Genomic DNA, 227,871 nt, shown 5'->3' with positions numbered 1-227,871 from the left:
ACGTCGGCCTTCAGGTCCTGCACGCGGCTGTCGAGGCCGGCGGCAGGGGCGCTGGCGGGCGCTGCGACGGCGGGTGGTGCGGCCGCAGCATCGGCGGCCTGCGCGGGCATCGTGACGAGGGCCCACGCAGCCAGGGCGGCGGCGGCAGCGCGCAGGAAGGGTTGCAGCAACATGGAGTCTCGATTCAGAAATTGGCCGTCAGGTACAGCTGCAGCAGCGCGCCGTTGAAAGCGTAGGGCTTGCCGGTGCGGATGTCGGTGTAGTCCTGGTAGTCGAAGCGCACCAGCTCCAGGGAGCCGTTGAGCTTGACCTCGTAGCGACCCGGCACCTTGGCGTAGAGGTAGCTCACGCGGCCGCCCAGGCCGTAGCTGTTGAAGGTGCCGAGCTGGCGGTTGCGCGAGACGTAGAGGGTCTCGGTCTCGGCGTTGTCGCTGTAGAACAGCGCCCTGGTCTGGTGGTTCAGGCGCAGCCAGGAGTCGGCCATCCAGGCATCGCCGAAATAGCGGCTGTAGCCGAACTCCAGGGTGTGGGCCTTGATCGCCCAGTTGTCCCAGTAGTAGCGGTACTCGGCCCGCACCACGTGCCGCTGGCCGGCGCCCCAGCCGGTGAACCAGTCGCTCACGTCGCCCTGCGCCCGCAGCTTGAGCGCGCGGCTCGATCGCGTGCGCGGGTCGCGCTCGGGCACCAGGGCGCCGAACACCCGCGCGGCGCGGTACGGGCTGCCGAGGAAGCCTTCGTCCGCGATGGCTTCGACGTTGGCGCTCGCCAGCCAGCGCGGCGTGAGGATCTGCGTGACCCCGAGGCGGTATTGCCAGTGGTTGGCATGGTCGAAGAACCCGACATCCTTCTGCCCCACGTCGTCGTGCCCCTCGGTGAAGCCCAGGCTCACCGTGGTCATGCCCCCGAAGATTTCCTGCGACACATCCAGCCCGACGCTCTGCGCCTTGTAGTCGGGCTCGTCGCTCTTGTTGCCCGACAGGTGGATCAGCGAATCGCGCACCGCGTAGTCCAGGCCCAGGTCGAGCTGCTGGCGGGTCTCGCTGTACTTGCTGGCCTGGGTGACGACGTCGATCGAGGCATTGCTGACCGCGTCGACGTAGTAGTCGGCCGTCAGCGAGACCTTGTCCAGCAGGCTCTTGCGCACCAGCACCGCCGGCCCGACGGCTCGCACGCCGCCACCGTCGTACACGTGCAGCATCGCCTCGGCATGATCCGCCGGCAGATCCACCGCGTGCGCCGCGCCTGCGATCCCACCAAACATCCCGAGCACGCGGCTCGCGACCCTCAGCACCATCCCCAGCCATGGGCGTGCGCGGATCCGGCTCTGCCGGTCCGCTGCGCGAGCCCCCTCGGGGGGCAGCCCCCGGAGGGGGCGTGGGGGCCCTGGTTCGCGGGGCAGCCCCCGGGAGGGGGCGTGGGGGCGATTAGTTACATCCACAGCCGCCTCCCTGGACCCCGGTTGCCCCGCGGGCGCCTTCACGCACCGTGTAGACGTGGTCCCGGTGCCGTTCGGCGAGCGTGTCGCGCGACAGTTGCATGATCGGGTCGGCCAGGCGCTCGCGCTCGTAAGGCTTGACCCACGGCTCGATGGGCGCGCAGGCCTGCAGCGCGATGACGCCGCCCACGCTGAAGGCCAGCGCGGCAACGCGCATGGATCGACTCACGATGCTCATGCTTCCTTCAGCAGCGTTCGGATCTGCTGGTCGTACTCGTTCTCGGTGCCGCTCTTGTAGCCGCGATGCAGGAAGCGGACCCGGCCGTCGCGGTCGATCATCACGGTGGACGGCATCGCCGACAGGTCGTAGAGCTTGCTCACGCGCTTGTCGCTGTCCAGCAGCACCGGGAACTTCACACCCAGCTGGCCGGCGATGCCGGCCGCGTTGCGGCTGTCCTCGTCGACGTTCACCCCCAGCAGCGTGAAGCCCGAAGCACGGTACTTCTCATACAGCTTGTTCAGCTGCGGCATCTCTTCGCGGCAGGGTGCGCACCAGGTGGCCCAGAAGTTCAGCAGCACGACCTTGCCACGCTGTTCCAGCAGGCGGAGGTTGGGTCCATCGAGCGAGCGCAGCGTGAAATCGGGGGCCGGCGAGGCGGACGCGACCGCCGCCCGCGCGGCCGGCAGGCCGAGCGCCAGGGCCGCGCCCGCGGCGCCGAGCGCGAGCACCTGGCGGCGCGCGCGGTCCATCGAAGGGTCTGTCGAGCGAGGGTCGTTCATGCGCTTCAGAAGAGGAAGGACAGGCCGGCGTTGAGCTCGACGTTCTGGGTGCGGTCGCGCTTGCCCAGCAGGTCTAGCGTGTAGATGTTGTCGCGCATGTCCACGCGCAGCGCGAACCAGTCCTTGACGTAGACCTTCACGCCCACGCCGACATCGACGGTCTGCATGCGCTGGCCGTTGAAGCGCGTCGTGCCGCCGCCGGCGAGGATGAAGACCTGCGAAGGCATGGCATAGCTGCTGCCGAGGAAGACCTCGCCCGGCAGCACGTTCATGCCGATGTTCAGGTTCGAATAGATGAGCTTCTCGGTGTCGCCGGTGAAGATGCCGCCGGGCAGGATGCGCCGGAAGGCCTCGTCGCTGACCTTGGTGGTGCCGGCCGCGCCTTCGACGAAGAAGTCCTCGGTGATGTGGTAGGCCAGCCGCAAGCCGCCTGCCGCGCTGGAGCCGAAGTTCTGCGTGGAATACACGCCCCCGAACAGCCCGACCTCGAAGTCGTTGTTCGGGAACTTGGGCAGCTTGAGGTCGCGCCGGTCGACCTGCGGCACGATGGCCTGGTCGGCCGAGCTGCCGTCGGCCGCGAAGGCCGGCGATGCCAGCGCGGCGCCGGCGGCCAGGGCCATGGCGAGTGTCTTGAAGGCGGGTTGTCGCATGGGCATGGCTTCAGGCGTGGCGTCAGAAGTGCAGGGACAGGCCGATGGTCCCGCCCTGGTAGTTCCGGTAGTCGGTGTCGGAGACGAAGACGGCGTAGCGTGAATAGTCGACGCGCAGCGCCACCCGGCCACTCAGGAAGTAGCGGGCGCCGAGCGTGAAGACGCCCATGTTTCCATCCCGCAGCTGGTTGTTCACCAAGGTGTCGTTGGGCTTGTAGTCGAAGCGGCCGACGCCGACGCCGACGAAGGGCGACAGCCGCTTGTCGGACCACGGTTCGGCCAGGAGGCTGGCGGTCCACAGGGTCGCAGTGGCTGTCTTCGTCTGAACGTCGCCGAAGTTGAGGTCCAGGCTCAGCGTGTCCGTGAAGCGCCAGCCGGCCCAGGCCCGCGTGAACGACGTGCTGCCCGAACGATTGGCGCCATAGCCCACGCCCACTTCGAAGCGGCGCTGCAGCCAGTCCTGCAGGCTGGGATCGGCGAGCTCGAAGGGCACGCCGTCCTCGGTCACGGTCTGCTTCATCTGCTCGCGCGAGACCCAGCCCGAGGTGCCGCGCGGCGTGCGGACCTTGAACCAGTCGGTGTGGCGCAGCTCGATGACCACCCACTCGCCGCGCTCGGCGGCGTAGAAGATGGGGTAGCCGCGGCCCGGCCCCGACCGCAGGTCGAGGTAGGGGCCGATGACGCGGACACGCGCGACGCGCGACGCGGCGCCTTCGCCCGGGGGCGCGACGCTGGCCTGTGGCGCGGCCTGCTCGGCGGCCGGCGCGGCGGCGGCGCCGGCGTCTTGCGCCCAGGCACCGTCCGACGCCAGCGTCACGGCAAGTCCGGCCAATCCGGCGACAACGGCAGGAGCCAGACGCATCATTCGGTTTTGCAAGTGCCGGTGTTCGGATCAGCGGGGCTGAACATGCTGTAGGTCGCCGCGCTGAACTCGTCCTGGTCCTTGGGGGCGGGGTGCTCGATCCAGTACTGGATCAGCTTGGCATTGGGGTCGTCCTCGCTGCCGAAGATCTGCCCGCCGCCGTGCAGCATGTTCAGCAGCAAGGGCTTGGCGAGCAAGCGACTTTGCAACGCTTCGCCCGGAATCGTGACGCCCTGGGCCGAGTAATAGTTCTTGTACATGTCGCTGGCGCGAATGACATCGGCCGTGTTGGCCGCGTCGGTCACGTCCAGGGCCGTGGCGCTGCGGATCACGCGCAGCGCCCCGCCGGTGCCGGTGGTGTTGTCGTGGCAGCCGCCGCCGCCGCAGGTGGCGGTGCTGCCGCCGGGCGTCGTCAGCTCGGCCAGCATGAGCGGGAAGATGCAGCGCTGGTAGTAGGCGAAGGCCAGCTTGCGGCCGGTGGTGCCGGGCGGGTTCTGCACGTCGTCCGGATTGCCCAGCGGGCCGCCGCCGCCGCAGGCACCGGCCAGCAGGGCCAGGGCCGCGGCCAGCGCGGCCGCGGCCACCAGGGGTCTTCTTCGGGAAGGCGGCGTCATGAGGCTCAAGGCGTGGGGCAGCCGGTGGCTATCCAGCTGGAGATCGTGCGGTAGTCGGCGCTGCTGGCCGGCAGCACGGCCGTCGTCTGACCGGTGGCTGCCGCCGGGTGCGGGATGGTCGAGGGACGTTGCAGCAGGTAGTTCGACGCCGGTGCGCAGGTGTTGGAGATCATCGTCAGCGTGACACCGAAATCGCCTTCGGCGTCGCCTGTCAGCACGAAGCGGTTGTTGCGGAAGACCAGGGAACCATTGCTGCCGACCGCTTGGTGGCAGCCCGCGCATTTTGCTTGAAGGATGGGATAAACCTTGGCCTCGAAGCTCTGCTGGTTCAGCGTCGTGACGGTTCTCACGCTCGCGCCGTCGAAGGGGTTGTTGTAGTACTGCCCGCCCAGATCGGCCCATTCGGCGACGAGGCGTTTCTCGGCCGCGTTGAGCATTGTTGAATGGTTGGGCGCGCTGATGGGCGGGTTGGGATGCACGGTGCGTGCGTCGGCCCCCGCGGACAGGGTCTGGCCTGAAAGGATCTCGATCAGCCGGCTTTGCCGCGCCAGCCCGAGCGCCCCGCCCTCGCTGGCCATGTTGAACACCAGCGCGGGCTGGCGTTGCAGCACCGGCACGCCGTCGTCGAGCGCCGTCACGGGCTGGCCGTTGGCGTCCAGCAGCGGGTCGCCGATCAGCAGCCGCTCGTACGACACGAGCCGGCCGGTGCCGGCCACGGTGGCCGTCAGGTCGAGCTTGGTGTCGGACGCGTTGTGGCAGTTGGTGCAGGTGTTGGCGCCGCGGTCGCGGGTCCACAGCGGCTGGATGTGGTCGGGGTAGTTGATGACGCCGTTGGCCGGTGCGGTGGTCGCCAGGCCGGCATAGGTGACGGACACCGGGGGCTTGGCCGTCACACCCTTGCTGGTATCGGCCCAGACATCCTCGTAGACCATGTCGGCGGCCAGCTTGAGCGCGGCCGGATCGAGCCGGGTGCGCGTCGAGGCCATGGTCTCGCCCGACTGGTGCTGGCCGGCCAGTGCCGCGCGCAGCGTCGAAGGCATGGTGTCGGCCACGCTGCCGGAGTTGAGCGAGCCGCCGCGGCGCGGGCTGTGGCAGCCGTCGCAGGTGCGGCGCTCGCCCGGGCGGACCTGGATCCAGTTGGTGTGGGTCTGGAAGGCGCGACCCTGCTCGTCCACCACCGCCAGCAGCACCGGCGTGTCGGCGGGCACGTGCAGCTTGAACGAGCCGTCGGGCTCGATGGGCGCGTAGCCGAGGATCTGCTGCGGCTCGAAGTCGGTCTCGCCGATGGCCTCGCGCAGGCCCATCATCGACGCCGGCGGTGCCACGGCACGCACGGCACGGATGAAGCGCGCGGGGCCGCAGCGGTAGGACACGTCGGCCGGGTCCTTCAGCCGAAGGATGTCGGCCACCTGGGGCCGCGTGTCCTGCGCGTCGGTCGGCGTGGTCTTGGGAATGGGCGTGGTGCAGCCGTTGGCGAAGTCGGCTTCGGCCAGCGCCGGGTCGCCCATGCGGCCCAGGCCGTCGGTGTCGTAGACGCTGCGCACCTCGAGCAGGCCGAGGTTCTGCTTCGCCAGGTCGGCATCGACCGAGGTCGGGTCGACCACGTTGGGCGACGCGCGCGAGACGATGGGCACCGGATCGGTGTACATGAAGCCGGCCGGCGGCGCGGCCACGTTCAGCCAGGTCTGCTTCGCCGGGTCGAACATGTAGATCGCATAGGGCGGCGGGACATCGTCCTGCACCTCGTCGGCGGCCGCCTCGGCCAGGCTGCGGTTGTCGTTGGACAGCCGCGTCAGCTCCTCTTCGGTCAGCGTCGCGCAGGACACGACGTCGGTGCCGCGGTGCACCTCGCAGGGACGGTAGGCCACCAGCAGGCGGTCGGTGCCATCCCACAGCGGATAAGGCGTGGTCACGCGGCCGAAGCGCGAAAGGCCACGGTCGATGCTGAGCACCTGCTGCGTCGGGTAGCTCTGGCCGCCCTCGGCCGGCACGTCGTTGCTGGCCGGCGTGTTCTGCTCCGAATAGTGGGCCACGTCGACGAAGACCAGCCCGCCGCCCTCGTTGGTGCGCGACAGCGGCATCAGGTCGGACGAGACGAATCCGGCGTACTTGCCGTTCGGATCCATGTCGCGCGGATGCAGGAAGCTGTTGCCCTCGCTGTGGGCGCCGTACAGCACGAACATGTCGGTGCCGTCCGGCTTCATGCGGAAGATCTTGAAGTGGTTGCGTCCGCCGACGTGGTCCCAGCGCGAGAACATGATGTCGCCGTTGGGCCGCACCACCGGGTTGCGGTCGTGGCTCTGGTTGAACGACAGCTGCCGGATGTTGGTGCCGGTGGCGCTCATGGCGTGCAGGTTGAAGACCCGTTCGCGCTCGTACTCGTCCAGCGCGTAGTAGCTGTGGCCCAGCGCCTGGTTGGTCTTGCTCTTGGTCTGGCGGTTGGAGGAGAAGACGAAGCCGCGGCCGTCGGGCAGGTAGGCCGGGTCGACGTCATCGTCGTCGGTCGAGCTGGTCAGGCGGTGGAACTTGCCGGTGGTCAGCGTTGCCCCGGTCATGTCGTACTCCCAGATGTTCCAGCGGCCGGTGCAGGCCTTTACGCCGTCGACCTGGGAGGTGTTGGAGGTCGGGCACTTGAGCGAGAAGATGATCTTCTTGCCGTTGTACGAGACCTCCGGGTCGGACGCGTCGCCCTTGCCCTGCGTGATGTCGGCGGTCAGGTTGTGCTCGGCCGCGCTGGGCGAGGACAGCTCCTTGACCATCAGGTCGCCACCGGCCGCGAAGGGCGCGCCGTTGGTCGGATTGGCCCCCAGCGTGTTGACGCGCTTGACGTAAGCGATGGGCACCGCGCCTTCCATGCTCAGGCCGTCGTCGTCGGATTTCGAGCTGGAGCCCCCGCCCGAGCAGCCGGGCAGGACCGCCGCAGCGGCCAGGCCGAGCACGGCGGCCGCCGCCCAGGCGACGCCGCGCAGGGCGGCAGGCTTGGCTTGTCTTGACATGGTGGGTTCCCTCCTCGCGCGTGGTTCGGTCAGTCGGGCTGCAACAGCCCGGCCGAGTAATGCAGTTGACCCTCGGCATCGACGACGACGGCGTCGGTACCGGGGACGGATTCGATCAGGGCCAGGCCGCGCTCGCGGCCCAGCACGAAGACAGTCTTGGACAGGGCCTCGCTGGTCAGGCCATCGTCGGCGACGATGGTGACGCTGCGCACTCCGCTGGGGGAGCGGCCGGTGCGCGGATCGATCAGGTGGTGGTGCCGCACGCCGCCCTTGACGAAGAAGCGCTCGTAGTCGCCGGAGGTGGACACAGCCACGTCCTGCAGCGGCAGCACGGCGACGGCACCAGCCTGGCGACGCGGGTCTCGCACCGCGATCATCCAGGGCCGGCCGCGGTGGTCGCCGAGCAGGTGGCTGTCGCCGCCTGCGCTGACCATGGCGTGGGCGATGCCGCGTTCGCGCAGGATGGCGATGGAGCGATCGACCGCATGGCCCTTGGCGAAGCCGCCCAGGTCGATTCGCATGCCGGGATGGCCGAAGCGCAGGGTCGTGCCTTCGAGGAGCAGCTCCTGCCAGCCGATGGCCTGGCGCGCGGCGGCCAGGGTCTCGTCGTCCGGCGCTACGCCGGCGCGGTAGTCGTAGAGCTGCCCGACGCTCGCGTAGGTGATGTCGAACGCGCCGTCGGACCAGCGGGAGAACTCGATCGCCCGCCCGACCAGCGCCGCCATCTCGGCCGAAAGGCGCACCGGGCCGCGCCCCGCATCGCGGTTGATCCGCGACAACTCGGAGTCCGGCTTGTGCGGGCTCATCGTGCGGTCGATGCGGTGCATCTCGCCCATCACCGCGTCGATCGCGGCTTCGCCCTCTGCGCGGCTGCAGGCCCACAGCTCGACCGAAATGGCGGTCCCCATGATGGCCTCCTCGCGCTTGAACCAGCCGGCCTGCGACGGCGCTGCCCGGGACGAGCCGGCGAAGCGTGAGCGCAAGGTGGACAGGGCGGAGAACATCGACGGGAACGGGCGGGCAACGGCGCGACGGCGGACTTCGATTCGAGGGGTTGACGTCGTGTCGGAACACGCGCCCGGCCGAATGTAACTTCGACCTTTGACGGAATCGCCCGGTACTGCAAGCGTGCGACAGCTCATGTGTATTCATTCGCAACAGCGGGCGCGCAGGGCAGCGGCCCGGGGCCGAGAACAATGTCACGCCCGGTGCGCACCGCACCCGGGAGGTCCGGGCGGCGCGTGAAGAGCTGCACGGCCACCGTTCGTTACCGCATGCGAGATGTCGACACCGGAACCGGCCTTCGTCGCACCTGCGGGTTCTCCCTCGGTCCGCCCCCTGGCCCGGCCCGTCGACAACAGCATTTGCTTCGCCCCCCTGTTCGCCGTTTCGCCCTGGCGCCGGACTTGCTTCAATGCGATCACCGACGGTGGTGTATCTTTTCCAGACGGCCAGCGCCGGTGATGACGGAGGTCCGCATGTCCACATCCGCCCAACGCCTGCCCGCAGTCAGCGGCATGCTTCCCATCGCGCGCATGCGCAGCCTCTTCCGCGTCGACGAGGTGGAGAAAAAGCTGCAGAAGTTGCCGCCGCGCGAGCACGAGTCGCTGCGCAGCACCTACGAGCGCATGCTCGAGCGCGGGCCCGAGCGCTTCCAGGTCAAGCCGTCCGGCCTGCCGGTGATGGACCGGCTGTACGAAGAGCTGCCGAACTTCCATGAAGTGCTGGACGACCTCAAGCGGCAGCTCGCGCTGTGCCAGGACAGCAAGGATGCTCTGGAGCTCACCCCCATGCTTCTGCTGGGCCCGCCCGGTGTCGGCAAGACCCATTTCGCCCGCGCGGTGGCCCATCTGCTGGGCACCGGCATGGGCTTCGTCTCGATGAGCTCGCTGACCGCCGGCTGGGTGCTGTCCGGCGCCTCCAGCCAGTGGAAGGGCGCGCGGCCCGGCAAGGTCTTCGAGACGCTCATCGACGGCCCCTACGCCAACCCGGTGATGGTGGTCGACGAGATCGACAAGGCCCGCGGCGAGCATGCCTACGATCCGCTCGGATCGCTCTACAGCCTGCTCGAGCACGACACGGCCGGCAGCTTCACCGACGAGTTCGCCGAAGTGCCCATAGACGCCAGCCAGGTGATCTGGGTGGCCACGGCGAACGACGAGCGCTGCATCCCCGATCCCATCCTCAACCGCGTCAACGTGTTCGAGATCCAGATGCCCGATGCCGACGCCGCGCGCCAGATCGCCCTGCGGCTGTACCAGGGCATACGCGCCGAGCACGACTGGGGCCGTCGCTTCGATCCGGTGCCGCGCGAGGACACGCTGGCCAGCCTGTCGGACATGCCGCCGCGCGAGATGCGCCGCGCCTGGATGACCGGCTTCGGCAATGCCCGCCTCGATGGCCGCGACGCCGTCGAGCCGCGCGACCTGCCGCCCGCTTCGTCCAAGAAGGGCTCCATCGGCTTCGTGCACTGAGGGTCCGGGCTCCCCGAGTCTAGGGAGATCCGCGACCGTCATCCCCTGCGAAGTGGGGGTGCCTTATCCCCATGGCTTTCCCGAGACTGCCCCGCGATCCCGCGCCACAGGGGCCGGGACGCCACCAGGGGAGAGCACTTTGGACAACATGTTCAGGACATGCGCGGGCCTGCTCGCGGGGCTGTGGGCAGCGGCGGCCGGCGCGCACACGACCTATCAAGTCACCGACGTCGCGCCCGCCAACGCCATCGAGCTGGCGCCTCGCGTCAACAACCTCGGCACGGTCGCCGGTTCCATGTTCGACGGCTCCCACTTCCGCGCCTTCATCCACGACGACACGGGCCTGCACCTGCTGAGCTTGCAGGGCAACGGCTGGAACCTCGTGCGCGCCCTGTCGGACAAGGGCGAGGTAGGCGGCTACTGCCAGGGCCTGTCGGATTACGAATACCGCGACCTGGGTTGCCGCTGGCGCCCCGATGGGCAGCGGCGCAAGCCGCTGCGGCTGGGCATGTTCAGCTACATCACCGACATCAACGGTCAAGGGCTGGCGACCGCGTACTACTGGCCCAGGACCCACGAGGCTTCCCATACCCGTGCCGTCGTCGTGACGCGGCATGGCGAAGTCACCGAGCTGGGCAAGCTCGGCGGCCCGGACACGGATGCGGTCGCGACCGCCATCAACGAGAACGGCTGGGTCGTGGGCTATTCGAGCAAGATCCCGTACGGTGAGAACTACGCCTTCATCCACGATGGAAGCGGCATGCGCGAGCTGGACGCCTCCGGCCACCCGGGCCGCGCCTACGACGTGAACGACCTGGGCGACGCGGTGGGCGACAACGACGACGGCGGGCGGCCGCTGCTGTTTCGCGATGGTGCCGCGATCGACCTCGGCACGGTGACCGAAGGCGCGACGGCGCACGCGACCTCCATCAACCGGCACGGCGACATCGTCGGCTGCGAGAAGCAGGCCGATCGCCGCCGCGAGATGGCGGTCATCTGGCCCGGCGGCAAGGGCCCGCGCCGGCTCACGGGGCTGCTGGATCCGGTGTCCGGCGCGGGCTGGGAGCTGGGTTGCGCCACCAGCATCAACAAGGCCGGCCAGATCACCGGCTGGGGCCGGCACGACGGCGTGTGGCGCATCTTTCTGCTCACCCCGATGCCCTAGCGTTCCAACGCGCAACGCCGTCCGGCCGGTCTCGGCCGTGCCGGGCGGCCCTATCATCCTTCGATGCCCGCCAGCCTGGACGGCCGCCTGGTCGTCGCCCTTTCTTCACGCGCCCTGTTCGACTTCGAGGAGGAGAACCAGGTCTTCGAAGCCCACGACGACCGGGCCTACATGCAGCTGCAGTTGCAGCGCCTGGAACAGCCCGCCCTGCCCGGGGTGGCGTTCTCGCTGGCCAAGAAGCTGCTGAGCTTCAACGTGGACCCGGCGGCGCCGCACGTCGAGGTGGTGATCCTGTCGCGCAACGACCCAGTCTCCGGCATGCGGGTGTTTCGCTCGGCGCAGCACTACGGGCTCACGATAGAGCGCGGGGTCTTCACCCGCGGCCAGAGTCCCTGGCGCTACCTCAAGCCGCTGGGGGCGCAGCTCTTCCTGTCGACCAACCTGGCCGACGTCCGGCAGGCGCTGGACGCCGGCGTGCCGGCCGCGCAGGTCTACCCGCATTCGGCCCGGGCCTCGGCGGCCCACCCGGACGAACTGCGCATCGCCTTCGACGGCGACGCGGTGCTGTTCTCGGACGAGGCCGAGGCCGTCTACCAGCGCGACGGGCTGGAGGCCTTCCAGCGCCACGAGGTGAGCCGCGCGACCCTGCCGCTGCCGCCCGGGCCCTTCAAGCCGCTGCTGGAGGCGCTGCACCGCCTGCAGCGCAGCGCCGGCGCCGGCGGCACGCACCTGCGCACCGCGCTGGTGACCGCGCGCAGCGCGCCGGCCCATGAAAGGGCGATCCGCACCCTGATGGATTGGCAGATAGAGGTCGACGAGGCGATCTTCCTCGGCGGACTGGCCAAGGGCCCGTTCCTGCGCGAATTCGAGCCCGACTTCTTCTTCGACGACCAGACCGGCCACGTCGCCAATGCCGCGCCGCACGTGCCTTCGGGCCACGTGGCCGCCGGCATCAGCAATCCCATTTCCTGAGATGACGGCCAGCACGACCACCTTGCCCGCGGTCGCGGCGGCGGGCACTTCCGAACGCCGCCAACCGGCCGGCCTGAAGGTCATCTTCCTGACCGAGATGTGGGAGCGCTTCAGCTACTACGGCATGCGCGCCCTGCTCGTGCTGTACCTGGTCAACGCATTGGGCATGCCGCGCAGCGATGCGCTGGAGCTCTACGGCCTGTACACGGGCCTGGTCTACATCACCCCGCTCGCCGGCGGCCTGATGGCGGACCGCTGGCTGGGTGCGCGGCTGGCGGCCGTCATCGGCGCGGCCATCATGATGCTGGGCCACTTCGCGATGGCGGTGCCTTCGCTGCTGCACCTGGCGATGGGCCTGCTGATCGTCGGCAATGGCCTGTTCAAGCCGAACACGACCTCGATGGTGGGCATGCTCTACCCGGACGAGGCCGACCCGCGCCGCGCCGGCGGCTACACCATCTTCTACATGGGCGTGAACCTCGGCGCCTTCCTGTCGCCGCTGGTGGCGGGCACGCTGGGCGAGCGGCTGGGCTGGCACTGGGGCTTCGCCAGCGCCGGCGTGGGCATGGCGATCGGCATGGCGGTGCTGTGCCTCGGCCAGCGGCTGCTGGGCCGCGCCGGGCTGCGCGAAGGCCAGTCGCCGGTCGGCTGGAAGGACGCCCCGCTCGTCGTCGGCTTCTGTGTCGCGAGCATCGTGGGCGTGCTCGCGCTGCTGGCCGTCGCGCCGTGGCTGGGCCAGGTGTGGACGCCACTGCCCGTGGCGATGAAGGTGCTGCTGGGCCTGGCCCTGCTGGCGTCGTGCGGATGGGCGGCCCTGCGGCAGCCGGCCGGCCATGCCGCGGGCCTGACGCGGGCCGAGGCGGGCCGCCTCGTCGCCATCGGCATCGTGGCCTTCTTCGTCATCTTCTTCTGGATGGGCTTCGAGCAGGCCGGCGGCACGATGACGCTGTTCGCCGACACGCAGACCGACCGCCACGCCTTCGGCCTCGAGATCCCGGCCACCTGGTTCCAGACCATCAACCCCCTGGGGATCGTGCTGATGGGACCGCTGTTCTCGGCCCTGTGGATCGCGCTGGATCGCTCGCGCTTCGCCCTGCCCGACCCGGCCAAGCAGGGCCTCGGCATGATCGTGCTCGGCCTGGGCTTCGTCGTGATGGCCGTCGCGCAAAGCCGCGCCGAGGCGCTCGGCCCGGTCGGGCCGCACTGGCTGGCCATCGTCTACCTGCTGCACACCATCGGCGAGCTGATGCTGTCACCGGTGGGGCTTTCGCTGGTGTCGCGCGCCGCGCCGGCACGGCTGGTGGGCCTGCTGATGGGCGTGTGGCTGATGGCCATAGGCGTGGCCAACTACCTGGCGGGGGCTCTGGAGGGCCTGCTCGCCGGCAGCGGCATTCCGCTGTATGTTTTCCTGCTCGGCTCGTCCCTCGGCGCCGGGGTGCTGCTGCTGGTGCTCACCCCCTGGTTGCACAGGCTGATCCAGGCGCGAGACTGAAGACCCGACAAACACCGCACAGGGAGAACAAAGCCATGGATCTGGCCCGCTGGCTCGGCATCAGTCACCCCTTGTTGCAGGCGCCGATGGCCGGCGTGCAAGGCCACGCGCTGGCGGCGGCCGTCAGCAACGCCGGCGGCCTCGGCGCGCTGCCCGCCGCCATGCTTTCGCCCCAGCAGCTCGCGGCCGAGCTCACGGCCCTGGCCGCCGCCACGGCGGGCGCGCCCTTCAACGTCAACTTCTTCTGCCACGTGCCTCCCCGGCCGGACAGTGCGCGCGAGGCCCGCTGGCGCGAGCTGCTTCGCCCGGCCTATGCGGAGGCCGGCATCGACCCGCAGACCATCCCTTCGGGCCCGGGCCGGGCGCCCTTCAGCCACGAATACGCCGATGTCCTGGAGCCCTTCCGCCCGGCCGTGGTGAGCTTCCACTTCGGTCTGCCGGTGCCCGAGCTGGTGGCCCGCGTGAAGGCCTGGGGCTCGAAGGTGCTGTCGACCGCCACCACCGTCGACGAAGCACGCTGGCTGGAGGCCCAGGGTGCCGACGCCATCGTGGCGCAGGGCCTGGAGGCCGGCGGCCATCGCGGCCACTTCCTCGCTGACGACCCGCTGCTGCAGCTCGGCGGGTTCGCCCTCTGGCCCCAGGTGGTGCAGGCGGTGCGGATCCCGGTGATCGCCGCCGGCGGCATCGCCGATGCGGCGGGCGTGCGCGCGGCGCGCGAGCTGGGCGTGGCGGGGGTCCAGATCGGGACGGCCTACCTGCTCTGCGACGAGGCCACCACGAGCCCGCTGCACCGCGCGGCCCTCAGGACCGACGCCCCCACCGTCCTCACCAACGTCTTCACCGGCCGGCCGGCACGCGGCATCGTCAACCGCGCGGTGCGCGACTGGGGGCCGATCAACCCGCTGGCACCGGCCTTCCCGCTGGCCACGGCTTCGATCGCGCCGCTGCGCGCCTGGGCCGAGGCGCGCGGCCACGCCGACTTCTCGCCTTTGTGGTCGGGGCAGAACCGCAGCGGCTGCCGCGAGGTCCCGGCGGCCGAATTGACTCGCGAGCTGGCTGCGGCCTGGCCCGCCTGATCAGGGCAGCGCGAACACGTACAGCCGGCCCTGGATGTTCTCGGGGTAGTACTTGTCGGCGCTGCCGATGTACAGGCGCCCGTTGACCACCGTCGGCGACGAGTTGACGATGGATTCCGGCACGCTGGCGATCCAGATCGCGTCGCACCAGTAGGCGCCGCAGCCATCGGCATTCCAGGCCAGCACGTTGCCGGTGTTGCGGCCCGCGTAGACCACGCCATTGGCGACCGTGGGCGAGGAGTCGATGATGGCCTGGGCCCCCGCCCCGAAGCCCATCCACAGCGGCTGGCATTTCGGCTTGCCGCAGCCCGCGGCGTCGTACACGGCGAGCTCGCTTTCCAGCCCGATGTAGACGCGGCCGTGGGCCACCGCCGGCGAGCCGCCGAAGAAAAGGGTCTTGTCCACCGCCTTCCACAACGGCTCGCATGTCGACAAGCCGCAGCCCGCAGCATTGAAGGCCGCCAGGCCGTGCGCGGCACCGATGTAGACCACGCCATTGGCCAGCGCAGGGCTGGAGGCGAACGCCGGGCCGGGCAGCGGGCCGGTCCACAAGGGATCGCAGCGCGCCGCGCCGCAGCCGCCGGCGGCAAAGGCATACAGCCGGCCGTCGTCGGAACCGACATAGACCACGCCGCCGGCCACCAGCGGCGTCGATTCGATCGTGCCGCGGGTCTTGCCGGTCCACAGCGGGTCGCACATCTTCGCGCCGCAGCCCTGCGCGGCGAACGCATACAGGCGCCCGTCGAAGGCGCCGACGTAGACCACGCCATCGGCCACTGTCGGCGAGGAGTAGAGGATGGAATCCTTGCCGGCACGGCCCTGCCACAGGGGCTCGCACACGTCGTGGCCGCAGCCCGCGGCCGCGAACGCATTGAGGCGGCCGTTGTTGCTGTCGTAAGAGGTCTGCGAGCCGACGTAGACGATGCCGTCCTTGACCGTCGGCGAGTCGACGATCTGCGCGAGGTCACTCGACCGCCACAGCGGCTGGGTGCACAGGTCCCCGCCGCAACCCTTGGCGTCATACGCCCACAGCGTGCCGTCCATGGAGCCTATGTAGGCCACGCCGCCCACCACCGCCGGCGAGGACTGGAACACCAGCATGCCGAGCTGCGCGGCCCAGGCCCGCGTGAGCTGCGCCACGTTGTCCACGCCGATGCGTTGCTCCAGCGGGTTGTGGCCCGTGTGCGCTTCGTCGAAGCGGAACTGGGGCCAGTCGAGGGCCGCGGCCGGGCCTGCGAACAGCCCGGCCAGGGCCAGCAACCAGGAGGCGGTCTTCATCGCGTGCTCCTTCCGGCGGTGAGTGCCGCGGACGAGGGCCCGGGATCAAGCCGGCGGCGCGTAACTGCGCAGGCCCTGCAGATCCAGCACCCGCACGCCACCGTACTCCACCGCGATCAGCCGCCTGGCCTGCAAGGCTTGCAGCGCTTCGTTGACCCGCTGTCGCGACAGCCCCACCAGATAGCCGAGCTCCAGCTGGGTGATGCGCAGCAGCTGGCCGACGCCGGGGTAGAGCACGGGGTGGAACAGCGCGGCCAGGTTGCGCGCCACCCGCGCGTCGGGGTCGTTCAGGCGGTCGGTCTCGCGCGCGGCGATGAACTGGCCCAGGCGCTCGTTGAGCTGGTTGAGCACGAAGCGGTTGAAGGGGATGCTGCGCGCGAGCAGGTCGTGGAAGGCATCGACCGGCAGGCCCGCCACCGCGCTCTTGCGCAGCGACTCGATGTTGTAGCGGTAGGGCTCGCGCTTGAGCAGCGTGCCCTCGCCGAACCAGGCACCCGGCGGCACGCCGGTGAAGGTGACCGGTGCGCCCGCGCCCGGCTCGTTGCTCATCTTCAGCAGCCCTTCGAGCACGCCGAACCAGTAGGTGGCCGGGCGGCCGATGCGGCAGATCTGCTCGCCCGGGCCGGCATGCGCGAGCACGATGCTCGAGCGGGCCATGCGCTGGTCATCAGGCTCCAGCACGGCCAGCCACGGGATGCTCGCGAGCTCGGCTTCGCTGGGGGCGCGGGCGCGTTCGCGCAGGGGCCGGGCGTCGTGGGCAGGCATGGGGCGATGCGGGAAAGTCCGGACAGGACTGGCGCGAAGATTGTCGTCCAACCGACAACATGGCGTCAAACTTCGGCCTAGCATCCGCCCATCAAAAGTCGGCCCGGAATGCTCCGGAGCCGGCCTGGACAGGAGACAGCGCCCGTGCAGACGACCTTCGTGCGATTGATGCTGGAGCATGCCGCCAGGCGCCCCGACGCGCCGGCGCTGCGCGAGAAGGAGTACGGCATCTGGCAGACCACGACCTGGTCGCAGTTGGCCGAGCGCGTGCGCTACCTGGCCTGCGGCTTCGCGGCCGCGGGCCTGCAGCGCGGCGAGCACGTGGTGGTGATTGGCGACAACCGGCCGCGCCTGTATGCCGCGATGCTCGCGGCCCAGGCCCTGGGCGCGGTGCCCATCCCGCTGTACCAGGACGCGGCGTCCACCGAGTTCGTCTTCCCGATCAACAACGCCGAGGTGCGCTTCGCGGTGGTGGAGGACCAGGAGCAGGTCGACAAGCTGCTCGAGATTCGCCCACAGTGCCCCGGCCTGCAGCGCCTGTGGTACGACGACCCGCGCGGCCTGCGCCAGTACCAGGAGCCGGGCCTGGCCTCGCTGCAGTCGCTGCTGGAAGAAGGCCATCTGCACGACAAGGCCCATCCCACGCTGTTCACCCACGAGGTGGGCCTCGGGCAGGCGAGCGACGTGGCGGCGATGTTCTTCACCTCGGGCACCACGGGCAACCCGAAGGGCGTGGTGCACACCCACTTCTCGCTGCTGGACCGCGCCGCGGCCGGCCAGAAATTCGACAAGCTGACCGAGGCCGAGGAGGTGCTGGCCTACCTGCCGCCGGCCTGGATCGGCCAGAACATCTTCAGCTTCGCGCAGTGGCTGGCCTGCGGCTACATCGTCAACTGCCCGGAGTCGGCCGCCACGGTGTCCATCGACATGAAGGAGATCGGGCCGAGCTACTACTTCGCGCCGCCCCGCATCTTCGAAGGCATGCTGACCTCGGTGATGATCCGCATGGAGGATGCAGCGGCGCCGAAGCGCGCGCTGTTCCACCACTTCATGGCGCTGGCCCGCCGAGTCGGCACGGCGCTGATGGACGGCCGCCCCGTGGGCTGGCTGGACAGGCTGCGCTACGGCCTGGGCAACCTCCTGATCTACGGCCCCTTGCGCAACACGCTGGGCTTGTCCCGCGTGCGCGTGGCCTACACCGCCGGCGAGGCCATAGGGCCGGACCTGTTCAGCTTCTACCGCTCCATCGGCGTGAACCTGAAGCAGCTCTACGGCTCCACCGAGACCGCGGTGTTCGTCTGCCTTCAGCCGGACCACGAGGCCAAGGCGGACACGGTGGGCGTGCCCATCGACGGCGTGCAGATCCGGCTGTCCGACTCGGGCGAGCTGCTGGTGAAGTCGCCGGGGCTGTTGAAGGAGTACTACAAGAACCCTGCCGCCACCGCCGAGGTGCTGACGGCCGACGGCTGGTACCACACGGGCGACGCCGGCTTCCTCGACGCCGGCGGGCACTTGAAGATCATCGACCGCGCCAAGGATGTGGGGCGGCTGATGGGCGGCGTGAACGACGGCGCGATGTTCGCGCCCAAGTACGTCGAGAACAAGCTGAAGTTCTTCCCGCACATCAAGGAGGCGGTGGCCTTCGGCGACAAGCGCTCCAAGGTCTGTGCCTTCATCAACATCGATTTCGAGGCGGTGGGCAACTGGGCCGAGCGGCGCAACCTGCCCTACGCCGGCTATGCCGATCTTGCCGGCCGGCCCGAGGTCTACGAACTCATCCGCGACTGCGTCGAGAAGGTGAATGCCGACCTCGCGCGAGACGAGTTGCTCGCCGGCAGCCAGATCCACCGCTTCCTGGTGCTGCACAAGGAGCTCGACGCGGACGACGGCGAACTCACCCGCACCCGCAAGGTCCGCCGCGGCTACATCGCCGACAAGTACCAGGTGCTGGTCGAGGCGATGTACGAGGGCCGGCGCGAGCAGTTCATCGAGACGGCCGTGAAGTTCGAGGACGGGCGCACCGGCTCGGTCAGCGCGACGCTGAAGATCCAGGACGTGCAGGTTTTCGGCGTGGCCGCCGAGGCGGCGCCGGCACCGCTGCCGGCCTCACCGAAACCCCTCGCAAAGGCGGCCTGATGAGCACGCAACGACCCACAGGCAACGTCATCCTCGACGTCCAGAACATCAGCCTGCGCTTCGGCGGCGTGAAGGCGCTGACCGACATCAGCTTCAACGTGCGGGAGCACGAGGTGCGGGCCATCATCGGCCCCAACGGCGCCGGCAAGAGCTCGATGCTGAACTGCATCAACGGGGTCTACACGCCGCAGGAGGGCCAGATCACCTTCCGCGGCCAGACCTTCAAGCACATGAACTCGCGCCAGGTGGCCGAGATGGGCGTGGCGCGCACCTTCCAGAACCTGGCGCTGTTCAAGGGCATGAGCGTCGTCGACAACCTCATGACCGGCCGCAACCTGAAGATGAAGACCAACATCTTCCAGCAGGCGATCCGCTGGGGCGCGGCCGAGCGCGAGGAGGTGGCGCACCGCGAGTTCGTCGAGCACATCATCGACTTCCTCGAGATCCAGGCCTGGCGCAAGACCCCGGTCGGCCGCCTGCCCTACGGCCTGCAGAAGCGCGTCGACCTCGGCCGCGCGCTGGCGATGGAGCCCTCGGTACTGCTGCTCGACGAGCCCATGGCCGGCATGAACGTGGAGGAGAAACAGGACATGTGCCGCTTCATCCTCGACGTCAACGAGGAGTTCGGCAGCACCATCGTCCTCATCGAGCACGACATGGGCGTGGTGATGGACATCTCCGACCGCGTCGTGGTGCTCGACTACGGCAAGAAGATCGGCGACGGCCCGCCCGAAGAGGTGCGCAGCAACCCCGATGTCATCGCCGCCTACCTCGGCACCAGCCACTGAGGACGCCTCATGGGATTCTTTCTCGAAACCCTTTTCGGCGGCCTGATGGCGGGCATGCTGTATTCGCTCATCGCGCTGGGCTTCGTGCTCATCTTCAAGGCCTCGGGCGTCTTCAACTTCGCCCAGGGCGCGATGGTGCTGTTCGCGGCGCTGGCGATGGCGCGCTTCTCGGAGTGGTATCCGAAGTGGCTGCACTTCGACAACGCGATCCTGGCGAACGTGATGGCCTTCGCGACGGCCATGCTGCTGATGGTCGCCGTCGCCTGGGTCATAGAGCGCTTCGTGCTCGGCAAGCTGGTCAACCAGGAGGGCATCACGCTGCTGATGGCCACGCTCGGCATCAGCTACTTCATGGACGGCTTCGGCCAGACCCTGTTCGGCTCGGACATCTACAAGATCGACATCGGCATGCCCAAGGACCCGATGTTCCTGCTCGAGAACACCTTCCAGGGCGGCGTGCTGGTCAACAAGGAAGACCTCTACGCCGCGCTCATCGCCGCGGCGCTGGTGGCGGGACTGAGCCTGTTCTTCCAGAAGACGGCCACCGGCCGGGCGCTGCGGGCGGTGGCCGACGACCACCAGGCTGCGCTGTCGATCGGCATCCCGCTGTCGCGCATCTGGGTCATCGTCTGGTCGGTCGCCGGCTTCGCGGCGCTGGTGGCCGGGATCATCTGGGGCAGCAAGCTCGGGGTGCAGTTCTCGCTGTCGCAGGTCGCCATGAAGGCGCTGCCCGTGGTCATCCTGGGCGGACTCACCTCGGTGCCGGGCGCGATCGTGGGCGGCCTGATCATCGGCGTCGGCGAGAAGCTGTCCGAGGTCTACATCGGGCCGTCGCTGGGCGGCGGAATCGAAATCTGGTTTGCCTACGTGCTCGCCTTGCTGTTCCTCCTGTTCAGGCCGCAAGGGCTGTTCGGCGAAAAGATCATTGACCGTGTATGACACGGGCAATGATCTTTCGGCGGCGGCTGACTTGGCTCAGCCAAGTCAAGCGAACAAAGTGAGCGGCCAGAGCCAAAAGATCATCTCGAAAGTAGCCAATGCTCTACAGAGAAAACGGCCAATTCAAGACCTCTTACCGGGCAGATCAGCAGATCTTTCCCGTGGTGCAGGACCGCGCCGTCATCCTGGCGCTCCTCGCCCTGGCCTTCGTCGCCGTGCCGTTCGTCTCCAGCGAGTACACGCTGCGCGCCATCTTCATCCCCTTCCTGATCCTGTCGCTCGCCGCGCTCGGCCTGAACATCCTCGTCGGCTACTGCGGCCAGATCTCGCTGGGCACCGGCGCCTTCATGGCGATAGGCGCGTACGGGGCCTACAACTTCTTCGTGCGGATCGACGGCATGCCGCTCATCGCGGCCCTGCTGCTCGGCGGCCTGTGCTCGACGGTGGTGGGGGTGCTGTTCGGCGTCCCCTCGCTGCGCATCCGCGGGCTGTACCTGGCGGTGGCGACGCTGGCGGCGCAGTTCTTCACCGACTGGGCCTTCCTGCGCATCCGCTGGTTCACCAACGACTCGTCGTCGGGCTCGGTCAGCGTGGCCGGCCTCAACGTCTTCGGCCTGCCCATCGATTCGCCGGCGCAGAAGTACCTGTTCTGCCTCGCCTTCGTGAGCGTGTTCGCGCTGATGGCCAAGAACCTGGTGCGCGGGCACATCGGCCGCGAGTGGATGGCCATGCGCGACATGGACGTGGCCGCCGCGGTGATCGGCATCCGGCCGGTCTACGCCAAGCTCTCGGCCTTCGCGGTCAGCTCCTTCATCGTCGGCGTGGCCGGGGGCCTGTGGGCCTTCGTGCACCTGGGCTCGTGGGAGCCGGCGGCCTTCTCGGTGGACCGCTCGTTCCAGCTGCTGTTCATGGTCATCATCGGCGGCCTGGGCTCGATCGCGGGCGCGTTCTTCGGCGCTGCCTTCATCGTGCTGCTGCCGATCTTCCTCGACGCCCTGCCCTCGGCGCTGGGCATCCCCATCGACACGGCCCTGGCCTCGCACCTGACCTCGATGATCTTCGGCGCGCTGATCGTGTTCTTCCTGATCGTCGAGCCGCACGGCATCGCGCGGCTTTGGTCGACCGCCCGCGAGAAGCTGCGGCTGTGGCCTTTCCCTCATTGATCAGACCCCCCAGTAAACGACTGCGTCATTCCCGCCCCAGGGTCAAGCAAAGTGGCAAAGCCACATTTGCTTGAGTTCCCGCGAAGCAGGATCCAAGAGAACCTGCCGCTTTCCATCCACCACCGGAGGTAGACATGTCGAACAAGTTCAAGACCCTGGCCAGCGCAGCCCTGCTCGCGGCCACCGGCCTGGCGGCGCTCACGCCGGCCGCGAGCTTCGCCCAGGCCAAGGAGCAGTTCTTCCCCCTGCTGGTCTACCGCACCGGGCCGTACGCGCCCAACGGCACGCCGTGGGCCAACGGCAAGCAGGACTACATCAAGATGATCAACGCCCGCGACGGCGGCATCAACGGCGTCAAGCTCACCTTCGAGGAGTGCGAGACCGGCTATGCCACCGACAAGGGCGTCGAGTGCTACGAGCGCCTGAAGGGCAAGGGCGCGAGCGTGATCGACCCGCAGGCCACCGGCATCACCTTCGCCCTGACCGACAAGGTCCCGAACGACAAGATCCCGCTGATCACGCTCGGCTACGGCCTGGCCGCCTCGCAGGATGGCGGCGTGTTCAAGTGGAACTTCCCGCTCATGGGCAGCTACTGGACGGCGGCCGACATCCTCATCCAGCACATCGCCAAGAAGGAAGGCGGGCTCGACAAGCTCAAGGGCAAGAAGATCGCGCTCGTCTACCACGACAGCCCCTTCGGCAAGGAGCCGATGCCGCTGCTGGAAGAGCGCTCGCGCGACCACGGCTTCGAGCTGCTGAAGATCCCCGTCACCGCGCCCGGTGTCGAGCAGAAGTCGGCCTGGCTGCAGGTGCGCCAGCAGCGACCCGACTACGTGCTGCTGTGGGGCTGGGGCGTGATGAACTCCACCGCGCTGAAGGAGGCCCAGGCCACCGGCTACCCGCGCGACAAGATGTATGGCGTCTGGTGGGCCGGCGCCGAGCCGGACGTGAAGGACGTGGGCGATGGCGCCAAGGGCTACAACGCACTCAACCTCAACACCTCCGGCCAGCAGCCCAAGGTCATCCAGGACATCCTCAAGCTCGTGCACGACAAGGGCCAGGGCACCGGCCCGCGCGACGAGGTCGGCTCCGTGCTCTACACCCGCGGCGTGATCATCCAGGCGATGGCGGTCGAGGCGGTGCGCCGCGCGCAGGAGCGCTTCGGCAAGGGCAAGGTGATGACCGGCGAGCAGGTGCGCTGGGGCCTGGAGAACCTCGCGCTGGACGACAAGAAGCTCGCCACGCTGGGCCTGACCGGCGTGATCCGGCCGCTGTCCACCTCCTGCCAGGACCACATGGGCTCGACCTGGGCGCGCGTGCACACCTGGGACGGCAGCAAGTGGGCCTTCAGCTCCGACTGGTACCAGGCGGATGAGCAAATCATTCGCCCCATGGTGAAGGCAGCAGCGGACAAGTACGCGGGGGACAAGAAGCTCACACGAAGGACACCGGAGGACTGCCAGTCGTGATGCCCGCTCTCAACCCCTTGTCCGCCGCAGGCGGCTGAACCTTGAGCACTCTCCCCTTCCCCTCTCGCCAGGCGAGAGGGGTCCGAGACACCCCCATCCCCCGCCAAGCGGGGGTGGCCCCTGCTGGGGCCTTCTTCGAAGCGCCGCACGCGGCACTTCGAAGAGCTAAGGGCCAGCGATGAGCAACATTCTCCTGAACGTCAACGGCATCGAGGTCATCTACAACCACGTGATCCTGGTGCTCAAGGGCGTGTCGCTGCAGGTCCCGGAGGGCCAGGTGGTGGCGCTGCTCGGCGGCAACGGCGCGGGCAAGACCACCACCTTGCGCGCGGTGAGCAACCTGCTGGCCGGCGAGCGGGGCGAGGTGACCAAAGGTTCGATAGCGCTGCGAGACGAACGCATCGAGAACCTGAGTCCCGGCGACATGGTCTCGCGCGGGGTGATCCAGGTGATGGAGGGGCGGCACTGCTTCGCCCACCTCACCATTGAAGAGAACCTGATGACCGGCGCCTACACCCGCCGCGACGGCAAGGCCGCGGTGGACGAGACGCTGGAGAAGGTCTACACCTACTTCCCCCGGCTGAAGACGCGGCGTGGCTCGCAAGCCGCCTACACCTCGGGCGGCGAGCAGCAGATGTGCGCCATCGGCCGCGCGCTGATGGCCAATCCGAAGATGGTGCTGCTCGACGAGCCCTCCATGGGCCTGGCGCCGCAGATCGTCGAGGAGGTGTTCGAGATCGTGAAGGACCTGAACCAGCGCGAAAAGGTCACCTTCCTGCTGGCCGAGCAGAACACCAACATCGCGCTGAAGTACGCCGACTACGGCTACATCCTCGAGAACGGCCGCATCGTGATGGATGGCCAGGCCCAGGCCCTGCGCGAGAACGAGGACGTGAAGGAGTTCTACCTCGGCGTGGGGGGCGGTGACCGCAAGAGCTTCCGCGATGTGAAGAGCTACAAGCGCCGCAAGCGTTGGCTGGCATGACCCGCCTCCGAAGCGCCTGCGGCGTGGCGGCTGGCGCCGAACGCGTCGAACAAACCATGGCGAACTGTTCATGAGCACGGACGATTTTTCATTTGCGCTGCCGCCGTTCAAGCCGGCCGACGCCCTGGTGCAGCTCAAGCGCAGCCTGAGGGACCTGCGCACGCTGAGCGAGCGGGGCGATGGCTACGAGCTCAAGGGCTCGAAGGTGATGGAGCTGGCGGCCGGCGACTCGACCATCGAGGCGAAGCTCGCCAGGCGCCCCTCGCGCCAGGTGCCGGAGTGGGACCGCTTCACGCTGGCCTCCAGCACCGAGGTGCGCAAGTTCACCGACGAGGTGAAGAAGCGCCTGGCACGCTGGACCGAGGAAGACAGATGAGCAGCAGCGCGTTCTACGACGCCCTGGAAGCGCGCCCCGCGTCCGAACGCGAGGCCGCCCTGCGCGCGGCACTGCCGGGCCTGGTGAGGCACGCGCAGGAGCGCACCGACGCCTTCGCGGATCTGCTTCGCGGGGTCGATGCCCACACCATCACCAGCCGCAAAGCGTTGGCGGCCCTGCCGGTCATCCGCAAGAGCGAGCTGCTGACCCGCCAGCAACGCGACCGCTCGAACGATCCGTTCGGCGGCTTCTCGGCCATCGGCTGGCGAGGCCTGACGCGACCGGCCGGCGCCAAGCGCGTCTTCCAGTCGCCCGGGCCCATCTACGAACCCGAGGGACACGCCGGCGACTACTGGCGCATGGCCCGCGCCATCCATGCCGCGGGCTTTCGTGCCGGCGACCTGGTGCACTGCAGCTTCAGCTACCACCTCACGCCCGCCGGCTCGATGATGGAGTCCGGCGCCCACGCCGTCGGCTGCACCGTCTTCGCCGGCGGCATCGGCAACACCGAGCTGCAGCTGCAGGCGGTGGCCGAGCTCAAGCCGCACGGCTACATCGGCACCCCCAGCTTCCTGCGCATCCTCCTGGAGAAGGCCGAGGCGGGCAGCATCCCGACCGATTCGCTGACGAAGGCGATGGTGGGCGGCGAGGCCCTCCCGCCGTCCCTGCGCGACTGGTTCGCGGCCCGCGGCGTGACGGCCTACCAGAGCTACGCCACGGCCGACCTCGGCCTCATCGCCTACGAGACGCCGGCGCGCGAAGGCCTGGTGGTCGACGAGGGCGTGATCGTCGAGATCGTGCGTCCGGGCACCGGCGACCCGGTGCCTGACGGCGAGGTCGGCGAAGTCGTCGTCACCACCTTGAATCCGGACTATCCGCTGGTGCGCTTCGGCACCGGCGACCTCTCGGCCGTGCTGCCCGGGCCCTGCCCCACCGGCCGCACCAACATGCGCATCCGCGGCTGGCTGGGCCGCGCGGACCAGACCGCCAAGGTCCGCGGCATGTTCGTCCACCCCGGCCAGGTGGCCGAGGTGCTGCGCCGGCACCCCGAGGCCGTCCGCGGGCGCCTGGTGGTCGAAGGCGAGATGGCCAACGACCGCATGACGCTGAAGGTCGAGGTCGCCGGCGGGCCCGAGGGCCTGGCCCACCGGATCGCCGACTCCGTGCGCGACGTCACCAAGCTGCGGGGTGACATCGAGCTGGTCGCCCCGGGCTCGCTGCCAAACGACGGCAAGGTCATCGAGGACGCCAGAAAGTACGACTAGGACGTCGGTTCCCGGCCGGCCACGGGGCCACTGAACAGTGGCCCGGCGCAGCCTGGCCTGGCCGCCTAGACTGGGCGGATGAAAATCGATTTCGTCTCCGATGTGGTTTGCCCGTGGTGCGCCGTGGGCCTGTATTCCCTCGAACGGGCGCTCGAACGCATCGGTGATGCGTTCGAAGTGGAGTTGCAGTTCCACCCCTTCGAGCTCAACCCACAGATGGCCCCCGAGGGCGAGGACATCGGCGAGCACCTGGGCCGCAAGTACGGCCTGGCGCCCGAGCAGCTGGCCCGCAACCGCGAGGGGCTTCGCCAGCGGGGTGAATCGGTCGGGTTCACCTTCGGCCCGCGCGACCGCATCTGGAACACCTTCGACGCGCATCGCCTGCTTCAATGGGCCGGGGTCGAGGGTCGCCAGCGGGAACTCAAGCACGCCCTGCTGCAGGCCTATCACGGCCGGGCCGAGAACGTGAGCGACCGCGAGGTGCTGGCCCGCCTGGCCGGCGAGGCCGGGCTCGACATCGAACAGGCCCGCGAGGTGCTCGCCTCCGGCCGCCATGCCGACGAGGTGCGGGCCGAAGAGCGGCACTGGCAGGAGATGGGCATAGACGGCGTGCCCGCCGTCATCATCGACGGCCAGTACCTCATCCAGGGTGGCCAGCCGCCTGAGGTCTTCGAGCAGGCGCTGCGGCGCATCGCCGAAGGCACGGCGGGCTGACCCGCGGCGCGCTCGTCAGCCCGTGAGCAGGAAGTCCTGCAGGCCCGGCCCTTGGCTGACGTGGGCCAGGAAGCTCAGCTCCTCGGCCGACACCGTGGCGTCGCCGTCCCGTGAAGTGAAGTAGAAGACGCCGGACTCGCTGCCCGAGCCGGCCACGAACAGCGCCGTGCGGCCGACCGCATAGCCCTGGTTGGCGCTGCCGATGGCGGCCGCGGCCGATTCGAGCGACAGGGCTCCGTCCACAGGCGTCGAGATGACGACCAGTTCGGCGCTCGCATCGAAGCCGCCCGGGCCCGCCACCGCGACCGCGCCCTCGAGATCGAGATCACCGTCGCCCACGGGCAAGGCCGACTGGCTGATGCCGATGTGATCGATCAGGGTCGCGAAGTCCGGCAGCTCCACGTCGTTGCGGCCGCCCGTTTCACGCGCTGCCAGCACGAAGGTATCGGACCCCGCGCCGCCCTCGAGCAGCGCGAGGGCGGCGTCGGTGGCCATCAAGCGGTCCAGGCCAGCACCGCCGTGCATTTCCACGTGGCTCCCGCCTCGGGCGGTGAGGGTGTCGTTGCCGAGCCCGCCGAACACCGCGGCGGCGGTCGCGGCCGAGACCGTCAGGTCATCGTTGCCTTCGCCCCCGGACACGGTGGCTGCGCTGCCCGCCGAGGCCATCACCCAGTCGTCGCCCAGGCCGGCATCCACGGCGATGAAGCTGGCGCTGGTGACTTCCGCCGTGTCCAGCCCGTCGCCGCACGACAGCTTGAGCCCGGTGGCGCCGGCCACGGCGATGACGTCGTTGCCGTCACCGGCGTCGACCTGGTAGCCGTTGCTGCCGCTGCCCGACCCGGTGATCGTGTCGTCCCCGAGGCCGCCGATGACGACCAGCCCCTGGTCGGTGTCGATCAGGTCGTTGCCGTCGCCGCCGCTGCAGAAGCTGCCGCCCTGGAGGGTGTCCTGCCCCGCGCCACCGTCGAGGCTGTCGCCGACATTCCTCGAGCCGTGCACGGGCCCGCCGACCAGCAGGTCGTCGCCGTCCTCGCCATAGAGGAAACCTCCGTGGGATCGCAGCGTATCGTCGCCTGCGCCGCCGTACAGCAGATCCGCATGGACGCTGCCGTCACCGCCCTCGATCGAATCGTCGCCCGCGCCGCCCACCAGCGTGTCGGCGATCCCGGCGGAGACGTGGAACGCGCCGACGATGGTGTCGTTGCCCTCCAGGCCGTCGAGCGACACGCTGCCGAAACTGGCGCTGAGCACGTTGTCCCGCGACGTCCCCGTGCCGTGCAGCAGGGAGTCGACGTCTCCGTCGAGCACCAGGTTCTCGATGAAAGGGTCCAGCACCCAGTCCACGCTGCTGATGACCGTGTCCACGCCGCCATCGGCCTTGTCCAGGGTCCGGTCCGCCGCATCGTCGACCCGGTAGGTGTCGTTGCCGAAGCCGCCGAGCAGCGTGTCCACGCCGGCACCGCCGTCGAGGTAGTCGTCACCGGCATTGCCGTAGAGCGAATCGTTGCCGAGGCCGCCTTGCAGGCTGTCGTCGCCGCGGCGCCCGCGCAGGGTGTCGTCGCCCTCGGTTCCCACCAGCGAGTCGGCCCCCTTGGTGCCCACGATGTCGTCGGGCCAGGGCCACCCTGCCTCATCCGCCGGCTCGACCGCACCGGCCCGCAGGAAAGGGCGAAACCACGTAAAGGCAGCCATGCTTCATCCCCTTGCGTCTGCCGGATGGACCCGGTCGACGCCACGGGGCAAAGGACGCGCCGGGCAGGCTGCGGGACGCGCGCGCGGCAGGTCAGCGCTCGACGATGACGAAGTGCTTGCGAAGGCGCTCGATCACTTCGAACGAGCCTTCGAAGCCGGGCGGAAGGAACACCGCCTGCCCGGGTCCGAAGGTTTCGGCGTGGCCGGCCGCGTCGTGCACGCGGCACAGGCCTTCCAGCACGATGAAGTACTCGTGCTCGCGGGGCCCGAAGGCGATGCGCCAGCGACCCGGCTCGCACTCCCAGAGGCCGGCCGAGACGCCCTCCGCGGCATGCTCGTACACCACCCAGGTGCGGCGCTCCGGGTCGCCGACCTCGCGTCGCTCGGGGCGGGGATGGTCGATCTCCGGCGGCGTGGCCGGCGCGGGGTCGAAGCGGATGACGCGGGGCGCGCTGGGGCTGCTGCTCATGATCTGGCGCAAGTGTTGGCGAGGAAGCTCGGCATTGTCCCGCCTCAGGGCCAGCCCCTACGTAGTTCCCGACAGGCCCCCACGATGGCGCACGACAGAATGGCCGCATCTGAAGGAGACCTCCATGAAGCGCTTCGCCCTTTCGCTCATCGCCGTCACGCTGGCCGGCACGGCCGCGGCCGAGTACCCCGAGAAGCCGATCACCCTGGTCGTGCCCTTCGCCGCCGGCGGCCCGACCGACAAGGTCGCGCGCGACCTGGCCGAGGCACTGCGCAAGCCGCTGGGCGGCCAGGCCATCGTGATCGAGAACGTCGGCGGCGCGGGCGGCACGCTGGGTGCCACCAAGGTCGCCAAGGCCGCGCCGGATGGCTACACCCTGCTGCTGCACCACATCGGCATGGCCACCTCGCCCGCCCTGTACCGCAACCTGCCGTACAAGACGCTGGACGACTTCGAGTACCTGGGCCTGGTCAACGAAGTGCCGATGACGGTGATCGGCCGTACCTCGCTGCCGGCCAACAACTACGCCGAGCTGGTCAAGTGGCTGGAGGCCAACAAGGGCAAGATCAACCTGGCCAACGCCGGCCTCGGCGCCGCCTCGCACCTGTGCGGCCTGCTCTTCCAGCAAAGCCTGAAGATCGACATGACCACCGTGCCCTACAAGGGCACCGCCCCGGCGATGACCGACCTGCTCGGCGGCCAGGTCGACCTCATGTGCGACCAGACCACCAACACCACCGGCCAGATCGAGACCGGCAAGGTCAAGGCCTTCGCCGTCACGACCACCAAGCGCCTGACCACGCCCAGCCTGGCCAAGCTGCCGACGCTGGACGAAGCCGGCCTGAAGGGCTTCAACGTGTCCATCTGGCACGGCCTGTACGCGCCGAAGGGCACGCCGAAGGCGGTGCTGGACAAGGTCAACGCCGCGCTGAAGACGGCACTGAAGGATGCGGACTTCGACAAGCGCGAAGAGGCCCTGGGCGCCGTGATCGTCACCGACGCCCGCGTCAACCCGGCTGAACACAAGAAGTTCGTCGAAGCCGAGATCAACAAGTGGGGCCCGGTCATCAAGGCCGCCGGCCAGTACGCCGACTGATCGTCTAAGACTGCCCGCCCCCAACGAAGGCGCCCTGCGGGGTGCCTTTTCTTTTGCCTGGCGGCTCTAGCGCGGTGACATGGCCTGCGCCCAGCCTGCATAAGTCTTGGGCAGCGGCGCCGCGTAGTCCCCGCGCTTGCTCGTCGCCAGGCCGAGCGACACCAGCGATTCGGCGAGCTTGACCGCTGCAGCCACGCCGTCGATCACCGGCACGCCCAGGCGCTGCTGGAGCGACGCGCAAAGGTCCGCCATGCCGGCGCAACCCAGCACGATGGCGCCGCTGCGGTCCTGCGCCAGCGCCCGCTCGGCGCTGTCGAGGATTCGCTCGAAGGCCCCGCTGCGCGGGTCGTCGAGCTCGAGCACGGGGATGTCGGTGCCATGGATCCCGCGGCAGCGCCGCTCGAAGCCGTACTGCAGCACCAGGTGCTCGGCGATCACGCAGGTGCGGGTCAGGGTCGTGACGACCGAGAAGCCGGTCGCCACCAGCGAAGCCAGATGAAACGCGGCTTCGGCGATGCCGATCACCGGCCCGCGTGCCAGCTCGCGCGCGGCGTGCAGGCCCGGGTCGCCGAAGCAGGCGATGACGTGGGCATCCGCACCGCCAGCCTCGCCCAGCCGCACCTGCTCGGCCACGCCGGCGGCGGCCCAGACCTCGTCGTGGTGGCCTTCGATCGAGGGCGGGCCGAAGCTGGGCTGCACCGCTTCGATCAAGGTGTCGCCCGAGGCCGCGGCTCGCGCAGCAGCGCCGATGCTCGCCGTCATGGCCGCGGTGGTGTTGGGATTGATGACGCGGATTCGCATGGGCAGGTCCTCGGGTTTGTATACAGGCTGACGACACGACAAGGCCGGCTTGAAGCAAGCCGCGCGCCCACCGAAGCGGCGTCCACGCCCCGAAAACGGGCAAGCGTCCCGAGCAACGGCGCAGGGCTGGTGCGCAGGCGGGCCGTGACGTGCCCCCCGCATTGGCATGTGGATTGCGTACAGGCCCGGCCATGCCCGCCGATACCCCGCTGGAGCTGGTCCACCTTGTCAAGCGTTATGGCGAAACGATCGCCGTCGATCGCATCACGCTGAAGATCGCCGCCGGCAGCTACTGCTGCCTGCTCGGCCCCTCGGGCTGCGGCAAGACCTCCACGCTGCGAATGATCGCCGGCCACGAGCAGGCCAGCGAGGGCGACATCCTCCTGGGCCATCGCAACATCACCAACCTGCCGGCCGCCGCGCGGGGCACGGCGATGATGTTCCAGAGCTATGCGCTGTTCCCGCACCTGAGCGCCCTGGACAACGTCGCCTTCAGCCTGAAGATGCGCGGCGTGCCCAAGGCCGAACGGCAGCGCAAGGCGGCCGAGCTGCTCGAGCGCGTTTCGCTCGGCGCGCTGGCGGCGCGCAAGCCGGCGGAGCTCTCGGGCGGGCAGCAGCAGCGCGTGGCACTGGCGCGGGCCCTCATCACCGAGCCTCGCGTGCTGCTGCTCGACGAGCCGCTGTCGGCGCTCGACCCCTTCTTGCGCATCCGGATGCGCGCCGAGCTGAAGGCCTGGCAGAAGAGCCTGGGCATGACCTTCGTCCACGTGACGCATTCGCAGGAGGAAGCCATGGCGCTGGCCGACCAGATCGTGGTGATGAACCAGGGCCGCATCGAGCAGGACGCAACCCCGCACACCGTGTTCAACGCCCCGCGCAGCGAGTTCGTCGCGCGCTTCATCGGCGGGCACAACGTGATCCCTTCGCCGGCCGGGCCACTGACCGTGCGGGCCGACAAGACCCGGTTGAGCCGCACAGCCCCGCCCACCGGCGAAAGCGCGCTGCCAGCCACGGTGCGTGCCGTCGAGTACCAGGGCAGCCATGTGCTGCTCACGCTGAGCAGCGAGACGGTGCCCGAGCTCAGCGTGATGCTGCCGGAGTCGCAGTTCGATGCCGCGCCCTGGCAGCCGGGCGACAGCGCCAACGCCCACTGGGACCCGGCCGACGTCCACCGACTCGCCGCCTGACCCGATCCCGGCCTCCCCGCCCCCACCCGCATCACCTGGAGAGAGAGAACGCCATGTCCGACACCCGCGACTCGCAACCCGCCGGCCCCCAGCGCCGCACCCTGCTCAAGGGCACGGCCGGCATCCTGGCCACCGGCCTTTTCCCCGCCGTGCACGCCCAGGAGAAGATCACCCTGCGCTACCTGGGCACCGCGGTGAACCAGGACAAGGCGATCGCCGACAAGTTCAAGGCCGACACCGGCATCGAGATCCAGTACGTCGCGGTCAACACCGACGAGGTGACCAAGCGTGCCGTCACCTCGCCCAACAGCTTCGACCTGATAGACACCGAGTTCTTCTCGCTCAAGAAGATCGTGCCGACCGGCAACTTGAAGGGCATAGACACCAAGCGCATCAAGAACGCCGACAAGATCACCACCCTGTTCACCACCGGCATGGTCGGGGGCAAGGCGGTGGGTGACCAGGGCACCGCGCCCAAGAAGGTGATCTACCTCGAAGGCGAGAAGAGCAAGACCTTCGCCAAGGCGCCCACCCAGTTCATGTCGCTGATCCCGACGGTCTACAACGCCGACACCCTCGGCATCCGGCCCGACCTGATCAAGCGCCCGATCGAGAGCTGGAAGGAACTGCTCAACCCGGAGTTCAAGGGCAAGGCCGCCATCCTCAACATCCCCTCGATCGGGATCATGGACGCGGCGATGGTGGTCGAGGCGCTGGGCCTGTACAAGTACCCCGACAAGGGGAACATGACCAAGAAGGAGATCGACCTCACCATCAAGACGCTGATCGAGGCCAAGAAGGCCGGCCAGTTCCGCTCGCTGTGGAAGGACTTCAACGAGAGCGTGAACCTGATGGCCTCGGGCGAGGTGGTGATCCAGTCGATGTGGTCGCCGGCCGTGACGGCCGTGCGCACCAAGGGCATCCCCTGCGTGTTCCAGCCGCTGAAGGAGGGCTACCGCGCCTGGGCCGCGGGCTTCGGACTGCCGGCCACGCTGAGCGGGCGCAAGCTCGACGGCGCCTACGAATTCATCAACTGGTTCCTTGACGGCTGGGCCGGTGCCTACCTGAACCGCCAGGGCTACTACAGCGCCGTGCTGGAGACGGCCAAGGCCAAGATGGAGGCCTACGAGTGGGCCTACTGGATGGAGGGCAAGCCCGCGACGCAGGACATCAAGGCGCCCAACGGCGAGCTGCTGGCCAAGGCGGGCAGCGTGCGCGATGGCGGCTCGTACGAGGCGCGCATGGGCGGCATCGCCTGCTGGAACGCGCTGATGGACGAGAACACCTACCTGATCCAGAAGTGGAATGAGTTCGTCGCGGCGTGACACCGTCGCGGCCTGGTGGCAGGCCGGGCCCTTCGCGGCGGTGCTGGCCTTCTTCTTCGTCGCACCGCTGCTGCTCATCTTCGCGGTGAGCTTCTGGCCCACCAGCGACTACGAGCTGGTGCCGGGCTTCACCGGGCAGAACTACGTCTCGATCTTCGAGGGCTGCAGCCACCTGGCCGAGCCCTGCGTCACGCTGAAGACCTACGCCTCGACGCTGGGCTTCTCGCTGATGACCTGGGCGGCGACGCTGGTGCTGGGCTTCGCCATCGCCTACTTCCTGGCCTTCCACGTGCGCACGCCGGCCATGCAGACGCTGCTGTTCGTGCTGTGCACCATCCCCTTCTGGACGAGCAACGTCATCCGCATGATCTCGTGGGTGCCCCTGCTCGGCCGCAACGGCCTGGTGAACCAGGGCCTGCTGGGCCTCGGGCTGGTGAACGAGCCGGTGGAGTGGCTGCTGTTCTCGCCCTTCTCGGTGGTGCTGGCCTTCGTCCACCTGAACACCATGTTCATGCTGGTGCCCATCTTCAACTCGATGATGCGCATAGACCGCTCGCTGCTGGAGGCCGCCGACGATGCCGGCGCCAGCGGCTGGCAGACGCTGTGGAACGTGGTGGTGCCGCTGTCGCGCACCGGCATCGTGATCGGCTCCATCTTCGTCATCACCGTCGTCATGGGCGACTTCGTCACCGTCGGGGTGATGGGCGGCCAGCAGATCGCCTCGGTCGGCAAGGTGATCCAGGTGCAGACGAGCTACCTGCAGTTCCCGCTCGCCGCGGCCAATGCCGTCGTGCTGCTCGTGGCGGTGCTGATGATCATCGCGGCCCTGACCCGCATGGTCGATCTGCGCAAGGAGCTCTAAGTGATTCGCGATCGCCGGGCTCCCGGCTTCTGGCCGCTGGCCATCTTGTTCGGCCTGTTCCTGCTGTTCCTCTACGGCCCGGTGATCACGATCTTCGTGCTCAGCTTCCAGGGGCCGCAGGGCGGCCTCACCTTCCCGATGCGCGGGCTCTCCCTGCACTGGTACCAGGTGCTGTGGCAGGGCCTGGGCGTGGTCGACATAGGCGCCGCGCTGCGCCGCTCGCTGGCGCTGGGCACGGTCGTGATGGCGCTGACCGTGCTGCTTTCGCTGGCGGCCGGGATGGCCTTTCGCAAGCGGCTCGCCGGCGGCCAGGCCTTGTTCTACGTCACGGTGGCCAGCCTCATCATGCCGTCGATCATCGTCTCGCTCGGCATCGGGTTGCAGTTCCGGCTGATCGACAGCGGCCTGAAGTGGCTGCTCGAAGCGGCCGGAGCGACGGGCCTGCTCGAGAGCTACACCACCTCGCTCGGCCTTTTCACCTCGGGCCTCGGCGCCCACCTGACGTGGACGCTGCCCTTCGGCCTGCTCATCATGTTCGCCGTGTTCAACCGCTTCAACCCGGCCTATGAGGAGGCGGCGCTGGACCTCGGCGCCACGCCCTGGCAGACCTTCCGTCACGTGGTGCTGCCGATGATCGCGCCGTCGGTGGTCGGCATAGGCATGTGCGGCTTCACCCTCAGCTGGGACGAGATCGCGAGATCGTCGCAGGCCATCGGCGACCTGAACACGCTGCCGCTGGAACTGCAGGGCCTGACGACCACCGTCACCACGCCGGCCATCTATGCGCTGGGCACGGTGACGACCGGCGTCTCGCTGCTGGTGATCGTGCTGGCCCTGCTCGCCGCCCGCGCGATGAGGCGCCGCCACGCCGCGTGACATGGCCGAAGACGCGACGCCGGTGGCCGCCGACCGCGTCTATGGCGCGATCTACGACGCCATCGTCGACCATCGGCTCGCGCCCGGCGCGCGCCTGCGCGAGGAGGAGCTGGCCCAGGCCTTCGCCGTCTCGCGCACGCTCGTGCGCCAGGCCCTGCACCAGCTGGCGCAAGATGGCGTCGTCGTGCTGCGGCCCCACCGCGGCGCGCAAGTGCCCGAGCCGACGCGCGAGGAAGGTGCCCATGTGTTCGACGCCCGCCGCGTCATCGAATGCGAGGTCGTGCGCCGCCTGGCCGGGCAGCTCGGGGCGCAGCAGCGCGAGGAGCTCCAGCGGATCGTCGCCGCCGAGGCCCGCGCCATCGCGGCCGGCGACCAGCGAGAGGCGATCCGCCTGTCCGGCGTCTTCCACCTGGAGCTGGCCCGCCTGGCCGGCAATCCCTTGTTCGTGCGCATGCTGGAAGAGCTGCTGCCCACCACCTCCTTGCTGATCGCGCAGTACAAGGCGGCGGGCGAGCCCATGTGCGTGGCGCATGGGCACCAGGCGCTGCTGGACGTGCTGGGCCAAGGCAGCAGCGCGCGATGCGCCACCGAGATGCGCAGGCATCTGAGCGAAATCGAGCGCTCGCTGGACCGGCCGCCGGGCCGCGCGGCCACGCCGCTGCGCGATGTCTTCGGCGGCTACCGCGAGCGGCGCTGAACGGGCCGGAGATTCACCGCCCCGACAGCGCCTCCCAGCGCTCCAGCAGCCCCATCAGCTCGTCCTCGATCTGCGCATGGCGCGCGGTCACCTCGGCGATGCGCTGCGGTGATTCGGTGTACAGCGCCGTGCCGCCGATCAAGGCCGCCAGCTGCGCCTGCTCGGCTTCGAGCGCCTCGATCTTCGCCGGCAGCTCGTCCAGCTCGCGCTGGTCCTTGTAGCTGAGCTTGTTGCTGCGGCGCGGTGCGGCGGGGGCGGCCGCCGGCTGGGCGGACTTGGCTGCGGGCGCCGGGCGCGATGCCGCCTCGAGGGCCGCCGCGCGCGCGGCCTGGGCCTGCCAGTCGGCGATGCCACCTTCGTACTCTCTCCATCGGCCCTCGCCTTCGGCCACCACGGTGCTGGTCACCACGTTGTCGACGAAGCGGCGATCGTGGCTGACCAGGAAGACCGTGCCGTCGTAGTCCTGCAGCAGCTCTTCCAGCAGCTCCAGCGTCTCGATGTCGAGGTCGTTGGTCGGCTCGTCGAGCACCAGCACGTTGGCGGGCCGGGCGAACAGCCGCGCCAGCAGCAGGCGGTTGCGCTCGCCGCCCGACAGGCTCTTGACCGGCGAGTTGGCGCGCTGCGGCGCGAAGAGGAAGTCGCCCAGGTAGCTCATCACGTGCTTGCGCTGCGAGCCGATCTCGATCCATTCGCTGCCCGGGCTGATGGTGTCGGCCAGCGTCTTCTCGTCGTCCAGCACTTCGCGCATCTGGTCGAAGTAGGCGACCTGCAGGTTGGCGCCAGTGCGCACGGTGCCGCTGTCCGGGGCGAGCTGGCCGAGGATGAGCTTCAGCAGCGTGGTCTTGCCGGCGCCGTTGGGGCCGACGAGGCCGACCTTGTCGCGGCGCAGGAAGATGGCCGAGAAGTCGCTCACCACCGGCTTGCCAGCGAAGGACTTGGACACGCCCTCCAGCTCGGCGACCAGCTTGCCCGAGGCCGAGCCGCGGTCGATGTCGAGCCGTACCTTGCCCTGCTGCTCGCGCCGGGCCCGGTGCTCCTCGCGCAGCTTCATCAGGCGCTGCACGCGCGCGACGCTGCGGGTGCGCCGCGCCTCCACGCCCTTGCGGATCCACACCTCCTCCTGCGCGAGCAGCTTGTCGAAGCGGGCGTTGGCCAGGGCTTCGGCTTCCAGCTCGCGCTGCTTGGCGGCCTCGAAGGCGGCGAAGTTGCCGGGGTAGCCGTGCAGGTTGCCCCGGTCGAGCTCGACGATGCGGGTCGCCACGTCATCGAGGAAGGCGCGATCGTGGGTGATCAGCACCAGTGCGCCGCGGAAGGCCTTGAGCAGGCCGGCGAGCCAGTCGATGGCGTCGAGGTCCAGGTGGTTGGTGGGCTCGTCGAGCAGCAGCACGTCGGGCTGCTCGACCAGCGCACGGGCCAGCGCGACCCGCTTCTTGGTGCCGCCGGACAGCTGCGAGATCACGCCGGCGGGGTCCAGCCTCAGGCGCTGCAGGGTCTGGTCGACGCGCTGCTCCCAGGTCCAGCCGTCCAGGGCCTCCAGGCGGGTCTGCAGGGCATCGAGGTCATCGCCAGGCGCATGGGCCTCGAAGCGGGCACGCAGCGCGCGCGCTTCGGCGACGCCCTCGGCAACCGTGTCGAAGACCGTCTTCGTCTCGTCGAAGTGAGGTTCCTGCGGCACGTAGACCACGCGGACGCCCGACTGCACCTGCAGCACGCCGTCGTCGGGCCGGTCCATGCCGGCCAGGATCTTCAGCAGTGAGGACTTGCCGGTGCCGTTGCGGCCGATGAGGCCGACGCGCTCGCCGGATTCGAGCGAGAAATCCGCCCCGTCGAGCAGGGGCACGTGGCCGAAGGCGAGGTGGGCGTTGGAAAGGGTCAGGAGGGCCATGGGCCCGATTGTCCCCGGCCCGGGGTCACGAAACGCGCAGCGCGGCCTGCAGGGCGTCGATGAACATCGCCGCGACGTCGAATCCGGCCTGATCCGCGATCTCCTGGAAGCAGGTCGGGCTGGTGACGTTGATCTCGGTGAGCTGCTCGCCGATCACGTCCAGGCCGATCAACAGCAGGCCGCGTGCGAACAACTTCGGCCCGAGCGCTTCGGCGATCTCGCGGTCGCGCGCCGTCAGCGGCTGCGCCACGCCCTTGCCGCCCGCGGCGAGATTGCCGCGCACCTCGTTGCCCTGCGGGATGCGGGCCAGCGAGAAAGGCACCGGCTGGCCGCCGATCACCAGCACCCGCTTGTCGCCCTGGCTGATGGCCGGCAGGTACTTCTGCACCATCACCGTCTGCGCGCCGTGGCGGTTCAGCGTCTCGATGACGCTGCCCAGGTTGAGGCCATCTTCCTTGACACGGAAGATGCCCATGCCGCCCATGCCGTCCAGCGGCTTGAGGATCACGTCGCGGTGCTCGTCATGAAAGGCGCGGATGTCGGCCGCGTTGCGCGTGACCAGCGTCGGGGCGATGAACTCGGGGAACTCGAGGATGGCCAGCTTCTCGGGGTGGTCTCGCAGCGCCCGCGGCGAGTTGAAGACCCGGGCGCCTTCGGCCTCGGCGCGCTCCAGCAGGTGGGTGGCGTAGAAGTACTCGCTGTCGAAGGGCGGATCCTGTCGCATCAGCACCGCGTCGAAATCGGCCAGGGCTGCGCGGTCCTCCTCCTCGACCTTGAACCAGTCGTGCACCCCGTAGCCGTGGGCGCCGGTGAGCGTGATGTGGCGCACATGGGCTTCGACTTTGCTGCCGCGCCGCCAGGACAGCTCGTGCGGCTCGCAGGCGTACAGCGCATGGCCACGCCGGGCCGCCTCGCGCATCATCGCGAAGGTCGAGTCCTTGTGGATCTTGAACCCGGCCAGCGGGTCGGCGACGAAGAGCAGTTTCATGAGGCGGAAGTGTGCCCCGAAGCGGCCGCCCTGCGCCGGCGGGGGGTCAGGCGGCCGGGACCGGCTCGGTGCGCGTGTTCAGCCAGGCCAGTGCATCTCCACTGAGCTGGGGCGCGAGGCGTTCGCGCACCATGGCGTGATAACGATTGAGCCAGTCGATCTCATCGGCCCGCAGGATGCTGAAGTCGAGGCAGCGGGTGTCTATGGGACACAGCGTCAGCGTCTCGAACTCGAGGAACTCGCCGAACTCGCTGGACGGCGCCGGCACGTTGAGCACCAGGTTCTCTATCCGCACGCCCCAGCGGCCCGGCTTGTACAGCCCCGGCTCGATCGAGGTGATCATGCCGGGCTCCATCGCCATGGTCGTGTCGGGCACGGCCTTGCTGATCGACTGCGGGCCCTCGTGCACGTTGAGGAAGTAGCCGACGCCGTGGCCCGTGCCATGGCCGTATTCCAGGCTCTCGGCCCACAGCGGCGCGCGGGCCAGCGCATCCAGCATGGGGCTCAAGGTGCCGCGCGGGAAGCGTGCGCGGCTGAGCTGCATCGTGCCCTTGAGCACCAGGGTGTAGTCACGCTTCTGCTCGTCCGAGGGCGTGCCTACGGGCCAGACGCGGGTGATGTCGGTGGTGCCGCCCGTGTACTGCGCGCCCGAATCGATGAGCAGCAGGCCGTCGCCTTCGATCACCGCGTGATGCTCCGGCGTGGCGCGGTAGTGCGGCATCGCGCCGTTGGCATTGAAGCCGGCGATGGTGGGGAAGCTCAGTCCCACGAAGCCGCGGCGCTGCGCCCGCTCGGCGCTCAGCTTTTCGTCGATGGTCAGTTCGGTGATGCGCTCGCCGCGCGCCAGCGCCGGCTCCAGCCAGGCGTAGAAGGCGCACATCGCGGCACCGTCCTCTTCCATCGCCTGGCGGATGAAGGCGGCCTCGGCCGCGGTCTTGCGGCTCTTCATCAGGGTGCTGGGGTTGATGGCCTCGATCACCGTCAGGTTGCCGGGCGCGGCCTCGCGCAGGCCGAGCGTGACGCGCTTGGGATCCAGCAGCAGGCGGGCGCCGGGGCCGAGCGCGCCCAGCGCAGCCGGCGCCTGGCCGTAGTCGGCGAGCGCGATGCCCTCGGCGGCGAGCTTCGCCGCCAGCGAGTCGTCCAGCTTCCCGGCGCCGACGAAGAGCGTGGCGTCGTGGTGACTGAGCAGCAGGTGGGCGAGGAAGACCGGGTTGTATTCGACGTCGGCCCCGCGCAGGTTGGTGATCCAGGCGATGTCGTCGACGGTGGAGACGAAGTGGTGGGTGGCGCCCAGGCGCGCCATCGCCTCGCGCAGCAGGGCCAGCTTGGCCGGGCGCCCCACCGCCGCCTGGGGCGCGGCGTGTTCGTAGACCGTGCCGGTCGGCAGGCCGGGGCGCTCGGCCCAGGCGGCCTCGAGCAGGTCGGCATCGGTCAGCAGGCGGATGCCGGCGCGTTCGCACATCGCCCGCAGCTGCTGCGCCGCGGCCAGCCCGAGCACCTGCCCATCCACCGCCAGCGCCTGGCCCTTCTTGACGTGCTCGGCGATCCAGTCCACGTGGTGGGTGGCCGCGCTGGTGGGGATCCTGACGAGCGCGATGCCGCTGCCTTGCAGCTCGGTTTCGGCCTGCGTCCAGTAGCGGCTGTCGGCGAACAGCGCCGCCTCGCCGATGGTGACCACCAGGGTGCCCATGGAGCCGCTGAAGCCGGAGAACCACTCGCGGCCCTGCCAGCGGCCGGGCAGGTATTCGGACAGGTGCGGGTCGCTCGACGGCACCAGCACCGCATCCACCTGGTTCGCGGCCATCACCTCGCGCAGACGGGCAATTCGAAGGCGGGCGGGGGCGGTGCGGGTGTCCATGCGCGGGCTCCTGAAGATGGCCGATCGATTCTAGGAGGCGCCCGTCCGAAGGAAATTCCGAAAACCCATGCCGAAAGCCCCGCCCGCCGCATCCTTCGCCAAATAGGCGCCGTAACACCCCGTATCAAGTTTCGGTTCAGCGGCCCTCAATCCGGCACGGGCCCGGTCGACCACCCTGCGACACACACAACACCGCGGCAAGCTCGCACGCCGGGAACTTCAGGGAGCATGTCATGCAGCGAAGAGCCCTCCTGCGGGCGGCGTCGGCCGTCCCCACCCTTGGCCTGGGCGCGATGATGGGGGGCTGGTCCTCCGCCAGTCGTGCAGAGTCCCGGGTCGTCAGATTCGGCCAGTCGGCCTCGATGACCGGCGGCCAGGCGGCCTACGGTCAGGACATGCGCAACGGCATCGCCGCCGCCTTCGCCGCCGCCTCCGCACAAGAGGGCCGCACCGGGCTGCGCTTCGAGCTCAGCACGCTGGACGACGGCGGCCTGCGCGCCAATTGCATGAAGAACGTGCTCGCGCTGGCGGATACCGACGCGGTCGCCATGCTGGGCCTGACCAGCGGCGTGGGTGCCGAGGCCAGCCTGCCGGTCTTCGAGGACGCGCGCATCGCCCTGCTCGGCACGGCCAGCGGCAACCTCGGCCTGCGCGCCAAGGGCGTCAAGAACGTCTACAACCTGCGGGTCGGGCACGACGCCGAGTACCGGCGCATGACCGGCTACGCGAAGGACTTCGGCATGCAACGCGTGGGCATCGTCTACATGGGCGACGCCGCGGCCAGCAACCTCGAGGCCCTGAAGAAATCGCTGGCCGACGTCAACCTGGCGCCGAAGGTCTCGGTGGCCATTGACCGCAACGCCGCGAACTTCGACGCCGCCGCGCGCGAGCTGCTGGCCGCGAAGCCGGATTGCGTGATGTTCACCACCAACGCCGAGCCCATCTGCAAGATCGTCGAGCTGATGGCGGCGGCGAAGTACCCCGGCCTGTACTACGCCTCCTCCTACTCGGGCCAGGCGCTGATCGACAAGCTGAGTGCCCGCCAGCAGAGCTGCGTGATGAGCGTCGTCGTGCCGCGCCCGTCGAGCATCAGCACGCCGGTGGTGGCCCAGTGCCAGCGCGATCTGGCCCTGGTCAGCAAGGATGCCCGGCCGGGCGTCACCACGCTGGAGGGCTACATCGTCGGCCGCATCGCCGTCGAGGCCGCCTACGCCGCGCAGAGCAGCGGGCGCCTCAGCCGCGCCCGCTTCGGCGAAGTGCTCTCTGCCCTGCGCACCGACCTGGGTGGATTCCCGGTCGATTTCGCCGGCGGCTCGCAAGGCTCGCGCTTCGTCGACCTGATCGCCCTGGACCGCTACGGCCGGCTGGTCGGTTGACGGCCGGCTGACCCTGGAAGGAACACGCCGCATGCAACGCCGCCATTTCATGCTTGCCGGGGCTGCCGGCGCCAGCTGGCCCCAATGGAGCCATGCCGCGAGCCGCACGGTTCGCATCGGCCAGTCCGCCTCGCTGAGCGGCACCCAGACCCAGTACGGCAAGGACGTCAGCCTGGGCCTGACAGCCGCCTTCACGGCCGCCAACAGGGCCGAAGGATCGGGCGGCCTCAGCTTCGAGCTGCAGTCGCTCGACGATGGCGGCGTGAAGGAACGCGTCGTGGCCAATGCCAAGACGCTGATCGACGGCGGCGCGCAGGCTCTGGTCGGCTTCACCAGCGGCATAGGCGCGCAGGATTGCCTGCCCATGATCCAGCAGGCGCAGGTGGCGTTGATCGGCACCGCCAGCGGCAACATGGGCATCCGCACCGGTGCGCCGCGCGACTGCACGGCGCATGTGCGCGCCGGCTACGACGTCGAGTACCGGCAGATGATCTCGTACGTGCGCAGCTACGGCTTCAAGCGCGTCGGCTTCGTCTACCTGCAGGACACCTCGAAGATCAACCTGGCGACCCTCACCGCCGCGCTGGACGCGGCCGGGCTGAAGGAGCCGATGTCGATCGGCGTGGACCGCAATGCCAAGGATGCCGACGCGGCGGCGAAGAAGCTGCTGGCCGCCAAGCTCGACTGCGTCGTCTTCACCACCAACGCCGCACCCGCGCTGGCGATTGCCAAGGCGATGACCAACGGCGGCTACTCCGGCATGCTCTTCGCCTCTTCGCTGGCCGGCCAGGACCTGATCAACGGCGTCCCGCAACTCGGCCGCAGCATGGTGATGAGCCTGGTGGTGCCGCGCCCGACGGCGCTGGGCATGGGCGTGGTCTCTCAGTGCGTGCGCGACCTGGCCGCCGTGGACAGCGGCGCCAAGCTCGGCGTCACCGTGCTCGAGGGCTACATCGCCGGCCGGGTCACGGTGGAAGCCGCCCGCCAGGCCACCCAGCGCGGCGGCGGCGATCCGAGTCGCGCCCGCATCCTCGAAGCGCTGGCCAATCTCAAGCTCGACCTGGGCGGCTACCGCGTCGCCTACGAAGGCGGCCAGAGCCAGGGCTCGCGATATGTCGAGTTGGTGATCATTGACCGGTTTGGACGCATTGCTGGCTAGCGCGAGCTAGCCAGCAATGCGACCGAACCGGTCGACTGTTGAGCTCCCCCGAGCCCCCTCCGGGAGTGGGCTCCCGCATGCAGTGGGCTCCCACCCGACCTCCCTCCGAGAGGGAGGCCTCAGCATGAATGCCGATGGCCCGTGCCCTTGGTCCGTCATGCCAGTGCCCTCCTCCCGGAGGAGGGCTGGGAGGTGTAGCCGGACTGACCGGAGCCCCCTCTCGGAGGGGGCTCGGGGGAGCCCAACAGTCGGCGTCACGCCTCCCAGAGTCCGCATTGCGGACTCTGGGAGCGTCCAGCCTCTGAGTCGCAAGGCGACTCAGAGGCTGGTGCGCAGCTTCCAGATCTCCGGGAACAGTACGGTATCCAGCATCTTGCGCAGGTAGCTCACGCCGCCGGTGCCGCCGGTGCCGCGCTTGAAGCCGATCACGCGTTCCACGGTCGTCACGTGGCGGAAGCGCCAGAGGCGGAAGGCATCCTCCAGGTCGGTCAGCTCCTCGCCGAGCTGGTAGAGATCCCAGTTCGCCTCGGGATGGCGATAGACCTGCAACCAGGCCTGCTCGACCCCGTCGTCAGCCACGTAGGCCTGGGTCCAGTCGCGATCGGTGTGGCTCGCGGGCACCGCGATGCCACGGCGCGCCAGCAGCCGCAGGGATTCGTCGTACAGCGAAGGCGCCTTCCACGCCGACTCGACGATCGCCAGCAGGTCCGGCCGGTGGGCATGTGGCTTGAGCATCGAGGCGTTCTTGTTGCCCAGCATGAACTCGATGCAGCGGTATTGCCAGCTCTGGAAGCCGCTGGACTGCGCGAGGTAGGGCCGGATGGCCGAGTACTCGGGCGGCGTCATCGTGGCCAGCACATCCCAGGCGTGGACGAGCTGTTCCATGATCTTCGAGACGCGGGCCAGCATCTTGAAGGCCGGCGGCAGCTGGTCGGCCGCGATCGCGGCGACGGCAGCACGCAGCTCGTGCAGCATCAGCTTCATCCACAGCTCGCTCGTCTGGTGCTGCACGATGAACAGCATCTCGTTGTGGTCGGGCGACAGCGGGTGCTGCGCGTTCAGCACCGCGTCGAGCTGAAGGTAGTCGCCATAGCTCATGTCGCGCGAGAAATCGAGCTGGGCGCCCTCCTCCTTCACGATGGCCTCGCCGCGCGCCGCCTCGCCGGCGCCCTGGTGCATGGGGCAGGAACTCATGTCACGGCCGCCTTTTGGTTGAAGCGCGCCTCGCGCCATTGCTCGGTGGAAAGGATCTCGGACAGCGCAGTCACGGCGTCGTGCACGTCCACGAAGCGCGTGTACAGCGGCGTGAAGCCGAAGCGCAGCAGGTCCGGTTCCGCCTCGCTGCCATCGCCGGCGCGGAAGTCGCCGATCACGCCGCGCGCGATCAGCGCCTGCATCACCGCGTAGGCCGTTGCGCTCGCGCAAGCCAGTGACACCTGGCTGCCGCGCCGCTCGCGATCGGCCGGGCCGACGGAGCGCAGGCCATGGCCGGCGCACCGTGCCTCGACCTGGGCGATGAAGAGGTCCGACAGGGCCAGCGACTTGGCGCGCAGCGCGGCCATGCCGCCCAGCGGCTCGGCGGCCAGCAGCGTGTCGACGCCGCATTCGAGCACCGACAGGCCGATCACCGAAGGCGTGCCGCACAGGTAGCGCGAAACGCCCTCGGCGGGCCGGTAGGCGGTGTCGAAGGTGAACGGCGAGGCATGGCCCATCCAGCCGGACAGGGGCTGCCAGAAGCGGTCCGTGTGCCGGGGATGGGTCCAGACGAAGGCCGGCGCGCCCGGGCCGCCGTTGAGGTACTTGTAGCCGCAGCCGATGGCGAAGTCCGCATCCGCGGCGTGCAGGTCGACCGGGACGGCGCCGGCCGAGTGGCACAGGTCCCACAGCGCCAGCGCGCCCACCTGGTGAGCGCGCGCCGTGAGGCCGGCCATGTCGTGGATGGCGCCGGTGCGGTAGTTCACCTGGGTCAGCATGAGCACCGCGACGCGATCGTCCAGGCGGTCGGCAATCTCGTGGCTGGCGGCCAGCTCCAGCTCGAAGCCGTGCTGCCGAGCCAGCGACTGGGCGATGTACAGGTCGGTCGGGAAGTTGCTGCGCTCCGACAGGATCACGCGGCGGCCCGGTCGATCCACCTTGGCGATCTCGATCGCGGCGCTGAGCACCTTGTAGAGGTTCACCGAGGTCGCATCGGCCGCCACCACCTCGCCCGGCCGCGCACCGATGAGGCGGGCGATCTTGTCGCCCACGCGTTGCGGCAGCGTGATCCAGCCCGCGGTGTTCCAGCTGCGGATCAGGCCCTCGCCCCATTCGCGCTGCACCACCTCGGCGGCGCGGGCCGGGGCGGCGGCGGGCATCACGCCGAGCGAGTTGCCATCGAGGTAGTTCACGCCCTCGGGCAGGGTGAAGAGGCTGCGCAGTTCGCGCAGGGGATCGCTCGCATCGAGCGCCGCGCAGTCATCGCGGGTCAGTGTCTCGGCCATGGTGGAGGTGGGGGTCAAAGTTCGCGGAGCACCGCGCGGACGGGGGAAGCGTCGGCAGTGACGAGTTTCAGCGGCAAGGCGATCAGCTCGTAGTCGCCTTCGGGCACGGCATCGAGCACCAGGTTCTCCAGCACGCGGATGCCGCGCCGGCGCAGCACCTGGTGGCTGGGCAGCTCCTTGCTGGTGGCCGGATCGACGCTGGCCGAGTCGATGCCCACCAGCAGCACGCCGCGGTCGGCCAGCAGCTCGACGAGGGTCGCGTCGAAGGACGGCAGGTCGTCGTCGAACCGATCCTGCGGCATGGCCGCGTAGGTGCGCACCAGCACGCGCGGCGGCAGGTCTTCGCCCAGCGCGTGGGCGAGGTGCTCGGCCTTCACCAGCGGCCCGCAGCCTATCGCGTGCACCACGCGGCAGCGGCCGAGGTAGGCGTCGAGGTCGACCAGGCCGATGGGCGCGCCTTCCGGGTCGTAATGCAACGGTGCGTCCGCATGCGCGCCGATGTGGGGTGACAAGGTGATCGCCGACACGTTGACCGGGCATCCCGGACCGATGCTGGCCACCCACTGCTGCTGGTAGGCGGTGTCACCGGGGAAGACCGGCGCGCCGGCGTGGACCGGCGGCGAGATGTCCCACAGGCGCCTGGCGGGCGGGTGGGAGGTCGGGGCGCTGCGCATGGAAAAAGTATAGACCTGAATAGTTGACAAGTGAAGTAATTGCGCTCAAGAATGCTCTGGCCACCTCAGGCGAGGCCGCACGACGTGCGCCCTCGCCACCCTGACGGCCTTCCGGAGCGACCCGATGCCCTCGTCCCTGCTGCCCAGCGCTCTTGCCGACACCTTTGCGCGCGACCGGCTGCCGCCGCCCGATCAGTGGCCGGAGCTGCTGTTCGAGCTGCCGGAGCTTCAGTTCCCTTCGCGGATGAACTGCGTGGCCGAGCTGCTCGATGCACACGTGGCGGCCGGCCGTGGCGATCGGCTGGCGATCCAGGGCGAAGGCGTGCGCTGGACCTTCAGCGAGCTGCAGGCCTTGGTCAACCGCATCGCCAACGAGCTCGTGCAGGGCATGGGGCTGGTCAGCGGCAACCGCGTACTGCTGCGCGGCGCGAACACGCCGATGCTGGCGGCCTGCTGGCTGGCAGTGGTCAAGGCCGGCGGCATCGCGGTCGGCTCCATGCCGCTGCTGCGGGCCAAGGAGCTCCGCCAGATCATCGACAAGGCCGAGATCACCCATGCCCTGTGCGATGCGCGCCTGGCCGAAGAGCTGGAGCTGGCGCGCGCTGGCGGCGGCGCAGCGAGCCTGCGTGAGGTCGCCCTCTTCCACAGCGCATCGACCGAGGGGCTGGAAGCCCGTGCGGCTGCCCGCGCGCCCGACTTCGACACCTTCGAGACCTCGGCCGACGATGTCTGCCTCATGGCCTTCACCTCCGGCACCACCGGCGTGCCGAAGGCCACGATGCATTTCCACCGCGACGTGATGGCCGCTTGCGCCTGTTGGCCCCGGCACGTGCTGCGCGCCACGGCAGACGACCGATTCATCGGCAGTCCGCCGCTGGCCTTCACCTTCGGCCTGGGCGGATTGCTGCTGTTCCCGTTCTCGATCGGTGCCTCCACCATCCTGGTCGAGAAGGCCTCGCCGGATGCGCTGCCCGCGGCGATCCAGCGCTACGGCGCCAGCGTCTGCTTCACCGCGCCCACCTCGTACCGGGCGATCGCTCTCGCGATGAAGGCCGAGCCGGAGCGCTTCGACCTGGGTTCCCTGCGCAAGTGCGTCTCGGCCGGCGAAGCCCTGCCCGCCGCCACGCGCACGCTCTGGCGCGAATCCACCGGCATCGAGATCGTCGACGGCATCGGCTCGACCGAGATGCTGCACATCTTCATTTCGGCCGACGAGACGCACGCCAAAGCCGGTGCGACCGGCCTGCCGGTGCCGGGCTACCGCGCGGCAGTCCTCGATGATGCCGGCCGCGAGCTGCCTCCGGGGCAGGTCGGGCGCCTGGCCGTCAAGGGCCCGACGGGCTGCAAGTACCTTTCCGACGAGAGGCAGAAGCAGTACGTCAAGGACGGCTGGAACGTCACCGGCGACGCCTATCTGGTCGATGCCGATGGCCAGTTCGTCTACCAGGCGCGCACCGACGACATGATCATCAGCGGCGGCTACAACATCGCCGGCCCGGAGGTCGAGAGCGCGCTGCTCCTGCATCCGGCCGTGGCCGAATGCGGCGTGGTGGGCCTGGCAGACGACGACCGGGGCCAGATCGTGAAAGCCTTCGTCGTCCTCAAGCCCGGCTTCGCAGGCGACGAGGCCATGACGCGCGCGCTGCAGGACTTCGTCAAGAAGACGATCGCGCCCTACAAGTACCCGCGGGCCATCGAATACCGCCCTGCGCTGCCCCGCACCGAGACGGGCAAGCTGCAGCGGTTCCGCCTGCGCCAAGACGCCTGAACACCAGGAAACCGACACCATGCACAAGATCCTGCAACCCGCCCACTGGGCCCCGCCCCGCGGCTATGTCAATGGCGTCGCCGCCCGCGGCACGCAAGTCTTCGTGGCCGGCCAGATCGGCTGGAACGCCGACGGCCGCTTCGAGACCGACGACCTGGTCGAGCAGACGCGCCAGGCGCTGCTGAATGTCCGCACCGTGCTGGCCGAGGCCGGCGCGACGCCCGAACACATCGTCCGGATGACCTGGTACCTCGTCGACCGCGCCGAGTACCTGGCGCGGGCCAAGGAGATTGGCGCGGCCTTCCGCGACACCATCGGCTCCTACTCGATCGCCATGACGGCGGTCCAGGTGGCCGCGCTGATCGAGCAGCGGGCCAAGGTCGAGATCGAGGTCACCGCCGTCGTCCCCCAGTGACAGCCCACCCGGGCGGCGTCGTACCGCCACCTCCCTCCGGGAGGGGCAGGGAAGGGCCAAAAACACGAAGGCCGCCCGAAGGCGGCCTCGTCGCGGGGTGCAGTAACGTCAGACCGAGAAACTCGAGCCGCAACCACAGGTGGTGCTGGCGTTCGGGTTCTTGATCACGAACTGGGCGCCCTGGAGGTCTTCCTTGTAGTCGATCTCGGCGCCCATCAGGTACTGCAGGCTCATCGCGTCGATCAGCAGCGTGACGCCGTTCTTCGACATCTGCGTGTCGTCCTCGTTGACGACCTCGTCGAAGGTGAAACCGTACTGGAAGCCGGAGCAACCGCCGCCTTGGACGAAGACGCGCAGCTTCAGCTCGGGGTTGCCCTCTTCAGCCACGAGGTCGGCCACCTTGGCAGCAGCGCTGTCGGTGAAAAGGATGGGGGCGGGCATCGCGCCGGCTTCGGTGACGGTGGCTTCGGCCAGGGCGGTCATGGTGGGTTCCTCGGGTGCGGCAAATGGGCTTGGGGTCAGGCTTCGTTCGATGCGGCCAGCTTCAAGGCGGGTTTGTCGGCTTCATTGGACTGATGCCGCAATTCACCATCGATGGTGGCGCCCTGGTGCATTTCAAGGGCCTCGTAGCGGACGTCGCCGACTATTCGGGCCTTGGGCTGGATCTCCAGCAGTTCGGTGGAATGCACCGGGCCAGCGACCTGCCCGTTGATGATCACATGGCCGGCCATCACCTTGCCATGGACCCGGGCATTTTCGCTGATCACGAGCAAGCTGGCGCGATCGGCGTTGGCGACCACGTCGCCGTGGATCTCGCCGTCGATGCGCAAGCCGTCTGAAAACCGCAGCTCGCCGTGGATGGCGGTGCCTTCGCCGATCAAGCTGCGGATGGGGGGTTGCTTCTTGAAGCGGAATCCCATGGGATGTTCTCCTGGTGTGGCAGGCCCAACGCGGCGCTTTTCAGGACGACAGCCTGGCCATCTGGGTGGCCATCACCGTGCCGGCGCCGTTCAACACCCTCACTTGAGCTGTTTTTACCACGGCCCCCTGCGGATGATCGATGCGACCCTCGATGCGTGCGTACTGCTTCACTTGAAGCGGCTGCGCACCGCCGGGAAGGCTCACTGACCAGGGCTGGCCGTTCATCTCGCCGTTGAGCGTGAGCTCGTATCGCCCGTCGAAGGTCGTCGCGGGCCTGCCGTTCTGCATGACCAGCAACTGATAACGCAGCTGGCCCACGCCGGCCGTCTCGATCTGGAAGCTGCGCACGGCGACTCCCTGCGTGCCGGCAACGGGCAACAGGCGCTCGAAGAACGCGAGGTCGCCCTTGAGGGCCAGGTTGTCGGCCTCGGCCTGCTTGAGCTGCGCGGCCAGGCGCTCCTGAGCCACCTTCTCGGCCTTGAGCAGGCTGTCGGCCGTGTTGGAGATGCCCTGGGCGCGCTCGGTCTGGTCTCGCAGGGCCTCGAGTTCGGCGCGCAGTCGGATCACCTCGGCCTTCGCGCTGCGATCCAGGCCGGCGATGTCCTTGCCAAGCTCGAAGGCCCACAACGCGATGGCCGCCGAAAAGCCCAGCGCAACGGCAAACACCGCCCACCGCAGCGGCCAGGGCAGGTGACTTCGCACGATCACGCGCGGAGCGCTGATCGAAAGGCGGCGACGCAACAGCTTGAAGCGCATCGTGTCCGGAAGTGACTCTTGGGCCGGAAGGCGCGAAAGGCCGCAGAAGCGGCCTTTCGTCGTCTTGTCGTCGGAGCGGTATCAGCGCTTGCTGAACTGCTTGCGGCGGCGGGCGCCGTGCAGGCCGACCTTCTTGCGCTCCACTTCGCGCGCGTCACGCGTCACGAAGCCGGCGTTGCTCAGGTCGGGCTTCAGCGCCGCGTCGTAGTCGATCAGCGCGCGGGTGATGCCGTGGCGGACGGCACCGGCCTGGCCGGATTCGCCACCACCGTGCACGTTGACCTTGATGTCGAAGGCTTCGCCGTTGCCCGTCAGCAGCAGCGGCTGCTTGACGATCATGATCGAGGTCTGGCGGCCGAAGTATTCCTCGACGGGCTTGCCGTTGACCGTGATCAGGCCAGCGCCCTTCTTGATGAACACGCGGGCGACCGAAGATTTGCGGCGGCCGGTGCCATAGTTCCAATTACCGATCATCACCGCTCCTTAGATTTCCAGCGCCTTGGGCTGCTGGGCGGCGTGCGGGTGCGTATCGCCCGCGTACACCTTCAGCTTCTTGATCATCGCGTAGCCCAGCGGGCCCTTGGGCAGCATGCCCTTGACCGCCTTCTCGAGCGCGCGGCCCGGGTGCTTGGCTTGCATGTCCTTGAACTTCGTGGCGTAGATGCCGCCGGGGAAGCCCGAATGACGGTAGTAGATCTTGTCGTTGGCCTTGTTGCCGGTGACACGGATCTTGTCGGCGTTCAGGACGATGATGAAGTCGCCGGTGTCCACGTGAGGCGTGTAGATGGCCTTGTGCTTGCCGCGCAAACGGAGTGCCACTTCGCTGGCAACACGTCCGAGCACCTTGTCGGTGGCGTCAATCACAAGCCACTCGTGCTTCACCTCGGCCGGCTTGGCGCTGAAGGTTTTCATGAGGAGCTGCTGAAAGAGAAGAGAAACGGCTGTTCGAACGGCTGGCCGGCCTGATGAACCTTCGGTACCGCTTAAACATGGGCCGGGTCGTCAGACGACCACGGCCGGCGGCCTCTCGGGCGCACCGGGCACCTTGCGCTGCAGCCCCCCCGTTGGCCGTTGCCATCACGCCGTGAGGCGTCATGGGCACGCCGTGAGGCGTAGAGGGTTGCGCGGCACAAAGCCCGTTCTCCCCGCCGAAAACGGGAAAGCCCGCGAGTATACCCGAGGCGGGCCGGACGGCAAGGACCATCAGGCGGCGAAAGCACAGGGGCATTGGTGCAGCGACTCCAAGGCGAATCGCTAGACTAGGGTAATCACTTAGATTAAGGACGGCATGCATGGCCCACCCAGAGGATCAGGCCGCGTCAGGCACGCCGCCCGCGGCGAATGCCAAGGCCGCCGCCCCGGCCTTTCAGTGGATCCCCATCCGCTCGCTGGCTCCGCGGCACAGGCCGAAGGTGCTGGCCCACCTGTTGTCGCTGACCCCGGAGGACCGCTACCTGCGCTTCGGCTACGCGGCGAGCGACGCCCAGATCGGGCGCTACGTCGACCTCCTCGAATTCGACCGGGACGAGGTGTTCGGCATCTTCAACCGCAAGCTCGAATTGATCGCCCAGGCGCACCTGGCTTATCTGCCGGACTCCGCCCACACCCGTCACGCCGCCGAGTTCGGGGTGTCCGTCCTGCCCAAGTCGCGCGGCCGGGGCTTCGGCGCGCGACTGTTCGACCACGCCGTGCTGCATGCTCGCAACCGCGGCGTCGACACGATGATCATCCACGCGCTGTCCGAGAACGCCGCCATGCTGCGGATTGCGCGCAATGCCGGCGCGAAGGTCGAGCGCGAAGGCGGTGAATCTGAAGCCCGCCTGCGCCTGCCGCCCGAGACCCTGGGTTCCATGCTGGAGGAGATGGTCGAGAACCAGGCCGGTGAGATCGACTACCAGCTCAAGAGCAATGCCCAGCGCGTGGACGGCCTTCGCCGCCTCATCGGCGAGATCAAGGCCGGCATCCGCAAGGTGCGCAGTTCCGTGATCGAGTAGCCGTCCGGCCGGCGCGTAGGATGCGCCGATGCCAGATGCACCCGGTCCTGCCCCGACCCCCATGGAAGCGCCCTACGCCGGACTGGAGCCGGCGGTAGTGCTCGATGCGCTGTACGCAGCAGGCTTTGCCTGCGACGGCCGACTGCTGCAGCTCAATTCGTACGAGAACCGGGTCTACCAGGCGCCACTCGAGGACGGCCGCGTCGTCGTCGCCAAGTTCTACCGGCCCGGGCGCTGGAGCGACGAGCAGATCGCCGAGGAGCACAGCTTTGCACTGGAGCTGGCCGCCGCCGAGATCCGGGTCGTGCCGCCGTTGACCCTGGAGATTGCGGACGGCCTGCACGTCGACCCGGCCTGCCCGACGCTGGGCCACTTCGGCGTGGCGCCGCAGCAGCGCTTCCGGTTCTCCGTCAGCGACCGTCGCGCGGGCCGCGCCCCGGAACTGGAGCAGCCGGAAACGCTGGCCTGGATCGGCCGGCTCCTGGCGCGTCTGCACAGCGTCGGGCGCCGCGAACCGTTCGCCCATCGCCGCAAGATCGACATGACCACCTTCGGCCGGGCGCCGCGGCAACGCCTCATCGACGCAGGTTTTGTCGACCCCGAGATCGACAGCGGATGGATCGCTGCGAGCGAAGAGGCGCTGGACCAGGCCGAGCGCGCCTTCGAGCGTCACGGAGCGCTGCACCTGCTGCGCCTGCACGGCGACTGCCACGCCGGCAATGTGCTCTGGCGCGAGGACAGCGGACCGCACTTCGTCGATCTAGACGACTGCTGCATGGGCCCGCCCATCCAGGACCTGTGGATGCTTCTCCCGGGCGAACGCGCCGCCGTGGACGCCGCCCTGCACCACCTGCTCGACGGCTACCGCGACTTCCAGGACTTCGACGACCGCGAGTTGCTGCTCATCGAACCGCTGCGCACCTTGCGTATGGTCCACCACAGCGCCTGGCTGGCCGAGCGCTGGCGCGACCCGGCCTTCCCCATCGCCTTCCCTTGGTTCGCGAGTCCGGCCTACTGGAGCCAGCAGACGATCGACCTGCGCGAGCAGATCGATCGCATGCGGGACGCAGGCTAGCTTCAGGCCGCCAGCAACTTCGTCACCCGCTGCACGTACGCCGCGGGATCCTCCAGATGCCCGCCCTCGGCCAGCAGCGCCTGGTCGAACAGGATCTGCGCCAGGTCTTCGAAGCGAGGGTCGCCGTCCAGCCGCTTGACTAGCGCGTGGTCGGCGTTCACCTCGAGGATCGGCCGGGTCTCGGGCGCCTGCTGGCCGGCCTGTTTCAGCATGCGGGCCAGATGGGCGCTCATGTCGCCCTCTTCCACCACGATGCAGGCGGGCGAATCGACCAGGCGCGTCGTCACGCGCACGTCCTTGGCCCGGTCCTTCAGGGCCTCCTTCAGCTTCTCCAGCGTCGGCTTGAAGGCCTCGGCCACTTCCTCGGCGTGCTTCTTCTCTTCCTCGTCCTGCAGCTTGCCCAGGTCGAAGGCGCCCTTGGCCACGCTTTGCAGCGCATGGCCTTCGAACTCGTGCAGATGCGACAGCAGCCACTCGTCGACGCGATCGGTCAGCAGCAGCACCTCGATGCCCTTCTTGCGGAAGACCTCCAGCTGGGGGCTGGACTTGGCGGCAGCCAGCGAATCGGCGGTGATCACGTAGATCGCCTCCTGACCCTCCTTCATCCGCTTGACGTAGTCGGCCAGTGAAACGCCTTCATCCGCCTGGGTCGAAGCAAACCGGAAGAGCTTGGCCAGGCGCTCCTGGTTCTGGAAGTCCTCGCCGACGCCTTCCTTCAGCACGGCGCCGAACTCCTTCCAGAAGCTCATGTACTTGGCCCGGTCTTCGGCGCTCTCGCTGTCGGCCAGCGTTTCCAGCATGGACAGGACGCGCTTGGTCGAGCCCTCGCGGATGGCCTTCACGTCGCGGCTTTCCTGCAGCAGCTCGCGGCTCACGTTGAGCGGCAGGTCGGCCGAGTCGATCACGCCCTTGACGAAACGCAGGTACACCGGCATCAGAGACTCGGCGTCGTCCATGATGAAGACGCGCTTGACGTAGAGCTTGACGCCGCCGCGCTTGTCGCGGTTCCACAGGTCGAAGGGCGCCTTGGCGGGGATGTACAGCAGCTGCGTGTACTCGCTGCGGCCCTCGACGCGGTTGTGGGTGTAGGCCAGCGGCGGCTGGCTGTCGTAGCTCAGCTGCTTGTAGAACTCCTGGTACTCGGCGTCGGTGACGTCGGCCTTGGGCCGGGCCCATAGTGCGGCGGCCTTGTTGACCGTCTCCCACTCGTCCTTGGCGACCTGCTTGCCGGCTTCCTGGTCCCACTCCTCCTTGCGCATCAGGATGGGCAGCGAGATGTGGTCGGAGTACTTGGAGACGATGGAGCGCAGCTTCCAGGCCGCGAGGAACTCGGACTCCTCTTCCCGCAGGTGCAGGATCACGTCGGTGCCGCGGGCCGGCTTGTCGATGGTCTCCAGGTCGTATTCGCCCGTGCCTTCGGAACTCCAGCGCACGCCCTCGTTGGCCGGCAGGCCGGCACGGCGCGATTCGACGGTGATGCGGTCGGCCACGATGAAGCCCGAATAGAAGCCGACACCGAACTGGCCGATGAGGTTGGCGTCCTTCTTCTTCTCGCCCTCGAGCGAGGCCATGAACTCGCGAGTGCCGCTCTTGGCGATGGTGCCCAGGTGGGCGGCGGCCTCCTCGGCGCTCATGCCCACGCCGTTGTCCCGAATGGTGATCGTCTTGGCCTCCGCGTCGACGATCAGCTTGATCTCCAGGTTGGGCTGATCCTCGAAGAGCTCGGGCTTGTCCAGGGCCTCGAAGCGCAGCTTGTCGCAGGCGTCGGAGGCGTTGGACACCAGCTCGCGCAGGAAGATCTCCTTGTTGGAGTAGAGCGAGTGGGTGACGAGGTGCAGGATCTGCTTGACTTCGGCCTGGAAGGCGTGGGTGTGCTTGGTCATGATCGGCAGGCAGGTTTTCGACGGGCGGGGAGTTTAGGGCGGCGGACGGGATTTCAAGGCCCGGGATCACCAGCGCTTCCACCACGGCTTCTTGTCGGCCGGGGCCGCCGGCGGCAGCGGGCCGTCGCTGAGTTCCTGCCACAGGCCCTCCGCGCCAGGGCCGCCTTCGTCATGCTTGAAGCCGACCAGCGCCTGAGCCAGCTTCAGCGGAATCTCGAACATCTCGTCCACGCCCCGCGCGCCGGCTGAAGCCTGCAGCTGGCGCTGCTCTGCATCGATGCGGGCATAGGGTACCGGCAGATCGCCTTCGGCCTGCAGGTGATCCGGCGCCTGCTGCGCATCGTGCAGGACACGCCAGAGCCGCTCGCCGCCCCGCCAGGCCTCCGCCCGGGACACCATCACATGCTCCTCGACCACGCAGGCGACCAGCTCGGCACTGGCCGACAGGGCCGCGAGCGACTCCGGCGCCACCCACCGATGCTCGGCGCGCAGCGCCGCCACCAGCAGCCAGCCGCCCGGGAGGGTGCAGCAGCCGAGGCGCACATCGCCAAAGGGCGCTCGCCGCCCGGTGGGCGAGGCATCGAGATCGGCCAGCACCTGCTCGGGCAGCTTGCCTCGCACAGCCAGCCAACTCATCGCGTAACCCATGGTTTGTCAGTCTCCGGCCCGGACCTTTGCAGCAGCTTCGACGCGCGCCCGCAGTGCGGCGCGTCGCGCGAGGCTTTCGGCCGGCCAGTGCCGCTCGCGTTCGTAGTACTCCGGCACCGCTGGCGTGGCCGGGGGAAGAAGCACCCACGGCAGCTTGCTGGCCGTGAAGATGTGGATGTCGGGCGGCAGGCGATCCGGCTCGTCCAGCGTGCCCACCCGCACGAAGCTCACCGAAGGTCCGGCCCCGGCGTAGTGGCTCCACAGCGCCACCCAGCAGCTCGGGCAACGGTAGATCTGCTGGCCGGCGCCGCTCTCGCTCGGCGTGTGCACCTTCACCGGCTCGCCGGCCAGCAGCATGACCCGATCGGACTCGATCATCGCGTTGATGACGAAGGCGGAGCCCGTCTCGCGCTGGCACCACCGGCAGTGGCAGCAGTGGACGAAAAGCGGTCGCGTCTGCATCCGGTAGCGCACCTTCCGGCAGTCGCAGCCGCCGTCGAGGGGAAACCCGTCGCTCATGTCGCCTCCTGCCAATGCCACAGCCCGCCGTCGTGCCGCACGCGCCCGTCCTGTGCCAGCTTGACCAGGTGCGCGGTCAAGGAGCGGGCGGCGATGCCGTGGCGAGAGGCCGGCACATCGCCGTAGACCGTGGGCACCAGCGCTTCGGCGCTGGCCTGGCGGGCCTCGCGCAATGCGGCCGCCACCTTGGCCTCTCGGGCGTGCCGGTGCGCGATGAGCCTTCGCACCTCCACCTGCGGTTCGGCCATCAGGAACCCATGGCCCGGCGCGAACCACTCGAGACCATCGATGGCGAGCAGCTTGTCCAGCGATGCCAGGTAGCTGGCCATGTCGCCGTCGGGCGGGTTGATCACCACCGTCGAGCCCTGCATCACGTGGTCGCCGGTGAAGAGCATGCCCTCCTCCTCCAGCAGCCAGCAGACGTGGTTGGAGGCGTGGCCGGGCGTGTGCACGGCGCGCAGCGTCGCGCCCTCGCCCAGCATCAGGCGATCGCCTTCGACCGGCTCGACCTGCGGCGCGAAGCCGGCGTCCTGCCACTCGGGGTGTTCGGCGATGCGGCCCAGCACCGGTGCACCGGTCAGCTCGGCCAGCCGGCGTGCGGCGGGGGAGTGATCCTTGTGGGTGTGCGTCGTCAGGATGCGCACGATGTGGCCCGGGGACGCGGCGGCGATGACGGCCTGCAGATGGGCCTCGGTGTGCTCGTCGTCGGGACCGGGGTCGATCACGGTCACTTCGCTGCCGCCGGGCGCGCGCAAGAGGTAGGTGTTGGTGCCCGGCCCGGTCATCACCGAGCCGTTGGAACAGGTGATGCGCGTCACCCGGTCCGACAGGCGCACCGGCTGCAGCGCCGGCAGCTCGAAGCACACGTTGCCCAGGCCCACCGGGTCGAGCCGGGCGATCTCGGCATAGGCCCATTCGCCGGGCAGCACCGGGCGCACCTTGCCGGCCGCATCGCGCCCCAGGCGGGGCATCATGCGCGGCGGATGCCTGCGGGTTCGGGCGTCGGCCAGGATCTCGGCCACGGTGCCGAAGCGGCCCAGGTCCTTCAGGGTCTCGCGTGTCACCGGCAACAGCTTCAGGCCGCGCGCCGGCTCCAGCGCCTGCGCCGGCGTGAGCCACGCCAGCTCCAGGGCCTCGCCGGCATCGACGACGGGCACCTGGCCGCCCGGGACGCGTGCCACGAAGAATCGGGTGTCGAAGCGCTTGGGCAGGCCGGGTGGCGTCAGCCAGTGGCTGTGGTACGCCAGCGCTCCGGCATCCAGCCGCAGGCGGTGCCTCTCGCACAGGGCGGTGAAGTCGGCGCCGGTGCGCACCAGGTGACGCTCGTGATGCGCCGCCTCGACCGCGCCGGCACTGGCGTACAGCAGGCCGACCTCCTCGAAGCATTCGCGCACCGCAGCCACCGCGTAGGTCATCGCGCCGGCGGCCAGGCCCAGGCGCTCGTTGGCCGCCTGCTCGTGGTCGCCGTCGCAGCGCGCGGCCAGCGCGGCATCCTCTTCATCGAGCACCCCGCCCGGGAAGACCCAGACACCGCTGCGCAGGTCGTCGCCTCGCTCGGCGCGGCGCAGCATCAGCACCTCCGGCGTGCCGGAGGCACCGTCGCGCAGGACGATGACGCTGGCAGCCCGGCGCGCGCCTTCGGCGTCTCGCTCGTGGTCGGTCAGGCGGGAGGAAACGGCGATGTCGGCACTCATGCCGGCATTGTCTGCCTCGCCCGGCCCGACGCGAGCAGCGCGGAGATGTCCGACTCGCTGTAGCCGGCCTCCAGCAGCAGCTCGCGGGTGTGCTGGCCGAGCAGGGGCGCGGAGCGCGGGGCATTGGGGCGGCTGCGTCCGAAGCGGGGTGCCGGGGCCGGCTGCAGCACGCCGCCGACGTCGACGAAGGACTGGCGTTGCTGGGCGTGCGGATGCGCAGCCGCTTCAGCCATCGTCAGCACAGGACTGGCGCAGGCGTCGCTGCCCTGCAGCAGCTCGGTCCACTCGTCCCGCGTGCGCTGCCTGAACAGCGCGGCGAGCGCCTCGCGCATTTCGGGCCAGAGGAGCCGGTCGTACTGGCGTTCGACGAAGCGCGGAGCCAGGCCGATCCGGTTCGCCAGCTCGGCGAAGAACTTCGGCTCCAGCGCACCCACCGCGAGCCATTTGCCGTCGGCCGTCTCGTAGGTCGAATAGAACGGCGCCGCGCCGTCGAGCAGATTGGAGCGGCGCCGGCTCGCGTCCCACAGCCCACCCGCAGCCAGGCCGTGGAAGAGCGAGAGCAGCGAGCCCACGCCATCGACCATGGCCGCATCGACCACCTGCCCGCGGCCCGACCGCTGGCGCTCGAACAGGGCCGCCAGCACGCCGACCGTGAGGTACAGCGCGCCCCCACCGTAGTCGCCCACGAGGTTCAGCGGCGGGACCGGGCCGGGCCGCTCATCGCTGCCGTCGCCCTGGCCGCCGATGGCGTGCAAGGCACCGGACAGCGCGATGTAGTTGATGTCGTGCCCGGCCACCTGCGCCAGCGGCCCGGACTGGCCGTAGCCCGTCATGCGGCCGTACACCAGGCCGGGATGCCGCGCGTGGCAATCCTCCGGGCCCAGTCCGAGCCGCTCGGCGACTCCCGGACGCCAGCCCTCGATCAGCACGTCGGCGCTCGCGATGAGGCGGTGCGCCGCCTCGCGTCCGACGTCGCTCTTCAGGTCCAGCGCGATCGAGCGGCGGCTGCGCGCCGGCACGTCGAACCGGGGCTCCACCGGCACGCCCAGGCCGCTCGGCTCCAGCCGATCGATGCGGACCACGTCCGCGCCGAGATCCGCCAGCAGCATCGCGCACATCGGCCCCGGCCCGATGCTTGCCAGCTCGATCACCCGCAGGCCATGCAAGGGACCCATCTGCCTCCACCTCGGCCAGTCGTTGAAAGGCGCTGAGACTAGCATCGGGCCGATGGCCTCACCCTCCCCTGTTCTGCGCATCGAGCCGGCCGGCTGGACGGTGCCGGTGGCCGATGGCCAGAGCCTGCTCGAAGCCGCACAGGCCGCCGGCATCCGCCTGCCACGATCCTGCCGCAACGGGAGCTGCCGCGCGTGTCGCTGCCGCCTGCTGCAGGGCCACGTGCGCTACCGAGTCGAATGGCCCGGGCTGCTGGCCGAGGAGAAGGCCGAGGGCTGGATCCTGCCGTGCGTGGCACTGGCCGACGAACCCCTCGTCGTCATCGATGCGGAGGCTGCCACGAAGGCATAGCATCGCGGCATCCAACACACCCGCCGGAGGGCCGATCGCGATGTTCAAGGCGCTGATGCTGACGCAACAGGACAAGGCCACCCAGGTCGCGTTCGTCGATCTGGACGAGTCCGCGCTGCCCCCGGGCGACGTGCGGGTGAAGGTGGAGTACTCGAGCCTGAACTACAAGGACGCGCTGGCGGTGACCGGCCGCGGCGCGATCGTTCGCAGCTGGCCCATGGTGCCGGGCATCGACCTGGCGGGCGTGGTGGAGTCGAGCAGCGACCCGGCCTGGCAAGCCGGCGACCGCGTCGTGGTCAACGGCTGGGGAATGGGCGAGACCCACTGGGGGGGCTTGTCGCAGAAGGCGAGCCTGAAGGCCGGCTGGCTGCTGCGCCTGCCCGAGGGCTTCACGACGCGCCAGGCCATGGCCGTGGCAACGGCGGGCTACACCGCGGCGCTGTGCGTGATGGCGCTGCTCAAGCATGGCACCCGGCCGCAGGATGGCGAGGTGCTGGTCACGGGCGCCACGGGCGGCGTCGGCTCGGTGGCGGTCGCGCTGCTGGCGGGCCTCGGCTTCGAGGTCACCGCCTCGACCGGCCGGCCGCAGGAGGCCGACTACCTGCAGCGCATGGGCGCTGCGCACATCCTGGACCGCGGTTCACTCGTCGCGCCCGGCAAGCCGCTGCAGAGCGAGCGCTGGGCGGCGACGGTCGACACGGTCGGCAGCCAGACGCTGGCCAATGCGCTGGCGCAGACGAAGTGGAACGGCGCGGTGGCGGCCTGCGGCCTGGCCGGCGGCGCGGACCTGCCGTCCACGGTGATGCCCTTCATCCTTCGGGGCGTGACGCTCTACGGCATCAACTGCGTCTTCCAGTCCAATGCCGTGCGCGAACAGGCCTGGGCACTGCTGGCCCGGCACGTCAAGCCGGACCAGCTCGCCGAGATGACGCACGAGGTGGCCCTGAGCGACATCGTGCAGGCGAGCAACGACCTGCTCGCCGGTCGCATCCGCGGCCGCACGGTGGTCGACGTGAATCGCTGAGCGCCCCCCAAGCTTGCAGCGATTCTTCCCCTAGCTTGCGTAGAGGCGCCCCCCTGACAGCGCATGCCACCATGCGCCGTCGCACAGGTCGTGCGCCTCACGGGAAGACACATGAACCCACCAACCGGCGCTTCGCTGCGCCTGATCTCCCTTGTCCTTGCGCTGGCCGGGCCGATGACGGATGCGCTGGCCGCGCCACCGGGCTACCAGGTGGAGTTGCTGCCGGTGCCGCGCACCGGCGCCTACGCCACCACGGCGAGTGCCATCGACAACTCCGGAGTCGTCGGCGTCAACTACGCGAATCTGAAGAACTACATCGAGTCGGCGGCCTACCTCTGCACACCGGCCCAGTGCAACGCCATCCCGCGCCTGCACGAGTACCCGAAGTTCCCGCGCAACAGCGTCTACGCCTTGAACGATGCGGGGGTGGCGACCGGTTCCTCTGACGACCTGATGGGCGAGGGTTTCGCCGGGCACGGGTACCTCTACGACGGCTCGAACCTCGTCAGGATCCCGGGCTTCGACCAGGACGGCTGCGGCGGATGCAGCCTCGAATCGGTGGGCTATGGCATCAACGCCAGCGGCCACGTGGTCGGCACCAGCCGGACCGCCAAGAGCAGGACGCGCGCCTTCTTCTTCCATGACGGCTTGATGCTGGAGATCGGCTACCTTGGGGGCCACGACAGCGCCGCCCTGGGCATCAACGACTCCGACCAGGCGGTCGGCTACGCCGACGTAGGGGGGACGGACGACATCCATGCCTTCCTCTACCGCAACGGCCGCACCAAGGACCTCGGAACCTTGCCGGGAGGCAACTACTCGGCGGCCTCGGCCATCAACAACCGCGGCCGCATCGTCGGCTGGTCCAATCTGGCGCAGAACGGACTGATGGTACCCATCCTCTACAAGAAGGGCACCATGGCCGCGTTGCCCATGCTCGACGGCGCCACCTGGGGCAAGGCCCTGGCACTGAACGAAGCGGACTGGGTGGTCGGGGAGACCGAAGTGGCCGCCGGCGAAAGGCATGCGTTCCTCTACGACGGCCATTCGACCTACGACCTGAACGACATGCTGACCGCCGACCAGCGCGCTGAATGGACGATCGAGCAGGCCGTCGGCATCAACGACCTGGGCCAGATCGCCGCCAACGGCCGGCACCGGACCAGCGGCGCCGTCCGCGCCTTCCTCTTCAGCCCGGTCGCCGCGGGCGCCGCGCGCTGATCAGAGAAAGCGCTCGAGCAGGCGCTTGGAGTGCCGGTCCAGCGAGAGCAGGTCCGGCACCTTGAAGACGATGCCGTGGCTGCTGGCGATGAGCAGCGAGGATCGGCTGCCGGGCAGGCGGCGGATGTCCTCCTCGCCCTTGAGCACCAATTGCGTCGGGCCACGGTCGGTGTCCACGTCCCAGGTGCTGGGGGTCGAGAAGGTCGAGACCTTCACCAGACGCCTGATCTCGGGCGTGAATTCGCGGCTGGCGAGTTCTTCCTCGAGCAGGCGGCGCAGCGGCGGCGGCAGGTCCGACAGCCTTGGCACCCAGGCCAGCTCGCGGCCCTCGACGCTGACGAGAGACAGCCCTTCCTCCGGCGCGCCTATGGGGAAGGCGCGTACCGGCGTGATGCCCTCGTGCACCTGGCCATCGGCGGCGGTATAGACGAGGCGGCCCTGCGGATTGCGCGTCAACTCGAAATCAGGATTCATGCTGCACCCTTCGGCCTGCGCTGGCGCTCATGAGCCGACCGCCTGGTGTGCCGACGGCTGCGGCATGTTGTTCGCGATGAGCACCGCATCGTGGTCACTGCCCTCGGCCTCGGCCTTGCGGGCCTGGGCTTCGTAGAGCCGCCAGTAGGCGCCCTGCTGGGCCATCAGCTCGTCGTGCGGGCCGACCTCGACCACCACGCCACGGTCCATCACCACCAGCCGGTCGGCCTTGCGCAGCGTGGACAGGCGGTGCGCGATGGCGATGGTGGTGCGGCCCTGCACCAGGTTGTCCAGCGCCTTCTGGATCTCCTTCTCGGTCTCGGTGTCGACCGCCGAGGTGGCCTCGTCGAGGATCAGCAGGCGCGGGTTGATCAGCAGGGCGCGCGCGATCGAGATGCGCTGCCGTTCGCCGCCTGACAGCCCCTGGCCGCGCTCGCCGACGAGCGAGTCATAGCCCTGCGGCAGGCGCAGGATGAACTCGTGGGCATGGGCCGCGCGGGCCGCGGCGACGATCTCCTCGCGCGTGGCCTCGGGCTTGCCGTAAGCGATGTTCTCGGCGACCGTGCCGAAGAAGAGGAAGGGCTCCTGCAGCACCAGGCCGATGTGCCGGCGGTAATCGGAGACGGCAAAACGGCGGATGTCGATGCCATCGACCAGGATGCGGCCGTCGGTCACGTCGTAGAAGCGGCAGATGAGGTTGACCAGCGTGCTCTTGCCCGAGCCGCTGTGGCCCACCAGGCCGATCATCTCGCCCGGCCGGATCTGCAGGTTCAGGCCGCGGATGACCGATCGGTTGCCGTAGCGGAAGCCGATGTTGTCCATCGTCACGCCGCCCATGAGCGCTCCGCCCTCGAGCTCGGCCATCTTCACCGGCTGCGTGGGCTCGGGAACGTTGGAGACGTGGTCGAGGATGTCGAAGATGCGCTTGGCGCCGGCCGCCGCCTTTTGCGTGACCGAGACGATGCGGCTCATCGAATCCAGCCGGCCGTAGAAGCGGCCGATGTAGGCGATGAAGGCCGTCAGCACGCCCACCGTGATCTGGCCGCGGCTGACCTGCCAGATGCCGAAGGCCCAGACGACCAGCAGGCCGATGTCGGTCAGCAGCGAGACGGTCGGCGTGAACAGGCTCCAGGTCTTGTTCAGCCGGTCGTTGACGTGCAGGTTCTGCTTGTTCGCCTCGCGAAAACGCGAGGCTTCTCTCGACTCCTGAGCGAAGGCCTTGACCACCCGGATGCCGGGGATGGTGTCGGCCAGCACGTTGGTGACGTCGCCCCACACTCTGTCGATCTTCTCGAAGCCGGTGCGAAGCCTGTCGCGAACCAGGTGGATCATCCAGGCGATGAAGGGCAGCGGCAGCAGCGTGACGAGCGCCAACCAGGGATTGATCGAGAACAGGATCACCGAGGTCATGCCGAGCAGCAGCACATCGGTGGCGAAATCGAGCGCGTGCAGCGACAGGAAGACCGAGATGCGGTCGGTCTCGGAGCCGATGCGGCTCATCAGGTCGCCGGTGCGCTTGGCGCCGAAGTAGTCGAGCGAAAGGTGAAGCAGATGCTCGAAGGCGCCTACCCGCAGGTCGGCCGCGATGCGCTCGGACACCAGCGCCAGCAGCCAGGTGCGCGCCCAGCCCAGGCTCCAGGCCACCAGCGCCGAGCCAAGCAGGCCCGACAGCAGCAGCACGACGTAGCCGGTGTCTATCTTCTGCCCGTTCTGGAAGGGGATCAGCACCTCGTCCATCAGCGGGATGGTGAGGTAGGGCGGGACCAGCGTGGCACCGGTGGAGGCCAGTGTCAGCAGGAAGCCGGACAGCAGCTTGAAACGGTAGGGCCGCGCGAATCGCCACAGGCGCAGCAGCACCCACGTCGATGGCGGCTCGGTGAGCTCGCGGGTGCACAAGGGGCACTCGTCCGAATCCGGTGGCAGCGGGGCGCGGCAATTGGGACAGCGCGTGGGGTCGTCACCCTCGGCCGCGACCCCCAGCGCCCGGGCTTTTTGCAACTGTTCGAAACGCTTGACCAGCCGCAGGGCCTGCACGTTGGCGGCCAGGGTGAAGCGCCAGCGGGTGATCAGGCGCTGCTCGTCGGCCAGCTCCAGCGTGCCCACGCCGGCGTGGTCGTGGTGCCTCAAGGTCATGCCCGGGGCCAGCTCGTAGCGCTGCCACGCACCGGAAGGGCCCAGCCGCGCGAACAATGCACGCTCGCTCAACACCAGCTGTCCCGGGGCGAAACGCAGGGCCTCGTCGAGGTCAACCTGCAGCGTGGCGAGCACGTTGTCCCCGGGCGTCAGCGGTGCCGACCCTGCCCCTGCAAGGGCGGCGGCATCGCCGGAGCGACCGGTCGGTAGGGTGGTGTGTTGTTGCATGCTCAAGCGCGGCATTTTCGTTGAAAGCGTGCTCCTCGCCTGCCCCGTGGCTGCCCCAGGCGGCCGCCAGCCGCGAGCGAGCGCAAAATCCGCGTCTCGTGCCGGCTGACCGCCGCGCCGTCCACCCGATCCACTGCCCATGACCGCCCAGAAGAACGACATCACCCTGCAGCGCATCACCTACCTGCGCGGCCCCAACATCTGGACCTACCGCTCGGTGCTCGAAGTCTGGCTGGACCTCGGCGAACTGGAAGACCACCCCTCGGACAAGCTGCCAGGGTTCACCGAGCGGCTGCTGGCCTTGCTGCCGGCCCTGGCAGAGCACCACTGCGGGGTGGGCGAGCGGGGCGGCTTCATGCAGCGCCTGACCGAAGGCACCTGGGCCGGCCACATCCTCGAGCACTGCGTGATCGAGCTGCTGAACCTGGCCGGCATGCCCACCGGCTTCGGCCAGACCCGGTCGACCAGCCAGCGCGGCGTCTACCGCATGGTGTTCCGCGCCCGTAACGAGCAGGTCGGCCGCAGCGCCCTGGCCGAGGGTCACGCGCTGCTGATGGCGGCCATCAACGAGCAGCCTTTCGACGTGGCCGCCGCGGTGGCCCGCGTGCGCGAGGCGATAGACGATTGCTACCTCGGTCCCTCCACGGCCTGCATCGTGGCCGCCGCCACCGACCGGCGCATCCCGCACATCCGCCTGAACGATGGCAACCTCGTGCAGCTGGGCTATGGCGCCAAGCAGCGCCGCATCTGGACCGCCGAGACCGACCTCACCGGCGCCATCGCCGAGACCATCGCCTGCGACAAGGACCTGACCAAGAGCCTGCTCACCGCCTGTGGCGTGCCGGTCCCCGAAGGCGAGATCGTGCAGAGCGCGGACGCAGCGTGGCGCGCCACGCAGGATTTCGACGCGCCGGTGGTCATCAAGCCCACCGACGGCAACCACGGCCGCGGCGTCACGCTGGACTTGACGCAGGAAGTCGACGTCCGCGCCGCCTACGAGGTGGCTGCCCGCCATGGCAGCGAGGTGATGGTCGAGCGCTTCATCCCCGGCCAGGAGCACCGCCTGCTGGTGGTCGGCGGCCGGGTGGTCGCCGCCGCCCGCGGCGAGACGGCCTGGATCGTGGGCGACGGCCAGCACCATGTCGCCGACCTCGTCGACCAGCAGATCAACAGCGATCCTCGCCGCGGCACGACCGAGGATCACCCGCTGAACCGCCTGAACCCGCGCGAGGACGGCGTGATGCTGCTCGACCTGCAGCGCCAGGGCCTGACGCCGGACTCGGTGCCGCCGGCCGGCAAGCGCGTGCTCGTGCAGCGCAACGGCAACGTCGCCATCGACTGCACCGACGATGTCCACCCCGAGGTCGATCACTACGTCTCGCTGGCCGCGCAAGCGGTCGGGCTGGACATCGCCGGCATCGACGTCGTGGCCGAGGACATCTCGCGGCCCCTGCACGAGCAGGGCGGCGCGGTGGTCGAGGTCAACGCCGGCCCTGGCCTGCTCAGCCACCTGAAGCCCGCCGTCGGCAAGCCGCGTCCGGTGGGTCAGGCCATCGTCGAGCAGCTGTTCCCCAGCGACGAGGCCGACGCGCACCCGGGCCGCATCCCCATCATCGGCGTCGCCGGCACGAGGGACACCCACGTCGTCGCGCGTGCCGTGGCCTGGCTGGTGCACCTGTCGGGGCGGCACACGGCGCTTGCCTGCCGCGACGGCCTGTTCGTCGGCCAGCGGCGGACCGAGCCGGCAGTGGCCCGCAGCGCCGCCTACTGGGAGGCCAGCCACCGCCTGCTGATGAATCGAGACGCCCAGGCGGCCGTGTTCGAGAACGGCCCCGAGCTCATCCTCGACGGAGGCCTGCCCTACGACCGCTGCCACGTCGGCGTGGTGACCGATTTCGATGGCTTCGAGCGGCTCAAGCGCCACGACGTGAGCGAATCCGACCAGCTCTACAAGGTGCTGCGCACGCAGATCGACGTGGTGCTGGACGACGGTGTGGGCGTGCTCAACGCCGCCGACCCGCGCATCGCCGAGCTGGGCGACCTGTGCGACGGCGAAGTGCTGCTGTACGCGGTCGAGGGCCCTGAGGGTGACCCGCAGGTGCTGCGCGACCACTGCCTCGAAGGCGGCCGCGCCGCCGTGCTGCGCGGCGGCAAGGTCGTGCTGCTGACCGGCGCCAGCGAACACGCGGGGCCCGACCTGCACGGCATCCTCACCCGCCACGGCCACGGCAGCCCGGCCGAGCTGGCCCGCCTGTCCGAGGCCTTGCTGGCCGCCGTGGCCGCCGCCTGGGCCTTCGGCATTTCGCCCGAGCTCATCGCCGCCGGTGTCGAGACCTTCGACCTCGGCCGCGCCTGATTCCCACCGACAGAACAAGCAAGACCGCCCGAGCCGCCCATGGAAATCTCCCGCATCCGTGCCCTGCGAGGGCCCAACCTCTGGAGCCGCCACACCGCCGTCGAGGCCATCGTCACCTGCGACGAGGCCGAGCGCGCGCTGACCACGCTGCCCGGCCTGGAGGCGAGACTGCGTGCACTGTTCCCGGGCATGGGCGCCTTGCGCGTCAAGCCGGAGAAGGCCTCGCTCGCCCACGTGCTGGAGGCCGCGACGCTGGCCCTGCAGACGCAGGCCGGCTGCCCGGTCACCTTCAGCCGCACCACGGCGACGGTCGACGCCGGCGTCTACCAGGTGGTCGTCGAGTACAGCGAGGAGAAGGTCGGCCGCCAGGCGCTGGAGGCTGCCGAAGCCCTGATCCGCCGCGCACTGGGCGAGGCCGTGGCCTTCGACTGCGACACCACGCTGCACGCCCTGCGAGAGCTGGACGAGGACATCCGCCTCGGCCCCTCCACCGGCTCCATCGTCAACGCCGGCGTCGCGCGGGGCATCCCCTACCGCCGGTTGACGAGCGGCAGCCTGGTGCAGTTCGGCTGGGGCTCCAAGCAGCGCCGCATCTGGGCGGCCGAGGTCGACTCCACCAGCGCCGTGTCGGAGTCCATCGCCCAGGACAAGGACCTGTGCAAGACCCTGCTGCGCGCCGCCGGCGTGCCGGTGCCGCTGGGGCGGCCGGTGTCCAGCGTCGATGACGCCTGCGAGGCCGCCGAGGAGATCGGCTGGCCCGTGGTCTGCAAGCCGCAGGACGGCAACCAGGGCAAGGGTGTCACGGTCAACATCGTCGACCGCGCGGGGCTCGAGATCGCCTACCGGGCCGCGGAGGAGATCGGCCACCCGATGGTCGAGAAGTTCCTGCCGGGCAGCGACTTCCGCATGCTGGTCGTCGGCAACCGCCTCATCGCCGCGGCGCGGCGCGATCCGCCCCAGGTTTCGGGCGACGGGGTGCACACCGTGCGCCAGCTGGTCGACCAGGTCAACGCCGACCCGCGCCGAGGCGACGGACATGCCACCTCGCTGACCAAGATCCGCTTCGACGACATCGCGGTCGCGCGGCTGGCCCTGCAGGGCCTCACGCCGGAGTCGGTGCCCGAGAAGGGCCAGCGCGTCATCCTGCGCAACAACGCCAACCTGTCGACCGGCGGCACCGCCACCGACGTGACCGACGACGTGCATCCTGAAGTCGCCGCCCGCGCAGTCGCTGCGGCGCGCATGGTCGGCCTGGACATCTGCGGCGTCGACGTGGTGTGCGAGACCGTGATCCGCCCGCTCGAGGAGCAGCACGGCGGGGTGGTGGAGGTCAACGCCGCGCCCGGCCTGCGCATGCACCTCTCGCCCTCCTACGGCAAGGGCCGGGCGGTGGGTGAAGCCGTCATCAGCCACCTTTATCCGCCGGGCGACGACGGCCGCATCCCGGTGGTGGCCGTCACCGGCACCAATGGCAAGACCACCACCAGCCGCCTGGTCGCCCACCTCTTCGGCGCCAGCGGCCTGCGCGTGGGCATGACCAACACCGATGGCGTGCACGTGAACGGCCGCCAGATCGACTCGGGCGACTGCTCCGGCCCCAAGAGCGCGCGCAACGTGCTGATGAACCCGCAGGTCGATGCGGCGGTGTTCGAGACGGCGCGCGGCGGCATCCTGCGCGAGGGCCTGGGCTTCGACCGCTGCCAGGTGGCCGTGGTCACCAACATCGGCGCCGGCGATCACCTGGGCCTGAACTACATCACCACAGTCGAAGACCTCGCAGTGCTCAAGCGCGTGATCGTGCAGAACGTGGCCGCCACCGGCTACGCGGTGCTCAACGCCACCGACCCGCACTGCGTCAGCATGGCGCCCACCTGCCCCGGCGGCATCATCTACTTCGCCCAGGACAGGCACCACCCGGTGCTGGCCACGCACCGCGCGCAGGGCCAGCGCTGCGTCTACGCCGAGGGCGACCAGATCGTCGCGGCCGAGGGCAACTGGCGCGAGTTCGTCGCCCTGCGCGACATCCCGCTGACTCGCCACGGCTCGATCGGCTTCCAGGTCGACAACGCCATGGCCGCGATCGCCGCGGCCTGGGGCGTGGGCCTGAGCTGGGATGCCATCCGTTCGGGCCTGGCCAGCTTCGTCAACGACGCCGACAACGCGCCGGGCCGCTTCAACGTCATGGACTACCGCGGCGCCACGCTGATCGCCGACTACGGCCACAACCCGGATGCCATGCGGGCCTTGGTTCAGGCGGTGGAGGCCATGCCGGCCAAGCGGCGCTCGGTGGTCATCTCGGGCGCCGGCGACCGACGGGACGAGGACATCCGCGAGCAGACCCAGATCCTCGGCCAGGCCTTCGACGAGGTCATCCTCTACCAGGACGCCTGCCAGCGCGGCCGGGAGGACGGCGAGGTGATAGGCCTGCTGCGCCAGGGCCTGGACGGGGCACCGCGCACCCGCCACGTCGAGGAGATCCACGGCGAGTTCATCGCCATCGACACCGCGCTGGCGCGGCTGCAGCCGGGCGACCTGTGCCTGGTGCTGGTCGACCAGGTCGAGGAGGCGCTGGCCCACCTGGCGCAGCGCGTGGCCGAGCCGGCGTGAGCGCGGCTGCCACCAAGGGAGCGACCTCGCCCATCGCTCCCGGGTTCAGCGTGGCCATCGTCGGCACGGGCTTCGTCGCCGACCTGTACATGCGGTCCTTGCAGACCTTTCCCGAGATCCGGGTTGCCCGGGCCTACGACAAGGACCCGAGCCGCCTGCAGGCCTTCTGCGGATTCTGGGGCGTCCCGCCGGCCGCCACGCTCGATGAGCTGCTGACAGCCGAAGCTGGCAGTGGCCGAACCCACCTCGTGCTCAACCTGACCAACCCCGGGTCTCACCACGCGGTGAGCAAGCGCTGCCTCGAACGAGGGTTCAGCGTCTACTCGGAGAAGCCGCTGGCCATGGGGATGGAAGAGGCCCGGGAGCTGCACGCGCTCGCGCGGGAGCGGGGGCTGTTCCTGGCGTCGGCTCCCTGCAGTCACCTGAGCGAGACCGCGCAGACGCTGCGGTGGGCCGTTCGCGAGCGGCTGGCCGGCCAGCCCCTGCTGGTCTACGCCGAACTGGACGACGACTTCATCTCGCAGGCCCCGTACCGCAAATGGATCAGCGAGTCCGGCGCCCCCTGGCCCTACCTCGACGAGTTCGAGGTCGGCTGCACCGTGGAACACGCGGGTTACTACCTCACCTGGCTCATGATGATCCTGGGCCCGGTGGACAAGGTGGTGGCCGCCTCGGCCGAGCTGGTGATCCCCAAGTGCGAGGGCCTGGCCCGCAGCGCGCCGGATTTCTCGACCGCGGTGCTGTTCTTCAGGAGCGGCGTCGTGGCCCGCCTTACCTGTAGCATCGTCGCTCCACACAGCCATGGGCTGCGCCTTGTCGGCGACGGGGGCGTGTTGGAGATCGACGAATGCTGGAACAACCGCGCCCCGGTGCGCCTGCGAAAGCGCCTGGTGATCCGGCGCCGACTGATCAACAACCCCTTCGCGAAGACCTTGCGCGCCCCGGGCGTGAGCCAGCCGCGCGTGGGTCGGCGCGGTGCCGCCTCGATGAACTTCGCGCTCGGCCCGGCAGCGTTGCTCAAGGCCATGGCGCGCGGTGCTGCGCCCGAGCCCTTCGCCGACTTCGCCCTGCACCTCAACGAGGTGACGCTGGCGATCCAGAGCGCGGGCGACAGCGCCGGCTCGCAGCAGATCCACAGCGATTTCGTGTACCCGGAAGCAGCTGCCTGAGCGGTGCTCGGGCGGGCCGGGGATCGCGGCGATGAGGTCGCGCCCCGTCGTCCGCTTCGGCATCGTCGGAACGGGCCGCATGGCCGTGAGGATGGCGCAGTCGCTGTCCTTGCTCGAAGGCGGGCAGGTCGTGGCCGTCGCCAGTGGCTCGTCGGAGCGCGCGAAGCGCTTCGCCGAGGCCTTCGGCATCCCCCGGGCCCATGGGTCCGTCGCTGCCCTGCTGGCGGACGAATCGGTCGACGCGGTCTACGTGGCCAACGCCACGGCCGAGCATGCGGGCACCACCCTGCTCGCCTTGAAGGCCGGCAAGTCCGTGCTCTGCGAAAAGCCGCTCGCCACCAGCGCCGGCGAGAGCCTGGAGATCGAGTCGGCCGCCCGCGACAGCGGGTGCCTCGTCATGGAGGCGATGTGGACGCTTTTCCTGCCGGCGTACCAACGCTTCTCGCAGCTCGTGGCATCGCAACGCGGCACCGGGCCGCTGCACCTCTACGCCGACTTCGGCTATCCGATCTCGCCCGGTGAGCAGCCACGGCTCGTCACGCCGGGTCCGGGCGCGGGCGTCCTGCTCGATCGCGGCGTCTATCCGCTCGCCCTCGCGCTGAAGCTTTTCGGCGCGGTCAGCCGGATCGACGGCTGTGTCAACCTCACGGTGGACGGCGTCGACGAGCACGCCGCGCTGCAGCTGCTGCACGAAGCGGGGGATGTGTCGCAGATCGCGGTTTCGTTGCGCGTGCTGCTTCAGAACCGCGCCGCCGTGTCATTTGCCGCCGGCCGGGTAGAGCTCGAGCCACCTGTCATAGGCGCCGAGTCCCTCAGGAGCTTCGCCCACCGTCCCGCCGGCCCTGCCGCTGATCCGCTGACTGGGGCGGGCATGAAGGCCGGCCTGGGCAACGCCTTGCGACGCCGGCCCGAATTGCGACGCCTCAACAGGCTGCGCCAGCGAGGTCACGTCGAACACCAGTCGTACGGCGCCGATCCGTTCTTGCCGATGCTGGTTCACTTCTGCGAGCAGCTGCGCGCCGAGAAGAGCGCCAGCGAGGTGATGCCGCCAGCGCTGTCGACGGCCGTGCTGAACCTGGTCGATCGCGCGCGGGCACTGACTGGCAGCCGCCAGCCGGAGGCCCCATCCATGCTGAACTCCGAAGAACGCCGAGGAGCCTCTTGAAGATCGCCTACCTGCTCAACTCCTATCCGATGACCAGCACGACCTTCATCCGGCGGGAGATCGAAGCCCTGGAGCGGCTCGGGCTGGAAATCCGGCGTTATGCGGTGCGCCACTGGGACCAGCCGCTCGTCGAGCCGCTGGACATGGCCGAGCAGCAAAAGACGCACTACCTGCTGACAGGCAATGCGGGCCGGCTGATTGCAGCCTTCTTCCTCGAGCTGCTGTCCAATCCCGCCGGCCTGGCGCGCGGTATCGGCCTGTGGCTGCGCCTGTGCGTCAACCAGGGCGAGTTCTCGCCGAGGATGGTCGCCTACCTCCTTCAGGCAGCCTACCTCAGGCGAAAGACGAGGGCCGAAGGCATCACGCACGTGCATGCGCATTTCGCGACCAACGCGTCGAGCGTGGCCATGCTCTCGCGGGCGATGGGTGGACCGAGCTACAGCTTCACTTCGCACGGGCCCGACGAGTTCGTCGACCCCGGTGCCATCAGCATGAAGCTGAAGGTCGAGCGCGCAGCCTTCGTGGTGGCCATTTCGCACTTCTGCCGCGTGCAGCTGGTGCGCTTCAGCAGCATGGCGTGCTGGAACAAGATCTTCATTTCCCGCTGCGGCTTGCAGATGGACGAGTTCCAGCCCAGCTTCGACTTCGACCCGGGCAACCAGGATTTCGTCTGCGTGGGCCGGCTGTGCCCGCAGAAGGGCCAGTTGCTCATCCCCCGGGCGATGGCGACGCTGCGCGAAGAGTTCCCCGGCCTGCGGGTGCACTTCGTGGGGGACGGCGAGTCGCGCGCCGAGCTGGAGCAGGCCATCGCAGACTGCGGAGTCGAGCAGCAGGTGGTCCTGCACGGCTGGCAGGGCAGCGCCTTCGTCAAGCAGATGCTGGCGAGCAGCCGGGCGCTGCTGCTGCCGAGCTTTGCCGAGGGGCTTCCGGTCGTCATCATGGAAGCCTTTGCGCTCGGCCGCCCGGTGCTGTCGACCTTCATCGCCGGCATCCCCGAGCTGGTGGACGATCGCTGCGGCTGGATCTTTCCCGCGGGCTCGACCGAAGACCTGGCCAAGGCCATGCGTGAAGCGCTGAGGGCCTCGCCGAAGGAGCTCGAGCAGAAAGGCCGCGAAGGCCGGTCCCGCGTGGAACGGTTCCACGACCTGCAAGCCCTTTCCGGTGGCCTGTACGGGCAGTTCACGGCCCTCCCGTGAGGGCGGCCGGGGCCGGGGGCGATCCAGCGTCCGGTTCATCCGCCGAATCCGACATCCGGTCGCGCCGTGGCGCGGTTCGTCCACTTCCGGATCGCGCCATCGGCCGGATCCCGCTAGGGTGGGGGCCTCCTATCGGGTGCCCCCGCGCCCGACCGGCCGATGAACTGGCGCCGCAACCCGCGGCGCCTTTTGCTTGATGGAAAGCCGCGCCCTGATGAAAACCCTGAGACTGACGACCGCCGCTGCGCTCGTCCAATTGGCCATGTGCACTTTCGCCACCGCCGCCCCCACCTCGGGCCTCGACCAGCCGGGCTTCGACCCCGCCGTGCGAGCGCAGGATGACCTGTTCCGCGCCGCCAACGGCAACTGGATCAAGACGACCGAGATCCCGGCCGACAAGCCCGAGTACGGCACCTTCATCCTGCTGCGCGACCTGTCCGACGAGCGGGTGCGCACCATCGTCGACAGCCTGAAGAGCAAGCAGCTCACGCCGGGCACCGTCGAGCACAAGGTGGGCGCCTTCTACGCCACCTACCTCGACACCGCCGCCATCGACAAGGCCGGCTTCGCGCCCGCCAAGCCGCTGCTGGCCGAGATCGACGCCATCAAGACGCCAAAGGATCTGGCGCGCTGGATGGGCTCGGTGCAGGGGCGCCTGGAGACGCCGGTGCAGCTGTACGTGATGGCGGATTTCAAGAACCCGACCATGAACCAGGCCCTGACCTGGCAGGGCGGCCTCGGCATGCCCGACCGCGACTACTACCTGAAGAAGGACGACGAGCGCCTGTCCAAGGCCCGTGCCGCCTACGAGACCTACCTCACCACGCTGGCCACGCTCGCCGGCATGAAGGAGCCGGCCGCGATCGCCAAGCGCGTGATGGCCATCGAGGAGCGAATCGCCGAGGCCCACTGGGACAAGGTCGAGAACCGCAACCCGGTCAAGATCTACAACCCGATGACCGTGGCCGAGCTGGAAAAGGCCGCGCCCGGGATCGACTGGAAGACCTTCCTGCAGGCCGCGAGCCTGGCGCAGGTCGAAAGGCTGTCGATCTCCCAGCCGAGCGAGGTGACCGCGGTGGCCAAGATGTACGCCGAGGTGCCGCTGGAGGACTGGAAGCTGTACTTCAAGCTGCATGCGCTGGACGATGCCGCCCCGGTGCTGCCCCAGGCCTTCCGCGACGCACGCTTCGCCTTCCGCGGCACGGCCCTGACCGGCGCCAAGGAGCAGAAGCCGCGCTGGCAGCAGGCCATCACCGAGCTCAACGGCGCGCTGGGCGAGGCGGTCGGCCAGCTTTACGTGGCCCAGTACTTCCCGCCCGAGTACAAGGCCCGCATGCAGGCCCTGGTGGGCAACCTGCTGGCCGCCTACAAGGACTCGATCGACGGCCTGAGCTGGATGACGCCGGCCACCAAGGCCCAGGCCCAGGACAAGCTGGCCAAGTACATGACCAAGATCGGCTACCCCGACAAGTGGCGTGACTACGGCAAGCTCGAGGTGAAGGCCGGCGATGCCATCGGCAACACCCAGCGGGCCGCCCGCTTCGAGTGGAACCGCATCGCCGCCAAGGCCGGCAAGCCGGTGGACCGCACCGAGTGGGGCATGACGCCGCAGACGGTCAACGCCTACTACAACCCGAGCCTGAACGAGATCGTCTTCCCGGCGGCGATCCTGCAGCCGCCGTTCTTCGACATGGCCGCTGACGACGCCACCAACTACGGTGCCATCGGCGCGGTCATCGGGCACGAGATCAGCCACGGCTTCGACGACCAGGGCAGCCAGTTCGACGGCAACGGCGTGCTGCGCAACTGGTGGACGGACGACGACCGCAAGGCCTTCGAGGCGGTGGGCGCCAAGCTGGTCGCGCAGTACGAGACCTACGAGCCCCTGCCCGGCAAGCACCTGAACGGCAAGCTCACGCTGGGCGAGAACATCGCGGATCTTTCCGGCCTGCAGATCGCCTACAAGGCGTACAGGCGCTCGCTCAACGGCCAGCCCGCCCCGGTGATCGCCGGCTTCACCGGCGACCAGCGCTTCTTCCTCGGCTGGTCGCAGGCCTGGCGCGAGAAAGTGCGCGAAGAACGCTCGCTGCAGCTGCTGACCATGGACCCGCACTCGCCGCCCGAATTCCGCGCCAACGGCGCCGCGGTCAACCACGACGGCTTCCACCAGGCCTTCGGCACCAAGCCGGGCGACAAGATGTTCAAGGCGCCGGAGGAGCGCATCCGCATCTGGTAAGTCGCAGGCGCTTTTCCTGACTCGCAGGCCGGCTCGTCCGGCCTGCGCCGTTTCAGGCTGGCGACCAAGGCCCCGGCAAGACGCACCATCGAGCCAGTTCGGCCGGCCGATCGATCAGGTAGCGGGGCGCTTCGGCCCGCAGTTCATCCAGGCTGCCGTGGCCCCACAACACGCCGGCGGCGGCCAGGCCATTGCGATGCGCGGCGATCATGTCGACAGCGCGGTCGCCGACCATCACGGCACCGGAGCCCACCCGCCCCTGCTCGCGCAAGGTGGCGATCTGCTGCCACTTCTGCAGGCCGATTTCCCCGCCACTGACGAAGCGGAACAGCCCGTCCAATCCGAACAACGCGAGGATCTTGCAAGCGAAGTCACGCCGCTTCGAGGTGCACAAGCCCAGTGGCAAGCCGGCGTCGCACAAGGCCTGGAGCGCCTGAGGGATGCCGTCGTACAGCGTGTTCTCGGCATAGCCGATGTCGCCGTAACGCTCGCGGTAGGCGGCGATCAGGCTGCGGATGGTCGCGTCATCGTCGCGGCCCGTCATGGCACGAAAACCTTCGTCCAGCGGCGGCCCGATGTAGGGCGAGACCTCGCCCTCGGCCAGGGGCGCGAAGCCGTGGCGCTCGAGGGCGAAGTTGATGGAGCGGCCAATGCCGACCGCCGGGTCGCTGAGCGTGCCGTCGAGGTCGAAAAGGATCAGGTCATGTGACATGGCGGGTCAGTATGCCGGGGCCGGTGCCACCTCAAAGCTTGTGTTCCCAGCTCAGGCGGACCGCCGTGCCGGTGCGCAAGGATTCTGTCTGCCGATAGCTCAGGCCCTCGGCATCCACGCGTGCGCCGGTGACCTCGCCCTGGTGGAGCAGGTTGTTCAACGCCAGCTTCCACTGGTTGGCCGCATCGGGCTTCCACTGCGCGTACAAGTCGAGCAGTCGCTTGATGGGTTGGCGGCCCCAACGCATGGCGGACTGCCGCACGAGGCCGCCCTCCTGGAGGTTGAAGTTGCCCCCGGCCGACCAGGCGCCGTCCGGACGGTAGTCCGCCCCCAGGTTCAGCACCGCCGGCGTCTGGCGCGCCAGCCGGTTGTCCGGCCCGGGAACCGCATCCACCCGGGATTCGTTCCAGCCCAGGTTGCCTCGCAGCTCCAGGGGCGGCGCCTCGGACCAGCGCTTGCGCAGGTCCAGCCGCCCTTCGAGCTCGATGCCCCAGACGCGGGCCACCCCCTGGTTGGCGCGCCGCTGCACCCACGAGCCCCCCTGCAGGATCAGCTCGTCCAGGATGACGTCGGCGATGCGCTTGACGTAGGCGGAGATGTTGACGAGACCGGCCTTGCCGAGCGGATGCTCGTAGGACGCATCCAGGCCCCAGGCCAGCTCGGGCCGCAGGTGGGGATTGCCTTGTTGGTCGGGCGTGGTCGGGCTGTTCTCGTTGGCGACGAAGCGGCGCGCGAGCAGGTCGCGCGGGGTCGGCGCCTTGTAGGTGCGGCCCAGGCCGACGCGGACCTGGTCCTTGCTGTCCGGCAGTTGCCAGACCGAACGCAGGACGGGGCTGAAGACACTCGTGGTGCGGGCGACGTGGTCGTCCACCACGCCCTTGCCGTCGCTCACCGTGCGCAGGCCCTCCCAACGCAGGCCGAGCGACGCCGTCCAGTCGGCATCGATGCGCCACTCGTCCTGGGCGAACAGCGCCAGCCGGCCCACGTCGGCCCGGTAGACCTCGTCGAGGTTCTCGGCCGGAAGGCCACCGTCGATCTCGCGCTCGCGCTGGATGCGGTTCTCGTCACGCTGGTTGTAGGCCCCGTCCCACCCGAAGAGCACGGCATGGTCCTCGCCGATGGGCTGGAGGTATTTGCCCGCGGCGCCATAGCCCTGGTCGATGGCCAATGAGTGCACGTGCTCGTCGCGCAGATACCGGCCCTCGGGGCTCCATCCGTCGAAGTCGGCCTCGCCCAGGCTGCGCAGGTAGGTGCCGTTCAACTTGGCTTCCAGCTGCGCGCCATCCTCGAGCTTGCGGGTCCAGCCCAGCCTTCCGCGCCACAGCACGGCATCGATCCGGGCCCGCAGGTCGTCACGCCCGAACACCGGCTCGTCGCCCAGGCTGCTGGTTCGCTCGTCCAGGGCGCCAAAGTGGCTGCGGCGCAGGCGCAGCAGGTGGTCGGTCGAGACGCTGTCCGCGTCGCCCGGCGACCAGCTCAGGCGCGGCGTGAGGTTCAGGCTCTCGGTGCGGTCGTACTCGCGCTTGTCCGTCGTGTAGGCCTGGACCGGCGCGCCCGCGGAGTCGGTGACGCGCAGGTCCAGGCGCATCGGCCAGACCTGGTCCTCCATCGTCGCCCCCAGGCCCACGCCCCAGGCCCAGTGGCCGTCGCGGTCGGCGTACTGGCCCTCGACCCCGGCGCCGGGCCGCTCCAGCGCGCGTCCGCCGCTGAACTTGACATCAGACTGGGGCTGGCGCGCGACACGGCGCAGCACGATGTTCACGCTGCCCGCAATGGCCTGCGCGCTCTGGTCCACGTTCGGGCTGCGTGAGACCTCGACCCGCTCGATGAGCTCGGGCGACAGCGATTCGAGCGAGAAGCCCGGCGGCACCGGTTCGCCGTTGAGCAAGAGCTGGGTGTAGCCCCCGCCCAGGCCCGACATGCGGATCTCCGCACCGCGGCCTTGCGTCGTGGTGACGCTGATGCCCGGCACACGGCGCAGCGCGTCGGCCAGGTTGGTGTCGCCCTGCCGGATCAGGTCCTCTCGCCTGACCACCAGCGTGGCGCCGATCGAGGCCCGGCGATCTTCCAGTGCGCTCTGGCCCTGGACCTCGACCCGCTGCACGCCTGACGGCGGCTCGGCGGCGTGAGCGGCGGACAGCGAAGGAAGGACGGCCAGCAGGCTGGGGAAAAAGGGCAGGCGGCTCATGCTGATCAGTCAGCCCAACGGGCTCGTTATGGAGCCGCCATTGGAGAGGACCGCTGCAAGAATGGTCAATCTTGATCGACTCGATCAACCCATGAAAAACCACACTGCCCGGCCCCCGGCGCCGCCCATCTCCGGTTCGGTCCGCCTCCTCAGCGCGACCGAGGCCGCACGCCAGCTGGGCGTGACGAAGGCCACGCTTTACGCCTACGCCAGCCGCGGCCTGCTGCAAGCGGTGGCCGACATCGCCAACCCCCGCGCCAGCCGCTACTCGAGCTTCGAGGTCGAGCAGCTCGCGCTGCGCCGCAGGCACGGACGACGCCGCGAAGAGCACTCCCGGGCCGCGCTGGTCCAGGGCTGGCCGGTGCTCGACACCAGGCTTTCGGGCATCGTGGATGGCCAACTGGTCTATCGCGGACGCAACGCGGTCGACATGTCACGCGAGTGCAGTCTCGAGGACGTCGCCCGGTGGCTCTGGCAGTTCGATCCGCATGATCCCTTCGACGCCGAAGTGCCGGTGCTTTCCTCCGAGTGGCTGAGTGCAGCAGCGCGCGGGGCAAGCCAGCCTTTGGCCGAGCGCACGATGGCGCGCTTCGCCACGGCCTTGGCAGAGTGCGAACTCCCGTCGTGGCTGCCCGAGGGCCCGGCGCTGGCCCACGCTTGCGGACAGCACCTGCGCCTGGTCGTGGCCAGCTTTCTCGGCCGGCTGCCCTCGGCCGAGCCGGTGTCCGAGCAGTTCGCTCGCGCCTGGGGCTTGCCTCCCGCCGCTGCCGAGCTGCTGCGCAGGGGAATGGTGCTCGCCGCGGAGCACGAGATGAATCTCATCGGCTTCACGGCGCGTCAGCTGAGCTCCGTGGGTGCGTCGCTGGGGGCATCCTTGTTGGGTGCGCTGTGCTATCTCAGCGCCAGCTTCAATGGGGGCGACACGGTGCGCGTGGAAGCGCTATGGGACGAAGTCCTTCCGCAACCCGACCTGCGGGCAGCGCTCGCCGCACGCCTGTCCCACGCCGATTCCATCCCCGGCTTCAACCACCACTACTACCCCGCGGGCGACCCGCGCGGTGCGGCGCTTCTGCAAGCCTGTGCCGAGTGGGGCGCGCCCGCCCCGCCCATCGCCGAGGAGGTGGAGCGCCTGACCGGCTGGAAACCCTCGCTGGACTTCGGCCTCGTCGCCCTGCGGCGTGCCGTCGGCGCGCCACGCGACGCCGCGATGACCCTGCTGATGGCCGCCCGCACCGTCGGAATCCTGGCCCACATCCTCGAACAACGCCGCCACGGCTCCCGCATGGTCGTCCGCGCCCGCTACACCCCTCCTTGACCCACGCGTTCGCGCCGCCCCCTTCCATGGGCGTGCGCGGATCCGGCTTTGCCGGTCCGCTGCGCGAGCCCCCTCGGGGGGAAGCCCCCGGGAGGGGGCGTGGGGGTCAGGGCCTATACAGCTTGATTTCCTTGTTCCAGCGGTACAGCGTCGTCGGGCTGTTCACGTAGACGTGCATCTCGACCGTGTGGTTGCCCAGCGCCACGCTGGTGAAGGTCTGGTAGTTCGCCACCTGGTAGCCACCGCCGGCGCGGATGATGGCGTTGTACGGGCAGTTGACGTAGCCGCCGTCGACCATGAGGCAGATGGCCACCGCGTTTTCGCTGCCGATGGCGGCGATCTGTGCGTTGAAGTTGCCGGCCACGGTGCAGCCGGCCGTGTTGGCGCAGTTCAGCGTGAGCGTGGTGCCCACCACGTTGAAGCCGGCCGCGAGTGCCGAGCCCGGAGCGTCGGTGTCGAAATAGGTCTTCTGCAGCTTGTGCGAAGTGCTGATGGCATCGCCGGAAATCTTGCCAGCCTTCACACCGGCGGCATCGCTGGCGGCATGGGCGCTGAACGAAAGGGCGGCGGCCGCGGCAGCGGCCAGGGTGAGCTTGAACAGATGTGACACAGTTGACTCCTCGTCGTGCTGAAGGGCTTGCCCTCGAGGCGATTGCAGAGGGCGTTCGCATTCTTCGGAGTCCGGTGTCCCCGCGACACCCCGCACCCCGAGGGGGGTACGTCACTTATTCGTGGGGCGTATGCACCCCAAGAACGAGGATTGCGCCTGTCTCTTCAGGCGGCCTCGAGGGCGGCAGGAGCCGAGGTGCGGATGAGGTGGTCGAAGGCCCCCAGCGCGGCCTTCGCCCCGTCGCCGGCGGCGATGATGATCTGCTTGTAGGGCACCGTGGTCGCGTCGCCTGCCGCGAACACGCCCGGCACGCTCGTCGCGCCCTTCGCGTCGACGACGATCTCGCCGTGCCGCGAAAGCTCCACCGTGCCCTTGAGCCACTCGGTGTTGGGCACCAGGCCGATCTGCACGAACACGCCGGCCAGCTCGACCAGGCGCTCTTCGCCCGTCGCACGATCCTGGTAGCGCAGGCCGGTGACCTTCTGGCCATCGCCCACGATCTCGGTCGTCTGGGCATTGACGATGATGGTCACGTTCGACAGGCTGCGCGCCTTGTCGACCAGCACCGCATCCGCCTTCAGCGCGGTGCCGAACTCGATCAGCGTGACGTGCTCGACGATGCCGGCCAGGTCGATCGCCGCCTCCACGCCGGAATTGCCGCCGCCGATCACGGCGGTGCGCTTGCCCTTGTAGAGCGGGCCGTCACAGTGCGGGCAGTACGCAACGCCCTTGTTCTTGTACTCGGCCTCGCCGGGCACGTTGACGTTGCGCCAGCGGGCGCCGGTGGCCAGGATCACCGTCTTTCCCTTGAGCACCGCGCCGTTCTCCAGCGTGATGCTGACCGGCTCCCGGTCCGAAGCCGGCTGCAGCTTCACGGCACGCTGGCCGTTCATCAGGTCGACCCCGTACGCGCTGGCGTGCGCCTCGAGCGCGGCCGCGAACTGCGGGCCCTGGGTCTCGAGCACCGAGATGTAGTTCTCGATGCCCAGCGTGTCCAGCGTCTGGCCACCCATGCGTTCGCCGGCAATGCCGGTCTTGATGCCCTTGCGCGCGGCGTACACGGCCGCGGCCGCTCCGGCCGGGCCGCCACCGATGATCAGCACGTCGAAGACATCCTTCTTCGCCAGCTTGGCGGCATCGCGCGCCGCGGCGCCGGTGTCCACCTTGGCGAGGATCTCGTGGACCTCCATGCGGCCCGAGCCGAAGGGCTGGCCGTTGAGGAAGACCATGGGCACGGCCATGATCTGGCGCTGCTCGACCTCGTCCTGGAACAGGCCGCCGTCGACCGCCACGTGGCGGATGCGCGGGTTCAGCACGGCCATGAGGTTCAGGGCCTGCACCACGTCCGGGCAGTTGTGGCAGGTCAGCGACATGTAGGTCTCGAAGACGAAGTCGCCCTCGAGGTCGCGGATCTGTTCGATGACTTCCTGCTCGACCTTGGGCGGATGGCCACCCGCTTGCAGCAGCGCCAGCACGAGCGAGGTGAACTCATGGCCCATCGGGATGGCGGCAAAGCGCACGCCGATGTCGGCGCCCACGGGGCTGATCGAGAAGGACGGGCGGCGCGCATCCTGGCCGTCGAAGCGGGCGCTGATCTTCGCCGGCGCCAGGGCGGCGATCTCCACCAGAAGCTCGCGCATCTCCTGCGAGGCGGGGCGATCATCGAGGCTCGCCACGAGCTCGATGGGCCGGGTGATGCGCTCGAAATAGGCGCTGAGCTGGGTCTGGGTGTTGGCGTCCAACATGGCGGGTCCTTTCGGGTTCTGTTCAGGCGTGGTCAGGAAGACCCCGTTGAAAGCACCCGACGAGCCCGGGAGGCTTTCAACCGGATCCGGCCCGGCGGTCGAAAAGGGCCGGCACGAGGCCGGCCCGGCTTTTCGTCACGTGAAGGTCAGATCTTTCCGACCAGGTCCAGCGACGGGGTCAGCGTCTTGGCGCCTTCGTTCCACTTGGCCGGGCAGACCTGGCCCGGGTTCTTGGCGACGTACTGCGCGGCCTTGAGCTTGCGCAGGGTCTCCTTGACGTCACGGGCGATGGCGTTGTCGTGCACTTCCAGCGTCTTGATCACGCCTTCGGGGTTGATGATGAAGGTGCCGCGCAGGGCCAGGCCTTCTTCGGGGATGTGCACGCCAAAAGCATTGGTCAGGGCGTGCGTCGGGTCGCCGACCAGGGGGAAGCGGGCCTTGCCGACCGCCGGCGAGGTCTCGTGCCAGACCTTGTGCGAGAAATGCGTGTCGGTGGTGACGATGTAGACCTCGGCGCCGGCCTTCTGGAACTCGGCATAGTTGTCGGCGGCGTCCTCGACTTCCGTCGGGCAGTTGAAGGTGAAGGCGGCCGGCATGAAGATCAGGACCGACCACTTGCCCTGGAGCGACTGCTCCGTGACCTCGATGAACTTGCCGTTCAGGAAGGCCTGGGTCTTGAAGGGTTGGACTTGCGTGTTGATCAGCGACATGCTGGTGATTCCTCTTGTGAAGCAAGGGTTGGAGGGGATGGATGGATGTTATGTGCAGCGCAGCATTAGCGTGATTGATTGATCCGATTCTTCTGATTGCGAGAGGCTATTGAAAGATCTTCCCGACCTTCTTCCTGCCACCTGTCCCCGCTGCGGGGAGTCGTTTGGCTGCGGCGCAGCGAGCGAGAAGCCGTGCGTCTGTACACGGATTCGGCTGACCGACACCCTGAGAGCGCAGTTGCGCGAACGCTACAGTGGCTGCCTGTGCCCGCGATGCCTCGTGGCGCTGGGCGGGCTGTCGCTGGATGGCACTGTTCCCGGTCCAGAGGACGTCCCGGCGCGCTGAACGAAGTTCAAGCAGCCCACCCGCCGGCCGATAAGCCGTCAACCACCAGCCCTGAGCCTGGTGCCTGTCTTCGACCGTCCTTGACTGCCACTCCTCCTCCCGTTTCGCCGGCCGCTGTCCTGGGGCGTGGGCAGCCGCCGCTTTCCGGCGCACCCGCGGCCGGTGCGTCCCGCTGGCTGCGCGCCTTGCTCACCCTGGTGACGGCCGTCCTGGTGCTCGCCGCCTGGGGTTTCGTGGCCGTGACCGATGGCCTGGCCAACGCCAGCGCGGGCGACGCGGAAGCCCTCAACCTGGCCGGACACCAGGTCGTGCTGGCCGAGCGCCTCGCCTCGACGGCCACCGCTGCCGGCAACGGCACCGACCCGGGCCTGCCTTTGGAGCAGACCCTGCGGAGCATGCTCGACGATGCCGTGCGGCTGTACGAGCTGCGCGGCGTCTGGGCCGGCCGTGACGACGACCCCGAGCACTGGACCGCCCGCCGCGAGCGCCTCTGGGCCGCCGCACAGTCGCTGCAGATGGCCTGTGAGCGAGGCGAGACGGCCCTGGCGCCGTACGTCGAGCGGGTCGAGCGGGAGGCGACGCAGTTCATCACCGCCATGGAACAGGCGACCGGCGAGCTGCAACGCCTGGCCGAGGCGCGGCAGCACGACACCCGCCACACTTACGCCGTGCTGGTGGCGCTGCTGGCCCTGGGGGTGGCCACGATGCTGTGGGGCCTGGGCGAACCGCTGGCGCGCCGCATCCAGCGCCACCACGACCAGCTGGCCGGCCAGGCCCAGCAACTGGAGCGACTGGCGATGGTCGCGGGCCGCACGCAGAACGGCGTCGTCATCACCGACGCCCAGGGTCTCCTCGTCTGGGCCAACGAGGCCTTCAGCCGCGTCACCGGCTACAGCCTGGAAGAAGCGCGTGGGATCAAGCCCGCCGCGCTGCTGCAATTCGAGGGCACGGACCGCACGACGGCCGCTGCCATCGAACGCGCGGTGGCCTGCGGCGAGCCGGTCCGGGTGGAGATCGTCAACCGGGGCAAGCACGGACGCAGCTTCTGGGTCGACCTGGATATCCAGCCCCTGCGCGACGAGGCCGGCCGCCTGACCGGCTTCATCCAGGTCACCACCGACATCACGGCGCAGGTCGAAAGGCGCGACTACCTCGACGCCATCGTGCGCGCCCTGCCTGCGGGCCTGCTGGTGCGCGATGCCGAAGGGCGCGTCGTCGATGCGAATCTCAAGGCCGAGCAGCTGCTGGGCCGGCCCCGGGAGCAGCTCATCGGCCTGGCGAACGAAGACCTGTCGTGGGCCGGCGAACGCGAGGACGGCAGCCTGCTGCCGCCCGAGGAAATGCCGGCGCTGGTCACCCTGCGCACCGGGCAGCCGCTGGAGGATCGCCCGGTCGGCGTGCGCACGGCCGATGGCCGCCGGCGGTGGCTGCGGGTCAACACGCAGATCCTGCCCGGCCCGGACGGTGCCACGCACGGCGTGGTCTCGTGCTTCCTCGACGAGACCGAAGTGCGTGCCCAGCGCAACCTGCTGCAGACCACCATCGACGGTGCCGGCGTGGGCACCTGGGACTGGGACATGGTCACCGGCCGCATCGACTACAACGACCGCTGGGCGCGCATGCTGGGCTTCGAGCAGGACGAGGTCCCGCGCACCGTCGAAGGGTGGCAAGACCTCGTCCATCCGGACGACGGCGTCGCGGCGCGGGTCGCGTTGCATGCCCACCTGGCCGATCCGCAGCAACCCTATCGGACCGAGTTCCGCATGCGACACCGCGGCGGGGACTGGAGATGGGTGCTGGCCGCCGGCGCGGTGATCGAGCGTGCCCCCGATGGCCGCGGTCGTCGCATGGCCGGCGTGCATGTTGACATCGATGCGCGCAAGCGCCTGGAGCAGGCGCTGTCGGATGCGGCGCTCACCGACGCGCTGACCCAGTTGCCCAACCGCGCCGGCATCCAGCAGGCGCTGGCACGCTGCGTCACGCGGGTCCACCGGCAGCCAGGCGAAGGCTTCTCGGTGCTGTTCATGGATTTCGACCGCTTCAAGCTGGTCAACGACAGCCTCGGCCACGAAGCGGGCGACGAGCTGCTGCGCCAGATCGCCGCGCGGGTGAAGCAGACCCTGAGGCCGGGGGACGACGTGGCCCGGGTGGCCGAGATGGGAGCGGCGGCCCGCGGCCTCGACGTGGCGGGCCGCCTCGGTGGCGACGAGTTCGTGGTGCTGCTGGAGCGCATCGGCCAGCCGGCCGACGCCACCCGCATCGCGCAGCGCCTGCTCGATGCCCTGGCCGCGCCCTACGAGCTGGCCGGCCGGCCGGTGCAGTCCAGCGTGTCGATCGGCATCGTCACCAGCGACGTCTCGTCGGCCAGCGTCGAATCGGTGCTGCGCGACGCCGACACCGCGATGTACGAGGCCAAGCGACGCGGCCGCGGCCGATACGTCGTCTTCGACCCCGAGATGCACCGCCGCATCCGCGACGCGATGGATCTCGAGGCCGACCTGCGCCAGGCCCTGGCGCGGGACGAGATCTACGTGGTCTACCAGCCCATCGTGGCCTTGGCGCAGCGAAGGCCGGTCGGGCTGGAGGCTCTGGCACGCTGGCACCACCCGACCCGAGGGCTGGTTTCACCGGCCGAGTTCGTGCCCCTGGCGGAGGAGGCCGGGCTGATCGAGGCGCTGGGCGAACTCGTGCTGAGACAGGCCTGCCGCGAGCTCGCGTCGTGGCAGCGACGGCTGGGACCGGCGGCGCCGCGCACGGTCGCGGTCAACCTCAGCCGCGCCCAGCTGCGCCCCGGCCTGCTGGCCGGCACCGTGAGCGCCGCGCTGGCCGACGCCGGGTTGTCGCCCGCCGCGCTCCGCCTGGAGATCACCGAGACCCTGGCCATGCAGGGAGAGGCGGCGCTCGCCGTGCTGGGAGAGCTCCGCGCGATGGGAGTCAGCCTGGCGCTGGACGACTTCGGCACCGGCTATTCCTCGCTGGCTTCGCTCGACCAGCTGCCGATAGACACCGTCAAGATCGACCGCGCGTTCGTGGCCAAGATGGTTCACAACCGCTACCAGATGGCGCTGGTGAAGTCGACCGTGCAGGTGGCCGATTCGCTGGCGCTGAAGGTCGTGGCCGAAGGGGTCGAGACCGAAGCGCAGGCCTGCGCGCTGGCCGCGCTCGGCTGCCACGCGGCGCAGGGCTACCTCTTCGGCAAGCCCATGCCCGCCGAGGAGTTCGTCGCCTGGTGGACGGCGAAGGACGCCCTCGCCGCCCTGCCGGCGGCCTGAGCCGCTACGCCGCGACCTTCAGGAAGCGCCGCAGGTCCGCATCCAGGCGGGCCAGGTTCAGCGGCTTCGTCCAGTACTCCACCGCCCCGGCCGACAAGGCGGCGTCCACGGCCTCGGGCATGGCGCTCGCGGAAAGCGCCACCACCGGCGCGTAAGCCAGCAAGCGCTCCGAGGCCAGGTGCTGCAGCAGCTCGGTGCCATGCATGTCGGGCAGCTGCATGTCCAGCAGCACCAGGTCGAAGCGCTCGTCGCGCATCCGGGCCAGGCCGGCGCCGCCGGTGTCGGCGCTGTGCAGACGCACGTCGGGCCAGCGCCGCAGGAACTGCTCGACCAGCAGCAGGTTCACGGGGTTGTCCTCGACGTAGAGGATGTCGCCGGCCAGGGCACTTTCGGCGGTGGCGGCCGGCGCCTGCGGGCCGGAAGCCGCCGACCGCTCGCCCGCGCCCGAGGGGGCCGTGATCGTGTCCATGCGCGCACGTGGCAGGCGCACCCGCATGCGCGTGCCTTCGCCGGGGTCGCTGTGGGCCTCGATGGCGCCTCCCATCTTGAGCACCAGCTGGCGGGTCAGGTGCAGGCCTATGCCGGTGCCTTCGATCACGCCGCCTTCGCGGCCCAGGCGGTTGAAGGGTTCGAAAAGGTGGGCCATCTGCTCGCCGTTCATGCCCACGCCGTTGTCCGCCACTTCGACGCACACGGTCTCGCCTTCGTCGGCCAGGTGCACCTGCACCTCCACCCAACCGCCGGGGCGGTTGTACTTGCAGCCGTTGGACAGCAGGTTGAGCACGACCTGGCGCAAGCGCGTGGCATCGGCCCGCACGGCGAGCGGCCCGGCCAGCAGCTCGGGCGCCGGCCCGCGCAAGTGGATCCTGTGGCGCGCCGCCAGCGTGGCCGCCACCGACAAGGCCGAATCGATCAGCGGCTTGAGCGGCACCGGCTTGAACTGCATCTCGAGCTGGCCCGCCTCGATGCGGGAGACGTCCAGCACGTCGTCGATCAGCGCCAGCAGGTGCCAGCCGGCCTCGCGCGTGAGCTCCAGGTGGCGACGCTGTCGCGCGCTCAGCGGCTCCCGCGGGTCGTCGCTCAGCAACTGGGCGAAGCCGAGCATGGCGTTCAGCGGCGTGCGCAGCTCGTGGCTCATGCGCGAGAGGAACTCGGTCTTCGCATGGCTCGCGGCCTCCGCCACGATGCGGGCCTCGCGCGCGGCCTCGGCGGCGAGGCGGTCGGTCAGGTCGCGGATGACCGCGGTCATCGTCAAGCGCGGCCCCTCGCCCTGGCGCGAGACGGCCGCCTCGAAGGCAAAGCGCTCGCCGTTCGCACGCACCCCGTACAGCGTCCGTTCGTGGCCGATCGCGACGCGCTCGCGGCCGCTGGCGATGAAGGCGCGCAGGCCTTCGCGATGGCGTTCGAGCAGTTCGGCGGGAACGAACTCGTCCAGGTGATGCCCCAGCGCCTGCTCGGCCGGCAGGCCGAACATCTCGGCCGCCGCGCGGTTGAACATCACCACCGTCTGCGAGGCGTCGATGGTGATGATGGCGTCCATCGCCGTCTCGACGATGCCGGCGAGCTGCTGCTCGCGCGACAGCAGCGCCTGCTCGGCGTGGCGGCGCTCGGTGATGTCGTGGCTGATGGTGAGCAGCGCCGGACGGCCGTCGTAGTCGATCAGCTCGCCGTTGAACAGCAGAACCCGCTCCACCCCGGCCGCGTCCCTCACGCGGACCTCGAAGTCGGTCAGGCGCGCGTCGGAGCGCATGGCGGACATCAGGCGCCTATGGTCCTCGATGGTCATGCCGAGGCCCAGGTCGAACAGGCTCTTGCCGATGAGCTCCTCGCGCGGCCGGCCCACGCGCCGGGCGAACACCGGGTTCAGGTCGAGCAGGCGGCCATCGCCCAGGGTGCGCACCGCGATGCCCATCGGCGAGGCCTCGAAGATGCTCTTGAACCGGCGGTGGTCGACGGCGGCGCGCTGCTCCGCGGCGACGCGCGCCTGCTCGCGCTGCAGGTTGTCCAGCGCGAACGCGAGTTCGTCGGTCAGCTGGTGCAGCAGTTTCACCAGCGCGTCGTCGAACCAGTCCGCCTCGTCGACGTGCAGCAGCAGCACGCCTATGACCTCGCCCGCGCATCGCAGCGGGAAGACGGCCTGCGCCAGCACGCCGGCGGTGGTCGCCTGGTCCCGCCAGTCCGCCGCCAGCGGGTCGTTCAGCAGGTCGCTGCTGATGCCCCACAGGCCCTCGCCGAGCGCATGGCCGGTGAGCGTGTCGGCCAGCCCGGGATCGGCCAGGCTGCGGCTCATGGGCAGGCGCCCGAACAGACGCTCGGCCGGCCCGGCCCAGGCCACCGAGACCAGCGACTCGCTGCCTTCGCCGGCCTGCCTCAGCCAGGCGCTGGCCATGCGCGCCTGGCCCGCGTCGACGCAGGCGTCGCAGGCCTCTCGCAGCAGCTCGTCGCGGGGATAGCGGTGAATGATGGCCCGCTGGGTGCGCGACAGGGCCTGCAGGAAGCCGGACAGCCGCAGGACCTGCTGCTCGGCGCGGCGCTGGTCGGTGACGTCCTCGCCTATGCTGGCGCGCCCTATGACCACGCCCTGCTCGTCGCGCAGCATGGTGCTGCTCCAGCGCACCAGGCGGCGCTCGCCCTGGCGCGTGAGGATGGCGGCTTCGGCGTGTGCCGGCAGCTGCCCCTCGCGCAGGGCATGGCGCCAGCTGTCGCGGTCGCGACGCCGTTCCGGCGGTACGCAGCGCTCGCCGTAGTCCGCCCCGGCCAGCTCCTGCAGCGTCCAGCCGGTGCGTTTGAGGAAGAAGTCGTTGCAGTAGGTGATGCGCCCGTCGACGTCGGCCGCGACCGCGAACAGCTCCACCGTGTCCAGCATCTCGCGAAAGCGCCGCTCCGATTCGGACAGGCGGGCCTGCGCCTGGTCGCGGCTGTCGAGCATGCGGTTGAACTCGCCGGCGACGGCGCTGAATTCGCCGGGCAGCGCCTCGTCGGCACGAGCGGCGCGGGCGCCCTGGGCCACGGCGCGGGCGGTCGCCGCCAGGTGCTCGAGCGGGGCGACCAGCCGGCGAGACAACCGCCAGGCCAGCCAGCCGACCAGCGCCGTCAGCAGGGCGAGCGCCAGCGCGGCCCGCAGGGCGTTGCGTCGAGCGGGGGCCACCACCGCTTCCTCCGAAATGCCGGCCACGGCGGTGAGAGGCCAGTCGCTCACGGGCGTCAGCGCATAGAAGCGCCGGACACCGTCCAGGCCGGTCGCGAGGCGGATGTCGGCCGGCAGGTCGCGACCTGCCGAAGCGGGCTGCTCGGGCAGGCGCTGGCCTATCCATTTCGGCGGATCGGGATAGCGGCCGAGCACCGTCCCGGCGGCGTCCTGCAGCGTCAGCGTGCCGCCCTCGGCCAGCAGATGCCGGGCCCAGGAGTCCGACCAGGCCTGCAGGTCGAGCATCAGCACCAGCACGCCCCGGTCTTCACCCCCCGGCCCGGCCACGCCGCGCAGGATGGGCAACACCGGATGGCCGTTCACCACGCTGGGCCGCACGGGACCCAGCCTCACCTGGGGGCTGCCCCGGGCGGCCTGGAACGCCTGCGTGCGCGCCACGCTGGTGGGCACGCTGGCGCTCTCGACCGTGGTGCAGCGCACGCTTCCGTCGGCGTCGGCGTAGCCGGCGTTCGCCAGCAAGGGCTCTATGCGCACCAGGCCGGTCAACAGCGAACGGCAGGCCGATCGATCGTCCTGGAGGATCTCCGGGCGGGCGGCGAGGAAGTCCAGCAGCTGGCGGCCACGCTGGAGCATGCGGGCGGCCTCCTGGGCCAGCAACTGCGAGCGCTGCCGCATGCTTTCCAGGGCGGCCTGCTCCGCGGCGCGGCGGTCGTGCTCGATCTCATATGACAACGCCACGACCCAGGGCAGCGTCACGACGCCGACCAGCAGGAGCAACCGACCCAGAAAGGTTCGCGCAGGCTTCATTGATGTGCTGGTGCACCGGGCGAACCGCCGTGGGCCTCCCCCGCACCGCAGCGGCTGCAGGTTAGTGCTTCGTGGCGCCCGGCGCCACTGGCCATCCATCCAGTATGCTGCCGGGGTGTCTGCCGTGCTGTACCCCCCCGCCCCTGCCGCTTGCGGGCAAGATCCGCTGGCCGCGCTGAACGAAGAGCAGCGCGCGGCCGTCGAGCACGGTGACGACCCGCTGCTGGTCATCGCCGGTGCCGGCGCCGGCAAGACCACCACGCTGGCGACGCGCGTCGCGCACCTCGTCGCCGGCGGCGCGGATCCCAACCGCCTGCTGCTGCTGACCTTCTCCCGCCGCGCCGCGCAAGAGATGCAGCAACGGGTCGCCGCGCAGCTGCAGGCCGTGCTGGGCTTGCCGCCGGGCTCCAAGGGCCCGCTGTTGCCCTGGGCGGGCACCTTCCACGCCATGGGCGCCAGGCTGCTGCGCGAACAGGCTGCCCGCCTGGGGCTGGACGAGAACTTCAGCATCCTCGACCGCGGCGACGCGGAAGACCTGATGGGCCTGGTGCGTGATGCCCAGGGCCTGTCGTCGAAGGAGAAGCGATTTCCGCTCAAGGGCACCTGCCTCGCGATCTATTCGCGCGCCGTCAACAGCCAGGCCCCCGTGGCCGACCTGCTGCGCGAGAACTGGCCCTGGTGCGCCGACTCCGAGGCCGAGCTGCGCTCGCTCTTTCGAGCCTATGAAGATGCCAAGCGCCACCAGCAGTCGCTCGACTACGACGACCTGCTGCTGTGGTGGGCCGAGATGATGCGCGAGCCCGACATCGCCGCCTGGCTCGGCGAGCGCTTCAGCCACGTGCTGGTCGACGAGTACCAGGACACGAATCGCCTGCAGGCGGCCATCCTGCTGGCCCTCAAGCCGGGCGGCCGGGGCCTGACGGTGGTGGGTGACGATGCGCAATCCATCTACGCCTTCCGCGCGGCCGAGGTGCGCAACATCCTCGACTTCCCTTCGGCCTTCACGCCGCCCGCGCGCATCGTCACCCTGAGCCGCAACTACCGCTCGACCCAGCCATTGCTGGATGCGGCCAACGCCGTCATCGCCCTGGCGCCCGAGCGCTTCGCCAAGACCCTCTGGACCGACCGCGCCGGCGCCGAGCGGCCGCAACTCGTGGCGGTGGACGACGAGCTCTCGCAGGCGCGCTGGGTGTGCGGGCAGATCCTTGCGCGGCGCGAGGGCGGGCTGAGGCTGAAGTCGCAGGCGGTGCTGTTCCGCAGCTCTTCGCACAGCGCGGCGCTGGAGCTGGAGCTGGCGCGCCGCCGCATCCCCTTCGTCAAGTATGGCGGCCTGAAATTCCTGGAGGCGGCCCACATCAAGGACGTGCTGTCGCTGCTGCGCTGGGCGAGCAACCCGCGCCACCGGCTGGCGGGTTTCCGCGTGGCGCAGCTCGTGCCCGGCATCGGCCCGGCCAGCGCGCGGCGCCTGCTCGATGCGATGGACGCCAGCGGCGATCCGCACTCCATCCTGCAGGCGTTCGAGCCGCCCACCGCGGCCCGCGGCGACTGGGCGCCCCTGGCCGCCCTGCTCGCCCGCCTGGCCGAGTCGAGCGACTGGCCCGGCGAGCTCGCCGCCGTCGTCGAGTGGTACCTGCCGCACCTGGAGCGGCTGCACGACCACCCGGCCCCGCGCCACGCCGATCTCGAGCAGCTGGCCCGCCTCGCCGCCGGCCACGCGAGCCGCGAGCGCTTCCTCACCGAGCTCACCCTCGATCCGCCGCAAGCCACCAGCGACGAGGCCGGCGACCCGCTGATGGACGAGGACTACCTGATCCTGTCGACCATCCACGCGGCCAAGGGACAGGAGTGGTCTTCGGTGACGGTGCTCAACGTGATCGACGGCTGCCTCCCGGGCGACCTCGCCACCGCGACGCCGGTACAGCTCGAGGAGGAGCGGAGGCTGCTCTACGTGGCGATGACCCGGGCGCGTCACCACCTGGCCTTGATGGTCCCGCAGCGCTTTTACGTGACCCAGCAGCGCCGCTTCGGGGACCGCCACCTGTACGGCGGGCTGACGCGCTTCATCCCGCCCGAGGTGGCAGCGCGCTTCGACAGCGTCGGCCCCGCCACGCCGAGCTGGGCCAGCGGCCCGCTCACCCCGCCGCCCGGGCCGGTGCTGGACCTGGCGCGGCGGCTGCGCGATCGCTGGTGATCCCCCGGGCGCCGGCTGGGCCTGCAGGGACTGTCACACCTTCCCCACTCAAGGCGAAGCACGCCGTGACGAAGAGCCGATTGGCCCTGTCGCCTTCCTCGCCTTGGTTCCGCCACTGCCCCCTCCTGCCCCCAGCGTCGACCTGAGCGCCGAGCAGGCCTTCGACCGCCTGATGGTGCGCGTCATGGTGCCGCTGTTCGCGGTGGGCACGCTGGTGATCGCGCTGCTGTGGTGGATGGAGGTGTCGGAAGGTCGCCTGAGCGTGGTCAACCGCTACGCCTATCCGGCGATGGGGGTCGTGTACGCCAGCTGCGTGGCCGTGCTGTGGCGCTGGCCCCGCTGCGTGGGTGCCGTGCGCTGGGTGGGGTTCCTCGCCGTGGCCGTCAGCCAGCTGGGCGAGCTGGCGATCGAGCTCCTGCAAGTCGGTCCGCTGATCGGCAACTACGACGCGATCACCCTGCTGACCTGGCTGCCGCTGATCCATGCGCTCGCCTTCATCCTGCTGGACTCCCGTGCGGCCGTGTGGTCGGCCTGCATCATCCTGCTGCTGGTGGCGGCCGGCTTCGCCTGGCGCCTCACGTCGCCCCTGGGCCAAGGCAAGGACGTGGCCCTGCTGCTCAACGTGCTGGCCTCGCACGCGGTCTTCATCGTCTGCCTGACCGGCTGGCTGCAGATGAAGAGGCTGTTGTCCCGGCAGCACGGCGTGGCGCAGCAGTTGCGCGTGCTGGCGGCGACCGATTCGCTCACCGGCCTGGCCAATCGCCGGCAGGCGGTGGTGGTACTCGGCGGCCTGGTTCGGCCGCCGCCGCGCGTGCCGCCGCCTGTGGCACTGCTGTGCGACATCGATCACTTCAAGCACGTCAACGACCGGCTCGGCCACGAGGCCGGCGACCAGGTGCTGGCGGAGGTGGCCGAAGCCCTGCTCCGGGCGACGCGCTCCAGCGATCTGGTCGCGCGCTGGGGTGGCGAGGAATTCCTGATCGTGCTGCCGGGCACCCCCCTGCCCGAAGCCATCGAACTGGCCGAGCGCCTGCGGCAACGGGTGGCCGCGGCCACCGCGCAAGGCGCCGCGCTGGCGCTCGGCGGGGCGACCCTGAGCGTCGGCATCGCCGCGCATCGGGCGGACGAAAGCGTCACGGACTGGCTGCGCCGCACCGATGCGGCGTTGTACCGCGCGAAGAACGCCGGGCGCGATCGCTGCGAGGCCGCCTAAGAGCGACTCGGCCCGCGCGGGTTTGTCCTAGAAGCCCGCACCGGTGGGACTCCTATGATGCGCTCCCGAATGGAAACGTTTCCATAGGCGCATCTCGCACGATCACCCTCGAACCGCTCAACGAAAGTCGCCGATGGCCACCACGATCAAGGACGTCGCACGTGAAGCCGGCGTGTCCGTGGCGACCGTTTCGCGCGTCATGAACGGCCATGCCGCGGTCACGCCCGAGACGCGTGAGCGCATCCAGCGCATCGCCACCGAGCTGCGCTTCACGCCGTCCAGCGCGGCGCGCAGCCTCATCACCCGACGCACCCACACCGTCGGCGCCCTCTTGCCGGATCTGCACGGCGAGTTCTTCTCCGAACTGATCCGCGGGATCGACCTCGCCGCCCGGGCCCGCGGGCTGCACCTGCTGGTCTCCAGCTCGCACGACAACGCCGCCGAGGCGGCCGCAGCCTTGCGCGCCATGCACGGCCGGGTCGACGGGCTCCTGGTGATGTCGCCCCACGTGGACGCAGGCTTTCTCGGCGGCAACCTGCCGCCCGGCCTGCCGGCGGTGCTGATGAACACCGGTGTCGACGATCCCGCGCACGCGGCGCTGAGGGTCGACAACTTCGGCGGGGCGCAGGCCATGATGCGGCACCTGGTGTCGGCCGGCCATCGCCGCATAGCCTTCATCGCCGGGCCCGAGCACAACCACGACGCGCAGGAGCGCCTGCGGGGCTACCGCAGCGGTCTGGCCGAGCTGCTGCCCGACGCCGCCGAGCTGGTGCTGCCGGGCGACTTCACCGACGCCAGCGGCGAGCGTGCGGGGCAGGAAATCCTCGCCCTGGCCCCTCGGCCGGATGCCGTGTTCGCGGCCAACGACATGATGGCGCTGGGTTGCCTGGCCTCGCTCACCCGCGGCGGGCTGGAAGTGCCGCGCGACATCGCCCTGGCCGGCTTCGACGACATCCCCATCTGCCGCTACGTGCGGCCGGCGCTGACCACCGTTCGCGTGCCCATCGTCGAGCTGGGCGCCCTGGCGCTGGCCGAGCTGGCCAGCGCCATCGAAGCGCCGCCCGGCGGGCCACCGCCCGCGGCGCGCACGCTGCGCGCCGAACTGGTCGTCCGCCAGTCCAGCCAGGCGAGCTGAGCGCCCCCGTTTTTCGAGTTCTCGCTTTTCGACCGACCGACAACGACGGAGACAAGCCCCATGAGATCCACGAGAAAAGGTTTTCATCGACAGACCCTCGCCGCCGCGACCGCCTTGCTGCTGGCCGGCGGCGCGGTCCAGGCGCAGGTCTCCACCTCGACGCTGCGAGGCCAGGTGACGCAAGGCACTGCCGCGGCCCAGGCGGGCACCGCGGTGGTCGCGGTGAACAAGGACAACGGCGCCACCTACCGCGGCACCACCGCGGCCGACGGCAGCTATGTGCTCGTCGGCCTGGCCCCGGGGCGCTACGAAATCCGCGTCGGCGATCAGGCCAGCGAGACGGTGACCCTGCAGGTGGGGGAAACAGCCACGCTGGACCTGTCGCTCGACGCGGCGCAGCGCGTCACCATCGTCGGAGCCCTGAACCGCAAGGATGTCAAGGACTCGCAGCTCGGCACCAATGTCAGCCGGCGGCAGATCGACAGCCTGCCGCAGAACACGCGCAACTTCCTCAGCTCGGTCGACCTGGCACCGGGCGTGGCCTTCGTGCAGCAGACCAACGGCCAGGTCAACCTGCAAAGCGGCGCCCAGGACCGCAACAACATCAACGTCTTCATCGACGGCGTGGGCCAGAAGAACAACATCCTGCGCAACGGCGGCTCGGGCATGGACTCGACTCGCGGCAACCCCTTCCCTCAATCGGCCATCGCCGAGTACAAGGTCATCACCCAGAACTACAAGGCCGAGTTCGAGCAGCTCAGCGGCGCCGCCATCACCGCGGTCACGCGCTCGGGCACCAATGAACTGCACGGCGAGCTTTACGTCGACCGCACCGGCACCAACTGGACCGCCAAGGACCCGTTCCAGGAAGAACGCGAGCGACAAGGTGTCAAGCGGCCGGAATCGACGCAAACGCAGTTCGGTGGCGCGATCGGCGGGCCCATCGTCGCCGACCGCCTGCACTACTTCTTGGCCTACGACGGCAAGAACATCGACGATTCGCGCCAGGTGATCGTGCAGCACGCCGACCAGATGCCGAACGCCGGCATCGTGCCCGGCCTGGTGGCGCAGCAGGGAAGCGCCGTCGATCCCTTCCGCGAGAACCTGTTCTTCGGCAAGCTCGACGCATCGCTCAGCGACGACCAGCGGCTGAGCTTCACGGCCAAGGTCCGCGACGAGTCCGACAAGACGCCCGAGGACAGGAACCTCAGCCTGCCCAGCAACGAGAAGGAGCGGACCAACAACGAGACCCGCATCGACCTGAAGCACGAGTGGATGACGGGCCCGTGGCTCAGCGAGGCGCGCATCGGCTACGAGGACTACAAGTGGAACCCGCATGCGGCCCTGGGCGAGCCGCTGGTCAAGTACAAGTACTCGCCGACCAGCCTGCTGAACAACTCGCAGGATGCGATCTGGGTCGGCGGCTCGCCCGACAACCAGAACCGCCAGCAGACAGGCCACTACGTCTCCGAGGACCTCACCTGGACGGGGGCCAAGGGCCACGTCGTCAAGGGCGGCATCAAGCTGAAGGCGATGCAGTACAAGCTGTCCGGCACCGCGAACGGTGTCGACGTCGTCGAGACGGTGATCGACCAGGTCACGGGCAACCCCTACTACGACGGCAGCAACTGCCTGGGCACGAATCCGACCGACACCGGCGTCGTCCAGTCGACCGACCAGTGCCGGCTGGTGCGGGCCATCGCCCCGGCCGAGGCCAACTTCCGCAACAACCAGGTCGGCCTGTACTTCCAGGACGACTGGGACGTGAGCAAGCAGCTGCAAGTCAATGTCGGCCTGCGTTGGGACTACGAGACCAACATGCTGAACAACGACTACGTGACGCCGGCCGACCGCGTGGCCGCGCTGTTCGCCGAGGACGGCCGCACCATCGGCAGCATCACGGCGCCACCGGGCCAGACCTACGCCGAATCGCTGGCCAAGGGCGGCATCAACATCGCCGACTACATCGCCGACGGCCAGTCCCGAAAGTCCTTCAAGCGGGCGATCGCACCACGCGTGGGTGCGTCGCTGGATGTGTTCGGCGACCGGTCCACCGTGCTGTTCACCGGCTTCGGCCGCTCGTACGACCGCACCATGGCCAACCACGCCTTGGACGAACTGCAGAAGAACAAGCAGGCCAACGGCGAGATCTGGCTGATCCGCAACGACTTCAAGATGCCGTACTCGGATCAGTTCACTGTCGGGGTGCGCCAGGCCATCGGCATGTGGAACACCGAGGCCGCGCTCAGCCTGGTGAATGCGAAGAACCAGTTCATCTGGTTCGGCGGCAACCGCGATCCGAACGGCGGCTGGGGCACGCAGAGCGCCATCGACCCGCTGTGGGGCGGCCCGAACGGCTACGGCACGCTGGTCCTCGGTGACTTTGTCGGACAAAACCAGACGACCTCGATCCTGCTGAAGGCCGACAAGCCGTACTCGGCAGAGTCCGGCTGGGGCCTGACGGTGGCCTACACCTATGCAGACGCGAAGACCACCGCCAGGGGCTGGGACGACGACATCTTCGACTGGACCTACGGGCGCTCCACCCATGGCTGGAACCCTTCGCGCCTGGTCGACAAGCACCGCGTCGTGGCCGCGCTGGTCACCGACGGCCTGTTGCCCTGGGGCCTGCTGGTCTCTGCGAAGTACACCTGGGCCAGCGGCAGGCCGCGCCAGCTGACCGACTGCTCGGACGGCTTCAGCCAGTGCGTCTATGTCGAAGGTCAGAGCCGGCGGTTCAACCAGTTCGACCTGGGCGTCGGCCGCGACTTCGGCGTCGGCTTCGGCAAGATCAACCTGCGTGCCGACGTGCTGAACCTGTTCAACACGGCCAACTACGGCGGCTTCGACGATTGGGTCGGCGGCCCGGGCAACCCGCAGAACCCGCTGGGCGGCGACAACCCGAACCTCGGCAAGCCCAACTCGATGCGCGGCCCCATGCGCACCATCCGCCTGGTCATGGGCTACAAGTTCTGACCCTGGTGCGCGCCCGGCCTGCCACGGCCCACGAAGCCGCGGCAGGCGGCCGCGTGCCTGCTGATCGATGACCTCGGACCGCCTTCCATTCACCCGTCGTCGGCTGCTGGGCGCCGCCGCCACGGCCGCCGCCCTCGCGGCCTGCGGCGCACCCGCTGCTTCGAGGCCGATGGCGTATGGCGAAGGCCAGGTGCCGGCGCCTCTTTCCGACGACGCGCTGCTCGACGAGCTCGAGGCGCGCACCTTCCGCTTCTTCTGGGACACCGCCCACCCGGTCACCGGCCTGGTGCCTGACCGCTGGCCGGGGGTGACCAGCATGGCCAGCGTGGCCGCGGTCGGCTTCGGCCTGACGGCCTGCCTCGTCGGCGCCGAGCGCGGCCTCGTCACGCGTGCCCAGGCGGCCGAGCGCGTGCGCAGGACGCTCGCCTTCCTCGCCAACGCGCCGCAGGGCGAGGCCGAGATCGGCATGGCCGGCCACCGAGGTTTCTTCTATCACTTCCTCGACATGGCCACCGGCGCACGCTTCACGCCGAAGGTGGAGCTGTCGACCATAGACACCGCGTTGCTGATGGCCGGCGTGCTGGCCGCGCAGTCGTACTTCCAGGCCGACGACCCCGAGGAGGCCCGCATCCGCGCGCTGGCCGAGACGCTCTACACCCGCGTCGACTGGGCCTGGGCGCAGCAGCGGGGCGGCCTCATCTCCATGGGCTGGGAACCCGGCCGCGGCTTCGAGCGCTTCATCGATTACCACGGCTACGACGAGGCGATGCTGCTGTACCTGCTCGCACTCGCCTCACCCACGCATCCGGCGCGCAACGACAGCTGGGCCGCGTTCTGCGGCGGCTACCCGCGCACCTGGGGCAGCTTCATGGGCCAGGCACACCTGGGCGGCGCGCCGCTGTTCTGGCACCAGTACTCGCACGTGTGGGTGGACTTCCGCGGCATCCAGGACGAGTTCATGCGCGCCCGGGGCCTGGACTACTTCGAGAACAGCCGCCGCGCGACGCTTTCGCAACGCGCCTATGCCATCGCCAATCCCGGCGGCTGGAACGACTACGGCGCCGACGTCTGGGGCCTGACCGCCTGCGACGGCCCGGGCGACGTGCGCGCCGCCGACCACCGCGGCCAGCCGCGCCGGTTCCACGGCTACATGGCTCGCGGCGCGGGCCTCGTCGACACGCGCGACGACGGCACGCTGGCGCCCACGGCCGCGGCTTCGTCGCTGCCCTTCGCCCCCGCGGAGGTGCTGTCCGCCTTGCACACGATGCGGCAGCGCTTCGGCGCCCACATCTACGGCCGCTATGGCTTTCTCGATTCGTTCAACACCAGCTGGCGTGACGAGTCCGTGCGCCCGACCGACGGCCGTCTCGTGCCAGGGTTCGGCTGGGTCGATACCGACTACCTCGGCATCGACCAGGGCCCCATCGTGGCGATGATCGCCAACCACCGGCGCGACCTGGTCTGGCGCACCATGCGTGCCAATCCCCACCTCCGGCGCGGCCTGGTCCGTGCCGGCTTCAAAGGTGGCTGGCTGACCTAACCTCCACTTTCCATTGACCACTTCGCACATGCCACGACGCCGCTTGCTGCAGCTCGCCGCCGCGCTGCCGCTGGCCGCGTGCGGGCGCGACGGCGTGGAGGATGGCAGGACGAGGTTGCGCTTCTGGGCCATGGGCCGCGAGGGCGAGGTGGCGCACGAGCTGCTCGCCGGCTTTCGAGAAGAGCAACCGAACATCCAGGTGCGCATCGAGCAGTTGCCGTGGACGGCCGCGCACGAGAAGCTGCTGACCGCCTTCGCCGGCGACGCCACGCCCGACGTGGCCCAGATCGGCAACACCTGGCTGCCCGAGATGGCCGCGCTCGGCGCGATCGAACCGCTGGATGCGCGCCTGGCCGGCGCGCCCGCCATCGACAAGGCCGACTACTTCGACGGCATCTGGCGCACCAATGTCATCGACGGCCAGCTCCAGGGCCTGCCCTGGTATGTCGACACGCGGCTGCTGTACGTCCGCAGCGACCTGCTCGCACGCGCGGGGTTCGACCGCATGCCGCAGGACTGGGCGGGGTGGATGCAGGCGATGGCGGGGCTGCAGAAGATCGGCGTCGCCCATCCGCAGCTGCTGCCGCTGAACGAGTACGAGCCGCTGCTCGCGCTCGCCTTGCAACCGGGCGGCGACCTGCTGGCCGACGGCGGCCGGCGCGGCCACTTCGCGAGCCCCGGCTTCCAGCGGGCGCTGGGCTTCTACCTGGACATGTTCCGCCGCGGCTACGCACCGCCGATGACCAACACCCAGGTCTTCAACCTCTGGCAGGAATTCGGCCGGGGCACCTTCGCGCTCTACGTCTCCGGCCCGTGGAACCTGGGCGAATTCCGCCGCCGCCTCGCGCCGGAGCTGCAGGACCGCTGGACCACCGCGCCGCTGCCAGGTCCCCAGGGTCCCGGCGCCTCGATCGCCGGTGGCTCCAGCCTCGTGCTGTTTCGCCGCTCGCGAGCCAAGCGCGCCGGCTGGGCCTTGATCGAATACCTCTGCCGGCCCGCGGTTCAACAACACTTCTACCGACTCACCGGCAACCTCCCGCCTCGCCGCGCCAGCTGGATCGGCGAACCGTTGTCGAGCGACCCGAAGATCCGCGCCTTCGCCGACCAACTGGAACGCGTCCGCCCCACCCCGGCGGTGCCGGAGTGGGAACGCATCGCGCAGGAAATGCAGCTTTTCGCGGCGCGGGCCGTGAACGACGGCACCCGACCCGCCGCAGTGGCCGCCGCCCTGGATGCACGGGTGGACCAGTTCCTGGCGAAGCGGCGATGGATGCTGGATCGGAAAGTGGGGGTGGCTTGATGCTTCTGCAGCTCCACCGATTCGCCTTGTCCGGTCCGGGCTTGACTGCCCTGCCCTTCGACAGACTCAGGGCGAACGGGGTGGGGGATTCGTTCGGCCTGGGCACCACCCATCCGTTCGGCCTGAGCCCCACCTGCCCGTTCGGCCTGAGCCTGTCGAAGGCCCATGGATGGAGTGCTGGCCTGCCCTTCGACAAGCTCAGGGCGAACGGGATGGGGGATTCGTTCGGCCTGGGCACCACCCATCCGTTCGGCCTGAGCACCACCCATCCGTTCGGCCTGAGCCTGTCGAAGGCCCATGGATGGAGTGCTGGCCTGCCCTTCGACAGGCTCAGGGCGAACGGGGTGGGGGATTCGTTCGGCCTGGGCACCACCCATCCGTTCGGCCTGAGCCCCACCTGTCCGTTCGGCCTGAGCCTGTCGAAGGCCCATGGATGGAGTGCTGGCCTGCCCTTCGACAAGCTCAGGGCGAACGGGATGGGGGATTCGTTCGGCCTGGGCACCACCCATCCGTTCGGCCTGGGCACCTCCTGTCCGTTCGGACTGAGCCTGTCGAAGGCTCGCACCCACCCCGAGGTCCGCTCATGAAGCCCTCACGGGCCGCCTGGGCCTTCGCGTTGCCCGCGCTGGCCGTCATCGGCCTGTTCTTCGTGCTGCCCGTCGCCGCGGGGCTGGTGCTCAGCCTGACGGACTTCGACCTGTACGCCCTGGCCGACCTGCACAACCTGCGCTTCGTGGGGCTCGACAACTACGCCCAGGTGCTCACCCGGCCGCTGTTCTGGCAGGCGCTCGGCAACACCGCCTACTTCGTCGTGCTCGGCGTGCCCTTGTCCATCGCGCTGTCGCTCGGTTGTGCGGTGCTGCTGCAATCGAAGCTCGCTCGTTTCAAGCCGCTGTTCCGCACCGCCCTGTTCGCGCCGGTGGTCACCACGCTCGTCGCCGTCGCGGTCGTGTGGCGCTATCTCTTTCACGTCCGGTACGGCTGGGTCAACCAGATCCTCGGCTCGATCGGCGTGGGGCCCATCGACTGGCTCGGCGACCCGCACTGGTCCATGCCGGCCATCATCGTCTTCGCGGCCTGGAAGAACTTCGGCGGCAACATGATCATCTTCATCGCCGCGCTGCAGGCCATCCCGGAAGACCTGTACGAAGCCGCTCGACTCGACGGTGCCGGCGCGTGGGCGCAGTTCCGCCACATCACCGTGCCGATGCTCGGGCCCACGCTGCTGATGGTGAGCATCCTCACCATCGCGGGCTACTTCCAGCTCTTCGCCGAACCCTACGTGATGACGCAAGGAGGCCCGCTGCAGAGCACCGTCAGCGTGCTGTACCTGATGTACGAGGAAGGATTTCGCTGGTGGAACCTGGGCCAGGCTTCGGCGGTGGCCTTCGTGCTCTTCGCCATCATCGTCGTCGTGACGCGCGGGCTGCTCGCCTTCGCGCGGCGCAGGGGCGTCGCATGAGGGCATTCAAGGCCATCGCGCTCAACGGCCTGCTCGCGCTGGCGGCCCTGCTCACCATCGCCCCCCTGCTTTGGATGCTGTCGGTGTCCTTCATGCACGGCGGCGAAGCCAGCAGCTTCCCTCCGCCGCTGCTGCCGTCGGAGCCTACGCTAGATCACTACCGCGCCCTGATCACGCAAGGCGGCATCGGCCAGCAGTTCCTCAACAGCCTGGGCCTGGCCATTGGGGCCACGCTGCTCTCGGTCACCTTCAACACGCTGGCCGGCTACGCCTTCGCCAAGCTGCATTTCGCCGGCCGCGAAAGGATCTTCAGCGCGCTCATCGCGGCCCTCGTCATCCCGGGCCAGGTGGCGATGCTGCCGCTGTTCCTGATGCTCAAGGGCATGGGGCTGGTGAACACCTACGCCGGCGTGCTGGTGCCCTCGCTGGCCGGCATCTTCGGCATCTTCCTCGTGCGGCAATACGCCCGCGGCATCCCCGACGAGCTGATCGAGGCCGCGCGAATGGACGGCGCGGGCGAGTTCCGAATCTTCTTCTCGGTCGTGCTGCCGCTGCTGGCGCCGGTGCTGGCCACGCTGGCGGTGTTCGCCTTCCTCGGCAGCTGGAACGATTTCATGTGGCCCCTGATCGTGCTGACCGAAGGCGAGCTGCAGACCCTGCCGGTGGCCATCGCCTCGCTCAGCCGCGAGCACGTGCAGGACAGCGAGCTGATGATGGCCGGTGCCGTGATCACCGTGTTGCCGGTGCTGGCGCTCTTCCTCGTCCTGCAGCGCTACTACCTGCAGGGCCTGACGATGGGAGGCGTGAAGCAATGAGGGGATGGCTCGCGGCATTCGCCACGGCCGCGGCGACAGCGGCACAGGCTGCGCCGGGCGACGTGACCCCGCTCGACGACTTCGGCGCCGACGCGGCCCATCGCTGGGCGGCCACCGCGTCGGACCAGGTCGAGGCCCGCTGGCTGCCGGATGCGCAGGGCAAGGGCATGTGCCTGGCCTACGACTTCCATGGCGTGGCCGGCTACGCGGTCGCCCGGCGCGCGCTGCCTGCACTGACCCTGCCTGCCGACTACGAATTCAGGCTGCGCCTGCATGGCTCGGGCCCGCCCAACCACTTCCAGTTCAAGCTCATCGACGCCAGCGCAGAGAACGTCTGGTGGGTGCAGCAGCGCGACGTGCGCTTGGGCCCGGCCTCGCGCGAGCTGCGCCTGAAGCGCCGGCAGATCCAGTTCGCCTGGGGGCCGGCGACCGACAAGACACTGCGCTCGCCGCACGCGCTGGAGCTCGCGGTGGCCACAGGCAGCGGCGGCGGCCAGGGCCGGCTGTGCTTCGAAAGGCTGGAGCTCGTCGAGCGCTCGCCGGCTCCATCGACATGGCCCGCACCGCAGGTGAGCGCCGGTGCCGATGGCGTCGACATCGAGCTCGGCGGCCTGCGCGAGTTCAGCGGCCTGCAGCTGCGATGGCCGCAGGGCGTGAAGCGACCCGCGGACTACGCCGTCGAAGGCCAAAGCGAGAGCGGCCCATGGCATCCGCTGGCGGTCCTGCGCCGCGCGGCCGGCCCGCTGGACGCCCTGTACCTGCCGGACGCCGAGGCGCGCCGCCTGCGCCTGAAGCCACTCGATTCGGCAGCGTCGCCCGGCCCCTGGGCCACGCCCGGCGTGGAGCTGGCCGGCCCTTCGCAGTGGACCTCGGTGGATGACGCCACCCGCGCCCGCGCCGCCGCCTATCCGCCCGGCACTTACCCGCGGACCTACCGCGGCGAGCAGAACTACTGGACGGTGTTCGGCGTCGACGGCGGCGGCCGGCATACCGGCCTGCTGTCGGAGGACGGCGCCGTCGAGCCCCTGCCCGGCAGTCCCAGCATCGAGCCTTTCGTGCTGCTGCCCGGCTCCGCAGGCCGCGCCGGCCGGCTCGTCTCCTGGGCCGACGTGAAGATCGAGCACAGCCTGCCAGAGGGCTACCTGCCGTTGCCTCGGGCGCGATGGATCCACCCCGAGTTCACGCTGGACATCGAGGCCACCGCCACCGGCCGGCCCGGCGTGGCCACCGGCATGGCCCGCTACACCTTGCGCCCTCGCGGCCGCCGGGCGCTGCAGGCACGGCTGCTGCTGGTGACCCGGCCGTGGCAGGTCAACCCGCCGCAGCAGTTCCTCAACCGGCCGGGCGGGGCCAGCCCGCTGTACACGGCCGGCTGGTCGGAGGGCGAGCTGTCGATCAACGGTGCACAGCTCGCCCTGCGTCCCTTCCCGGCGCCGCGACGAGTGCACCTCGGCGGCGGCGCCGCGCTGCCCGTCGCACTGGCCCTGGCTCACGGCGACAAGCTGCAGGCGCTGGATGAAGACGACGAGCTGGCCGGCAGCGGCAACGCCGAAGTGGCTCTCGACTTCGCGCTCGCCGCCCGCGCCGGCGGCGAGGCCCACGTGGCGGTGACCTGGCCCATGGCCGGCGAGCCTGAGCCCCTGCGCAGCAAGGCCCAGGTCGACCAGGCCTTCCGCGATGCCGCCGCCGCGTGGCGCGAGCGCCTGAACCGCGTCGCCTTCACGCTGCCGGCCCCGGCCCGCCGCGTGCACGACACCTTGCGCAGTGCGGTCGCCCAGATCCTGCTCTCGCGCGACGGGCCGGCGCTGCAGCCCGGCACGCGCTCGTACGCCCGCAGCTGGGTGCGCGACGGCGCCATGATGGTCGCCGGCCTGCTGCGCCTGGGCGAGCAGCAGGCCGCGCGCGAGTTCGTCGACTGGTACGCCACCAAGCTCTTCCCCGACGGCAAGGTGCCTTGCTGCGTCGACGTGCGCGGCGCCGACCCGGTGCCCGAGAACGACAGCCATGGCGAGTTCATCTTCGCGGTGGCCGAACTCTGGCGCTTCACCCACGACCGCGAGGCTCTGCAGCGCCACTGGCCGGCTGTCGAACGCGCCGCGCGCTACATGGACGGCCTGCGCCAGAGCGAGCGCACCGCCGCCAACCGCCAGCCCGGTCGCGAGGCGCTGTTCGGCCTGATGCCGGCCTCGATCAGCCACGAGGGCTACTCCGACAAGCCCATGCATTCGTACTGGGACGACTTCTGGGCGCTGCGCGGCTACAAGGATGCGGTGGTGCTCGCGCAGGCTGCGGGCAACGAAACGGCCGCACGCGAGTTCACCGCCTGGCGCGACGAGTTCGCCAGCGAGCTCACGGCATCCATCCGTGCGGCCGCGGCGCAGCACCGCATCGGCTTCATCCCCGGCGCTGCAGAACTCGGCGACTTCGACCCCACCTCCACCACCGTCGCGCTCAACCCGGCGCAGGTCCAGGGCCTGTTGCCCGACGGGATGCTCGATGCGACCTTCGAGCGCTACTGGCGCGAGTCGGAGCAACGCAGGCGCGGCGAAAAGGCCTGGCGCGACTACACGCCTTACGAGCTGCGCAGCGTCGGCGCGCTGGTGCGCATGAAGCAGCACGAGCGCGCGCTCGTCATGCTCGACTTCTTCTTCGCCGACCAGCGCCCCGCCGGCTGGAACCAGTGGGCCGAGGTCGTCATGCGCGACCCGCGCGAGCCGCACTTCCTGGGCGACATGCCGCACGCCTGGGTGGCCTCGGATGCCATCCGCTCGCTGCTGGACCTTTTCGTCCACGATGCCGACGATGGCGACACGCTGGTGCTCGGGGCCGGCCTTCCAGAAGCCTGGCTGAAGGAGGGCGTCGCGGTGCGCGGGCTGGCGACGCGGCAGGGCTCGCTGAGCTACCGCCTGAAGCGTACGGCCCGCGGCTTGAAACTCGACATCGACGCGGGCCTGACGCCACCGCCTGGCGGCCTGCGCATCACGTGGGCCAGGCGCCAGCACCGCATCGATCGCCTGCCCTTTTCGGCCGTGCTGGAGGACTGACCCGATGAGTGCACTGACCCTGCGCGGCGTCCGAAAAGAGTTCCACGGAACCGCCATCCTGCACGGCATCGACCTCGACGTGGCCGACGGCGAGTTCGTGGTCCTGGTCGGCCCCTCGGGCTGCGGCAAGTCCACCCTGCTGCGCTGCGTGGCCGGCCTGGAGCAGATCGACGCCGGCCAGCTGCTGATCGACGGCCGCGTGGTCAACGACGTGCCTCCCGCCCAGCGCGGCCTGGCGATGGTGTTCCAGAGCTACGCGCTGTATCCGCACATGACGGTGGAGCAGAACCTGTCCTTCGGCCTGCGCATGGCCGGCATGCGCCAGGCCCACATCGACTCGGCCGTGCAGCGCGCCGCCGAGACGTTGCAGATCACGCACCTGCTCCAGCGCAAGCCTGCCGCGCTGTCGGGTGGCCAGCGGCAGCGCGTGGCGATCGGCCGCGCCATCGTGCGCCAGCCGGGCGCCTTCCTCTTCGACGAGCCGCTGTCCAACCTCGACGCGGCCCTGCGCGGCCAGATGCGGATCGAGCTCGCCAGGCTGCATGCGCAGCTGAAGAGCACCACGCTGTACGTGACGCACGACCAGGCCGAGGCCATGACACTGGCCGACCGGGTCGTCGTGCTCAACAGCGGTCGCATAGAGCAGATCGGCGCGCCGATGTCGCTGTACCGAGAGCCGGCCAACCTCTTCGTTGCCGGCTTCCTCGGCTCGCCGCGCATCAACCTGCTGCCGGGCGCGCAGCTGGGCGAGCCGCAGGTGGCGACTGTGGGTGTGCGGCCCGAGCACCTGGTGCCGGTGCCGCCGGGCGAAGGCCTGGCCGCGACGGTGATCGCGCTGGAGCCGCTGGGCGACGTGAGCTACCTGCACGTGCGCACCGCCGACGGCACGACGCTGGTCTCGCGGGTGTCGCCCGAGGTGGCTGCCGTTCCAGGCCAGGCGGTTCACCTCGGCGCCGCGCCCGCGCATCGCCTGCGCTTCGGGCTCGACGGGCGACGACTCGTCTGAACGACAGGACCACGACGCCATGAACGACGAACCCGACCTCCATCGCCGTCACCTGCTCGCACTGCCCATCGCGCTGGCAGCCGGCTCCGGCGCCTGCGCCGCCCCCGCGCCGCCGGCGAGCGGCCACCAGGCCGAGTGGGCCACGCCGGCCACCATCACGCTGTCGGCGACGCTTCGCCACTGGCTCTACCTGCCGCCCGGCCACGCCGAGCGGCCGGAGCAGCGCTGGCCGCTGATCGTCTTCCTGCACGGCTCGGGCGAGCGCGGGCGCGAGCTGGCCAAAGTCCGCGCCCATGGCCTGCCCAGGCTCATCGAGGCCGGGCAGAACCTTCCCGCCATCGTCGTCTCGCCGCAGTGCGAAGACGGCGAGGAGTGGGATCCGCACCTGCTGCACGCCATGCTGCAGCCGTTGATGGCGCAGTGGCGTGTCGACCCGCGCCGCGTCACGGCCACCGGCCTGAGCATGGGCGGCGGAGGCTGCTGGAGCTGGGCCATGAGCTACCCGCAGGACCTGGCCGGCATCGCGCCGGTGTGCGGCTACGGCTCGGACGTGCGGATAGAGCGCATGCGCTCGGTGCCGGTGCGGGCCTACCACGGCGCCGCCGACACCGTCGTGCCGCTGGCCGTGCACCAGCAGCTGGTCAGCGGACTGCGCGAGGCCGGTGGCCAGGCGGAGCTGACCATCTACCCCGGCGTCGGCCACGACGCGTGGAACCCGGCCTATGCCGACCCCGCCCTCGTGAGCTGGCTGCTTTCGCGCATTCGCCTTGCGTCCTGAATCGAGTCGCTGCCGTGTCTTCGCCCTCCGACATCCACCGCGTCGCCAGCCCGTCGGGCCTGACGGCAAGCTTCAACGCCAACGGCAGCCTGCGCGAGCTGCGGCATGGCGATGAGCTGTGCGTCCATCTCTTCCCCGGCAATGCGCTGGAAGCGGGCCAGACGCAGCTGGTGCTGCGCGCCTGGGACGGTGACGCGGCGCAAGGCGAGCCGCGGTTGCTGGCCCTGCTGGGCCCGGACAGCCCGGCGCGCTGGTGGACCGGCGACGAGGGCTACGTCGCCCGCGGCCAGTGGCAAGGCCTGGCCTTCGAACTCTGGCTGCGCCTGGCGGCCGACGCGCCGGTCTGGTTCTGGCACCTGAGCGTCGAGCACGTGGGCAGCACCGGGTCGCTCACCATCGACCTGATCCTGCAGCACGACATCGCGCTCGCCCCGCACGCCACGCTGCGCCTGAACGAGTACTACGTCAGCCAGTACATCGACTTCACGCCACTCGCCCACCCTGCACGCGGCACCCTGCTCGCCGTGCGCCAGAACCAGCCGGTGGCCGGTCGCCACCCTTGGGCGATGCTCGGCTCGCTACGGCGGGCGGTGTCGTATGCCACCGATGCCTTGCAGGTGCTGGGCCGCGCCGAAGGCCGCTTCGGCAAGACGCCGCCGGCCTGGCGGGAGGGCCTGCCCGGCTCACGCCTGCAGCAGGAGCAGTCCATGGCGGCGTTGCAGGACGCTGCGGTGACGCTGCGCCCCGGCGAGCGCGCCGCGCTCGGCTTCTTCGGCGGCCTGCGGCCGGACCACCCCACCGCCAGCGGGCCTGATGACCTGGCCTGCGCCGACACCTGGCTCGCCCTGCCGGAGGCCACGCCGCCAACGGCCCTGCCACCCTCGGCGGTGCAGGCGACGTGGCAGGTACCGCTGGCCAGCCTGTTCAGCCACGCGCCGCGGCTGGACGCCAAGCCGCTGTCGGGCGACGACCTCGACGGCCTCTTCGGCGCACAGCGCCGGCAGATGGAGCCAGGCCCCGATGGCGCGCCCTGGTCCTTCTTCATCGACAGCTCGGGCGAGCACGTGGTGCTGCCGGCCAAGGAGCGAGCCGTCCTGCGACCACACGGCCACCTCCTTCGCAGCGGCAGCCACCTCGTGCCCGACGAGTCGGCCCTGACCTCCACCTGCTGGATGGGCGGCGTCTTCCATTCGATGGTGACGCAGGGCCACGTGAGCCTGAACCGCCTGGCCTCCACCCTGCACGGCACGCTCGGGCAGTTCCGCTCGCAGGGCCTGCGGGCCTTCGTCGACCTGGGCCGCGGCTGGCAGTTGCTGGACCAACCTTCCGCCTTCGCGATGAGCGTGCGAGGGGCGCGCTGGTGGTATCGCCATGCCGAAGGCCTGGTCGAGGTGCAGGCCGAAGCCGATGCGGTTGCGCCCGAGCTGCGCTGGCGGCTGCGAGCCCTCGAGGGGCCTGCGCCGGCCTGCCTCGTCACGCTGCACCTGGCGCTCGACGGCGACGACGGCGAGGTGCCCGGGCGCATCGAGCCGCAGCGCCGTGCCGATGGCAGCCTGCGGCTGTCGCCCTCGCCCGGCTCGATGTTGCACTCGCGCTTCCCGCAGGGCGGGTTCGAGATCGCCCCGCTCGACGGCGCGACCCGCATCGCCAAGGCCGCTGGTGCCGAAGCCGTGTTCCAGGACGGCCAGGACCACGGCGTGCCGATGCTGTGTTTGCACCTGGCCCCCGCGCCCGATGTGGGCCTGCAGCTGCGCGGGGCGCTGGTCGAGCCGCTGCCTGTCGCCGCTCCCTCGCTCGAGGCCCTGCAGCCGCCGCTGCTGTCCGGCGCGGCGGGGCAGGCCGACGCCCTCTGCGCGGTGCTGCCCTGGTTCCAGCACAACGCCTTGGTGCACTACCTGGCGCCGCGCGGGCTGGAGCAGTATTCCGGCGGCGGCTGGGGCACGCGCGACGTCTGCCAGGGGCCCGTCGAGCTGCTGCTGGCGCAAGGCTGCCTGCCGCCGGTGCGCGACCTGCTGTGCCGTGTCTTCAGCGCGCAGGATCCGGGCGGCGACTGGCCGCAATGGTTCATGTTCTTCGAGCGCGAGCGTGACATCCGCGCCGGCGATTCGCACGGCGACATCGTCTTCTGGCCGCTGCTGGCGCTGGGCCAGTACCTGCTCGCCTCGGGCGATGCAGCGCTGCTGGACCAACCGCTGCCGTTCCACGCGCCTTCGGGGACCGCGCCCGAAACGGCGACCCTGTGGCAGCACGCCGAACGCGCCTTCGCGGTGATCGCCGGGCGCCGTATCGCCGGCACGTCACTCGCCGCCTATGGTCACGGCGACTGGAACGATTCGCTGCAACCGGCGGACCCGCTTCTGCGCGAGCACCTGTGCAGCGCCTGGACGGTGACGCTGCACGCGCAGGTGCTCGCCACGCTGGCCGATGCCTTCGACCTGCTGGGCCAGGCCGCGCGTGCAGCGCCGTTGCGCGACGAGGCCGCGAACGTGCGCACGGACTTTCACCGCTGGTTGATGCCCGACGGCGTCGCCACGGGCTATGCGCTGTTCGACGAGTCGGCGGCCGCAGCCGCGCCTGATCCGTTGCTGCATCCGCGCGATGCCCGCACCGGCGTGCGCTACAGCCTGCTGCCGATGATCCACGCCGTGCTGTCCAACCTCTTCACGCGCGACGAGGCGCAGCGGCACCTCGCGCTCATCGAGCAGCACCTCCTGGGTCCCGACGGCGCGCGCCTGTTCGACGCCCCCCTGCCCTACCGCGGCGGGCCGCAGCAGCTGTTCCAGCGGGCCGAGAGCGCGAGCTACTTCGGCCGCGAGATCGGCCTGATGTACACCCACGCCCACCTGCGCTACGCCGAGGCACTGGCCCATGCCGGCCGGGCCGAGGCCTTCTGGCACGCGCTGAACCTGGCCCATCCGGTGGGCCTGCAGGCGCGGGTGCCGAGCGCCGCGCCGCGCCAGTCGAATTGCTACTACTCCAGCTCCGATGCCGCCTTCGTGGATCGCCACGAAGCCGGCGCGCACTACGCCGAGGCGATCGCCGGCCGCGTACCGCTGGAGGGCGGCTGGCGCGTCTACTCTAGCGGTGCCGGCATCGCGCTCGGCCTGGTGCAGCGCTGCCTGCTGGGGCTGCGGCCGCGAGCCGATGCCTGCGTCTTCGATCCCGTCGTCGCGCCCTCGCTGGGCCCGATCTCGGCCCACACGACGCTGGCCGGCCGGCGGGTCGGCGTCGACATCGTTCCGGGCCCGCTCGGCCACGGGCCGGTGGCCATCGAACTCAACGGCGCGGCCATCGCCTTCGCCCGCGAAGCGAATCCCTACCGGACGGGCGGTGCACGCCTCGACTGGACCGCGCTGACGCCGCACTGGCGGGCCGACGGGAGCGACCGCCTTCGCATCGTTTGCGCGTAGTCAAGGCACGCGCTGCAGACCCCTTTGAGGCCAGGAGTCGGACTCCTAGAGTGACGACATGCCGCGGCGTCGCCCCGACGCCCACTGTCACCCCTGGATCACGGAGGATGCCATGACGACGACCCGTCCAACCCTGTGCGCACTGCTCCTCGGCCTGTGCGCTGCCCTGCCGGCGTGGGCCGAGCGGCCGAGCTATCGCTGCGTCTACCTGGCAGACGCCGGTGCCGAGGATTTCTCCTGGCCTGAAGGGATCAACGGCGAAGGCACCATCGTCGGCCTCGGCAGCGCGAACGCGCTCGGGCCCCGTGCGGCGCGCTGGAAGAAGACCGCCGTGACCGACCTGGGCGACCTGGTCCCCGACCAGGGCCTCGGCTCGCGGGCCTACGGCATCAACGCCCAGGGCGTGATCGTGGGCAGCGGCCGCAATGAACTGCTCGACACCCGCCCCGTGCGCTGGAAGGGCGGCGTGATCCAGGAGCTGCCCACGTTGCCCGGCAGCCTGCGCGGGGAGGCCCATGGCATCAACGCACACAACCACATCGTGGGCAGCAGCAGCCAGGGCGACAACGCCCTGCCTTCGCACGCCGTGCTCTGGCGCGGCGACAAGCTGTTCGACCTCGGTGCGCTTGGCCCCCGGGCCAGCCGGCCGCAGCGCGCCAGCATCGCTCGCGCGATCAACGACGCCGGCACCATCGCCGGCGACAGCGACCTCGACGACCAACACAACTGGCACGCGGTGCGCTGGGACAGCGATCGGGTCATCCACGACCTCGGCACCCTGCCCACGGGCGCCCATTCGTCGGCCTACGGCCTGAACCAGGCCGGCACCATCGTGGGCCGCAGCAACTACGAGGGCGGCGCGCTCTACCAGTTCCATGCCGTGGCCTGGGTGGCCGACGTGCCACTGGACCTGGGCACGCTGCCGGGCCACGTCACCAGCCAGGCGCGCGCCATCAACGCCTCCAACCTCGTGGTCGGCAGCAGCGCCGCCGAGGGCAGCACCGCGCGGGCGGTGTTGTGGCGAGGGCTCGACCAGGCGCCGGTCGATCTCAACAGCCTGTTGCGCGAGCCGTGCGTGAACGACGTCGCCCATCGCTACACGCTGGTCGATGCGGCCGGCATCAACGACGGCGGCGTGATCGCGGCCACCGGCTGGACCATGGGGTGGGACGGCGGTCCGCGCTTCTCGGCGTTCCGCCTGGTGCCGCGCTGAGCGTCACCCCCGCGGCTCGCAGCGCACTTCGCACCGCACCGAGTTCGCGAGGAAGCAGGCCTCGTGCGCTCGATGGTGCAGCGCCTGCAGCTCGGCTGGCGTGGGCCGCTTCTCGCCGGCGAAGCGGCACAGCGGCCGCAGCGTGACCGTCTTCATCACGATGCGGCCCTGGGCGTCGCGGCCCATGTGGCCCTCGGCCTCGTCCTCGTAGTGGTCGACGGTCCAGCCGTCGCCGGCGGCCAGCGAGAGGAACCACAACAGGTGGCAGCTCGACAACGAGGCGACGAAGGCCTCCTCCGGGTCCACGCCGGCCGGGTCGGACATCGGCAGCGGCACGACGGAGGGAGAAGACGAGGCCACGACCTGCGCCCCGCCATCGAAACGCCAGTCGTGGCGGCGGCTGTAGCGCTGGTCGGTGAAGGCCTCCTGCTCGGCGCGGTGCCAGGCGACGAGGGCGGTGTGGGTGCTCATCGGGCGGTCTCCGGATGCAGACGCCATCTTCGAGCCCGGCGACGGGTGAATCAATACCGTCCTTGGCAGTGGTTTGCTGCGTCCAGCGCAGCAATCCCTACACTCGCCGGCATGGACAAGCTCAAGAGCCTGCAGACCTTCATCCGCATCGCCGAGCTCGGCAGCCTGACGGCCGCGGCGGGCGCACTCGGCATGTCGCTGCCCTCGGTCGTGCGCCAGCTCGCCGCGCTGGAGGCCCACCTCGGCACCCGCCTGTTCCAGCGCACCACCCGCCGCGTGAGCCTCACCGCCGAGGGCCGCGCCTACCTCGCGCGATGCCGCGACGCGCTCGGGTTGCTGGCCGAGGCCGATGCCGAGCTGCAGGCCGAAGGCGGCGAATGCCGCGGCCATCTCACCGTCACCGCGCCTGTCCTGTTCGGCCAGATGCACGTGGCGGCCCTGCTGGCCCGCTTCACGATGAGCCATCCCCAGGTCACTGCCGAGTTGCTGCTGCTCGACCGCTACGTGAACCTGGTCGAGGAGGGTGTGGACGTCGGCGTGCGCATCGGCGAGCTGGCCGATTCGTCGCTGGTCGCGGTGCCGCTGGGCGAGGTGCGACCGCTGATCGTGGCCAGCCCCGCCTGGCTCGAGCGCCACGGCACGCCGCGCGAGCCCGCTGCGCTGCGCGGATTCGAGTGCATCAGCTACAGCGGCGAACGAGAGGCCGACTGGCTGCTGGCCCACGGCGGGCGGCGCCTGCGCGTGCCGGTGCAGGGCCGGCTGCGTTTCAACCACCCCGGCGCGGCCTTGCGGGCTTGCGAAGAGGGCGCCGGCATCGGGCTGTTCCTGTCCTACCAGGTGCGCGAGGCCGTCGCCGCCGGCCGCCTGCGCCCGGTGCTCCGCAGCTTCCAGCCACCGCCGCAACCGGTGCAGCTGGTGCTGCCGCACGCCCGGCTGCTGCCGGCACGCACGCGGGCCTTCGTCGAGGCGGCCAAGGTGGAGCTGGCGGCGGCACTGAAGCCCTGAAGATTCTGCGATCCATCGCTGGCGAGCGCCGCCACTTGCCCGAAGTTCCGGGCAGGTTTTCACACCTGCGGCAACAGGTAGCGCCGCTCCCAGGCGCTGATCTCGCGGTCGTGGTCGTCCAGCTCGACCTCTTTCGCGGCCACGAAGCCGGTGACGAAGTCTTCGCCGAGCAAGCGCCGCGCGCTGGCGCTTTCGGCCAGCACTTGCCAGGCCTCGCGCGCGGTGCGCGGCAGCGTGTGCGCGTGGCCGTGGCCGTTGGCCTCGAGGGGTGCACTCGCCGCCAGGCCCTCGTCCAGGCCAGCCAGGCCCGCGGCCAGGGTGGCGGCGATGGCGAGGTAAGGGTTGGCGTCGGAGCCCGCCACGCGCTGCTCGATGCGGCGTGCCGCCGGTCCGCTGACGGGCACCCGCAGGCCCGCGCTGCGGTTGTCGTGGCCCCAGCCGAGGTGGATGGGCGCCTGGCTGCCACGCACGAAGCGGCGGTAGGAGTTGACGTGCGGCGCCAGCAGCAGCATCAGGTCGGGCAGGTAGGCCTGCAGGCCGCCGATGAATTGCTGGAAGCGCGGATGCTCGCTGCCGTCGCCCGCGCTGAAGACGTTCGCGCCCTCGCCATCGACCAGGCTGACATGCAGGTGCATCGAGCTGCCCGCCTGGCCGGCGATCGGCTTGGCCAGGAAGACGGCGTTCATGCCGTGCGCAATCGCCGTCTCGCGAGCCGCATGCTTGAAGAGGAAGGCCTGGTCGGCCACCGCCAGCGCGTTGCCGTGCCAGAGGTTGATCTCGAACTGCGAGCGGCCCACCTCGTGGATCCAGGTGTCGGCACGGATGCCCAACGTCTGCAGGGCCTGCTGGAAGGCCGTCCAGAACGGCGCCAGCTCGTCGAGCATGTTCAGGCTGAAGGCCGACTGGCCCACCTCGCGCCGGCCGAGGCGGCCGACGGGCGCCTGCAGCGGCTCGTTCGGATCGGTGCAGGGCGCACAGAGGTAGAACTCGATCTCGGGCGCCACCACCGGCGTGAGGCCGCGCTCGGCATAGCGGGCCAGCACGGCCTTCAGCAGCGAGCGCGGGGCCAGGACGCAGGGCCGGCCGTCCAGTTCGACGAAGTCGTGGATGGCCAGCGCGCGCGGCTGCTCGCGCGGGGCCCAGGGCGCGAGGCGCACAGTGGCGAGGTCAGGCACCAGCCGCACGTCCGGATCGTCCTCCGGGAAGATCGGGTGATCGGAGTACTCGCCGGTCACGGCCTGCATCGCAATGGCCTGCGCGATGCGCAGCTCCTGCCCCGCGAGGAAGGCGGACGCAGGCATGAGCTTGCCGCGCGGGTAGCCGGTCATGTCGGGAAACAGGCACTCGACCTGGCGCACGCCGGCCCGCTCGAACAGGGCGGCGGGCGTCTCGGCACCCGCGGGGAGATCGGCGACATGCATGGATCGATCTTGCCCCATCCGCGTACCCCGGCCGTTCAGCGGGGCTCGACCAACCGGGCGGCCAGCACGTCGGTGCCGGCCAGCTCGGCACCGGCCTCGGCCAGCTGCCGATTCACCTCGGCGCTGATCTCGTCGGCGCTGCGGCCATCGGACGGCCAGGTGCCGTGGCCGTCGCTGGCGACCTGCACGCGATAGCCCAGCGCCAGCGCCGAGCGGGCGGTGTTGGAGACGCAGAACTCGCTTTGCAGCCCGCACAGCACCAGGCCGGCGACCTCGCGGTCCTGGAGCTGCTTTTGCAGGTCGGTGCCGTCGAAGGCACTGGACTGCTGCTTCTTCAGCACGATGTCGGCGGCGGCGGGCACCAGCGACTCGTGCAGCTCGCCGTGCGGCGTGCCGTCCTCGAAGGCCGCGCCGGGCTCGTCGCAGTGGCGAACGAAGACGACGTGGTGGCCACCTTCACGAGCGGCCTGCAGCAGCCGGCCGGCGTGGCGCACGAGGCGCTCGGGCGAGGCCAGGGGCGGACAGCGGACACCGTCGAAGGCGCCGCGCTGGATGTCGATCACGAGCAATGCAGTACGGGACATGGAAGATCCGGTTCGGTTCATGACAAGGCCACCGGCGCGGTGGCGAGGATGCGCTCCACCAGCCGGACCACCTCGGCCGCCTCCTCGGGCGTGGCCAGGCCGTGGTCGGGCTCGCCGGCCAGCAGGCGGCGAAGGCCTTCGAGCTGGTTCGGCATGGAGTTGACGCGTTCGGAGAGATGGCCGCGGTAGTCGAGCCGCTGCCAGTCGGTGAGGGCGGCCGTGCCTTCTTCGCCGATCAGCTCGAAGCGGTTGTAGTCGTCGATGCTGCCCGCCACCTGGGCGTCGATCGACAGCGGCGTGTGTCCGCCGAAGCGCAGCCGGGCCGCCAGCTTCAGCTCGGCCCCGGCCGGGCCGCGTTCGAGCGCCACCGATTCGACCTCGCCGCGGCCGAAAAGCCGGGCGGCGAGGAACAGGAAGTGCGACACCACCTCGCGCGTGAAGCCGCCCTGCTGCGCAGCGGCGAGCCAGCCGGCGGCATCCGCCTGCCAGGCGCGCGGCCAGCGGGCGAAACGCAGCGTGAGATCGGCCCGCTCGATGCGGCCGAGCGCGTGATCGGCCACCAGCCGTCGCATCTGCCTCGCGGCATGCGACGTGGCGAACGGAAAGTTGACGCCGGCCCGCACGCCGGCGGCTTGCAGCGCGCGGCAGCAGCCTTCGGCATCCTCGATCGACGCGGCCAGGGGCTTCTCGCACAGGACCGCCTTGCCGGCCGCCGCGGCCATCTCGACGTGCGGCCGGTGCCACGCGGGCGGCGAGGCGATGTAGACGCAGTCCACCTCGGGGTGACCGACCACGGCTTCGGCGCTGTCGAGCATGGCCAGGCCCCGGGATGCCGCCTCGGGCGCGGGATCGCAAGCCGCCACGACACGGAACGCGGGGTGATCGCCCAGCGCCTGCGCCATTCTCCATCCCATCACGCCGAGGCCGACGATGCCTATGCCCCAGCGCGTCGGCGTCCGGCCGTTCTTGTTCGTGTTGCCGTTCACGTCCACCTTCCCTTCATCGCCGCGACCGTCACCGGCCTCGCGACCCTCCAATGTATCTGGCGGCCCTGTATCACGTTGTTGGCAACCGGCGCGAGTCGTGCCGGTTGCCGACATGGCGGTTCAAGTGCGTTACTGCGACTCGACCAGCGTGTACTTCCCGTTCGTCGCTCCCGTGCCGCCCGAGTAGTACACCACCCGCACGTACCAGGTGACGGCCGAGCCGCTGGTGTTGGTGCGCGTGATCTGGTCGACCTGGCCGGTGCCGTTGATGCTGTACGCCAGCCGCGTGCCGGAAGAGTTGTACAGGTACAGGTCGTAGTCCGAGCTGGCGTTGGGGGTCAGCTTCGAAGTGAGGGTCTTGCCCGCGGCGACGGTGAGCCTGAAGTAGTCGTTGTCGGTCGACGAGCCCATGGTGCCGGCCACGGTTGCCGGGTTCAGGGTGATGACCTGCGCCGCGGAGATCGAGTCGTTCGGCTCGGTCTCGGTCACGTTGCCGCCGCCTCCGCCGCCACCGGCTGCCGCGTCCACCGCGGCACTGGCGTTGACGATGCCAGCGCCGCATTGCGCGCAGTTGCCCGGGAAGGCGCGCGCGGTCGACTTCAGCATCGACTCGACCTGGTCAGGCGTGAGCGCGCTGTTCTTGGCCAGCATGAGGGCCACCACGCCGACCACGTGCGGCGTGGCCATCGAGGTGCCCTGGTAGTAGGCGTACGAATCCGCGCCCGGCGAGGTGGTGCCGGCGTTGAGGGTCGAATACACGCCATTGGCTGTGCCGCCGCTCATGTCGCCGCCCGGGGCCGCCACGTCGACCACCGAACCGTAGTTCGAGTAGTAGGCCCTGGCCCCCGTGCGGCCGACCGCCGCCACGGTGACGACCCCCGCGCAATTGGCGGGCGTGAAGTTCGCGGCATTGGCGTTGGAGTTGCCAGCCGCCACGACGACCACCGTGCCACGGCCACGCGCGCCGTTGATGGCCGCCTGGGTGGTCGAATCGCAGCTGCCGCTGCCGCCCAGCGACATGTTGATGACCCGCGCCGGATTGGCGTTGGTGGGCACGCCGCTGACCGAGCCGCCCGAGGCCCAGGTGATGGCGTCGGCGATGTCGGAGGTGTAGCCGCCGCACTTGCCCAAGACCCGTGCGGGGACGACCTTGGCGTTGAAGGCCACGCCGGCAACTCCACTCGCGTTGTTCGTGACGGCCGCGATCGTGCCGGCCACGTGGGTGCCGTGCCAGCTGGAGTTCTGTGCCGCGTGAGTGCCGCCGCATTCATTGGCCGCCACCCAGTCGCCCGGATCCAGCGCGCTGGAATCGCGTCCGTTGCCATCGTTGGCGACGAAGGTGTCGCCGATGAAGTCATAGCCGCCGACGATGTTGGCGGCCAGGTCGGCATGCGGCCGGTAGCCGGTGTCGATCACCGAGACGACCACGCCGGTGCCGGTGGACTTGTCCCAGGCCGGCGGGGTGTTCAGGCCCCCGGTGGCCTCGTAGTAGTGCCACTGAAGGTTGTAGCTCGTGTCGTTGGGGGTGAAGAGAACGTGCAGGCGCCGGTCGGGCTCGGCGTACTCCACGTCCCCATCGGCATCGGCCACGGCCTTCGCCAGCGCGCGCGCCTCGCTCGCCGCCAGCAGGTGGTCGAGCTTCATGACGTGCGCGCCGAAGGCGTTCGAGCGCAGGTAGCGCATCTGCACGCCGGCCCGGTTGGCGGCCTCGTGGGCGAGAGCCATGGCCTGGCTGTCGGCGTGCGCGAACGCCGCGGTGCCGGATCTGTACTTGAGGATCAGCCGGTCGGTGTGGCCGCTGATAGCGGCCTCCAGCGCACTGCGCGCGCCGTCCTCGGTCTCGGGGCCGCTGCCGGCGCGGGCGGCGGGGGCCAGCAGCATGGCGGCGGCGGCTGCGGCCGCCAGTAGCAGTCTGTTCATGGGTACTCCTTGATCGACGCTGGGGTGGGCCGGTCTCGTCGATGACGACTCCGGCCGGTCGGCCCGATGCAGGTCGGCAAGGAGCCGCGGGGTCCGCCGGCATTCATGTGCCATCGGACCGCGCGGATCTTGCGCGCCGCGTGCAGGCCTCCGCATCCCCCGAACGGGTGGAGCCATCCCCCCAGGAAGCCGCGCCTACCAGAAGCGCCTGGAGCGGCCCACCGCGCGCAACGCGCCGCCGCAACGGGCGGCGGCGACCTGCTGCTGAGAGACCAGCCAGCCACACGCGAACCAGGCCTCGGGCTGGCGCGTGGCGGCGCTGCGGTACAGCGGCAAGGCAGTGAGCAGGTCCTGGTGCTCGCCCAGCGCATCTTGCGCGGCGGCGAGCGTGCGCAGGTAGCGCTTCGTCGCCTTGGCATGCCCGAACAGCGGCCCCACGATGTCGACGAGGTAGCGCAGGCGCTTGATGCGCTTGCGGGCCTGGTGCTGGGCGCTTTCCGGCAGCTTCTCGAAATCGCGGCCGGCGCGGGCGGCCTGGCGGTGCAGCCGGTCCAGCCGGTCCCCTGCATGACGGCGCGCCTGGTGCGGCGACAAGCCGGGCGCGCTGTCCTGGCTTTCCACCAGCAGGGCCAGCAGCGCCTGCTGCACCGGCTCGGCCCGCACCAGCGCGGCCGGCGATGCGGCCGCTAGGGGCTCGTCTCCCAGGCGCCAGTCGACGGCCGGGGCACCGGCCGATTCCAGGCGCGGCGCCAGGCTCGCCCACAGGGCCGCCTCGTCGCGGCCGGCGCCCAGCGCCCGGAACAGCTCGACCAGCGGCGGCAACCAGTTCGGAGGACTTTGCAGTGCCACCAGCGGCCCCAGCTCCTGCACGACCGTGCGCAGCCGCCGGATGCCCACGCGCAGCTGGTGGACATGCTCGGCCATGGGGCTGCCCGCGGCTACGGCGCTGGCATTCGGCAGGACCATCGCCACCGCGCTGGCCAGGCCGGCGCGCCACAGCGCCCGGCCGTCGGGGTGCCGGGGCAGCGCCGACGGCGCGAAGCGCACCGGCTCGGCCCAATCGAGCTGGCGGGCCAGCAAGTCGCCGCGCTCCGCCTTCGACACCGTGTCGAACCACAGGCCGTGCCACGAGATGCCGGTGGCCGCCTGCCGCACCAGATCGGCCAGCGAACCTTCGACCAGCTCGTACTCCAGCTCGCAAACGCGGGCCACCGAGCCGCCGGCGCGGATCTCGCCTTCGTCGAAGGCCAGCTCGACCACGCCGCCCTCGCGGTCGGCGACACGCAGCGCGCGCCGCAGGATGTCCGTCTCCATGACCGGCTGCAGGCGCGAGGCATCGAACGCCTCGATAGCCACGCCCAGCGCCTGCTCCCAGGCCTCGGCCGCCGGCGTGCCGGCGTGTCGCGCAGGCACTGCCAACGGCGGCCCCGCTCCTCGCGCCGGTCGCGGCAGCGCGACGTTGTGCTCGTGACGCTCGGCCGCGTGAGCGCCCCTGGCCTTGAGCGTCTGCACCCAGCGCGGGCCCTCCTGCCGGACGCGCAGCGCGATGCCGGCTCGCGCGAGCGCGCCGTCGGGCGTGTCCATGTAAAGGGCGCGCAGCCGCTGGCGGCGCGGCACCGCGCGGGCCATGGCCGCACGCACCGCGGCGGCATGCTCGGCCGGCACCTGGAACTTCAGCTCGGTTTCAAACATGGGATTCGGCCGAGCATAACCATTGAAAGCGGCGGCGGCGGACCCAGCTGGGAGCTTCAGCCTCTCGTCACGAAAGCCCTGAGTGCCCGTTTCGATCGATGCCCTGTCGCTGCTGCTCGGCGGCACGCTCTTCCTGGCCGTGCTGCTGGGCGGCCTGTCGGGCCCGCGAACGTGGCGCGCCTGGCGCCGCCGCCGCGTCGCCAGCCTGCCCTTCCCGGCCGCGTGGCGCACCATCCTGCGCCGGCGCATGCCCTTGCTGCGGCGGCTGCCGGCCGACCTGCAGCTGCAGCTCAAGCGCCACATGCAGGTCTTCCTGGCCGAGAAACCCTTCATCGGCTGCAACGGCCTCGAAGTGACCGAGGAGATGCGGGTGCTGGTGGCCGCGCAGGCCTGCCTGCTGATCCTCAACCGGCCGAGCGAGTACTTCCCGAACCTGCGGCAAGTGCTGCTCTACCCCTCGGCCTACTGGGTCGACCGGCGCGAGGGCGGCGCCGGCGGCGTGCAGCACGAACGCCGCGAGGCGCGCAGCGGCGAGTCGTGGGTGCAGGGGCAGGTCATCCTCTCCTGGCCCGACGTGCTGGCCGGCGCGGCCGACCCGACGGACGGCCAGAACCTCGTGATCCACGAGTTCGCCCACCAGCTCGACCAGGAGCGCGGCCGCGCCACCGGCGCGCCCTTCCTCGGCGAGCGGGCCCGCTACGCACGCTGGGCCGCGGTGATGAGCGCCGAGTACCGCCGCCTGCGGGAGCAGCTCGCGCGCGGCGAGCCGACGCTGCTGTCCGCCTACGCCGCCAGCGAACCGGCGGAATTCTTCGCGGTGGCTTCCGAAGTCTTCATCGAGCAGCCGCAGGCGATGGCCGAAGCGCACCCCGAGCTGTACGGCGAACTGTCCCGCTACTACCGCGTCAGCCCCAAGGATTGGTAGCCCCCACGGTCCCACCGCCGCGGGCTCGCCTTTTGCCCCCTTTCGGCCGCGCCACGCGCCGGCCTTTTCCAGGGCGTGCGCGGATCCGGTTTTGCCGGTCCGGCGGCGCGAGCCCCAGGACCCTGGAGGGGCCCGTGGCGGGCCCGGGGGCAGCCCCTGGCAAGGGGCGTGGGGGCACACACCACGGAGCCTGCGATGTCGAAGATCAGCGTGAGAAAGGGCCAGGCACCGGGGATGCTGGATCGCCAGGCCTTCGGCGAGCGCTTTCGCCAGCGCTTCGCGGACCCGGCCTTCGAGGCGGAGCGGCCGGCGCTGGAGCGCGTCGAGGAGATCGCCTGGCAAGGCTATGCGAAGTCGCGCAAGGCGCCGCGCACCCGCCCGGCGGGCGCTGGCTTCGCGGATCCGCACTACGAGCTGTCGGAAGAATGGCTCCAGACCCGAGACCGGCTGCAACAGGCGCAGCAGCGCTGGGCCGACCCTGCGACGCCTTCGCGCGCCCTGCTCGTCGCCTGCGCCTCCCGCAACGACGGGACCTGCCCTGGCGAGATGTCCAAGACCTTTCGCCTCGCCGAGATCGCGCGCCAGGCGCTGGCCAACGAAGGCATCGTCACCGACCTGCTGGACCTGAGCCATCTCACCTCCGATTACGCGCGCCACATCCACCCGTGCAAGGGCTGCGTGTCGACCGCCATGCCGCTGTGCCACTGGCCCTGCAGCTGCTATCCCAACCATGCCCTGGGCCAGACCAACGACTGGATGGCCGAGATCTACGAGCGCTGGGTCAGCGCGCACGGCATCGTGCTGCTGACGCCGGTGTACTGGTACCAGGTCACCAGCCCGCTGAAGCTGATGATGGACCGCCTCGTCTGCGCCGACGGCGGCAACCCCGACCCGACCAGCACCCACGGCAAGGATCCGGAGCGCGCCAAGCAGCTCGAGCTCGACGGCTGGCCCTACCCCAAGCACCTGGCCGGCCGCTGCTATGGCGTCGTGGTGCACGGCGACGTCGCGGGCATCGAGGGCGTGCGGCGATCCCTGTGCGACTGGCTGGACTGGATGGGCCTCGTCGACGCCGGCCCCCAGGCCCGGCTGGACCGCATGATCGGCTACTACCAGCCCTATGCCACCAGCCACGAAACGCTGGACGAAGACCACGACCTGCAGGACGAGGTGCGCGTGGTCGCCCAGGCCTTGGCCCGAGCCGTCTCGCTGCTGCGCGCCGGCCACCTCAGCACGCCCGACCACGCGCTGCGGCCACCGCGCCGCAAGTGAGCGCACTACGGGGACTTTCTGATCAGGCGCTCAGCCCACGCAGCCGATAACCTCGGCTGGTGAGGGGCTCGATTCCTAGAATGGCCTTCGCCTGCCCAGCGCCCCGATGTCGTACCGTCCCGATCTGCTCCGTCGAATCCTGCTGACCGCCACGCTGAGCGCGACCTGCGTCGCACAGGCCGAGGCGCAGACCGTGGACACCAGCATCAACGTCGGCGTGAGTTCGGCCTGGCTGATGCGGGGCATCCCGCTGACCCGCAGCGGCACCGCGGCGGTCTTCGCGAGCGCCGATGCCTATTCGACCGGCGGCTGGTCGGTGGGCGGCCTCGTCGGCCACCTCGAGACGCAGGATGGCAAGGACACGTCGGCGCTGAACATTCGTGCAGGCTACGAGACCACCTTCGACGGCCGCTGGACGCTGCTGGGCCAGTTCCGGCATCTGAGCTATCCGGAGTCGGATGCGCTGCAGGCCTGGTGCTACAACGAAGTGGGGGCCAGCCTGGCCGATACCGACCGATGGGTGCTCAGCTGGTCGGCCGAGACCCGCCGCGGCCCGGGCTGCAACCAGCACTACGGGCCCATCGTCGTCAGCCGCTCGCTGGAGCTCAATGGCCGCTATCCGCTGCAGCGCGGCTTCCACCTCGGGGCCGGCCTGGGCCGCAGGATGTACGGCGCCGGCGAGGGCTATCTCTACGGCCAGGCCGGCGGCGGCTGGTCGGGCCTGGGCGGCGCGAAGCTGCTGCTCGACCGGGTGTGGGTCTCTTCGCAGGCCCGTTTCATCTACGGCGACATCGCGCGCGACCGCTGGGTGCTGACCGGCCTGTACAACTTCTGAGTCCGGCGCGACTTTATTCACACCGGCGCTCAACCTTCCTCATGCGCGCCGGGTACTGACCGATCACAGCTGTCGCCCTCTTCACGCGTTCGCCCGATGTTCAATCCCTTTCGCCGCCCGCCGCCAGGCACGCCCGCCACGTCAGAACAGACGTGGCTGCGGCGCATCGCCGAATCGCAGGACCGGGCCGCGCTGGCCGCGCTGTACCGCGAATACCAGCCCCGGCTGGTGCGCTTTCTCGGCCGCGTGACGCGGCACGAGGCGCTGATCGAGGAGGTCATCAACGACACGCTGTGGGTCGTCTGGCAGCGTGCCGCCGATTACCGCGGCGACGCCCGCGTCTCGACCTGGATCATGGGCATCGCCTACCGCGTGGCGATGAAGGCCCTGCGCGACCAGGACGACCCGTGCTGGCGAGGCGCCAGCGACGACAGCGAACTGGAAAACCTGCTGGTCACCGACCCGCGGGCCGATCGCGAGACGCGCGACTGGCTGGCCAAGGGCCTGGCCCGGCTGCCGCCCGACCAGCGCCTGACGGTGGAGCTGGTGTACGGCCAGGGCCACACGCTGGAAGAGACCGCCGCGATCATGGAGTGCCCCGTCGGCACCGCCAAGGCGCGCCTGTTCCATGCCCGCGTCAAGCTGCGAAACCTGCTGCCCGAGCTGGCCGGCGAGCCGGAGCTCGCCCAGGCCGAAGGATCGAACGATGAAAACTACTGAAAACCGCCTGCACCAGGAAACCTGGGCCCTGCTGCCCTGGCTGGCCAACGGCCGCGCCGACGCCGCCCAGCGCCGCCGCGCCGAATCCCACCTGGCCGAATGTGCCGACTGCCGCGCCGAGTTGGCCCGTGAGCAGCGCCTGACCGCCGCCATGGCCCTGCCCAGCATGAGCGGCCCCGACATGTCGCAAGGCATGGCTCGCCTGATGCAGCGGATCGACCATGCCGAGTCGGTGCGCGCACCGCGGCAGCCACGGATCGCCTCCGGCGGCAGTGGCCGGGCCGCCACCATCCGCCTGTCCACTGCGACCGTGCTCGGCGCCGTGCAGCTGGCGCTCGTCGCGATGGCCGCGGTCTGGTGGGTCCACGGCCACGCGCCGGCCGAAGCCCCCGCCGGCGGCTACCAGACGCTCACCCAGGCACCCGCCTCCGCCACGCCGTCCACGACCGGCCTGCGCGTCGTCTTCCACGCCGGGCAGCCGATCGGCGAGCTGCAGGCCCTGCTGGTCACGCATGGCCTGGCCATCGTCAGCGGCCCCACCGAAGCCGGCGTGTTCACGCTCAACCCGACCGCCCCCCTGACCGCCCGCGAACTCGACGCGGTGGCCAGCGAACTGCGTCGTTCGCCCGCCGTGGCCTTCGCCGAAGCGACCGGACCGGTGGCTGCCAGGTGAAGCCGCTGCATCGCATCGCCGTGCTGGCGCTGGCCGCCGCGCTGGCGGCCGCCCTGGGCGGATGCGGCCACACGGCGACACCGTCGGCGTCCGCCACCGCGGGCGCCGCGCCTGCGCCGCTGGTGGGAGGCGCGCCGTCCGGCGAAGCCGGCCGCGTGGTGGTCATTGCAGTGGCCAACACCGTGGGCGAGCTGCCCCTGTCGTCCGGCAGCACGCCCGGCCTGTACAGCAAGAAGCCGGGTTATGTGGCGGGCGTCCGGGCGGAAGTCCTGATGGAAGAAGTGGCCCGCGCCCACGGCCTGAAGCCCCTGGATTCCTGGCCCATCCGTTCGCTGGGCCTTCACTGCGCGACCTTCCTGATCCCCGAGGGCGCCTCGCGGGACGAGGTGCTGGCCGCCCTGGCGCGCGACTCGCGCGTGGCGCTGGCGCAGCCACTGCAGGAGTTCGGCACGCTCGGCGCGCCGGGCGCCACTGTCGCCGCCGCCATCGCGCCTTCGTCCGCCGGCAAGGCCTCGGGCGAGCAGCCCTACAACGACCCCTACTTTCCGCTGCAACGCGGCCTGGTCGGCTTCGGCATTGCCCAGGCCCACCGCTGCGCGCGCGGCGACGGCGTGCGAGTGGCTGTCATCGACACCGGCGTGGAGACCGACCACCCCGACCTCGCCGGCGTGCCGGCCGACACGGCGAACTTCGTGGACCATGACGCGGCGCGCTTCCAGCGCGATCACCACGGCACCGAAGTGGCCGGCCTGATCGCCGCCCAGCCCGGCAACGCGACCGGCATCGTCGGCATCGCCCCGGGTGCCAAGCTGCTTGCGCTCAAGGCCTGCTGGGAGCGCAACGACGGCACGGCGACCTGCAACTCGTTCACTCTTTCGCAAGCCCTCGCCTCCGCCATCGACCGCGGCGCCCAGGTCGTCAACCTGAGCCTCGGCGGGCCGGCGGACGAGCTGCTGACCAAGCTTTTGCGCGTGGCCCTTTCACGCGGCATCGTGGTCGTCGGCGCCGTGCCGCCCGGCGGGGCGCGCGACGGCTTCCCGCTCGGCGTGCCGGGCGTGATCGCGGTGCAGGATCTGGGAACCCCCAGCGCCGGCCCGGTGGCCGCCCCGGGCCGCGAAGTGCTCACCCTGATGCCCGGCGGCCGCTACGACTTCGCCACCGGCACTTCGATGGCCGCCGCGCACATCAGCGGCCTGGCCGCCCTGATGCTGCAACGCCAGCCCTCGCTCGACGGCCCGCGCATCGAGAAGCTGCTGCGCGACCAGGCCACGAGCCAGCCTTCGACCCCGCTGAACGCCTGCCGCGTGCTCGAAGCACTGGATTCCCACTGCGGCTGCGGCTGAGGGACGGCGAGGCCCACTCTCTCCCGTTCACCCTGAGCTTGTCGAAGGGCCAGGCCCGGTGGCACATCGCCAGCCTTCGACAGGCTCAGGCCGAACGGGGAGTGGGGTCACGGCCGCTCAGTGTCATGCGTCTGGCCCACCTCTTTCCGTTCACCCTGAGCTTGTCGAAGGTCTGAGCTTGTTGAAGGTCTGAGCTTGTTGAAGCGCGCCGCTGAACGGGCGATCGTGAAGAGCGCACAAAAAAACATCAAGTTGCTTCTGGCCGGCCTCCGGCCACAACCGTTTGCGGCGAGCGCGGTACCTACATGGCAATGAAGCTGCGCGATGAACGCGTGGCAACGAGTGCCGAGTCCACCGCCCGTGATCGCCTGCCGCATTCCCCGCCCTGCCGAGTCTTCGCCGAACGCCCTGGCGCTCGGGTGCTGGCTCGGCATCGCGGTCGCGGGTCTCGTGCTGCTGCCCGCAGGCAGCGCCATCCGTTCTCTGTGGCTGGCGCCGTGGTGTGAAGAGGTGGTGTGGCGCTGGGGCCTGCAGGCACCGCTGGCACGCCGCGTCGGCGCTGGTGCTGCCATAGCCCTCAGCGCCCTGGCTTTCGGCCTGGCTCACTTGCTGTTCGCCCGCGACGCGGCCGATGCCTGGCGCGCCGCTGCCACCGCACTGCCCGCCGCGTGGATGGGCCTCGTGTTCGCACGCAGCGGCCGCATCACCCCCTGCGTCGCCTGGCATGCCGCCTTCAATTTCGCATGGCTGGCCGCCCATGGCCCTTGATGGCCGAACTGCCGTCCAGCCCGATAACTGGTTACCCACACTGATCAACCCACCGCACGACGGAGAAGACAAGTCATGACATCCCGCTCTCCCTGGCCGGCGCTGAGCCTGGCCGCCCTGCTGGCCTGGCCCCTCGCCGGCCACGCCGCCGACCCGGTCCTCGGCTCCAGCAAGTTCTCGCAGAACTGCTCCGGCTGCCACTCGGTGGCCTCCACCGCCACGGTCGATCGCGGCCGCAACAGCCCCTCGATGATCCGCTCGGCGATCGGCAGCGTCGGCATGATGGGCGGCCTGTCGTCGCTGTCCACCACCGACCTGGAGGACATCGCCGCCTACCTCGGCAACGCGCCGAGCTCGCTGAGCTTCGCGCAGACCACCGTCGGCCAGACCAGCGCCACGCAGACGGTCACCGTTCGCGCCAGCCGCACCGCCGCATTGAGCAACCTGGCGGCCAGCGTCAGCGGTGACTTCGCCCGCAGCGGCGGCACCTGCGGCAGCTCGCTGCCGGCCAGCAGCAGCTGCACGATCACCGTCGCCTTCACCCCCACTGCCGCCGGCACCCGCAGCGGCACGCTGAGCATCACGCACAGCGGCCTGACGACCGCCGTGCCGATCGCCCTGTCCGGCACCGGAGCCGCGGCGGCCACGCAGTCGACCATCTCGCTCGACGCGAGCACCTTCGCCTTCGGCAACCAGACGGTCAACACGACCAGCGGCGCGAAGACCCTGACCGTCAGCAACACCGGCAACGCCGCGCTGAACTTCAGCGCCATCACCGTCGGCGGCGCAGCCGCTGCGGATTACAGCGCCACCGGCGGCTGCGCCGTCGGCACGCCCGTGGCCGCGGGCGGCTCCTGCAAGCTGACGTTGCGCTTCGCTCCCAGCGCGACCGGCAGCCGCAGCGCCTCGCTGACGCTGAAGTCGGACGCCTCCAACGGCGACGCCACCGTGTCGCTCAGTGGAACCGGCCAGGCCGTCGCCACGCCGCAGGCCAGCCTGTCGCCGTCCAGCGTGTCCTTCGGCAGCGTGACGGTCGGCAACAGCTCGACCGCTCAGACCGTCACCCTGACCAACAGCGGCAGCGCGGCCCTGAGCATCACCGACATCTCGGCGGCCAGCCCCTTCAGCGCCACCCACGCCTGCGGCAGCAGCCTGGCCGCCGGCGCGAACTGCAAGATCAGCGTCGTCTTCACGCCCACCGGCTCGGGCGCCGCCAGCGGCAACCTGAGCGTGAGCAGCAATGCCAGCGGCTCGCCGCACACCGTGGGCCTGTCGGGCACCGGCGTGCTGGCCAGCACCGGCATCCTGCAATGGACCGACTCGTCGGCCGTGGCCTTCGGCAACGCGACCGTCGGTGACGATGCGGCCACGCACACGCTGACCCTGTCCAACACCGGCAGCGGCACCGCCACGCTGGGAGAGTTCACCGTCAGCGGCAGCAACGCCGCGGACTTCCGCGTGGACGGCAGCTCCACCTGCGCGGCCAGCCAGCAGCTCGCCGCCGGCGCGCAGTGCACGCTGGTCCTGGGCTTCTCGCCCAGCGCCGCCGGCGCCCGCAGCGCCAGCCTCGCAGTGAGCGCGACCAACGCCAGCACGCCGGATGCGATCGCGCTGTCGGGCACCGGCGTCGCCGCCGCGGCCCCGGCGCTGGGCCTGTCGGCCGAGTCGCTGTCCTTCATCGCTCCGGCGACCGGCACCGCCGGCGCGCAGACGCTGACCTTCACCAACACCGGCACCGCCGACCTGCACCTCACCGCGCTCACGCTGAGCAACAGCAGCTTCAGCCTGGGCAGCACCGGCAGCTGCGGTGCAGCGCCCATCGCCCTGGCTGCAGGTGCCAGCTGCACCGTCGACGTCAGCTGGGCCGGCACGGCCGCCAGCAGCACCGAGACGGCCACGCTGACCATCACCGGCGACATGCCCGGCGCCACGGCCACCGTGGCCCTGAGCGGCCAAGGCAGCAGCGAAGAGCCCTCGAACCAGGGCGGTGGCGGCTGCACGCTGGGGGCGGGCACCGGTGCCGCGGATCCGCTGCTGATCCTGATGGCCGCCCTGGCCGGCCTGCTCGTCTGGTACCGCCGCAAGGCCTGACTGCGCCACTGCTTCCAAGGAGCATGACCATGAGCTTCCGCATCTCCCGTCGCGCGCTGCTCCAGGCCACCGGCCTGGCTGCCGCCACCCTCGCCCTGCCCCGTTCCGCCATGGCGGTCGAAGCCGGCCAGGCCCTGCCGATCACCAGCGTGCCCGGCGCCGCCGGCCAGGCCGCGGTGCCGCTGTTCGACGGCAAGGCCCGCGCCACCTACATCGACTTCTGGGCCTCGTGGTGCGGCCCCTGCCGGCAGTCCTTCCCGTGGATGAACCGCATGCAGTCGCAGTTCGGGCCCAAGGGCCTGCGGGTGGTCGCGGTCAACCTCGACAGCCAGCCGGCCGATGCGCAGCGCTTCCTCGCGCAGTGGCCGGCGCAGTTCACGCTGGCCTTCGACCCCACCGCGGAAGCGGCCCGCCGCTTCGGCATCAAGGCCATGCCGAGCTCGGTGCTGCTGGGCGCCGACGGCAAGGTCATCGCCACCCACGCCGGCTTCCGCGACGAAGACACCGCCCCGCTCGAAGCGCGCATTGCCGCCGCGCTCGGCGCCTCCTGAACGACTGGACGATCGACATGACCCCTTCGTTTCCGACCCGACTCTTCGCCTCGGCGCTGGCCGTCGTGGCCCTGGCCGGTTGCGCCATGCAGCCGCCGCAAGCCTGGGAAAAGCGCGCCCTCGCCAAGCCCGAGATGACCATGGCCGGCGACCCGCTGGCCGACCGCTTCGACCAGCACATCTACAACAGCAAGGAAAACGCCTCGGGCGGCTACGGAGTAGGCGGAGGCGGTTGTGGTTGCAATTAAGCCCCCACGCCCCCTTCCGGGGGCTGCCCCCCGAGGGGGCTCGCGCAGCGGACCGGCAAAGCCGGATCCGCGCACGCCACTTGAAGTGAGCGGCGCTGCGCGCGCTCCGTCGGTGGAGCCGGATCTGCGCGCAGGCCGTTCTTTTGGTGGTGTGTTAGCCGCAGCCTTGCTGCTGCCCGGCGTGATGGCGCCCGCGGCCCACGCCGAGACCGCGCCCGAGCAGGGCGTGGTGGCGGTCAAGATGTCGAACTACCGCGACTGGCAACCGGGCCTGGAACGGGTCAAGGTCGATGCGCCGTCGATCTACGCCCTCGTGCCGCTGGATGCGCACTGGTCGCTCGAAGGCTCGGCCGTCAACGACGCCGTCTCGGGCGCCTCGCCCCGCTATCACAGCGCGGTCTCGGGCGCTTCGAAGATGGACGATTCGCGCACCGCGGGCGACGTCAAGCTGACCCACTACGCCGAGCGCCAGGCCTGGTCCATCGGCGCGGCGAGCTCGAGCGAACACGACTACCGCTCGAACGCCCTCTCGGGCGAGTGGCGCCTCTCCAGCGAGGACAACAACCGCACCTGGAACATCGGCCTGGCCTACAGCGACGACGCCATCGGCTCGACCAACGACCCGACGCTCGACAAGAGCCGCCGCACCTGGCAGCTCATGGCCGGCGTCACGCAGGCCTGGACGCCGGTCGACCTGGTGCAACTGAACCTGGGCCTGAGCGTCGGCAAGGGCTATTTCTCGGACCCGTACAAGTTCCCCGACTCGCGGCCCGACGAGCGCCGTCAGACCACCGCCCTCCTGCGATGGAACCACCACTTCGAAGGCTGGGGCAGCACGCTGCGCACCAGCTGGCGGCTGTACGACGACAGCTGGGGCGTGCGCGCCAACACGCTGGACGCCTCCTGGGTGCAACCCGTGGCCGAGGGCTGGACGGTGACGCCGATGCTGCGCTACACGACGCAACGCGCGGCCCGCTTCTACTACGACCCGGTCTACGACGCCACGCTGGGCGCGCCCTTCCCGCCCGGCTTCAGCCGCCTGACGAACTACTCGGCGGACCAGCGGCTGTCGGCCTTCGGCGCGGCCACGGCCGGCCTGCGCGTCGATTGGCAGATCAACCGGCAATGGAAGCTGGACCTGAGCTACGCCCGCTACGAGCAGCGCGGCGACTGGCGCCTCGGCGGCGACGGCTCGCCCGGCCTGGAGCCCTTCTCGGCCCGCTGGTGGCAGCTGGGCGTCTCGCGCAGCTTCTGAGCGTCGTGCCATGAATCCGGTGGGCTCACACGACCACGACGGCTGGCACCTTCGCTTCGGCGCGATGGCTTCGCACTGCGAGATCGTCGTCGCCGGCGACGATGCCGGAGCGCGACACGCCGCCCATGAAGCCATGGTCGAGGTGCAGCGCATCGAGGCCAAGTACTCACGCTACCGCGAAGACAGCGTCGTCTCGCGCATCAATGCCGCCGCGGGACGCGGCCAGGCCACGGCCATCGATGCCGAGACCGCCGGCCTGCTGAGCTTCGCGGACCAGTTGCACCGCAGCAGCGGCGGCCTGTTCGACCTGACCAGTGGCGTGCTGCGCAAGGCCTGGGACTTCCGCAGCGGCCGCGTGGCCAGCGCAGGCGAGCTGGAAGCCCTGCGCCCGCTGGTCGACTGGCGCCGCGTCGTCCGGGACGAGCGCCAGCTGCTGTTGCCCGAGGCCGGCATGGAACTGGACTTCGGCGGCATCGGCAAGGAGTACGCCGCCGACCGCGCACAGTCGGTGCTTGCACGGGCCGGCGTCGGCCACGGCTTCGTCAACCTGGGCGGCGACCTGCGGGTGCTCGGGCCGCGCACCGACGGCCGCCCGTGGCGCTTCGGCATCCAGCATCCGCGCGAGCCGGGCGCGCTGTGCGCCTCGGTCGAGTTGCGCGACGGCGCGCTGGCCACCAGCGGCGACTACGAGCGCTTCTTCATCACCCCCGAGGGCCGGCGCTGCTGCCACATCCTCGATCCGCGCAGCGGCCAGCCGGTGACGCACTGGCAGTCGGTCAGCGTGGTCGCGCCGGTCTGCGCCGCCGCCGGCGCGCTCGCCACGGTGGCGATGCTGCTCGGCCCGGATGGCGCGTCCTTCCTGCGCGGCCAGGGCGTGGCCTTCCTGGCCATCGACGCCGCCGGCCGCATCGACTCCCACGAGATCCTTCCCTTCACCCCCGCCCTTCCCGCCCACCCCGATTTCGTCCCCACCTTATGAGCTCCCTGTTGTTCACCTGGGCCCGGCGCCTCGCCGCCGGCCTGCTGGCGGCGGCTGCACTGCTGCCCGCCGCGCGTGCGGCCGATGACCCCGCCTTCCTCGACCCCGCCGAGGCCTTCAAGCCCCGCGTCAGCATCGGCCACGACCAGGCCCTGCACATCGCCCTGGCCATCGCTCCGGGCTACCACCTTTACCGCGAGCGCTTCAGGCTGCAGGCCGATCCGGAGCTGGCGCTGCCGGCCCCGACCCTGCCGCCCGGCCGCGAGACCTTCGACACCAACTTCAACCAGACCATGACGCTGTGGGAAGGCACGGTCGAGGTCATCCAGCCGCTGCCTGGCGGCATCAAGTCCGCTTCGCTGGCGCTGGGCTACCAGGGCTGCGCGGACCGCGGCCTGTGCTACCCGCCGCAACACGGCACGGTGCGGCTGGCACGTGACGGCGACGGCGCCTTGACGGCGTCGTGGGAGCCGGCAAGCGACATGTTCGCCGCGCCCGCTCCCGAGGCCGCCCCCGCCGCCGCGAGCGCGGCCCCAGCGCCCGCTCCGGTCACGGTGGACACGCCCTCCGACGACGCCAGCCACACGGGCGTGCTGTCCTCCGGCAGCCTGCTGAAGGTGGTGCCGATGTTCCTGCTCGGCGGCCTGCTGCTGTCGTTCACGCCTTGCGTGCTGCCGATGCTGCCCATCCTGTCGTCGATCATCGTCGGCCAGGGCGCGCCGGTGTCACGCGGCCGCGGCTTCACGCTCGCGCTGGCCTACTCGCTGGGCATGGCGATGGTCTACACCGCCGCCGGCGTCGCCGCCGGCCTGCTCGGCTCGGGCTTCGCCGCCACGCTGCAGAACCCGTGGGTGCTGGGCAGCTTCGCGACGCTGCTGGCCGTGCTCTCGCTGTCGATGTTCGGCGTGTGGGAGTTCCAGATGCCGTCGTTCATCCAGAACCGCGTCAACAACGCCTCCAACCAGTTGCCGGGCGGCCGCCATTTCGCGGTGTTCGCCATGGGCGGCCTGTCGGCCCTGCTGGTCGGCCCCTGCGTGGCCGCGCCGCTGGCCGGCGCACTGCTCTACATCAGCCAGACGCGTGACGTGCTGCTGGGCGGCGCCGCCCTGTTCGCCCTGGCCGCCGGCATGAGCGTGCCGCTGCTGCTGCTGGGCCTGTCGGCCGGCAGCCTGCTGCCGCGCGCCGGCCGCTGGATGGAACAGGTCAAGACCTTCTTCGGCCTGATGCTGCTGGCGGTCGCGCTGTGGCTGGTGTCGCCGGTGCTGCCGGCGCCGGTGCTGATGTTCGTGCTGGGCGCCGGCGCGCTGGCCGCGGTGCTCATGCTCGGCGCCTTCGAGGCCGGCACCTGGCGCCTGTGGCGCGGTGTCGGTGGCGTCGCTGCGCTGTGGGGCGTGGCCCTGATGGCCGGCGCGCTGTCGGGCGGCGACAGCGTGGTGCAGCCCCTGCGCCACCTGGCGCGTGCCGGCGGTGGCGTCGTCTCCACGGCCGCGGCCGCGACCGCCGAAGGCCCGGGCTTCCAGCGCATCACCACGGTGCAACAGCTGGACGACGCCTTGCGCACGGCCGGCCGGCCGGTGGTGCTGGACGTCTATGCCGACTGGTGCGTGGCCTGCAAGGAGATGGAGCACCTGACCTTCCGCGACCCGGCCGTGCAGCCGCGGCTGGAGCGCGCGCTGCTGCTGCAGGCCGACGTGACCTCCGACACCCCCGAAGCCAAGGCCCTGATGAAGCGCTTCAGCCTCTTCGGCCCGCCCGCGGTGATCTTCTTCGATGCGCGTGGCACCGAGGTCGCCAGCGCCCGCACGATCGGTTTCGAGAAGGCCGAGCTCTTCGCCCGCCGCCTCGATCACGCCAACCTTTGAGCCTCCCCCGATGAGCAACCAGACCACCCACGCCCAGGTCCTGATCCTCGGCTCCGGCCCGGCCGGATACACCGCGGCCATCTATGCGGCCCGCGCCAACTTGAAGCCCCTGCTCGTCACCGGCCTGGCCCAGGGCGGCCAGCTGATGACCACCACCGAAGTCGACAACTGGCCGGCCGACGTGATGGGCGTGCAAGGGCCCGAGCTGATGCAACGCTTCCTGCAGCATGCCGAGCGCTTCCAGACCCGGATGGTGTTCGATCACGTCAACGAGGTCGACCTGTCCACGCGTCCGTTCAAGCTCAAGGGCGACTCCGGCAGCTACACCTGCGACGCGCTGATCATCGCCACCGGCGCCTCGGCCAAGTACCTGGGCCTGCCGTCGGAAGAGGCCTTCATGGGCCGCGGCGTCAGCGGCTGCGCCACCTGCGACGGCTTCTTCTACCGCGGCGACACGGTCGCGGTGGTGGGCGGCGGCAACACCGCGGTCGAGGAGGCGCTGTACCTGTCCAACATCGCCGACAAGGTGCACCTGGTCCACCGGCGCGACAAGTTCCGCGCCGAGCCCATCATGATCGACAAGCTGATGGACAAGGTCGCCGCCGGCAAGATCGAGCTGCACCTGCACAAGACACTGGACGAGGTGCTGGGCGACCAGAGCGGCGTCACCGGCGTACGGCTGGCCGACGTGAACGGCGGCCCGAAGACCGAGCTGGCGCTCAAGGGTTGCTTCATCGCCATCGGCCACGAGCCGAACACCGGCATCTTCAAGGGCCAGCTGGAGATGAAGGACGGCTACCTCCTCACCCGCGGCGGCCATGAGGGCTTCGCCACCATGACCAGCGTGCCCGGCGTGTTCGCCGCCGGCGACGTGCAGGACCACGTCTATCGCCAGGCCATCACCTCGGCGGGCACGGGCTGCATGGCGGCGCTGGATGCGCAGCGCTTCCTGGAGCGCTGAACGGATTCAAGCCATCGGATCGGCCACACGAGGTCCGACATCGCATCAAGCGACCTCGCATGGCCGACCGCCGGGCCGCCGGCCTCGGCTGCTGCCCGGCTCGCCCCGATGGGCACCGCCGGGACAGCCGGTGTGTCACTTCATCGACACGCCGCCGTTGGCGTAGTACCGCTTAGCAAGGTTGAGCATGTAGTCGCCATCGTTGCCGACGCAGGTCTGGTACGTGTCGCCGCAACCGAACTGGACCGCGATCACGTGGGCGTTCGCCAGGTCGTTCATCCGGTTGAAGACGTTCAAGACCTTGTCGTCCTTCCAGTGGTTGTTCCAGTTGGTCATGTTGGCGTTGCCCAGGGGAACCTGCCAGAGCTCGATGGGCTTGCCGACGCCTTCGGTCACCAGCTTCAGAAAGGCGATGTACTTCTTCCACTTCGCGTCATCCCACTCGTAGGAATGGTCGCCGTAGGTCAGCACGGCCCACGCGGCGTCGCGGTCGGTCACATCGGTCGCGAGGAAGTCGCCCTTGCCGGCACCCAGCCCCTGGTAGTACTTCAGGCAGGCCTTCGGGCCCCGCGTCGCGGTGTCGTCTTCGAACCAGTCCCAGCAGGTCAGGTGCAGCCCCACCACGGCCTTGGGCGCATACGTGCGGGCCATCTTGATCAGGCAGCTCGCCAGGCCCGCCGCGCTGTTCTCCTCGTACGCGCAATCGGTCGGATTGGCCGACTGCACCTGGGCCGGAACGTAGTGCGGGTCGTTGGGATGGTCGCCGCTCTGGACGCGGATGAAGCCCCAGAAGTCAGGCTCCAGGTGGATGATGTTCTGGTTCGTGCCGATCTTCTTCAGGAAGAACCGGTAGTCGTCCATGTAGCCCTTCAACAGCGGCCCGTTGTTGATGCCGCCCGTGGGATTCGCGTGACCGTCGGTGCCGGAGTACTGCTTCTCCAGCGCGCCTTGCGCCTCTCCGAGCTGCGCTCCCGAATACCAGGTGAACTCCTGGATCAGGGGGGTGCCCGCCGAGTTCGCCGAGTTCGCTTTCGCGTACTTGTTCGTATTGGTGATCTGCTGGCCGGACGTCCAGTCCCATTCGCCAGCGCCCCAACAACCCCACCAGGGTCGCGCGTCCGAAGTACACCCCTGGTAGCACTTCTCGTAGCACGCCTCGTACGGCGCGGAGAGGCTGTGGATGTACTGGTAGGTCACGTCGAACGTCGCGGCCTTCCGGGTGGCGTCATCGAGCGCGCCGCCGATGAGGATCTTGGTGTGACCCATGAAGCTGCCGAAGGATCCGGTCGTGCTGCCGCTCTTGCCGCAGCCACCGTCCACAGGGTTGAAGTACCAGTTCTGCAGCCCGGAGCCCTTGGAGTGCTGCTTCAGTGCAGTGCCTGCGCTCTTGTCGGCGACCGTCAGCAGCTTCTTCGAGAAGTTCGATGTGATGTTGTAGGCGTCGCCGTTCGCGGTGAGCAGCCACTGCTGGTTGGAGTTGCCCGTGTAGCTCCACTGCTTGATGGGGGCGTCCTCGCTGCTGTCCCAGCCATACAGGTCGAGCGCCGAGCTGCTGTGGGCCGCGACCATTGTCCAGATCCCCTTGCTCAACTCGGTCAGGGTCCACTGCTGGTTGGCCTGCCCGCCGCCGTTCCACTGCAGGACGGTCGCCGCGTTGGCCGTCGAGGCCCCGCCCACATCCATCTGCAGGCCGCTGTCCTTGTTGACGACGTAGTACTTGTTGCCGCTTACCGGAGGGTCGCTGCAGTTGGCAGCGCTGGCGGCCCCTGCGACGGACAAGCCGGCGGCCAACATGGCGATACGCGCAGTGCCCGCGGCACTCCAGCGCCAATTCGAAAGCAAATACCCTTGATTCATGGCTCGCACAAGTCCTCGATGGTTACGGGTGGGTCGCTCGAACAGCTTCGGCTTTGCGCGGTCGTGTTCGCGTTGTCCGAGCGAGTTCATCGTATTTATGGGCCCGCGGCGAGGCATGATGGAAACGTGACCCGTCGGCTATGGTTTTGCCGCGGGCCCCTGCAATCCCAATTCACGTTCCAATTTCACGGCGCTGAGTGCACCACTCGTCCTGGTGCCGTTCTCGAAGACGAGCGTCGGCGTGCCCCGGATCGCGAGCTTGTTGCGAAGAAGGAGGTTGCGATCCAGCGCGCCCGTGTCGCAGTCTGGCCGTGCGACCGGCAATTTGCCCTCGCGCATCCAGGCCCCCCAGGCCGCGCCCCTGTCCGGGTCGCACCAGATCGCCTTGGCCTTGTCCACTGAGCCTGGCCCCAGGATCGGCATGAGGAAGGTATAGACGGTGACGTCATCCCGCTCCTGCAGCATGCTTTCCAACTCCTTGCAGAACGGGCATTCAGGGTCGGCGAAGACCGCGACCTTGCGCGTACCGCTGCCGCGGATGGACACGACGGCGTCCCGCAGCGGCAAGGTGGAGAAGTCGACCTTCGAGATCTTGGCGATTCGGGCCTCCGTCAAGTTCATGCGCGTGCGGGTGTCGAGCATCTCGCCGCGAATGACGTAATCGCCATGCGAGTCGGTATAGAAGACCGACACCCCGGAACGCACCTCATAGAGACCGGCAATGGGCGAAGGTGTCACTTCGTCGACGACGGTGGACGGCGGCAGCCGCGCGGCCAACGCCTTGCGGATCTCCGCCTCCTGCGCCGTGGCGGCGTGCATCAGAACACCCAGCCCTATCACGAGCCCGAATTGGCGCGCGGTCGACCGGCCCCGGCGGGACGCGGCCCGCATGCGATGGAAATGTGGCATGCGGCCATGGTGTCGCAGCACGGCGCTTCAAACATGATGGCGGGATGATCATCCCGCCCGGCCCGCCGGAAGTCCGCGAACCCGTGCGCTACCTCACGGCGCGGCGGCACGCGCTGAACAGCCGCTGCAGCCCATTAGTTTTCCGACAGGGAACAGGTGTCCGGCCCTGGTCATCCGACGCGCCGGCCCTTAAGCTTCCCAGCCCGCGTCGAACCGCAGTGTCGTGATTCCAGCTTCTTCCGAGCGCGATGCCCTGAGGGGCCTGCTCTCCAGTGCCATCGGCCCCGTCGGCGGCCCCCTGGTCTGGCTTCTCGTGCGGCTCGTGTCCGCCGCCTTGTACCCCTGGTTCTGGGCCTGGTCCCAGGCCCGCCACTGGCAGCGTCATCGCGAAGCCCGCGAGGGCCGCATGGCCTGGTTCGGCGTTGCCGCCGCATGCGCCCTCGTGATGACCAGCGTGGCCATCGCGCGGCACGCCGGGACGCCGGCACTCGTCGCCCGTTCGGCCGGCCCGCGCCCGGCCCAGACCGAGGTTCACTCGGCAGACGGCTGCGCCGGTGGGCACCGCAGCCCGCTGCACTGCTAGAACTTCGATTCCCCGGCGAGCACCCGCGTGTCGGCCCCGGCCGGCGCCGGGAACAGCGTCGGCACCACCCGGTCGCGCCAGCGCATCACCGGCTTCTCGACCAGCCCGTACAGCATCCAGCCCACGACCAGGCAGGCCAGCGCGACGGCGGCGATGCGAAGCGGCTCCGGCCAGCCGAGGGCCGTCCATGCGGCCGCCACGTTGACGGCCACGGCCTTGTGCGTGAGATAGACCGAGTACGACGTCGCGGCCAGCAGCTTCGCCCCCGGCACGCGCGCCTCGCGCAGCGGTGAATCGAAGGCCACCGCGCCCACGAGCAGCACGGCGTAGGCCCAGGCGATCAGCGAGTAGCCGGCGATGGTCATGAACGGGCCGTAGCCGTAGCCCTCGACGTAGTAGTGCCCCTCCACGCCCCACCAGGCCAGGCCCACGGCGAGCACGCCGGCGACGAGCCAGGTGCGCGTGGCGGACGTGAAGTGCGTCCAGCTCAGCGGGTGCTTCTCGCGCCACAGCGCCACCGCCAGCCCGGGCAGGAACTCGTCGATGCGGGCCAGCGTGCCGTAGTAGGCGACGGAGTAGTAGCCCTGCGTGCCCGCGCCGCCCGCCGCGACCTCTCGGCCGAACTGCAGCCACAGCCAGCCGCGCCAGGCCATCGCGGCCAGGGTGCCGAGGGCGATCAGCGTCCACGCGCTGCGCACCGTCAGTCCCCAGGCCGCGGCCGCCCGCAGCCCGGCCCAGACGACCAGCGGCAGCAGCAGGTAGAACTGCTCCTCGATGCACAGCGACCAGGCGTGCGAGAACGCCGTGCCCGGCTGCAGGCCCCAGTTCTGGGTGAAGGTCAGGAAGCGCCACAACGGCGGCGGCGTCTTGCCGCCCATCACCGCCGGGAAGAGGAAGTACAGCGCCAGCACCACCCAGAAGGCGGGCATGGTGCGCAGCAGGCGCCGCGCGTAGAAGGCCGGCACCGACAGCCGCTGCCCGCGCGCCAGCCCCGAGAACACCTGCTGGCCGATGAGGTAGCCGCTCAGCACGAAGAACAGGTCCACCCCCGTCCAGCCGACGTTGCCCAGCCAGCCGAAGGTCGGCGCATGGCTCACGAAGACCTGGTAGTGGTAGAGGAAGACCAGGACGATCGCCAGCGCGCGCAGGGTGTCCAGGCCCGCCTGGCGGGGCGGTTTCGGGAGGGCTGGCTTCATGGGCGATCGGCAGGTCAGGAAGCCGCGCACGTTAGCATCCGGCCTGTGACTTGCAATGAGAGCGGCAGGAGGGCGAATGCACCATGACGTGGTGGTGGTCGGCGGGGGCGCCGGCGGTCTGGAGCTGGCGTCCCGCCTGGGGCGCGCCCTGGGGCGCAGGAGCGGCCCGCGCCGCGTGATGCTGGTGGACCGCTCGGTCTTCCACATCTGGAAGCCGACGCTGCACGAGGTGGCCGCCGGCACGCTGGATTCGCACCAGGAGGGCCTGAGCTACACCGTGCTCGCCCGTCGCAACCACTTCAGCTTCTCGCTGGGCGAGTTGCGCGGGCTCGACACGGCTGCGCGCACGCTCAAGCTCGGCGCGATGCACGACGAGGAGGGCAAGCTCCTCGTGCCCGAGCGGCAGCTGTCCTACCGCTGGCTGGTGCTGGCCGTGGGCAGCGGCTCCAACTTCTTCGGCACGCCCGGCGCCGAGCATGCCTATGTGCTGGAGCAGGCCGCCGATGCCGAGCGCTTCCGCCGCCACCTGCAGGCCGCCTTCACGCGCAGCGCCTTCGCCGCCGACAAGCGGCTGGGCATCGCCATCGTGGGCGGCGGCGCGACCGGCGTGGAGCTTTCGGCCGAGCTGATCGAGGCCCACCAGGAGACGCTGGCCAGCCTGGACGCCGAGCAGGCCTTCCGGCTCGACCTGACCATCGTCGAGGCCGCGCCGCGCATCCTGGCCGGACTGCCGGATCGCATTTCCGCCCAGGCCAAGACGGCCCTGGAGCGAAAGCAGGTGCGGGTGATGACCAACACCAAGGTGCAGGCGCTGCAGCCCGACCGGCTGGTCACCGACCAGGGCGAGATCCCGGCCGACCTCATCGTCTGGGCGGCGGGCATCAAGGCTGCCGAGGCCAACGCCGGCTTCGGTCTGGCCACCACGCGGTCCAACCAGTTCGTGGTCAACGAGAAGCTGGAGACTTCGGCCGCTGGCGTCTACGCCCTCGGCGATTGCGCCGCCTGCCCCTGGGTCGAGGGCAAGCTGGTGCCGGCCCGCGCGCAGGCCGCGCACCAGCAGGCGAGCTTCCTGCTCGGCGTGCTGAAGTGCCTTCTGCACGAGCGCGAGCCGGGCAACGGCCGATACGTCTACCGCGACTTCGGCTCGCTGGTGTCGCTGGGCGAGAACAAGGGCGTGGGCAACCTGATGGGCGGCCTGGCGGGGCGCAACTTCTTCGTCGAAGGCCTGATCGCCAAGTGGATGTACATGTCGCTTCACCTGATGCACCACCGCGCCATCCTGGGCGCCGGCGGCACCTTCGTGCTGGCCCTGGCCCGGCTGCTGCAGCGGCGGGTGTCGGGGCGGCTGAAGCTGCACTGATGAGCGCGCGTTCGGCCCCGTGCGCGCCGAAAGGTCCGAGGACAATCAAGCGATGAAGACCCGATTCCGTTTCCTGGCGATCCTCGCCGCGGCCACGCTGGCGGCCGGCTGCAGCCTCATGGGCCCGTCCCCGAAGCCCGCCCCCATGGCCGACGCCTCGACGGCGGCGACGCTGGTGCTGTACCGCGTCCACCTCGGCGACCCGGGCGACGACTTCACCAACCACAACGTGTACCTCGATGGCGCGTCCGTGGGCCGCCTCAACGCGAACGAAGAACTGCTGCTCAAGGTCGCGCCCGGCGTGCACGAACTCAGCGTGCGCCCCGAGACGAAGCTGATCGGCAGTGCCCGCCAGGAGCCGCTGAAGTACAGCCTGCAGCTCACTCCCGGCTCGACCCGCCACCTGCGCTACCGCACGGCCGCGGGGCCGGCCCGGATGGACGCGGCGACCGGAGCGGTCTACGCCGACCGCGAGCTGGGCCCGGTGAGCGAGCAGGACTACGCGAACCGGCGTTAGCCCGCGGGCCGCCACCTAGAATCCCCGGGTTGTCCCCAGGCCCTGCGCGGCAGCTTGCCGGCCGCCACCCCTTCCGCTCGATGCCCCAGAACCTCTCCACCCGCCTCGGCCGGCTTCGGGCCTGGCTGAGCATGCACCTGGTGGACCATGGCTTCGTGCGTGCGGTCTACAACAACTTCCACGACCTGGGCGGCGGCATGTACCGCCTGTCGCAGCCGAGCCCGGCCCAGATCCGCGCCTACCGCGACCAACTGGGCATCAAGACCATCGTCAACCTGCGCGGCGAGCATGGCTACGGGTCCTACGCGATGGAGGCCGAGGCCTGCCGCGAGCTGGGCATCACGCTCGTCGACCACCGCATGTACTCGCGCCAGCCGCCGACGGTGGCGACCATCGACGCGACCCAGGCGCTGTTCGACTCGATCGAGTACCCGGCGCTCATGCATTGCAAGTCAGGAGCCGACCGCGCCGGCCTCGGCTCGGTGCTGTACCGGCACTTCCGCATGGGCGTGCCCATCGAAGAGGCCAGGCGCGAGCTGGGCTGGCGCTACGGGCACTTCAACTTCGGCCAGACGGCCGTGCTCGACTACTTCTTCTCGCGCTACCTGGCCGAAAGCGCGACCGAGCCGATGAGCTTTCTCGAGTGGGTCCACACCCGCTACGAGAAGGTCCCGCTGCACGAGGACTTCCACCGCCTGCGCAAGGAGAACGGCATCGGCGACTGGTTCCTCGACAAGGTCCTGCACCGCGAATGAAGCAAGGCCTGCAGATCTACCGGCGCCTGCTCGGCTACACCCGGCCCTACTGGCAGGTGGTGGCCATCTCCCTGGCAGCGATGGCGGTGGCGGCCTCGCTGGAGCCGGTGATGCCGGGGCTGCTCAAGCGCCTCATCGACGACGGCCTGATCGCCAAGAACCCGACCGCCGGCTGGCGGCTGCCGGCCTTCCTGCTGCTGGCCTTCATCGTCAAGGGACTGGCCGAGTACGCGGCCAACGTGGCCAGCCAGTGGGTGGCGCAGCGCGCCATCACCGACCTGCGCCAGCAGGTCTTCCACCACCAGACCGGCCTGCCCCTGTCGACCCATCAGTCGCAGACCCACGGCCGCATGCTCTCGCGCGTGCTCTACGACATCCCCCAGGTGGGCCAGGCCCTGTCCAATGCCTGGATCATCGTCGTGCGGGATTCGCTGATCATCGTGGGCCTCACCGCCTACCTGCTCTACACCGCCTGGCAGTTGACGCTGCTGATCGTCGTCGTCGCGCCGGCGGTGGCCTTCATCATCCGCGGCGCCAGCCGCAAGCTGCGCGGCTCGAACCAGCTGCAGCAGCAGCTCACCGGGCAGATGGCCGGCCTGGTCGAATCGAGCCTGGTCGGGGTGAAGGAGATCAAGATCTTCGGCGCGCGCGACTACGAGGCCAGCCGCTTCAACGCCCTGGCCGAGAAGCTGCGCAAGGCCACCATGCGCACGGTGCGCGTGCAGGCGGCCAACGTGCCGCTGGTGCAGGTGCTGGCGGCCGCGGCCGTGTCGGGGATCATCCTCGTCGTCACCACGCTGTCGGCCAAGGACATGCTCACCCCCGGCGAGTTCGTCAGCTTCGTGACCGCGATGTCGATGCTGTTCGAGCCGATCCGCCGCCTCACCAACGTCAACTCGACGATCCAGAGCGGCCTGGCCGCCGCGCAGGCCATCTTCGCGCTGCTCGACGAGCCCATAGAGCCCGAGCAACCCGCCGGGGCCTTGGCGGCGCCGCTGCAGCACCGCGAGGCCGAGCCGCTGGTGTTCCGCCACGTCGGCTTCAGCTACCCCGGCCAGCCCAAGCCCGCGCTGGCCGACTTCAACCTCGTGCTGCGGCCCGGGCAGACGGTGGCGCTGGTCGGCGCCTCGGGCAGCGGCAAGTCCACCGTCACCAACCTGCTGGCGCGCTTCTACCTGCCCGAGAGCGGCCAGATCCTGTGGGGCGACGCCCCGATCGACGCCCTGCCGCTGGCCGACTGGCGCGCGCAGCTGGCGCTGGTGGGCCAGCAGGTCGTGCTGTTCGACGACACGCTGGCGGCGAACATCGCCTACGGCCGGCCGGGCGTTTCGCGCGGGGCCATCGAGCGCGCCGCCCGCGCGGCCCATGCCTGGGAGTTCATCGAACGAGCGCCCCAGGGCCTGGACACGCCGTGCGGCGAGAACGGCCTGAACCTCTCGGGCGGCCAGCGCCAGCGCATCGCCATCGCCCGCGCCTTCCTCAAGGATGCGCCGCTGCTCATCCTCGACGAGGCCACCTCCGCGCTGGACAACGAGAGCGAGCGCCAGGTGCAACAGGCGCTGCCCGAACTGATGGCCGGCCGCACCACCCTCATCATCGCCCACCGCATGTCCACCATAGAGCACGCCGACCTCATCGTCGTGCTCGACGAAGGCCGCATCGTCGAGCAGGGCAGGCATGCCGAGCTGCTGGCGCGTGGCGGCGCCTATGCGCGCTTGCACAAGGCCCAGTTCGCATCCACTTGATGGGTCGATGCTTGACTGTTAAAGTAACTCGGCAGCTTGACGCATAACTAGCAAGATACAGAGTGGTGGCTCTTCCCGAGAGAGCGTTTCAAGACCAGTCAGGCGCAAACACAAAGCACGTCCATCGCCGGGCCTCCTGGCCCGCGGCACATCGCTGAGCGCGGTGTGGCCGCTGCTTGCGCACGCCCGTGTGCTCGCTCGGGCGATGGATTGACGTACAGACAGCTCGGAGGAATTCTTGTGTTTGTGAAGTCTCTTGCGGACGTAGAGGCGGATGGCCTGTGCGTCGAATGGGGCGCGGGCACCAGCCATCGCCTGCTGACCAGCCGTGACGGCATGGGTTTCACGGTGTGCCACACCGTGGTCCGTGCAGGGACCGAATCCCTGCTGCAGTACCGCAACCACCTCGAGGCGTGCTACTGCATCGCCGGCGAGGGCGAGGTCGAGGACATGGAGGGCAATGTGTTCCCCATCCAGCCCGGCGACATCTACGTGCTGGACAAGCACGACCGCCACGTCCTGCGCGGCGGCAAGGCCACCGACCTGATCCTGGTGAGTGTCTTCAACCCTCCGCTGAAGGGGGACGAGCGGCACAACCTGCGGGATCCGGACGGGTCGGCTTATTGAAGGCCCCCAGGGCCGGGCTGCGCCTGGCCCGCCCCCCGAGGGGGTTCAAGCAAAGTGGCCAAGCCACATTTGCTTGAGAGCGCCCCCAGGGCCGGGCTGCGCCCAACCCGCCCCCCAAGGGGGCTTCAAGCAAAGCGGCAAAGCCACATTCAAAAGTGGCAAGCCTCCTTTGCTTGAGCGCGCCTGACCCCATTCGTCCGCCTCGGCTGCTCGGGGCGCTCGGTCATTGCGTCCGCCGGAATCCGGCGGGCATGAAGGAGCTCGTCCAATGACGATCGAAGAGTTGATGCGCCGCTTCCGGCAGCAGGCCAGGACGCACGCCTCGGCGCCAGCCCTGTGGTGGCGCGGCGAGGCGGTCTCCTACGGCACGCTCGAAGGAATGGCCGACCGGTGGGCCAGCGAACTCGCTCGCTGGCCCGCCGGGCCGGTGTGTCTTTCGGGGCGTGCCACCCCGCCCGCGATTGCCGCCGTGCTCGGCGCGCTGAGCGCCGGCCGCGCCGTGCTCTTCCACGCCGCCACCGCGAGCGAACAGGAGGCAGCCCGCTTCGCTGCAGCGGCCGGCAGCCGGGTCGGATGGGCCGGTGACGCCTGGGCCGCCCTGACCCCGGTCAACGAGACGGGACCGGCGCCGGTCATGGATGGATCGACCGTCTTCCTGTTCACGACCTCGGGCTCCACCGGCTCGCCGAAGGTGGCGCCCATAGGCGCATCAGCGGTGACGCAGTTCGCCGACTGGGTCCATGAGCGCTTCCGGGTCGGCCCCGGCCGCCGCGTGCTGAGCTACGCACCGATGAACTTCGACCTCAGCCTGCTCGAGGTCTGGTCGACCTTGCTGCTGGGGGGCAGCGTGGTCCTCGTCGAGCGCGAAGCGGCTGCGGACCCGCGCCAGCTGCACGGCGTGATCGAGGCCCACGCGGTGCACGTCGTCCAGGGCGTGCCCCTGCTGTACGAGCTGCTGGCCAAGGCGCAGGCGAGCTCGCCCTTGTCCAGCGTGGAGCACGCGATCTTCACCGGCGACGTGATGCGGGCGGACTGCCTGCTCAGGCTGCCTGAACTGCTCCCGTCGGCCCGGCTGTACAACGTCTACGGCTGCACCGAGACGAACGACAGTTTCATCCACGAGGTCTCGGCCGGCGCCACGGGTCCGATGCCGCTGGGCGAGCCCCTGCCCGGCGTGCGGTGGTTCCTGGCGAAGGACGAGGGTGTGCTGTCCGGTCCCGGCGTGGCGGAGCTCTTCGTCAGCACGCCCTTCCAGTCGGGCGGCTACCTGCTCGGTCCGCACGAGAAATTCGTCGATCACCAAGGCACGTCCGGGCCGACACGCTACTTCCGCAGCGGGGACCTGGTCCGCCGCCATCCGGACGGCCGGCTGACCCTGGAGGGTCGCGCCGACCACCAGGTCAAGGTCCGCGGCCAGCGGGTGCTGCTGCCGGAGGTGGAGGCTGCGCTGGCCGCTCACCCCGACGTGGTGGCCGCCGTCGCGACCACCGTCGACACCGGCGATCTCGGGGCCGTGCTGGTGGCCCTGGTGCACCGCGCCGACGGCAGCGCCCTGAACAGCCTGAAGCTCAAGAAGCACTGTGCCGGGCGACTCGCCCCGGCCAGTGTCCCCTCCCGCTTCTTCTTCACCGAGGCGCCCATCCCGCGCAATGCCAACGGCAAGCCCGACCGGCGGGCCGTGAAGGCCCTCGTCATCCGGCTGAACGAAGAAGCACGACCCACCCAACCCATGGTCCAACCCGCATGAAAGATCTCATCCGCGCCTTCATCGTCAGTGAATTCGTGCCCGACACCGATCCGGCCGAACTGGCGGACGACTACGACCTGCACGACGGCGGGGTCATCGACAGCCTGAGCCTGTTGTCCGTCGTCACCTGGCTGCAGCAGCGCTTCGGCATCGACATGGACCGGATCGAACTCAAGCCCGAGTACTTCCGCAGCGTCGAGTCGATCGCCGCCTTCGTCGATCGGCACGCGAGCGCCTTGGCGCCGGCAGGGAACTGAGGTGCCCCAGACGCGAGACAACCCGCCAGCCTGGCTCAGGTGGAATGGCGTGCAGCAGGAGCTGCGCGAAGCCATGCGCCAGCTCGGCGCGGCCCTGTCCGAGGGCCACCTGGCGCGCGAACGCACCGGCGAGTTCAGCTCGGGCCACTGGGCCACGCTGGCGCGCTCAGGACTGTTCGGCCTGCCGCTCGAGGAGCGCTTCGGCGGCCTGGGCCTGGACCTCGTCACCACCATGGGCGTGTTCGAGGCGCTGGGCGAATCCTGCCGCGACGGCGGGCTCGCCTTCTCGGCCAGCACGCACCTCGTCAGCACCGGAATACCCGTGCAGCGCTTCGGCTCGCAGGCCCTGCAGGAACGCGTCCTGCCGGGCATCGTCGACGGCTCGCTCATCGGCGCCCATGCCATCTCCGAGCCCGACAGCGGTTCGGACGCCCTGGCGATGCGCACCCGGGCCGTCCGCGAAGGCGAGCACTGGGTCCTCAAGGGCTCCAAGACCTTCGTCAGCAACGCCCCGATCGCCGGCGCGTTCGTCATCTACGCCCGCACCGATGCGAGCGCCGGGCCGCTGGGCATCACCGCGTTCCTCGTGGCACGGGACACCCCGGGCCTGCAGGTCGGCCGGCCGATGGACAAGATGGGGTTCAAGACTTCGCCGATGGCCGAGCTGTTCCTCGATGACTGCGTCGTCTCCGACGCCGAGGTCGTGGGCCGGGTGGGCAGCGGCTTCCTGGTGCTCGACCACGTCATGAAATGGGAGATCCTGTGCTCCTTCGCCGTGACGCTGGGCGAGATGACGCATCGCCTGGAGCGTTGCCTCCAGCAGGCCAGGAGCCGCCGCCAGTTCGGCCAGGCCATCGGTGCCTACCAGTCGATCTCGCACCAGCTGGTCGACATGCAGATCGGCCTCGAGACGGCCCGCATGTGGCTGTACCGGGCCGCCGACCGCTTCATCCGCCGCGAGGACTGCACGCGCGAAATCGCCATCGCCAAGCTGGTGACGAGCGAAGAGAACCTCAAGTCGGCACTGGCCGCCGTGCAGATCTTCGGCGGCAGCGGCTACATGAGCGAGATGGGGCTAGAGAAGGACCTGCGGCAGGCGGTCGGCGGGCGCATCTACTCCGGCACCTCGGAGATCCAGCGCAACCGCATCGCCAGCACGATGGGTCTGCCATGAAACAACACGGGAGGACATGAATATGAGCATCACCACCACCGATGCAGCGGCGCCGTCGCTGCTGGAGGCCACCGAGTTCCTCGACACCGGCTCGGCCGAAGTCAGGCGACTGGTCGAGCAGACGCTGACGGGCGAGGAATCCGCTCGTGAGCGCGCGGTCAAGCTGTACTACGCCGTTCGCGACGGCATCCGCTACGAGGTCTACGGCGCCAGCCTGTCGCGCGAGGGACTGAAGGCGAGCGCCATCCTGCGGGCAGGCTTCGGCTTCTGCATCCACAAGTCGGTCGTCTATGCGGCGGCAGCGCGCGCCGCTGGCATCCCCAGCCGGCTGGTGCTCGCCGACGTGCGCAACCACCTGGCCTCGGAGCGCCTGCGCGAGCTGGTGGGCGGCGACCTCTTTCGCTTCCACGCGCTGACGTCGGTGTTCGTCGACGGGCAATGGGTCCGCGCCACGCCCGTCTTCAACAAGATCCTGTGCCGTCTCTACGGCATCTCGCCGCTGGAGTTCGACGGCCGCACGGACAGCCTCTACCACCCCTACGACTCGAACGGCCGGCGCCACATGGAGTTCGTCCACCACCACGGCGAATTCGACGACTTCCCCTACGAGCTGGTGACCGGCGGGATTCGCAACGCCCATCCGAAGCTGTTCGCCAGCCAGGACCGGACCACCACCGGATCCCTCGCATCCGAAGCCCCGCAACCCTTTGAAGCATCGGCGCCGACGGCGCCTTGAGGAGAACCCGACATGTCATTCGACAAGAACAAGACCAAATTCCTGCTCGAAGAGCGCGACATCCCGCACGTCTGGCAGAACCCCGCGGCCGACCTGCCTTCGATGGCGCCCATCCTCGATTCCACGACCCGCCGGGCGCTGGGCCGCCAGGAGCTCACGTCGAGCATGGCGCCCGAGCTGGCCGAGCAGGAGCTCAGCGTCGAGCGCGATTTCGAGATCCCCGAAGCCGTGCGCGAGATCTATCGCCAATGGCGCCCGACGCCGCTGCACCGGGCGCGCCGCCTGGAGCAAGCGCTCGGGACGCCGGCCCGCATCTACTTCAAGAACGAGTCAGTGGCGCCCACCGGCAGCTTCAAGCCGAACACCTCGGTGCCGCAGGCCTACTACAACCACCTCGCGGGCAAGCGCGGCCTCATCGTGGAGACCGGTGCCGGCCAGTGGGGCTGTGCCGTCGCCTATGCCGCAGCGCTGTTCGACATGAGCGTGCAGGTCTTCATGGTCAGGGTCAGCTACCAGCAGAAGCCCTATCGACGCTCGTTGATGGAGACCTACGGCGCCACCTGCATCCCCAGCCCGAGCGACACCACCCGGGCGGGGCGGTCCATCCTCGCCGACCGGCCAGACCACCCTGGCAGCCTGGGCGTCGCCAAGTCGGAGGCGCTCGAGCTGGCCATGGCGGACAAGACCCTCGGCTATGCCCGCGGCAGCGGCCTGAACTATGTCTGCGCCCACCAGAGCGTCATCGGGCAGGAGGCCATCCGGCAGATGGACATCGCGCAGGAGTATCCCGACATCGTCATCGGCTGCGCGGGTGGCGGCAGCAACCTCGCGGGCCTGGCCTTCCCCTTCCTGCGGGCGCAGCAGCTCGGCGGGCCGAAGGTGCGGCTGATCGCTGCCGAGCCTTCCGCCTGCCCGACGCTCACGCGCGGGCGCATCGCCTACGACTACGCCGACGCGATGCGGCTCACGCCGCTGTTCCGCATGCACACGCTGGGCCATCGCTTCATCCCGCCCGCCGTCCACGCTGGCGGCCTGCGGGCCCACAACATCGCCCCGGTCATCAGCCGCGCGGTCGAGGAAGGCTTCATGGAAGCCGTCGCGCTCAGGCAGGTCGACTGCTTCGAGGCCGGCGTGCTCTTCGCCCGCACCGAAGGCATCGTTCCGGCACCGGAGAGCACCCATGCCCTGCGCGCGGCCATCAACGAGGCCCTGCGCTGCAAGGCCGAGGGCCGCGCGCAGACCATCCTGTTCGGCCTGTCGGGCCACGGCAACTTCGACCTGGCCGCCTACGAGCAATACCTTTCCGGCCGGCTGCAGGACGACTCGCTGGACGACGCCGCCGTGGCGCACGGCCTGGCCAGCATCCCGGCCGTCGAGCTCGCCTGACATCCCTTTCCTCTTCTTCGAGAAGGTCTCATCCATGAACAGCGCGAATCTCGCCCGTTTCCTCTCGCTCGGTGCCATCTGGGGCGCGAGCTACACCCTCATCAAGCTTTCCCTCGCCGGGCTCACGCCGTCGCAGCTGGTGCTCGGCCGCTTGCTGCTGGGGGCCCTTCTGCTGCTGGTGGTGGCTCGCGCTCGCACGCTGCGCCTGCCGGCCTTCGGGCCCGTCTGGGGGCATTTCGTGGTCTCGTCCGCGCTGGGCATGGTGGCGCCGTTCCTGCTGCTGGCCTGGGGCGAGCAGCACACCAGCGCCGCCATGGCCGGGACCATCATCGCGGCCCTGCCGCTCGTCACCATGGCCTTCGTCAGCATCATCCTGCCGACCGAGACCATCAACTCGCGCAAGCTCGCGGGCATGGTGATCGGCTTCGCCGGCACGGTGCTGGTCATCTCGCCGTGGCGAGCGGACAGCGGCCAGCTCGGCGCGCAGCTCGCTGTCCTGGCCGCGGCGACCTGCTATGCCGCGCAGACGGTGTACGTGCGCAAGTTCCTGTCGCCGCTAGGCCTGCCGCCGCTGGTGCTGGCGGCCTCCCAGCTGCTGGTGGCGCTGTTCGAGCAATTGCTGATCACGCCCTTCATGCCCTGGCAGACGCCGGTGTGGACGCCGTCGGTGATCGTCAGCACCGTCGTGCTGGGCTTCCTGGGCACCGGCATCGGCTATGTCTTGTACTTCCGTCTCATCAGCGAACTGGGTGCGACCACCGCCTCGGCCGTGAACTACCTCGTCCCCGTCGCCGCGCTGGTGATCAGCTCGGTCGGCCTCCACGACGAGACGACCTGGAACATGTGGCTGGGGGTGGGCCTGGTGCTGGTCGGCCTGGGCGTCGCGGAGAAGCGCTTCGGCGGCGCCGCGCCGCGGCCGCTGGCCGTCAAGGCAGGCGAGCAGCGATGAATCTGACGACGCACGGCGGAGCCGGGCCCGGTGACCACCCCCGCTGGGGTTCGCGTGCCCGCCTGGGGCTGCTGGTCATCGACACCGATCCGGTGGCCGAATTCGAGTTCCAGGCCATGGCGCCGGCCGGCGTCTCGCTGAACGCGGCGCGCTTCGCCAGCCCGCGCCTGCCGGGCTCCGGCGAGTACGGCGACGCGGCACGTACCGTGGCCGAATCGCCGGACATCGCCCGCGGCCTCGACCAGTTGGGCCGCATGCGGCTGGACGCTCTGTGCGTCTGTTTCGTCACCAGCGGCTTCTTCGGCGGAGCGGCCTTCGACCAGGCCTTCATGCGCCAGGCCAGCGAGCGGGCGGGGGCGCCGGTGGTCTCGGCCTCCGACGCGCTGGTCGTGGCGGCCCGACAGGCCGGCATGCGGCGCCCCATGCTCGTCCTGCCGCCCTGGTTCAAGCCCGAGATTGCTCAGGCCGCTCGCAGCTACCTGGCGGAATGCGGGATCGAGACCGCGGCCACGCTGAGGCTGAGCGGCGGCCCCCGCTGGGAGGGCGTCGAGCCGTGGCGCATCTGGGATGCCGGCGGGCAGTGGGATGTCCGGCCCGCGGAGGTGTACCGAGAGGTCCGCCGTGCCATGCCTGCGGACGCCGATGGGGTGATCATCGGCGGCAGCGGCCTGCGGTGCCACGAGGCCGTCGCCTGGCTGGAACAGGACCTGCAACGGCCCGTCATCACCTCCAACCAGGCCAGCCTCTGGCGATGCCTGCGCCTGGCCGGGGTCCACGCCGACGGCATCGGGTGCAGCCGCTTCCTCAGCGAGCAGGCTCGCGGATGAATGGCAGCTCCGCCTGGGGGAAGGGCGGCTCGCGCACCATCTTGTGCAAGGACAGGATGGTGTGCCACGGTCCCTCCCATACGGCGGCATTGGCGAAGTGGCGAAGCAACGGAAACGCGAGGTTGCCGCCCGGATCGCCCATGCCCTCGAACAGCACCTCGACGCGTCCATCGGCCCGCGGAGTGAAGACCCAGCGGGATTCGAAGACCGACATGCGGACCCGGTCGCTGCGAGCGGCCGGCGCGTCCGCTGCGGGCCGGCACATCACGGTCACGGCCAGGCTGTTCGGATCCTGCGCCACGTCCCAGGCCACGACCGATTCGCGGTCCTTCAGCGGGAACGGCGAGGAGGTGACCACCAGCGTCACGCCGCGCGTCGGCCCGTCGGTGCGCAGCAGCGCCGCCTCGCGCAGCCGATAGACCCAGGCCGGAGCGCGCGTGGTGTCCAGCAGCACCGCGACCAGCGATGTCAGGCGCGCCTCGATGACGGTCGTGGCGCGGAAGGTCGGCACGCCGTCAGGCCGCTCGCCCGACCAGACCTTGGTCGAAGTGGCGGCATCCTCGCGCTGCAGGCGCCACGCGATCGCTTCCTGGCCCCACACCGGCGCCGCCAGGAAGATCGCCACGGCGGCACACCAGCCCTGCACTCGACTCATCGCACGATCATGCTACGGCGCCCGATGAGGCGTGTTGCCGCTTCGTGTCGGTCATGACGATCCTTTGCCGTCCTCATGCACGTGTGCCCGCCTTGCGCGCCGGCACGCCGGCACCGAGCACGGAAGACAGCGGCTCGACGCTGCCCGTGGCGTCCGTGGAGTAGCCGGGCAGGGCATCGACCGCGCGCCGGTACTCCGCGCTGCGCAGGATGCCCAGTGCCTGCTGCACGGCCGGCGTGTCGATGCGCTCGGCGTGGCAGAGCAGAAAGTAGCGCTCTCGCTGCAAGGGAATGAATTCGAGCTTGAACTCGCGAGCCGGCACCTCGACGCCCATGCCCGCATCGGCCATGCCGCTGGCGACGAAGGCCGCCACCGCGGCGTGGGTGAACTCGCACTGTTCGTAGCCGCGGATCGCCGCCGGCGAGATGCCGCGGGCCTGCAGCATCAGGTCGAGCAGGAAGCGCGTGCCCGAACCGGCCTGGCGGTTGATGAAGCGCACGTCGGCGCGGGCGAGGTCCTCGACGCCGTAGATCTTCTTCGGGTTGCCCGGTCGCGTCATGAGACCCTGGCGACGGGTCGCCAGGCGGATCACCCGTTGCCGCGCCGGATCGAGCCGCAGGCGGAAATGGTCGATGGCGGCCGCCTCGAACTCGCCCAGTGGCAGGTGGAAGCCGGCGATGTCGCACTGGCCGTTGGTCAGCGACTCCAGGGCCTCGACGCTGCCGCAGTACTTGAGCTCGTGGGGCACGCCGGCGCGTGCCATGAAGTCGTGCAGCGCCTGGACGGCGAAACCGTGGCTCGCCTGGATGCGCAGCCGGCCGGGCTGCGGGGCCAGCAGCTTCTCGATCTCGGCCCCCAGCTCCGAGGCCAGCGAATCCAGCGCCGGCGACAGCCGCGCCTGGATGCGGCGCTGCGCCCAGACCAGGCGCTCGCCCAGCGGCGTGAGCTCGGAGCCCTTGCCGCGCGACATCACCAGCAGCGGCTGGCCGAACAGCGATTCGCCCTCGCGCAGCAGTTGCCAGGCATGGCGATAGGAGAGGCCGCAGGCCGTGCAGGCGCGGGCCAGGCTGCCTTGCTCGGCGACCTGCACCAGCAGTTCGACCACGCGAGCGCCGAGGCTGCGGCCTTCGGGGGCTTCGATGGTCCATTGCGGCGTGATCGAGACGCGGAACATGGGCAAATAGGCTGTGCACAGCCGATGGAAACGCCAGTCCGCATCATATTGCCGCCCAGCTCATTTGCCACCACCATCGGGCGGCCCTCTGGCGCCGGCATATGCACGGCGCCGCCTATTTGAAAGCCGACCGGAGAAGCGCCCCCATGCCCCAAGCCCTGGACTCCGTTCGCCAGATCGCGAACGCCCACCGCGAGCTGCCCGGCGGCCTGCTGCCCGCCCTGCACGCGGTGCAGGAAGCGCTGGGCCACGTGCCCGACGAGGCGGTGCCGGTGCTGGCCCAGGCCCTGAACCTTTCGCGCGCCGAAGTGCACGGCGTCGTCACCTACTACCACCACTTCCGCCGCACGCCGCCCGGGCGGCACGTGGTGCAGGTCTGCCGGGCCGAGGCTTGCCAGGCCTGCGGCGGCGAGGAACTGCTCGCCCACGCCGAACGGTCGCTGGGCTGCAAGGCGCACGAAACGAGCGCCGACGGTCGCGTGACGCTGGAGCCGGTGTATTGCCTCGGGCTGTGCGCCTCGTCACCGGCCGTGCAGATCGGCGAGCGGCTGCATGCCCGCGTGACACCGCAGCGGCTGGATCGATTGCTCGCCGCGCTGGAGGCTCGGCCATGAGCCCGGTGATCGTCTACGTGCCGCGCGATGCGGCCGCCCTGGCCGCGGGTGCCGATGAAGTCGCGGCCGCCATCGCCGCCGAGGCCGCGCGACGCGGCCGCGAAGTGCAGGTCGTGCGCAACGGCTCGCGCGGAATGTTCTGGCTGGAGCCACTGGTGGAAGTGAAGACGCCGCAGGGGCGTGTCGCCTACGGGCCGGTCATCGAGGACGACGTGCCCGCCCTGTTCGAAGCCGGCCTCCTCGAAGGACAGGCTCACGCGCTGAGCCATGGCCTCGTCGACCAGATCCCCTGGCTCGCCAGGCAGGAGCGCCTGACCTTCGCCCGCATGGGCGTGACGGACCCGCTGTCGCTGGCCGACTACGAGGCTCATGAAGGTTGGGCCGGCCTGAAGCGGGCGCTGGCGATGAGCGGCGCCGAGATCGTGCAGCAGGTGCTGGACTCTGGCCTGCGCGGCCGTGGCGGTGCGGCCTTCCCGGCCGGCATCAAGTGGCGCACGGTCCTGCAGGCGCAAGCCGCGCTCAAGGAGCGAAGGGCCGCTCCCGAGGTCCTTGACCCCCTCGGGGGGCGGGGCGGGCAACAGCCCGACCCTGGGGGCCCTACTGCCTACGTGGTCTGCAATGCCGACGAGGGCGACTCCGGCACCTTCTCCGACCGCATGACGATGGAGGGCGATCCGTACATGCTCATCGAAGGCATGGCGATCGCCGGCCTGGCAGTGGGCGCGACGCAGGGCTACCTCTACATCCGCTCCGAGTACCCGCATGCGGTGGCGACGATGGACGAGGCCATCCGCCGCGCGACGGCGGCCGGGTTCCTCGGCGCGGACGTGTGCGGCAGCGGCCGGCCCTTCCGGCTGGAAGTGCGCAAGGCCGCCGGGGCCTACGTGTGCGGCGAGGAGACGGCGATGCTCGAGAGCATCGAGGGCAAGCGCGGCATCGTGCGAGCCAAGCCGCCGCTGCCGGCCATCGAAGGCTTGTTCGGCCGGCCCACGGTGATCAACAACGTGATCTCGCTCGCCAGCGTGCCCATCATCCTGGCCCGCGGCGCGGCCTTCTACCAGGACTTCGGCATGGGCCGCTCGCGCGGCACGCTGCCCTTCCAGCTGGCCGGCAACATCCGGCATGGCGGGCTGGTCGAGAAGGCCTTCGGCCTGAGCTTGCGCGAGCTGGTCTTCGATTTCGGCGGCGGCACGCGCAGCGGCCGGCCGGTCAAGGCCATCCAGGTCGGCGGCCCGCTGGGCGCCTACGTGCCCGAATCGAAGTGGGACGAGCCGCTGGACTATGAGGCCTACGCGGCCTTCGGAGCGGTGCTCGGCCACGGCGGCATCGTGGTGCACGACGACACGGCCGACATGGCGAAGCTCGCGCGCTACGCGATGGAGTTCTGCGCGCTGGAGAGCTGCGGCAAGTGCACGCCCTGCCGCATCGGCAGCACACGCGGCGTGGAGGTGATTGACCGCGCCATCGCCGGCACCAACCGGCCGCAGCAGATCCACCTTCTGCGCGACCTGTGCGACACGATGCTCCACGGCAGCCTGTGCGCGATGGGCGGCATGACGCCCTACCCCGTGCTCTCCGCGCTGGATCACTACCCCGAGGATTTCGGCGTCGCGGCGCCGACCGAGAAAGCCGCCTGAAGGACACGCGACATGCTGCAACACCTGAAGAACGAGATCGACTTCGGCACGCCGGCGCGCGTGTCCGACCGAACCGTGACACTGACCATCGACGGCGCTCAGGTCACCGTGCCCGCGGGGACCTCGCTGATGCGCGCCGCCGTGGATGCCGGCGTACGCGTGCCCAAGCTCTGCGCTACCGACAGCCTGGAGCCTTTCGGCTCCTGCCGGCTGTGCCTGGTGGAGATCGAGGGCCGCCGCGGCTACCCCGCCAGCTGCACCACGCCCGCCGAGGCCGGCATGGTGGTGCGCACGCAGACTCCGAAGCTGCAGGACCTGCGCAAAGGCGTGATGGAGCTCTACATCAGCGACCACCCGCTGGATTGCCTGACCTGCAGCGCCAACGGCCACTGCGAGTTGCAGGACATGGCCGGCGTGACCGGCCTGCGCAACGTGCGCTACGGCGTGGGGGCCGCGGCCGGCGCGCACCACACCCAGTCGGCGAAGGACGAATCGAACCCCTACTTCACCTACGACCCGAGCAAGTGCATCGTCTGCAACCGCTGCGTGCGCGCCTGCGAGGAGACGCAAGGCACCTTCGCGCTGACGATCTCGGGCCGAGGCTTCGACAGCCGCGTCTCGGCGGGCCAGGACCAGCCCTTCATGCAGAGCGACTGCGTGAGCTGCGGCGCCTGCGTCGAGGCCTGCCCGACCGCCACCCTGCAGGAGAAGAGCGTCATCGAACTGGGCCAGGGAGAGCACAGCGTGATCACCACCTGCGCCTACTGCGGCGTCGGCTGTGGCTTCAAGGCAGAACTAAAGGGCCGGCCCCCAGGTCCGGACCCTGTCCGGCCCGCCCCCCAAGGGGGATCAGGTGCCTCGGGGCGGCCCAGCGCCACCTGGGGCAATACGGTCGTCCGCATGGTCCCGTGGAAGGACGGCAAGGCGAACGAGGGCCATTCGTGCGTGAAGGGCCGCTTCGCCTGGGGCTACGCGACCCACCAGGACCGCATCACCAAGCCCATGATCCGCGCGAAGATCACCGACCCGTGGCGCGAGGTGAGCTGGGAAGAGGCGCTGGACCACGCCGCCAGCGAATTCAAGCGGATCCAGGCCAAGCACGGCAAGGATTCGATCGGAGGCATCACCTCCAGCCGCTGCACCAACGAAGAGACCTATCTCGTGCAGAAGCTGGTGCGCGCGGCCTTCGGCACCAACAACGTCGACACCTGCGCCCGCGTGTGCCACTCGCCGACCGGCTACGGCCTGGGCCAGACCTATGGCACCTCGGCCGGCACACAGACCTTCAAGAGCGTCGAGCAGGCCGACGTGATCCTGGTGATCGGCGCCAACCCGAGCGACGCCCACCCGGTGTTCGCCTCGCGCATGAAGAAGCGCCTGCGCGAAGGGGCGAAGCTGGTCGTCATCGACCCCCGCCGCATCGACCTGGTCGACTCGCCGCACGTGCGCGCGCGGCACCACCTCCCGCTCAAGCCCGGCACCAACGTCGCCGTCATCACCGCGATGGCGCACGTGGTGGTCACCGAAGGCCTGGTGGACGAGGCCTTCGTCGCCGAGCGCTGCGATGCCAGGAGCTTCGGCGAATGGCGCGAGTTCGTCTCCAGGCCCGAGAACTCGCCGGAGGCTTTCGAGTCCGTCACCGGCGTGCCGTCGGCCGAACTGCGCGCCGCCGCGCGCCTGTATGCGAGCGGCCCCAACTCGGCCATCTACTACGGCCTGGGCGTCACCGAGCACGCTCAAGGCTCGACCATGGTGATCGGCATCGCCAACCTCGCGATGGCCTGCGGCATGGTCGGCCGCGAGGGCGTGGGCGTGAACCCACTGCGCGGCCAGAACAACGTGCAGGGCAGCTGCGACATGGGCAGCTTCCCGCACGAGCTGCCAGGCTACCGCCACATCAGCGACACCACCGCGCGCTCGCAGTTCGAGGCCGCGTGGGGCGTGGAGCTCAGCCCCGAGCCGGGCCTGCGCATCCCCAACATGTTCGACGCGGCGATGGCCGGCAGCTTCCTGGGCCTTTACTGCCAGGGCGAGGACATCGTGCAGAGCGACCCCAACACGCAGCACGTGGCGGCGGCGCTGTCGGCGATGGAGTGCATCGTCGTGCAGGACATCTTCCTCAACGAGACCGCCAAGTACGCCCACGTGCTGCTGCCGGGCTCCAGCTTCCTCGAAAAGGACGGCACCTTCACCAACGCAGAACGCCGCATCTCGCGCGTGCGGCAGGTGATGCCGCCGTTGCCGGGCCTGGCCGATTGGGAGGTCACGATGAAGCTCGCCAACGCGCTGGGCTACCCGATGCACTACAGCCACCCCGAAGAGATCATGCAGGAGATCGCGGCGCTGACGCCGAGCTTCGCCGGCGTGAGCTACGAGAAGATCGAGCGGCTGGGCAGCGTGCAGTGGCCCTGCAACGAGCACACCGCAGAGGCCGGCACGTCGCTGATGCACGTCGATGGTTTCGTGCGCGGCAAGGGGCGCTTCTTCAACACGCAGTACGTGCCCACCGAAGAGAAGGTGACGCGCCGCTTCCCGCTCATCCTCACCACCGGCCGGGTGCTCTCGCAGTACAACGTCGGCGCCCAGACCCGCCGCACGCCCAACAGCCAGTGGCACGACGAGGACCGGCTGGAGATCCACCCCACCGACGCCGAGGAGCGCGGCATCCAGGCGGGCGACTGGGTCGGCATCGCCAGCCGCGCCGGCGAGACGGTGCTGCGCGCGGACGTGAGCGAGCGCATGCAGCCCGGCGTGGTCTACACCACCTTCCACTTCCCGGAGTCCGGCGCGAACGTCATCACGACGGACAGCTCGGACTGGGCGACGAATTGCCCGGAGTACAAGGTGACGGCGGTGCAGGTCAGCAAGGTCATGCAGCCTTCGGAGTGGCAGGCAGGCTATGCAGACTTCAACCGAGAACAGCTCGCGCTGCTCGCCCAGGCGCGCGGCGAAGCGGTCATCGGCAAGTGAAGCCCCAGGACGCCGCCCTCGTGCCCGTAGGCACCCACGCCACGCAGGTGACCGAGTGGCGCGGCGGCCGCACGGCCGTGCGCACCGACTGGCTCGCCGATGAGGTGCCGGTGGCGCTGGTCTTCAACGGCGTCTCGCATGCGGTGATGCTCGCCAGCCCGGCCGACCTGGAGGACTTCGCCCTCGGCTTCGCGCTCACCGAGGGCCTGATCGACTCGCCGTCCGAGCTCTACGGCATCGAGGCACTGCCGCCGACGGACGAAGGCATCACGCTGCAGTTGGAGGTGTCGTCAGCCTGCGCCTGGCGCCTGAAGGAACGCCGCCGCACTCTCGCCGGCCGCACCGGCTGCGGCCTGTGCGGCACCGACAGCCTCGCGCAGGTGCGCCGCGCCCTGCCCCGTGCGCCCGAGGTGCGCGTGACGCCCGAAGCGCTCTCACGCGCGCAACGCGATCTGCGCATGCACCAGGCGATGCAGCAACTCACCGGTGCCACGCACGCTGCGGCCTGGTGCGGCCTCGACGGCGGAGTGCGCCTCGTGCGCGAAGACATCGGCCGCCACAACGCGCTGGACAAGCTCATCGGCGCGATGCTTCGATCACGCCACGAGGCATCGGCCGGCTTCGCCGCCATCACCAGCCGCGCCAGCTTCGAGATGGTGCAGAAGGCCGCCGCGGCAGGCATCGGCTTGCTCGCCGCCGTCTCCGCCCCCACGAGCCTCGCCGTACGTACCGCCCTTGAACTCGACGTCGCGCTGGCCGGCTTCGTGCGCGGCAACGACGGCGTGGCCTACACCCACCCCGAACGATTCGGCTTCGAGCCTCCCCATGGACCTTGAGAACCTCGTCCACATGGCCAACCGCATCGGCGAGTTCTTCGCCGCCATGCCGGACCGTCAGCAAGCCCGCGAGGGGATTGCCGCCCACATCCAGCGCTATTGGGAGCCGAGGATGAGGAAGCGCCTGCTCGAGCACCTCGACGAGGCGCGCGAAGCAGGCCTGCAGGACCTGGTGCTGGAGGCCCTCAGTTCACGAGCGTCGTGATGCTCCTGGCCGGCAGCGTGATGGAGAACGCGTTGCCATTCACGCCTATCGGGGGCTGCTGCTCGAAGGTGGCCGTGGCGGTGGTGCGGTACGGTGTGAGCGCGGTCAACGAGCGGCCGGCGGGATTCACGGAGGTGGTGAGTGCGACGTCGGTGGCGTTCTCGTTCACGAGCACCACCACGGCCTTGGCGTTGCCGGCGCCGGGAGGCGTTCCGTAGGCCGAGACGCGCACTCCTTTTTGAGGCAGCGAGGTGGCGTCATAGCGGACGTAGCCCGGGCGGATGAAGTACGAGAAGTGCTTCATGCCGATGCCGAAGTAGGTCGGCGTGTTGCTGTTGCTGATCAGGCCGGTCGGGTTCGCGTCGTTGGAATTGACGAGCCACCAGTACACGAAGGCGTTGTACTGCGACAGGGTCAGGCCGTCGTGGATTTCCTTGGCCATGGCAATGGCGTCGTCCAGGCTCGTCTGCCAGGCTCCGGAGCCGGTCTTGTTGACCGAATCCAGGAAATGCTCGGTCATCCAGACCTCCTTGCCGAGCTTCGCGGCCGAGCCGGGATAGTTCGGGGTGCCGCCATACAGGTGGCCGCCGACGATGGAGAGGTTGGCGGCCGCCTGGCGGTTCGCCAGCAGCGTGTCCATGGTCGCCTGCGAGGAGTAGAACGACTCCGGCGCCATGAGCTTGGCCGTGGTGCCGGAGACGGCCGTCGCCCCATGATTGGCTATCCAGGACTTCATTTCGGCCGCGCTCCACAGGCAGGATTCATAGTCCTGCGGATCCCAGTCCGGCTCGTTCTGGATCGAGACCGCATGGAGCTTCACATTGCGGGTGGCGGCATAGCGAACGTAGGCGTTCAGGTACTGGGCGTAGCTCGCGTACATCGCCGGATCGAGTCGCCCGCTGTACAGGGGGTTCGCTCTGTCCTTGTTCACGATCTTCATGCTCGCCGGGGGCGACCAGGGCGAAGCGAAGACCAGCGCTCCGCGCGCTTGCGCGGCGGCGCCGTTCTCCAGCTCCGCGGTCCACTGGCCGGTATCGGCCGTCTGCGTGGCGGCGTTCCAGTCGGCCGGCGCGATGCGCAGCCGAAGGATGTCCAGGCCGAGGCTGCCGGGGCCGGTGCCGAACAGGACGTTCAGGCGATCGTCGGACATCTTGCTGTAGTACCAGGCCGCCGAGCCGCCGAAGCCGCGGATGGTCTGCTTCGCATCGCCAAAGTCGACGGCGGCCGTGGCGGGCGACGGCTGGATGGTCAGCACCGTGCTGGTCGTCGCCGGGTTGTAGTGCGCGCTGTCCGTGGGGACGAACCGGGCCAGGATGATGGCGGTGCCCGCGACGGCCGTCGTGGCAGCGCCCAGGGGCTGGCCGTCCGGGGTCGTGTAGCTCGCCGGATCGGCCCAGCCCTGGACGCCATAGATGCCGTAGGGAGCGGTGGTGATCTGGGCGGGCGTCAGGTCGGTCCCCTGGAGCACGGCGGACGGCCAGTCCCACCGGACCGGAGGCTGCGCCTTGTTCACCGTCAGCTTGCGCACCACGGTCCGCGTCGAGTAGGTCTTCGTGTCCTGCGGGGTGAACTTGACCGACAGCGACTGGACGCCGACCTCGGGCTTGGACCCCGCCGGGGGCGTGTAGGTGAACGTGCCGGCAACGCTTGAGCTCGCGTTCAGCTGGGCCGTGCTGAGGGCGGTGCCCCAATCGATGGGTGCAGGGACAGGCCACGTGATCGGTGGCGAAAGGAGTGCAGGTGCAGGTGCAGGTGCGGGTGCAGGTGCGGGTGCAGGTGCGGGTGCAGGTGCGGATGCAGGTGCGGATGCAGGTGCAGGTGCCGATCCCAACGGCGTATCCGTGCCCGGGTCAGCGCCACCGCCGCAGGCAGACAGCACGAATGTACACAGCACAGCGCTCGCGACGGCGGCGCGTATCGGGAGTGGGCTTGGCAGGTTCATCGTCCGGATTCCGTTGCGTTTTCCGGGCGAGATTGTCTGGGCCGCGACAGAACAATCGATGAACAACGTGCACGCCGTTGGCGCGGCGAGACGCGATGCAACAGAAGGAAATATCTGCGCGATCCCGACGACACCAGGTCGTCTCGCGGGCGGCGAAAAGCAGGCTGGGTGCCCCCCGGCCTCTCAAGGATTGACGATCACCACCGCTCGCGTGCCCTGGCCTTGCACCGAGGCATAGATCCGGATGGTGGCGGGTGCGCCAATCTTCATGCTGTCGATCCGGAACTTGGCGCGGGTCTGGCCTTCCGGAACGGTCACGGTCGGCGGCACGGTGATCGCCCCGAAACCCGCGCTCAGCGTGACCACCGTCCCGCCGCCGGGCGCCGGCTTGAACAGGCTCACCTCGCCGCTCGCGCGGGTGCCGGACTGCATCTGGACGGGGGCCGAGATGGCCTGCAGCGAGCCGAGATCGTCGGGATCGATGCGGAAGATGGTGCCCCGCCCCTTCTTCCCGCCCAGCGCCGCGGTGCCGTAGAGCTTTCCGTCGGCGCCCTCGATGAGCCTGGCATTGGGAATGATGCCGTTGGGGACGTCGGGGTCGAAGGAATGCAGCACCCTCAGGTCTCCGTTCGGGGCGAGGCGGAACACGTCGCCCCCCTGGGGATCCAGCAATCCGCCGTGCTCGGCGGTGCCGTACAGATGCCCGGCGGCCGTCCGGGTGACGGGGAAGAACAGGCCCTTGCCGTCGGCCCCGTCGAAACGGTTGAGGTCGCTGACGAGGCCATCCTTCACCTGGAAGACCGAGCCCGCGCCGATATCGTCGGTGGCGTAGAGCGCGCCGTCCTGGGCCTGGATGGGGCCGCTGTGCGTCTGCCGGTTCGGCAGTTGGGCCACCACCTGGAAGCCGCTGCCGTCGGTCCCGATCTTCCACATCGTGCCCCCGCCGGCGGAGCCACCTTCGCGCGTCGTCCCGTACAGCGCGCCGTCGTTCGCCTGGAGCAGGTAGCCGTTCGGGAAGATCCCGTTCCCGTCCGCCAGCTGGAAGGAATGGAGGTACGTGATCTCGTGGGTCGCGGGGTCGAGCGAGAAAACCGTCCCGAAGCCGAGATGGTCGACGTCGCGGTAGTCCCCACCCAGCTCGGTGGTGCCATACAGCTTGCCGTCGCTGGCGAGGAGCATGCCGGGCTGCGGCCGGGCGCCGTCGCAGCACACGCTGCCATCGCCGAAGCGATGGTGGATCCGGAAATCCTCGCCGGTGGGCCACAGGCTGAACAGCACGCCGCCCCCGCCGCCATCCTGACGCCCGCCCAGCCGCGCCGCGCCATACAGCCGCCCGTCCGGCCCTTCCACCAGCCCGCTGGGGTAGTAGCCGTCGCGGGCCTTGAACACGTGCAGGCGTTGCAGCTGGCCGGTGGCGTCCAGTCGGAACAGGGTGCCGCAGCCGTCCGGCGGCAGGCAGCCGCTGCGGTCGCCGCCGGTGGAGGTCGCGCCATAGAAGTGACCGTCGGAGGCCAGCACCATGCCGGTGGGCGCCGTGCCGTCGTGGCCGTTGAAATGGTGCAGCACCTTCAGCGGGGCGGCCTGGGGACCGGCCCCTGCGAGAGCGAACAGGCCGGCGACAAGCCCGGCGGCCAAGAGACGGACCAGACGATGGCTAGGCATGGGACGCGACTCCTCAGTGGACGATCGACAGAGGCCGGTGCCCCAACCTTGATACATCCGCCCGGCGCTTCGGCACCGGGCGCGTCCCCCTGATGCGGCGCCCCCCTATCTCGAAGGCCCCTGCCTCGCAGGCTGCTTCGCCAGAATCGCCAGCACCCCAACCTGGCGCGGCGGCGCACGACGCCCTTGCGCACCACGAGGAGCCCCCGGCCATGAGCACGTCGCACCTGAAGCTTCATCGACTGGCGCTCGCCGCCGTGGCCGTGGCCTGCGGCTCGGCGCAGGCGGCGAAGATCAACGCCGACCTCGCCGCAGCGGCCGCCCGCGAAGGGCGCGTCGAGGCGCTCATCGTGCTGAAGGACCAGGCGACGCCGGCACAGGCGGCGCTCGATCGCGGCGCGGACTACAAGGCCCGCCGCCGCGCCCTGGTCGATGCGCTGCGCAGCCGGGCCGATGTCCAGCAGGCCGGCTTGCGAAGCTGGCTGCAGGCCCGCGGCATCGAGCACCAGCCCTTCTGGATCGCCAACGTCGTGCACGCCCGGCTCTCGTCCGACGACCTTGCCGCGCTCGCATCGCGCCAGGACATCAGTCGCGTGGAGCCGAACCCGACCATCGCGGTGGCGCTGCCCAAGGGGGGCGCGGGACGCGCGGGCGTGGCCCCGCAAGGGGCCGAGTCCGTCGCCTGGGGCGTGACCAAGATCAACGCGCCCCTGGTCTGGGCGGAGGGTTTCAACGGCCAGGGCGTGACCATCGCCGGCGAGGACACCGGCTACAAGTGGGACCACCCGGCCATCAAGCCGCAGTACCGTGGCTGGAACGGCAGCAGCGCCGACCACAACTACAACTGGCACGATGCCATCCACAGCCCGAACGGCAGCTGCCCCGCCGATTCGCAGCAGCCTTGTGATGACCACGGCCATGGCACCCACACGGCCGGCACCTTCGCCGGCGACGACCACGACACGCACCAGGTCGGCGTCGCGCCCGGGGCCAGGTGGATAGGCTGCCGCAACATGAATGCCGGCGCCGGCACGCCCGCCACCTACATCGAGTGCATGCAGTGGATGCTGGCGCCGACCGACCTGAAGAACCGGAACCCCGATCCGGACAAGGCGCCGGACGTGATCAGCAACTCCTGGACCTGCACCGAAGGCGAAGGCTGCACGGTCGGCAACGAAATCCAGCGGGCCGCGGCCAATCTCATCAGCGGCGGCATCCTGTTCGTCGCCGCCGCCGCCAACGACGGCCCGAACTGCAGCACCATCACCAACCCACCGGCGATCTACTCGGCCTCGTTCACGATAGGTGCGACCGACAGCAGCGACGCGCTGGCCGGCTTCTCCAGCCGCGGCCCGGTGATCGTCAGCCCGCGGCGCGACACGGCGCAGGTCAAGCCGGATGTCTCCGCCCCGGGCGTCAACGTCTTCTCCGCCTGGCCGCCGGCGACCTACACCAGCCTCAGCGGCACCAGCATGGCCACGCCGCACGTCGCCGGCGCCGCCGCCCTGCTGATGTCGGCCGTGCCCGAGCTGAAGGGCCATCCGAACAAGGTGGCGAAGCTGCTGCGCAAGACGGCCCGGACCGACGGCGTCACCGACCCCATCAACCAGACCTGCGGCGGCACCTCTCGCGACACCTGGCCCAACAACATGATCGGCTTCGGCCGCATCGACGTGTATGCGGCCTACCAGGCGGCGCTGAAGACGGCGGCGGAGCTGACGGACGAGCCTTGACGCCACGTCGCCCCGCGGCCTGCCCGCGGGGCGTGCGTTGAAGCGGCGGCGGCCGATGCCGCCTCACGGTTGAGGGACGCTCTCCAGGCATCGCCGCAAGCGCTCGTCGCCTCCCCAGGCCTCGAAGGCCGCGCGGGCCGCCGTGGCCAGGTCGTTTGCCCGGGCCTGGTCGAAGGCGACCGGCGGCCCGCCGAAGAACACCCACAGCACCGACTTGCCGTCGACCTGCCCGGCATACCGGTTGGCCAGCGTGATGTCGTCCGTCACCGCCAAGCCCGCCGCCTGGCGAGCAAGCGCAGGGCTGCCTTCGCCGATGCGCGGGCCGCCGTCGCCGACGACGAAGGGCACGGCCAGCTTCTTGTCGCGCCGGATCGCCACGCCGAAGCTGCCCATGGCGACCCCGGCCTTGACCAGTCCTCCCGGGACCACCGCGGAGGCCACGCGCAGTGGATTCACGTAGCGCCGCTGATCCGCCACGTCGGTGATGGACTTGTCGACCAGCGACGTCGGCGAGACGTAGAAGCCCGAGCCATCGCGCTGCAGCACGGGCTTGATGCCGGCGATCTTCTGGCCTCCCATCCTGGCTTCGCCGTCGGCCACGATGCCGTACCAGCGCACCACGCCGACCGACGGGTCGGCCCAGCCGGCCGCCTCGATGCGGGCCAGGTCGGTCATGAACCGGCCGGTGCACGTGGCCCCGGAGGAGGAGCCGTGGTAGCGGCTGCCGTCGGGCAGCACCACCTCGCCGCCGACGCACAGGTGCAGCACGGCACCCGCCTGCCGGTTCTGCCGGTGGTAGGCGCGGGCATAGCCATCGATGTTGATGTTCATGCCCGACCACGCGGCGAATCCACCTTCGGCCAGCCGCCACCCCTGCACGCCTGCGCCCCCTATGCCCGCCTGGGCCGAGGCGGCGCAGTCGGCACTGGCCATGGCCGAGCTCGCCAGCAGGAGCGACACCACGGCGATCAGGCCTGGCCATCGGCGAAAGGTCGAAAGGTGCTGCATGGTGCTTCTTTCCGTCAACCGGTGGTGCGCATGCTGCGCCCACTTGCGGTCACTTCCAAGCCTTTTGCCGTTCGCGTGGAACGCACCGGAGCCTGTGGAAGCCCTTTCGGACAGGGCCCTTCGACAGGCTCAGGGTGAACGGAGAAAAGGGTTCCGCTATTCCACCCTCCGTTGGGACCGAGCGCGACATCTGCATTCGGGACATGCGCGACATCTGCATTCGGGGCATGCGCGAGATCTGCATTCGGGGCATGCGCGAGATCTGCATTCGGCGCATGCGCGAGATCCACGTTCGGGCTGAGCACCACAGTCCGTTCGGGCTGAGCTTGTCGAAGCCCTGCGCACCCAGGCCCCTCGACCGGCCCAGGGTGAACGGACAGGCGAGATCCCGTGCCTCACCGCCACGTCGGGAAGGCAGCACCACCCTCCCGTTCGGGCTGAGCCTGTCGAAGCCCCTTGGACAGAAGCCCTCATGCCTTGAGGTTGAACGGCATCTCGCGCAAGGGCTTGCCGGTGAGCCTGACGATCGCATTCGCGAAGGCCGGCGCCAGCGGAGGCAGGCCGGGCTCGCCCATGCCCGTCGGCGCGTCGGCGCTGGGCACGATGTGGACGGCGATCCGAGGCATGTCCGGGATGCGCGGCACGGCGTAGTCGTAGAAGTTGTGCTGCTCGACCAGGCCGTCCTTCAGCGTGATGGCGGCACCGGGCAGGCACATGCCCAGGCCCATCACCGCCGCACCCTGCACCTGCGCCTCCACCGTCCGCGGGTTGACGGCAAAGTTGCAATGCACGCCAGCCGTCACCTCGTGCAGCACGGGCTTGCCATCCTTCACCGAAGCCTCCACCACATAGGCGACGACGGTGTTGAAGGACTCGTGCACCGCCACGCCCCAGGCGCGGCCGGCGGCGAGCTTCTTCTTGCCGTAGCCGCTCTTGTCGACGGCCAGTTGCAGCGCCGCCTTGTGGCGCGGATGCTCGCTGCCGATGAGCTTCATGCGGTAGGCGACCGGATCCTGCTTCGTCTGCCGCGCGATCTCGTCGACCAGCGTTTCCATCACGTAGGCCGTGTGCGTGGAGCCCACGCTACGCCACCAGAGCACCGGCACGTTGAGCTTGGGGTGATGCACGGTGAGCCGCATGGGCACGTCATAGGGCTCCTTCATGCCCTCGACCGCGGTGGCGTCGATGCCGTCCTTGACCATCATCGGCTCGAAGGGCGTGCCGCCCAGGATGGACTGGCCGACGATGACGTGGTCCCAGGCCAGCACGCGGCCCTGGTCGTCGAAGCCGATGCGGGCGCTGTGCAGGTGCATGGGGCGGTAGTAGCCGCCCTGGATGTCGTCCTCGCGGCTCCACAGCGTGCGGATGGGCACGGCGATGCCCGCGGCCTGCGCCGCCTTCGCGACCTGGCAGGCCTCGACGGTGTAGTCGCTGGTGGCGATGGCCCGCCGCCCGAAGCCGCCGCCGGCCATCTGCACATGCACCTGCACGTTCTGCGGCTGCAGCCCCAGCACCTTGGAAGCCGCCAGGCCATCGAGCCCCGGCATCTGCGAGCCCATCCACAGCTCGGCCTTGTCGCCCTGGACATGCACGGTGCAGTTCAGCGGCTCCATCGGCGCATGCGCCAGGTAGGGGAAGACGAATTCCGCCTCGATGCGGTGCGGCGCCTTGTCCAGGCCAGACACGTCCGCATCGAACTTGCGTGCGCCGGGTTGGCCGACGAGCGCGCGGTACTGGGCCAGCTGCTTCGCACTGTCGACCTTCTCGACCGCGGCCAGGTCCCACTCGGCCTTGAGCGCATCGCGCCCCTGCTTGGCGGGCCAGTAGCCCTCGGCCACGATGGCCACGCCTTCGCCGCCGCGGTCGACCGGCACGCGCAGCACGGCCTTCACGCCGGGGATGGCCTTGGCCGCGCTGTCGTCGACCGACTTCAGCTTGGCGCCGAACACCGGCGGCCGCGCCACCACCGCAGTCAGCATGCCGGGCAGGCGCGTGTCTATGCCGTAGGCCTGGCGGCCGCTGCTCTTGGCCGGCGCGTCGATGCGGGTGGTGGGATGGCCGATGAGGCGGAAGTCCTTCGGGTCCTTCAGCGCCACCGTCTCGGGCACCGGCAACGCCATCGCAGCTTCGGCCAGCTCGCCGTAGCCGAGCTGCTGGCCGCCGGGGCCGATGACCATGCCGTTGCGCGTCTTCAGCGTGGACGCATCGACCTTCCAGCGCTGGGCGGCCGCGGCCACCAGCATTGCGCGCGACCTGGCCCCGAGCTCGCGGTACTGGGTGTAGCTGTGCGCTATGGAGCCGGAGCCGCCGGTCAGGTGCATGCCGAACACCGGGTCGACGTAGGCCGGATCGTTGCTGCCGTGGGTGCTGCGGACCTTGGACCAATCCGCATCGAGCTCCTCGGCCAGGATCATCGGCAGCGCGGTCTGCACGCCCTGGCCGAAGTCGAGCCGGTTGATGGTCACGGTGACCGTACCGTCGCGCGCGATCTGCACGAAGGCCGAAGGCTGCTGGAAGGGCTTCAGGCCGGCGGGCGCGGCCGGCGCTGCCGCGCCTTGCGCCGCGGCCCCCAGCGGGAAGGCGCCGAGGGCGAAACCGCCGCTGGCGGCGGCCGCGCCGAGCTTGAGGAAACTGCGGCGGGCGATGCCGGGGGTTGGCGCGCCGGCTTCACGCTCGAAGATGGCGCGCAGGGCCTTGGGCAGTTCGGCCGCGGCGAGGGTGGATTCGAAGTTCATGGTTCTTTCCTCCTGCGGCTTCAGGCGATGGCCCGGGCGGCGTCGCTCACGGCCGCACGGATGCGGGCATAGGTGCCGCAGCGGCAGATGTTGCCGGCCATGGCGGCGTCGATCTCGGCCTCGGTGGGCTTCTTGCCCTTGGGCAGCGACTTCAGGAAGGCGGTGGCCGACATGATCTGCCCGCTCTGGCAGTAGCCGCACTGCGCCACGTCGTGCTTCACCCAGGCCTCGTGCACCGCGCGGCCGACCTTGTCGTGGCCGTCGGTGACGTACTCGATGGTGCTCACCTTGCGGCCCGCGGCGGCGGAGATGGGCGTCACGCAGGAGCGGGTGGCCGCACCGTCGAGATGCACGGTGCACGCGCCGCACTGGGCCGCGCCGCAGCCGAACTTCGTGCCTTGCAGCCCGAGCGAGTCGCGCAGGGCCCACAGCACCGGCGTGGCGGGGTCGATGTCGAGCCGCTCGTCGCGGCCGTTGACGTTCAGGGTGGTGGTCATGGTGGGTCCTCCTGAGGGCTGGTGATCCGTCGCGGGGCAGTGTCGGTCGGCAGGGCTTGGGGCGTTAGCCTGAAGCTGCGAGTTGTTTGCCTGATCGTCCGGGGCGTGGGAGCGATCGGCAACAAGGCGTAGACCGCTGGACTAGGATGGCGCCTTCCTTCGAAGGAGACCCGATGCTGCAGCGAGTCAGCGACCCGCCGGCCGACGCCGCGCGCATGGAGGGCGCCCGCCGCGCGCTCGCCGAGGCCATCGTCCGCCTCGCACCCGATGGCGAACCGCGCCGCCCGCAGGCGCTGCCGTCATTGCTGATGATCCGCAGCAGCAGCCGCAGCGGCCCGGTCTGCGGCATGTACGAGCCGGGTGTCGCGCTCATCGTGCAGGGCCGCAAGGAGGTGCTGCTGGGATCCGACCGCATCATCTACGGCCCGCACGACGTGCTGATGAGCGCCCTGAATCTCCCCGCGGTGGCGCAGGTGCTCGATGCCAGTCCCGAGCGGCCCTACCTGGCCTTGATGCTGCGGCTGGATCCGCACGAGATCGCCCGCCTGATGGTCGACGGCCACGTGCCGCCGCCGAAGCCCCAGGCCCACGCCCGCGCGATGGGCACCAGTGGCCTGACCTGGCCCTTGCTGAACGCCTTCCAGCGCCTGGTGGAGCTGCTCGACGAGCCCGAGTCGGCGGCCGCACTCGCCCCACTGATCCAGCGCGAAATCCTCTATCGCCTGCTGACCAGCGAACATGGCGAACGCCTGCGCCAGATCGGCACTGCGGGCACCCAGAGCCACCACATCGGCCGGGCGATCGACTGGCTGCAGACCCACTTCGCGCAGCCGCTGCGCGTGGAGGACCTGGCGAGCCATGCGCGCATGAGCGTCTCGACCTTCCACCACCACTTCCGCGCCCTCACCGCGATGAGCCCGCTGCAGTACCAGAAGTGGCTGCGCCTGAACGAGGCTCGGCGCCTGATGCTGGCCGAGCGGCTGGACGCCTCCACCGCCGCCTTCCGCGTCGGCTACGAGAGTGCCTCGCAGTTCAGCCGCGAGTACAGCCGACAGTTCGGCGCGCCGCCGATGCGGGACATCGCCGGCCTGCGGCGCGAGCCGCAGCCGGTGGCGGAGGCCTGATGACGAGCCGGATCGCCTTCACGCTCGTCGTGCTCGCCGGCCTGGCCAGCTGCGCCACCGAGACTTCCGTGCCCGCGCCGCCCGCCGCTGCGAGCGCAGCCGCAGCCGGCTCCGAAGACGGCCCGCAGCGCCGCTTCGCCGACTGGGTGGCCGCCCTGCGCGAGAGCGCCCGCGCCGCGGGCATCGACGAGGCCACCCTGCACCTGGCGCTCGACGACGTGCACTACCTGCCGCAGCTCATCGAGCGCGACCGCGCCCAGCCCGAGTTCACGCGCACGCCCTGGGCCTACCTCGACAGCGCCGTGTCGGCGCCGCGCATCACGCTGGGCCAGGACAAGCTCGCGCAGGTCCGCGAAGAAGCCGCCGCCGCCGCGGCGCGCCATGGCGTCCCGCCGTCCATCGTGGTGGCCATCTGGGGCATCGAGAGCAACTACGGCAGCCAGTACGGCGACATCCCGACCATCGACGCGCTGGCCACACTCGGCTTCGAGGGACGGCGCGAGAAATGGGCACGCGGCGAGCTGATCGCGGCGATGAAGATCCTGCAAGGCGGCGACATCGGGCGCGAGCGCATGGTCGGCTCCTGGGCCGGTGCGATGGGGCAGACGCAATTCCTGCCCTCGGTCTTCCTGGCGTATGCGGTCGATGCCGATGGCGACGGCAGGCGCGACATCTGGGGCAGCATGGCCGACGTCGTCTCGTCGACCGCCAACTTCCTCGCCCGGTCGGGCTGGCGTGCCGGCGAGCCGTGGGGCGTCGAGGTGCAGCTGCCGCCGGGCTTCGACGTCGGCCGGGCCGATGGCATGCTGCGGCAGCCCGCCGCGCAGTGGGCGGCCGAGGGCGTGCGGGCCATGGGCGATGCCACGCTGCCCGAGATCGCCGACGGCGCCATCCTGCTGCCGGCCGGCGCCCGCGGGCCGGCCTTCCTCGTCGGGGCCAACTTCCGCACCCTGCTGCGCTACAACAACTCGGTGAACTACGCGCTGGCGGTGGGCGTGCTTTCGCAAAGGCTCGAAGGCGGCCCCGGCGTGCAGGCCGCGTGGCCGCGCGAGCTGCCGCCGATCTCGCGCACCCAGGTCCTGCAGATGCAGGAGACCCTCGCCCGGCGCGGCTTCGACAGCGGCCCGGCCGACGGGGTGATGGGCCCGGCGACGCGCGATGCCTTGCGCCGTTACCAGCGCAGCGCCGGCCTGCCGCCGGACGGCTATCCCACGCCGGAGCTGATGGACCGCCTGCTGGAGCCCGGCGATTCGCCCCCGCGTTGAGGCTCAGGGCGCGTCCGCCGCGATCGCCTTGTTCAAGCGCTCGATCAGCTCGTCCGGCGTGGCCTTGCTGCAAAGGATGTGGCGGCGCTCGCCGGGCGGCAGGTCGGCGAAGCGGACCACCTTCAACGGATAGGGCAGGCGGGCCTCGTGCTCGGCCTGCTCGAGCAGGTAGCTCGCCTCCTCTTCCGCCGCGAACATCAGGCTGGCGCGATGGGCGGCGATCATGTTGGCCATCGCCAGGTTCTCGGCACTGGTCACCACCCGCTCCGGCCGGATCTGCAGCAGCAGCTGGTCGATCACCGCGCCGTAGGAGAAGCCATCCTTGATCAGGACGCTCGTGCCGGGCTGGCGCAGCGTCCCGGCCAGAGTCTCGGCCGGCAGGTAATCGGTGCGGGCCAGCGCCACGGTCGGCCGGTCCCGGTAGATGGGCTGCGTGAACTTGAAATGATGCTCCCGCTCGGCGTTCCTCAACCAGCCCACGGCACAGGCCGGGTGGACGCTGTCCTTCAGCGTGACGAGCTGGCGCATCGTGGGCAGCGAGACCCATCGGAAGCGGATGCCTGCGGCCCTGAAGGCCTGGGCCGCCGGCGTCGCGGTGAGCCCGGCCACCTCGTCGCCGCCCGGCGACGCGACCATGTACGGCGGACGATCGAACCAGTACAGCTCGATGGGCTCGGCCGCCTGGGCAGGCGCCACGGCTGCCAGCGTCCAGGCGAGCCAGCTGCGCATGAGGCTCACACCCCGGGATGCAGCGGGCGCGGCGGCATCAGCAACGCGCCCTGCTCGCCCGGGATCTTGTCGAAGCCGCCCTGGGACCAGCGCTCGGCCGCCTGCTCGATCAGCGCCCGGTCGCTGGCGACGAAGTTCCACCAGATCACCCGCGGCGGCAAGGCCATGCCGCCGACGACCACCACCCGCGTGGCCAGCGCGGAGCGCAGCGTGGCGCCTTCGGCCCCTTCGACCAGTGCCATCTCGCCTTCGGGCAGCACCTCGCCGTCGAGCTCCATGCATTCGAGCGGGCTGTACACAGCCATTTCGTCGGCCAGGCGCGGCAGCGTCCAGGGCAGGCCTGCCGGCAACTCGATGTCGAGGTAGAGCGTGGGCGAGGAGGTGGCCACCGGGGACTCGACGCCGAAGGCCCGGCCCAGCAGCACGCGCACCGTCGCGCCGTCGAGTTCCAGCTGCGGTATGGCCTCGGCCGCGACGTGCTGGAACGAAGGTTCGGCCTGCTCCGCCTCGTCGGGCAGCGCGACCCAAAGCTGCAAGCCGTGCATCCTTCGTGGCTGCCCGCGTTTCGCATCAGGCGTGCGCTCGCTGTGGACGATGCCGCGCCCGGCGGTCATCCAGTTCACCGCGCCGGGTCGGATCTCCTGTACCGTGCCCAGGCTGTCGCGGTGCATGAAAGCGCCCTCGAAAAGGTAGGTGACCGTGGCCAGCCCGATGTGCGGGTGCGGGCCGATGTCGGTGTCGGCCTCGGCCGGCAGCGTCACCGGCCCGAAGTGGTCGAAGAAGACGAAGGGCCCTACCGATCGGCGGGCCGCCACCGGCAAGGCGCGCCGGACCTGCAAGCCACCGGCCAGGTCGGTCACGCGGGGTGTCCATCGTTGCATGCTGTGCCCCTTGCTCTAGCACGCCCTGCGCGATGTCGGGCGCGGGGCAAAGAGTAGCCGATCAGCGTGAGGCTCCGGCACCCGGTCGATGAGCCCCTGCAGGCGCCCGCGCGATGGCGGTTCAGCGCACGAAGCGGTAGCCGACCCCGGCCTCGGTGACGAGGTGGCGCGGCAACGAGGGATCGGCCTCGATCTTCTTGCGCAGGTTGGCCATGTGCACCCGCACGTAGTGGGTGTCCTCGGCGTGGCCGGGCCCCCAGACGGCCTTGAGCAGCTGGCGGTGGGTGATCACCCGGTCGGGCTGCGCCGCGAGATGCGTGAGCAATCGGTACTCGATGGGCGTGAGGTGCAGCACCTCGCCGGCGCGTTCGACGTGGCGGCGCGCCAGATCGACGCGCACCTCGCCGAAGGCCACCACGGACTCGCCCGCTGGTGTTTGCTGCGCATGCCGGCGCAGTTGCGCTCGCACGCGAGCCAGCAACTCGGCGGCGCCGAAAGGCTTGACGAGGTAATCGTCGGCACCGGCGTCCAGCGCCTGGACCTTGTCGGCCTCGGCCGAGCGGGCCGACAGCACGATCACCGGGATCGAGGACCAGCCGCGCAGGCCGCGGATCACGTCGACGCCGTCGCCATCGGGCAGGCCGAGGTCCAGCACCAGCAGGTCCGGCCGGCGGGTGCCGGCCTCGATCAGCGCGCGCTGCACGCCCTCGGCCTCGAAGACCTCGTGGCCCTCGCTCTCCAGGGCCAGGCGAACGAAGCGCCGGATGTCCGCCTCGTCCTCGACGACCAGCACGCGCATCGGATGCTCGTTCATGCCTTGCTCGATTCCTCCAGGGCCTGCAGGGACCCGTCGTCGCTCGGCGGCTCGCCGCGCGGCAGCACGATGGTGAAGCGGGCACCGCTGCCGCCGTCCGGATCGTGCCGGGTCTCGCCGCGGATGCCGCCCCCATGGGCCTGCAGGATGGCGCGGCAGATCGCCAGGCCCAGGCCGACGCCGGGCGTGGCGCTTTCCTTGCGGCCGCGCTCGAACTTCTCGAAGATGGCCTCCTCGCGGCCACGCGGCAGGCCCGGGCCGTGGTCTTCGACGTGCACCAGCACGTGGTCGGTGTCGGCCAATGCACTGATCTCCAGGGGCGAGCCGGCCGGGGTGTACTTGGCGGCGTTCTCCAGCAGGTTGACGAAGACGCGCTCGATCAGCGTCGCGTCCAGGTGCAGCAGCGGCAGGTCGTCGGCCAGCTTCACCCGCACCGGCCGGCCGGCCAGCGCCGGGCCCATGGCGGCGAGCGCACTGCCGATCACCTCCTCCAGCGGCTGCCACTGGCGGTTGAGCTGCACCGCGCCCGCCTCCAGCCGCGCCATGTCCAGCAGGTTGGCCACCAGCGCGTTCATCCGCAAGGCCGACTGGCGCATGGCGGCGGCCATCTCCAGCTGCGCCTCGGGCAGCGCCGGCCTCGACAGGACCAGCGAGTCGGCCAGGCCCACCATCGCCGCCAGCGGCGTGCGCAGGTCGTGCGAGATGGCCGACAGCAGCGAGTTGCGCAGGCGCTCGGATTCCATCTGCAGCGTGCTCTGCTGCGCGACATCGATGTAGTGGATGCGCTCCAGCGAAATGGCGATCAGCGAGGCGCAGGTGTCGAGCACGCGGCGCTGCTCGGGCCCCCACAGGCGTGGGCCGCCGGCGGCGGCGTTCGGCTCGATGGCGAGCACGCCGCGCAAACGCATCGGTGCCTTCAGCGGCAGCACCAGGCAGCCGCTGGCGGGCAGCGTGTCGGTGCCCCGGCCGGCCGGCTCGCCGCGGTCGAAGGCCCACTGGGCCACCCCCATGTCGACGGCCGCGGTGGCGCCGGGCGCGAGCTGCAGGCGGTCGTGCCCATCGGCCACCAGCAGGGCGCTCCTGGCGCTGAACTCGGCGTCGAGGAAGCGCGCGCCGATCTCCGCCACCTGGTCGCTCAGCAAGGCACCGCAGAGGTCGCGCGACATCTCGTACAGGCCGCGCACCCGGTGCTCGCGCTGGGTCGCGGCTTCGGCCTGCACCTTCAGGCCGGCCGTGAGCTGGCCCACGACCAGCGCCACCACCAGCATCACGCCGAAGGTGACCAGGTACTGCACATCGCTGACCGCGAAGCTGAAGCGCGGCGGAACGAAGAAGAAGTCGAACAGGCCCACGCCCACGAAGGCCGCCAGCACCGCCGGACCGCGGCCCCAGACCAACGCGATGCCGATCACCGCCAGCAGGAACAGCATCACGATGTTGGTCAGCTCCAGCACGCCCAGCAGCGGCGTGGCGACCAGCGCGATCACGGCGCACACGGCGACCGCCGCAGCGTAGCCGCGCCAGTCATGGTCGACCTCGGCGGTGCGCACTTCATCCGCGCCCGGCCGCGGGGCGCCGGCGGCCGGCAGGGCGACCTGCAACACGTCGAGGTCGTCGGCCCGCGCCGCCACCTGGTCGGCCAGCGAGCGCTGCCAGGGCCAGTGCGACGCCCGCGCCATGCGGCCCATCACCATCCGGGCCAGGTTGTGCTCGCGGGCGTATCGCACCAGGGCCGTGCCGGCATCGGGCGCGGCCAGCGTGGCGGTGGTGGCGCCGAGTTCATGGGCGAGCTTGAGCACCCGCAGCACGTGCTCGCGCCCCGCCTCCGTCAGCCTTTGCTCGGCCGGCGTCTCCACATGCACCGCATGCCAGGCGACGTCGAGCTGGGACGCCAGGCGCGCGCAGGCGCGAACCACCTTTTCGGCGTGCTCGCCGGACCCGACGCAAGCCAGCAGCGCCTCGCGGGTGGCCCACACCCGGGAGGTGGCGCTCTGGCGGCGGTAGGCCTGCATCTCGTCGTCGACCCGGTCGGCGGTGCGGCGCAGTGCCAGCTCGCGCAATGCCAGGAGGTTGCCTTTGCGGAAGAAGTTCTTCGCCGCCCGTTCCGCCTGCTGCGGCAGGTAGACCTTGCCCGCGGCGAGACGCTGCAGCAGCTCGTCCGGCGGCAGGTCGACCACCACCACCTCGTCGGCCTCGTCGAAGATGCGGTCGGGCACCGTCTCCCAGACGCGGATGCCGGTGATGCCGCTGACGATGTCGTTCAGGCTCTCCAGGTGCTGCACGTTCATCGTCGACCAGACGTCGATGCCGGCGTCCAGCAGCTCCTGCACGTCCTGCCAGCGCTTGGGGTGGCGGGAGCCGGGCGCGTTGCTGTGCGCCAGCTCGTCCAGCAGGACCAGCGGATGGGCTTGCTCGCGCGCCCAGGCCAGTGCGGCGTCGAGGTCGAACTCCTGCAGCGTGCGATCGCGGTAGGGCACGGCCCGGCGCGGCAGCAGCGGCAGGTCGCGCGCCAGGGCCTCGGTCTCGCTGCGGCCGTGCGTCTCGACCAGGCCGACGATGAGGGCCGCGCCGGCCGATTGCGCTGATCGCGCCGCCAGCAGCATCGCGTAGGTCTTGCCCACGCCGGCCGAAGCGCCGAAAAAGATCTTCAGCCTGCCGCGGGCCTCGCGAGCCTCCTCGGCCCTCACGCGCTGCAACAACGCGTCGGGGTCGGGGCGATCTGCAATCACAACCACCCCGCCTTGCGAAAACGCCAGAACAGGAATCCGCCGGCCCCGGCGATGAGGCCCAGCGCCAGCGGATAGCCGTAGGCCCACTTCAGCTCGGGCATGTGCTCGAAGTTCATGCCCCAGATGCCCGCCAGCGCGGTGGACACCGCGAAGATCGCCGCCCAGGCGGCCAGGCGCTTGGTGGTCTCGGACTCCTCGATCGTCACCAGCGACAGGTTGACCTGGATCGCCGTGCCTATGGTGTCCCGGATGCCGTCGATGGCGCCGTTGATGCGGGCCAGGTGATCGTGCACATCGCGGAAGTACTCCTGGCTGGCGACGCACACCTCGGGCACGCGGCCGCCGTGCAGCTTGGCCGCGGCCTCCAGCAAGGGCGCGACCGCATGGCGCAGCACGGTGGCGCGGCGCTTGAGCGCATACAGCCGCTCGATGTTCCAGCGGGCCGCGTTGTGCACGAAGATCTGGGATTCGATCTCGTCCAGCTCGGTCTCGATGCCGTCCAGCAGCGGGAAGTAGCGATCCACCACGGCATCCATCAGGGCGTAGAACACGAAGCCGGCGCCATGGCGCAACAGCTGCGGCTCGCGTTCGCAGCGTTCCCGCACGCCCAGGAAATGCTGGCTGCTGCGGTTGCGCACCGACAGCACGAAGTTGCGGCCGACGAAGACATCGACCTCGCCGACGCGCAGCTCGCCGCCCTCGAACTCCAGCAGGTGCATCACCATGAAGAGCGTGTCGCCGAACTCCTCCAGCTTGGGCCGCTGATGGCCGTGGCGCGCATCCTCGACGGCGAGCTCGTGCAGGCCGAACTCCACCTGCATCTGCGCGAGCTCTTCGTCGGTGGCATCGCGCAGCGCCACCCAGACGAAGCAGCCGGTGCGTTGCAGGTAGTCGCTGATCTCCTCGACGCCCAGGTCGGCGACGCGGCGGCCATCCTGGTAGGCGACACAGTTGATCAGCATGGGCGGGCAGCACCGGACATCGGCCGCTCATCTTCGCACGGCGCCATGCCGGCGAGGCCCCGGCCGGCGGCTCGGCATGAAGGGGGATAGAACGAGCCGGTGACGATCACGGCCGGGCGGGCAAAGCGTCCAGCGCCAGGTTCAACTCGAGCACGTTGACCCGCGGCTCGCCGAGGAAGCCGAGCCAGGGCGTCCGGGTGTTCTGGTCTATCAGCTGGCGCACCTGCGCTACGGAAAGCCCACGCACGCGGGCCACCCGCGCCGCCTGGTAGTCGGCCGCGGCGCGGCTCATCTCCGGGTCCAGGCCGCTGCCGGAGGCGGTGACGAGGTCGATCGGCACCGGCGCCGTGTTGCCCGGGTCGGCCGCGCGAAGCGCCTCGATGCGCGCCTTCACCGCGTCATGCAGCGCCGGGTTGCTCGGGCCGAGGTTGCTGCCCGTCGAAGCGCCGGCGTTGTAGGCCATGGGCGCGGTGGCCGACGGGCGGCCCCAGAAGTGCCGGGGGTCGCCGAAGGCCTGGCCGATCAGCGACGACCCGATGACCTGGCCGCCGGCGTCGCGCACGAGGCTGCCGTTGGCCTGGTCGGGGAACACGGCCTGCGCCACGCCGGTGGTGAGCAGCGGATAGGCCAGGCCCGTGATGAGCGACAACACGACGAACAGCGTGACGGCCGGCCGCAGCAGGCCCTCCAGGGGCGTGGATTCGGCCGAGGCCTCGGCCTGGGCGAGGGAGGTGAGGGAGGTACGCATGGATGACTCCTGGATGAAGCCGCGTCAGGCCAAATGCAGCGCGACCAGCAGCGCGTCGATCAGCTTGATGCCGATGAAGGGCACGATCACGCCGCCCAGGCCATAGACAGCCAGGTTGCGGCGCAGCAGCACCGCCGCCCCGACGGCGCGGTAGGGCACGCCCTTCAGGGCCAACGGGATCAGCGCGACGATGATCAGCGCGTTGAAGATCACTGCCGAAAGAATGGCCGAGGCCGGGCTGGCGAGCTTCATCACGTTCAGCGCCTGCAACTGAGGGAAGGTGGTGACGAAGGCCGCCGGGATGATGGCGAAGTACTTGGCGACGTCGTTGGCGATCGAGAAGGTGGTCAAGGACCCGCGCGTCATCAGCATCTGCTTGCCGGTCTCGACGATCTCGATCAGCTTGGTCGGGTTGGAGTCGAGGTCGACCATGTTGCCGGCCTCCTTCGCCGCCTGGGTGCCGGTGTTCATCGCCACCGCCACGTCGGCCTGGGCCAGGGCCGGCGCGTCGTTGGTGCCGTCGCCCGTCATCGCGACCAGGCGACCCGCCGCCTGGTGATCGCGGATGAGCTTGAGCTTGGCCTCGGGCGTTGCCTCGGCGAGGAAATCGTCGACCCCCGCCTCGGCGGCGATCGCGGCCGCGGTCAGGCGGTTGTCGCCGGTCACCATCACCGTCTTGATGCCCATGCGGCGCAGCTCGGCGAAGCGCTCCTTGATGCCGCCTTTCACGATGTCCTTCAGCTCGATCACGCCGAGCACGCGGGCGCCGTCGGCCACCACCAGCGGCGTGGAGCCGCGGCGCGCGACGTCGTCGACCTGGGCCTGCAGCGCCGCGGGGAAGACACCGCCGAGCACCTCGACGTGCCTGCGCACGGCGTCGGACGCGCCCTTGCGCACCTGGCGTGCGGCCTGGACGCCCATGGCGGGCAGGTCGACACCGCTCATGCGCGTCTGGGCCGAGAAGTGGATGAAGTGCGCCTGGATCGCGGCCAGGTCACGCTCGCGCAGCTTGAACTTCTGCTTGGCCAGCACCACGATGCTGCGGCCCTCGGGCGTCTCGTCGGCCAGCGAGGCGAGCTGTGCGGCGTCCGCCAGCTCGGCCTCCTTCACGCCCGGCGCGGGCAGGAAGGCCGCGGCCTGCCGGTTGCCCAGCGTGATGGTGCCGGTCTTGTCCAGCAGCAGCACGTCCACGTCACCCGCGGCCTCCACCGCGCGGCCGGAGGTGGCGATGACGTTGGCCTGCATCATGCGGCTCATGCCCGCGACCCCGATCGCCGACAGCAGCCCGGCGATGGTGGTAGGAATCAGGCACACCAGCAGCGCGATCAGCACCAGCAGGCTCACCGGCTGGCCGGCCCCCGCGGCCTCGACGCTGAAGCGCGACATCGGCATCAGCGTCACCACCACGCCGAGGAACACGATGGTCAGCGCGACCAGCAGGATGGTCAGCGCGATCTCGTTGGGCGTCTTCTGCCGCTTGGCGTTCTCGACCATGGCGATCATGCGGTCGACGAAGGTCTCGCCGGGGTTCACGGCGACACGCGCGACGATCCAGTCCGACAGCACCCGCGTGCCGCCCGTGATGGCGGAGAAGTCGCCGCCAGACTCGCGGATGACCGGGGCCGATTCGCCGGTGATGGCGCTCTCGTCGACCGAGGCCACGCCTTCGATCACCTCGCCGTCGGCCGGGATGACGTCGCCCGCCTCGACCAGCACCACGTCGCCCTTGCGCAGGCCGTCGGCCTCCAGCGGGAGCCACTTGATGTCCTGGCGCGGCCGGCCGGGAGTGAAGCTCTCCAGCTTCTTGGCCCAGGTCTTGCGCTTCAGGCCTCGCAGGCTCGCGGCCTGCGCCTTGCTGCGGCCCTCGGCCAGCGCCTCGGCGAAGTTGGCGAACAGCACGGTGAACCACAGCCAGGTCGTCACCCCGAGGGTGAAGGCATCCGGCGTTCGCAGCGACAGCAGCGTGGTGAAGATGCTGCCGACATAGACGACGAACATCACCGGGTTGCGCCACTGCACCTGGGGCGCGAGCTTCTTGAAGGAGTCGACCAGCGCCGGCTTGAGCAGCACGGGGTCGAACAGGGGCAATTGCTTCTTGCTCATGGCATCACTTCCACAGCATCAGGTGCTCGACCACCGGGCCCAGGGCCAGCGCCGGCACGTAGTTCAGCAGGCCGACCAGCAGCACCGTGCCGATCAGCAGCACGATGAACAGCGGCCCATGGGTGGGCAGCGTGCCCTCGGTGACGGCCAGGCGCTTCTTCGCGGCCAGCGAGCCGGCGATGGCCAGCACCGGCACGATCACGCCGAAGCGGCCGAGCCACATCGCGATGGCGAGCATGACGTTGTAGAAGGGCGTGTTGGCCGAGAGGCCACCGAAGGCCGAGCCGTTGTTGTTGGCCGCCGACGAGAAGGCGTAGAGGATCTCCGAGAAGCCGTGCGCCCCAGGGTTGGCCACCGCCACCTTGCCTGCCTCCACCGACACCGCAACGGCCGTGCCGCCCAGGACGAGCAGCGGCGTCACGAGGATCGCGATCGAGACCATCTTCATCTCGAAGGATTCGATCTTCTTGCCCAGGTACTCCGGCGTGCGGCCGATCATCAGGCCGGCGATGAAGACGGCCATGATGGCGAAGACCAGCATGCCGTACAGGCCCGAGCCCACGCCGCCGAAGACCACTTCGCCCAGCTGGATGAGCACCAGCGGCACCGCCCCGCCCAGCGGCGTGAACGAGTCGTGCATGCCGTTGACGGCCCCGCACGAGGCCGCCGTGGTGATGGCGGCGAACAGGCCCGTGGCGCCGATGCCGAAGCGAGCCTCCTTGCCCTCCATGTTGCCGCCGGGCTGCGTGGCGCTGGCGACCTGGTCGGCGCCGAGAGCGGCGAGCGCCGGGTTGCCCTGCTGCTCGAAGCTCATCACGGCGACGGCCATCACGAGGAACATCGCCAGCATCGCGGCGATCACCGCCACGCCCTGGCGCTGGTCGCCCACCATGCGGCCGAAGACGAAGCACAGCGCCGCGGGGATGGCGAAGATGCTCAGCATCTGAAGCAGGTTCGACAGCGGCGTCGGGTTCTCATAGGGATGAGCCGAATTGGCGTTCAGGATGCCGCCGCCGTTGGTGCCCACCATCTTGATCGCCAGCTGCGAGGCCAGCGGAGCCATGGCCAGCGTCTGGGTGTGGCCGGATCCGTGCGTCATCACCGGCTGGCCCTGGTTGTCCTTGACGGGCTGGCCTTCGGCGTCGAGCACGGGCTCGTCCCAGCTTTGGGTCTCGACGGTCCTGGCCTCGACGTAGGCGCCCAGGCTCTGGATCGACCCCTGCTGCACCAGCACCAGCGCCAGGACGAACGAGATGGGCAGCAGCACCCACAGCGTGACGCGCGTGAGATCGGCCCAGACGTTGCCGATGGCATGCGCCGAGTGGCGCGCGAAGCCGCGCACCAGCGCGATGACCACCACGATGCCGGTGGCGGCGGAAAGGAAGTTCTGCACCGCCAGGCCCAGCATCTGGACCAGGTAGCTCATCGTCGCCTCGCCGCTGTAGCCCTGCCAGTTGGTGTTGGTGACGAAGCTGACGGCGGTGTTGAACGAGGAGTCGGGCGACACCGCCGGCATGCCTTGCGGATTGAACGGCAGCCCGGCCTGCAGGCGCTGAAGCGCATAGACGGCGAGCACGCCCAGGCCGTTGAAGATGAGCAGGCCGACGGTGTAGCGCAGCCAGCCGGATTCTTGCTCGGGCTTGATGCCGGCCAGCCGGTACAGCGGCGCCTCGAGCTTGCGGCCCCACGCGAAGCGGCCGTTCACGACCGTGTCGATCCACCGCGCCAGCGGCCAGGCGACGAGGCCCAGCAACACCAGGTAGGCGACCAGCAAGGTCCACGACGAGGCGGTCATCATGAAAAGTCCTCCGGCCGCAGCAGCGCGACGACGAGGTACACGAGCAAGCCACCGGCGAGGATGGCGGCGATCACGGTCAAGGCGTCCATGTCCGTCGCTCGCCTTCACTGGTGGCTGCGCAGCAGTCGCGCGCAACCCTTGGCCAGGCCGAACACCACGAGCCAGAAGACGGCGCACAGCGTGAGGTAGATCAGATCCACGAGGATCTCCATCGAATGAGATGGCCTGATCGTAGGAAGCGGCATGTCAAGGCGATGCCAAGACTTCGGCACGCCGCATCAAGAAAGCATCAAGACAGCGGCCTCAGGCTTGTCGACAATGCGCCATGGCCACCACCCTGAGCTGCGGCATCCTGGTCTTCAACGGCCGGGCGGAGCTGCTGCTCGGGCATGCCGGCGGGGCCTCACACTGGGACATTCCCAAGGGCGGGGCCGAGCCGGGCGAATCTCCACGCGAGGCGGCCGTGCGCGAGACCACCGAGGAGACGGGCCTTCGCCTGGCGCCCGAAGAGCTGATCGACCTCGGCCGGCGCGCCTACCGCCCGGGCAAGGACCTGCACCTGTTCACCACGCGCGTCGACGGGGTCGATGCGAGGCAACTGGTGTGCATCTCCACCTTCGTCGACCGCCACGGCCGCGAACGGCCGGAACTGGACCGCTTCGCCTGGCTGGCCTGGGAAGAAGCCCTGGCGCGCTGCGCGCCGGCGATGGTGCGGGTGCTGAGGACGCTCGACCCTGCCGCGCTGGCCAGCGGCTCGCCCCAGGGCCGGCCCGCGTAAAGAGTCTTTCCTACCGCAGCTGCGCACTGCGACAATGCCGCGACCTGCCGCCTCCTGCCCTCGTCGCCCCCGTGCCCAACCTGACCCTCGTCCGCCGCCAGAACGCCTTGCAGTTGTTCCAGCAGTTCGCCGAAGCCCGCATGCGCGCCGGCGAGCCGCCCAAGGGCCTGGAGCAGGCCTTCGCCCAGGCGCTGCAGGTCAGCCCCAGCATGTGGAGCCAGATCAAGTCCAGCCGGCCGATAGGCGACAAGCTGGCGCGGCAGATCGAGGCCGCCTGCGGCCAGCCCGGGGGCTGGCTGGACGAGCTGCAGGAAGCGCCCGGGCTGACCGCGGGCGAGCAGCAGTTCGTCGAGCTGGCGCTGAAGGCCTTCCGCTCCACCAACGCCGGCGGCCGCAAGCAGCTCAAGATGATGCTGCGGCAGACGCTCGAGGCGGCGTCCGAGCCCGCTGCCTGAGCGCGCGCGGCACGATGGCGTTTGCTCGTGTCATGTGCGGCTGCTAACCTGACGCACACGCCGGCCGGTCGGTCACTCGCCAGAACGCCAGCGCCAGGAGAGTGCATGCAGTGGTTCCTCCTTCGCTGGTCGTCGTGCGCCGTCGGGCTCGCCTTGTCCGGCGCCATGCTCGCCGGCACGGCCGCGGAGCCGGATGCACTGCAGCGCGCCCACGAGACGGCCCAGCTCTATTCGTCCCCCTCGCCGGCCTGGGATGGCCCTTCGAGCGGCCCGCCGGGCCTGCCGGGACGCACGCTGGTGGTGGTGGCAGACAACCTGCGCAACGGCGGCGTGCTGGGGGTCGCCCAGGGCATCCGCGAGGCGGCGCGGGAGCTCGGCTGGAAGGTCCGGCTCATCAACGCCTTCGGCCAGGACGGCGGCCGCACGGCCGCCCTGGAGGCCGCAGCTGCCGCCCGGCCCGATGCCGTGGTGCTCGCGGGCCTGCCGGCCGAGCGCTTCCGTGAATCGCTCAAGCCGTTCGCCGCCAGCGGCACGCCGGTGGTCGGCTGGCACGCCGGCCCGCAGCTGGGCGCGATCCCCGAAACGCCGGTGGCCATGAACATCACGACCGAGCCGCTGGCGGTGGCACGGGCGGCCGCCAGCCAGGCGATCGTCGACAGCAGCGGCCACGCCGGCGTCGTGATCTTCTCGGATTCGGGCATAGGCATCGCCTGGGCCAAGGCCAAGGCCATGGAAGAGGCGGTGCGCGAATGCGCCGATTGCCGCGTGCTCGAGGTGGTGGACCTGCCGATCGCTTCGCCGCCCGAGGTCGTGGCCGCCGCCGGGCGGACGCTGCTGGCCCGCCATGGCGCCGCCTGGACCCACGCCCTGGCCATCAACGACCTGTACTTCGACCACCTGGCGCCGATGCTGGCGACCCTGCCCGAGGGCACCGCAACGCCGGCGCTGGTGTCGGCCGGCGACGGCAGCCCGTCGGCCTTCATGCGCATCCGCGCCGGACTCTTCCAGAGCGCGACGGTCGCCGAGCCGCTGCTGCTGCAGGGCTGGCAGGCGGTGGACGAGGTCAACCGCCTGCTGTCCGGCCAGCCGCCCAGCCGCTACTTCGGGCGCCCCCGCCTGTTCACGGCCGCCAATCTGCAGGTCGACGGGGGGCCGCGCCTGCGCTTCGATCCGGACAATGGCTACCGGGATGTCTACCGTCGCCTGTGGCGCAAGGTGCCGCGCCCGTGAGCCCGACCCCGCCGAAGATCGATCACGGCGAGCCTCGCCGCTGGATCGGCTCGCTCAAGAGCCAGTTCGTGCTGGCCCTGCTGGCGATGCTGCTGCTGTTCGCCTTCATCTGCGCCGGCAGCCTGATCGGAATCCACACCGTCGAGCGCAACTTCCGCCGCCTGACCGACGAGAGGCTGGTCTTCGTGCAGGCCGCGCAGTCGCTGACCCTGCAGGCGATGCGCATGCAGGTCGACGCCGCCACGCTGCGCTCGGCCACCAGCGCCAACGACTTGCAGGCGGCCTTCGCCCGCATCGAGGAGGGCCAGGGCGTGGTCGCCGAGCTCACCGTCACGCTGGCCGCAAGCGACGACGCCAGCGTGCTGGACCTGCACACCGCCAGCGACATGCTGCGCGCCGCCGCCTCCATCGCGGTGCAGTTGCGGCGGCGCCAGCTGCAGGTCGACCCGGAAGGCAACGGCCTGCGCGAATCGGCCCGCTGGCGGGCCACCAGCCAGGAGCTGGACCGCGCGGCGGTCGGCCTGGTGGAGGCCGCCCACGAGCAGGCGCGCTGGCACACCGAGCGCTTCGGGCAGGCGATGGTCGGGCAGGCCCGGGCCCTGCGCGAGCAGGAGCTGTGGTTCGCCGGCCTGGCGCTGGCCACCTTGCTCGCCATCACCGCCGTGGGCTATGTCTTCCTCGGCCGGCGCATCGTGAGCCGACTGCTGGTGCTGAGCCGGGCCTTGCAGCATTCGCCCGGCGCGCCGGCACAGCGCCCGCTGCCCGTGCACGGCAATGACGAGATAGCGACCATGGCGCGGAGGGTCGAATCCTTCCTCGCCGACCAGGAGGCGCTGATCGCCGCGCGCCAGGCGCTGGAGGTCGAAAGGCTGCGTCTGGCGGCCATCATCGAGAACACCGCGGATGCCATCGTGGTCGCGCGCGACGAGCTCGTCATCCAGGCCAATCCGGCCGCCGAGACCCTGTTCGGCCGCCCCCGCGGCGAGTTGCTGGGCAGCACGGTGGAAAGCCTGGTGCCGGGCCTTTCGCGCTCGCCCGCCCTCAGGAGCGGCATCACCGAAGAGCGCCAGGCCCTCACCCGCCAAGGCGAGCTGCCGGTGGAGGTCTCGCACAGCTCGCTGTCGGCCGGCGGCGAGTCGCTGCGCGTGCTGGTGCTGCGCGACGCCACCATCCATCACCAGGCCGAGGCCTACCTGCGCAGCGCGCGCGACGCGGCCGAGCAGGCCCGCAGCGCGCAATCGCGCTTCCTCACCCATGTGACGCACGAGCTGCGCACGCCGCTGAACGGCATCCTAGGCTTCACGCAGATGCTGCAGCTGGACCCTGCCCTGACCGCCGGCCAGCGCCGCCACACGGACAGCATCCTGCGATCCGGCCAGCACCTGCTCGGGCTGATAGAAGACCTGCTCGACATGGCCCGCATCGAGGCCGGCCGGCTGGAGCTGTCACCGGCCCGGGTGGCCGTGCGCAGCATGGTCGACGACGTGATGGAGCTGATCGCCATGCGGGCGCGCGAGCAGGAGGTGAGCGTTTCACATGCGGTGGATCCGTCCGTCCCGTCGGCCATCGTGTGCGACCCGAAGCGGCTGCGCCAGGTGCTGATCAACCTGCTGGGCAATGCGGTGAAGTTCGCGCCCGGCGGACGCGTTCGCCTGCAGGTCGGCGCCGTGCCCGCGCCCGATGGCACGGCCGTTCGCTTCGAGGTCAGCGACGACGGCCCCGGCATCCCGCCCGAGCACCAGGACCGCATCTTCCTGCCCTTCGAGCAGTCCGGCGATGCGCCGGGGCGCGCGGCCGGCACCGGCCTGGGCCTGGCCATCACCCGCGAGCTGGTCGCGCTGATGGGCGGCCGGCTCGGGCTGCGCAGCGAGGCGGGTCACGGCAGCGTTTTCTGGTTCGAGCTGCCCGTCACCGCCGCACCGCCGGCGCTGGCAGCGCCGCCCGCGGCGGCGTAGGATTTGGCACCGCCTCGCCTGCCGTCCAGTCGGCAAAGCGGCGCCATGGCAGACGACGACGACTACGCGCAATCGCGCGCCGGCATGCTGGCCGAGATCACCGCCCTGGTGATCTTCAACACCGGCCGCCTGGGCAAGGCGGCCCTGGACAGGCGCGTGCTCGACGCCCTGTCCGAAGTGCCGCGCCACGAATTCGTGCCCTCCGAGCTGCGCCTGTGCGCCTACGCAGATTCGCCGCTGCCCATAGGCTGCGGCAAGACGATCTCCCAGCCCTTCATCGTGGCGGTGATGACCGACCTGCTGGGCCCTCAGGCGGCCGACCGGGTGCTCGAGATCGGCACCGGCATGGGCTACCAGACGGCCATCCTGTCGCGGCTGGTGCGGCACGTCTACACCGTCGAGCTGATCGAGCTGCTGGCCCTGGCCGCCCGCCAGCGCCTGTCCCGCCTGGGCTGCCGCAACGTGACGCAGCGCGTGGCCAACGGGCACCAGGGCTGGCCGGAGCAGGCGCCGTTCGACAAGATCCTCGTCAGCGCGGCGCCGCAGGAGGTCCCGCCGGCGCTGATCGAGCAGCTGGCTCCGGGAGGCCGCCTGGTGCTGCCCGCCGGGCCGCCCGAGCATCAAGTGCTGCTGGTGCTCGACAAGGCGGCCGACGGCACCCTGAAGCGGCGCGAGGTCTTCGGCGTGCGCTTCTCGCTGCTCGAGGACTCCGCGCCGCGCTGATCCAACCCACCAGGAGCCTCCATGGCCGTGACCGACACCAGCCCCCCCTCGGCCGCCGCCCCGGTGAATCCGGCCGGCGCCGCTGCGCTCCGCCGCATCGCCGACCTGCCCGGCCCCAAGGGCCTGCCCAAGCTGGGCAACGCGCTGCAGATCAAGCGCGAGCGGCTGCACCAGCACGCCGAGGCCTGGGCGAAGGAGTTCGGCGAGGTCTATCGCTTCTCCATCGGCGAGCGCGAGTTCGTCGTGCTTTCCAACCCCGAGGTGGTGGCCGGCGTGCTGCGCGACCGGCCCGAGGGTTTCAGCCGGACTTCGCGCATGACCGAGATCGCGCGCGACTTCGGTTTCGACGGCGTCTTCACGGCCAACGGCGACAAGTGGCGACGCCAGCGCCCGATGGTGCTGGCCGGCCTGGATCCGACGCACATCAAGGCCTTCTTCCCGACGCTGGTGAAGGTGACCGAGAGGCTGCGCCACCGCTGGCACCGCCATGCTGCCAACGGCCGCCCGATGGACCTGCAGGCCGAGCTGATGCGCTTCACGGTGGACGTGACCGCCGGCCTGGCCTTCGGCACCGACATCAACACCATAGGCTCGGACGACGAGGTGATCCAGCAGCACCTGGACAAGATCCTGCCGGCGCTGTTTCGCCGCCTCATGGCGCCGCTGCCCTACTGGCACTGGTTCCGGCTGCCGGGCGACCGGGCCCTCGAAGGGCACCTGGCCGCGCTGAACGAGGCGGTGCAGGGTTTCATCCAGTCGGCCCGCCGCCGCCTGGCGCACGAGCCGGTGCGGCAGGAGCGGCCGGCCAACCTGATCGAGGCCATGCTCGTCGAGCGCGACCGCGAAGGCAGCGAGCTCACCGATGCCGACGTGGCCGGCAACGTGCTGACCATGCTGCTGGCCGGGGAGGACACCACGGCCAACACGCTGGCCTGGGCGATCTGGCTGCTCAACGAGCATCCGCAGATCGCCGTGCGCGCCAGCAACGAAGTCAACGCGGCGCTCGGTGGCGAGGCCTGCCCGACACGCTACGAGCAGCTGGGCCAGCTCGACTTCATCGAGGCCTGCATCCACGAGACCATGCGGCTGAAGCCGGTGGCGCCGATCATCGTCCAGCAGGCCGCGAAGGAGCGCGAGGTGGCCGGCGTGCTGCTGCCGGCCGGCACGCTGGTGATGTGCCTGATGCGCCCGGCGGCGCTGGACGATGCGCGCTTCCCCCGGGCGACCGATTTCGACCCCGACCGCTGGCTCGCCAACGACGGCCACGCCGCCCTGGCGGCCAGCTCGGCCAAGCGCGTGGTGATGCCTTTCGGCGCCGGCCCGCGCATCTGCCCGGGCCGCTACCTCGCGCTGGCCGAGATGAAGATGGTGCTGGCGATGCTGCTGGCGTCCTTCCGCATCGATTCGGTCGACACCCCCGACGGCCTGCCCGTGCAGGAGCGGCTGGCGCTGACGATGTCGCCCGTCGGCCTGCGGATGGCGCTCGGCTCCGCAGTGGATTAGGGCCAGAGCGGCAGAGCCGCTCTGGCCCTTGGTCGAATGTTGGGCTCCCCCGGGCCCCCTCCAGGAGGAGGCTCCAGCAAGTCGATCTGCACCCACCAGCCTCCCTCCGCGAGGGAGGCTCCAGCATGATTGACAAGCCGGCCCGACAGCCGGCACACCATGGCGCCAGAGGACTTCAGCCGAGGCGGGCCTCGCTATGGCTTCAGGTCGAGCACCACTTGACCCGACACCGGATCGGTGACCCCGAGCCCGCCGCCGAGATCCTCCAGGTCGGCGCGGAAGGTGTCGAGCAGGGCGATCATCTGCGGCCGCGCCGCGGCGAGCGAATCGAAGGAGTCCCACTCGCCGACCATGCAGTAGCTGCGCTCGCCGGTCTTGACGAGCGAGCCGCGGCGAAAGCCCTTGAAGGTGGGGTCGGCCCGGCGATGGGCTTCCAGAAAGGCCTCCTCGCGACCGGGCTTGACGCGGAAACGCACGATGTTGAAGGCGGTGGCGGACATGGCTTGCTCCTTTCGACGACCAGGATGGCAGCGGCGAGCGGACGGCCCGCCGCCGATTCACGAGCCCCTACGCCGCCTTCGGCGTCGGTCCCCGAGGGGATCAGATGCCCAGGGGCGGCCCGGCGGCAACATGAGTCGGCCGAGGGCCCTCATGTCTTACGCCGGCCGGCACACGGCGTCAATGCTTCGTTCATGGGCGAAGCATCCCTGGGCGTGCGCGGCCCACACTGGCGCCATCCCTCTCGACGACACACCCGCAACATGACCCTGACCTGTTTCATCCGATACCGCATCGACCCGTTCCAGCGCGACCTCTTTGAGCGCTACGCCGAGGCCTGGGCGCGCATCATCCCGCGCTGCGGCGGCCACCTGATCGGCTACTTCCTGCCGCACGAGGGCAGCAACGACGAGGCCTGGGGCCTGATTGCCTTCCCGAGCCTGGCCGCCTACGAGACCTACCGCCAGCGCCTGCGCGAGGATCCGGAAGGACGCGCCAACTTCGAGTTCGCGCACAAGGAGCGTTTCATCCTGCAGGAGTGGCGCACCTTCACCCGTGTCGTGGACGCCAGCTTCTGCCAGCCGCCCACCCTGAAAGAGGCCGCCTGATGATCACCGTGCTGTTCGAGGTCACGCCCCTTCCGGGTCGGGCCGAGCGCTATTTCGAGATCGCCGCCGCGCTGTCGACCGAGCTGCGGCAGATCGACGGCTTCGTCTCGGTCGAGCGCTTCGAGAGCCTGAGCCGCCCGGGCAGCTACCTTTCGCTGTCGACCTGGCGCGACGAGGACGCGGTTCGCGCCTGGCGCACCCAGGCCACGCACCGTGCCGGCCAGCGCGAGGGCCGCGAGAGCGTCTTCGCGAGCTACCGCATCCGGGTGGCGCAGGTGCTGCGCGACTACAGTCAGGACGAGCGGGCCGAGGCCCCCCGGGACTCCAACACCAGCTTGCTGTGAAGACGAACTCCGCCCCGCACGAGCCGCGCCTGGTGCGCATCGCCGCCCTGCTGGCCGACGGCAGCCGGGCCCGCATGCTGAGCTATCTGCTGGGCGGCGAGCTGGCCAGCGCGAGCGAGCTGGCGGCCTGCGCTTCGGTCAGCGCGTCCACCGCCAGCGCCCACCTCTCGCAGCTGCTCGAAGCCGGCCTGGTGAGCTGCGAGCCGCGCGGCCGCCACCGCTACTACCGCCTCGCCGATGCCGAGGTGGCGCATGCGCTGGAGGCGCTGGCCCTGGTCGCCGAGCGTGGCAGCCACGAGGCCGAGTGGGCGCGGCCGGCACGCGCGCGGCTGCGTGAAGCGCGTTGCTGCTACGGCCATCTGGCGGGCCGTGCCGGCGTCGCCTTGCTCGCGCATCTGCAACAGGACCACTGGCTCGAGCTCGCGACGACAGCCGCCGGCCCCGCCTTCGCGCTCAGCGCCCGCGGCGCCGAAGGCCTCACCGGCTGGGGCCTGGACGGCCCGGCGTGGCAGGCCCGGCTCGCCTCGGCGGGCCCGCGCCGCCAGGCCTATCCGTGCCTGGACTGGTCCGAGCGACGCGACCATCTGGCCGGCCCGCTGGGCCACGCACTGCTCGATCATTTCCTCTCGCGCGGCTGGCTGCGCCGCCAGGACGGCGAACGTGCGCTGGCGGCCACGCCCACCGGCCGCCGCAAGCTGGCCTGGCTGCATGACTAGTTTGTTAGCCCCCACGGCCCCTTCCGGGGCCTGCCCCCCGAGGGGGCTCGCGCAGCGGACCGGCAAAGCCGGATCCGCGCACGCCCTGGATGGGAGCGGCGCTGCGCGCGCTCGGAAAACGATGGCCGAGAGCATCTGCAGCACGACCAGCAGGTTCATCCAGATTTGCATGTTGTGAAGACTCCGAAACGTCGCTGAACTGCAGCAGGGTGCGCAGCGGACCGGCAAAGCCGGATCGGCGCACGCGGCCGGCGCTTCGCGCGGCCCGAAACATGGGGAGTAGCAGCCGCCTTGTCGGCCGCCCCCAACAGGAGTACAACGCCCGCAAAGGTGGCCCGAAGAGGGCGGCCTTGGGCCTTGTTCATCAAGGGGGTGGTATGCGCGAGCGAACCGGCTTGACGCTGACCGAGCGACCCGCCACCACCAACCCGGTGGCAGGCCACCCGATGAGCGCTCCCCCGCACGGGGGACGATGCGTTTTTGTGTGCGCCGCGGCGGCCATCGAGCCCGCCCTCGTGCCTGACCTTGTGCCTGCTTTCCCTTCCCTCGACCTGCCCGGCCGCTGACGCGGCCGTTTGCGTTTTTTGGAGGTGACCATGGAAATGCGACTTCGCCTGCACCGCTGGGAGGGCCGCTCGCCCGATCTTGTGGCGGCTGCCGTCGCGGGCATTGCCGCCGGGGCCGTGCTGATGGTGCTGGAGCTGCTGTGGTCGGGTGCCATGATGGGCGAGGCGCCCTGGCGCATCTCGCAGTTCGTCGCGGCCATCACGATGGGGCCCTACACCGTGCTGCACGCGCCGCCGAATGTGTTCGACCCGACCATCGTCACCGTGGCCCTGGTCACGCACTACGTGCTGGGCATCAGCTTCGCGATCGTGCTGGGCGCCGTTGTCGCGGGCTACCACTACGACGACGACATCAAGGTCTCGCTGCCGCTGATAGGCGCGATCTTCGGTGCCTTGCTGTACGTCCTCAACTTCTTCGCGCTGACCGAGGTCTTCCCGTGGTTCGCCGAGATGCGCGCCTGGGGCACCTTCCTCGCGCACCTGGTCTTCGGCATCACCGCCGCCGAGCTCTACGGCAAGCTGGCCCAGTACCGCCAGCGCCAGGCCGCCACTCGCTGAAGACCTGCCCATCGCGCCGGGCCGCGGTCCGGCGCGAGCCGCCAAGCCGAGGGAGCATCACATGGGTGTCGCCGTCGCGTTGCTGTTGATCGTCGTCGCCAGCGTCGTCTTCCACTGGCTGACGCCGTGGTGGCTCACGCCGCTGGCGTCGAACTGGATCCAGATGGACCACACGCTGTCGATCACGATGGCGGTCACCGGCCTGTTCTTCGTCGTGATCATGCTGTTCGTGGTCTACACGGTGTGGAAGTTCAAGCACCGCCCCGGCAGCCCGCGATCGGCCTACCAGCCCGACAACAAGAAGCTGGAGCACTGGCTGATAGGCATCACTTCGGTCGGCATCATCGCGCTGCTGGCGCCGGGCCTGAAGGTGTATGCCGACTATGTGCAGCCGCCCGACCACGCGATGCAGATCGAGGTGCTGGGCCAGCAGTGGCAGTGGCGCTACCGCTTCCCTGGCGACGACGGCAAGCTGGGCGGCACCGATGCCCGCTTCTTCAGCGTCACCAATCCCTTCGCCATCGACCCGGCGGACGCCAACGGCCTGGACGACCGCGTCATCACGGGCACCGAGATCCACCTGCCGATCAACCAGCCGGTGAAGGTGCTGGCCCGGTCGCATGACGTGCTGCATGACTTCTTCGTGCCGGAGTTCCGCGCCCGCATGAACATCGTGCCGGGCCAGATGAGCTGGTTCTGGTTCACTCCGACCAAGGTCGGCAAGTACGAGGCGATGTGCGCCCAGCTGTGCGGCGTCGGCCACCCCAACATGCATGGCCTGGTCGTGGTCGAGGACGAGGCGAGCTTCCAGACCTGGCTCAAGCAGCAGGCCACCTTCGCGGTGAGCCAGCAGCCGCCCAGCGCGACCGCCGGCGCCGGCTTCGACCTGGTCTCCAAGGGCAACGCGCTGGCCCAGGCCAAGGGCTGCACCGCCTGCCACACGATAGACGGCAGCCCGGGCGTCGGCCCCACCTGGAAGAACCTGTTCGGCAAGACCGAGACCTTCGTCGACGGCTCGACCGCCCGGGTCGACGAGGCCTACCTGCGTGCCTTCATCAAGGACCCGAGGGCCCGCGCGATCAAGGGCTTTGCCCAGGTGATGCCGGCCATTCCGCTGGCCGACGACGAGATGGACGCGCTCGTCGCCTACATCAAGTCGCACGGCACTGCCCCACAGTAACGAGGACCGCTCCATGGCCTACGTCCATCCCACCGAAGAGCTGCACCACGAGCCGCAGACCTTCATCACCAAGTACGTCTGGAGCCAGGACCACAAGGTGATCGCCGTGCAGTACGGCGGCACCGCGATCCTGGTGGGCATCGTCGGGCTGGTGCTTTCCAACCTGATGCGGCTGCAGATCGGCTTTCCCGGCGTGTTCGAGTTCATCAACGCCGAGCGCTACTACCAGTTCGTCACCATGCACGGGATGATCATGGTGATCTACCTGCTGACCGCCCTGTTCCTCGGCGGCTTCGGCAACTACCTGATCCCGCTGATGATCGGCGCGCGGGACATGGTGTTCCCCTACATGAACATGCTGAGCTTCTGGGTCTACCTGCTCAGCGTGATCGTGCTGATGGCCAGCTTCTTCGTGCCCGGCGGGCCCACCGGCGCGGGCTGGACGCTGTACCCGCCCCAGGCCATCCTCGCCGGCACGCCGGGCTGGGACTGGGGAATCATCCTGATGCTGGTGTCGCTGCTGATCTTCATCGTCGCGACGACGATGGGCGGCCTGAACTACGTCACCACCGTGCTGCAGGCCCGCTGCGAGGGCATGACGCTGCTGCGCATGCCGCTGTCGGTGTGGGGCATCTTCACCGCCACCGTGCTCGCGCTGCTGGCCTTCCCGGCGCTGTTCGTCTCGGGCGTGATGATGCTGCTGGACAAGACGCTGGGCACCAGCTTCTTCATGCCGGCGCTCGTCAGCATGGGCCAGGTGACGAACTACAAGGGCGGCAGCCCGCTGCTGTTCCAGCACCTGTTCTGGTTCTTCGGCCACCCCGAGGTCTACATCGTCGCGCTGCCGGCCTTCGGCATCGTGTCGGACCTGATCAGCGTGCATGCCCGCAAGGCGATCTTCGGCTACCGCACCATGGTGTGGGCGATCCTCATCATCGGCGGGCTGAGCTTCGTCGTCTGGGCGCACCACATGTTCGTCTCGGGCATGAACCCGTGGTTCGGCTTCTTCTTCGCCACCAGCACGCTGATCATCGCGGTGCCCACCGCGATCAAGGTCTACAACTGGGTGCTCACGCTTTGGCAGGGCGACATCCACCTGACCGTGCCGATGCTGTTCACGCTGGCCTTCCTGCTGACCTTCCTGGCCGGTGGCCTCACCGGCCTGTTCCTCGGCAACGTGAGCGTGGACATCCCGCTGTCGGGCACCTACTTCGTCGTCGCCCACTTCCACATGGTGATGGGCGTGGCGCCGCTGCTGGTGGTCTTCGGCGCGATCTACCACTGGTACCCCAAGATCACCGGCCGCATGCTGGACGACCGGCTGGGCAACGCGCACTTCTGGGTGACCTTCCTCGGCACCTACCTCATCTACTTCCCGATGCACTACCTGGGCGTGCTGGGCATGCCGCGGCGCTACTACAACTACGAGGGCTACAACTTCATCCCTCAGTCGGCGCACACGCTCAACGAGTTCATCACCATCGTCGCGCTGTTCCTGGGGGCCTTCCAGTTCGTCTTCGTCTTCAACCTGCTGTGGAGCTTGCGCCATGGACAGAAGGCGCCGTCGAACCCGTGGCGCGCCGCCTCGCTGGAGTGGTTCACGCCGGACACGCCGCCCAAGCACCTGAACTGGGGGCCGCACCTGCCCACGGTGCACCGCTGGGCCTACGCCTACAACATGCCGGGCTCGAAGGAGGACTTCGTGCCGCAGAACGCGCCGCCCGAGGCGGGCGGGTCGGAACCGACACAGGAACATTGAGATGAACACGACCACCGTGCCCGCGCGCGTCCAGAGCCTGCCGGAGCCCGATCGCCCCCGTGCCGCGGCCGTCGCGCTGTGGCTCTTCATGGGGGTGGCGAGCACCTTCTTCTCGCTGTTCATCGTGGCGTACGGCATGCGCATGGACGCCCAGGACTGGTCGCCCATCACGCTGCCTTCGCAGCTGTGGATCTCCACCGCGTTGCTGGTCGTCGGCAGCGTGCTCATGCAGCGTGCCGCCGCGGCCGCGGGTGCGGGCGAGCCGAGAGCCATGCGCGTTCTGCTGGCGGGGGGTGGTGCCGCGGCAGCCGCCTTCGTCGGCTCGCAGCTGCTGGCCTGGCAGGTGCTGATCGACCAGCGCGTCCTGCTGTCGAGCAATCCCGCCGCGAGCTTCTTCTACGTGCTCACCGCCCTGCACGGCCTGCACGTGCTGGGGGGCCTGGTCGCCTGGAGCGTCTCGGCCCAGGCCCTGTCGATGTCGGCCGCGCAGCTGCCCTCCGCCGCCTGGCGCATCCGTCTGTGTGCCCGCTACTGGCACTTCCTGCTCGCGGTGTGGCTGGTCCTGTATTTCATCCTCGCGCAACTGACACCCGAGATCGTCCGCTTCATCTGCGGAAGAAGCTGAAACAGGAGTGACGCGATGACCGACATGCCTCTGGATCGCCCCGCCGGCCACGCGGCCGCGCCACCGCCGGCACCTGTCGCCCACGCGGGCAGCCAGCCCGAGGGCTGGCGCGGCCTGGTGTCCGATTGGTCGGGCGACCAGCAGACCTTCCAGGTCGCCTGGGGCAAGGCGATGATGTGGATCTTCCTGCTGTCCGACACCTTCATCTTCGGCTCGTTCCTCACCGGCTACATGTCGGTGCGCACCTCGACCACCGTGCCGTGGCCGAACCCGAGCGAGGTGTTCTCGCTCGACATCGCGGGCAAGCCGGTCCCGCTGCTGCTGATCGCGATCATGACCTTCATCCTGATCAGCTCCAGCGGCACGATGGCGATGGCGGTCAACTGCGCCTACCGGCGCGACAAGGTCAACGCCGCCCGGCTGATGTTCGCCACCGCCGCCTTCGGCGCCACCTTCGTCGGCATGCAGGCCTTCGAGTGGAGCAAGCTGATCCTCGAGGAAGGCGTGCGGCCCTGGGGCAACCCGATGGGTGCGGCGCAGTTCGGCTCGACCTTCTTCATGATCACCGGCTTCCACGGCCTGCACGTGAGTGCTGGCGTGATCTACCTGTGCGTGGTGGCGATCCGCCTGCTCAACGGCTTCTATGACCGGAAGAAGGGCGGCAACTACCAGATCGTCGAGATCGCCGGCCTGTACTGGCACTTCGTGGACCTGGTCTGGGTCTTCATCTTCGCCCTTTTCTACCTCTGGTAAGGAGCCGCCATGGAGCAAGTCGCCACGACCGGCACGCACACCGGCGCTGCACCCGCCCAGCACGCCCAGCAGCATCCCATCGGCCTGTACTTCAAGATCTGGGGCCTGCTGTTCGTCCTGTCGACCCTGTCGTACCTGGTGGACTACTTCCACTTCGAGGGGTTGCTGCGCTGGAGCCTGATCCTGATCTTCATGATGCTCAAGGCGGGCCTGATCGTTGCCGTGTTCATGCACATGGCCTGGGAGCGCCTCGCCCTGATCTGCGCCATCCTGCTGCCGCCCGCGGCGCTGCTGGTGCTGGTGGGGCTGATGGCGTCCGAAGGCCACTACGTCAACCTCACCCGCCTGCTGTTCTTCCGCTAGGAGCACCATCATCTCGACGCCCTCGCCCCTGATCACCCTGCCGGCCAGCCGGCGGGCGCCCTGGCGCAACTACCTCGAGCTGACCAAGCCGCGCGTCGTCGCGCTGATGGTCTTCACCGCCGTGGTCGGCATGCTGCTGGCGAGCCCCGCCGCACCGCCCTGGCCGGTGCTGGCCTTCGGCTCGGCGGGCATCGCCCTGGTCGCCGGGGCCGCCGCGGCGCTGAACCACCTGGTCGACCAGCGCATCGATGCGGTGATGGCCCGCACGCGCGGCCGACCGCTGCCGCGCGGGGCGCTCGGCACCTGGCAGGTCGGTCTGTTCGCCGGCGCCATCGGCGCGGTGGGCACGGCCTTGCTGCTGGCCTTCACCAACCCCCTGTGCGCGGCGCTGACGGTGGGCTCCCTGATCGGCTATGCGGGCGTCTACAGCCTGTTCCTGAAACACCGCACGCCGCAGAACATCGTCATCGGCGGCGCGGCCGGCGCCGCGCCGCCGCTGCTGGGTTGGGTGGCGGTCACCGGGCAGGTCGAGCCGGGCGCCCTGCTGCTGTTCCTCATCATCTTCATCTGGACGCCGGCGCACTTCTGGGCCCTGGCCATCCACCGCCGCGACGACTACGCCAAGGCCGGCGTGCCCATGCTGCCGGTCACGCACGGCGTGCCCTTCACAGCGCGGCGGGTGCTGCAGTACGCGGTGGTGCTCTGGGCCGTCACCCTGCTGCCGCAACCGTTGGGGTTGGTGAGCGGATGGACGGGCTGGCTCTACACACTGGCCGCCGCCGGCTTCGGCGGGCGCTTCGTCTGGTATGCGTGGCAGCTCAGGCGCGATCCGGCGCACTGGGCGATGCCCACCTTCCGCTTCTCGATCGTCGACCTGTTCGCGCTGTTCGCCCTGATGCTGGGCGAGCATTACATCGCGCCACTTTTCTTGACCTTTGGTTTGTAGGCCCCTGCCTGCGCGCCAACGTTGCTGTGTCTGATGGCAGTCAGGCCATTCGGCAACCAAGATGCCCGCATGACTGTCCTTCATTGAAAGGAAACACCATGCTCTACAAGGCATCCCTGCTGGCCTTTTCGCTGCTGGCACCGGCGGCCCTGTTGCCGACCAGCGCGCAGGCGGCCGTCAACGTCGACCTCGTCGTGCGCGTGCCGCCGCCGGCCGTGCGCTACGAGCCTGTGCCGCCGCCGCGGCCGGGCTATGTCTGGACCCCGGGGTACTGGGCCTGGCGCGACAACCACCACGTGTGGATCGCCGGCACCTGGGTCACCGCCCGCCCGGGCTACGTCTACTACCAGCCGCGCTGGGTCGAACGCAACGGCCAGTGGCATTACACCCGCGGCTATTGGGGCCGGCATGACAAGGACCACGACGGCATCGCCAACGCCTACGACCATGACCGTGATGGCGACGGCGTGCGCAACAACCGGGATCGCCATCCCGACGTGCCGGGCCGCTGAAGCCTGCGCCCCCCGTCAAGCCCCGGCCCTCGAGCCGGGGCTTTCGCTTGTGCTCAAGGCGAAGGGGCGCTGCCGATGACCGCCGGCTCGCGGGCCTTCTGCGCCGCGCTGTCTGGATCGACTGCCGGCCCGATACGTTGCGTCGCGTCGGTGGCGGTGGCCTGCGAAAGATCATCGGCCTCGTCGCGGCTGCCGATGGCCAGCAGGATGACCGCCAGCGCGATCACCAGGGCGGCCAGGATGCCCGGCCAATGGCGGCGCGTGGGCGCATAGGGCTCCTGGCCTTCCATGGATTCGCCGGCCGGGATGCGGACGTCGTGGTCGCGAAGGTCTTCGTGGGTTTGCGATGGCATGGTGAGCCCTCCTGGAAACGGATTGCCGAACAGACCCAGTGTGGGCAGGACGCGGTCGCCGGGCCGTCGGCGGGGGCCGGCGCCCGCTGTAGGAGGGCCGCCCGACCCGGCCCGCCGCCCACCTGCACGCTGATGTCCTACAGCCCTTGCGCCCCTCCGCCGACGGGGGCCGGCTGCCGCCGGCTCTAAGGTCGGCGGCATGAATCACGTATGGCGCCGTGCGATGTGGCCGCTGGGCGCGCTGGCCGTGCTGCTGGCGGCTCTCGGTGTGGCCGAGGCCACGGGCTGGCGCTTTCTCGCCGGCCCGGCAGGGCGCTGGCTCAGCGACAAGCTGGCCCGCGAAGTCAGCCTGGGCACCGACCCGGCCCGCAGCGGCTTCCACCTTTCGCTGCTCGGCCCCATCCGCCTGCAGGTGGCTGAGCTACGGATAGGCAACCCCGCCTGGAGCAGGCTCGGGCCGACGCTGCAGGCCAAGGACGTCGACCTGCGGCTGCGCTGGCGCGATCTGCTGGCCATGCGTGGCGGCGAGCGGCTGAACGTGCAGTCCCTGCGAGCCGAAAGCCTCGACCTGCGGCTAGACCGCCTGGCGGACGGCCGGGCCAGCTGGCAGTTCGGCGCCGGGTCGGACAGCGAGCATCCGGCGGCGCGCCCCGCCATGGAAGGCGTGCATTTCGACGACCTGGCCGTGGCCGACGGCCGCGTGCAGCTGGCCGACCGCCTGCAACGTCTGGAGCTGCAGGGCAGCTTCGGCCTGAAGCCCGGCGCCCTGGCCGGCGACAAGCCCGGCTGGGTGGGCGAGGCCGCCGGCCGCTGGGGCGAGTGGCCGGTGAAGTTCGTCCTGAAGACCGGCGCCGTGCTGCCCGAAGCCGTGAGCCTGCAGGTGGCGCCGCCGGTGCCCATGGTGTTCGACGGCAGCGCCGGCCGAGCCCACCTGAAGTTCGACGGCACGGTCCAGGACCTGATGGGCCGGCAGGACGTGCAGGGCCGCTTCCAGCTGAGCGGCCCCTCGCTGGCCGCCGTGGGCGAGCCCTTCGGCGTCACGCTGCCGACCACCCAGCCCTTCACGATGCAGGGCCAGATCGCCCGCGAAGGCACCCGCTGGCGCACCCATGTGCAGGCGGCCCACATCGGCCGCAGCGACCTGGCCGGCGACTTCGAGTTCAACCGCCCGCCGGGGAAGCTGCCATTGCTCACAGGCGAGCTGCGCGGCGACGCGCTGTGGCTGTCCGACCTCGGCCCGACGATCGGCGTGGCGACCCAGGAGACCAGGCAGGCGGTGCCCGCGGCCAGCGCCCGGCGCGCCGGGCGCGTGCTGCCCGATCGACCGCTGGACCTGCCCTCCCTGTCGGCGATGCAGGCCGACGTGCGCATCGCCCTGGCCCGGCTGGAGCTGGGCCACCCGAAGCTGGAGGCTGTCCATCCCCTGCGGGCTCACCTGACCCTGAAGGACGGCGTGCTGAACATCGAGGGCCTGGACGCCACCCTCGCCCAGGGTCGGCTGTGGGGCAGCATCCAGCTCGATGGCCGTCAGCCCCAGGCGATCTGGAAGGTGGACCTCTCCGCCAGCGGCCTGAAGCTGCAGGAGTGGATTGCCCAGTCGCGGCCCAAGGGACAGCCGCCTTACGTCACCGGCGAACTCGGCGGCCGCTTCCTTCTCACCGGCCGGGGCCGCTCGGCGGCGCAGATGCTGGCCACTTCCGACGGCAGCGGCCGCCTGCTGTGGAGCGACGGGACGCTTTCGCACCTGGTGGTCGAAGGCGCCGGCATCGACCTGGCCCAGGGCCTGGGGGTGCTCCTTAAGGGCGACGATGCGCTGCCCGTCACCTGCGCCGCGGCCGACCTGCAGGTCAAGGCGGGCCAGGTCGAGCCGAAGCTGCTGGTGGTCGACACGCCCGATTCCACGCTCTGGGGCGAGGGCCGTGTGTCGCTGGCCGATGAGAAGCTGGACCTGGTCGCGCGGGCCGAACCGAAAGACGTCAGCCCGCTGACCCTGCGCACGCCGCTGCGGGTGCGCGGCACCCTGTCCGACCCGTCGATCTCGCTCGAGAAAGGACCACTGGTGCGCCGCGCGGTGCCGGCGGTGCTGCTCGGGCTGATCAACCCGCTGGCGGCCCTGCTGCCGCTGATCGACCCCGGCAGCGACCAGGCGCGCCACCGCCTGGCCGGATGCCAGGCGCTGGTAGCCCAGGCCCAGCGCCAGACGCCCGCCCATCGGGCGCCATCCCCCGTGGCCAGTCGAGCGGCCTCGTCGCCGCCGTAGGACTGGTCCGACAGCAAACAGATCGTTGGACGGACGAGCCATGCACAGCGACCCCACTGATAATCGGTTTCAAGTCCCGACAGGCTTGGCGCGTGGCACTTCCAGCGGTGCAGACGTTTCCTTCCCTGGCCGGATTCCTGGCCCCCTGATCTTCGTCGCGCGCCCCGGCGCGCAACCCGGTATGACCTCGCCTTCGCCTGTTCGCGCCGACCTGGCCTCTCCGCTCAGGTGCTTCCTGGTCGAGGACAGCGCCGTGATCCGGCAGAACCTCATCGCCACGCTGGAGGAGCTGCTGGCGGTGCAGATGGTCGGCACGGCCGAAGACGAGCGCGGAGCCCTCGAATGGCTCAGGACCGGCGCGGAATGCGACCTCATGATCGTCGACATCTTCCTGCGCCAGGGCACCGGGCTGGAGGTGCTGCGCCAGGCCCGACAGCTCAGGCCGGAGACCCGCCTGGTGGTGCTGACGAACTTCGCCACCGCCGACATGCGCAAGCGTTGCGCGCAGCTGGGCGCGGATCAGGTCTTCGACAAGTCGGCCGAGCTCGAGGAGCTGCTCGCCTACTGCGAAGAGCTGAGCAACAGCAAGCCGCTCGCGCAGCCGTGATGACGTGCGTGCAGCCTCGCCGAACCCGACACCGGACCTACTGGATCAGGCCGTTCTTCAGCGCGTAGTAGGTCAGGTCGCTGTTGGACGACAGCTTCATCTTCTCCATCACCCGGGTGCGGTAGGTCGAGACGGTCTTGACGGACAAGGCCATGGAGTCGGCCATGTGGCCTATCGTCTCGCCCTTGGCCAGCCGCAGGAAGACCTGGAACTCCCGCTCGGACAGCTGCTCGTGCGGCAGCTTGTCGGGGTGGCTGCCCAGCCCATCGGCGAGCAGCTCGGCCACGGCGGCGGTGATGTACTTGCGCCCCCGGTAGACGGTGCGGATCGCGGTGACGATCTCCTCCGGGTCGCACTCCTTGTTGAGGTAGCCGCTGGCGCCCTGGCGCAGCAGCGTGGTGGCGTAGTGCGTCTCCGGGAAGCCCGAGAGGATGAGGACCGGCAGGTCGGGCTCGCGCGCCTTGATGGCGGCCATCGCGTCCACGCCGCTCTGGTCGGGCATGGACAGATCCATCAGCAGCACATCGACCTCACCCTTGCGGACAAGATCCAGCGCCTCTCGTCCGTTGGCCGCCTCGCCCGTCACCCGCAGGTCGACCTGCTCGGACAGGAACTGGCGCAGCCCGGTGCGGACGATCACGTGGTCATCGACGATTCCGACGCGGATCATGGCAACTTCTCGCTGGATGCAACCTGGGGAGTCTAGGTGATGCGGGGTTTGACAAGCTGGCTCGACAAGGGCAAATACCGGGCCTGGGCCTTTCCCGTGGCGGCCCTCGTCGCCGGCTTGCTGCTGGCCACCACCGAGCTGGCCTACCACGGTGCCGGCTCGCGCCTGACCCGCCTGGCCGCCATGGACCAGGCCCGGTTCGAGCTGCTGCGCGTGCTGCGCCGGATCACGGATGCCGAATCCGGCGAGCGCGGCTTCCTGCTCACCAACGGGCCCGAATACCTCGCGCCCTACCAGTCGGCGCGGGCCGACGTCTTCGACGGCATGCAGCGCCTGGAGCAGCTGTACCTCGACATCGGAGATGCCAACGCGGAGGTCCACCGCAAGCGCATCGCGAGCCTTGTCGTCTCCAAGCTCAGCGAGATGGAGGAGGTGCTGCGCATAGAGGCCGCCGGCCAGCGCGAAACCGCGCTCGAGATGGTGCGCACCGGCATAGGCCGCGACCAGATGGAGCAGCTGCGAAAAGAGGTCGACGAGCTGCTGCACCAGCAGAACCAGGCCAGCCGGGAGGCGCTCGGCAGCATCTATGACACGCTGCTGATGAACCGCCTGGGCGTGCTGGTGCTGACCATCGTCGGCCTGGCGGTGCTGGCCGCCTTCCTGCGGCAGAGCCGGCTGCTGGACCAGGAGCTGCTGGTGCGCCAGGCCGAGGTACAGGCCGAGCGCGACCGCCTGGAGCGCGAAGTCGAGCGTCGCACCGAAGACCTCAAGGAGCTCGCGAGCCACCTGCAGACGGCGCGAGAGGACGAGCGCGCCCGCCTGGCCCGGGAGCTGCACGACGAGCTGGGCGCGCTGCTCACCGCCGCCAAGCTCGACGTGGCCCGCATCCGCCCCAAGCTGCTGCAGGCCGCACCCGACCTGCAGCCGCGCCTGGCCCACCTGGTGGAGGCGCTGAACAGCGGCATCGCCCTGAAGCGCCGCATCATCGAGGACCTGCGGCCGTCGACCCTCAACAGCCTCGGCCTGGTGCCCGCGCTGGAGATCCTCTGCGGCGAGAGCGCCGAGCGCCTGGGCATCCCGATCCACGCCAGGCTGCAACCCGTGCGGCTCGCGCCCGGGGCCGACCTCGTCGTCTTCCGCGTCGTGCAGGAGTCGCTCACCAACATCGCCAAGTACGCCAAGGCCAGCCGGGTCGATGTCAGCCTCCGGCTGGACGACGGCGAGGCGGTGGTCGAGGTCACCGATGACGGCGCGGGCTTCGATGCTTCGCAGACGGCGCGCGGCAGCCACGGGCTGCGCGGCATGCGCTTTCGTGTCGAGGCCGAGCGCGGGCGATTGCAGATCCGATCGTCCCCGGGGCGCGGCACCACGCTGACGGCGCGGCTGCCCGTGGCGCCCGAGCCCGACCCGTCCGGCGAACCCGCCGACGCCGCCTCGAAGTCCGCGTAGGAGCGGTCCTACACCCGCTCGTTCAGCGCACCGACACAAGGCTGCGCTGTCTGCCGCTGCGAAGGTCGCCAGGGCCTGCCTACATTGGTCCTGTAGCACCCCGCCACAGGGGGGCCCGCCGCCCCCCACGATCCACCCCGCAGCAAAGGACCGCATCATGACCACCCGGACCACCGACCTGCAGCAGAAAGCGGCCGACGCCCTGACCGACGGCCTGCACGAAGCCGGCAACATCGCCTCCTCCGCCTTCAGCCGCGCCGCCGCCCAGATGGAGGAGATCACCCGTCGCGGAATGGACCGCGCACGCGAAGCCTCCACCCAGGTACGCGACCAGGCCAACCGCGCCGGTGACCGCGCCGTGGGCTACATCCAGGAAGAGCCGGTGAAGTCGGTGCTGATCGCGGTCGCGGCCGGCGCCGCCGTCGCGATGCTCGCCGCCTGGTTCGCCCGCTCGCGCTCGCACCTGTAAAGCGCCACCCCGTTCCATCAACACAAACTCTCCGGAAGGCACCCCATGAACAAGATCACCACCACCCGCCGCCTCTCGACCGCCGCCCTGCTGGCCGCCGGCATCCTGTCCTCGCTGGCTCTGGCCGGCTGCAACCGCGCCGCCGACGACCGCACCGCCGGCCAGAAGCTCGACACCGCGATCGCCAAGACCGACCAGGCGGCCGACAACGCCGCCGCGAAGACCGAGAACGCGGCCAACCGCGCGGCCGACAAGATGGAGAACGCCGCCAACAAGATGGGCGCCAAGGCCGAGGACGTGGCGGTGACCGCCAAGGTCAATGCCGCCCTGGCCGGGGATGCGCGCCTGTCGGCCCTGAAGATCAACGTTGACACCGTGGACGGCCGCGTCAGCCTGCATGGCTTCGCGCCCGACGCCGATTCGCGCCAGCGCGCCACCGAGCTGGCCAAGGCCGTCGAAGGCGTGAAGGACGTCGACAACCAGCTCCAGGTGGGCACGAAGTAAGCGTCCACAGCACAGGGAGGAGACTGTCATGCGCCGAGTTGCCACAGCTCTTTACGTAGCCATCGCGCTGGCCAGCCTCGGCCTGGCCAGCGTGCAACCGAGCCAGGCCGACGGCCTGGCCGTCAACACCGTGGCCCTGGCTGACGAGGTCGACAACCTCGCCGTCGATGTCTGGGATGCGGCCGCCGACACGCTGGCCCCGACCGACACCGCCGACACGCCCTGAGCGCAGTCCCGGCGGCCTTGCCGTCAGTGCGCCCCGGTCACGAGATCGACCTGAGCGCCTCGCACAGGCGGCCGAGCCGCGAAGCATCGCCGGGCGCCAGTTCGCCCGCCCGAAGAAGCGCCGCCCGTTCGATGCCGCGCAGCCGGAAGATCAGCTCATCCTCGATGGCCTCGACCTCGGCCGCATCGCGCACGCAGACCGCCGCGGAACTCCACAGCCCGCTCGCATTCCAGCCCAGCCTGAGCCGGGCCAGAAGGTGGCTGGACAGCGCCAGCGCATTCTTCAGCGGCGGAGACTCCGCCTGCGCGAGCAACTCGCCCGCCTGGCGCTCGGCCGCCTGCAAGGTGGCGTCCAGCCGCTCCAACCGCCCTTGCACCTCGGCGGTGGTGAGATTCGCCCGGCGCGGAGGTTCGGCCCGCGCGGCCGCCTCGATGGCGGCCAGCCAGTGGAGGTCGAATTCGCCCGGCACCACCCGCAAGGCCACGCTCGCACGAGCGAGCGACGCCGCCCCGCGCAGGCTGCCCAGCGCGGCCTCCACCACGGCGAGCAGGCGCCCCAGCGGCGAGACCTCGTCCCGCCTGAGCAGGTGCGGATAGCCGGATCCGTCGAGCCGCTCGTGGTGCTCGGCTATGCCACGCGAGAGCGCGCCGGGGTAATTGGTGAGCTGGGCAATGAGCAGGTGGCCTATGTGCGGATGCACCACCAGCTGCTGGTAGGCCACGAAGTCGAGGCCACGCGCCGGATCGCCCTCGCCATAGCGCGGATCGATGTAGAGCTCGCCCAGATCGTGCAGCAGACCGGCCAGCAGGGCCAGCCGAAGCTCGGCGACGCCACCGCCGTGAACGTCCATCATGGCGCCGGCCAGCAGCATGGCTTGCACCGCGTGCTCGAAGGCCTCGGGCTTGGAGGCCTGCGAGGCGGTGAGCAGCAACTGCGGCACCGAATGCAGCGGCAGGTGCGAGACCTCCTTGAGCAGCCGCCCCGCATGAGGCAGCAGCAGCGCCGTCAGCGGAGTGTCTTTCGCCAGTTGCTCCTCGGCGGCATGGGTGAGCGTGTGGGCCGTCACGCCGTCCTCGGCCAGCAGGCAGCTTTCGAGCGGGTTGCGCAACTGCCGGTCCAGCAGCTTGCGTTGCAGCGCGCTGGACACAGGCTGGTCGCGTGCCCACAGCTTGATGCCCGAGATGTCGAAGATGTCGCGCGAGGCGATGATGCTTCGGGTCTGGCTCGCCTCCAGGATGGTCGCCAGCGCGTGCTGGTTGGCCGTCGAGAAGGAAGACGAGGACGACGACAGGGCGCTGCGCGGAGCACCTGGGGCTGGGCTGGTCACCTGGAATCTCCCTACCTGCTTCGACGCGGCATCGGCCGGCCGCCCGCCGCCTGAAGCCGCGACTCGTTACCAATCGCAACTGCCGCGTGTTGCAATCGTCGGCATGACCATCCTGACGACCGAGCGGCTCCGCCTGGAGCCCTTTTGCGACGAGCATCTCGCCGCCCTCAACGCCCTGAACCGTGACATCGAGGTGATGCGCTACCTGGGCGGCCGGGCGGAGACGCTGGACGACACCCGCGCCGCCATCGAACGCGTCAAGGCGCGCTGGGCGGAGTGGGGCTACTCGTGGTGGGCTTTCGTGGAGCACGACAGCGGCGAGCTGGTGGGCGCCGGCTGCATCCAGCACTTGGGGCGCGACAAGGCCAAGCCGCTGGAGATCGGCTGGCGCCTGAGGCGCGACCGCTGGGGCCGAGGCCTGGCCTCGGAGGCGGCTCGCACCATGGCCCGCTTCGCCTTCGAGACCCTGCATGCACCGTTGCTGCGGGCGGTTTGCCATCTCGACAACGCGGCCTCCGCCCAGGTCATGAAGCGCCTGGGCATGCGCTACAGCGGCATCGAGCGCTGGAACGACATGGACTGCCTGGCCTACGAGATCAGCGCCCGGGAGTGGCGGGACCGACAGGCGCCGTAAGCGCTTTCCATTCGCGCCGCCAGGCTGCCGCTCGCGCCGCAGCCCCCCCGTTCGTCGCACGCTGCTCGCCCAGCCCGCGAGCAGCCGCCAGCATCACGTCCATCGAACCCCCAACCCTTCAGAGGAGCCGATGATGCTGATGCAGATCCTGACCCACACCCCGCGCTGGGTGTTCTTCCTCTTCGCTGCCCTCGTCTGGCTGGGCTTTTCGCAGATGGCCGGCCGCCGCGCGACGCTGCGCCGGGTCACCTTGCTGCCGGTGGCGATGCTGGCGCTGTCGTTCTTCGGCGTGGTGTCCAGCTTTGCGGGCCTGGCCTGGGCGCTGCTGCCCTGGGCGGCCGGCGTGGCGCTTTCGGCGGCGGCCGTTCTGGCCCGCCCAGTGCCCGAAGGCACGGCGTACGAGCCGGGCAGCCGCCGCTTCGCCCTGCCCGGCAGCGCACTGCCGCTGGGGCTGATGATGGGGATCTTCCTGCTCAAGTACGCGGTCGGCGTGTCCCTCGCCATGGCGCCGGAGCTGGCCAGCTCGGCCGGCTACGCCACCTTGGTCGGCGCCGTCTCCGGTGCGCTCAGCGGCGTGTTCCTCGGCCGTGCAGCGCGGCTGTGGCGCCTGGCGCTGCCGACGCTCAGCCAGGCGCCGGGTGTCCGGCTGGCCTGAGGGCTGGCAAGAGAAGGCCGGCGCGCCTACCTGACCAGGGCGACGCCGGCCGGCGCGGGCTCCGACGAAGCCACCGGGGCCGGGCCGGGCGCGAAGGCGGCGGCATCCAGCGCGCAGGCCTGGTCGATCAGCGCCCGGGCGCTGCCGCCGGCTTGGGTGGCCGGCCATTCGCCGGCATCCTCGAAGCGCTGGATGCCCCGGGCGAGGCAACGTTCGGCCGGCGTGTCGCGGTAAAGCTCGCTCCAGGCCTCGCGCGGTTCGGCCTGCCGGTGCTGCTGGCCCAGGGTGCCCAGGCCGGCCATGGCGGCCACCACCAGGGCGGCCACGATCCAGGCGTTGACGAGACGAAGCGGGAGGGGGTCGGTACTGCTGAACATCGGCGGCGATTGTTCCAAGAGGCCGGGAAATGCACATTCCCCCCGATGGGGGTGTTGTGGCCGAATCGACACCGGGACGCCGACTCTTCCTGCGCGCATGCGCCTCCCGAACTGGTCAAGCGGCCGGGGGCCCGCCCCTCGGCACCCGTCTGCGAAGGATGAACACCATGAGCGATACGACCTACCACGCCGGCATGCGCACGCTGCAGGATCGCTTCGACACGCGCCGCCTGGCCGACCGGCTGGACGAGCGCCTGGGCCGCGGCTCCTTCACCGAGGAAGACCGGGCGTTCATCGAGAGCCGGACGATGTTCTTCCTCGCCACCGCCGATGCCGAGGGCCGGCCCGATTGCTCGTACAAGGGCGGCCTGGCCGGCTTCGTGCGCGTCGTCGGGCCCGACGAGCTGGAGTTCCCGAGCTACGACGGAAACGGCCAGTTCCGCAGCCTCGGCAACGTGCTGGCCCATGCGGCGGTGGGGCTGCTGTTCATCGATTTCGAGTCGCCCCGGCGGCTGCGGGTGAACGGCGAAGCCCGCCTGCTGGACGATGCCGAGACCCTGTCGCGCCACCACGGCGCGCAGCTCGTGGTGCGGGTGCGGGCGCGGCGCATCTTCCCCAACTGCCCGCGCTACATCCACCGCACCGGCGGCGCGCTGCCGTCGGCCGACGTGCCCCAGCCCGGCCACGAGCCGCCGCCGGCGGCGTGGAAGTCCATGCCCATGGTGGTGGACATGCTGCCGAATCGTTGACCTCACCTCGATGGGCAGCGGACGACCGCCGGCCCCAGTGCGATCAGAGCTGCTTGCAGAAGAAGGTCGTCCCGCAAGGCGCTCCATCCGGCATGAGCGCGTAGTTCGGCACGCAGCCCACGCGCACCCAGCCCGCCCGCTCGTAGAGCCGCTCGGCATCGCCGCCGGTCACGGTGTCCAGCACCAGCACGGTCTTGCCCTGGGCGCGTGCAACGTCGTCCACCGCCGCCATCAGTCGATGCGCAATGCCCTGACGGCGCGCACGACGGTGGACGAGCATCTTGGCCACATCGGCGCGATGCGGCTGGTTCTCGGGCAGGCCGGTGATGAGCTGCACGGTGCCCACGATGCGACCTTCGCCGTTCTCAGCCACCAGCAGGACGCGTTCGCCTCGCTGCACGCCCTCCACCACGCCGCGCCAGAAGGCCATCGCCTTCTCGAATGGCAAGGGCGCCATGAAGCTGACCGAGGCACCGCCGTGGACACAGTCGACCAGCACTTCGGCCAGGGCCTCGACGCTGGAGAGGGCTTCGTCGGCGCCCAGACGGCGGATGGTGATGGCGGGTGTGTTCACGAGGCACTCCTTCTGGCGTGTGGCGACCAGGGCAGCGTGACCAGCGCGACGAGATAGCGCGCCGGCGACCGGGTCGGGTTGCGGTAGACGAGCGGCTGGTCCAGCTGCATCGCCAGCGTGTCGCCGGTCTCCAGCCGCCAGGTGGTGCGGCCGACCGTCAGCTCCATCGCGCCGTCGATCATCCAGACCTGCTGGTAGGTCTCGTTGTCGCGCGGCGTGGCGTCGTAGGCGATGCGCTGGCCGGGCGGGAAGACCACGTCCACCAGCTGGATAGGCGAGCGGGCAGGCGGCGAGACGTTGCGTCGCAGGTAGCCGCTGCCCGGATCCTGCCAGACCGGTTGATCGGCGACGCGGGCCAGGGGCGAGGGGTCGGCGGCGATGCTGCTTTCAGCCGGCTCGAAGAGCGAGGCCACGGTGGCGCCCAGCGCGCCGGAGAGCTTGTCGAGCACCACCGCGGTCGGGCTGCTGCCGCCTCGTTCTATGAGCGAGATGTTGGACCGGCTCACGCCGGAGCGCTCGGCCAGCGCGTCCAGCGACAAGCCCAGGCCTTCGCGCAGCTGGCGCACGCGCCGGCCTATGCGGGAGTTCAGGTCGGAGTCCATTCCTCCAGTTTACGAGAATACTGATTCCAGTAAAGTGGATTCAGCGGGCCTGCCGTTTGCTCCGTCCCGGTCATGACCCACGCGCGCGGCGACATCCGTATCGGCATCTCCGGCTGGCGGTATGCGCCGTGGCGCGGCCGTTTCTATCCCAAGGGGCTGCCCCAGAGGGAAGAGCTGGCCTACGCCTCCCGGATGCTGCCGACGATCGAGATCAACGGCTCCTTCTACTCGCTGCAGCGCCCGGCCTACTACCAGGGCTGGCATGACGAGACGCCGGACGATTTCGTCTTCTCCGTCAAGGGCCCGCGCTACATCACCCACCTCCTGCGCCTGCGCGACGTCGGCGCGCCGCTGGCCAACTTCTTCGCCTCGGGCGTGTTCGCGCTGGGGGCCAAGCTCGGGCCCATCCTGTGGCAGTTCCCGCCGCACATGCCCTACGACCCGCCGCGCTTCGAAGCCTTCTTCAAGCTGCTGCCGCACGACACCGACGCCGCGCTGGCGCTGGCCCGCGGACACCATGACGCACGCATGCAAGGCCGCAGCCTGCTGGAGGTGCGGCACCGGCAGGAACTGCGGCACGCCGTGGAAATCCGCCACGACAGTTTCATCGACCCCGGCTTCATCGCGATGCTTCGGCGACACGGCGTGGGCCTCGTCGTCGCCGACACCGCCGGCCACTGGCCGTTGCTCGAGGACCTCACCGCCGCCTTCGTCTACATGAGGCTGCATGGCGACAAGGAGCTCTATGCCAGCGGCTACAGCGACGAGGCGCTGGACCGCTGGGCCACGCGCATCGCCGCCTGGCGCAGCGGCCACCAGGTGGACGACGCGCACCTGGCTTCCGACAAGCCCGCACCGCGGCGTGCGCGGCGCGACATCTACTGCTACTTCGACAACGACGTGAAGGTGCACGCGCCCTTCGACGCGGCCCACCTGGCCGCGCGCCTGGGCCTGCCCACCGGGCTGGTGCCACTCAAGGTGAAGACGCCGGCCGGCCTGCCGCCGCCGCGCCCGACCTGGCCAGCCACCCCGGTACGCGGCGCCGCGCGGGTGGGACACCGCCCGCATTGAGCCGAAAGGGGCGCGAAATGGCCCGCTCGCCGCTGCATCTGAAGGAGCTTTTCGGCCTGCTCAAGGACGCCTTCAGCGCCTGGCTGGACGACTACGCTCCCAGCATGGGCGCGGCCCTGTCGTATTACACGCTGTTCTCCATCGCGCCGCTGCTGCTGATCGTCATCGGCGTGGCCGGCCTGGTCTTCGGCGAGCAGGCCGCGCGCGGCGAGATCATGGGCCAGCTCGCCGACCTGGTGGGCACCGAGGGCGCCCGCACCATCGAGGACATGCTGGCCACCGTGCGCCTGGAAGACCGCAGCCCCTGGGCGACGGGCTTGAGCATCCTCGCGCTGGTGGTGGGCGCGACCACCGTCTTCGGCGAGTTGCAGAACGCGCTCAACCGCATCTGGCGCGGCACGCACATCAAGCCGCATGGCCTGGCCGGCCTGTGGCAGCTGGTGCGCACGCGCTTGCTCTCGCTCGGCATCATCCTGTGCCTGGGCTTCCTGTCGATGGTGTCGCTGGTGTTCAACGCCGTGCTGGCCGCGCTGTCGGGCTGGTGGACGCCGCTGTTGGGGGGCGACGCGGCGGTGCTGGCGCAGGCGGTCGATTTCACCGTCAGCTTCGGCCTGGTGACGGTGATGTTCGCCATGCTCTACAAGTGGGTGCCCTACAACAAGGTGCAGTGGCGCGAAGTGTGGATGGGCGCAGCGCTCACGTCGTTGCTGTTCACCCTCGGCAAGGCCGGCATCGGCTACTACATCGGCAAGAGCAACGTGGCCAGCGCCTTCGGTGCGGCAGCGTCGCTGGTGGTGGTGATGGTCTGGGTCTACTACTCGGCGCAGATCTTCCTGCTCGGTGCCGAGATCACCTGGGCCTATGCACAGCGCTACCGGCCGAAAGCAGCGGCTGCAGCGACACCACCGAGCCGATGATCAACAGCGCGGGCGGCCTCACGGCGTGCTCGCGAGCCAGGGCCGGCAGCGTCCCCAGCGTGCCCACGAGGCAGCGCTCGCCCGGCAGGGAAGCGCGCTCGACGATGGCCGCCGGCGTGTCGGCCGTCAGGCCGTGGTCCACCAGGCGGCGGCTGATGAGGGGCAGCGTGCCCACGCCCATGTAGATCACCACCGTCTGCCTCGGGCGGGCCAGCGCGTCCCAGTCGAGCTCGGGTTCGCTGTCCTCCCGGCCATGGCCGGTGGCGAAGACCAGCGTCGCGGCATGCGCGCGATGGGTCAGCGGAATCCCGGCGTTGGCCCCGGCTGCCTGCGCGGCGCTCAGGCCCGGGATGACGGTGAAGGGGATGCCCTCGCGCGCCAGGCCTTCCGCCTCCTCGCCGCCGCGGCCGAAGATGTAGCCGTCGCCGCCCTTGAGCCGCAGCACCGGCCGGCCGCTGCGGGCCAGGCGCACCATCAGCTCGATGATGGTCGGCTGCTCCATCGTGTGGCTCGACGACTCCTTGCCGACATAGATCAGGTCGGCATCCGGCGGCACGAGCTGCAGCACCGCCTCGCCGACCAGGTGGTCGTAGAGCACGACGCTGGCATGGCGCAGCGCGTTGGCGGCCTTCACCGTCAGCAGCTCGGGGTCGCCCGGGCCGGCGCCGACGAGCGTGACAGCCGCCACACCGGACATGGCGACGGGCGAAAGGCTGCGGTACAGCGTGGGGTCGTCGGCCAGTTTCATCGCAAGCAGCGGTGGGCGCGCCGCGGCGCGAATGACCTGCATGTTCCTCGGCACATCCGGTCCCGTCCTTGAAATAAATCAATGACGGGGCCCGGAGCCGGGCAGACGATGCGCTCGCACTCAAGCCAGATCACCCGCCCCTCAAGAAGGACCATTCCATGAAGACCACCACGCTGTTCCGGCTGGGCGTCGTCGCGCTCGCCGCGCTCGCCTTCGCCGCGGGCACCCGGGCCGAAGAAAAGAAGGACCTGACCCAGCCCGAGATCAATTACCAGGCCGGCGGCTCGCCGCTGGGCGCCGAGCCGATGTACCAGAGCACGAACCCCAAGGCCCCGGCGATGACGCTGGCCGAGTTCGAGCTGGCCCGCAAGACCTATTTCGAGCGCTGCGCCGGCTGCCACGGCGTGCTGCGCAAGGGCGCCACCGGCAAGCCGCTGACGCCCGACATCACCCTCGGCAAGGGCACCGACTACCTCAAGGTGTTCATCGCCTACGGCTCGGCCGCCGGCATGCCGAACTGGCTGACCTCCGGCGAGATGGACGAGAAGACCGTCGACGTGATGGCCCGCTACATCCAGCAGGACCCGCCCACACCGCCCGAGTTCGGCATGGAGCAGATGAAGACCACCTGGAAGGTCATCGTCCCGCCGGACCAGCGGCCGAAGAAGAAGATGAACTCGTACAACATCGACAACATCTTCTCCACCACGCTGCGCGACACCGGCGAGGTCGCCCTGATCGACGGCGACACCAAGCAGATCATCAACATCGTCAAGACCGGCTACGCGGTGCACATCTCGCGCCTGTCGGCCTCGGGGCGCTACCTGTTCGTGATCGGGCGCGACGCCAAGATCAACATGATCGACCTGTGGATGGAAAAGCCCGACAACGTGGCCGAGATCCGCGTCGGGCTGGAAGCCCGCTCGGTCGACACCAGCAAGTACAAGGGCTACGAGGACAGGTACGCCATCGCCGGCAGCTACTGGCCGCCGCAGTACGTGATCATGAAGGGCGACACGCTGGAGCCGCTGAAGATCGTGGCCACCCGCGGCATGACGGTCGACAAGCAGGAGTTCCACCCCGAGCCGCGCGTGGCCTCTATCGTCTCTTCGCACTACAAGCCCGAGTTCGTGGTGAACGTGAAGGAGACCGGCAAGACGCTGCTGGTCGACTACTCGAACATCGAGGCGCTGAAGACCACCGAGATCGGCACCGCGCGCTTCCTTCACGACGGCGGCATGGACTCGACCGGGCGCTACTTCATGGTGGCCGCCAACCAGAGCAACAAGATCGCCGCGGTGGACCTGAAGGAAGGCAAGCTCGAGAAGCTGATCGACGTGGGCAAGATCCCGCACCCGGGCCGCGGCGCCAACTTCGTGCACCCGAAGTTCGGGCCCGTGTGGTCCACCGGCCACCTGGGCGACGACAGCATCTCGCTGATAGGCACCGACCCCAAGGGCCACAAGCAGTACGCCTTCAAGAAGGTCGCCGAGCTCAAGGGCCAGGGCGGCGGGGCGCTGTTCATCAAGAGCCACCCGAAGTCCACGCATCTGTACTCGGACACGCCGCTGAACCCGGATCCCAAGATCTCGCAATCGGTGGCGGTGTACGACATCAGGGACCTCGACAAGGGCTTCACCGTGCTGCCCATCGCCGAGTGGGCGGACCTGAAAGACGACGGCGCCAAGCGCGTCGTGCAGCCCGAGTACAACAAGGCGGGCGACGAGGTCTGGTTCTCGGTCTGGTCGGCCAAGAACAAGCAGAGCGCGATCGTGGTCGTCGACGACAAGACGCTGAAGCTGAAGACGGTGATCAAGGACCCGAGGCTCATCACGCCGACCGGTCACTTCAACGTCTACAACACCCAGCACGACATCTACTAGCCTCCCGGGAGAAGCACGATGACACGCACTGCACTGATGCTTTTCCTCGGCGCATTGGCGCTGGGCACCGCCCAGGCCACGCCCGAGGAGGCGATGAACAAGGCCGGCTGCATGGCCTGCCATGCGAAGGACAAGAAGCTCGTGGGGCCGTCGTTCAAGGACATCGCGGCCAAGTACAAGGGCCAGGACGTCTCCGCCAAGCTCGCGGAGAAGGTCCGCAAGGGCGGCTCGGGCAGCTTCGGCCCGATCCCGATGGCCCCCAATCCGCCGGACAAGATCAGCGATGGGGACCTGAAGGACGCGATCGCGACGATCCTGTCGTCCTGAGTGCCGTGAACCATCCGCACCCCGTTCAACCTGAGCTTGTCGAAGGGTCCGTTGCACAGGGCCCTCGCCTTCGACAGGCTCAGGCCGAACGGTGGCACCTCCCCGTTCACCCTGAGCTTGTCGAAGGGTCCACCGCACAGGCCTCTCGCCTTCGACAGGCTCAGGCCGAACGGTGGCACCTCCCCGGTCACCCTGAGCTTGTCGAAGGGTCCACCGCACAGGCCTCTCGCCTTCGACAGGCTCAGGCCGAACGGTGGAGGGGTGCACCGGTCGAACGCCACCCTGCTGAACCGGAACCCCACGCCCCCGTTCACCCTGAGCTTGTCGAAGGGCCCACTGCACAGGGCTCCCGCCTTCGACAGGCTCGGGCCGAACGGTCCACGGCGGTCGAGGGACTCTTTGCGGGCGGGCAATGGATCGCGATCGGCGCCGCCATGCTCGCCCTGGCCGGCGGTGCGCTGGCCGAGCCCACCAGCGGACGCCAGCAGCAGCTCGTGCGCATGGTGCGGCAGGACTGCGGCTCCTGCCACGGCATGCGGCTGACCGGTGGGCTCGGGCCGGCGCTCACGCCCGAGGCGATGAGTTCGCTGCCCACCGAGAGCATCGCCGCGACCATCTTCCACGGCCGGCCCGGCACGCCCATGCCGCCCTGGCGCGCGATGCTCGACGAGAGCGAAGCACGCTGGATCGCCGAGCGCCTGCAGGCCGGCCTGACCGACGAGGTGCGTTGACCATGCGCCGACGCGAACTTCTCCTGGCTTCCGGCGCGGCCCTCACGCTCACCGGCTGCGCCACCCCTGCGGCATTGCCCGAGCTGCGCGGCACCGGCGACCTCGGCGTGGTGATCGAACGCGCCCGCGGCACGCTGGCCATCGTCGACACCAGCGAGCGGCGCGTCATCGCCGAGGTGACCGGGCTGGGCGACCTCTCGCACGCCTCGGTCGTGTTCTCGCGCGATGCCCGCTTCGCCTACGTGTTCGGCCGCGACGGCGGGCTCACCAAGGTCGACCTGCTGGCCCGCCGAATCACCGCGCGCATCGTTCAGGCCGGCAATTCGATCGGCGGCGCCATCAGTGCGGATGGCGCGCTGGTCGCTGCACAGAACTACCAGCCCGGCGGGGTGAAGGTGTTCGACGCGCGCACGCTGGCCCTGGTCGCCGACCTCCCCGCCGAGGCCGTGGGCGGCAAGCCCTCGCGCGTGGTCGGCCTGGTGGACCTGCCCGGACGGCGCTTCGCGTGGAGCCTGCTGGACGCCGACGCGATCTGGATCGCCGATCTCAGCGAGCCCTCGTCACCGCGCGTGACGAAGCTCGAAGGCATAGGCCGCATGCCGTACGACGCGCTCGTCACCCCCGACGGCCGCCACTACATCGCGGGGCTGTTCGGCGAGGACGGGCTGGCGCTGGTGGACCTGTGGCAGGAGCGGCCCGCGGCGCGCCGCATCCTCGCCGGCTACGGGCGCGGCCAGGAGCCGCTGCCGGTCTACAAGATGCCGCACCTGCGTGGCTGGGCGGTCGCGGGCCGCCGCGCCTACCTGCCGGCCATCGGCCGCCACGAGGTGCTGGTGGTGGACACCGAGACCTGGGCCGAGGTGGGGCGCATCCCGGTCGCCGGCCAGCCGGTCTTCGTCATGGCACGGCCCGACGGGCGGCAGGTGTGGGTCAACTTCGCGGTGCCCGACTACGACCGCGTGCAGGTCATCGACACGCCGACACAGCGCATCGTCACCACGCTCACGCCGGGCAAGGCGGTGCTGCATCTCGAATTCACACCGCGCGGCGAGACGGTGTGGATCAGCAGCCGTGACGACAACCGCGTGAGCGTCATCGATACGCAGAGCTTCGCGACCGTGGCCACGTTGAACGTGGATTCGCCGAGCGGCATCTTCTTCACCGCGCGGGCCACGCGGATGGGACTGTGATGGACAAGCTTCGCCTCACCCTGCTCGACCGCTGGCAGCACGGCTTCCCGCTCGTGCGCGAGCCCTTCGCGGCGATCGCCGCCACGCTCGGCCGCCGGACGGACGAGGTGCTCGCCACGTACGCTGCCGCGCAGCGCGAAGGAGCGCTCGGGCGCATCGGCGGCGTGTTCGGTGCGGGCGCGGGCGGATCGGCATTGCTCTGCGCAATGGCCGTGCCGCCTGCCCGATTGGAAGCCGTGGCCGCCATCGTCTCCGCCCATCCCGGCGTGAACCACAACTACCAGCGCGAACACCAGCGCAACCTCTGGTTCGTGCTGACCGGGCGCGGTGCGGACGCGGTGGAGAACGCCCTGAGAGGGCTGGAGCAAGCGACGGGGCTGACCGCACTTCGCCTGGCCATGCAACGCGCCTACCGCATCGACCTCGGCTTCGCGCTCGGTGGACGCACGTCCGCGCATCCACCTCGCGCATCGCGCCGTGCCCTCCCGGTGGCGCTGCACGAGCGGCCGCTGGCCGCGCTGGTGGAGGACGGCCTGCCGCTCGTCGAGCGCGCCTTCGACCACTGGGCCACCGCGTTGGGCATCCCACCCGACACCGTGCTCGCGCAGCTGCAGGCCTGGCTGGCCAGTGGCACCCTCAAACGCTTCGGCGTCGTCGTGCGCCACCACGAACTGGGCTACGACGCCAACGCCATGACAGTGTTCGACGTGCCCGATGAGCTCGTCGACCGCTGCGGAGAAGCCCTCGCCGCCACCCCCGGCGTCACCCTCGCCTATCGGCGCGGCCGCGCTCCGGGCTGGCGATACAACCTCTATTGCATGGTGCACGGCCGCGACCGCCACTCGGTGCTGGCGGTCATCGACGCCGCGCGCCATGCGGCCGGCCTGCAGCGCGTCGAGCACGCCGTGCTCTTCTCCTGCCGGCGGTTCAAGCAGACGGGCGGCCGCTACTTCGCCGACGCGCACCCGAAGGAGCACGCGCATGCCACCGCCGATGCTGTCGCCTGAGGACGTTCGGCTCCTCACCCGGCTGCACGGCGACCTGCCCCTGAGCGACCGGCCCTTTGCCGAGGTGGGTGCGGAGCTGGGCCTGGACGAGGACGCGCTGCTCGAGCGCCTGCGCGCGCTCTTGGCCCAGGGCGTGCTGACGCGCTTCGGCCCGCTGTTCCAGATCGAGCGCGCCGGCGGCCGCTTCGTGCTGGCGGCGCTGGCGGTTCCGGAGCATCGCTACGAGAGCGTGACGGCGCTGGTGAACTCCTTGTCCGAAGTCGCCCACAACTACCGCCGCGAGCACGCGCTCAACATGTGGTTCGTCGTCGCCGCCGAGTCGCCCGAGAAGACTGCCGCCGCGCTGGACCGCATCGAAGCGCTCACCGACCTGCCGGTGTTCGCCTTCCCCAAGGAGCGCGAGTACTTCGTCGAGCTGAAGCTGCCGCTGGATCACCTGACGCAGGAGCCGCCCGATGGCGCTCGATGATTTCGACCGCGAGCTGATCGCCGCCACCCAGGGCGGCCTGCCGCTGGTGGCGCGGCCCTACGAAGCCGTGGGCGCGATGCTCGGCGTGCCGGGCGAGCGGGTGCGCGAGCGGCTGGCCGAGATGCTGGCCTCGGGCCTGGTGCGCCGCATAGGCGCGGTGCCCAACCACTACCGCCTCGGCTACACGGCCAACGGGATGAGCGTGTGGGATGTGGACGATGAGCAGGTCGACGCGCTCGGCGCCCGGGTCGGTGCCTTGACTTTCGTCAGCCACTGCTACCGCCGGCCCCGCCATGCTCCGGCCTGGCCCTACAACCTTTTCGCGATGCTGCACGGCCGTTCGCGGGAGGAGGTGGAGCGGCAGGCAGGCGAGATCGCCGCCCTGCTCGGCACGGCCTGCACAGGCCACGAGATCCTGTACTCCACCGCCATCCTGAAGAAGACCGGCCTGCGCCTGCCCGAGACCTGACATGTTCCGCATCAGCCAGTACCTGCGCGAGCTCGCGCAAGCCGAACGAGACGGCCGCTGGCCCGTGCCGCGACGCGCGGCATCGAACGAGCCGCCCGGCCCGGTGGTGATCTGGAACCTGATCCGCCGCTGCAACCTCACCTGCAAGCACTGCTACGCGCTCTCGGCCGACCACGACTACGCCGGCGAGCTGACGACGAGCGAGGCGTATGCGGTGATGGACGACCTTCGGGCCTTCCGCGTGCCGGTGCTCATCCTGTCGGGCGGCGAACCGCTGATGCGGCCCGACGTCTTCCAGCTCGCGGCGCATGCCAAGGCCATGGGCTTCTACACCGGCCTGTCGACCAACGGCACGCTGATCGACGAGGCCATGGCCGACCGCATCACGCAGGTCGGCTTCGACTACGTGGGCATCAGCCTGGACGGCCTGCGCGAGACGCACGACCGCTTCCGCCGCCAGCAGGGCGCCTTTGATCGCAGCCTCGCTGCGGTGCGGCACCTGCGCCGGCGCGGGGTCAAGATCGGTCTGCGCTTCACCATGACCGCGCTCAATGCGCATGACCTGCCGGCGCTGCTGGATCTGATGCGCGAAGAGCAGGTCGACAAGTTCTACTTCTCGCACCTGAACTACGCCGGCCGCGGCAACATCCACCGCGGCAAGGATGCGCACTTCGCCGCCACCCGCGCCGCCATGGACCTGCTCTTCGAGCGCGCGTGGGAGGCCGCCTGCGAAGGCCGCCTGGAGGACTACGTCAGCGGCAACAACGACGCCGACGGCCCCTACCTGCTGCAGTGGGCCAGTGCCCGCCTGCCGCGCTGGCATGACGCGCTGCGCCAACGTCTCGTCGCCTGGGGCGGCAACGCCAGCGGGCTGCACGTGGCCAACATCGACAACGTCGGCGAGGTGCACCCCGACACCATGTGGTGGCACCACGGCCTGGGCAATGTGCGCGACCGGCCCTTCTCCGCCATCTGGGCCGACACCAGCGACCCGCTGATGGCCGGGCTGAAGCGCCAGCCGCGCCGCGTGTCCGGCCGCTGCGGCACCTGCGACCACCTGGCCATCTGCGGCGGCAACACGCGCGTGCGCGCCCAGCAGCTCACCGGCGACCCCTGGGCGCCGGACCCGGGCTGCTACCTGAGCGACGAGGAGATCGGCCTGCGCGCGCCTCAAGTGAGCGCCCATGCCTGAGCTGGCCGCTCGCCTGGCCAAGATCCTGCTGGCCGCCGGGCTGGTGTGGATGGGCAGCGACCTGGCCCGGGCTGAAGAGGTCGCCAGGCCCGAGGCGGCAGGGCTTTATGGTCAGCATTGCGCCAGCTGCCACGGCGCGCAACGTACCGGCGGCATGGGCCCTGCCCTGCTGCCCGAGAGCCTGGAGCGGCTGCGCCCCGCCGACGCGCGCAGCGTGATCGACAAGGGCCGCCAGGCGACGCAGATGCCGGCCTTCGGCGCGACGCTGAGCGCGCCCGAGATCGACGCCCTGGCGCGCTGGGTCTACCAGCCAGTCGAGCCCGCGCCCTCGTGGAGCGAGGCGGACATCCGCGCCTCGCGCGTCGAGACACCGGGCTGGACCGACTGGCCGGCGAAGCCGCAGTGGAAGGCCGACCCGATGAACCTGTTCGTCGTGGTCGAGGGCGGCGACCACCACGTGTCCATCGTCGACGGCGACCGCTTCGAAGTCATGCACCGCTTCGCCAGCCGCTACGCGCTGCATGGCGGCCCGAAGTTCACGCCCGATGGCCGCCACGTCTTCTTCGGTTCGCGCGACGGCTGGATCACCAAGTTCGACCTGTGGAACCTCAAGGTGGTGGCCGAAGTGCGCGCCGGCCTGAACATGCGCAATGTCGCCGTCAGCGGCGACGGCCGCTGGGTGATGGCGGCGAACTATCTGCCGCGCACCCTCGTGCTCTTCGATGCCGACCTGAAGCTGCAGAAGAGCTACGACGCCGCCACGCTCGACAGCGCACAGCACTCGCGCGTGTCCGCCGTGTACGACGCCGCCCCGCGCAAGAGCTTCGTCGTGGCGCTCAAGGACATCGCCGAGCTGTGGGAAATCTCGTACGACCCCCAGGCCGAGCCCATCCACGACGGCTACGTGCACGATTACCGCATGGGCGAGGCGATCGCCAAGCCGGGCTACCTCGGCGTGCGCCGCACGCCGCTGCAGGAGCCGCTGGACGATTTCTTCTTCGACCCGGCCTACCGCCACGTGATTGGCACCGCCCGCCCGCGCAGCCCCGATGCCGCGCCCACGGCCCAGGTCGTCAACCTCGACATCCGCAGGAAGGTTGCCGAACTGCCCATCGCCGGCATGCCGCACCTCGGCTCGGGCATCAGCTTCGCCTTCAACGGCAGCACCGTGCTGGCCAGTCCCAACCTCAAGACCGGCGCGATCGACGTGGTCGACCTCAAGACCTGGAAGACCATCGCCACCGTACCGACGCCCGGCCCCGGCTTCTTCATCCGCAGCCACGAGGCCACGCCCTACGCCTGGGCCGATTCGATGATGAGCCCGCAGGCGAAGGACACGCTGACGCTGATCGACAAGCGGACCTTGCAGCCCGTGGCGAGCGTGCGCGAACCCGGCAAGACCCTGGCCCACATCGAATTCACCCGCGACGGCCGCTACGCCCTGGCCAGCGTCTGGGAGATGGACGGCGCCATCGTCGTCTACGACGCGACCACGCTGAAGGAGCTCAAGCGCCTGCCGATGAGCAAGCCGGTGGGCAAGTACAACGTGTGGAACAAGATCACGAGGTCGGAGGGGACGTCGCACTAGGGGCGGCTACCGACCGTGAATGTGCGACGGGTTTCTCCCTGATTCGGAGATCGGGCCCAGCCGCAGCATCGCGGCAGCAGGCGAAGCAGATGCGTCACCAGTCCCGGAGGCCAATCATGCGAGGCGTTTTCGTTGCTGCCATCGCGACGCTCGGTCAGGTTGCATGCGGGATGGCATGCGCCGAGACCAAGTATCGGCTGACCGAACTGCCGGTCAAGACGGCGCTGATCGACAGAGACGCCCCGGCCGCTGGAATTGACAGTTCCGGAAATGTGTTCGTGGATGTCGTCCAGGCCCACCCGAATCCCGAATTCAGCTGGGCACAAGTCGCCTTCGATCTCGGCTTGCCCGACATGGATGGTGTAGTCAACGCTACTGCAAGGGCGATCAACGCATCGGGGACTGCGGTCGGTTGTTCCTATGACAAGTACTTCCACTATCGCGTGGCACGTTTTGAGAATGGGAGGGCGGATGATTTGGGAACACTGGGCAGTGGGTACACATGCGCATTTGCGATCAACGGCGCTGGCGTCATCGGTGGCTCTGGGGACAACTTCGGCCGCGCCTTCATCACCGAAGGGTCAAGGCTCGTCGATCTGAACAACCGGATCAGCCGCTGGGACCAAGTCCAGTACACCTTGGTGAGCGTGTTGGCCATCAACGATTCCGGTCAGCTGGCGGTGACGGCGTACAGCCAGGCCAAGCGTGCCTGGATCGCTGTGCGCCTGGATCCCGTCGAGCCCTGAGAGCACTACTTGCGGGGGCGTCCCGACAGTACAGGCCATTGCCCTTCTTTCCATCAGAGCGTTTCGAGCGCCAGCGCTATGCCCTGACCGCCGCCGATGCACAAGGTCACGATGCCCCGCCTCAAGCCGTCGCGTCGCATCGAATGCAGCAAGCGCGTGGTCAGCACGGCACCCGTTGCGCCGATGGCATGACCGTGGGCGATGGCGCCACCCTCGACGTTGACGATGTCTTCCGGCAGGTCCAGCTCACGCAGGCAGGCCAGCGTGATCGCGGCGAATGCCTCGTTGATCTCTATGCGCTGGATGTCCGTGCGCTTCCAGTGGGCGCGTTCCAGAGCCAGCCGGACCGCCGGCACCGGCCCGATACCGAACATGCCCGGCTCCACCGCCGCGACGCCGTGCGAGACCAGGCGAGCCCATGGCTTCAGCCCGTGTTTCTCCGCAAAGCCTCGCTCGGCAACGATCATCGCCGCCGCGCCGCTGTTGAGCCCGGGCGCGTTGCCGGCAGTGATCGTTCCGTCCTTTCGAAACGCCGGCTTAAGCTTGGCCAGGGATTCGACCGTGGTGTCGGGCCGATTGGCTTCGTCCGTGGAGAAGCTCACCGGCCCCTTGCGGCCGGAGAGTTCGATGGCGACGATCTCTTCCACGAACTTGCCGGCGGCCTGAGCCCCGCTGAAGCGTTGCTGTGAGCGTGCGGCCCAGCGATCCTGGTCCTCGCGCGTGATGCCGTACCGAGCGACGAGATCCTCGGTATGCCAGCCGGAGTGCTGACCGCTGAAGGAATCATTCAGGCCGTCTCGCAGCATGCTGTCCAGCATCTGCGCGTCCCCCATGCGTTGTCCCCAGCGCGCGCCGGGCATCAGATAGGGAGCCTGGTCCATGTTCTCCATGCCGCCGGCCACCGCAGCCGCGGCATAACCCGCCGCGATCTCGAGTGCCGCCGAGGCGATAGCCTGTGCACCCGATCCGCACACCCGATTCACCGTCAGGGCGGGCACCTGCACGGGCAGTCCGCCGCCGATGGCAGCTTGTCGTGCCGGATTCATCCGGGCGCCGGCCTGGATCACGTGTCCCATCACGACGGTGTCGACGGCTTCCAGGCCCGAGCGATGCAGGGTCTCGCGAATCACCGTGGCGCCCAGTGCGGACGCGGGCGTTTCCTTGAGCGAGCCGCCATAGCTTCCGATCGGTGTTCGGACGGGCGCGCAGAGAACGATGTCAGGAGTGGGCATGAGAGCACCTCAGGGGGTTGCGGGTCAATCGAAAGATCAGGCACCAGAGGCCGCGGCTTCTGGAACGCTCGCGAGTCGCATCGCGTCGTTCAACACCTTGGCCGCCACGTCCGGCCGCTCGAGGACGATGAAGTGGCCGGCGCCAGGCACCTGGACAAACTCGGCTGCGGGCAGGAGCTGCTTGTTGGCCTGTCGGTCCGAGGGCCTTGACCAATCCTTCTCTCCGTAGATGAGGTGGATGGGTGCCTTGACCTCGGGGTAACGGGCGCGTGCCGCGATGAGACTGGGCAGGTTCCCGTACACCGCGCGGGCAACGACCGGATAGCCGGGCCGACGTCCGACCTTCAACAGTTCATCGAGGTAGTCATCGCGCAGGGCGGCGGTGTCGCCGAGACCCCCATGGAGCACGGCGCGCACGATGGGCTTGGGCTGGACTCCGGCGACGGTCGGGCCGACAACGGGCGCCAGCGCGCCGGTCACGACGAACCGGGCCAGCAGGCTGGACCGCGCGATGCCGCCCGCAAAGTCATAGGCATTGATCGCCACGACACGCCGCACCCGCTCGGGCAGATCGGCGGCGGTGGTGAGGGCCAGCGTTGCGCCCATCGATTCGCCGAGCAGCGTCACGTCGCGCAAGTCGAGTCGGGTGATGAGGCTCTTGACCGCCTCGCGCATGGCCGGCTCCTCATAGGAGGCGCCCGGCACGATCTGCGAGTAGCCCATTCCCGGGAGATCGAGGGCATACACCGTGTACCGGTCCCGGACCAGCGGGATGAGGTGGCGGAAGTGCTCAGCCTGGGTGCGCACGGTGTGCAGCAGGACCAAGGGCGGTCCCATTCCGCCCGAGAGATAGCGCAGTCGCCCCATGCCCCTGTCCTTTGGGCCGAGCGGGTCGAGGAAGCGCTCCTCGGTTCCAGGAATCCTGATGGCAGAAAGTCGATCGTTGCTGGTCAGCGGCACGGTGGGCCTCCTCGAATCTTCAAGTGCGTAGTTCGAATGCGATGCGGCCACTCAGCGAAGGGGCTGGTAGCGCGATGCCGCTTCGTTGCTCGAGAGATGGGGCGCCATCGCCTTGCGCGCGCCTTCGTAGGCGTCCCAGAGGGCGACGTCGTGCAGAGACGGAAGGGTCACCGACTCGCCGCGCTCGAAGCCGAGCAAGGCGGCATCCACCAGGTCTTCGGCACGCATCACGATCTGCGCCGGCAGGTGCTCCACGGGAAGGCCGCCGCGTGCCCAGAATTCGGTGGCCGTCGCACCCGGCAGTACGGCTTGCACCCGCACGCCCTTGCCGGCCAGTTCGTGGTGCAGCGATTGACTGAAAGCCAACACGAAGGCCTTGCTGCCGCCATACACGCCGTTCAGGGTCTCCGGCGAGACGGCCGCGATGGAGGCGATGTTGATCAACGCACCTCTGCCGCGTGACACGAAGCCGGGCACCGCGGCGTAGCTCAGCCGGGTGAGCGCCGTCACGTTGAGCTCGATCATGCGCTCCATCTGGTCCACGTCGCTCTCCAGCAGCGGCGTGTGCGTGCCCATGCCAGCGTTGTTGACCAGCAGGGTGATGCTCGCATCCTGCTTGAGCTTGTTTTCTACGCTGCGCAGCGCCACCGGATGGTTCAGGTCGGCGGGAAAGACCTCCACCGCGCGGCCGTGGCGGCTGCTGATGTCCTGAGCCAGGGGGTTCAAACGCTCGCGGCTGCGGGCGACCAGGATGAGGTCATAGCCCCGATGCGCCAGGCGGTCGGCATAGAGGGCCCCGATGCCGGAGGAGGCTCCGGTGATGAGGGCAGTGCCCAGGTCTGTCTGCGTCATGGTGATGCTCCGTCTTGGGGTTTCGATGGTTCGCATGTTGTGCCGTCCGGCGCTTGGCGTAAATGACGCTTATAGTCATGTTTTATGCCATCGACTCCCGAGACCTCACATGCACAGAATCAGCTACCTCCTGCCGGACGGCTTCCAGGTGATGGCGCTGGCCACGCAGGCGGTCTTCGAGTTCGCCAACCTCGTGGCGGGCGAGCCCTTCTACGAGGTGGCCTGCCACTCGATGCCTGGCGGCAGCGTGAAGGCTTCGCTGGGCACGGCCCTGCAGACGAGGCCCTTCACCGCACGCAGCACGGCCGACACCTGGATGGTGGTGGGCGTGGTTGACCCGTCGGGGGCCCCGCCTTCACCACCCCAATTGCTGCAGGCGCTGCGAAAGTGCAGCGCCCGGGCGCGCCGGACCGTGGGGCTGTGCACTGGAGCCTTCGTGCTGGCCGAGGCCGGCTTGCTGGCAGGGCGGCGTGCCACGACGCACTGGGCCTATGCGGACGCACTGCAACGGCGGCATCCCGATGTCCAGGTCGAGCCGGACCGCATCTTCATAGCCGATGACCCGATCTGGACCTCCGCCGGCATGACGGCGGAGCTGGACCTGGCGCTCGGCCTCGTCGGGAAGGACCTGGGCGACGACGTGGCGCGATCGGTGGCGCACCGGCTGGTCATGCATCAGCGCCGTTCGGGCGGCCAGTCGCAGCATTCGGAGATCCTGAATCTCGCGCCGCGCTCGGACCGCATCGCGCGAGCGCTGGAGCATGCACGCCGCCACCTGGCGCAGCCGCTGGGCGTGGATGAACTCGCTGCCGCCGCGAACCTCAGCCCGCGGCAGTTCAGCCGTGTGTTCACGGCCGAGACCGGCCAGTCGCCGGCCAAGGCGGTAGAGCGTTTGCGCGTGGAGGCGGCCCGCTTGATGATCGAGCGCAGCCGCCAGCCGCTGGAGGTGATTGCTCGCGAAACGGGCTTTCGCGATCGGCGCCATCTTCGCGAGGCGTTCATGCGGGGCTTCGGCAAGCCGCCTCAGTCGCTCAGGCGCGACGCCCGCCTGGGGTCCTGAAGGGTGTCGAGAAGGTGGTGACAGTCTTGCCGGGCGTCCATCGTTGGCAGCAGGCACGCGAGACGAACCACTCATTCACGAGCGCTGGCGTTGCGATGCGATGCGACGCCTGGATGGGAGCAGGACGGCAGGTTTCACTTCTTCTGACTACGCGGTGCAGAGCACGAGTAGACCCCCCGTGGGTTGCGAGCGCCGCAGGAGCTGGCGTCGCGCCGGGCAGCTGACTGGCGTGTCGTTGCGTCGCGCCGGCTCGTCCGCTGACCTTACGTGACGGCAACGACCTACAGCGCCCGGCGTATCCCGGCCGCATGCTGCGATGCAACATTCCAAGGATTCTCGTGGCCTCCAATTTTCAGCGTATTCAAAGCCTTTCCAGAGGGGCCAAGACAGGCTTGGCCCTCGCCTCCACCGTAGCGGCCTTCTCAGCGTGGGTCGAGCATCGATCGCGCCGCGCCGTGCGTGATAACGCCCCTGAAGGGCATTTCATTGAAGTGGATGGCGTGCGCCTGCACTGCGTCGAGCGCGGCGAGGGCCCCGCCGTGGTGCTCATCCACGGCAACAACGTCTGGTGGCGCGACTTCCTTGCCAGCGGGCTGATCGACCTGCTTTCGCGCAAGCACCGAGTGATCGCATTCGACCGTCCTGGCTTCGGCCACAGCCAGCGCCCCCGCGACCGGCTGTGGACGCCCTCGGCGCAGGCGAGCCTGATTGCGGCCGCGTTGGGCAAGATCGGCGTCACGGATGCCGCAGTCGTCGGCCATTCGATGGGCGCGATGGTCGCACTGGCTCTGGCGCTCGATCACCCGGAAATGGTTCGCTCGCTCGTCTTGCTCGGCGGTTACTACTTTCCCAAGCTGCGGGTGGACGCGTTGGTCGCGGCACCGGTGGCGCTCCCCGTGCTTGGCGACGTGATGCGCCACACAGTGACTGCGCTGACGGCGCGTGCGCTGCTGGGCGGCTCGATCAAGCAAATGTTCGCGCCCAACGACGTCCCGGTGAACTACCTGCCGACCATCGCACGCGAGATGCTGCTGCGCCCCGTTCAATTGCGCGCCAATGCCGAAGACGCCGCGTTCATGATGCCCGCAGCCAGCCAGATCAGCCAGCGGCTGCACGAGTTGCAGATGCCGGTCACCGTGATGGCCGGGGAGCACGACACCGTGGTCGATCCCCAGGCGCACTCGTCTCGCCTGCACGCAGCGGTGCCTGGCAGCCGCCTCATCGTCGTGCCCGGTGCCGGCCACATGGTTCACCACGTCGCGCAGCGCCAGATTGCCGAAGCAGTGGTTGCGGAACCGGCCATGGCTCCGTCGATTGCGGGGGCTGCGACCGATCACCGTCGCACCGAGTTCGTCAAGTGACCAGCGCTCGCCCTCTCGGGCGCTTGCAGAGTGCTGGTCTGCCGGCCGCGCGTGCTGGCTAAGCCCTGCCCCCTGTCATAGGAAGGGTTCGGTCAAGGCTTCGGCGTTGCCGACTTGCGGTGCAGGAAGGTCAATACCGGCGAGCGGCCACCTTGCGTCGGGAAGGCGGTGTTGACCGAGTCGAAGACGCTGTCCAGCGATTCCTTGTACAGATCGTCAACGGCCTCGACCCATGCGCGATGGCCGTTCTCGCCGTAGCTGAAGGCTTGGATCGCGCACAAGGTCCGGCGGCAGTCGACGGCGATGACTTCGAAGTCGCCGGCACTGGCATGCCGCCCCAGCTCATCGCGGATCAGCCGCTCGGACTCGGTTGCCCAGGCATCCTCGCGCGGCTCGCGCTCGAGCAGTTCATGGTCGGCAGCGGCAAGCAGGGTCTCATGGATCAGCGTCTGATGATCGCTCGACAGCGCAAAAGATGAACTCACCGGGCTTGCCTCCGATCGCGGGGGCAGCGTCACCGCCGGTGTTGACGATGCAAGGCGACGCCCCGCCGGGAGCGGCCGGCACGCGCGCCTGCAGCTGACCGCTTGACGCCGGGACGGCGGCGCCGGCGGGCGTCGGCGACGGAGTTGCCGGGTGCGTCTCGCGAGGTCCGGCGGTGGGGGCTGGAGTCGGCACGAAAGGCGCGTGTTGAGCCTCTTGCGGTTCTCCGCCCCCTCGCAAGGCGAGCAGCGCCGCGGCAGCAGCGCTACCACACGACAGGGCAATCAG

Annotated in this window: 203 protein-coding genes (1 of these 203 cut by a window edge); 128 read left to right on the top strand and 75 right to left on the bottom strand. The window is 69.9% G+C overall.

Translation table 11 applies throughout. The features are described from left to right. The 9 genes from ACS5PM_RS15075 to ACS5PM_RS15035 form a co-directional block, all read right to left on the bottom strand. Positions 1-173: the beginning of an AraC family transcriptional regulator gene (locus ACS5PM_RS15075; RefSeq protein WP_439388466.1), read on the bottom strand. Its footprint begins 403 nt before the window's first position; 173 of the gene's 576 nt are visible here — the first part of the coding sequence; its start codon is at positions 171-173; the stop codon falls past the left edge of the window. An 11-nt stretch (positions 174-184) separates the two neighbouring features. Then, a complete protein-coding gene (locus ACS5PM_RS15070) occupies positions 185-1,261 on the bottom strand; it encodes a DUF3570 domain-containing protein (RefSeq protein ID WP_439388465.1) in 1,077 nt (358 codons plus the stop codon). Between the two features lie 163 nt (positions 1,262-1,424). Continuing rightward, positions 1,425-1,673 (bottom strand): DUF4266 domain-containing protein, encoded by a 249-nt coding sequence (locus tag ACS5PM_RS15065; RefSeq protein ID WP_439388464.1) that lies wholly within the window; start codon positions 1,671-1,673, stop codon positions 1,425-1,427. Continuing rightward, on the bottom strand, positions 1,670-2,215 hold the full coding sequence (locus ACS5PM_RS15060; RefSeq protein ID WP_439388463.1) for a TlpA disulfide reductase family protein: 546 nt from the start codon (positions 2,213-2,215) through the stop codon (positions 1,670-1,672). The genes ACS5PM_RS15065 and ACS5PM_RS15060 overlap by 4 nt, the downstream gene beginning before the upstream one ends. 5 nt (positions 2,216-2,220) lie before the next feature. Then, positions 2,221-2,865 carry an outer membrane beta-barrel domain-containing protein gene (locus ACS5PM_RS15055; protein ID WP_439388462.1) on the bottom strand — a complete coding sequence of 215 codons (645 nt, stop codon included), beginning with the start codon at positions 2,863-2,865 and terminating at the stop codon, positions 2,221-2,223. A gap of 22 nt (positions 2,866-2,887) precedes the next feature. Then, positions 2,888-3,682: an outer membrane beta-barrel protein gene (locus ACS5PM_RS15050; protein ID WP_439388461.1), complete on the bottom strand. Its 795-nt coding sequence runs from the start codon at positions 3,680-3,682 to the stop codon at positions 2,888-2,890. 44 nt (positions 3,683-3,726) lie between these two features. Then, positions 3,727-4,311, bottom strand: coding sequence for a hypothetical protein (locus ACS5PM_RS15045; RefSeq protein ID WP_439388460.1), 585 nt, complete (start codon positions 4,309-4,311; stop codon positions 3,727-3,729). Between the two features lie 35 nt (positions 4,312-4,346). Then, entirely contained in the window at positions 4,347-7,337 is a 2,991-nt protein-coding gene (locus ACS5PM_RS15040) for an HzsA-related protein (RefSeq protein ID WP_439388459.1), read from the bottom strand. Positions 7,338-7,366: 29 nt separating this feature from the next. Next, positions 7,367-8,341 carry an FAD:protein FMN transferase gene (locus ACS5PM_RS15035; protein ID WP_439388458.1) on the bottom strand — a complete coding sequence of 325 codons (975 nt, stop codon included), beginning with the start codon at positions 8,339-8,341 and terminating at the stop codon, positions 7,367-7,369. Between the two features lie 474 nt (positions 8,342-8,815). On the opposite strand from ACS5PM_RS15035, the gene ACS5PM_RS15030 reads away from it, so the two are divergent. The 5 genes from ACS5PM_RS15030 to ACS5PM_RS15010 all read left to right on the top strand — a co-directional run bounded on the left by ACS5PM_RS15030 (position 8,816) and on the right by ACS5PM_RS15010 (position 14,516). Continuing rightward, on the top strand, positions 8,816-9,811 hold the full coding sequence (locus ACS5PM_RS15030) for an AAA family ATPase (protein ID WP_439388457.1): 996 nt from the start codon (positions 8,816-8,818) through the stop codon (positions 9,809-9,811). Between the two features lie 148 nt (positions 9,812-9,959). Then, positions 9,960-10,976 (top strand): hypothetical protein, encoded by a 1,017-nt coding sequence (locus ACS5PM_RS15025; protein ID WP_439388456.1) that lies wholly within the window; start codon positions 9,960-9,962, stop codon positions 10,974-10,976. Positions 10,977-11,039: 63 nt separating this feature from the next. After that, positions 11,040-11,948: a 5'-nucleotidase gene (locus tag ACS5PM_RS15020; RefSeq protein ID WP_439388455.1), complete on the top strand. Its 909-nt coding sequence runs from the start codon at positions 11,040-11,042 to the stop codon at positions 11,946-11,948. A gap of 1 nt (position 11,949) precedes the next feature. Continuing rightward, positions 11,950-13,440 carry a peptide MFS transporter gene (locus tag ACS5PM_RS15015; RefSeq protein ID WP_439388454.1) on the top strand — a complete coding sequence of 497 codons (1,491 nt, stop codon included), beginning with the start codon at positions 11,950-11,952 and terminating at the stop codon, positions 13,438-13,440. A 35-nt stretch (positions 13,441-13,475) separates the two neighbouring features. Continuing rightward, entirely contained in the window at positions 13,476-14,516 is a 1,041-nt protein-coding gene (locus tag ACS5PM_RS15010; protein ID WP_439388453.1) for an NAD(P)H-dependent flavin oxidoreductase, read from the top strand. Here ACS5PM_RS15010 and ACS5PM_RS15005 read toward each other — a convergent pair whose 3' ends face one another. Both ACS5PM_RS15005 and ACS5PM_RS15000 read right to left on the bottom strand, forming a co-directional pair. Continuing rightward, the gene (locus ACS5PM_RS15005; protein WP_439388452.1) at positions 14,517-15,794 is read right to left on the bottom strand and encodes an outer membrane protein assembly factor BamB family protein; all 1,278 of its coding nucleotides are present in this window, start codon (positions 15,792-15,794) and stop codon (positions 14,517-14,519) included. 45 nt (positions 15,795-15,839) lie between these two features. Beyond that, positions 15,840-16,559, bottom strand: coding sequence for a Crp/Fnr family transcriptional regulator (locus ACS5PM_RS15000; protein ID WP_439388451.1), 720 nt, complete (start codon positions 16,557-16,559; stop codon positions 15,840-15,842). A gap of 144 nt (positions 16,560-16,703) precedes the next feature. Here ACS5PM_RS15000 and ACS5PM_RS14995 point away from each other — a divergent pair, with 144 nt between their 5' ends. The 9 genes from ACS5PM_RS14995 to ACS5PM_RS14955 all read left to right on the top strand — a co-directional run bounded on the left by ACS5PM_RS14995 (position 16,704) and on the right by ACS5PM_RS14955 (position 26,394). After that, a complete protein-coding gene (locus tag ACS5PM_RS14995; RefSeq protein WP_439388450.1) occupies positions 16,704-18,695 on the top strand; it encodes an AMP-dependent synthetase/ligase in 1,992 nt (663 codons plus the stop codon). Further along, the gene (locus ACS5PM_RS14990; protein ID WP_439388449.1) at positions 18,695-19,483 is read left to right on the top strand and encodes an ABC transporter ATP-binding protein; all 789 of its coding nucleotides are present in this window, start codon (positions 18,695-18,697) and stop codon (positions 19,481-19,483) included. The genes ACS5PM_RS14995 and ACS5PM_RS14990 overlap by 1 nt, the downstream gene beginning before the upstream one ends. Before the next feature lie 9 nt (positions 19,484-19,492). Further along, on the top strand, positions 19,493-20,422 hold the full coding sequence (locus ACS5PM_RS14985; RefSeq protein ID WP_439388448.1) for a branched-chain amino acid ABC transporter permease: 930 nt from the start codon (positions 19,493-19,495) through the stop codon (positions 20,420-20,422). Between the two features lie 98 nt (positions 20,423-20,520). Then, positions 20,521-21,585 (top strand): branched-chain amino acid ABC transporter permease, encoded by a 1,065-nt coding sequence (locus ACS5PM_RS14980; protein ID WP_439388447.1) that lies wholly within the window; start codon positions 20,521-20,523, stop codon positions 21,583-21,585. A gap of 134 nt (positions 21,586-21,719) precedes the next feature. Continuing rightward, on the top strand, positions 21,720-23,054 hold the full coding sequence (locus ACS5PM_RS14975) for an ABC transporter substrate-binding protein (RefSeq protein ID WP_439388446.1): 1,335 nt from the start codon (positions 21,720-21,722) through the stop codon (positions 23,052-23,054). Positions 23,055-23,232: 178 nt separating this feature from the next. Then, positions 23,233-24,039 carry an ABC transporter ATP-binding protein gene (locus ACS5PM_RS14970; RefSeq protein ID WP_439388445.1) on the top strand — a complete coding sequence of 269 codons (807 nt, stop codon included), beginning with the start codon at positions 23,233-23,235 and terminating at the stop codon, positions 24,037-24,039. Positions 24,040-24,109: 70 nt separating this feature from the next. After that, entirely contained in the window at positions 24,110-24,415 is a 306-nt protein-coding gene (locus ACS5PM_RS14965; RefSeq protein ID WP_439388444.1) for a hypothetical protein, read from the top strand. Next, a complete protein-coding gene (locus ACS5PM_RS14960) occupies positions 24,412-25,680 on the top strand; it encodes a phenylacetate--CoA ligase family protein (RefSeq protein WP_439388443.1) in 1,269 nt (422 codons plus the stop codon). The genes ACS5PM_RS14965 and ACS5PM_RS14960 overlap by 4 nt, the downstream gene beginning before the upstream one ends. A gap of 78 nt (positions 25,681-25,758) precedes the next feature. Then, entirely contained in the window at positions 25,759-26,394 is a 636-nt protein-coding gene (locus tag ACS5PM_RS14955) for a DsbA family oxidoreductase (protein WP_439388442.1), read from the top strand. Between the two features lie 15 nt (positions 26,395-26,409). Here the strand turns inward: ACS5PM_RS14955 and ACS5PM_RS14950 are convergent, their stop codons facing one another. Both ACS5PM_RS14950 and ACS5PM_RS14945 read right to left on the bottom strand, forming a co-directional pair. Then, a complete protein-coding gene (locus ACS5PM_RS14950; RefSeq protein ID WP_439388441.1) occupies positions 26,410-28,086 on the bottom strand; it encodes a calcium-binding protein in 1,677 nt (558 codons plus the stop codon). 91 nt (positions 28,087-28,177) lie between these two features. After that, positions 28,178-28,555, bottom strand: a complete 378-nt coding sequence (locus ACS5PM_RS14945; RefSeq protein WP_439388440.1) for a cupin domain-containing protein — start codon at positions 28,553-28,555, stop codon at positions 28,178-28,180. Between the two features lie 124 nt (positions 28,556-28,679). On the opposite strand from ACS5PM_RS14945, the gene ACS5PM_RS14940 reads away from it, so the two are divergent. After that, complete coding sequence (locus tag ACS5PM_RS14940) at positions 28,680-29,651, top strand: tripartite tricarboxylate transporter substrate-binding protein (RefSeq protein WP_439388439.1); 972 nt, start codon at positions 28,680-28,682, stop codon at positions 29,649-29,651. 66 nt (positions 29,652-29,717) lie between these two features. Here the strand turns inward: ACS5PM_RS14940 and ACS5PM_RS14935 are convergent, their stop codons facing one another. Continuing rightward, the gene (locus ACS5PM_RS14935; RefSeq protein WP_439388438.1) at positions 29,718-30,452 is read right to left on the bottom strand and encodes an aspartate/glutamate racemase family protein; all 735 of its coding nucleotides are present in this window, start codon (positions 30,450-30,452) and stop codon (positions 29,718-29,720) included. Between the two features lie 191 nt (positions 30,453-30,643). Between ACS5PM_RS14935 and ACS5PM_RS14930 the strand changes: the two genes are divergently transcribed. From ACS5PM_RS14930 to ACS5PM_RS14910, 5 genes are read left to right on the top strand one after another with little or no spacing between them, the layout of a single operon-like run. Continuing rightward, a complete protein-coding gene (locus tag ACS5PM_RS14930) occupies positions 30,644-31,639 on the top strand; it encodes an ABC transporter ATP-binding protein (protein ID WP_439388437.1) in 996 nt (331 codons plus the stop codon). A 53-nt stretch (positions 31,640-31,692) separates the two neighbouring features. Further along, complete coding sequence (locus ACS5PM_RS14925; RefSeq protein WP_439388436.1) at positions 31,693-32,964, top strand: ABC transporter substrate-binding protein; 1,272 nt, start codon at positions 31,693-31,695, stop codon at positions 32,962-32,964. Beyond that, entirely contained in the window at positions 32,945-33,826 is an 882-nt protein-coding gene (locus ACS5PM_RS14920; RefSeq protein ID WP_439388435.1) for an ABC transporter permease, read from the top strand. The genes ACS5PM_RS14925 and ACS5PM_RS14920 overlap by 20 nt, the downstream gene beginning before the upstream one ends. Continuing rightward, positions 33,827-34,702, top strand: a complete 876-nt coding sequence (locus tag ACS5PM_RS14915; RefSeq protein WP_439388434.1) for an ABC transporter permease — start codon at positions 33,827-33,829, stop codon at positions 34,700-34,702. It abuts the gene before it with no gap. A 1-nt stretch (position 34,703) separates the two neighbouring features. Then, positions 34,704-35,399 carry a GntR family transcriptional regulator gene (locus ACS5PM_RS14910; RefSeq protein WP_439388433.1) on the top strand — a complete coding sequence of 232 codons (696 nt, stop codon included), beginning with the start codon at positions 34,704-34,706 and terminating at the stop codon, positions 35,397-35,399. 13 nt (positions 35,400-35,412) lie between these two features. On the opposite strand, the gene ACS5PM_RS14905 is transcribed toward ACS5PM_RS14910, so the two are convergent. Genes ACS5PM_RS14905 through ACS5PM_RS14895 form a run of 3 tightly spaced genes read right to left on the bottom strand, consistent with a single transcriptional unit; the run spans position 35,413 to position 40,130 of the window. Then, positions 35,413-37,284 carry an ATP-binding cassette domain-containing protein gene (locus ACS5PM_RS14905; RefSeq protein WP_439388432.1) on the bottom strand — a complete coding sequence of 624 codons (1,872 nt, stop codon included), beginning with the start codon at positions 37,282-37,284 and terminating at the stop codon, positions 35,413-35,415. 25 nt (positions 37,285-37,309) lie between these two features. After that, positions 37,310-38,272, bottom strand: coding sequence for a glutathione synthase (gene gshB / locus ACS5PM_RS14900; RefSeq protein WP_439388431.1), 963 nt, complete (start codon positions 38,270-38,272; stop codon positions 37,310-37,312). A gap of 46 nt (positions 38,273-38,318) precedes the next feature. Continuing rightward, positions 38,319-40,130, bottom strand: coding sequence for an aminopeptidase P family protein (locus tag ACS5PM_RS14895; protein ID WP_439388430.1), 1,812 nt, complete (start codon positions 40,128-40,130; stop codon positions 38,319-38,321). 233 nt (positions 40,131-40,363) lie between these two features. Here ACS5PM_RS14895 and ACS5PM_RS14890 point away from each other — a divergent pair, with 233 nt between their 5' ends. Further along, a complete protein-coding gene (locus ACS5PM_RS14890; protein ID WP_439388429.1) occupies positions 40,364-41,506 on the top strand; it encodes an ABC transporter substrate-binding protein in 1,143 nt (380 codons plus the stop codon). A gap of 31 nt (positions 41,507-41,537) precedes the next feature. After that, a complete protein-coding gene (locus ACS5PM_RS14885; protein WP_439388428.1) occupies positions 41,538-42,665 on the top strand; it encodes an ABC transporter substrate-binding protein in 1,128 nt (375 codons plus the stop codon). Between the two features lie 318 nt (positions 42,666-42,983). Here ACS5PM_RS14885 and kynA read toward each other — a convergent pair whose 3' ends face one another. Genes kynA through kynB form a run of 3 tightly spaced genes read right to left on the bottom strand, consistent with a single transcriptional unit; the run spans position 42,984 to position 45,819 of the window. After that, positions 42,984-43,859 (bottom strand): tryptophan 2,3-dioxygenase, encoded by an 876-nt coding sequence (gene kynA / locus ACS5PM_RS14880; RefSeq protein ID WP_439388427.1) that lies wholly within the window; start codon positions 43,857-43,859, stop codon positions 42,984-42,986. Then, a complete protein-coding gene (gene kynU, locus ACS5PM_RS14875) occupies positions 43,856-45,145 on the bottom strand; it encodes a kynureninase (RefSeq protein WP_439388426.1) in 1,290 nt (429 codons plus the stop codon). The genes kynA and kynU overlap by 4 nt, the downstream gene beginning before the upstream one ends. A 14-nt stretch (positions 45,146-45,159) precedes the next feature. After that, a complete protein-coding gene (gene kynB, locus ACS5PM_RS14870) occupies positions 45,160-45,819 on the bottom strand; it encodes an arylformamidase (protein WP_439388425.1) in 660 nt (219 codons plus the stop codon). Positions 45,820-45,943: 124 nt separating this feature from the next. Between kynB and ACS5PM_RS14865 the strand changes: the two genes are divergently transcribed. Together ACS5PM_RS14865 and ACS5PM_RS14860 are read left to right on the top strand one after the other, a co-directional pair. After that, positions 45,944-47,587: an AMP-binding protein gene (locus ACS5PM_RS14865; protein ID WP_439388424.1), complete on the top strand. Its 1,644-nt coding sequence runs from the start codon at positions 45,944-45,946 to the stop codon at positions 47,585-47,587. A gap of 19 nt (positions 47,588-47,606) precedes the next feature. Continuing rightward, on the top strand, positions 47,607-48,002 hold the full coding sequence (locus ACS5PM_RS14860; protein ID WP_439388423.1) for a RidA family protein: 396 nt from the start codon (positions 47,607-47,609) through the stop codon (positions 48,000-48,002). Positions 48,003-48,110: 108 nt separating this feature from the next. On the opposite strand, the gene erpA is transcribed toward ACS5PM_RS14860, so the two are convergent. The 5 genes from erpA to rplM form a co-directional block, all read right to left on the bottom strand. Then, positions 48,111-48,485, bottom strand: coding sequence for an iron-sulfur cluster insertion protein ErpA (gene erpA, locus ACS5PM_RS14855; RefSeq protein WP_439388422.1), 375 nt, complete (start codon positions 48,483-48,485; stop codon positions 48,111-48,113). 35 nt (positions 48,486-48,520) lie between these two features. Beyond that, the gene (locus tag ACS5PM_RS14850; RefSeq protein WP_439388421.1) at positions 48,521-48,922 is read right to left on the bottom strand and encodes a bactofilin family protein; all 402 of its coding nucleotides are present in this window, start codon (positions 48,920-48,922) and stop codon (positions 48,521-48,523) included. Between the two features lie 40 nt (positions 48,923-48,962). Beyond that, on the bottom strand, positions 48,963-49,679 hold the full coding sequence (locus ACS5PM_RS14845; protein WP_439388420.1) for a DUF6776 family protein: 717 nt from the start codon (positions 49,677-49,679) through the stop codon (positions 48,963-48,965). Between the two features lie 81 nt (positions 49,680-49,760). Then, positions 49,761-50,153 (bottom strand): 30S ribosomal protein S9, encoded by a 393-nt coding sequence (gene rpsI / locus ACS5PM_RS14840; protein WP_439388419.1) that lies wholly within the window; start codon positions 50,151-50,153, stop codon positions 49,761-49,763. Positions 50,154-50,162: 9 nt separating this feature from the next. Next, positions 50,163-50,591, bottom strand: a complete 429-nt coding sequence (gene rplM, locus ACS5PM_RS14835; protein ID WP_439388418.1) for a 50S ribosomal protein L13 — start codon at positions 50,589-50,591, stop codon at positions 50,163-50,165. A 380-nt stretch (positions 50,592-50,971) separates the two neighbouring features. Between rplM and ACS5PM_RS14830 the strand changes: the two genes are divergently transcribed. Both ACS5PM_RS14830 and ACS5PM_RS14825 read left to right on the top strand, forming a co-directional pair. Continuing rightward, positions 50,972-51,673 carry a GNAT family N-acetyltransferase gene (locus ACS5PM_RS14830; protein ID WP_439388417.1) on the top strand — a complete coding sequence of 234 codons (702 nt, stop codon included), beginning with the start codon at positions 50,972-50,974 and terminating at the stop codon, positions 51,671-51,673. A gap of 28 nt (positions 51,674-51,701) precedes the next feature. Further along, the gene (locus tag ACS5PM_RS14825) at positions 51,702-52,748 is read left to right on the top strand and encodes a serine/threonine protein kinase (RefSeq protein WP_439388416.1); all 1,047 of its coding nucleotides are present in this window, start codon (positions 51,702-51,704) and stop codon (positions 52,746-52,748) included. 2 nt (positions 52,749-52,750) lie between these two features. On the opposite strand, the gene htpG is transcribed toward ACS5PM_RS14825, so the two are convergent. The 5 genes from htpG to ACS5PM_RS14800 all read right to left on the bottom strand — a co-directional run bounded on the left by htpG (position 52,751) and on the right by ACS5PM_RS14800 (position 58,667). Beyond that, a complete protein-coding gene (gene htpG, locus ACS5PM_RS14820) occupies positions 52,751-54,631 on the bottom strand; it encodes a molecular chaperone HtpG (protein ID WP_439388415.1) in 1,881 nt (626 codons plus the stop codon). Positions 54,632-54,697: 66 nt separating this feature from the next. Beyond that, positions 54,698-55,267, bottom strand: coding sequence for a hypothetical protein (locus ACS5PM_RS14815; RefSeq protein WP_439388414.1), 570 nt, complete (start codon positions 55,265-55,267; stop codon positions 54,698-54,700). An 18-nt stretch (positions 55,268-55,285) separates the two neighbouring features. Continuing rightward, on the bottom strand, positions 55,286-55,798 hold the full coding sequence (locus ACS5PM_RS14810; protein ID WP_439388413.1) for a GFA family protein: 513 nt from the start codon (positions 55,796-55,798) through the stop codon (positions 55,286-55,288). Continuing rightward, positions 55,795-57,492, bottom strand: a complete 1,698-nt coding sequence (locus ACS5PM_RS14805) for an MBL fold metallo-hydrolase (protein ID WP_439388412.1) — start codon at positions 57,490-57,492, stop codon at positions 55,795-55,797. The genes ACS5PM_RS14810 and ACS5PM_RS14805 overlap by 4 nt, the downstream gene beginning before the upstream one ends. After that, positions 57,489-58,667 (bottom strand): CaiB/BaiF CoA transferase family protein, encoded by a 1,179-nt coding sequence (locus tag ACS5PM_RS14800; protein WP_439388411.1) that lies wholly within the window; start codon positions 58,665-58,667, stop codon positions 57,489-57,491. The genes ACS5PM_RS14805 and ACS5PM_RS14800 overlap by 4 nt, the downstream gene beginning before the upstream one ends. Positions 58,668-58,719: 52 nt before the next feature. Here ACS5PM_RS14800 and ACS5PM_RS14795 point away from each other — a divergent pair, with 52 nt between their 5' ends. The 3 genes from ACS5PM_RS14795 (at position 58,720) to ACS5PM_RS14785 (ending at position 61,261) form a co-directional block, all read left to right on the top strand. After that, entirely contained in the window at positions 58,720-59,016 is a 297-nt protein-coding gene (locus ACS5PM_RS14795) for a 2Fe-2S iron-sulfur cluster-binding protein (RefSeq protein ID WP_439388410.1), read from the top strand. Positions 59,017-59,056: 40 nt separating this feature from the next. Further along, positions 59,057-60,040, top strand: coding sequence for an acrylyl-CoA reductase (NADPH) (acuI, locus tag ACS5PM_RS14790; protein WP_439388409.1), 984 nt, complete (start codon positions 59,057-59,059; stop codon positions 60,038-60,040). Positions 60,041-60,151: 111 nt separating this feature from the next. After that, positions 60,152-61,261, top strand: a complete 1,110-nt coding sequence (locus ACS5PM_RS14785; RefSeq protein WP_439388408.1) for a DUF3466 family protein — start codon at positions 60,152-60,154, stop codon at positions 61,259-61,261. Here ACS5PM_RS14785 and ACS5PM_RS14780 read toward each other — a convergent pair whose 3' ends face one another. Both ACS5PM_RS14780 and ACS5PM_RS14775 read right to left on the bottom strand, forming a co-directional pair. Next, complete coding sequence (locus ACS5PM_RS14780; protein ID WP_439388407.1) at positions 61,262-61,735, bottom strand: cyanophycin metabolism-associated DUF1854 family protein; 474 nt, start codon at positions 61,733-61,735, stop codon at positions 61,262-61,264. A 27-nt stretch (positions 61,736-61,762) separates the two neighbouring features. Then, the gene (locus ACS5PM_RS14775) at positions 61,763-64,096 is read right to left on the bottom strand and encodes a cyanophycin metabolism-associated ABC transporter (RefSeq protein ID WP_439388623.1); all 2,334 of its coding nucleotides are present in this window, start codon (positions 64,094-64,096) and stop codon (positions 61,763-61,765) included. 139 nt (positions 64,097-64,235) lie between these two features. On the opposite strand from ACS5PM_RS14775, the gene ACS5PM_RS14770 reads away from it, so the two are divergent. From ACS5PM_RS14770 to ACS5PM_RS14745, 6 genes are all read left to right on the top strand, one after another. Next, the gene (locus tag ACS5PM_RS14770; RefSeq protein ID WP_439388406.1) at positions 64,236-66,452 is read left to right on the top strand and encodes a cyanophycin synthetase; all 2,217 of its coding nucleotides are present in this window, start codon (positions 64,236-64,238) and stop codon (positions 66,450-66,452) included. Positions 66,453-66,491: 39 nt separating this feature from the next. After that, complete coding sequence (cphA, locus tag ACS5PM_RS14765; protein WP_439388405.1) at positions 66,492-69,059, top strand: cyanophycin synthetase; 2,568 nt, start codon at positions 66,492-66,494, stop codon at positions 69,057-69,059. Beyond that, positions 69,056-70,228 (top strand): Gfo/Idh/MocA family protein, encoded by a 1,173-nt coding sequence (locus ACS5PM_RS14760; protein WP_439388404.1) that lies wholly within the window; start codon positions 69,056-69,058, stop codon positions 70,226-70,228. Before cphA ends, ACS5PM_RS14760 begins: the two co-directional genes overlap by 4 nt. A 31-nt stretch (positions 70,229-70,259) precedes the next feature. Next, entirely contained in the window at positions 70,260-71,393 is a 1,134-nt protein-coding gene (locus ACS5PM_RS14755) for a Gfo/Idh/MocA family protein (RefSeq protein WP_439388403.1), read from the top strand. Continuing rightward, the gene (locus tag ACS5PM_RS14750; RefSeq protein WP_439388402.1) at positions 71,390-72,589 is read left to right on the top strand and encodes a glycosyltransferase family 4 protein; all 1,200 of its coding nucleotides are present in this window, start codon (positions 71,390-71,392) and stop codon (positions 72,587-72,589) included. The genes ACS5PM_RS14755 and ACS5PM_RS14750 overlap by 4 nt, the downstream gene beginning before the upstream one ends. Positions 72,590-72,803: 214 nt before the next feature. Then, the gene (locus ACS5PM_RS14745; protein ID WP_439388401.1) at positions 72,804-74,825 is read left to right on the top strand and encodes a M13 family metallopeptidase; all 2,022 of its coding nucleotides are present in this window, start codon (positions 72,804-72,806) and stop codon (positions 74,823-74,825) included. 52 nt (positions 74,826-74,877) lie between these two features. On the opposite strand, the gene ACS5PM_RS14740 is transcribed toward ACS5PM_RS14745, so the two are convergent. Together ACS5PM_RS14740 and ACS5PM_RS14735 are read right to left on the bottom strand one after the other, a co-directional pair. Beyond that, positions 74,878-75,537: an HAD hydrolase-like protein gene (locus ACS5PM_RS14740; RefSeq protein ID WP_439388400.1), complete on the bottom strand. Its 660-nt coding sequence runs from the start codon at positions 75,535-75,537 to the stop codon at positions 74,878-74,880. A 31-nt stretch (positions 75,538-75,568) separates the two neighbouring features. Continuing rightward, positions 75,569-77,725: a TonB-dependent receptor plug domain-containing protein gene (locus tag ACS5PM_RS14735; RefSeq protein ID WP_439388399.1), complete on the bottom strand. Its 2,157-nt coding sequence runs from the start codon at positions 77,723-77,725 to the stop codon at positions 75,569-75,571. A gap of 91 nt (positions 77,726-77,816) precedes the next feature. On the opposite strand from ACS5PM_RS14735, the gene ACS5PM_RS14730 reads away from it, so the two are divergent. Beyond that, positions 77,817-79,040, top strand: a complete 1,224-nt coding sequence (locus ACS5PM_RS14730; protein WP_439388398.1) for a citrate synthase family protein — start codon at positions 77,817-77,819, stop codon at positions 79,038-79,040. A 106-nt stretch (positions 79,041-79,146) separates the two neighbouring features. Here the strand turns inward: ACS5PM_RS14730 and ACS5PM_RS14725 are convergent, their stop codons facing one another. The 3 genes from ACS5PM_RS14725 to ahpC form a co-directional block, all read right to left on the bottom strand. Then, complete coding sequence (locus ACS5PM_RS14725) at positions 79,147-79,650, bottom strand: hypothetical protein (protein ID WP_439388397.1); 504 nt, start codon at positions 79,648-79,650, stop codon at positions 79,147-79,149. Between the two features lie 164 nt (positions 79,651-79,814). Continuing rightward, the gene (gene ahpF / locus ACS5PM_RS14720) at positions 79,815-81,395 is read right to left on the bottom strand and encodes an alkyl hydroperoxide reductase subunit F (RefSeq protein WP_439388396.1); all 1,581 of its coding nucleotides are present in this window, start codon (positions 81,393-81,395) and stop codon (positions 79,815-79,817) included. Between the two features lie 146 nt (positions 81,396-81,541). Then, the gene (gene ahpC, locus ACS5PM_RS14715) at positions 81,542-82,105 is read right to left on the bottom strand and encodes an alkyl hydroperoxide reductase subunit C (protein WP_439388395.1); all 564 of its coding nucleotides are present in this window, start codon (positions 82,103-82,105) and stop codon (positions 81,542-81,544) included. A 109-nt stretch (positions 82,106-82,214) separates the two neighbouring features. On the opposite strand from ahpC, the gene ACS5PM_RS14710 reads away from it, so the two are divergent. Together ACS5PM_RS14710 and ACS5PM_RS14705 are read left to right on the top strand one after the other, a co-directional pair. Further along, complete coding sequence (locus ACS5PM_RS14710; RefSeq protein ID WP_439388394.1) at positions 82,215-82,451, top strand: cysteine-rich CWC family protein; 237 nt, start codon at positions 82,215-82,217, stop codon at positions 82,449-82,451. Positions 82,452-82,531: 80 nt separating this feature from the next. Then, complete coding sequence (locus tag ACS5PM_RS14705; protein ID WP_439388393.1) at positions 82,532-85,723, top strand: sensor domain-containing protein; 3,192 nt, start codon at positions 82,532-82,534, stop codon at positions 85,721-85,723. Positions 85,724-85,727: 4 nt separating this feature from the next. On the opposite strand, the gene ACS5PM_RS14700 is transcribed toward ACS5PM_RS14705, so the two are convergent. Then, positions 85,728-89,678, bottom strand: a complete 3,951-nt coding sequence (locus ACS5PM_RS14700; protein ID WP_439388392.1) for a PAS domain S-box protein — start codon at positions 89,676-89,678, stop codon at positions 85,728-85,730. Between the two features lie 124 nt (positions 89,679-89,802). Here ACS5PM_RS14700 and ACS5PM_RS14695 point away from each other — a divergent pair, with 124 nt between their 5' ends. From ACS5PM_RS14695 to ACS5PM_RS14630, 14 genes are all read left to right on the top strand, one after another. Next, entirely contained in the window at positions 89,803-91,869 is a 2,067-nt protein-coding gene (locus tag ACS5PM_RS14695; protein ID WP_439388391.1) for an ATP-dependent helicase, read from the top strand. Between the two features lie 103 nt (positions 91,870-91,972). Beyond that, positions 91,973-93,082 (top strand): GGDEF domain-containing protein, encoded by a 1,110-nt coding sequence (locus tag ACS5PM_RS14690; protein ID WP_439388390.1) that lies wholly within the window; start codon positions 91,973-91,975, stop codon positions 93,080-93,082. Positions 93,083-93,215: 133 nt separating this feature from the next. Next, on the top strand, positions 93,216-94,217 hold the full coding sequence (locus tag ACS5PM_RS14685; RefSeq protein ID WP_439388389.1) for a LacI family DNA-binding transcriptional regulator: 1,002 nt from the start codon (positions 93,216-93,218) through the stop codon (positions 94,215-94,217). A 60-nt stretch (positions 94,218-94,277) separates the two neighbouring features. After that, positions 94,278-97,193 carry a TonB-dependent receptor domain-containing protein gene (locus tag ACS5PM_RS14680; RefSeq protein WP_439388388.1) on the top strand — a complete coding sequence of 972 codons (2,916 nt, stop codon included), beginning with the start codon at positions 94,278-94,280 and terminating at the stop codon, positions 97,191-97,193. Positions 97,194-97,260: 67 nt separating this feature from the next. Beyond that, a complete protein-coding gene (locus ACS5PM_RS14675; protein ID WP_439388387.1) occupies positions 97,261-98,733 on the top strand; it encodes a glucoamylase family protein in 1,473 nt (490 codons plus the stop codon). Positions 98,734-98,761: 28 nt separating this feature from the next. Next, complete coding sequence (locus ACS5PM_RS14670) at positions 98,762-100,033, top strand: sugar ABC transporter substrate-binding protein (protein ID WP_439388386.1); 1,272 nt, start codon at positions 98,762-98,764, stop codon at positions 100,031-100,033. After that, positions 100,033-100,620 (top strand): hypothetical protein, encoded by a 588-nt coding sequence (locus ACS5PM_RS14665; protein WP_439388385.1) that lies wholly within the window; start codon positions 100,033-100,035, stop codon positions 100,618-100,620. The genes ACS5PM_RS14670 and ACS5PM_RS14665 overlap by 1 nt, the downstream gene beginning before the upstream one ends. After that, positions 100,617-101,495, top strand: coding sequence for a carbohydrate ABC transporter permease (locus ACS5PM_RS14660; protein WP_439388384.1), 879 nt, complete (start codon positions 100,617-100,619; stop codon positions 101,493-101,495). The genes ACS5PM_RS14665 and ACS5PM_RS14660 overlap by 4 nt, the downstream gene beginning before the upstream one ends. After that, positions 101,492-102,310, top strand: a complete 819-nt coding sequence (locus ACS5PM_RS14655; RefSeq protein WP_439388383.1) for a carbohydrate ABC transporter permease — start codon at positions 101,492-101,494, stop codon at positions 102,308-102,310. Before ACS5PM_RS14660 ends, ACS5PM_RS14655 begins: the two co-directional genes overlap by 4 nt. Further along, positions 102,307-105,354: a hypothetical protein gene (locus ACS5PM_RS14650; protein ID WP_439388382.1), complete on the top strand. Its 3,048-nt coding sequence runs from the start codon at positions 102,307-102,309 to the stop codon at positions 105,352-105,354. Before ACS5PM_RS14655 ends, ACS5PM_RS14650 begins: the two co-directional genes overlap by 4 nt. A 4-nt stretch (positions 105,355-105,358) precedes the next feature. Further along, positions 105,359-106,360 carry an ABC transporter ATP-binding protein gene (locus ACS5PM_RS14645; protein WP_439388381.1) on the top strand — a complete coding sequence of 334 codons (1,002 nt, stop codon included), beginning with the start codon at positions 105,359-105,361 and terminating at the stop codon, positions 106,358-106,360. A gap of 19 nt (positions 106,361-106,379) precedes the next feature. Continuing rightward, a complete protein-coding gene (locus ACS5PM_RS14640; protein ID WP_439388380.1) occupies positions 106,380-107,138 on the top strand; it encodes a carboxylesterase family protein in 759 nt (252 codons plus the stop codon). 14 nt (positions 107,139-107,152) lie between these two features. Further along, the gene (locus tag ACS5PM_RS14635; protein WP_439388379.1) at positions 107,153-110,548 is read left to right on the top strand and encodes a hypothetical protein; all 3,396 of its coding nucleotides are present in this window, start codon (positions 107,153-107,155) and stop codon (positions 110,546-110,548) included. 112 nt (positions 110,549-110,660) lie between these two features. Beyond that, positions 110,661-111,761: a hypothetical protein gene (locus ACS5PM_RS14630; RefSeq protein WP_439388378.1), complete on the top strand. Its 1,101-nt coding sequence runs from the start codon at positions 110,661-110,663 to the stop codon at positions 111,759-111,761. 3 nt (positions 111,762-111,764) lie between these two features. Here the strand turns inward: ACS5PM_RS14630 and ACS5PM_RS14625 are convergent, their stop codons facing one another. Beyond that, on the bottom strand, positions 111,765-112,232 hold the full coding sequence (locus tag ACS5PM_RS14625) for an OsmC family protein (RefSeq protein ID WP_439388377.1): 468 nt from the start codon (positions 112,230-112,232) through the stop codon (positions 111,765-111,767). 111 nt (positions 112,233-112,343) lie between these two features. Between ACS5PM_RS14625 and ACS5PM_RS14620 the strand changes: the two genes are divergently transcribed. After that, positions 112,344-113,237, top strand: a complete 894-nt coding sequence (locus tag ACS5PM_RS14620) for a LysR family transcriptional regulator (protein ID WP_439388376.1) — start codon at positions 112,344-112,346, stop codon at positions 113,235-113,237. A 59-nt stretch (positions 113,238-113,296) separates the two neighbouring features. Here the strand turns inward: ACS5PM_RS14620 and ACS5PM_RS14615 are convergent, their stop codons facing one another. From ACS5PM_RS14615 to ACS5PM_RS14595, 5 genes are all read right to left on the bottom strand, one after another. Next, positions 113,297-114,658, bottom strand: a complete 1,362-nt coding sequence (locus ACS5PM_RS14615; protein WP_439388375.1) for a glutamine synthetase family protein — start codon at positions 114,656-114,658, stop codon at positions 113,297-113,299. Positions 114,659-114,693: 35 nt separating this feature from the next. Further along, positions 114,694-115,242, bottom strand: coding sequence for a cysteine hydrolase family protein (locus ACS5PM_RS14610; RefSeq protein ID WP_439388374.1), 549 nt, complete (start codon positions 115,240-115,242; stop codon positions 114,694-114,696). Between the two features lie 17 nt (positions 115,243-115,259). Further along, positions 115,260-116,228, bottom strand: a complete 969-nt coding sequence (locus ACS5PM_RS14605; protein ID WP_439388373.1) for a Gfo/Idh/MocA family protein — start codon at positions 116,226-116,228, stop codon at positions 115,260-115,262. Positions 116,229-116,357: 129 nt separating this feature from the next. Then, a complete protein-coding gene (locus ACS5PM_RS14600; RefSeq protein WP_439388372.1) occupies positions 116,358-118,148 on the bottom strand; it encodes a S8 family peptidase in 1,791 nt (596 codons plus the stop codon). Positions 118,149-118,343: 195 nt separating this feature from the next. Continuing rightward, complete coding sequence (locus tag ACS5PM_RS14595; RefSeq protein ID WP_439388371.1) at positions 118,344-119,840, bottom strand: CYTH and CHAD domain-containing protein; 1,497 nt, start codon at positions 119,838-119,840, stop codon at positions 118,344-118,346. 82 nt (positions 119,841-119,922) lie between these two features. On the opposite strand from ACS5PM_RS14595, the gene ACS5PM_RS14590 reads away from it, so the two are divergent. The 14 genes from ACS5PM_RS14590 (at position 119,923) to trxB (ending at position 134,323) form a co-directional block, all read left to right on the top strand. Then, positions 119,923-120,765: a M90 family metallopeptidase gene (locus ACS5PM_RS14590; protein WP_439388370.1), complete on the top strand. Its 843-nt coding sequence runs from the start codon at positions 119,923-119,925 to the stop codon at positions 120,763-120,765. 195 nt (positions 120,766-120,960) lie between these two features. Continuing rightward, positions 120,961-122,037 (top strand): flavodoxin family protein, encoded by a 1,077-nt coding sequence (locus ACS5PM_RS14585; protein WP_439388369.1) that lies wholly within the window; start codon positions 120,961-120,963, stop codon positions 122,035-122,037. A 106-nt stretch (positions 122,038-122,143) separates the two neighbouring features. Beyond that, on the top strand, positions 122,144-122,872 hold the full coding sequence (locus ACS5PM_RS14580; protein WP_439388368.1) for a TorF family putative porin: 729 nt from the start codon (positions 122,144-122,146) through the stop codon (positions 122,870-122,872). 96 nt (positions 122,873-122,968) lie between these two features. Then, a complete protein-coding gene (locus ACS5PM_RS14575) occupies positions 122,969-123,592 on the top strand; it encodes an RNA polymerase sigma factor (RefSeq protein WP_439388367.1) in 624 nt (207 codons plus the stop codon). Further along, a complete protein-coding gene (locus ACS5PM_RS14570) occupies positions 123,579-124,265 on the top strand; it encodes a zf-HC2 domain-containing protein (RefSeq protein ID WP_439388366.1) in 687 nt (228 codons plus the stop codon). Before ACS5PM_RS14575 ends, ACS5PM_RS14570 begins: the two co-directional genes overlap by 14 nt. After that, positions 124,262-125,608: a S8 family peptidase gene (locus tag ACS5PM_RS14565; RefSeq protein WP_439388365.1), complete on the top strand. Its 1,347-nt coding sequence runs from the start codon at positions 124,262-124,264 to the stop codon at positions 125,606-125,608. The genes ACS5PM_RS14570 and ACS5PM_RS14565 overlap by 4 nt, the downstream gene beginning before the upstream one ends. 324 nt (positions 125,609-125,932) lie before the next feature. Beyond that, positions 125,933-126,376, top strand: a complete 444-nt coding sequence (locus tag ACS5PM_RS14560; protein ID WP_439388364.1) for a CPBP family intramembrane glutamic endopeptidase — start codon at positions 125,933-125,935, stop codon at positions 126,374-126,376. Between the two features lie 75 nt (positions 126,377-126,451). Beyond that, positions 126,452-128,467 (top strand): choice-of-anchor D domain-containing protein, encoded by a 2,016-nt coding sequence (locus tag ACS5PM_RS14555; RefSeq protein WP_439388363.1) that lies wholly within the window; start codon positions 126,452-126,454, stop codon positions 128,465-128,467. Positions 128,468-128,496: 29 nt separating this feature from the next. Beyond that, positions 128,497-129,018, top strand: a complete 522-nt coding sequence (locus ACS5PM_RS14550) for a TlpA family protein disulfide reductase (protein WP_439388362.1) — start codon at positions 128,497-128,499, stop codon at positions 129,016-129,018. Between the two features lie 17 nt (positions 129,019-129,035). After that, positions 129,036-129,266, top strand: coding sequence for a DUF4266 domain-containing protein (locus ACS5PM_RS14545; RefSeq protein WP_439388361.1), 231 nt, complete (start codon positions 129,036-129,038; stop codon positions 129,264-129,266). Positions 129,267-129,432: 166 nt separating this feature from the next. After that, entirely contained in the window at positions 129,433-130,521 is a 1,089-nt protein-coding gene (locus ACS5PM_RS14540; RefSeq protein WP_439388360.1) for a DUF3570 domain-containing protein, read from the top strand. A 10-nt stretch (positions 130,522-130,531) separates the two neighbouring features. Then, a complete protein-coding gene (locus ACS5PM_RS14535) occupies positions 130,532-131,500 on the top strand; it encodes an FAD:protein FMN transferase (RefSeq protein WP_439388359.1) in 969 nt (322 codons plus the stop codon). Continuing rightward, complete coding sequence (dsbD, locus tag ACS5PM_RS14530) at positions 131,497-133,362, top strand: protein-disulfide reductase DsbD (protein WP_439388358.1); 1,866 nt, start codon at positions 131,497-131,499, stop codon at positions 133,360-133,362. The genes ACS5PM_RS14535 and dsbD overlap by 4 nt, the downstream gene beginning before the upstream one ends. 10 nt (positions 133,363-133,372) lie before the next feature. After that, entirely contained in the window at positions 133,373-134,323 is a 951-nt protein-coding gene (gene trxB / locus ACS5PM_RS14525; protein ID WP_439388357.1) for a thioredoxin-disulfide reductase, read from the top strand. A 135-nt stretch (positions 134,324-134,458) separates the two neighbouring features. Here trxB and ACS5PM_RS14520 read toward each other — a convergent pair whose 3' ends face one another. Further along, a complete protein-coding gene (locus tag ACS5PM_RS14520; protein WP_439388356.1) occupies positions 134,459-136,180 on the bottom strand; it encodes an RICIN domain-containing protein in 1,722 nt (573 codons plus the stop codon). A 138-nt stretch (positions 136,181-136,318) separates the two neighbouring features. Further along, a complete protein-coding gene (locus ACS5PM_RS14515; protein ID WP_439388355.1) occupies positions 136,319-136,999 on the bottom strand; it encodes a DsbC family protein in 681 nt (226 codons plus the stop codon). A 313-nt stretch (positions 137,000-137,312) separates the two neighbouring features. Between ACS5PM_RS14515 and ACS5PM_RS14510 the strand changes: the two genes are divergently transcribed. Continuing rightward, the gene (locus ACS5PM_RS14510) at positions 137,313-137,672 is read left to right on the top strand and encodes a hypothetical protein (RefSeq protein WP_439388354.1); all 360 of its coding nucleotides are present in this window, start codon (positions 137,313-137,315) and stop codon (positions 137,670-137,672) included. Here ACS5PM_RS14510 and ACS5PM_RS14505 read toward each other — a convergent pair. Then, positions 137,669-138,868 carry an acyltransferase family protein gene (locus ACS5PM_RS14505; protein ID WP_439388353.1) on the bottom strand — a complete coding sequence of 400 codons (1,200 nt, stop codon included), beginning with the start codon at positions 138,866-138,868 and terminating at the stop codon, positions 137,669-137,671. The genes ACS5PM_RS14510 and ACS5PM_RS14505 overlap by 4 nt on opposite strands. 76 nt (positions 138,869-138,944) lie before the next feature. Here ACS5PM_RS14505 and ACS5PM_RS14500 point away from each other — a divergent pair, with 76 nt between their 5' ends. From ACS5PM_RS14500 to ACS5PM_RS14445, 12 genes are all read left to right on the top strand, one after another. Continuing rightward, complete coding sequence (locus tag ACS5PM_RS14500) at positions 138,945-140,228, top strand: NAD(P)/FAD-dependent oxidoreductase (protein ID WP_439388352.1); 1,284 nt, start codon at positions 138,945-138,947, stop codon at positions 140,226-140,228. Positions 140,229-140,280: 52 nt separating this feature from the next. Further along, positions 140,281-140,745 carry a hypothetical protein gene (locus ACS5PM_RS14495; protein ID WP_439388351.1) on the top strand — a complete coding sequence of 155 codons (465 nt, stop codon included), beginning with the start codon at positions 140,281-140,283 and terminating at the stop codon, positions 140,743-140,745. Positions 140,746-140,774: 29 nt separating this feature from the next. Further along, positions 140,775-141,500 (top strand): protein-tyrosine phosphatase family protein, encoded by a 726-nt coding sequence (locus ACS5PM_RS14490; protein WP_439388350.1) that lies wholly within the window; start codon positions 140,775-140,777, stop codon positions 141,498-141,500. Continuing rightward, positions 141,497-143,245, top strand: a complete 1,749-nt coding sequence (gene msbA / locus ACS5PM_RS14485; RefSeq protein WP_439388349.1) for a lipid A export permease/ATP-binding protein MsbA — start codon at positions 141,497-141,499, stop codon at positions 143,243-143,245. Before ACS5PM_RS14490 ends, msbA begins: the two co-directional genes overlap by 4 nt. A gap of 246 nt (positions 143,246-143,491) precedes the next feature. Continuing rightward, positions 143,492-143,872: an ectoine synthase gene (locus ACS5PM_RS14480; protein WP_439388348.1), complete on the top strand. Its 381-nt coding sequence runs from the start codon at positions 143,492-143,494 to the stop codon at positions 143,870-143,872. Between the two features lie 268 nt (positions 143,873-144,140). After that, positions 144,141-145,619: an AMP-binding protein gene (locus ACS5PM_RS14475; RefSeq protein WP_439388347.1), complete on the top strand. Its 1,479-nt coding sequence runs from the start codon at positions 144,141-144,143 to the stop codon at positions 145,617-145,619. Further along, entirely contained in the window at positions 145,616-145,876 is a 261-nt protein-coding gene (locus tag ACS5PM_RS14470) for an acyl carrier protein (RefSeq protein WP_439388346.1), read from the top strand. Before ACS5PM_RS14475 ends, ACS5PM_RS14470 begins: the two co-directional genes overlap by 4 nt. A gap of 1 nt (position 145,877) precedes the next feature. Continuing rightward, positions 145,878-147,050, top strand: coding sequence for an acyl-CoA dehydrogenase family protein (locus ACS5PM_RS14465; RefSeq protein WP_439388345.1), 1,173 nt, complete (start codon positions 145,878-145,880; stop codon positions 147,048-147,050). Positions 147,051-147,072: 22 nt separating this feature from the next. Next, complete coding sequence (locus ACS5PM_RS14460; RefSeq protein WP_439388344.1) at positions 147,073-147,786, top strand: transglutaminase-like domain-containing protein; 714 nt, start codon at positions 147,073-147,075, stop codon at positions 147,784-147,786. Positions 147,787-147,798: 12 nt separating this feature from the next. Further along, a complete protein-coding gene (locus tag ACS5PM_RS14455) occupies positions 147,799-149,172 on the top strand; it encodes a TrpB-like pyridoxal phosphate-dependent enzyme (protein ID WP_439388343.1) in 1,374 nt (457 codons plus the stop codon). A 34-nt stretch (positions 149,173-149,206) separates the two neighbouring features. After that, a complete protein-coding gene (locus ACS5PM_RS14450; RefSeq protein WP_439388342.1) occupies positions 149,207-150,121 on the top strand; it encodes a DMT family transporter in 915 nt (304 codons plus the stop codon). Next, the gene (locus tag ACS5PM_RS14445; RefSeq protein WP_439388341.1) at positions 150,118-150,948 is read left to right on the top strand and encodes a maleate cis-trans isomerase family protein; all 831 of its coding nucleotides are present in this window, start codon (positions 150,118-150,120) and stop codon (positions 150,946-150,948) included. The genes ACS5PM_RS14450 and ACS5PM_RS14445 overlap by 4 nt, the downstream gene beginning before the upstream one ends. Here ACS5PM_RS14445 and ACS5PM_RS14440 read toward each other — a convergent pair. Both ACS5PM_RS14440 and ACS5PM_RS14435 read right to left on the bottom strand, forming a co-directional pair. Next, on the bottom strand, positions 150,926-151,603 hold the full coding sequence (locus tag ACS5PM_RS14440) for an SRPBCC family protein (protein ID WP_439388340.1): 678 nt from the start codon (positions 151,601-151,603) through the stop codon (positions 150,926-150,928). The genes ACS5PM_RS14445 and ACS5PM_RS14440 overlap by 23 nt on opposite strands. Positions 151,604-151,676: 73 nt before the next feature. Next, positions 151,677-152,777, bottom strand: a complete 1,101-nt coding sequence (locus tag ACS5PM_RS14435; protein WP_439388339.1) for a substrate-binding domain-containing protein — start codon at positions 152,775-152,777, stop codon at positions 151,677-151,679. A gap of 146 nt (positions 152,778-152,923) precedes the next feature. Here ACS5PM_RS14435 and ACS5PM_RS14430 point away from each other — a divergent pair, with 146 nt between their 5' ends. Genes ACS5PM_RS14430 through ACS5PM_RS14410 form a run of 5 tightly spaced genes read left to right on the top strand, consistent with a single transcriptional unit; the run spans position 152,924 to position 159,039 of the window. Beyond that, positions 152,924-153,391, top strand: a complete 468-nt coding sequence (locus ACS5PM_RS14430; protein ID WP_439388338.1) for a formate dehydrogenase subunit gamma — start codon at positions 152,924-152,926, stop codon at positions 153,389-153,391. Then, complete coding sequence (locus ACS5PM_RS14425) at positions 153,388-155,028, top strand: NADH-ubiquinone oxidoreductase-F iron-sulfur binding region domain-containing protein (RefSeq protein WP_439388337.1); 1,641 nt, start codon at positions 153,388-153,390, stop codon at positions 155,026-155,028. The genes ACS5PM_RS14430 and ACS5PM_RS14425 overlap by 4 nt, the downstream gene beginning before the upstream one ends. A gap of 12 nt (positions 155,029-155,040) precedes the next feature. Beyond that, entirely contained in the window at positions 155,041-157,998 is a 2,958-nt protein-coding gene (gene fdhF / locus ACS5PM_RS14420) for a formate dehydrogenase subunit alpha (RefSeq protein WP_439388336.1), read from the top strand. Next, the gene (gene fdhD / locus ACS5PM_RS14415; protein WP_439388335.1) at positions 157,995-158,834 is read left to right on the top strand and encodes a formate dehydrogenase accessory sulfurtransferase FdhD; all 840 of its coding nucleotides are present in this window, start codon (positions 157,995-157,997) and stop codon (positions 158,832-158,834) included. The genes fdhF and fdhD overlap by 4 nt, the downstream gene beginning before the upstream one ends. Next, positions 158,824-159,039: a formate dehydrogenase subunit delta gene (locus ACS5PM_RS14410; protein WP_439388334.1), complete on the top strand. Its 216-nt coding sequence runs from the start codon at positions 158,824-158,826 to the stop codon at positions 159,037-159,039. The genes fdhD and ACS5PM_RS14410 overlap by 11 nt, the downstream gene beginning before the upstream one ends. On the opposite strand, the gene ACS5PM_RS14405 is transcribed toward ACS5PM_RS14410, so the two are convergent. Continuing rightward, the gene (locus ACS5PM_RS14405) at positions 159,020-160,570 is read right to left on the bottom strand and encodes a glycoside hydrolase (RefSeq protein WP_439388333.1); all 1,551 of its coding nucleotides are present in this window, start codon (positions 160,568-160,570) and stop codon (positions 159,020-159,022) included. The genes ACS5PM_RS14410 and ACS5PM_RS14405 overlap by 20 nt on opposite strands. 594 nt (positions 160,571-161,164) lie before the next feature. Then, on the bottom strand, positions 161,165-162,643 hold the full coding sequence (locus ACS5PM_RS14400; RefSeq protein WP_439388332.1) for a choice-of-anchor tandem repeat GloVer-containing protein: 1,479 nt from the start codon (positions 162,641-162,643) through the stop codon (positions 161,165-161,167). A gap of 212 nt (positions 162,644-162,855) precedes the next feature. Here ACS5PM_RS14400 and ACS5PM_RS14395 point away from each other — a divergent pair, with 212 nt between their 5' ends. Next, a complete protein-coding gene (locus ACS5PM_RS14395; RefSeq protein WP_439388331.1) occupies positions 162,856-164,376 on the top strand; it encodes a S8 family serine peptidase in 1,521 nt (506 codons plus the stop codon). Between the two features lie 63 nt (positions 164,377-164,439). On the opposite strand, the gene ACS5PM_RS14390 is transcribed toward ACS5PM_RS14395, so the two are convergent. The 3 genes from ACS5PM_RS14390 to ACS5PM_RS14380 all read right to left on the bottom strand — a co-directional run bounded on the left by ACS5PM_RS14390 (position 164,440) and on the right by ACS5PM_RS14380 (position 168,616). Then, positions 164,440-165,384 (bottom strand): hypothetical protein, encoded by a 945-nt coding sequence (locus ACS5PM_RS14390; RefSeq protein ID WP_439388330.1) that lies wholly within the window; start codon positions 165,382-165,384, stop codon positions 164,440-164,442. Between the two features lie 470 nt (positions 165,385-165,854). Then, a complete protein-coding gene (locus tag ACS5PM_RS14385) occupies positions 165,855-168,119 on the bottom strand; it encodes a xanthine dehydrogenase family protein molybdopterin-binding subunit (RefSeq protein ID WP_439388329.1) in 2,265 nt (754 codons plus the stop codon). A gap of 20 nt (positions 168,120-168,139) precedes the next feature. Next, on the bottom strand, positions 168,140-168,616 hold the full coding sequence (locus ACS5PM_RS14380; RefSeq protein ID WP_439388328.1) for a (2Fe-2S)-binding protein: 477 nt from the start codon (positions 168,614-168,616) through the stop codon (positions 168,140-168,142). A 173-nt stretch (positions 168,617-168,789) separates the two neighbouring features. Between ACS5PM_RS14380 and ACS5PM_RS14375 the strand changes: the two genes are divergently transcribed. Together ACS5PM_RS14375 and ACS5PM_RS14370 are read left to right on the top strand one after the other, a co-directional pair. Continuing rightward, positions 168,790-169,740, top strand: coding sequence for an AraC family transcriptional regulator (locus ACS5PM_RS14375; protein ID WP_439388327.1), 951 nt, complete (start codon positions 168,790-168,792; stop codon positions 169,738-169,740). Then, on the top strand, positions 169,740-171,005 hold the full coding sequence (locus ACS5PM_RS14370; protein ID WP_439388326.1) for a lytic murein transglycosylase: 1,266 nt from the start codon (positions 169,740-169,742) through the stop codon (positions 171,003-171,005). Before ACS5PM_RS14375 ends, ACS5PM_RS14370 begins: the two co-directional genes overlap by 1 nt. Before the next feature lie 3 nt (positions 171,006-171,008). On the opposite strand, the gene ACS5PM_RS14365 is transcribed toward ACS5PM_RS14370, so the two are convergent. The 9 genes from ACS5PM_RS14365 to kdpF all read right to left on the bottom strand — a co-directional run bounded on the left by ACS5PM_RS14365 (position 171,009) and on the right by kdpF (position 181,858). Continuing rightward, entirely contained in the window at positions 171,009-171,734 is a 726-nt protein-coding gene (locus ACS5PM_RS14365) for a substrate-binding periplasmic protein (RefSeq protein ID WP_439388325.1), read from the bottom strand. Between the two features lie 5 nt (positions 171,735-171,739). Beyond that, complete coding sequence (locus tag ACS5PM_RS14360; RefSeq protein ID WP_439388324.1) at positions 171,740-172,615, bottom strand: pirin family protein; 876 nt, start codon at positions 172,613-172,615, stop codon at positions 171,740-171,742. Positions 172,616-172,736: 121 nt separating this feature from the next. Continuing rightward, positions 172,737-173,429 (bottom strand): two-component system response regulator KdpE, encoded by a 693-nt coding sequence (kdpE, locus tag ACS5PM_RS14355; protein WP_439388323.1) that lies wholly within the window; start codon positions 173,427-173,429, stop codon positions 172,737-172,739. Continuing rightward, on the bottom strand, positions 173,426-176,158 hold the full coding sequence (locus tag ACS5PM_RS14350; protein ID WP_439388322.1) for a DUF4118 domain-containing protein: 2,733 nt from the start codon (positions 176,156-176,158) through the stop codon (positions 173,426-173,428). The genes kdpE and ACS5PM_RS14350 overlap by 4 nt, the downstream gene beginning before the upstream one ends. After that, positions 176,155-177,120, bottom strand: a complete 966-nt coding sequence (locus ACS5PM_RS14345; protein WP_439388321.1) for a magnesium and cobalt transport protein CorA — start codon at positions 177,118-177,120, stop codon at positions 176,155-176,157. The genes ACS5PM_RS14350 and ACS5PM_RS14345 overlap by 4 nt, the downstream gene beginning before the upstream one ends. 106 nt (positions 177,121-177,226) lie before the next feature. After that, positions 177,227-177,868, bottom strand: a complete 642-nt coding sequence (gene kdpC / locus ACS5PM_RS14340) for a potassium-transporting ATPase subunit KdpC (protein WP_439388320.1) — start codon at positions 177,866-177,868, stop codon at positions 177,227-177,229. Positions 177,869-177,892: 24 nt separating this feature from the next. Then, positions 177,893-179,971, bottom strand: coding sequence for a potassium-transporting ATPase subunit KdpB (gene kdpB / locus ACS5PM_RS14335; RefSeq protein ID WP_439388319.1), 2,079 nt, complete (start codon positions 179,969-179,971; stop codon positions 177,893-177,895). Positions 179,972-179,975: 4 nt separating this feature from the next. Beyond that, positions 179,976-181,766, bottom strand: coding sequence for a potassium-transporting ATPase subunit KdpA (gene kdpA / locus ACS5PM_RS14330; RefSeq protein WP_439388622.1), 1,791 nt, complete (start codon positions 181,764-181,766; stop codon positions 179,976-179,978). After that, on the bottom strand, positions 181,766-181,858 hold the full coding sequence (gene kdpF, locus ACS5PM_RS14325; RefSeq protein WP_439388318.1) for a K(+)-transporting ATPase subunit F: 93 nt from the start codon (positions 181,856-181,858) through the stop codon (positions 181,766-181,768). Before kdpF ends, kdpA begins: the two co-directional genes overlap by 1 nt. 236 nt (positions 181,859-182,094) lie before the next feature. Here kdpF and ACS5PM_RS14320 point away from each other — a divergent pair, with 236 nt between their 5' ends. The 6 genes from ACS5PM_RS14320 (at position 182,095) to ACS5PM_RS14295 (ending at position 188,413) form a co-directional block, all read left to right on the top strand. Continuing rightward, positions 182,095-182,547 (top strand): NUDIX domain-containing protein, encoded by a 453-nt coding sequence (locus tag ACS5PM_RS14320; RefSeq protein WP_439388317.1) that lies wholly within the window; start codon positions 182,095-182,097, stop codon positions 182,545-182,547. A gap of 71 nt (positions 182,548-182,618) precedes the next feature. After that, a complete protein-coding gene (locus ACS5PM_RS14315) occupies positions 182,619-183,002 on the top strand; it encodes a hypothetical protein (RefSeq protein WP_439388316.1) in 384 nt (127 codons plus the stop codon). A gap of 105 nt (positions 183,003-183,107) precedes the next feature. Continuing rightward, the gene (locus ACS5PM_RS14310) at positions 183,108-184,232 is read left to right on the top strand and encodes a substrate-binding domain-containing protein (protein WP_439388315.1); all 1,125 of its coding nucleotides are present in this window, start codon (positions 183,108-183,110) and stop codon (positions 184,230-184,232) included. Beyond that, positions 184,229-186,187 carry a sensor histidine kinase gene (locus tag ACS5PM_RS14305; protein WP_439388314.1) on the top strand — a complete coding sequence of 653 codons (1,959 nt, stop codon included), beginning with the start codon at positions 184,229-184,231 and terminating at the stop codon, positions 186,185-186,187. The genes ACS5PM_RS14310 and ACS5PM_RS14305 overlap by 4 nt, the downstream gene beginning before the upstream one ends. 45 nt (positions 186,188-186,232) lie before the next feature. Continuing rightward, on the top strand, positions 186,233-186,910 hold the full coding sequence (locus ACS5PM_RS14300) for a protein-L-isoaspartate(D-aspartate) O-methyltransferase (protein ID WP_439388313.1): 678 nt from the start codon (positions 186,233-186,235) through the stop codon (positions 186,908-186,910). Between the two features lie 21 nt (positions 186,911-186,931). After that, complete coding sequence (locus ACS5PM_RS14295; RefSeq protein WP_439388312.1) at positions 186,932-188,413, top strand: cytochrome P450; 1,482 nt, start codon at positions 186,932-186,934, stop codon at positions 188,411-188,413. A gap of 194 nt (positions 188,414-188,607) precedes the next feature. Here the strand turns inward: ACS5PM_RS14295 and ACS5PM_RS14290 are convergent, their stop codons facing one another. Then, the gene (locus tag ACS5PM_RS14290; RefSeq protein ID WP_439388311.1) at positions 188,608-188,913 is read right to left on the bottom strand and encodes an antibiotic biosynthesis monooxygenase family protein; all 306 of its coding nucleotides are present in this window, start codon (positions 188,911-188,913) and stop codon (positions 188,608-188,610) included. 261 nt (positions 188,914-189,174) lie between these two features. On the opposite strand from ACS5PM_RS14290, the gene ACS5PM_RS14285 reads away from it, so the two are divergent. From ACS5PM_RS14285 to ACS5PM_RS14235, 11 genes are all read left to right on the top strand, one after another. Continuing rightward, a complete protein-coding gene (locus ACS5PM_RS14285; protein ID WP_439388310.1) occupies positions 189,175-189,519 on the top strand; it encodes an NIPSNAP family protein in 345 nt (114 codons plus the stop codon). Further along, the gene (locus ACS5PM_RS14280; protein WP_439388309.1) at positions 189,519-189,863 is read left to right on the top strand and encodes an antibiotic biosynthesis monooxygenase family protein; all 345 of its coding nucleotides are present in this window, start codon (positions 189,519-189,521) and stop codon (positions 189,861-189,863) included. The genes ACS5PM_RS14285 and ACS5PM_RS14280 overlap by 1 nt, the downstream gene beginning before the upstream one ends. Then, positions 189,860-190,579, top strand: coding sequence for an ArsR/SmtB family transcription factor (locus ACS5PM_RS14275; protein WP_439388308.1), 720 nt, complete (start codon positions 189,860-189,862; stop codon positions 190,577-190,579). Before ACS5PM_RS14280 ends, ACS5PM_RS14275 begins: the two co-directional genes overlap by 4 nt. A gap of 596 nt (positions 190,580-191,175) precedes the next feature. Then, complete coding sequence (locus ACS5PM_RS14270) at positions 191,176-191,703, top strand: hypothetical protein (protein ID WP_439388307.1); 528 nt, start codon at positions 191,176-191,178, stop codon at positions 191,701-191,703. 61 nt (positions 191,704-191,764) lie between these two features. Next, positions 191,765-192,883 (top strand): cytochrome c oxidase subunit II, encoded by a 1,119-nt coding sequence (locus tag ACS5PM_RS14265; protein ID WP_439388306.1) that lies wholly within the window; start codon positions 191,765-191,767, stop codon positions 192,881-192,883. A 13-nt stretch (positions 192,884-192,896) separates the two neighbouring features. Beyond that, positions 192,897-194,642: a cytochrome c oxidase subunit I gene (locus tag ACS5PM_RS14260; protein ID WP_439388305.1), complete on the top strand. Its 1,746-nt coding sequence runs from the start codon at positions 192,897-192,899 to the stop codon at positions 194,640-194,642. 1 nt (position 194,643) lies between these two features. Beyond that, positions 194,644-195,267, top strand: a complete 624-nt coding sequence (locus ACS5PM_RS14255; RefSeq protein ID WP_439388304.1) for a cytochrome c oxidase subunit 3 family protein — start codon at positions 194,644-194,646, stop codon at positions 195,265-195,267. A gap of 24 nt (positions 195,268-195,291) precedes the next feature. Next, the gene (locus ACS5PM_RS14250) at positions 195,292-196,020 is read left to right on the top strand and encodes a heme-copper oxidase subunit III family protein (protein WP_439388621.1); all 729 of its coding nucleotides are present in this window, start codon (positions 195,292-195,294) and stop codon (positions 196,018-196,020) included. Positions 196,021-196,029: 9 nt separating this feature from the next. After that, on the top strand, positions 196,030-196,383 hold the full coding sequence (locus ACS5PM_RS14245; protein WP_439388303.1) for a cytochrome C oxidase subunit IV family protein: 354 nt from the start codon (positions 196,030-196,032) through the stop codon (positions 196,381-196,383). 10 nt (positions 196,384-196,393) lie between these two features. Continuing rightward, positions 196,394-197,329, top strand: coding sequence for a heme o synthase (cyoE, locus tag ACS5PM_RS14240; RefSeq protein WP_439388619.1), 936 nt, complete (start codon positions 196,394-196,396; stop codon positions 197,327-197,329). Between the two features lie 98 nt (positions 197,330-197,427). Beyond that, complete coding sequence (locus tag ACS5PM_RS14235; protein ID WP_439388302.1) at positions 197,428-197,841, top strand: YXWGXW repeat-containing protein; 414 nt, start codon at positions 197,428-197,430, stop codon at positions 197,839-197,841. Between the two features lie 53 nt (positions 197,842-197,894). Here ACS5PM_RS14235 and ACS5PM_RS14230 read toward each other — a convergent pair whose 3' ends face one another. Next, positions 197,895-198,194: a hypothetical protein gene (locus tag ACS5PM_RS14230; RefSeq protein ID WP_439388301.1), complete on the bottom strand. Its 300-nt coding sequence runs from the start codon at positions 198,192-198,194 to the stop codon at positions 197,895-197,897. A gap of 199 nt (positions 198,195-198,393) precedes the next feature. Here ACS5PM_RS14230 and ACS5PM_RS14225 point away from each other — a divergent pair, with 199 nt between their 5' ends. Then, the gene (locus ACS5PM_RS14225; RefSeq protein ID WP_439388300.1) at positions 198,394-200,454 is read left to right on the top strand and encodes an AsmA family protein; all 2,061 of its coding nucleotides are present in this window, start codon (positions 198,394-198,396) and stop codon (positions 200,452-200,454) included. A gap of 181 nt (positions 200,455-200,635) precedes the next feature. Continuing rightward, complete coding sequence (locus tag ACS5PM_RS14220; RefSeq protein ID WP_439388299.1) at positions 200,636-201,061, top strand: response regulator; 426 nt, start codon at positions 200,636-200,638, stop codon at positions 201,059-201,061. 37 nt (positions 201,062-201,098) lie between these two features. Here the strand turns inward: ACS5PM_RS14220 and ACS5PM_RS14215 are convergent, their stop codons facing one another. Continuing rightward, complete coding sequence (locus ACS5PM_RS14215; protein ID WP_439388298.1) at positions 201,099-201,731, bottom strand: response regulator; 633 nt, start codon at positions 201,729-201,731, stop codon at positions 201,099-201,101. 39 nt (positions 201,732-201,770) lie between these two features. Between ACS5PM_RS14215 and ACS5PM_RS14210 the strand changes: the two genes are divergently transcribed. The 4 genes from ACS5PM_RS14210 to ACS5PM_RS14195 all read left to right on the top strand — a co-directional run bounded on the left by ACS5PM_RS14210 (position 201,771) and on the right by ACS5PM_RS14195 (position 204,379). Beyond that, positions 201,771-203,180 carry a CHASE3 domain-containing protein gene (locus tag ACS5PM_RS14210; RefSeq protein ID WP_439388297.1) on the top strand — a complete coding sequence of 470 codons (1,410 nt, stop codon included), beginning with the start codon at positions 201,771-201,773 and terminating at the stop codon, positions 203,178-203,180. A 157-nt stretch (positions 203,181-203,337) separates the two neighbouring features. Further along, positions 203,338-203,649 (top strand): hypothetical protein, encoded by a 312-nt coding sequence (locus tag ACS5PM_RS14205; RefSeq protein WP_439388296.1) that lies wholly within the window; start codon positions 203,338-203,340, stop codon positions 203,647-203,649. A gap of 45 nt (positions 203,650-203,694) precedes the next feature. After that, positions 203,695-204,153 (top strand): BON domain-containing protein, encoded by a 459-nt coding sequence (locus tag ACS5PM_RS14200; RefSeq protein ID WP_439388295.1) that lies wholly within the window; start codon positions 203,695-203,697, stop codon positions 204,151-204,153. A gap of 28 nt (positions 204,154-204,181) precedes the next feature. Further along, positions 204,182-204,379 (top strand): hypothetical protein, encoded by a 198-nt coding sequence (locus ACS5PM_RS14195; protein WP_439388294.1) that lies wholly within the window; start codon positions 204,182-204,184, stop codon positions 204,377-204,379. A 37-nt stretch (positions 204,380-204,416) separates the two neighbouring features. Here ACS5PM_RS14195 and ACS5PM_RS14190 read toward each other — a convergent pair whose 3' ends face one another. Continuing rightward, complete coding sequence (locus tag ACS5PM_RS14190) at positions 204,417-205,706, bottom strand: HD domain-containing phosphohydrolase (protein ID WP_439388293.1); 1,290 nt, start codon at positions 205,704-205,706, stop codon at positions 204,417-204,419. A gap of 103 nt (positions 205,707-205,809) precedes the next feature. On the opposite strand from ACS5PM_RS14190, the gene ACS5PM_RS14185 reads away from it, so the two are divergent. Both ACS5PM_RS14185 and ACS5PM_RS14180 read left to right on the top strand, forming a co-directional pair. Continuing rightward, entirely contained in the window at positions 205,810-206,340 is a 531-nt protein-coding gene (locus ACS5PM_RS14185; protein WP_439388292.1) for a GNAT family N-acetyltransferase, read from the top strand. A gap of 133 nt (positions 206,341-206,473) precedes the next feature. Beyond that, positions 206,474-206,995 (top strand): DUF6622 family protein, encoded by a 522-nt coding sequence (locus ACS5PM_RS14180; RefSeq protein ID WP_439388291.1) that lies wholly within the window; start codon positions 206,474-206,476, stop codon positions 206,993-206,995. A 26-nt stretch (positions 206,996-207,021) separates the two neighbouring features. Here the strand turns inward: ACS5PM_RS14180 and ACS5PM_RS14175 are convergent, their stop codons facing one another. Further along, positions 207,022-207,372: a hypothetical protein gene (locus ACS5PM_RS14175; RefSeq protein ID WP_439388290.1), complete on the bottom strand. Its 351-nt coding sequence runs from the start codon at positions 207,370-207,372 to the stop codon at positions 207,022-207,024. A gap of 167 nt (positions 207,373-207,539) precedes the next feature. Between ACS5PM_RS14175 and ACS5PM_RS14170 the strand changes: the two genes are divergently transcribed. Next, positions 207,540-208,121: a pyridoxamine 5'-phosphate oxidase family protein gene (locus ACS5PM_RS14170; protein WP_439388289.1), complete on the top strand. Its 582-nt coding sequence runs from the start codon at positions 207,540-207,542 to the stop codon at positions 208,119-208,121. A 43-nt stretch (positions 208,122-208,164) separates the two neighbouring features. On the opposite strand, the gene ACS5PM_RS14165 is transcribed toward ACS5PM_RS14170, so the two are convergent. Continuing rightward, positions 208,165-208,695 carry a GNAT family N-acetyltransferase gene (locus tag ACS5PM_RS14165; protein ID WP_439388288.1) on the bottom strand — a complete coding sequence of 177 codons (531 nt, stop codon included), beginning with the start codon at positions 208,693-208,695 and terminating at the stop codon, positions 208,165-208,167. Beyond that, positions 208,692-209,297 (bottom strand): helix-turn-helix domain-containing protein, encoded by a 606-nt coding sequence (locus ACS5PM_RS14160; RefSeq protein WP_439388287.1) that lies wholly within the window; start codon positions 209,295-209,297, stop codon positions 208,692-208,694. Before ACS5PM_RS14160 ends, ACS5PM_RS14165 begins: the two co-directional genes overlap by 4 nt. Before the next feature lie 72 nt (positions 209,298-209,369). On the opposite strand from ACS5PM_RS14160, the gene ACS5PM_RS14155 reads away from it, so the two are divergent. Together ACS5PM_RS14155 and ACS5PM_RS14150 are read left to right on the top strand one after the other, a co-directional pair. After that, complete coding sequence (locus ACS5PM_RS14155; protein ID WP_439388286.1) at positions 209,370-210,368, top strand: DUF72 domain-containing protein; 999 nt, start codon at positions 209,370-209,372, stop codon at positions 210,366-210,368. A 17-nt stretch (positions 210,369-210,385) separates the two neighbouring features. After that, a complete protein-coding gene (locus ACS5PM_RS14150; RefSeq protein ID WP_439388285.1) occupies positions 210,386-211,285 on the top strand; it encodes a YihY/virulence factor BrkB family protein in 900 nt (299 codons plus the stop codon). On the opposite strand, the gene cobA is transcribed toward ACS5PM_RS14150, so the two are convergent. Next, a complete protein-coding gene (gene cobA, locus ACS5PM_RS14145; RefSeq protein WP_439388618.1) occupies positions 211,218-211,982 on the bottom strand; it encodes a uroporphyrinogen-III C-methyltransferase in 765 nt (254 codons plus the stop codon). The genes ACS5PM_RS14150 and cobA overlap by 68 nt on opposite strands. A 209-nt stretch (positions 211,983-212,191) precedes the next feature. On the opposite strand from cobA, the gene ACS5PM_RS14140 reads away from it, so the two are divergent. The 10 genes from ACS5PM_RS14140 to ACS5PM_RS14095 all read left to right on the top strand — a co-directional run bounded on the left by ACS5PM_RS14140 (position 212,192) and on the right by ACS5PM_RS14095 (position 221,635). Beyond that, positions 212,192-213,916, top strand: coding sequence for a cytochrome D1 domain-containing protein (locus ACS5PM_RS14140; RefSeq protein WP_439388284.1), 1,725 nt, complete (start codon positions 212,192-212,194; stop codon positions 213,914-213,916). Between the two features lie 18 nt (positions 213,917-213,934). Beyond that, complete coding sequence (locus ACS5PM_RS14135) at positions 213,935-214,243, top strand: c-type cytochrome (protein ID WP_439388283.1); 309 nt, start codon at positions 213,935-213,937, stop codon at positions 214,241-214,243. A gap of 434 nt (positions 214,244-214,677) precedes the next feature. Then, complete coding sequence (locus ACS5PM_RS14130; protein WP_439388282.1) at positions 214,678-214,974, top strand: c-type cytochrome; 297 nt, start codon at positions 214,678-214,680, stop codon at positions 214,972-214,974. A gap of 2 nt (positions 214,975-214,976) precedes the next feature. Continuing rightward, positions 214,977-216,164: a cytochrome D1 domain-containing protein gene (locus ACS5PM_RS14125; RefSeq protein ID WP_439388281.1), complete on the top strand. Its 1,188-nt coding sequence runs from the start codon at positions 214,977-214,979 to the stop codon at positions 216,162-216,164. Continuing rightward, entirely contained in the window at positions 216,164-217,171 is a 1,008-nt protein-coding gene (gene ahbB / locus ACS5PM_RS14120) for a siroheme decarboxylase subunit beta (RefSeq protein ID WP_439388280.1), read from the top strand. The genes ACS5PM_RS14125 and ahbB (ACS5PM_RS14120) overlap by 1 nt, the downstream gene beginning before the upstream one ends. Then, a complete protein-coding gene (locus tag ACS5PM_RS14115) occupies positions 217,158-217,640 on the top strand; it encodes an Lrp/AsnC family transcriptional regulator (RefSeq protein ID WP_439388617.1) in 483 nt (160 codons plus the stop codon). Before ahbB (ACS5PM_RS14120) ends, ACS5PM_RS14115 begins: the two co-directional genes overlap by 14 nt. Next, positions 217,627-218,109, top strand: coding sequence for a siroheme decarboxylase subunit beta (gene ahbB / locus ACS5PM_RS14110; protein ID WP_439388279.1), 483 nt, complete (start codon positions 217,627-217,629; stop codon positions 218,107-218,109). Before ACS5PM_RS14115 ends, ahbB (ACS5PM_RS14110) begins: the two co-directional genes overlap by 14 nt. Before the next feature lies 1 nt (position 218,110). Continuing rightward, positions 218,111-219,301: a heme d1 biosynthesis radical SAM protein NirJ gene (nirJ, locus tag ACS5PM_RS14105; RefSeq protein WP_439388278.1), complete on the top strand. Its 1,191-nt coding sequence runs from the start codon at positions 218,111-218,113 to the stop codon at positions 219,299-219,301. Then, on the top strand, positions 219,294-220,889 hold the full coding sequence (locus ACS5PM_RS14100) for a cytochrome D1 domain-containing protein (protein ID WP_439388277.1): 1,596 nt from the start codon (positions 219,294-219,296) through the stop codon (positions 220,887-220,889). The genes nirJ and ACS5PM_RS14100 overlap by 8 nt, the downstream gene beginning before the upstream one ends. A gap of 116 nt (positions 220,890-221,005) precedes the next feature. Next, positions 221,006-221,635: a hypothetical protein gene (locus tag ACS5PM_RS14095; RefSeq protein ID WP_439388276.1), complete on the top strand. Its 630-nt coding sequence runs from the start codon at positions 221,006-221,008 to the stop codon at positions 221,633-221,635. A gap of 53 nt (positions 221,636-221,688) precedes the next feature. Here the strand turns inward: ACS5PM_RS14095 and ACS5PM_RS14090 are convergent, their stop codons facing one another. From ACS5PM_RS14090 to ACS5PM_RS14080, 3 genes are read right to left on the bottom strand one after another with little or no spacing between them, the layout of a single operon-like run. Then, positions 221,689-222,867, bottom strand: a complete 1,179-nt coding sequence (locus ACS5PM_RS14090; protein ID WP_439388275.1) for an acetyl-CoA C-acetyltransferase — start codon at positions 222,865-222,867, stop codon at positions 221,689-221,691. A gap of 36 nt (positions 222,868-222,903) precedes the next feature. After that, positions 222,904-223,827 carry an alpha/beta fold hydrolase gene (locus ACS5PM_RS14085; protein ID WP_439388274.1) on the bottom strand — a complete coding sequence of 308 codons (924 nt, stop codon included), beginning with the start codon at positions 223,825-223,827 and terminating at the stop codon, positions 222,904-222,906. A gap of 51 nt (positions 223,828-223,878) precedes the next feature. Further along, the gene (locus tag ACS5PM_RS14080; protein WP_439388273.1) at positions 223,879-224,679 is read right to left on the bottom strand and encodes an SDR family NAD(P)-dependent oxidoreductase; all 801 of its coding nucleotides are present in this window, start codon (positions 224,677-224,679) and stop codon (positions 223,879-223,881) included. 109 nt (positions 224,680-224,788) lie between these two features. Between ACS5PM_RS14080 and ACS5PM_RS14075 the strand changes: the two genes are divergently transcribed. Both ACS5PM_RS14075 and ACS5PM_RS14070 read left to right on the top strand, forming a co-directional pair. Then, positions 224,789-225,739, top strand: a complete 951-nt coding sequence (locus tag ACS5PM_RS14075; RefSeq protein WP_439388272.1) for a GlxA family transcriptional regulator — start codon at positions 224,789-224,791, stop codon at positions 225,737-225,739. Positions 225,740-226,077: 338 nt separating this feature from the next. After that, positions 226,078-227,100: an alpha/beta fold hydrolase gene (locus ACS5PM_RS14070; RefSeq protein WP_439388271.1), complete on the top strand. Its 1,023-nt coding sequence runs from the start codon at positions 226,078-226,080 to the stop codon at positions 227,098-227,100. Between the two features lie 92 nt (positions 227,101-227,192). Here the strand turns inward: ACS5PM_RS14070 and ACS5PM_RS14065 are convergent, their stop codons facing one another. Continuing rightward, a complete protein-coding gene (locus tag ACS5PM_RS14065; protein ID WP_439388270.1) occupies positions 227,193-227,618 on the bottom strand; it encodes a hypothetical protein in 426 nt (141 codons plus the stop codon). Positions 227,619-227,871 lie beyond the last annotated feature (253 nt).

This window comes from Ideonella flava (genome assembly GCF_051857595.1).
In the GTDB taxonomy this organism is placed as follows: Bacteria; Pseudomonadota; Gammaproteobacteria; order Burkholderiales; family Burkholderiaceae_C; genus Ideonella.
Note: the sequence above shows the minus strand (reverse complement) of the source record. Positions and strands in the feature narration are given on the sequence as shown.

Coding starts and splice junctions, on each gene's coding strand:
- ACS5PM_RS14475 (WP_439388347.1), top strand. CDS start 144,141: ATGACGATCGAAGAGTTGATGCGCCGCTTCCGGCAGCAGGCCAGGACG.
- ACS5PM_RS15060 (WP_439388463.1), bottom strand. CDS start 2,215: ATGAACGACCCTCGCTCGACAGACCCTTCGATGGACCGCGCGCGCCGC.
- nirJ (WP_439388278.1), top strand. CDS start 218,111: ATGTTCCGCATCAGCCAGTACCTGCGCGAGCTCGCGCAAGCCGAACGA.
- ACS5PM_RS14575 (WP_439388367.1), top strand. CDS start 122,969: ATGTTCAATCCCTTTCGCCGCCCGCCGCCAGGCACGCCCGCCACGTCA.
- gshB (WP_439388431.1), bottom strand. CDS start 38,272: ATGAAACTGCTCTTCGTCGCCGACCCGCTGGCCGGGTTCAAGATCCAC.
- ACS5PM_RS14645 (WP_439388381.1), top strand. CDS start 105,359: ATGAGTGCACTGACCCTGCGCGGCGTCCGAAAAGAGTTCCACGGAACC.
- ACS5PM_RS14805 (WP_439388412.1), bottom strand. CDS start 57,492: ATGAGTGCCGACATCGCCGTTTCCTCCCGCCTGACCGACCACGAGCGA.
- ACS5PM_RS14585 (WP_439388369.1), top strand. CDS start 120,961: ATGTCGAAGATCAGCGTGAGAAAGGGCCAGGCACCGGGGATGCTGGAT.
- ACS5PM_RS14625 (WP_439388377.1), bottom strand. CDS start 112,232: ATGAGCACCCACACCGCCCTCGTCGCCTGGCACCGCGCCGAGCAGGAG.
- dsbD (WP_439388358.1), top strand. CDS start 131,497: ATGAGCTCCCTGTTGTTCACCTGGGCCCGGCGCCTCGCCGCCGGCCTG.
- ACS5PM_RS14615 (WP_439388375.1), bottom strand. CDS start 114,658: ATGCATGTCGCCGATCTCCCCGCGGGTGCCGAGACGCCCGCCGCCCTG.
- kynA (WP_439388427.1), bottom strand. CDS start 43,859: ATGAGTTCCTGCCCCATGCACCAGGGCGCCGGCGAGGCGGCGCGCGGC.
- erpA (WP_439388422.1), bottom strand. CDS start 48,485: ATGACCGCCCTGGCCGAAGCCACCGTCACCGAAGCCGGCGCGATGCCC.
- kdpA (WP_439388622.1), bottom strand. CDS start 181,766: ATGACCGCCTCGTCGTGGACCTTGCTGGTCGCCTACCTGGTGTTGCTG.
- ACS5PM_RS14670 (WP_439388386.1), top strand. CDS start 98,762: ATGCCACGACGCCGCTTGCTGCAGCTCGCCGCCGCGCTGCCGCTGGCC.
- ACS5PM_RS14150 (WP_439388285.1), top strand. CDS start 210,386: ATGGCCCGCTCGCCGCTGCATCTGAAGGAGCTTTTCGGCCTGCTCAAG.
- ACS5PM_RS14735 (WP_439388399.1), bottom strand. CDS start 77,725: ATGAGCCGCCTGCCCTTTTTCCCCAGCCTGCTGGCCGTCCTTCCTTCG.
- ACS5PM_RS14685 (WP_439388389.1), top strand. CDS start 93,216: ATGGCCACCACGATCAAGGACGTCGCACGTGAAGCCGGCGTGTCCGTG.
- kdpF (WP_439388318.1), bottom strand. CDS start 181,858: ATGGACGCCTTGACCGTGATCGCCGCCATCCTCGCCGGTGGCTTGCTC.
- trxB (WP_439388357.1), top strand. CDS start 133,373: ATGAGCAACCAGACCACCCACGCCCAGGTCCTGATCCTCGGCTCCGGC.
- kdpE (WP_439388323.1), bottom strand. CDS start 173,429: ATGAACGAGCATCCGATGCGCGTGCTGGTCGTCGAGGACGAGGCGGAC.
- ACS5PM_RS14970 (WP_439388445.1), top strand. CDS start 23,233: ATGAGCAACATTCTCCTGAACGTCAACGGCATCGAGGTCATCTACAAC.
- ACS5PM_RS14360 (WP_439388324.1), bottom strand. CDS start 172,615: ATGCAACGATGGACACCCCGCGTGACCGACCTGGCCGGTGGCTTGCAG.
- ACS5PM_RS14135 (WP_439388283.1), top strand. CDS start 213,935: ATGACACGCACTGCACTGATGCTTTTCCTCGGCGCATTGGCGCTGGGC.
- ACS5PM_RS14470 (WP_439388346.1), top strand. CDS start 145,616: ATGAAAGATCTCATCCGCGCCTTCATCGTCAGTGAATTCGTGCCCGAC.
- ahbB (WP_439388280.1), top strand. CDS start 216,164: ATGGACAAGCTTCGCCTCACCCTGCTCGACCGCTGGCAGCACGGCTTC.
- ACS5PM_RS14860 (WP_439388423.1), top strand. CDS start 47,607: ATGCACAAGATCCTGCAACCCGCCCACTGGGCCCCGCCCCGCGGCTAT.
- ACS5PM_RS14125 (WP_439388281.1), top strand. CDS start 214,977: ATGCGCCGACGCGAACTTCTCCTGGCTTCCGGCGCGGCCCTCACGCTC.
- ACS5PM_RS14545 (WP_439388361.1), top strand. CDS start 129,036: ATGACCCCTTCGTTTCCGACCCGACTCTTCGCCTCGGCGCTGGCCGTC.
- ACS5PM_RS15035 (WP_439388458.1), bottom strand. CDS start 8,341: ATGTTCTCCGCCCTGTCCACCTTGCGCTCACGCTTCGCCGGCTCGTCC.
- ACS5PM_RS14495 (WP_439388351.1), top strand. CDS start 140,281: ATGAAGACCCGATTCCGTTTCCTGGCGATCCTCGCCGCGGCCACGCTG.
- ACS5PM_RS14950 (WP_439388441.1), bottom strand. CDS start 28,086: ATGGCTGCCTTTACGTGGTTTCGCCCTTTCCTGCGGGCCGGTGCGGTC.
- ACS5PM_RS14220 (WP_439388299.1), top strand. CDS start 200,636: ATGACCTCGCCTTCGCCTGTTCGCGCCGACCTGGCCTCTCCGCTCAGG.
- ACS5PM_RS15005 (WP_439388452.1), bottom strand. CDS start 15,794: ATGAAGACCGCCTCCTGGTTGCTGGCCCTGGCCGGGCTGTTCGCAGGC.
- ACS5PM_RS14290 (WP_439388311.1), bottom strand. CDS start 188,913: ATGTCCGCCACCGCCTTCAACATCGTGCGTTTCCGCGTCAAGCCCGGT.
- ACS5PM_RS14265 (WP_439388306.1), top strand. CDS start 191,765: ATGGGTGTCGCCGTCGCGTTGCTGTTGATCGTCGTCGCCAGCGTCGTC.
- ACS5PM_RS14890 (WP_439388429.1), top strand. CDS start 40,364: ATGCAGCGAAGAGCCCTCCTGCGGGCGGCGTCGGCCGTCCCCACCCTT.
- ahpC (WP_439388395.1), bottom strand. CDS start 82,105: ATGTCGCTGATCAACACGCAAGTCCAACCCTTCAAGACCCAGGCCTTC.
- ACS5PM_RS14740 (WP_439388400.1), bottom strand. CDS start 75,537: ATGTCACATGACCTGATCCTTTTCGACCTCGACGGCACGCTCAGCGAC.
- ACS5PM_RS14100 (WP_439388277.1), top strand. CDS start 219,294: ATGCCTGAGCTGGCCGCTCGCCTGGCCAAGATCCTGCTGGCCGCCGGG.
- ACS5PM_RS14815 (WP_439388414.1), bottom strand. CDS start 55,267: ATGAGTTGGCTGGCTGTGCGAGGCAAGCTGCCCGAGCAGGTGCTGGCC.
- ACS5PM_RS14965 (WP_439388444.1), top strand. CDS start 24,110: ATGAGCACGGACGATTTTTCATTTGCGCTGCCGCCGTTCAAGCCGGCC.
- ACS5PM_RS14610 (WP_439388374.1), bottom strand. CDS start 115,242: ATGTCCCGTACTGCATTGCTCGTGATCGACATCCAGCGCGGCGCCTTC.
- ACS5PM_RS14095 (WP_439388276.1), top strand. CDS start 221,006: ATGCGAGGCGTTTTCGTTGCTGCCATCGCGACGCTCGGTCAGGTTGCA.
- ACS5PM_RS14865 (WP_439388424.1), top strand. CDS start 45,944: ATGCCCTCGTCCCTGCTGCCCAGCGCTCTTGCCGACACCTTTGCGCGC.
- ACS5PM_RS14620 (WP_439388376.1), top strand. CDS start 112,344: ATGGACAAGCTCAAGAGCCTGCAGACCTTCATCCGCATCGCCGAGCTC.
- ACS5PM_RS14380 (WP_439388328.1), bottom strand. CDS start 168,616: ATGACCACCACCCTGAACGTCAACGGCCGCGACGAGCGGCTCGACATC.
- ACS5PM_RS14090 (WP_439388275.1), bottom strand. CDS start 222,867: ATGCCCACTCCTGACATCGTTCTCTGCGCGCCCGTCCGAACACCGATC.
- kynU (WP_439388426.1), bottom strand. CDS start 45,145: ATGGCCGAGACACTGACCCGCGATGACTGCGCGGCGCTCGATGCGAGC.
- ACS5PM_RS14460 (WP_439388344.1), top strand. CDS start 147,073: ATGAGCATCACCACCACCGATGCAGCGGCGCCGTCGCTGCTGGAGGCC.
- ACS5PM_RS14580 (WP_439388368.1), top strand. CDS start 122,144: ATGTCGTACCGTCCCGATCTGCTCCGTCGAATCCTGCTGACCGCCACG.
- ACS5PM_RS14285 (WP_439388310.1), top strand. CDS start 189,175: ATGACCCTGACCTGTTTCATCCGATACCGCATCGACCCGTTCCAGCGC.
- ACS5PM_RS14770 (WP_439388406.1), top strand. CDS start 64,236: ATGACCGCCCAGAAGAACGACATCACCCTGCAGCGCATCACCTACCTG.
- ACS5PM_RS14825 (WP_439388416.1), top strand. CDS start 51,702: ATGCCAGATGCACCCGGTCCTGCCCCGACCCCCATGGAAGCGCCCTAC.
- ACS5PM_RS14455 (WP_439388343.1), top strand. CDS start 147,799: ATGTCATTCGACAAGAACAAGACCAAATTCCTGCTCGAAGAGCGCGAC.
- ACS5PM_RS14230 (WP_439388301.1), bottom strand. CDS start 198,194: ATGCCATCGCAAACCCACGAAGACCTTCGCGACCACGACGTCCGCATC.
- ACS5PM_RS14160 (WP_439388287.1), bottom strand. CDS start 209,297: ATGGACTCCGACCTGAACTCCCGCATAGGCCGGCGCGTGCGCCAGCTG.
- ACS5PM_RS14345 (WP_439388321.1), bottom strand. CDS start 177,120: ATGCTGATCAACTGTGTCGCCTACCAGGATGGCCGCCGCGTCGCCGAC.
- ACS5PM_RS14130 (WP_439388282.1), top strand. CDS start 214,678: ATGCTCGCCCTGGCCGGCGGTGCGCTGGCCGAGCCCACCAGCGGACGC.
- ACS5PM_RS14640 (WP_439388380.1), top strand. CDS start 106,380: ATGAACGACGAACCCGACCTCCATCGCCGTCACCTGCTCGCACTGCCC.
- ACS5PM_RS14400 (WP_439388332.1), bottom strand. CDS start 162,643: ATGCCTAGCCATCGTCTGGTCCGTCTCTTGGCCGCCGGGCTTGTCGCC.
- ACS5PM_RS15015 (WP_439388454.1), top strand. CDS start 11,950: ATGACGGCCAGCACGACCACCTTGCCCGCGGTCGCGGCGGCGGGCACT.
- ACS5PM_RS14600 (WP_439388372.1), bottom strand. CDS start 118,148: ATGAACAGACTGCTACTGGCGGCCGCAGCCGCCGCCGCCATGCTGCTG.
- ACS5PM_RS14175 (WP_439388290.1), bottom strand. CDS start 207,372: ATGTTCAGCAGTACCGACCCCCTCCCGCTTCGTCTCGTCAACGCCTGG.
- ACS5PM_RS14155 (WP_439388286.1), top strand. CDS start 209,370: ATGACCCACGCGCGCGGCGACATCCGTATCGGCATCTCCGGCTGGCGG.
- ACS5PM_RS14650 (WP_439388382.1), top strand. CDS start 102,307: ATGAGGGGATGGCTCGCGGCATTCGCCACGGCCGCGGCGACAGCGGCA.
- ACS5PM_RS14140 (WP_439388284.1), top strand. CDS start 212,192: ATGAAGACCACCACGCTGTTCCGGCTGGGCGTCGTCGCGCTCGCCGCG.
- ACS5PM_RS14975 (WP_439388446.1), top strand. CDS start 21,720: ATGTCGAACAAGTTCAAGACCCTGGCCAGCGCAGCCCTGCTCGCGGCC.
- ACS5PM_RS14680 (WP_439388388.1), top strand. CDS start 94,278: ATGAGATCCACGAGAAAAGGTTTTCATCGACAGACCCTCGCCGCCGCG.
- ACS5PM_RS14535 (WP_439388359.1), top strand. CDS start 130,532: ATGAATCCGGTGGGCTCACACGACCACGACGGCTGGCACCTTCGCTTC.
- ACS5PM_RS14500 (WP_439388352.1), top strand. CDS start 138,945: ATGCACCATGACGTGGTGGTGGTCGGCGGGGGCGCCGGCGGTCTGGAG.
- ACS5PM_RS14375 (WP_439388327.1), top strand. CDS start 168,790: ATGCTGCAGCGAGTCAGCGACCCGCCGGCCGACGCCGCGCGCATGGAG.
- ACS5PM_RS14980 (WP_439388447.1), top strand. CDS start 20,521: ATGCTCTACAGAGAAAACGGCCAATTCAAGACCTCTTACCGGGCAGAT.
- ACS5PM_RS14555 (WP_439388363.1), top strand. CDS start 126,452: ATGACATCCCGCTCTCCCTGGCCGGCGCTGAGCCTGGCCGCCCTGCTG.
- rplM (WP_439388418.1), bottom strand. CDS start 50,591: ATGAAAACCTTCAGCGCCAAGCCGGCCGAGGTGAAGCACGAGTGGCTT.
- ACS5PM_RS14260 (WP_439388305.1), top strand. CDS start 192,897: ATGGCCTACGTCCATCCCACCGAAGAGCTGCACCACGAGCCGCAGACC.
- fdhF (WP_439388336.1), top strand. CDS start 155,041: ATGCTGCAACACCTGAAGAACGAGATCGACTTCGGCACGCCGGCGCGC.
- ACS5PM_RS14440 (WP_439388340.1), bottom strand. CDS start 151,603: ATGAGTCGAGTGCAGGGCTGGTGTGCCGCCGTGGCGATCTTCCTGGCG.
- ACS5PM_RS14910 (WP_439388433.1), top strand. CDS start 34,704: ATGGCCGAAGACGCGACGCCGGTGGCCGCCGACCGCGTCTATGGCGCG.
- ACS5PM_RS14795 (WP_439388410.1), top strand. CDS start 58,720: ATGGCCTCACCCTCCCCTGTTCTGCGCATCGAGCCGGCCGGCTGGACG.
- ACS5PM_RS14365 (WP_439388325.1), bottom strand. CDS start 171,734: ATGCGCAGCTGGCTCGCCTGGACGCTGGCAGCCGTGGCGCCTGCCCAG.
- ACS5PM_RS14385 (WP_439388329.1), bottom strand. CDS start 168,119: ATGAACTTCGAATCCACCCTCGCCGCGGCCGAACTGCCCAAGGCCCTG.
- ahbB (WP_439388279.1), top strand. CDS start 217,627: ATGGCGCTCGATGATTTCGACCGCGAGCTGATCGCCGCCACCCAGGGC.
- ACS5PM_RS14295 (WP_439388312.1), top strand. CDS start 186,932: ATGGCCGTGACCGACACCAGCCCCCCCTCGGCCGCCGCCCCGGTGAAT.
- ACS5PM_RS14630 (WP_439388378.1), top strand. CDS start 110,661: ATGACGACGACCCGTCCAACCCTGTGCGCACTGCTCCTCGGCCTGTGC.
- ACS5PM_RS15065 (WP_439388464.1), bottom strand. CDS start 1,673: ATGAGCATCGTGAGTCGATCCATGCGCGTTGCCGCGCTGGCCTTCAGC.
- ACS5PM_RS14595 (WP_439388371.1), bottom strand. CDS start 119,840: ATGTTTGAAACCGAGCTGAAGTTCCAGGTGCCGGCCGAGCATGCCGCC.
- htpG (WP_439388415.1), bottom strand. CDS start 54,631: ATGACCAAGCACACCCACGCCTTCCAGGCCGAAGTCAAGCAGATCCTG.
- ACS5PM_RS14845 (WP_439388420.1), bottom strand. CDS start 49,679: ATGCGCTTCAAGCTGTTGCGTCGCCGCCTTTCGATCAGCGCTCCGCGC.
- ACS5PM_RS15055 (WP_439388462.1), bottom strand. CDS start 2,865: ATGCGACAACCCGCCTTCAAGACACTCGCCATGGCCCTGGCCGCCGGC.
- ACS5PM_RS14215 (WP_439388298.1), bottom strand. CDS start 201,731: ATGATCCGCGTCGGAATCGTCGATGACCACGTGATCGTCCGCACCGGG.
- ACS5PM_RS14935 (WP_439388438.1), bottom strand. CDS start 30,452: ATGCGAATCCGCGTCATCAATCCCAACACCACCGCGGCCATGACGGCG.
- ACS5PM_RS14655 (WP_439388383.1), top strand. CDS start 101,492: ATGAGGGCATTCAAGGCCATCGCGCTCAACGGCCTGCTCGCGCTGGCG.
- ACS5PM_RS14920 (WP_439388435.1), top strand. CDS start 32,945: ATGAGTTCGTCGCGGCGTGACACCGTCGCGGCCTGGTGGCAGGCCGGG.
- ACS5PM_RS14940 (WP_439388439.1), top strand. CDS start 28,680: ATGAAGCGCTTCGCCCTTTCGCTCATCGCCGTCACGCTGGCCGGCACG.
- ACS5PM_RS14730 (WP_439388398.1), top strand. CDS start 77,817: ATGAAAAACCACACTGCCCGGCCCCCGGCGCCGCCCATCTCCGGTTCG.
- ACS5PM_RS14210 (WP_439388297.1), top strand. CDS start 201,771: ATGCGGGGTTTGACAAGCTGGCTCGACAAGGGCAAATACCGGGCCTGG.
- ACS5PM_RS14990 (WP_439388449.1), top strand. CDS start 18,695: ATGAGCACGCAACGACCCACAGGCAACGTCATCCTCGACGTCCAGAAC.
- ACS5PM_RS14570 (WP_439388366.1), top strand. CDS start 123,579: ATGAAAACTACTGAAAACCGCCTGCACCAGGAAACCTGGGCCCTGCTG.
- kdpC (WP_439388320.1), bottom strand. CDS start 177,868: ATGCGTACCTCCCTCACCTCCCTCGCCCAGGCCGAGGCCTCGGCCGAA.
- ACS5PM_RS14245 (WP_439388303.1), top strand. CDS start 196,030: ATGGAGCAAGTCGCCACGACCGGCACGCACACCGGCGCTGCACCCGCC.
- ACS5PM_RS15040 (WP_439388459.1), bottom strand. CDS start 7,337: ATGTCAAGACAAGCCAAGCCTGCCGCCCTGCGCGGCGTCGCCTGGGCG.
- ACS5PM_RS14505 (WP_439388353.1), bottom strand. CDS start 138,868: ATGAAGCCAGCCCTCCCGAAACCGCCCCGCCAGGCGGGCCTGGACACC.
- cphA (WP_439388405.1), top strand. CDS start 66,492: ATGGAAATCTCCCGCATCCGTGCCCTGCGAGGGCCCAACCTCTGGAGC.
- ACS5PM_RS14320 (WP_439388317.1), top strand. CDS start 182,095: ATGGCCACCACCCTGAGCTGCGGCATCCTGGTCTTCAACGGCCGGGCG.
- ACS5PM_RS14780 (WP_439388407.1), bottom strand. CDS start 61,735: ATGAATCCTGATTTCGAGTTGACGCGCAATCCGCAGGGCCGCCTCGTC.
- ACS5PM_RS14080 (WP_439388273.1), bottom strand. CDS start 224,679: ATGACGCAGACAGACCTGGGCACTGCCCTCATCACCGGAGCCTCCTCC.
- ACS5PM_RS14170 (WP_439388289.1), top strand. CDS start 207,540: ATGAGCGATACGACCTACCACGCCGGCATGCGCACGCTGCAGGATCGC.
- ACS5PM_RS14255 (WP_439388304.1), top strand. CDS start 194,644: ATGAACACGACCACCGTGCCCGCGCGCGTCCAGAGCCTGCCGGAGCCC.
- ACS5PM_RS14310 (WP_439388315.1), top strand. CDS start 183,108: ATGCAGTGGTTCCTCCTTCGCTGGTCGTCGTGCGCCGTCGGGCTCGCC.
- ACS5PM_RS14560 (WP_439388364.1), top strand. CDS start 125,933: ATGAACGCGTGGCAACGAGTGCCGAGTCCACCGCCCGTGATCGCCTGC.
- ACS5PM_RS14250 (WP_439388621.1), top strand. CDS start 195,292: ATGCCTCTGGATCGCCCCGCCGGCCACGCGGCCGCGCCACCGCCGGCA.
- ACS5PM_RS14235 (WP_439388302.1), top strand. CDS start 197,428: ATGCTCTACAAGGCATCCCTGCTGGCCTTTTCGCTGCTGGCACCGGCG.
- ACS5PM_RS14755 (WP_439388403.1), top strand. CDS start 70,260: ATGAGGTCGCGCCCCGTCGTCCGCTTCGGCATCGTCGGAACGGGCCGC.
- ACS5PM_RS14700 (WP_439388392.1), bottom strand. CDS start 89,678: ATGAAGCCTGCGCGAACCTTTCTGGGTCGGTTGCTCCTGCTGGTCGGC.
- ACS5PM_RS14675 (WP_439388387.1), top strand. CDS start 97,261: ATGACCTCGGACCGCCTTCCATTCACCCGTCGTCGGCTGCTGGGCGCC.
- ACS5PM_RS14270 (WP_439388307.1), top strand. CDS start 191,176: ATGGAAATGCGACTTCGCCTGCACCGCTGGGAGGGCCGCTCGCCCGAT.
- ACS5PM_RS14665 (WP_439388385.1), top strand. CDS start 100,033: ATGCTTCTGCAGCTCCACCGATTCGCCTTGTCCGGTCCGGGCTTGACT.
- ACS5PM_RS15030 (WP_439388457.1), top strand. CDS start 8,816: ATGTCCACATCCGCCCAACGCCTGCCCGCAGTCAGCGGCATGCTTCCC.
- ACS5PM_RS15010 (WP_439388453.1), top strand. CDS start 13,476: ATGGATCTGGCCCGCTGGCTCGGCATCAGTCACCCCTTGTTGCAGGCG.
- ACS5PM_RS14205 (WP_439388296.1), top strand. CDS start 203,338: ATGACCACCCGGACCACCGACCTGCAGCAGAAAGCGGCCGACGCCCTG.
- ACS5PM_RS14960 (WP_439388443.1), top strand. CDS start 24,412: ATGAGCAGCAGCGCGTTCTACGACGCCCTGGAAGCGCGCCCCGCGTCC.
- ACS5PM_RS14430 (WP_439388338.1), top strand. CDS start 152,924: ATGCCCCAAGCCCTGGACTCCGTTCGCCAGATCGCGAACGCCCACCGC.
- kdpB (WP_439388319.1), bottom strand. CDS start 179,971: ATGAGCAAGAAGCAATTGCCCCTGTTCGACCCCGTGCTGCTCAAGCCG.
- ACS5PM_RS14955 (WP_439388442.1), top strand. CDS start 25,759: ATGAAAATCGATTTCGTCTCCGATGTGGTTTGCCCGTGGTGCGCCGTG.
- ACS5PM_RS14200 (WP_439388295.1), top strand. CDS start 203,695: ATGAACAAGATCACCACCACCCGCCGCCTCTCGACCGCCGCCCTGCTG.
- ACS5PM_RS14745 (WP_439388401.1), top strand. CDS start 72,804: ATGAAAACCCTGAGACTGACGACCGCCGCTGCGCTCGTCCAATTGGCC.
- ACS5PM_RS15025 (WP_439388456.1), top strand. CDS start 9,960: ATGTTCAGGACATGCGCGGGCCTGCTCGCGGGGCTGTGGGCAGCGGCG.
- ACS5PM_RS14930 (WP_439388437.1), top strand. CDS start 30,644: ATGCCCGCCGATACCCCGCTGGAGCTGGTCCACCTTGTCAAGCGTTAT.
- ACS5PM_RS14515 (WP_439388355.1), bottom strand. CDS start 136,999: ATGCACGCCGCCACGGCGCAGGAGGCGGAGATCCGCAAGGCGTTGGCC.
- ACS5PM_RS14945 (WP_439388440.1), bottom strand. CDS start 28,555: ATGAGCAGCAGCCCCAGCGCGCCCCGCGTCATCCGCTTCGACCCCGCG.
- cobA (WP_439388618.1), bottom strand. CDS start 211,982: ATGTCCGGTGTGGCGGCTGTCACGCTCGTCGGCGCCGGCCCGGGCGAC.
- ACS5PM_RS14925 (WP_439388436.1), top strand. CDS start 31,693: ATGTCCGACACCCGCGACTCGCAACCCGCCGGCCCCCAGCGCCGCACC.
- ACS5PM_RS14115 (WP_439388617.1), top strand. CDS start 217,158: ATGCTGTCGCCTGAGGACGTTCGGCTCCTCACCCGGCTGCACGGCGAC.
- ACS5PM_RS14280 (WP_439388309.1), top strand. CDS start 189,519: ATGATCACCGTGCTGTTCGAGGTCACGCCCCTTCCGGGTCGGGCCGAG.
- ACS5PM_RS14850 (WP_439388421.1), bottom strand. CDS start 48,922: ATGGGATTCCGCTTCAAGAAGCAACCCCCCATCCGCAGCTTGATCGGC.
- ACS5PM_RS14450 (WP_439388342.1), top strand. CDS start 149,207: ATGAACAGCGCGAATCTCGCCCGTTTCCTCTCGCTCGGTGCCATCTGG.
- ACS5PM_RS14895 (WP_439388430.1), bottom strand. CDS start 40,130: ATGGACACCCGCACCGCCCCCGCCCGCCTTCGAATTGCCCGTCTGCGC.
- ACS5PM_RS14800 (WP_439388411.1), bottom strand. CDS start 58,667: ATGGGTCCCTTGCATGGCCTGCGGGTGATCGAGCTGGCAAGCATCGGG.
- ACS5PM_RS14225 (WP_439388300.1), top strand. CDS start 198,394: ATGAATCACGTATGGCGCCGTGCGATGTGGCCGCTGGGCGCGCTGGCC.
- kynB (WP_439388425.1), bottom strand. CDS start 45,819: ATGCGCAGCGCCCCGACCTCCCACCCGCCCGCCAGGCGCCTGTGGGAC.
- ACS5PM_RS14370 (WP_439388326.1), top strand. CDS start 169,740: ATGACGAGCCGGATCGCCTTCACGCTCGTCGTGCTCGCCGGCCTGGCC.
- ACS5PM_RS14785 (WP_439388408.1), top strand. CDS start 60,152: ATGAACCCACCAACCGGCGCTTCGCTGCGCCTGATCTCCCTTGTCCTT.
- ACS5PM_RS14390 (WP_439388330.1), bottom strand. CDS start 165,384: ATGCAGCACCTTTCGACCTTTCGCCGATGGCCAGGCCTGATCGCCGTG.
- ACS5PM_RS14410 (WP_439388334.1), top strand. CDS start 158,824: ATGGACCTTGAGAACCTCGTCCACATGGCCAACCGCATCGGCGAGTTC.
- ACS5PM_RS14425 (WP_439388337.1), top strand. CDS start 153,388: ATGAGCCCGGTGATCGTCTACGTGCCGCGCGATGCGGCCGCCCTGGCC.
- ACS5PM_RS14075 (WP_439388272.1), top strand. CDS start 224,789: ATGCACAGAATCAGCTACCTCCTGCCGGACGGCTTCCAGGTGATGGCG.
- ACS5PM_RS14985 (WP_439388448.1), top strand. CDS start 19,493: ATGGGATTCTTTCTCGAAACCCTTTTCGGCGGCCTGATGGCGGGCATG.
- ACS5PM_RS14180 (WP_439388291.1), top strand. CDS start 206,474: ATGCTGATGCAGATCCTGACCCACACCCCGCGCTGGGTGTTCTTCCTC.
- ACS5PM_RS15020 (WP_439388455.1), top strand. CDS start 11,040: ATGCCCGCCAGCCTGGACGGCCGCCTGGTCGTCGCCCTTTCTTCACGC.
- ACS5PM_RS14435 (WP_439388339.1), bottom strand. CDS start 152,777: ATGTTCCGCGTCTCGATCACGCCGCAATGGACCATCGAAGCCCCCGAA.
- ACS5PM_RS14185 (WP_439388292.1), top strand. CDS start 205,810: ATGACCATCCTGACGACCGAGCGGCTCCGCCTGGAGCCCTTTTGCGAC.
- ACS5PM_RS14810 (WP_439388413.1), bottom strand. CDS start 55,798: ATGAGCGACGGGTTTCCCCTCGACGGCGGCTGCGACTGCCGGAAGGTG.
- rpsI (WP_439388419.1), bottom strand. CDS start 50,153: ATGATCGGTAATTGGAACTATGGCACCGGCCGCCGCAAATCTTCGGTC.
- ACS5PM_RS14550 (WP_439388362.1), top strand. CDS start 128,497: ATGAGCTTCCGCATCTCCCGTCGCGCGCTGCTCCAGGCCACCGGCCTG.
- ACS5PM_RS14195 (WP_439388294.1), top strand. CDS start 204,182: ATGCGCCGAGTTGCCACAGCTCTTTACGTAGCCATCGCGCTGGCCAGC.
- msbA (WP_439388349.1), top strand. CDS start 141,497: ATGAAGCAAGGCCTGCAGATCTACCGGCGCCTGCTCGGCTACACCCGG.
- ACS5PM_RS14445 (WP_439388341.1), top strand. CDS start 150,118: ATGAATCTGACGACGCACGGCGGAGCCGGGCCCGGTGACCACCCCCGC.
- ACS5PM_RS15070 (WP_439388465.1), bottom strand. CDS start 1,261: ATGTTTGGTGGGATCGCAGGCGCGGCGCACGCGGTGGATCTGCCGGCG.
- ACS5PM_RS14395 (WP_439388331.1), top strand. CDS start 162,856: ATGAGCACGTCGCACCTGAAGCTTCATCGACTGGCGCTCGCCGCCGTG.
- ACS5PM_RS14885 (WP_439388428.1), top strand. CDS start 41,538: ATGCAACGCCGCCATTTCATGCTTGCCGGGGCTGCCGGCGCCAGCTGG.
- ACS5PM_RS14775 (WP_439388623.1), bottom strand. CDS start 64,096: ATGCAACAACACACCACCCTACCGACCGGTCGCTCCGGCGATGCCGCC.
- acuI (WP_439388409.1), top strand. CDS start 59,057: ATGTTCAAGGCGCTGATGCTGACGCAACAGGACAAGGCCACCCAGGTC.
- ACS5PM_RS14300 (WP_439388313.1), top strand. CDS start 186,233: ATGGCAGACGACGACGACTACGCGCAATCGCGCGCCGGCATGCTGGCC.
- ACS5PM_RS14660 (WP_439388384.1), top strand. CDS start 100,617: ATGAAGCCCTCACGGGCCGCCTGGGCCTTCGCGTTGCCCGCGCTGGCC.
- ahpF (WP_439388396.1), bottom strand. CDS start 81,395: ATGTTGGACGCCAACACCCAGACCCAGCTCAGCGCCTATTTCGAGCGC.
- ACS5PM_RS14905 (WP_439388432.1), bottom strand. CDS start 37,284: ATGGCCCTCCTGACCCTTTCCAACGCCCACCTCGCCTTCGGCCACGTG.
- ACS5PM_RS15000 (WP_439388451.1), bottom strand. CDS start 16,559: ATGCCTGCCCACGACGCCCGGCCCCTGCGCGAACGCGCCCGCGCCCCC.
- ACS5PM_RS14520 (WP_439388356.1), bottom strand. CDS start 136,180: ATGAATCAAGGGTATTTGCTTTCGAATTGGCGCTGGAGTGCCGCGGGC.
- ACS5PM_RS14830 (WP_439388417.1), top strand. CDS start 50,972: ATGGCCCACCCAGAGGATCAGGCCGCGTCAGGCACGCCGCCCGCGGCG.